At 42.2% G+C, this 230,686-nt stretch carries 203 protein-coding genes, 7 pseudogenes and 1 CRISPR repeat array (1 of these 211 cut by a window edge); of the genes and pseudogenes, 107 read left to right on the top strand and 103 right to left on the bottom strand.

Annotated features, from left to right (window positions below; genetic code table 11):
- The first annotated feature begins 254 nt into the window (after nt 1-254).
- From efeU to efeB, 3 genes are read left to right on the top strand one after another with little or no spacing between them, the layout of a single operon-like run.
- Nucleotides 255-1,088: an iron uptake transporter permease EfeU gene (gene efeU, locus HWQ23_RS17130; RefSeq protein ID WP_292830269.1), complete on the top strand. Its 834-nt coding sequence runs from the start codon at nt 255-257 to the stop codon at nt 1,086-1,088.
- A 31-nt stretch (nt 1,089-1,119) separates the two neighbouring features.
- Nucleotides 1,120-2,307 carry an iron uptake system protein EfeO gene (gene efeO, locus HWQ23_RS17135; RefSeq protein ID WP_292830271.1) on the top strand — a complete coding sequence of 396 codons (1,188 nt, stop codon included), beginning with the start codon at nt 1,120-1,122 and terminating at the stop codon, nt 2,305-2,307.
- A gap of 29 nt (nt 2,308-2,336) precedes the next feature.
- The gene (gene efeB, locus HWQ23_RS17140) at nt 2,337-3,596 is read left to right on the top strand and encodes an iron uptake transporter deferrochelatase/peroxidase subunit (RefSeq protein WP_292830273.1); all 1,260 of its coding nucleotides are present in this window, start codon (nt 2,337-2,339) and stop codon (nt 3,594-3,596) included.
- Between the two features lie 87 nt (nt 3,597-3,683).
- Here efeB and recN read toward each other — a convergent pair whose 3' ends face one another.
- Nucleotides 3,684-5,432: a DNA repair protein RecN gene (gene recN, locus HWQ23_RS17145; protein WP_292830275.1), complete on the bottom strand. Its 1,749-nt coding sequence runs from the start codon at nt 5,430-5,432 to the stop codon at nt 3,684-3,686.
- A gap of 290 nt (nt 5,433-5,722) precedes the next feature.
- Here recN and HWQ23_RS17150 point away from each other — a divergent pair, with 290 nt between their 5' ends.
- Entirely contained in the window at nt 5,723-7,711 is a 1,989-nt protein-coding gene (locus tag HWQ23_RS17150) for an ABC1 kinase family protein (protein ID WP_292830277.1), read from the top strand.
- A gap of 106 nt (nt 7,712-7,817) precedes the next feature.
- On the opposite strand, the gene HWQ23_RS17155 is transcribed toward HWQ23_RS17150, so the two are convergent.
- Both HWQ23_RS17155 and HWQ23_RS17160 read right to left on the bottom strand, forming a co-directional pair.
- Entirely contained in the window at nt 7,818-8,252 is a 435-nt protein-coding gene (locus HWQ23_RS17155; RefSeq protein ID WP_292830279.1) for a hypothetical protein, read from the bottom strand.
- 194 nt (nt 8,253-8,446) lie between these two features.
- Nucleotides 8,447-11,431 (bottom strand): valine--tRNA ligase, encoded by a 2,985-nt coding sequence (locus HWQ23_RS17160; protein WP_292830281.1) that lies wholly within the window; start codon nt 11,429-11,431, stop codon nt 8,447-8,449.
- Nucleotides 11,432-11,490: 59 nt separating this feature from the next.
- Here HWQ23_RS17160 and HWQ23_RS17165 point away from each other — a divergent pair, with 59 nt between their 5' ends.
- Nucleotides 11,491-11,916: a GxxExxY protein gene (locus tag HWQ23_RS17165; RefSeq protein WP_292830283.1), complete on the top strand. Its 426-nt coding sequence runs from the start codon at nt 11,491-11,493 to the stop codon at nt 11,914-11,916.
- Here HWQ23_RS17165 and HWQ23_RS17170 read toward each other — a convergent pair.
- From HWQ23_RS17170 to HWQ23_RS17185, 4 genes are all read right to left on the bottom strand, one after another.
- The gene (locus HWQ23_RS17170; protein ID WP_292830285.1) at nt 11,913-12,137 is read right to left on the bottom strand and encodes a hypothetical protein; all 225 of its coding nucleotides are present in this window, start codon (nt 12,135-12,137) and stop codon (nt 11,913-11,915) included. The two genes, HWQ23_RS17165 and HWQ23_RS17170, sit on opposite strands and share 4 nt — an antisense overlap.
- Nucleotides 12,138-12,319: 182 nt before the next feature.
- The gene (locus tag HWQ23_RS17175; protein WP_292830287.1) at nt 12,320-13,342 is read right to left on the bottom strand and encodes a zinc-dependent alcohol dehydrogenase; all 1,023 of its coding nucleotides are present in this window, start codon (nt 13,340-13,342) and stop codon (nt 12,320-12,322) included.
- A 98-nt stretch (nt 13,343-13,440) separates the two neighbouring features.
- Complete coding sequence (locus HWQ23_RS17180) at nt 13,441-13,626, bottom strand: hypothetical protein (RefSeq protein ID WP_292830289.1); 186 nt, start codon at nt 13,624-13,626, stop codon at nt 13,441-13,443.
- A gap of 55 nt (nt 13,627-13,681) precedes the next feature.
- Nucleotides 13,682-14,752 (bottom strand): glycosyltransferase family 4 protein, encoded by a 1,071-nt coding sequence (locus HWQ23_RS17185; RefSeq protein WP_292830291.1) that lies wholly within the window; start codon nt 14,750-14,752, stop codon nt 13,682-13,684.
- A 458-nt stretch (nt 14,753-15,210) separates the two neighbouring features.
- Between HWQ23_RS17185 and xth the strand changes: the two genes are divergently transcribed.
- Entirely contained in the window at nt 15,211-15,993 is a 783-nt protein-coding gene (gene xth / locus HWQ23_RS17190) for an exodeoxyribonuclease III (RefSeq protein ID WP_292830293.1), read from the top strand.
- A 105-nt stretch (nt 15,994-16,098) separates the two neighbouring features.
- Here the strand turns inward: xth and HWQ23_RS17195 are convergent, their stop codons facing one another.
- The 4 genes from HWQ23_RS17195 to HWQ23_RS17210 form a co-directional block, all read right to left on the bottom strand.
- On the bottom strand, nt 16,099-17,172 hold the full coding sequence (locus HWQ23_RS17195) for a T3SS effector HopA1 family protein (protein ID WP_375466573.1): 1,074 nt from the start codon (nt 17,170-17,172) through the stop codon (nt 16,099-16,101).
- 64 nt (nt 17,173-17,236) lie between these two features.
- Nucleotides 17,237-18,496 (bottom strand): phosphotransferase, encoded by a 1,260-nt coding sequence (locus HWQ23_RS17200; protein WP_292830295.1) that lies wholly within the window; start codon nt 18,494-18,496, stop codon nt 17,237-17,239.
- 243 nt (nt 18,497-18,739) lie between these two features.
- Entirely contained in the window at nt 18,740-18,970 is a 231-nt protein-coding gene (locus HWQ23_RS17205) for a hypothetical protein (protein ID WP_292830297.1), read from the bottom strand.
- Nucleotides 18,971-19,188: 218 nt separating this feature from the next.
- Nucleotides 19,189-20,052, bottom strand: coding sequence for a WYL domain-containing protein (locus HWQ23_RS17210; protein ID WP_292830299.1), 864 nt, complete (start codon nt 20,050-20,052; stop codon nt 19,189-19,191).
- Between the two features lie 328 nt (nt 20,053-20,380).
- Between HWQ23_RS17210 and HWQ23_RS17215 the strand changes: the two genes are divergently transcribed.
- From HWQ23_RS17215 to cas3 (HWQ23_RS17240), 6 genes are all read left to right on the top strand, one after another.
- Nucleotides 20,381-20,632: a DUF433 domain-containing protein gene (locus HWQ23_RS17215; protein ID WP_194144152.1), complete on the top strand. Its 252-nt coding sequence runs from the start codon at nt 20,381-20,383 to the stop codon at nt 20,630-20,632.
- Nucleotides 20,629-20,988, top strand: coding sequence for a DUF5615 family PIN-like protein (locus tag HWQ23_RS17220; protein WP_292830301.1), 360 nt, complete (start codon nt 20,629-20,631; stop codon nt 20,986-20,988). Before HWQ23_RS17215 ends, HWQ23_RS17220 begins: the two co-directional genes overlap by 4 nt.
- Nucleotides 20,989-21,110: 122 nt before the next feature.
- On the top strand, nt 21,111-23,804 hold the full coding sequence (locus HWQ23_RS17225) for a CRISPR-associated protein Csc3 (protein WP_292830302.1): 2,694 nt from the start codon (nt 21,111-21,113) through the stop codon (nt 23,802-23,804).
- A gap of 17 nt (nt 23,805-23,821) precedes the next feature.
- Nucleotides 23,822-24,850 carry a type I-D CRISPR-associated protein Cas7/Csc2 gene (cas7d, locus tag HWQ23_RS17230; protein WP_292830303.1) on the top strand — a complete coding sequence of 343 codons (1,029 nt, stop codon included), beginning with the start codon at nt 23,822-23,824 and terminating at the stop codon, nt 24,848-24,850.
- A gap of 3 nt (nt 24,851-24,853) precedes the next feature.
- Nucleotides 24,854-25,612: a type I-D CRISPR-associated protein Cas5/Csc1 gene (cas5d, locus tag HWQ23_RS17235; protein WP_292830304.1), complete on the top strand. Its 759-nt coding sequence runs from the start codon at nt 24,854-24,856 to the stop codon at nt 25,610-25,612.
- Complete coding sequence (gene cas3 / locus HWQ23_RS17240) at nt 25,605-27,890, top strand: type I-D CRISPR-associated helicase Cas3' (protein WP_292830306.1); 2,286 nt, start codon at nt 25,605-25,607, stop codon at nt 27,888-27,890. Before cas5d (HWQ23_RS17235) ends, cas3 (HWQ23_RS17240) begins: the two co-directional genes overlap by 8 nt.
- A 97-nt stretch (nt 27,891-27,987) precedes the next feature.
- Here cas3 (HWQ23_RS17240) and HWQ23_RS17245 read toward each other — a convergent pair whose 3' ends face one another.
- Both HWQ23_RS17245 and HWQ23_RS17250 read right to left on the bottom strand, forming a co-directional pair.
- Nucleotides 27,988-28,281, bottom strand: a complete 294-nt coding sequence (locus HWQ23_RS17245) for a DUF2442 domain-containing protein (protein WP_292830308.1) — start codon at nt 28,279-28,281, stop codon at nt 27,988-27,990.
- Between the two features lie 125 nt (nt 28,282-28,406).
- The gene (locus HWQ23_RS17250; protein WP_292830310.1) at nt 28,407-29,273 is read right to left on the bottom strand and encodes a WYL domain-containing protein; all 867 of its coding nucleotides are present in this window, start codon (nt 29,271-29,273) and stop codon (nt 28,407-28,409) included.
- 320 nt (nt 29,274-29,593) lie between these two features.
- Between HWQ23_RS17250 and cas3 (HWQ23_RS17255) the strand changes: the two genes are divergently transcribed.
- The 7 genes from cas3 (HWQ23_RS17255) (at nt 29,594) to cas5d (HWQ23_RS17285) (ending at nt 38,288) form a co-directional block, all read left to right on the top strand.
- Nucleotides 29,594-31,726 (top strand): type I-D CRISPR-associated helicase Cas3', encoded by a 2,133-nt coding sequence (gene cas3 / locus HWQ23_RS17255; protein ID WP_292830311.1) that lies wholly within the window; start codon nt 29,594-29,596, stop codon nt 31,724-31,726.
- Between the two features lie 320 nt (nt 31,727-32,046).
- Nucleotides 32,047-32,553 (top strand): hypothetical protein, encoded by a 507-nt coding sequence (locus HWQ23_RS17260; protein ID WP_292830312.1) that lies wholly within the window; start codon nt 32,047-32,049, stop codon nt 32,551-32,553.
- On the top strand, nt 32,546-32,806 hold the full coding sequence (locus HWQ23_RS17265; RefSeq protein ID WP_292830313.1) for a DUF433 domain-containing protein: 261 nt from the start codon (nt 32,546-32,548) through the stop codon (nt 32,804-32,806). Before HWQ23_RS17260 ends, HWQ23_RS17265 begins: the two co-directional genes overlap by 8 nt.
- Nucleotides 32,803-33,183: a DUF5615 family PIN-like protein gene (locus HWQ23_RS17270; RefSeq protein WP_292830314.1), complete on the top strand. Its 381-nt coding sequence runs from the start codon at nt 32,803-32,805 to the stop codon at nt 33,181-33,183. Before HWQ23_RS17265 ends, HWQ23_RS17270 begins: the two co-directional genes overlap by 4 nt.
- Nucleotides 33,183-36,497, top strand: a complete 3,315-nt coding sequence (gene cas10d, locus HWQ23_RS17275) for a type I-D CRISPR-associated protein Cas10d/Csc3 (RefSeq protein WP_292830315.1) — start codon at nt 33,183-33,185, stop codon at nt 36,495-36,497. Before HWQ23_RS17270 ends, cas10d begins: the two co-directional genes overlap by 1 nt.
- 43 nt (nt 36,498-36,540) lie before the next feature.
- Nucleotides 36,541-37,575 carry a type I-D CRISPR-associated protein Cas7/Csc2 gene (cas7d, locus tag HWQ23_RS17280; RefSeq protein ID WP_292830316.1) on the top strand — a complete coding sequence of 345 codons (1,035 nt, stop codon included), beginning with the start codon at nt 36,541-36,543 and terminating at the stop codon, nt 37,573-37,575.
- A gap of 5 nt (nt 37,576-37,580) precedes the next feature.
- A complete protein-coding gene (gene cas5d / locus HWQ23_RS17285; protein WP_292830318.1) occupies nt 37,581-38,288 on the top strand; it encodes a type I-D CRISPR-associated protein Cas5/Csc1 in 708 nt (235 codons plus the stop codon).
- On the opposite strand, the gene HWQ23_RS17290 is transcribed toward cas5d (HWQ23_RS17285), so the two are convergent.
- Together HWQ23_RS17290 and HWQ23_RS17295 are read right to left on the bottom strand one after the other, a co-directional pair.
- Nucleotides 38,289-38,516, bottom strand: coding sequence for a hypothetical protein (locus tag HWQ23_RS17290; RefSeq protein ID WP_292830319.1), 228 nt, complete (start codon nt 38,514-38,516; stop codon nt 38,289-38,291).
- Nucleotides 38,517-38,555: 39 nt separating this feature from the next.
- On the bottom strand, nt 38,556-38,699 hold the full coding sequence (locus tag HWQ23_RS17295) for a hypothetical protein (protein ID WP_292830320.1): 144 nt from the start codon (nt 38,697-38,699) through the stop codon (nt 38,556-38,558).
- Nucleotides 38,700-38,841: 142 nt separating this feature from the next.
- On the opposite strand from HWQ23_RS17295, the gene HWQ23_RS17300 reads away from it, so the two are divergent.
- The 5 genes from HWQ23_RS17300 (at nt 38,842) to cas2 (ending at nt 42,857) form a co-directional block, all read left to right on the top strand.
- The gene (locus HWQ23_RS17300; protein WP_292830321.1) at nt 38,842-39,462 is read left to right on the top strand and encodes a 2OG-Fe(II) oxygenase; all 621 of its coding nucleotides are present in this window, start codon (nt 38,842-38,844) and stop codon (nt 39,460-39,462) included.
- Complete coding sequence (cas6, locus tag HWQ23_RS17305) at nt 39,452-40,318, top strand: CRISPR-associated endoribonuclease Cas6 (protein ID WP_292830322.1); 867 nt, start codon at nt 39,452-39,454, stop codon at nt 40,316-40,318. Before HWQ23_RS17300 ends, cas6 begins: the two co-directional genes overlap by 11 nt.
- A gap of 195 nt (nt 40,319-40,513) precedes the next feature.
- Complete coding sequence (gene cas4, locus HWQ23_RS17310; RefSeq protein ID WP_292830324.1) at nt 40,514-41,110, top strand: CRISPR-associated protein Cas4; 597 nt, start codon at nt 40,514-40,516, stop codon at nt 41,108-41,110.
- 393 nt (nt 41,111-41,503) lie between these two features.
- Nucleotides 41,504-42,508: a type I-D CRISPR-associated endonuclease Cas1d gene (gene cas1d / locus HWQ23_RS17315; protein WP_292830325.1), complete on the top strand. Its 1,005-nt coding sequence runs from the start codon at nt 41,504-41,506 to the stop codon at nt 42,506-42,508.
- A 61-nt stretch (nt 42,509-42,569) separates the two neighbouring features.
- Complete coding sequence (cas2, locus tag HWQ23_RS17320) at nt 42,570-42,857, top strand: CRISPR-associated endonuclease Cas2 (RefSeq protein ID WP_292830326.1); 288 nt, start codon at nt 42,570-42,572, stop codon at nt 42,855-42,857.
- 268 nt (nt 42,858-43,125) lie between these two features.
- Nucleotides 43,126-45,125: a CRISPR direct-repeat array (repeat unit 37 nt; unit sequence ATTGCAATTTACCAAAATCCCTATTAGGGATTGAAAC).
- Between the two features lie 180 nt (nt 45,126-45,305).
- Here the strand turns inward: cas2 and nifH are convergent.
- Nucleotides 45,306-46,196: a nitrogenase iron protein gene (nifH, locus tag HWQ23_RS17325; RefSeq protein ID WP_292830327.1), complete on the bottom strand. Its 891-nt coding sequence runs from the start codon at nt 46,194-46,196 to the stop codon at nt 45,306-45,308.
- Between the two features lie 227 nt (nt 46,197-46,423).
- On the opposite strand from nifH, the gene HWQ23_RS17330 reads away from it, so the two are divergent.
- Nucleotides 46,424-46,636 (top strand): hypothetical protein, encoded by a 213-nt coding sequence (locus tag HWQ23_RS17330; RefSeq protein ID WP_292830328.1) that lies wholly within the window; start codon nt 46,424-46,426, stop codon nt 46,634-46,636.
- Between the two features lie 947 nt (nt 46,637-47,583).
- On the opposite strand, the gene HWQ23_RS17335 is transcribed toward HWQ23_RS17330, so the two are convergent.
- The gene (locus HWQ23_RS17335) at nt 47,584-49,203 is read right to left on the bottom strand and encodes an ArnT family glycosyltransferase (protein WP_292830329.1); all 1,620 of its coding nucleotides are present in this window, start codon (nt 49,201-49,203) and stop codon (nt 47,584-47,586) included.
- 653 nt (nt 49,204-49,856) lie between these two features.
- Between HWQ23_RS17335 and HWQ23_RS17340 the strand changes: the two genes are divergently transcribed.
- A complete protein-coding gene (locus tag HWQ23_RS17340; protein ID WP_292830330.1) occupies nt 49,857-51,023 on the top strand; it encodes a hypothetical protein in 1,167 nt (388 codons plus the stop codon).
- A gap of 190 nt (nt 51,024-51,213) precedes the next feature.
- On the opposite strand, the gene HWQ23_RS17345 is transcribed toward HWQ23_RS17340, so the two are convergent.
- From HWQ23_RS17345 to devC, 5 genes are all read right to left on the bottom strand, one after another.
- Nucleotides 51,214-52,506, bottom strand: coding sequence for a recombinase family protein (locus tag HWQ23_RS17345; RefSeq protein WP_292830332.1), 1,293 nt, complete (start codon nt 52,504-52,506; stop codon nt 51,214-51,216).
- Nucleotides 52,507-52,582: 76 nt separating this feature from the next.
- Nucleotides 52,583-52,942 (bottom strand): VOC family protein, encoded by a 360-nt coding sequence (locus HWQ23_RS17350; RefSeq protein ID WP_292830334.1) that lies wholly within the window; start codon nt 52,940-52,942, stop codon nt 52,583-52,585.
- Between the two features lie 289 nt (nt 52,943-53,231).
- Nucleotides 53,232-54,761: a YifB family Mg chelatase-like AAA ATPase gene (locus HWQ23_RS17355; RefSeq protein ID WP_292830336.1), complete on the bottom strand. Its 1,530-nt coding sequence runs from the start codon at nt 54,759-54,761 to the stop codon at nt 53,232-53,234.
- Nucleotides 54,762-54,997: 236 nt separating this feature from the next.
- Complete coding sequence (locus HWQ23_RS17360; RefSeq protein WP_292830338.1) at nt 54,998-55,696, bottom strand: DevA family ABC transporter ATP-binding protein; 699 nt, start codon at nt 55,694-55,696, stop codon at nt 54,998-55,000.
- 140 nt (nt 55,697-55,836) lie between these two features.
- Nucleotides 55,837-57,021 carry an ABC transporter permease DevC gene (devC, locus tag HWQ23_RS17365; protein WP_292830340.1) on the bottom strand — a complete coding sequence of 395 codons (1,185 nt, stop codon included), beginning with the start codon at nt 57,019-57,021 and terminating at the stop codon, nt 55,837-55,839.
- A 158-nt stretch (nt 57,022-57,179) separates the two neighbouring features.
- Here devC and HWQ23_RS17370 point away from each other — a divergent pair, with 158 nt between their 5' ends.
- Nucleotides 57,180-57,797 carry a TetR/AcrR family transcriptional regulator gene (locus tag HWQ23_RS17370; protein ID WP_292830342.1) on the top strand — a complete coding sequence of 206 codons (618 nt, stop codon included), beginning with the start codon at nt 57,180-57,182 and terminating at the stop codon, nt 57,795-57,797.
- A 230-nt stretch (nt 57,798-58,027) separates the two neighbouring features.
- Here the strand turns inward: HWQ23_RS17370 and infC are convergent, their stop codons facing one another.
- Entirely contained in the window at nt 58,028-58,519 is a 492-nt protein-coding gene (infC, locus tag HWQ23_RS17375; protein WP_292830779.1) for a translation initiation factor IF-3, read from the bottom strand.
- 245 nt (nt 58,520-58,764) lie between these two features.
- Here infC and HWQ23_RS17380 point away from each other — a divergent pair, with 245 nt between their 5' ends.
- Nucleotides 58,765-60,108, top strand: a complete 1,344-nt coding sequence (locus HWQ23_RS17380) for a DEAD/DEAH box helicase (protein ID WP_292830344.1) — start codon at nt 58,765-58,767, stop codon at nt 60,106-60,108.
- A gap of 344 nt (nt 60,109-60,452) precedes the next feature.
- Here HWQ23_RS17380 and dnaG read toward each other — a convergent pair whose 3' ends face one another.
- Nucleotides 60,453-62,369 carry a DNA primase gene (gene dnaG, locus HWQ23_RS17385; protein WP_292830346.1) on the bottom strand — a complete coding sequence of 639 codons (1,917 nt, stop codon included), beginning with the start codon at nt 62,367-62,369 and terminating at the stop codon, nt 60,453-60,455.
- A 145-nt stretch (nt 62,370-62,514) separates the two neighbouring features.
- Between dnaG and tftA the strand changes: the two genes are divergently transcribed.
- A complete protein-coding gene (tftA, locus tag HWQ23_RS17390; protein WP_292830348.1) occupies nt 62,515-63,867 on the top strand; it encodes a hormogonium tapered terminus morphoprotein TftA in 1,353 nt (450 codons plus the stop codon).
- A 359-nt stretch (nt 63,868-64,226) separates the two neighbouring features.
- On the opposite strand, the gene cls is transcribed toward tftA, so the two are convergent.
- The gene (gene cls, locus HWQ23_RS17395; protein WP_292830350.1) at nt 64,227-65,669 is read right to left on the bottom strand and encodes a cardiolipin synthase; all 1,443 of its coding nucleotides are present in this window, start codon (nt 65,667-65,669) and stop codon (nt 64,227-64,229) included.
- A gap of 1 nt (nt 65,670) precedes the next feature.
- Nucleotides 65,671-66,516, bottom strand: a complete 846-nt coding sequence (locus tag HWQ23_RS17400; protein ID WP_292830352.1) for an endonuclease/exonuclease/phosphatase family protein — start codon at nt 66,514-66,516, stop codon at nt 65,671-65,673.
- A gap of 338 nt (nt 66,517-66,854) precedes the next feature.
- On the opposite strand from HWQ23_RS17400, the gene HWQ23_RS17405 reads away from it, so the two are divergent.
- From HWQ23_RS17405 to HWQ23_RS17420, 4 genes are all read left to right on the top strand, one after another.
- On the top strand, nt 66,855-69,560 hold the full coding sequence (locus HWQ23_RS17405) for a BsuBI/PstI family type II restriction endonuclease (protein WP_292830354.1): 2,706 nt from the start codon (nt 66,855-66,857) through the stop codon (nt 69,558-69,560).
- Nucleotides 69,561-69,655: 95 nt separating this feature from the next.
- Nucleotides 69,656-69,778 (top strand): hypothetical protein, encoded by a 123-nt coding sequence (locus tag HWQ23_RS17410; RefSeq protein ID WP_292830356.1) that lies wholly within the window; start codon nt 69,656-69,658, stop codon nt 69,776-69,778.
- A 179-nt stretch (nt 69,779-69,957) separates the two neighbouring features.
- Nucleotides 69,958-71,256, top strand: a complete 1,299-nt coding sequence (locus tag HWQ23_RS17415; RefSeq protein WP_292830358.1) for a glycerophosphodiester phosphodiesterase — start codon at nt 69,958-69,960, stop codon at nt 71,254-71,256.
- Nucleotides 71,257-71,544: 288 nt separating this feature from the next.
- Entirely contained in the window at nt 71,545-71,832 is a 288-nt protein-coding gene (locus HWQ23_RS17420; RefSeq protein WP_292830360.1) for a hypothetical protein, read from the top strand.
- A 3-nt stretch (nt 71,833-71,835) separates the two neighbouring features.
- On the opposite strand, the gene HWQ23_RS17425 is transcribed toward HWQ23_RS17420, so the two are convergent.
- The 7 genes from HWQ23_RS17425 to HWQ23_RS17455 form a co-directional block, all read right to left on the bottom strand.
- On the bottom strand, nt 71,836-74,973 hold the full coding sequence (locus HWQ23_RS17425) for an efflux RND transporter permease subunit (protein ID WP_292830362.1): 3,138 nt from the start codon (nt 74,971-74,973) through the stop codon (nt 71,836-71,838).
- A 215-nt stretch (nt 74,974-75,188) separates the two neighbouring features.
- Complete coding sequence (locus HWQ23_RS17430; RefSeq protein WP_292830364.1) at nt 75,189-76,163, bottom strand: HEAT repeat domain-containing protein; 975 nt, start codon at nt 76,161-76,163, stop codon at nt 75,189-75,191.
- Nucleotides 76,164-76,409: 246 nt separating this feature from the next.
- Nucleotides 76,410-79,532 carry an efflux RND transporter permease subunit gene (locus HWQ23_RS17435; protein ID WP_292830366.1) on the bottom strand — a complete coding sequence of 1,041 codons (3,123 nt, stop codon included), beginning with the start codon at nt 79,530-79,532 and terminating at the stop codon, nt 76,410-76,412.
- Nucleotides 79,529-81,088 (bottom strand): efflux RND transporter periplasmic adaptor subunit, encoded by a 1,560-nt coding sequence (locus HWQ23_RS17440; protein WP_292830368.1) that lies wholly within the window; start codon nt 81,086-81,088, stop codon nt 79,529-79,531. Before HWQ23_RS17440 ends, HWQ23_RS17435 begins: the two co-directional genes overlap by 4 nt.
- Nucleotides 81,089-81,239: 151 nt before the next feature.
- Nucleotides 81,240-82,148 (bottom strand): hypothetical protein, encoded by a 909-nt coding sequence (locus HWQ23_RS17445; RefSeq protein ID WP_292830370.1) that lies wholly within the window; start codon nt 82,146-82,148, stop codon nt 81,240-81,242.
- Between the two features lie 45 nt (nt 82,149-82,193).
- A complete protein-coding gene (locus HWQ23_RS17450) occupies nt 82,194-83,474 on the bottom strand; it encodes a S41 family peptidase (RefSeq protein ID WP_292830372.1) in 1,281 nt (426 codons plus the stop codon).
- Nucleotides 83,475-83,620: 146 nt separating this feature from the next.
- Nucleotides 83,621-83,992, bottom strand: a complete 372-nt coding sequence (locus tag HWQ23_RS17455) for a hypothetical protein (protein WP_292830374.1) — start codon at nt 83,990-83,992, stop codon at nt 83,621-83,623.
- 372 nt (nt 83,993-84,364) lie between these two features.
- On the opposite strand from HWQ23_RS17455, the gene HWQ23_RS17460 reads away from it, so the two are divergent.
- Nucleotides 84,365-85,585 carry a sensor histidine kinase gene (locus tag HWQ23_RS17460; RefSeq protein ID WP_292830376.1) on the top strand — a complete coding sequence of 407 codons (1,221 nt, stop codon included), beginning with the start codon at nt 84,365-84,367 and terminating at the stop codon, nt 85,583-85,585.
- A 2-nt stretch (nt 85,586-85,587) separates the two neighbouring features.
- The gene (locus HWQ23_RS17465; protein ID WP_292830378.1) at nt 85,588-86,235 is read left to right on the top strand and encodes a response regulator transcription factor; all 648 of its coding nucleotides are present in this window, start codon (nt 85,588-85,590) and stop codon (nt 86,233-86,235) included.
- Between the two features lie 124 nt (nt 86,236-86,359).
- Here HWQ23_RS17465 and HWQ23_RS17470 read toward each other — a convergent pair whose 3' ends face one another.
- From HWQ23_RS17470 to acs, 4 genes are all read right to left on the bottom strand, one after another.
- Nucleotides 86,360-87,040 (bottom strand): tetratricopeptide repeat protein, encoded by a 681-nt coding sequence (locus HWQ23_RS17470; protein ID WP_292830380.1) that lies wholly within the window; start codon nt 87,038-87,040, stop codon nt 86,360-86,362.
- A gap of 175 nt (nt 87,041-87,215) precedes the next feature.
- Entirely contained in the window at nt 87,216-87,689 is a 474-nt protein-coding gene (locus tag HWQ23_RS17475; RefSeq protein ID WP_292830382.1) for a DUF4365 domain-containing protein, read from the bottom strand.
- A 4-nt stretch (nt 87,690-87,693) separates the two neighbouring features.
- On the bottom strand, nt 87,694-88,179 hold the full coding sequence (locus HWQ23_RS17480) for a DUF4365 domain-containing protein (RefSeq protein WP_292830384.1): 486 nt from the start codon (nt 88,177-88,179) through the stop codon (nt 87,694-87,696).
- 231 nt (nt 88,180-88,410) lie between these two features.
- Nucleotides 88,411-90,384 (bottom strand): acetate--CoA ligase, encoded by a 1,974-nt coding sequence (acs, locus tag HWQ23_RS17485; protein WP_292830386.1) that lies wholly within the window; start codon nt 90,382-90,384, stop codon nt 88,411-88,413.
- Between the two features lie 230 nt (nt 90,385-90,614).
- Between acs and HWQ23_RS17490 the strand changes: the two genes are divergently transcribed.
- The 10 genes and pseudogenes from HWQ23_RS17490 to HWQ23_RS17535 all read left to right on the top strand — a co-directional run bounded on the left by HWQ23_RS17490 (nt 90,615) and on the right by HWQ23_RS17535 (nt 98,700).
- Complete coding sequence (locus HWQ23_RS17490; protein ID WP_292830388.1) at nt 90,615-91,259, top strand: restriction endonuclease subunit R; 645 nt, start codon at nt 90,615-90,617, stop codon at nt 91,257-91,259.
- A gap of 29 nt (nt 91,260-91,288) precedes the next feature.
- Nucleotides 91,289-92,038 (top strand): annotated as a pseudogene (locus tag HWQ23_RS17495) (Uma2 family endonuclease).
- A gap of 92 nt (nt 92,039-92,130) precedes the next feature.
- The gene (locus tag HWQ23_RS17500) at nt 92,131-92,820 is read left to right on the top strand and encodes a hypothetical protein (protein ID WP_292830390.1); all 690 of its coding nucleotides are present in this window, start codon (nt 92,131-92,133) and stop codon (nt 92,818-92,820) included.
- A 68-nt stretch (nt 92,821-92,888) separates the two neighbouring features.
- On the top strand, nt 92,889-93,332 hold the full coding sequence (locus HWQ23_RS17505; RefSeq protein ID WP_292830782.1) for a hypothetical protein: 444 nt from the start codon (nt 92,889-92,891) through the stop codon (nt 93,330-93,332).
- Between the two features lie 604 nt (nt 93,333-93,936).
- Entirely contained in the window at nt 93,937-94,284 is a 348-nt protein-coding gene (locus tag HWQ23_RS17510; RefSeq protein ID WP_292830392.1) for a hypothetical protein, read from the top strand.
- A 31-nt stretch (nt 94,285-94,315) separates the two neighbouring features.
- Entirely contained in the window at nt 94,316-95,722 is a 1,407-nt protein-coding gene (locus HWQ23_RS17515) for a MotA/TolQ/ExbB proton channel family protein (protein WP_292830394.1), read from the top strand.
- 78 nt (nt 95,723-95,800) lie between these two features.
- Nucleotides 95,801-96,658 carry a hypothetical protein gene (locus HWQ23_RS17520; RefSeq protein ID WP_292830396.1) on the top strand — a complete coding sequence of 286 codons (858 nt, stop codon included), beginning with the start codon at nt 95,801-95,803 and terminating at the stop codon, nt 96,656-96,658.
- Entirely contained in the window at nt 96,651-97,043 is a 393-nt protein-coding gene (locus HWQ23_RS17525; protein ID WP_292830398.1) for a hypothetical protein, read from the top strand. The genes HWQ23_RS17520 and HWQ23_RS17525 overlap by 8 nt, the downstream gene beginning before the upstream one ends.
- 90 nt (nt 97,044-97,133) lie before the next feature.
- Complete coding sequence (locus HWQ23_RS17530; RefSeq protein ID WP_472850404.1) at nt 97,134-97,301, top strand: hypothetical protein; 168 nt, start codon at nt 97,134-97,136, stop codon at nt 97,299-97,301.
- A gap of 13 nt (nt 97,302-97,314) precedes the next feature.
- Entirely contained in the window at nt 97,315-98,700 is a 1,386-nt protein-coding gene (locus HWQ23_RS17535; RefSeq protein WP_292830400.1) for an EH signature domain-containing protein, read from the top strand.
- A 21-nt stretch (nt 98,701-98,721) separates the two neighbouring features.
- Here HWQ23_RS17535 and HWQ23_RS17540 read toward each other — a convergent pair whose 3' ends face one another.
- Both HWQ23_RS17540 and HWQ23_RS17545 read right to left on the bottom strand, forming a co-directional pair.
- A complete protein-coding gene (locus HWQ23_RS17540) occupies nt 98,722-99,075 on the bottom strand; it encodes a DUF5615 family PIN-like protein (protein ID WP_292830402.1) in 354 nt (117 codons plus the stop codon).
- Nucleotides 99,072-99,308, bottom strand: coding sequence for a DUF433 domain-containing protein (locus tag HWQ23_RS17545; protein WP_292830404.1), 237 nt, complete (start codon nt 99,306-99,308; stop codon nt 99,072-99,074). The genes HWQ23_RS17540 and HWQ23_RS17545 overlap by 4 nt, the downstream gene beginning before the upstream one ends.
- A 481-nt stretch (nt 99,309-99,789) precedes the next feature.
- Between HWQ23_RS17545 and HWQ23_RS17550 the strand changes: the two genes are divergently transcribed.
- On the top strand, nt 99,790-100,512 hold the full coding sequence (locus HWQ23_RS17550) for a TerC family protein (protein WP_292830406.1): 723 nt from the start codon (nt 99,790-99,792) through the stop codon (nt 100,510-100,512).
- Nucleotides 100,513-100,617: 105 nt separating this feature from the next.
- On the opposite strand, the gene ndk is transcribed toward HWQ23_RS17550, so the two are convergent.
- A complete protein-coding gene (ndk, locus tag HWQ23_RS17555) occupies nt 100,618-101,067 on the bottom strand; it encodes a nucleoside-diphosphate kinase (protein WP_292830410.1) in 450 nt (149 codons plus the stop codon).
- 264 nt (nt 101,068-101,331) lie between these two features.
- Here ndk and speA point away from each other — a divergent pair, with 264 nt between their 5' ends.
- Nucleotides 101,332-103,350 carry a biosynthetic arginine decarboxylase gene (gene speA, locus HWQ23_RS17560; RefSeq protein ID WP_292830412.1) on the top strand — a complete coding sequence of 673 codons (2,019 nt, stop codon included), beginning with the start codon at nt 101,332-101,334 and terminating at the stop codon, nt 103,348-103,350.
- Here speA and HWQ23_RS17565 read toward each other — a convergent pair.
- The 4 genes from HWQ23_RS17565 to HWQ23_RS17580 form a co-directional block, all read right to left on the bottom strand.
- On the bottom strand, nt 103,347-103,469 hold the full coding sequence (locus HWQ23_RS17565; protein ID WP_292830414.1) for a hypothetical protein: 123 nt from the start codon (nt 103,467-103,469) through the stop codon (nt 103,347-103,349). The genes speA and HWQ23_RS17565 overlap by 4 nt on opposite strands.
- Nucleotides 103,470-103,472: 3 nt before the next feature.
- Nucleotides 103,473-104,642 (bottom strand): sugar phosphate nucleotidyltransferase, encoded by a 1,170-nt coding sequence (locus HWQ23_RS17570; RefSeq protein WP_292830416.1) that lies wholly within the window; start codon nt 104,640-104,642, stop codon nt 103,473-103,475.
- 232 nt (nt 104,643-104,874) lie between these two features.
- Nucleotides 104,875-105,705 (bottom strand): segregation/condensation protein A, encoded by an 831-nt coding sequence (locus HWQ23_RS17575; protein ID WP_292830418.1) that lies wholly within the window; start codon nt 105,703-105,705, stop codon nt 104,875-104,877.
- A 361-nt stretch (nt 105,706-106,066) separates the two neighbouring features.
- Nucleotides 106,067-107,152 carry an AI-2E family transporter gene (locus tag HWQ23_RS17580; RefSeq protein ID WP_292830420.1) on the bottom strand — a complete coding sequence of 362 codons (1,086 nt, stop codon included), beginning with the start codon at nt 107,150-107,152 and terminating at the stop codon, nt 106,067-106,069.
- Between the two features lie 127 nt (nt 107,153-107,279).
- On the opposite strand from HWQ23_RS17580, the gene pdxH reads away from it, so the two are divergent.
- The gene (gene pdxH / locus HWQ23_RS17585; RefSeq protein WP_292830422.1) at nt 107,280-107,924 is read left to right on the top strand and encodes a pyridoxamine 5'-phosphate oxidase; all 645 of its coding nucleotides are present in this window, start codon (nt 107,280-107,282) and stop codon (nt 107,922-107,924) included.
- Between the two features lie 46 nt (nt 107,925-107,970).
- On the opposite strand, the gene HWQ23_RS17590 is transcribed toward pdxH, so the two are convergent.
- On the bottom strand, nt 107,971-108,591 hold the full coding sequence (locus tag HWQ23_RS17590) for an FMN-dependent NADH-azoreductase (RefSeq protein WP_292830424.1): 621 nt from the start codon (nt 108,589-108,591) through the stop codon (nt 107,971-107,973).
- A gap of 148 nt (nt 108,592-108,739) precedes the next feature.
- Here HWQ23_RS17590 and HWQ23_RS17595 point away from each other — a divergent pair, with 148 nt between their 5' ends.
- Nucleotides 108,740-109,132 carry a winged helix-turn-helix transcriptional regulator gene (locus HWQ23_RS17595; RefSeq protein ID WP_292830426.1) on the top strand — a complete coding sequence of 131 codons (393 nt, stop codon included), beginning with the start codon at nt 108,740-108,742 and terminating at the stop codon, nt 109,130-109,132.
- A gap of 395 nt (nt 109,133-109,527) precedes the next feature.
- Here the strand turns inward: HWQ23_RS17595 and pyrE are convergent, their stop codons facing one another.
- The 3 genes from pyrE to HWQ23_RS17610 all read right to left on the bottom strand — a co-directional run bounded on the left by pyrE (nt 109,528) and on the right by HWQ23_RS17610 (nt 111,814).
- A complete protein-coding gene (gene pyrE, locus HWQ23_RS17600; RefSeq protein ID WP_292830428.1) occupies nt 109,528-110,061 on the bottom strand; it encodes an orotate phosphoribosyltransferase in 534 nt (177 codons plus the stop codon).
- An 82-nt stretch (nt 110,062-110,143) separates the two neighbouring features.
- Entirely contained in the window at nt 110,144-111,052 is a 909-nt protein-coding gene (locus tag HWQ23_RS17605; RefSeq protein WP_292830430.1) for a DUF3153 domain-containing protein, read from the bottom strand.
- A 219-nt stretch (nt 111,053-111,271) separates the two neighbouring features.
- The gene (locus tag HWQ23_RS17610) at nt 111,272-111,814 is read right to left on the bottom strand and encodes a tetratricopeptide repeat protein (protein ID WP_292830432.1); all 543 of its coding nucleotides are present in this window, start codon (nt 111,812-111,814) and stop codon (nt 111,272-111,274) included.
- Nucleotides 111,815-111,984: 170 nt separating this feature from the next.
- On the opposite strand from HWQ23_RS17610, the gene HWQ23_RS17615 reads away from it, so the two are divergent.
- A complete protein-coding gene (locus HWQ23_RS17615) occupies nt 111,985-112,653 on the top strand; it encodes a hypothetical protein (RefSeq protein WP_292830434.1) in 669 nt (222 codons plus the stop codon).
- 189 nt (nt 112,654-112,842) lie between these two features.
- On the opposite strand, the gene argB is transcribed toward HWQ23_RS17615, so the two are convergent.
- On the bottom strand, nt 112,843-113,739 hold the full coding sequence (gene argB, locus HWQ23_RS17620) for an acetylglutamate kinase (protein ID WP_292830436.1): 897 nt from the start codon (nt 113,737-113,739) through the stop codon (nt 112,843-112,845).
- A gap of 544 nt (nt 113,740-114,283) precedes the next feature.
- Between argB and HWQ23_RS17625 the strand changes: the two genes are divergently transcribed.
- The 3 genes and pseudogenes from HWQ23_RS17625 to HWQ23_RS17630 all read left to right on the top strand — a co-directional run bounded on the left by HWQ23_RS17625 (nt 114,284) and on the right by HWQ23_RS17630 (nt 115,984).
- Nucleotides 114,284-114,958, top strand: a complete 675-nt coding sequence (locus HWQ23_RS17625) for a pentapeptide repeat-containing protein (RefSeq protein WP_292830438.1) — start codon at nt 114,284-114,286, stop codon at nt 114,956-114,958.
- 15 nt (nt 114,959-114,973) lie between these two features.
- Nucleotides 114,974-115,111 (top strand): annotated as a pseudogene (locus tag HWQ23_RS33680) (pentapeptide repeat-containing protein); the annotation flags it as partial.
- 15 nt (nt 115,112-115,126) lie between these two features.
- Nucleotides 115,127-115,984 (top strand): pentapeptide repeat-containing protein, encoded by an 858-nt coding sequence (locus HWQ23_RS17630; RefSeq protein WP_472850405.1) that lies wholly within the window; start codon nt 115,127-115,129, stop codon nt 115,982-115,984.
- A 186-nt stretch (nt 115,985-116,170) separates the two neighbouring features.
- Here HWQ23_RS17630 and HWQ23_RS17635 read toward each other — a convergent pair whose 3' ends face one another.
- From HWQ23_RS17635 to HWQ23_RS17645, 3 genes are all read right to left on the bottom strand, one after another.
- Nucleotides 116,171-116,569 carry a XisI protein gene (locus tag HWQ23_RS17635; RefSeq protein WP_292830442.1) on the bottom strand — a complete coding sequence of 133 codons (399 nt, stop codon included), beginning with the start codon at nt 116,567-116,569 and terminating at the stop codon, nt 116,171-116,173.
- Nucleotides 116,554-116,973, bottom strand: coding sequence for an element excision factor XisH family protein (locus HWQ23_RS17640; RefSeq protein WP_292830444.1), 420 nt, complete (start codon nt 116,971-116,973; stop codon nt 116,554-116,556). Before HWQ23_RS17640 ends, HWQ23_RS17635 begins: the two co-directional genes overlap by 16 nt.
- A gap of 124 nt (nt 116,974-117,097) precedes the next feature.
- Nucleotides 117,098-117,643: a shikimate kinase gene (locus HWQ23_RS17645; protein ID WP_292830446.1), complete on the bottom strand. Its 546-nt coding sequence runs from the start codon at nt 117,641-117,643 to the stop codon at nt 117,098-117,100.
- Nucleotides 117,644-117,834: 191 nt separating this feature from the next.
- Between HWQ23_RS17645 and HWQ23_RS17650 the strand changes: the two genes are divergently transcribed.
- Together HWQ23_RS17650 and HWQ23_RS17655 are read left to right on the top strand one after the other, a co-directional pair.
- Nucleotides 117,835-118,176, top strand: coding sequence for a DUF433 domain-containing protein (locus tag HWQ23_RS17650; RefSeq protein WP_292830448.1), 342 nt, complete (start codon nt 117,835-117,837; stop codon nt 118,174-118,176).
- Nucleotides 118,177-118,204: 28 nt separating this feature from the next.
- The gene (locus tag HWQ23_RS17655; protein ID WP_292830450.1) at nt 118,205-118,486 is read left to right on the top strand and encodes a DUF5615 family PIN-like protein; all 282 of its coding nucleotides are present in this window, start codon (nt 118,205-118,207) and stop codon (nt 118,484-118,486) included.
- A 156-nt stretch (nt 118,487-118,642) separates the two neighbouring features.
- On the opposite strand, the pseudogene HWQ23_RS17660 reads toward HWQ23_RS17655, so the two are convergent.
- A pseudogene (locus HWQ23_RS17660) lies at nt 118,643-118,867 on the bottom strand (NB-ARC domain-containing protein); the annotation flags it as partial.
- Between the two features lie 280 nt (nt 118,868-119,147).
- Between HWQ23_RS17660 and HWQ23_RS17665 the strand changes: the two are divergent.
- Nucleotides 119,148-119,279, top strand: coding sequence for a hypothetical protein (locus HWQ23_RS17665; protein WP_292830452.1), 132 nt, complete (start codon nt 119,148-119,150; stop codon nt 119,277-119,279).
- Between the two features lie 79 nt (nt 119,280-119,358).
- Nucleotides 119,359-119,553, top strand: a complete 195-nt coding sequence (locus tag HWQ23_RS17670) for a hypothetical protein (protein ID WP_292830454.1) — start codon at nt 119,359-119,361, stop codon at nt 119,551-119,553.
- A gap of 19 nt (nt 119,554-119,572) precedes the next feature.
- Here the strand turns inward: HWQ23_RS17670 and HWQ23_RS17675 are convergent, their stop codons facing one another.
- From HWQ23_RS17675 to HWQ23_RS17700, 6 genes and pseudogenes are all read right to left on the bottom strand, one after another.
- Nucleotides 119,573-120,274 carry a LapA family protein gene (locus HWQ23_RS17675; RefSeq protein WP_292830456.1) on the bottom strand — a complete coding sequence of 234 codons (702 nt, stop codon included), beginning with the start codon at nt 120,272-120,274 and terminating at the stop codon, nt 119,573-119,575.
- Nucleotides 120,275-120,734: 460 nt separating this feature from the next.
- Nucleotides 120,735-121,355, bottom strand: coding sequence for a flavin prenyltransferase UbiX (locus tag HWQ23_RS17680; protein WP_292830458.1), 621 nt, complete (start codon nt 121,353-121,355; stop codon nt 120,735-120,737).
- Nucleotides 121,356-121,372: 17 nt separating this feature from the next.
- Nucleotides 121,373-123,727 carry a ribonuclease R family protein gene (locus HWQ23_RS17685; RefSeq protein ID WP_292830460.1) on the bottom strand — a complete coding sequence of 785 codons (2,355 nt, stop codon included), beginning with the start codon at nt 123,725-123,727 and terminating at the stop codon, nt 121,373-121,375.
- A 1,328-nt stretch (nt 123,728-125,055) separates the two neighbouring features.
- A complete protein-coding gene (locus HWQ23_RS17690) occupies nt 125,056-127,158 on the bottom strand; it encodes an NAD(P)H-quinone oxidoreductase subunit 5 (RefSeq protein WP_292830462.1) in 2,103 nt (700 codons plus the stop codon).
- A gap of 379 nt (nt 127,159-127,537) precedes the next feature.
- Nucleotides 127,538-127,923, bottom strand: a pseudogene (locus tag HWQ23_RS17695) (thioredoxin family protein).
- Nucleotides 127,924-128,425: 502 nt separating this feature from the next.
- Nucleotides 128,426-129,148 carry an NnrU family protein gene (locus HWQ23_RS17700; RefSeq protein ID WP_292830464.1) on the bottom strand — a complete coding sequence of 241 codons (723 nt, stop codon included), beginning with the start codon at nt 129,146-129,148 and terminating at the stop codon, nt 128,426-128,428.
- Nucleotides 129,149-129,360: 212 nt separating this feature from the next.
- On the opposite strand from HWQ23_RS17700, the gene HWQ23_RS17705 reads away from it, so the two are divergent.
- From HWQ23_RS17705 to HWQ23_RS17725, 5 genes are all read left to right on the top strand, one after another.
- Nucleotides 129,361-130,374, top strand: a complete 1,014-nt coding sequence (locus HWQ23_RS17705) for a LysR family transcriptional regulator (RefSeq protein ID WP_292830466.1) — start codon at nt 129,361-129,363, stop codon at nt 130,372-130,374.
- 362 nt (nt 130,375-130,736) lie between these two features.
- Entirely contained in the window at nt 130,737-132,143 is a 1,407-nt protein-coding gene (locus tag HWQ23_RS17710; RefSeq protein ID WP_292830468.1) for a protein kinase domain-containing protein, read from the top strand.
- Nucleotides 132,144-132,169: 26 nt separating this feature from the next.
- Nucleotides 132,170-133,213, top strand: coding sequence for a PstS family phosphate ABC transporter substrate-binding protein (locus HWQ23_RS17715; RefSeq protein WP_292830470.1), 1,044 nt, complete (start codon nt 132,170-132,172; stop codon nt 133,211-133,213).
- Nucleotides 133,214-133,255: 42 nt separating this feature from the next.
- Nucleotides 133,256-134,674 (top strand): ABC transporter substrate-binding protein, encoded by a 1,419-nt coding sequence (locus tag HWQ23_RS17720; RefSeq protein WP_292830472.1) that lies wholly within the window; start codon nt 133,256-133,258, stop codon nt 134,672-134,674.
- A 269-nt stretch (nt 134,675-134,943) separates the two neighbouring features.
- Nucleotides 134,944-135,990, top strand: coding sequence for a PstS family phosphate ABC transporter substrate-binding protein (locus HWQ23_RS17725; RefSeq protein ID WP_292830474.1), 1,047 nt, complete (start codon nt 134,944-134,946; stop codon nt 135,988-135,990).
- A gap of 82 nt (nt 135,991-136,072) precedes the next feature.
- Here the strand turns inward: HWQ23_RS17725 and HWQ23_RS17730 are convergent, their stop codons facing one another.
- Nucleotides 136,073-136,792: a Crp/Fnr family transcriptional regulator gene (locus tag HWQ23_RS17730; protein WP_069068606.1), complete on the bottom strand. Its 720-nt coding sequence runs from the start codon at nt 136,790-136,792 to the stop codon at nt 136,073-136,075.
- A gap of 527 nt (nt 136,793-137,319) precedes the next feature.
- Here HWQ23_RS17730 and HWQ23_RS17735 point away from each other — a divergent pair.
- Nucleotides 137,320-138,048: a DALR anticodon-binding domain-containing protein gene (locus HWQ23_RS17735; RefSeq protein WP_365741817.1), complete on the top strand. Its 729-nt coding sequence runs from the start codon at nt 137,320-137,322 to the stop codon at nt 138,046-138,048.
- A 181-nt stretch (nt 138,049-138,229) separates the two neighbouring features.
- Here HWQ23_RS17735 and HWQ23_RS17740 read toward each other — a convergent pair whose 3' ends face one another.
- Nucleotides 138,230-139,099 carry a Cof-type HAD-IIB family hydrolase gene (locus tag HWQ23_RS17740; protein ID WP_292830479.1) on the bottom strand — a complete coding sequence of 290 codons (870 nt, stop codon included), beginning with the start codon at nt 139,097-139,099 and terminating at the stop codon, nt 138,230-138,232.
- Between the two features lie 391 nt (nt 139,100-139,490).
- Here HWQ23_RS17740 and HWQ23_RS17745 point away from each other — a divergent pair, with 391 nt between their 5' ends.
- Complete coding sequence (locus tag HWQ23_RS17745; protein WP_292830481.1) at nt 139,491-142,622, top strand: DNA polymerase I; 3,132 nt, start codon at nt 139,491-139,493, stop codon at nt 142,620-142,622.
- 245 nt (nt 142,623-142,867) lie between these two features.
- Here HWQ23_RS17745 and psb27 read toward each other — a convergent pair whose 3' ends face one another.
- The 4 genes from psb27 to HWQ23_RS17765 all read right to left on the bottom strand — a co-directional run bounded on the left by psb27 (nt 142,868) and on the right by HWQ23_RS17765 (nt 145,916).
- Nucleotides 142,868-143,272, bottom strand: coding sequence for a photosystem II protein Psb27 (gene psb27, locus HWQ23_RS17750; protein ID WP_292830785.1), 405 nt, complete (start codon nt 143,270-143,272; stop codon nt 142,868-142,870).
- A gap of 238 nt (nt 143,273-143,510) precedes the next feature.
- Complete coding sequence (locus tag HWQ23_RS17755) at nt 143,511-144,209, bottom strand: phosphatase PAP2 family protein (RefSeq protein ID WP_292830483.1); 699 nt, start codon at nt 144,207-144,209, stop codon at nt 143,511-143,513.
- A gap of 154 nt (nt 144,210-144,363) precedes the next feature.
- Nucleotides 144,364-145,107: a COG4705 family protein gene (locus tag HWQ23_RS17760; RefSeq protein ID WP_292830485.1), complete on the bottom strand. Its 744-nt coding sequence runs from the start codon at nt 145,105-145,107 to the stop codon at nt 144,364-144,366.
- A 41-nt stretch (nt 145,108-145,148) separates the two neighbouring features.
- Complete coding sequence (locus tag HWQ23_RS17765; RefSeq protein ID WP_292830487.1) at nt 145,149-145,916, bottom strand: COG4705 family protein; 768 nt, start codon at nt 145,914-145,916, stop codon at nt 145,149-145,151.
- A 260-nt stretch (nt 145,917-146,176) separates the two neighbouring features.
- Between HWQ23_RS17765 and HWQ23_RS17770 the strand changes: the two genes are divergently transcribed.
- Nucleotides 146,177-146,671 (top strand): PepSY domain-containing protein, encoded by a 495-nt coding sequence (locus HWQ23_RS17770; RefSeq protein WP_292830489.1) that lies wholly within the window; start codon nt 146,177-146,179, stop codon nt 146,669-146,671.
- A 31-nt stretch (nt 146,672-146,702) separates the two neighbouring features.
- On the opposite strand, the gene HWQ23_RS17775 is transcribed toward HWQ23_RS17770, so the two are convergent.
- Both HWQ23_RS17775 and HWQ23_RS17780 read right to left on the bottom strand, forming a co-directional pair.
- Nucleotides 146,703-147,935, bottom strand: coding sequence for a sensor histidine kinase (locus HWQ23_RS17775; protein WP_292830491.1), 1,233 nt, complete (start codon nt 147,933-147,935; stop codon nt 146,703-146,705).
- Between the two features lie 59 nt (nt 147,936-147,994).
- Nucleotides 147,995-148,669: a response regulator transcription factor gene (locus HWQ23_RS17780; RefSeq protein ID WP_292830788.1), complete on the bottom strand. Its 675-nt coding sequence runs from the start codon at nt 148,667-148,669 to the stop codon at nt 147,995-147,997.
- A gap of 185 nt (nt 148,670-148,854) precedes the next feature.
- Between HWQ23_RS17780 and HWQ23_RS17785 the strand changes: the two genes are divergently transcribed.
- Nucleotides 148,855-150,567, top strand: a complete 1,713-nt coding sequence (locus tag HWQ23_RS17785; protein ID WP_292830493.1) for an alkaline phosphatase family protein — start codon at nt 148,855-148,857, stop codon at nt 150,565-150,567.
- 158 nt (nt 150,568-150,725) lie between these two features.
- Here HWQ23_RS17785 and cofH read toward each other — a convergent pair whose 3' ends face one another.
- The 4 genes from cofH to HWQ23_RS17805 form a co-directional block, all read right to left on the bottom strand.
- Nucleotides 150,726-151,868, bottom strand: a complete 1,143-nt coding sequence (gene cofH / locus HWQ23_RS17790; RefSeq protein ID WP_292830495.1) for a 7,8-didemethyl-8-hydroxy-5-deazariboflavin synthase subunit CofH — start codon at nt 151,866-151,868, stop codon at nt 150,726-150,728.
- Nucleotides 151,869-152,060: 192 nt separating this feature from the next.
- Nucleotides 152,061-152,294 (bottom strand): hypothetical protein, encoded by a 234-nt coding sequence (locus HWQ23_RS17795; RefSeq protein ID WP_292830497.1) that lies wholly within the window; start codon nt 152,292-152,294, stop codon nt 152,061-152,063.
- Nucleotides 152,295-152,388: 94 nt separating this feature from the next.
- Nucleotides 152,389-152,514 carry a zinc ribbon domain-containing protein gene (locus tag HWQ23_RS17800; protein ID WP_292830499.1) on the bottom strand — a complete coding sequence of 42 codons (126 nt, stop codon included), beginning with the start codon at nt 152,512-152,514 and terminating at the stop codon, nt 152,389-152,391.
- Nucleotides 152,511-152,633, bottom strand: a complete 123-nt coding sequence (locus HWQ23_RS17805; RefSeq protein ID WP_292830501.1) for a hypothetical protein — start codon at nt 152,631-152,633, stop codon at nt 152,511-152,513. The genes HWQ23_RS17800 and HWQ23_RS17805 overlap by 4 nt, the downstream gene beginning before the upstream one ends.
- A gap of 617 nt (nt 152,634-153,250) precedes the next feature.
- Here HWQ23_RS17805 and HWQ23_RS17810 point away from each other — a divergent pair.
- From HWQ23_RS17810 to HWQ23_RS17840, 7 genes are all read left to right on the top strand, one after another.
- Nucleotides 153,251-153,442 (top strand): CbtB-domain containing protein, encoded by a 192-nt coding sequence (locus HWQ23_RS17810; protein ID WP_292830503.1) that lies wholly within the window; start codon nt 153,251-153,253, stop codon nt 153,440-153,442.
- Between the two features lie 39 nt (nt 153,443-153,481).
- Complete coding sequence (locus tag HWQ23_RS17815) at nt 153,482-154,702, top strand: hypothetical protein (protein ID WP_292830505.1); 1,221 nt, start codon at nt 153,482-153,484, stop codon at nt 154,700-154,702.
- Between the two features lie 175 nt (nt 154,703-154,877).
- Nucleotides 154,878-155,360, top strand: coding sequence for a DUF1636 domain-containing protein (locus tag HWQ23_RS17820; protein WP_334890115.1), 483 nt, complete (start codon nt 154,878-154,880; stop codon nt 155,358-155,360).
- Between the two features lie 334 nt (nt 155,361-155,694).
- Complete coding sequence (locus HWQ23_RS17825) at nt 155,695-156,720, top strand: multicopper oxidase domain-containing protein (RefSeq protein WP_292830507.1); 1,026 nt, start codon at nt 155,695-155,697, stop codon at nt 156,718-156,720.
- A gap of 314 nt (nt 156,721-157,034) precedes the next feature.
- Nucleotides 157,035-158,072 (top strand): ComEA family DNA-binding protein, encoded by a 1,038-nt coding sequence (locus tag HWQ23_RS17830; RefSeq protein ID WP_292830509.1) that lies wholly within the window; start codon nt 157,035-157,037, stop codon nt 158,070-158,072.
- A 159-nt stretch (nt 158,073-158,231) separates the two neighbouring features.
- Nucleotides 158,232-158,666 (top strand): ferritin-like domain-containing protein, encoded by a 435-nt coding sequence (locus tag HWQ23_RS17835; protein WP_292830511.1) that lies wholly within the window; start codon nt 158,232-158,234, stop codon nt 158,664-158,666.
- Nucleotides 158,667-158,833: 167 nt separating this feature from the next.
- Nucleotides 158,834-159,802: an FTR1 family iron permease gene (locus tag HWQ23_RS17840; RefSeq protein WP_292830513.1), complete on the top strand. Its 969-nt coding sequence runs from the start codon at nt 158,834-158,836 to the stop codon at nt 159,800-159,802.
- Nucleotides 159,803-159,841: 39 nt separating this feature from the next.
- On the opposite strand, the gene HWQ23_RS17845 is transcribed toward HWQ23_RS17840, so the two are convergent.
- The 4 genes from HWQ23_RS17845 to HWQ23_RS17860 all read right to left on the bottom strand — a co-directional run bounded on the left by HWQ23_RS17845 (nt 159,842) and on the right by HWQ23_RS17860 (nt 163,626).
- Nucleotides 159,842-161,029, bottom strand: coding sequence for an RNA-guided endonuclease InsQ/TnpB family protein (locus HWQ23_RS17845; protein ID WP_292830791.1), 1,188 nt, complete (start codon nt 161,027-161,029; stop codon nt 159,842-159,844).
- A gap of 368 nt (nt 161,030-161,397) precedes the next feature.
- The gene (glcD, locus tag HWQ23_RS17850; RefSeq protein ID WP_292830515.1) at nt 161,398-162,870 is read right to left on the bottom strand and encodes a glycolate oxidase subunit GlcD; all 1,473 of its coding nucleotides are present in this window, start codon (nt 162,868-162,870) and stop codon (nt 161,398-161,400) included.
- A 26-nt stretch (nt 162,871-162,896) separates the two neighbouring features.
- On the bottom strand, nt 162,897-163,274 hold the full coding sequence (locus HWQ23_RS17855) for a HEPN domain-containing protein (protein ID WP_292830517.1): 378 nt from the start codon (nt 163,272-163,274) through the stop codon (nt 162,897-162,899).
- Nucleotides 163,264-163,626: a hypothetical protein gene (locus HWQ23_RS17860; RefSeq protein ID WP_292830519.1), complete on the bottom strand. Its 363-nt coding sequence runs from the start codon at nt 163,624-163,626 to the stop codon at nt 163,264-163,266. Before HWQ23_RS17860 ends, HWQ23_RS17855 begins: the two co-directional genes overlap by 11 nt.
- Nucleotides 163,627-163,886: 260 nt before the next feature.
- Between HWQ23_RS17860 and vapB the strand changes: the two genes are divergently transcribed.
- Together vapB and HWQ23_RS17870 are read left to right on the top strand one after the other, a co-directional pair.
- Entirely contained in the window at nt 163,887-164,123 is a 237-nt protein-coding gene (gene vapB / locus HWQ23_RS17865; protein WP_292830521.1) for a type II toxin-antitoxin system VapB family antitoxin, read from the top strand.
- Between the two features lie 80 nt (nt 164,124-164,203).
- Nucleotides 164,204-164,509 carry a type II toxin-antitoxin system VapC family toxin gene (locus HWQ23_RS17870; RefSeq protein ID WP_365741889.1) on the top strand — a complete coding sequence of 102 codons (306 nt, stop codon included), beginning with the start codon at nt 164,204-164,206 and terminating at the stop codon, nt 164,507-164,509.
- Nucleotides 164,510-164,604: 95 nt separating this feature from the next.
- On the opposite strand, the gene HWQ23_RS17875 is transcribed toward HWQ23_RS17870, so the two are convergent.
- Nucleotides 164,605-165,189, bottom strand: a complete 585-nt coding sequence (locus HWQ23_RS17875) for a nucleotidyltransferase domain-containing protein (protein ID WP_292830523.1) — start codon at nt 165,187-165,189, stop codon at nt 164,605-164,607.
- A 107-nt stretch (nt 165,190-165,296) separates the two neighbouring features.
- Here HWQ23_RS17875 and HWQ23_RS17880 point away from each other — a divergent pair, with 107 nt between their 5' ends.
- Nucleotides 165,297-166,004, top strand: a complete 708-nt coding sequence (locus HWQ23_RS17880) for a Uma2 family endonuclease (protein ID WP_292830525.1) — start codon at nt 165,297-165,299, stop codon at nt 166,002-166,004.
- Nucleotides 166,005-166,059: 55 nt separating this feature from the next.
- On the opposite strand, the gene miaA is transcribed toward HWQ23_RS17880, so the two are convergent.
- Complete coding sequence (gene miaA / locus HWQ23_RS17885; protein WP_292830527.1) at nt 166,060-166,965, bottom strand: tRNA (adenosine(37)-N6)-dimethylallyltransferase MiaA; 906 nt, start codon at nt 166,963-166,965, stop codon at nt 166,060-166,062.
- A gap of 197 nt (nt 166,966-167,162) precedes the next feature.
- On the opposite strand from miaA, the gene gyrB reads away from it, so the two are divergent.
- On the top strand, nt 167,163-169,100 hold the full coding sequence (gyrB, locus tag HWQ23_RS17890; protein ID WP_292830529.1) for a DNA topoisomerase (ATP-hydrolyzing) subunit B: 1,938 nt from the start codon (nt 167,163-167,165) through the stop codon (nt 169,098-169,100).
- Nucleotides 169,101-171,199: 2,099 nt separating this feature from the next.
- Nucleotides 171,200-172,369 (top strand): RNA polymerase sigma factor RpoD, encoded by a 1,170-nt coding sequence (rpoD, locus tag HWQ23_RS17895; RefSeq protein WP_292830531.1) that lies wholly within the window; start codon nt 171,200-171,202, stop codon nt 172,367-172,369.
- A 124-nt stretch (nt 172,370-172,493) separates the two neighbouring features.
- Here the strand turns inward: rpoD and HWQ23_RS17900 are convergent, their stop codons facing one another.
- Entirely contained in the window at nt 172,494-172,679 is a 186-nt protein-coding gene (locus tag HWQ23_RS17900; RefSeq protein ID WP_100898540.1) for a chlorophyll a/b-binding protein, read from the bottom strand.
- A gap of 616 nt (nt 172,680-173,295) precedes the next feature.
- Nucleotides 173,296-175,851: a DNA gyrase subunit A gene (gene gyrA, locus HWQ23_RS17905; protein ID WP_292830536.1), complete on the bottom strand. Its 2,556-nt coding sequence runs from the start codon at nt 175,849-175,851 to the stop codon at nt 173,296-173,298.
- 283 nt (nt 175,852-176,134) lie between these two features.
- Between gyrA and HWQ23_RS17910 the strand changes: the two genes are divergently transcribed.
- The gene (locus HWQ23_RS17910) at nt 176,135-176,539 is read left to right on the top strand and encodes a response regulator (RefSeq protein ID WP_109009404.1); all 405 of its coding nucleotides are present in this window, start codon (nt 176,135-176,137) and stop codon (nt 176,537-176,539) included.
- A gap of 252 nt (nt 176,540-176,791) precedes the next feature.
- On the opposite strand, the gene HWQ23_RS17915 is transcribed toward HWQ23_RS17910, so the two are convergent.
- Nucleotides 176,792-177,679 (bottom strand): tetratricopeptide repeat protein, encoded by an 888-nt coding sequence (locus HWQ23_RS17915; RefSeq protein ID WP_292830539.1) that lies wholly within the window; start codon nt 177,677-177,679, stop codon nt 176,792-176,794.
- 145 nt (nt 177,680-177,824) lie between these two features.
- Between HWQ23_RS17915 and HWQ23_RS17920 the strand changes: the two genes are divergently transcribed.
- The 6 genes from HWQ23_RS17920 to HWQ23_RS17945 all read left to right on the top strand — a co-directional run bounded on the left by HWQ23_RS17920 (nt 177,825) and on the right by HWQ23_RS17945 (nt 185,097).
- Entirely contained in the window at nt 177,825-178,463 is a 639-nt protein-coding gene (locus HWQ23_RS17920; RefSeq protein ID WP_292830541.1) for a TetR/AcrR family transcriptional regulator, read from the top strand.
- 304 nt (nt 178,464-178,767) lie between these two features.
- A complete protein-coding gene (locus tag HWQ23_RS17925) occupies nt 178,768-179,238 on the top strand; it encodes a hypothetical protein (RefSeq protein ID WP_292830543.1) in 471 nt (156 codons plus the stop codon).
- A gap of 521 nt (nt 179,239-179,759) precedes the next feature.
- A complete protein-coding gene (locus HWQ23_RS17930; protein WP_292830545.1) occupies nt 179,760-181,343 on the top strand; it encodes an efflux RND transporter periplasmic adaptor subunit in 1,584 nt (527 codons plus the stop codon).
- Nucleotides 181,344-181,542: 199 nt separating this feature from the next.
- Nucleotides 181,543-182,814 (top strand): ABC transporter permease, encoded by a 1,272-nt coding sequence (locus HWQ23_RS17935; RefSeq protein ID WP_292830794.1) that lies wholly within the window; start codon nt 181,543-181,545, stop codon nt 182,812-182,814.
- A 66-nt stretch (nt 182,815-182,880) separates the two neighbouring features.
- A complete protein-coding gene (locus tag HWQ23_RS17940) occupies nt 182,881-183,552 on the top strand; it encodes an ABC transporter ATP-binding protein (protein ID WP_292830547.1) in 672 nt (223 codons plus the stop codon).
- A 114-nt stretch (nt 183,553-183,666) separates the two neighbouring features.
- Nucleotides 183,667-185,097, top strand: coding sequence for a TolC family protein (locus HWQ23_RS17945; protein ID WP_292830549.1), 1,431 nt, complete (start codon nt 183,667-183,669; stop codon nt 185,095-185,097).
- A gap of 101 nt (nt 185,098-185,198) precedes the next feature.
- Here HWQ23_RS17945 and HWQ23_RS17950 read toward each other — a convergent pair whose 3' ends face one another.
- Nucleotides 185,199-187,460 carry a cation:proton antiporter domain-containing protein gene (locus HWQ23_RS17950; RefSeq protein WP_292830551.1) on the bottom strand — a complete coding sequence of 754 codons (2,262 nt, stop codon included), beginning with the start codon at nt 187,458-187,460 and terminating at the stop codon, nt 185,199-185,201.
- A gap of 172 nt (nt 187,461-187,632) precedes the next feature.
- Nucleotides 187,633-188,451 (bottom strand): class I SAM-dependent methyltransferase, encoded by an 819-nt coding sequence (locus tag HWQ23_RS17955; RefSeq protein ID WP_292830553.1) that lies wholly within the window; start codon nt 188,449-188,451, stop codon nt 187,633-187,635.
- 6 nt (nt 188,452-188,457) lie between these two features.
- Here HWQ23_RS17955 and HWQ23_RS17960 point away from each other — a divergent pair, with 6 nt between their 5' ends.
- Both HWQ23_RS17960 and HWQ23_RS17965 read left to right on the top strand, forming a co-directional pair.
- Nucleotides 188,458-189,279: a class I SAM-dependent methyltransferase gene (locus HWQ23_RS17960; protein WP_292830555.1), complete on the top strand. Its 822-nt coding sequence runs from the start codon at nt 188,458-188,460 to the stop codon at nt 189,277-189,279.
- A gap of 165 nt (nt 189,280-189,444) precedes the next feature.
- Nucleotides 189,445-189,627, top strand: a pseudogene (locus HWQ23_RS17965) (hypothetical protein); the annotation flags it as partial.
- A 38-nt stretch (nt 189,628-189,665) separates the two neighbouring features.
- Here the strand turns inward: HWQ23_RS17965 and HWQ23_RS17970 are convergent.
- Both HWQ23_RS17970 and HWQ23_RS17975 read right to left on the bottom strand, forming a co-directional pair.
- Nucleotides 189,666-189,962, bottom strand: a complete 297-nt coding sequence (locus HWQ23_RS17970; RefSeq protein WP_292830557.1) for a hypothetical protein — start codon at nt 189,960-189,962, stop codon at nt 189,666-189,668.
- 28 nt (nt 189,963-189,990) lie between these two features.
- Nucleotides 189,991-190,458 (bottom strand): VOC family protein, encoded by a 468-nt coding sequence (locus tag HWQ23_RS17975; RefSeq protein ID WP_292830559.1) that lies wholly within the window; start codon nt 190,456-190,458, stop codon nt 189,991-189,993.
- A 77-nt stretch (nt 190,459-190,535) separates the two neighbouring features.
- Here HWQ23_RS17975 and HWQ23_RS17980 point away from each other — a divergent pair, with 77 nt between their 5' ends.
- From HWQ23_RS17980 to HWQ23_RS17990, 3 genes are all read left to right on the top strand, one after another.
- A complete protein-coding gene (locus tag HWQ23_RS17980) occupies nt 190,536-191,009 on the top strand; it encodes a DUF4385 domain-containing protein (RefSeq protein ID WP_292830561.1) in 474 nt (157 codons plus the stop codon).
- 466 nt (nt 191,010-191,475) lie between these two features.
- Nucleotides 191,476-191,721, top strand: a complete 246-nt coding sequence (locus tag HWQ23_RS17985; RefSeq protein WP_292830563.1) for a DUF433 domain-containing protein — start codon at nt 191,476-191,478, stop codon at nt 191,719-191,721.
- Nucleotides 191,721-191,906: a DUF5615 family PIN-like protein gene (locus HWQ23_RS17990; RefSeq protein ID WP_292830797.1), complete on the top strand. Its 186-nt coding sequence runs from the start codon at nt 191,721-191,723 to the stop codon at nt 191,904-191,906. Before HWQ23_RS17985 ends, HWQ23_RS17990 begins: the two co-directional genes overlap by 1 nt.
- A 45-nt stretch (nt 191,907-191,951) precedes the next feature.
- Here the strand turns inward: HWQ23_RS17990 and HWQ23_RS17995 are convergent, their stop codons facing one another.
- Nucleotides 191,952-192,101 carry a plasmid mobilization protein gene (locus tag HWQ23_RS17995; RefSeq protein ID WP_292830565.1) on the bottom strand — a complete coding sequence of 50 codons (150 nt, stop codon included), beginning with the start codon at nt 192,099-192,101 and terminating at the stop codon, nt 191,952-191,954.
- Nucleotides 192,102-192,576: 475 nt separating this feature from the next.
- On the opposite strand from HWQ23_RS17995, the gene HWQ23_RS18000 reads away from it, so the two are divergent.
- Nucleotides 192,577-192,738 carry a hypothetical protein gene (locus HWQ23_RS18000; RefSeq protein WP_292830567.1) on the top strand — a complete coding sequence of 54 codons (162 nt, stop codon included), beginning with the start codon at nt 192,577-192,579 and terminating at the stop codon, nt 192,736-192,738.
- Between the two features lie 62 nt (nt 192,739-192,800).
- On the opposite strand, the gene HWQ23_RS18005 is transcribed toward HWQ23_RS18000, so the two are convergent.
- From HWQ23_RS18005 to HWQ23_RS18015, 3 genes are all read right to left on the bottom strand, one after another.
- On the bottom strand, nt 192,801-196,469 hold the full coding sequence (locus tag HWQ23_RS18005) for a CHAT domain-containing protein (RefSeq protein ID WP_292830569.1): 3,669 nt from the start codon (nt 196,467-196,469) through the stop codon (nt 192,801-192,803).
- 86 nt (nt 196,470-196,555) lie between these two features.
- Nucleotides 196,556-197,575 (bottom strand): aldo/keto reductase, encoded by a 1,020-nt coding sequence (locus tag HWQ23_RS18010; protein WP_292830571.1) that lies wholly within the window; start codon nt 197,573-197,575, stop codon nt 196,556-196,558.
- Nucleotides 197,576-197,734: 159 nt separating this feature from the next.
- Complete coding sequence (locus tag HWQ23_RS18015; RefSeq protein WP_292830573.1) at nt 197,735-197,959, bottom strand: hypothetical protein; 225 nt, start codon at nt 197,957-197,959, stop codon at nt 197,735-197,737.
- A 195-nt stretch (nt 197,960-198,154) separates the two neighbouring features.
- Here HWQ23_RS18015 and HWQ23_RS18020 point away from each other — a divergent pair, with 195 nt between their 5' ends.
- Nucleotides 198,155-198,955 (top strand): histidine kinase, encoded by an 801-nt coding sequence (locus tag HWQ23_RS18020; protein ID WP_292830575.1) that lies wholly within the window; start codon nt 198,155-198,157, stop codon nt 198,953-198,955.
- Between the two features lie 337 nt (nt 198,956-199,292).
- Here HWQ23_RS18020 and HWQ23_RS18025 read toward each other — a convergent pair whose 3' ends face one another.
- From HWQ23_RS18025 to HWQ23_RS18040, 4 genes are all read right to left on the bottom strand, one after another.
- The gene (locus HWQ23_RS18025) at nt 199,293-199,484 is read right to left on the bottom strand and encodes a YqaE/Pmp3 family membrane protein (RefSeq protein ID WP_292830577.1); all 192 of its coding nucleotides are present in this window, start codon (nt 199,482-199,484) and stop codon (nt 199,293-199,295) included.
- A 143-nt stretch (nt 199,485-199,627) separates the two neighbouring features.
- Nucleotides 199,628-200,026, bottom strand: coding sequence for a phage holin family protein (locus HWQ23_RS18030; RefSeq protein WP_292830579.1), 399 nt, complete (start codon nt 200,024-200,026; stop codon nt 199,628-199,630).
- Nucleotides 200,027-200,593: 567 nt separating this feature from the next.
- Nucleotides 200,594-200,935 carry a 2Fe-2S iron-sulfur cluster-binding protein gene (locus HWQ23_RS18035; RefSeq protein ID WP_292830581.1) on the bottom strand — a complete coding sequence of 114 codons (342 nt, stop codon included), beginning with the start codon at nt 200,933-200,935 and terminating at the stop codon, nt 200,594-200,596.
- Nucleotides 200,936-200,948: 13 nt separating this feature from the next.
- A complete protein-coding gene (locus HWQ23_RS18040) occupies nt 200,949-203,108 on the bottom strand; it encodes a Tex family protein (RefSeq protein ID WP_292830583.1) in 2,160 nt (719 codons plus the stop codon).
- A 563-nt stretch (nt 203,109-203,671) separates the two neighbouring features.
- Between HWQ23_RS18040 and HWQ23_RS18045 the strand changes: the two genes are divergently transcribed.
- The 8 genes from HWQ23_RS18045 (at nt 203,672) to HWQ23_RS18080 (ending at nt 212,745) form a co-directional block, all read left to right on the top strand.
- On the top strand, nt 203,672-203,926 hold the full coding sequence (locus tag HWQ23_RS18045; RefSeq protein ID WP_292830585.1) for a hypothetical protein: 255 nt from the start codon (nt 203,672-203,674) through the stop codon (nt 203,924-203,926).
- Between the two features lie 1,872 nt (nt 203,927-205,798).
- The gene (locus tag HWQ23_RS18050; RefSeq protein WP_292830587.1) at nt 205,799-206,182 is read left to right on the top strand and encodes an EamA family transporter; all 384 of its coding nucleotides are present in this window, start codon (nt 205,799-205,801) and stop codon (nt 206,180-206,182) included.
- Nucleotides 206,183-206,242: 60 nt separating this feature from the next.
- On the top strand, nt 206,243-206,572 hold the full coding sequence (locus tag HWQ23_RS18055; protein ID WP_292830800.1) for an EamA family transporter: 330 nt from the start codon (nt 206,243-206,245) through the stop codon (nt 206,570-206,572).
- A gap of 90 nt (nt 206,573-206,662) precedes the next feature.
- A complete protein-coding gene (locus HWQ23_RS18060) occupies nt 206,663-207,964 on the top strand; it encodes an NAD(P)/FAD-dependent oxidoreductase (protein WP_292830589.1) in 1,302 nt (433 codons plus the stop codon).
- A gap of 39 nt (nt 207,965-208,003) precedes the next feature.
- Nucleotides 208,004-208,828, top strand: a complete 825-nt coding sequence (locus HWQ23_RS18065) for a glycosyltransferase family 2 protein (protein ID WP_292830591.1) — start codon at nt 208,004-208,006, stop codon at nt 208,826-208,828.
- Nucleotides 208,829-209,404: 576 nt separating this feature from the next.
- Nucleotides 209,405-210,877 (top strand): TldD/PmbA family protein, encoded by a 1,473-nt coding sequence (locus HWQ23_RS18070; RefSeq protein ID WP_292830593.1) that lies wholly within the window; start codon nt 209,405-209,407, stop codon nt 210,875-210,877.
- Between the two features lie 88 nt (nt 210,878-210,965).
- The gene (locus tag HWQ23_RS18075) at nt 210,966-211,325 is read left to right on the top strand and encodes a four helix bundle protein (RefSeq protein WP_292830595.1); all 360 of its coding nucleotides are present in this window, start codon (nt 210,966-210,968) and stop codon (nt 211,323-211,325) included.
- A 79-nt stretch (nt 211,326-211,404) separates the two neighbouring features.
- Complete coding sequence (locus HWQ23_RS18080) at nt 211,405-212,745, top strand: TldD/PmbA family protein (protein WP_292830597.1); 1,341 nt, start codon at nt 211,405-211,407, stop codon at nt 212,743-212,745.
- A gap of 70 nt (nt 212,746-212,815) precedes the next feature.
- Here HWQ23_RS18080 and HWQ23_RS18085 read toward each other — a convergent pair whose 3' ends face one another.
- From HWQ23_RS18085 to HWQ23_RS18130, 9 genes and pseudogenes are all read right to left on the bottom strand, one after another.
- Nucleotides 212,816-213,256 carry a pentapeptide repeat-containing protein gene (locus HWQ23_RS18085; RefSeq protein WP_292830599.1) on the bottom strand — a complete coding sequence of 147 codons (441 nt, stop codon included), beginning with the start codon at nt 213,254-213,256 and terminating at the stop codon, nt 212,816-212,818.
- Nucleotides 213,257-213,783: 527 nt separating this feature from the next.
- Nucleotides 213,784-214,248 (bottom strand): annotated as a pseudogene (locus HWQ23_RS18090) (Clp protease N-terminal domain-containing protein); the annotation flags it as partial.
- 141 nt (nt 214,249-214,389) lie between these two features.
- A pseudogene (locus tag HWQ23_RS18095) lies at nt 214,390-214,635 on the bottom strand (ArsR/SmtB family transcription factor); the annotation flags it as partial.
- Nucleotides 214,636-214,849: 214 nt separating this feature from the next.
- Nucleotides 214,850-215,923, bottom strand: a complete 1,074-nt coding sequence (locus HWQ23_RS18100; RefSeq protein WP_292830601.1) for an aspartate carbamoyltransferase catalytic subunit — start codon at nt 215,921-215,923, stop codon at nt 214,850-214,852.
- A 185-nt stretch (nt 215,924-216,108) separates the two neighbouring features.
- The gene (gene mgtE / locus HWQ23_RS18105; protein ID WP_292830603.1) at nt 216,109-217,461 is read right to left on the bottom strand and encodes a magnesium transporter; all 1,353 of its coding nucleotides are present in this window, start codon (nt 217,459-217,461) and stop codon (nt 216,109-216,111) included.
- A 657-nt stretch (nt 217,462-218,118) separates the two neighbouring features.
- Nucleotides 218,119-219,216: a WD40 repeat domain-containing protein gene (locus HWQ23_RS18110; protein ID WP_292830606.1), complete on the bottom strand. Its 1,098-nt coding sequence runs from the start codon at nt 219,214-219,216 to the stop codon at nt 218,119-218,121.
- 340 nt (nt 219,217-219,556) lie between these two features.
- On the bottom strand, nt 219,557-219,754 hold the full coding sequence (locus tag HWQ23_RS18120; protein WP_094328787.1) for a DUF6887 family protein: 198 nt from the start codon (nt 219,752-219,754) through the stop codon (nt 219,557-219,559).
- Nucleotides 219,751-219,933, bottom strand: a complete 183-nt coding sequence (locus HWQ23_RS33685) for a DUF6888 family protein (RefSeq protein WP_292830611.1) — start codon at nt 219,931-219,933, stop codon at nt 219,751-219,753. The genes HWQ23_RS18120 and HWQ23_RS33685 overlap by 4 nt, the downstream gene beginning before the upstream one ends.
- Complete coding sequence (locus HWQ23_RS18130) at nt 219,933-220,118, bottom strand: ribbon-helix-helix protein, CopG family (RefSeq protein ID WP_292830614.1); 186 nt, start codon at nt 220,116-220,118, stop codon at nt 219,933-219,935. The genes HWQ23_RS33685 and HWQ23_RS18130 overlap by 1 nt, the downstream gene beginning before the upstream one ends.
- Before the next feature lie 262 nt (nt 220,119-220,380).
- On the opposite strand from HWQ23_RS18130, the gene HWQ23_RS18135 reads away from it, so the two are divergent.
- Nucleotides 220,381-223,587, top strand: a complete 3,207-nt coding sequence (locus tag HWQ23_RS18135) for a glycoside hydrolase family 15 protein (RefSeq protein WP_292830617.1) — start codon at nt 220,381-220,383, stop codon at nt 223,585-223,587.
- 41 nt (nt 223,588-223,628) lie between these two features.
- Nucleotides 223,629-224,006, top strand: a complete 378-nt coding sequence (locus HWQ23_RS18140) for a GxxExxY protein (RefSeq protein WP_292830620.1) — start codon at nt 223,629-223,631, stop codon at nt 224,004-224,006.
- Between the two features lie 53 nt (nt 224,007-224,059).
- Here the strand turns inward: HWQ23_RS18140 and HWQ23_RS18145 are convergent, their stop codons facing one another.
- The gene (locus HWQ23_RS18145; protein ID WP_292830623.1) at nt 224,060-224,374 is read right to left on the bottom strand and encodes a YkvA family protein; all 315 of its coding nucleotides are present in this window, start codon (nt 224,372-224,374) and stop codon (nt 224,060-224,062) included.
- Between the two features lie 291 nt (nt 224,375-224,665).
- On the opposite strand from HWQ23_RS18145, the gene HWQ23_RS18150 reads away from it, so the two are divergent.
- The 4 genes from HWQ23_RS18150 (at nt 224,666) to HWQ23_RS18165 (ending at nt 229,421) form a co-directional block, all read left to right on the top strand.
- Nucleotides 224,666-226,861, top strand: coding sequence for an ATP-binding protein (locus HWQ23_RS18150; RefSeq protein ID WP_292830626.1), 2,196 nt, complete (start codon nt 224,666-224,668; stop codon nt 226,859-226,861).
- 139 nt (nt 226,862-227,000) lie between these two features.
- On the top strand, nt 227,001-227,729 hold the full coding sequence (locus HWQ23_RS18155; protein WP_292830629.1) for a MotA/TolQ/ExbB proton channel family protein: 729 nt from the start codon (nt 227,001-227,003) through the stop codon (nt 227,727-227,729).
- 43 nt (nt 227,730-227,772) lie between these two features.
- The gene (locus HWQ23_RS18160; RefSeq protein ID WP_292830632.1) at nt 227,773-228,456 is read left to right on the top strand and encodes an ExbD/TolR family protein; all 684 of its coding nucleotides are present in this window, start codon (nt 227,773-227,775) and stop codon (nt 228,454-228,456) included.
- A 602-nt stretch (nt 228,457-229,058) separates the two neighbouring features.
- Nucleotides 229,059-229,421, top strand: a complete 363-nt coding sequence (locus HWQ23_RS18165) for a phage holin family protein (RefSeq protein ID WP_118165339.1) — start codon at nt 229,059-229,061, stop codon at nt 229,419-229,421.
- A 75-nt stretch (nt 229,422-229,496) separates the two neighbouring features.
- Here HWQ23_RS18165 and psb29 read toward each other — a convergent pair whose 3' ends face one another.
- Nucleotides 229,497-230,204 (bottom strand): photosystem II biogenesis protein Psp29, encoded by a 708-nt coding sequence (gene psb29 / locus HWQ23_RS18170; protein ID WP_292830639.1) that lies wholly within the window; start codon nt 230,202-230,204, stop codon nt 229,497-229,499.
- Between the two features lie 209 nt (nt 230,205-230,413).
- On the opposite strand from psb29, the gene HWQ23_RS18175 reads away from it, so the two are divergent.
- A protein-coding gene (locus HWQ23_RS18175; protein ID WP_292830642.1) for a chromophore lyase CpcT/CpeT crosses the window boundary here: on the top strand, nt 230,414-230,686 show its beginning. It continues 330 nt past the right edge of the window; 273 of the gene's 603 nt are visible here — the first part of the coding sequence; its start codon is at nt 230,414-230,416; its stop codon lies beyond the right edge, outside the window.

Raw genomic sequence — 230,686 nt, forward strand, 5'->3', positions numbered from 1 at the left:
TGCCATTGCATCGGCTGGTAATGCCATTGCATCGGCTGGTAATGCCATTGCATCGACTGGTAATGCCATTGCATCGGCTGGTAATGCCATTGCATCGACTGGTAATGCCATTGCATCGACTGGTAATGCTCTGAATCGGAATGACAAAAACTTCATCAAGCTAGATTTTTAACTCGCCGTTATATACAAATGTTCTCAAGTAAGTTATTATTCTCATGATGATTTGATAGTAATTATAACTAATAAGGTTATCCATGCTTTTTCCCTTCTTGATCATGTTCCGAGAGGGCGTTGAAGCTGCACTTGTCGTGGGAATTATTGCCAGTTATCTCAAGCAAACTGGTCGTACCCATTTGATGAAGTCAGTTTGGATTGGCATCGCACTAGCGACTTTGATTTGTCTAGCTGCTGGGATTATTTTGCAAATAACCAGTCAGGAGTTTCCGCAGAAAGAACAGGAACTATTTGAAGCGGTAATTTCCATCGTCGCAGTTGGGGTTCTTACCTGGATGGTTTTCTGGATGCGCCGTGCTGCTCGTTCTATTAAAGGCGAGTTACAGTCTCAAATTGAAACTGCGATCCAGTCGGGGGATAAATGGGGTACAGCACTGGTGGGAATGTCATTCTTTGCAGTGCTGCGGGAAGGTCTGGAAACAGTAGTGTTTTTGCTGGCGACGTTTCAGCAAAATTTGGGAATTCAAGCTCCTGTGGGGGCATTGTTTGGATATGCAGCCGCACTAGCCGTTGGTGTAGGCATCTATCAGGGTGGTATCCGCATCAACTTGAGGCGATTTTTTAAATGGACAGGAGCCTTCATTATCCTGGTTGCTGCTGGACTCTTAGCTAGTGGGGTGAGAGCTTTTCATGAAGCCGGAGTGTGGAACTTACTGCAAACAGTGGTATTCGATGCTAGCGGGGTACTTCCCAAGAACGGGTTTCTCGGTTCACTTTTGACAGGATTTTTTGGCTATAACGATGCCCCTACTATCAGCGAAGCGATCGCCTATTTTGGCTATCTAATTCCGACGATGTCGCTGTTCTTCTTAGGGGATAACACGGGACAGAAGACTACAGCAAGGCATTCTTAGCTACTTCCATAATTTTTAAGAGAATACAACAATGAAAAATGTTTTAAAGTACTCAACAATTATCTGTCTAATTGCCTTGACAGTAGCTGGCTGTGAATCCAACAAATCAAGCGAAACTTCCGCGAGTAATTCTCCAGAAGCTAAAGTAGCTAGCGATACTTCTAGCAGCAATTCTGCGGAAACTGCTTTAGCTGTGACAGATAAAGGTTGCGAACCGAATCAGCTGACAGTAGCATCTGGGCCAAACAGCTTTGTGCTGACCAATAAAAGCAGCCAACCTTTGGAGTGGGAGATTTTGTCTGGGGTGAAAGTCGTTGAGGAAAAGGAAAATATTGCTCCTGGCTTCGTTCAAAAACTCAAAACCAATTTAGAACCGGGTGAGTATGACATGGCTTGCGGTTTACGCAGCAATCCCAAAGGGAAACTCACAGTGAAAGCTGGAGGGGATTCTCAAGCCAAAGGGAATCTAGATCAGGGTGAATTAGTCGGTGCGATCGCGGAATATAAAGTCTACGTCACTAAAGAGACTGACCAACTGGTGGCAGACAACAAGACCTTCACAGATGCCGTGATTGCTGGAAACCTTGCTAAAGCGCAGAAACTCTATGCCTCTACCCATGTCCACTGGGAACGCGCCGAACCGATAGCTGAATTGTTCTCCGACCTTGATAAAAGCATGGATTCCCGTGCTGATGACTTTGCCAAAAAAGAGGCTGACCCACAATTTACCGGATACCATCGCCTAGAGAAAGCTTTATTCCAGGACAAAACTACAAAAGGGATGAAACCTTTTGCCGAAAAGCTACAGAAAGATGGGCTAGATTTACAAAAGCGGATTGCCACCTTGACCATTGAACCGAAAAACATGGTTGGCGGTGCTGCTGACTTGATTGAAGAAGTGAGTAAAACCAAGATTTCTGGAGAAGAAGACCGTTACAGCCATACTGACCTCTGGGACTTCAGCGCTAATGTCGATGGTTCCCAAAAGATTGTCGAGTTATTGCGCCCCGTCATCCAAAAAGCCAACCCAGAACTACTGGCGCGTGTAGATGCAAATTTCACCAAAGTTGACCAAGGACTTGCTAAATACAAAACCCCTGATGGTGGTTTTGCTACCTACGATAAGGTGAGTGAAACAGACAAGAAAGACATGAAAACAGCGATCGCTGCTCTTGCTGAAGATTTGTCTCAGCTGCGTGGCACTTTGGGAGTTGAGTAATTTTGGAATCATTCCTAGAGGAGTAAACTATGTCTAGTTCGGAGCAACCAAGTTTACGCATTACTCCCCGCATCAGCCGTCGTGACTTACTCATCGGTATGGCAGCAGCAGGTGGAGTAGCAGCTTTGACCAGTTTGGGTTATCACACTCTTTTGGAAACTAGCGAAGACCCATCTGAAGAAATCGTGCCGTTCTTTGGACTTCACCAAGCAGGTATTCTTACCCCTACTCCTGCCTCTGGGTTAATGGTCGCATTTGATACAACTGCTGCCAATAAAGCAGATTTAGTGCGGTTGTTCAAAACTTTAACTGAGCGCATCCAGTTTCTCATGGCAGGGGGAACACCCAAGTCGCGCGACCCCAAATTTCCACCCAATGATTCGGGGATTCTTGGGCCTGTAGTGGTTCCCAATAACTTGACAATCACCTTGGCTGTGGGTAACTCACTGTTCGATAACCGCTTTGGACTTGGCAACTTGAAACCCAAGCGGTTAGATACTATGCCAGGTTTTCCCAATGACCAGCTTGACCCAGATTTATGTCATGGGGATATACTGTTGCAATTCTGTGCGAATACTGAAGAATCGAATCTCCACGCTTTACGCGACATCATTAAGAACTTGCCTGATTTGATAACTTTGCGTTGGCAAATAGCAGGGTTTCTGCCGCCGAATACCCACAAAAAACAAGGTAAAACTACGGTGCGTAACCTGCTTGGTTTCAAAGATGGGACGGCAAATCTAGATGCTAGCGATGAAAAGTTGATGAACCGGATTGTCTGGGTACAGCCCAACAACGGCGAACCAGCTTGGACAGTAGGGGGAAGCTATCAAGTTGTGCGGGTGATCCGCAACTTAGTCGAACGCTGGGATCGTACACCACTACAGGAGCAAGAGAAAATTATCGGACGCAGTAAGGATTCTGGCGCACCTTTGGGGATGAATCACGAGAAAGATATTCCCAACTATCCTCAAGATCCCAAAGGTCAACAAATCCGCCTAGATGCTCATATCCGCCTTGCTAATCCACGCAAATCAGAGTCGAGTTTGATTCTGCGGCGTGGTTTCAATTATTCACGCGGGTTTGACAAAGCTGGACAGTTAGATATGGGTTTGTTGTTTGTCTGTTTTCAAGCTGACTTAGAAAAGGGCTTTGTGACAGTGCAAAATCGCTTGATTGGGGAACCTTTGCAGGAGTATATTCGCCCCATTGGCGGTGGATATTTCTTCGCTTTACCTGGTGTTAAAGCTGTTGGAGGTTATCTTGGTCAGTCATTACTAGAAGTGTAGAATGATAAATAGTAAATTATCTGAGTAGCACGTTGAAAGAGTTTTTGGATTTAAATATACAGTTTCTGGTGTCGAATTTACTATATTTCAACTCTGCTCCCCGCGACGGTGGTTAGCAGCTTGTAATAACAGAGATTCCGCAAAAGCGATCGCATCACTTGCAGATTTCCCACCAGCTAACTGCGCTAATTCTTCCCGGCGCGTGGTTAAATTATCCAAGGTAGTAACTCTGACAACGGTACGCTGCTCGGCGTTGTCATTGTTGGCTTTTTTACCTTTGCCTTGATTGATAGTTTGCTTATCGACGCGGAAATGGCGATCGGCCATTGCCGCAACTAAAGGCTGGTGGGTAACACATAATACTTGGTTGCGTTGACTTAGCTGGTGTAACTTTTCTGCGATCGCTTGGGCGACTCTTCCGGAAACCCCAACATCAATTTCATCAAATACCATTGTCCCAGCCACATCAACCTGAGAAAAACAAGCTTTTAGCGCCAGTAAAAAGCGGCTCATTTCCCCACCAGAGGCAACTTCCGTTAAAGGTTGCAGGGGTTCTCCAGGGTTGGAACTAAACATAAAGGTAATTTTATCTGCTCCGGTGGCAGTTGGAGAAGCAGGTACTATCTCAACCAAAAACTTCACCTTTTCCATCGCTAGGGGCTTGAGTTGAGATATCAAACGTGATTCTAAATTAGCAGCCGCCTTACTCCGCAGTTGAGTTAACTGATTACTTGTTTGGGTGAGTTTCTCAAAACACGCCTTTTCTTGCTGTTCTAACTTTTCGATAGATTGTTCGCTGTCGTTAAGTTGGGCTAATTGCTCTTGAATACCTTGGTAATAAGCGATCGCTTCTTTTAGTGTCGGCCCGTACTTGCGGCAAATTTGCTTTAATTCCTGAATCCGTTCTTCCACCTCTTCTAATCGGTGCGGATCGGCTTCCAATCCATCCCCATAGGCATTAATCTGCCTTCCCACTTCCATTACCGCAGCTTGCGCGTCCCGCACCAATTCCAATAGGGGTTGCAGTTGGGTATCATATTCCACCATGTCATTTAGTGTTGCCTCACTGTCTCCCAATAAATCTGCGGCGGCGGGAGTTTCATGATCGTTTTGATACAAAGCCTGATAAACTTTGTAACTCATCTGTTGCAAATCGACGACATGATTCAGGCGTTCCCGTTCTTGTCCCAACTGTTCCAATTCATTCGGTTCGCTGAGGTTGGCTCCTCCCAATTCTTGCACTTGATAGGTGAGCAAGTCGAGTTGTTGCAACCGTTCGCGTTCTGATGTCCGGCGTTTTTCTAGTGCTAAATGCGCCTGTTGGTAAGTACTAAAGCTCGTGGCGACTTTATGGCGCTGCTGCATTAGAGAGTCGCCGCCATATAAATCTAACCAGTCGCGGACTTGGGCAGATTGTCCCACTTGTACAGTTTGACCTTGGGCTGTGATTTCCACCAAGCGATCGCGCATTCCTCCCATGATCTGCCGATTTACCAACACGCCATTCACCCGCGATCGGCTGCGGATATTACTAGTAGTGGCTGTGATTTCTCGGCTAATCACTACGGAATTTTCATCAAGCAAATCTATTTCTTGTTCGGTCAACCAAGCAGCTAGGGGAGCGTTTGAGGTAAAAGTCGCTTCTACCATCGCTCGACTTGTCCCTGTGCGAATGACTCGACTAGAGACTTTACCGCCCAAAGCGGCATCAATGGCATCCAAGATAATCGATTTTCCAGCGCCGGTTTCACCTGTTAACACATTTAGTCCCGCGCCAAATTCCAATTCTAGTTGGTCAATTAGGGCAAAGTTTTCGATTCGCAGGCAAAGCAACATCAAGCCAAATTCTCCATAAGGGAAGATGCCGGATACTTCTAAGTTAGAAGATAATGAGTTTCATCTTTGGGCAACTAGCAATACCTACTATTATTGAACTAATATGCCCGTTTAAGTGTAGCAGACTAGTGGGGAGTAGGGAGTAGGGAGTAGGGAGTGGGGAGTGGGGAGTAGAAGATGAGGGAGATGAGGAAGAAATAATTAATGCCCAATGCCCCATTGCCAATTCCCAATCCCTCAACATATTGTTACAATCCTTAATGTGATCGTTCTGACTGGTGGCCTTTTTCATGATTGTTAAGACACTTCCCCCTAGTTCCCGACCGATTCAGGAGGACAGTCGCAACGGCACAAATAGCCGAGGCGAACTGGAGGTTATTGATGTAGTGCCAGAAGATGGTACAGGAAGCTTAGTTGTGCGTTCGCCAAGCCTCTTAGCCGCCCAAAAGCTGAGGACAACTGCCCAACCTGAGACACTTTACGATCCTGTGGGCATAGCGGCGCATTACCAAAAGAGAAAATTGCAAGTTGTCCGGCGGATTTTCGCCGTGTTGGGGCCGACTCTATCCTTTGTTTTTGGATTGTGGTCGGATAGTAAACGGGGAATTGTCGTCAAAAAAGATCGCCGCCGAGCGACTCAGCTACGAGTATTGCTGACTAAACTGGGGCCTGCTTACATCAAAATTGGACAAGCTTTGTCCACCAGACCGGATTTGGTTCCTCCGGTATACCTGGAAGAATTAACTAAGCTACAAGACCAATTACCGCCTTTTCCCAACGAAATTGCTTACCAGTTTATCAAAGAAGAATTAGGCGCTCTTCCCCAAGAGGTTTACGCCGAACTCTCGGCCCAGCCAATTGCTGCGGCTTCATTGGGGCAAGTCTATAAAGGTAAGCTAAAAACTGGTGAAGAAGTTGCTGTTAAAGTTCAACGCCCCGACTTAAGAGAGGGGATCACCATTGACTTATATATCTTGCGTAACCTCGCTGCGTGGGTGCAGAAAAAGGTCAAACGGGTAAGAAGTGACTTAGTTGGGATTCTCGATGAATTAGGCGATCGCATCTTTGAAGAGATGGATTACATCCACGAAGGTGAAAATGCCGAACGATTTTTCCAGTTATACGGTCAAATGAAAGACGTATATGTACCGAAAATTTACTGGGAATATACCAATCGCCGCGTCTTGACGATGGAGTGGATTAACGGCACTAAATTAACCCAGACAGAAGAAATTAGCGCCCAAGGCATAGATGCTCGTTATCTAATTGAAGTGGGTGTGCAGTGTTCCCTGCGCCAACTGCTAGAACATGGATTTTTCCATGCAGATCCCCACCCTGGTAATTTGTTAGCAACAACCGATGGCAAATTAGCTTATCTCGACTTTGGGATGATGAGCGAGATTAAGCCACCACAGCGTTATGGTTTAATTGAAGCGATCGTCCACGTCGTCAACCGCGACTTTGAAGGATTAGCAAAAGACTACGTTAAGTTAGATTTCTTATCACCAGAAACCGATTTAACACCAATTATCCCAGCTTTTGCCAGAGTCTTTGCTGATGCTGAAGGAGCCAGTGTTGCGGATCTTAATATTAAAAGCATCACCGATGAACTATCAGCTTTGATGTATGAATATCCTTTCCGCGTACCGCCCTACTACGCCTTAATTATTCGCTCCCTGGTGACGCTCGAAGGTATTGCAATCTTTATAGATCCCAACTTTAAAGTTCTTAGTGAAGCTTATCCCTACGTTTCTAAACGCCTATTAACTGATCCAGCACCGCAATTAAGAGCATCATTGCAAGATTTGCTCTTTAAAGATGGCAGATTTCGCTGGAACCGCTTAGAAAACTTGTTAAAAAATGCGCGTAATAGTCAAGATTACGACTTTAATTTAGTGCTGAATCAGGGGATAGAATTTCTGTCATCTGAACGCGGGGCTTTTATTCGTGACAAGCTAGTAGATGAATCTGTTAACGGACTTGATGCTTTAGGTAAAAATGTTTTGCATAACTTCACCTCCCTGTTGCGGGAACGAGTAGGATTGACAACAGTTAATAAAACTCCGGCGGCGACAGTTGAGCAACAACAAACCTTGGAGCATATCAAACATATATTAGGTATTCTCAGAGAAACACAAGGCTTTGACCCAGTGCAACTTGCGCCCCAAATTGCCCAGTTATTGGTAAATTCAGATGTGCAGCGTTTAGGTCAACAAATTGCCAACCGCTTCACACAAAAAGCTGTAGCTAGGCTAATTCGGCAGTTGTTGGCATCGTAGTCAAAGTTATAGCGGTTCTCGGCCCTTGTGAGATACAAGAACCCCACCCCCAACCCCCTCCCCGCAAGCGAGGAGGGGGCTAAGATAAACTGAATTACGAATTATTTTAACTTTCCTCTTGGGGATAACTATTTTTCTCACGTTTGAGGCTTTCTTCTAAGGCTTGAATTTGTTCACGACGAGCTTCCAATTCTAAGGAACGTCGGGCTAAGTCTTGGTTTTGCAACGTCAGGGATTGTCGCCAATGTTCGGCTCGCTCGGCTTCCTGCTGTAAAAATTCTGGGGTAATGCCGATAGTGAGGTAACTTTGTATCAAATGGAGTACCCAGTTGGTGGCATCTTCTAGCCTTTCAATGTCGCCTGTAGCGGAAAGTTCCACTAAAACAAGCAAGTTTTCACTCATGATCTTTCCCTTTCCTAGCAGAATGAAAGCTTCTTCGGGAATTATCGCCCACAAGTTATCAGCTTCTTGACGCGCCAACAAGCGTAACTGGTGCTGGTCTAAAAAATCGTTTTTACGCACCTGGGCTAGATATAGCATGAGGGTCGCTTTGCTCCAATTCAAAATTCACGCATTCAAAATTCAAAAAAATTTAATAAATAAAAAATAAGTGTCAGAATTGATATTTTGTTAATTAGGTAATGGGTAATTGGGAATTATTGAAACTCGCGTTACCCATTACAGTTATCCTAAGCCACGCAGGCGATCGCTACGACAACCCCTGAAGGCGATCGCTACGACAACCCCTGAAGGCGATCGCGCAAAATTTCCACTTGTTTGTGTGCTTCTGCTAAAGCGTCCCGCGCTCCTTGCACCACGTCGGCTCTAGCTCTATCCACAAAACTAGGATTGTTTAATCTGGCACTCAGGGACTGAACTTCGGCTTCAGCTTTGCTCAAGCTTTTCTCTAGTTTGGCACGCACAACTTCAATATCTACCACACCGCTTAGAGGAATTAGCACCTGTATTGTACCAATTACACCTGCGATCGCATTTTCTGATTCTTGTGGTTGTTCTAATTCTCTCTGCGGGAAAAATCGGCTCCATAAGCTAAGTCTTGCTTGAGCAGTTATTAAATTTTGGCTAACAAACCACGCTGTGTAACCAAAACCAACTAGTTCAAAGAAAGTTCCGACGATGGGAATGTCATCAATGGCATTTCCCGCAGCTAAACCTAGCCTACCAAAGACAATGGCCACAATAATTAAGCCAATTGTCTTCAAACCGCTCTGAGGTTTTTTAGCAGCAACAGTTTGGTTTTCTTGCTTGTCAGTAATGGTTAAAGTCTCAACCTTCGCCAAATCTTTAATGTAATCTTGTCCAGCAGTGAGAATTTCCCGCTCCTTCTGACTTTCAGTTTGCAAATTCGCTGTCACTTTTACGCCTGGCTTAATATCGGCTTCCGCCCGCAAATTCCGAATTGTGCGGATAGTGCCAATCAGCAATTCAAACTGTTCTTCCAAAGCTTGATCAATCAAGTTTGCATCTATCTGGGGATAGGTTTGTAATGGTAAAGTTAGCGGGGAATCTGCTGGTTGTTGGGTGAGAGTTTGCCAAATTTCTTCGGTAATATGAGGCATCAACGGATGAAGCAGTTTTAAAATCCCTTCCAGTATGTAGCCGAGGGTTTGCTGTGCTACCCGCCGCGATACTGGATCGGCATCTGCTTGCAATCTGGATTTCACCAGTTCAATATATTGATCGCAGAAATCACCCCAGATGAATTCGTAGAGTCCTTTTGCTGCTTCCCCTAAACCGTAATTATCGATGTAATTGGTGGTTTGTTTGATAACTTGATGATACCGCGAGATAATCCAGCGATCGCTCAATTCGGTAGCAACTGGGTTCCCCAATTGTTGCGGTGTCTGTCCATCCAAATTCATCATCACAAACCGGGCAGCATTCCACAACTTATTTGCAAAGTTGCGGGATGCCTCCACCGATGCTGATTCATCCTTTTTGCGATCGTATTCCAGCCGGATATCTTGACCAGCGCCAGCCACTTCCCTAATTAGGGTATACCGCAAGGCATCAGTACCATATTTGTCAATCAGTAACAATGGGTCAATGCCATTACCTTTGCTCTTAGACATCTTTTGGCCTTTTTCATCCAGCACCAAGCCATGAATGTAAACTGTTTGGAAAGGCATTTGCTGCGTAAAATGCCCAGCCATCATGGTCATTCTGGCTACCCAGAAAAAGATGATATCAAAGCCTGTTACCAAAGTAGTAGTCGGGTAGTAAGTTGTTAAATCCTGAGTTTGTTCCGGCCAGCCCAAAGTCGAAAATGGCCAGAGTCCAGAAGAAAACCAAGTATCTAACACATCTGGGTCTTGTTCAAGCTTGACATTTTCACCAAATTGTGATTTAGCTTTTTCCCAAGCTTCAGTTTCCGATTTTGCCACCACAAACGGCGTGTTATCGGTAATTTGCCCATCCGTTTCACTGATAGCGTACCAAGCCGGAATTTGGTGTCCCCACCATAATTGGCGAGAGATACACCAATCAGTGAGTTTTACTAGCCAATCACGATAGACCTTAGTCCAGCGTTGGGGGACAAACCCTGGAGAAGTTTGCTGGTCGAGGAATTCGAGAGTATTGTCAGCTAAGGGGCGAATTTTGACAAACCATTGAGTCGAGAGGAGAGGTTCAATAGGTACTTTACCGCGATCGCTGTAGGGAACGGTATGTTTATAATCTTCAATCTTCACCAAAAAGCCATCTGCTTCTAGGCGAGAAACCACATTTTTTCTAGCAACAAAGCGGTCTTGTCCTTGAAACTCCCCGGCGTTGGCGTTGAGAGTGCCGTCTTTATTCATAATGTTGATGAACGGCAGATTGTGACGCTTACCCATGTCAAAATCATTCGGGTCATGGGCGGGAGTCACCTTTACGCAACCTGTGCCAAAAGTCGGGTCAACAAATTCATCGCCAATAATCGGAATTTCTCGTTGTAGAATCGGCAGAGTTAGAGTTTTGCCAATGAGATGTTTGTAGCGATCGTCATTGGGATTAACTGCTACAGCCGTATCACCCAGCATCGTTTCTGGTCGAGTTGTCGCCACCTCTACAAAACCGGAACCATCGGTGAGGGGATAGCGGAAGTGCCAGAGATTCCCATTCACCTCTTGATTTTCTACTTCCACATCAGACACAGCCGACTGAGAAGCGGGACACCAGTTAACTAAATATTCACCACGATAAATTAAGCCTTCCTCATAGAGACGAGTAAACGCCTCGACAACAGCTTTAGATAAACCCTCATCCAGGGTGAACCTTTCGCGTGACCAGTCCACCGAGACACCCAAGCGTCGTAGCTGATTAAGAATCGTTCCCTCAGACTCCGCCTTCCATTGCCAAGCGCGTTCTAGGAATTTTTCGCGCCCCAACTCGTAGCGAGTCTTCCCCTCTGTCTTGAGTTGCTTTTCCAGCATAGTATGCACAGCAATGCTGGCGTGGTCAGTTCCGGGTAGCCACAGGGTATTGCGCCCCTGCATCCGGTGGTAGCGCACGAGGGTATCAATCAACGCACTTTCAAAAGCGTGACCCATGTGTAAGCTGCCGGTGACATTCGGCGGTGGAATGACGATGCAGTAGGGTTCGCCGCCTTTGTTGGGGTCAGCTTTGTAAACTTGGTTGTCTTCCCAGAATTTTTGCCACTTGGCTTCAGTGGAAAAGGGGTCGTAGAGACTGGGGAGATTGGGAATAGTTGCGGTCATGCGGGGCAAACTAAGGAAGGACTTTAATAAATTTTGCCACAGGGTTGGAGAGGGTTTATATGGAAACGAACCGCAGAGGCGCAGAGAACGCGGAGGGAAGAGAGGTGGGAGAGGAAATGAATCGGCTTACGGGCGAGGTAATTGGGGCGGCAATTGAGGTGCATAGGGTGTTGGGGCCAGGGTTTTTGGAGGAGGTGTATAAGGAGGCGTTAATTATAGAATTTTTCAGGTGCGGGATACCTCATGTGGTTGAGAAGTCGGTAACAGTAAATTACAAAGGACATGAAGTAGGCAAGGGTAGATTAGATTTTCTGGTTGCCAATTGTCTAATTGTGGAATTAAAAGCTGTCCAAAATTTAGCCGCAATCCACGAAGCTCAAGTCCTCTCATACCTTAAAATGACTAATTACCCCCTAGCCCTCCTCGTCAACTTTAACGTCCCCCTCCTCAAAGACGGCATCAAACGCATTATCCTCTCTTCTTAATCTCTCTCTGCGCCCTCTGCGCCTCTGCGGTTCGTTCCCCAAACCCAAATGTTCAGTAAGGTATTCACTTGCGATCGGATTTCTGCGGGAACCGCATTTGCTATATCGGCAACCGCATTTGCTATATCAGGAACCACATTTACTATATCGGGAACCGCATTTACTATATCGGGAACTGCATTTACTATATCGGGAACCGCATTTGTTATATCAGGAACCACATTTACTATATCGGCAACCGCATTTGTTATATCAGGAACCGCATTTGCTATATCGGCAACCGCATTTGCTATATCCGCAACCGCATTTGTTATATCGGCAATGCCTACGCTTGGCTACGTCTACGCAATTGCTGATTGCGTTTATCCTCTAAAGTTTACCTCCTGCCTTTCTTTGTGAAAAATTAAGGAATCATCGCTACCTTAATCACCTGACGCGCCTTCATCTCAAGAAACACCTGTTCTAAATCCTTTAACGATCGCTGTTCACTAATAAGTAACTCAAAAGGAATTTTGCGACTAGCGAGCAGTGCAAGCGCCTGCCGCACATACTTGGGTGTATTATGAAACACGCCTTTAATCGTAAGTTCGCTGTAGTGTAGCTGTTCTGTATTGACGATAATGCTGGTATCCCGTGGACATCCACCGAATAAGTTGACTGTTGCACCAGGACGGGCACAGGCGATCGCAGTTTCCCAAACACTTGGTACACCAGTTGCTTCAATCACTACATCTGCGCCCCATCCTTGGGTGAGTTCTTTCACCACACTCGGAATATCCGGGATTTGATGATAATTAAAGGTCTGGGCTGCACCCAATTTTTGACCAATTTCTAGCCTGTGGTTATTACCTCCCCACAGCAAAACCTCAGCTTGACCACTCAACGCCGCCACAAACATCAGCCCGATCGCCCCATCTCCTAAGACGACTACTTGATCTTTAGCTTTGACGTTAGAACGGGCTACACCATGCAACACACAAGCTAAGGGTTCCGTTATCGCTGCCAAGTCCCACGGCAACTCATCAGGAATCTGTAACAAATTATGCTGTACGATCGCTGCGGGAATTTTTAGGTATTCCGCAAAAGTCCCATTATTCCAGGTCAGATTCGGACATAATGAATACTCTTGGCGTTGACAAAAAAAGCACCGGCAGCATGGGGCGGAATTATTTGCAACGATGCGATCGCCTACTTGCCAACCAGTGACACCTGCACCCAAGGCAACAATTCGCCCAGCTGCTTCGTGACCAAATAGCGTCGGCGGTTTCAACATTTTGGCATGACCACCACGCCGCCAGACTTTCAAATCTGTACCACAAGTTGTTGCTGCCCCCACCTGGATCACAACTTCGCCAGCCGCCGGAGTCGGGTCAACAACTTCCTCTAAGCGTAAATCTTCTTGACCATAAAGTAACGCTGCTAACAAAACTTTAAACCTATCAATAAAGCTCCATCCGATTTTATCAGTTGGAGCTAATTGATAGGTGTAAACTCGATTTTTATTAGGCTTTATATGTCAAAAAACTAGGTATTTACCACTGGCTGGGCAACCACTCCGGTGTTCCGGGTTTCCACATTAGGCAAGCGAGTAACAGTTAATAGCGGTACTTCTTGTCGGCACGACAGGCAAAACCAATATAGTTCACCATGACGGGCATGACGCAGCAGGGAACCACCGCAGCATACGCAGGTGTTGGCTCTCGTACTCATACCAATATTCTCCTTGAAAAAAGTTATTGTTTAAGCTGGATAAAAAAGCAGTTGATTAAAACTGGATCTTAGCTGCATGAATGCAGCCATTTGATTCTATGCGGTCTTTTATAATTTGTCTGTAAATGGCTTCATATCCGTTAACCATTTGGCTAACGCTAAAGTTGTTTTCCACATATTTCCGACAGGTTTGACGATTGAGTTCCAAAGCTAGTGGAATCATTTGCGCCATTTCTACATAGCTTTTGCAGATAAAACCTGTTTTACCGTGGGCAATCACTTCAGGTACGGAGCCGAAATTCATGGCAATTACTGGTGTACCAGTTGCCATTGATTCAATCATTACTAAGCCAAAAGGTTCTTGCCAGTTAATCGGGAAAAGAGTTATGGCAGCATTGCCCAGAAGTTCAGTCTTTTCGGCGTGGTTAATTTCGCCTAGATATTCAATTTGCTGACCATCTATCAAGGGGGCAATCTCTTGTTCAAAAAACTTAGAGTCTACTAGATCAACCTTCCCTGCCATCTTCAAGCGCCAACCATTCTCAAGAGCAATCGCGATCGCATGTTGGGCCCCTTTCTCTGGCGAAAAACGTCCTAAAAACGCCAAATATGCAGGTTCTGACGGTTGGGCTACAAATGGGTAATCTGCTAGCTCAATTCCATTATAAACCGTGCCAATATAATTGAGATCGATTTGACGCTGCGAGTTACTAATGCTGACGTATGGTTGCTTTTGGTGGTAGCTAAATGCGTGACGGTTGTCCTTTGTAAAATTATTGTGCAGGGTGTGCACTGTAGTGGTTGCTGTTATCAAACTCGCTAAAGCTAATGCCGATATCCCTACATGAGAATGGATAATATCGAATTGGGCAGCATTTTGGTAAACTTGGCTCAGTTGCAATATTTCGTACACTGCATACTCTTTCACATTTGGGTCTAAGCGCAATGCACGCGGATAAACTGCTTCTAAATCAGCCAAAGTTTCAGAATCGCCAGAGGCAAATAAGGTTACCTGATGACCGCGACGAACAAGTTCATCTGTCAAGCGACTCACTACCAGTTCTATTCCTCCATAATTAAAAGGTGGAACCTTTTCCCATAAGGGGGCAACTTGAGCGATTTTCATAAGTTTTATTGGTTCAGTCTATGAAATTGTCCTCAATATAATGAGTTGCATCATTATTGTATGAGTAAAGAGCATTTGTACTTACTCTTTTGACATTTAAATTAACCTAACAGGCTCCCAAAAGCGCAATAACGGTTAACCCTAACGCGAATTTCTTACCGACAAATCTAATTGACTATCGGTAAAAGTCAACCCTGAGCTATATTTATAAGCTATCGCAAATCAATTACTTGTTGCATCTGTCTTGGGGATCATAATAAAGTAAAATATTTTGTAGCCTAACTTACAAAATTGAATGTTTTGTAGCTGAAAATACTAAAATATTGAATGGGATCAAGTAATTAAAGCTTGTTTAAAGGTAAGAAAGCAAATGCAACAGAAATTATAAATATTAAGTAATTGTACAAAAATTACATAATGTGTAATTAGTAATTTACAAAAATTCTGATAATTAACGAATGAAAATCGCTACTTGGAACGTCAACTCAATTCGCACTCGCCTCGAACAGGTTATCGATTGGTTAACCCTGAATCCTGTTGATGTTCTCTGCTTGCAAGAAACCAAAGTTGTGGATGCCGAGTTTCCGCGATCGCCTTTTGAGCAATTAGGCTATAACCTTTATGTATCAGGACAAAAATCTTATAACGGCGTAGCGTTGATTAGTCGTCAGCCGCTCCAAGACGTAAGTAGCGGATTTAGGGCGATTTTGCCCGATTTACACCACGAATGGGATGAGCAAAAGCGGGTGATTACAGGTGTAATTGATGGTGTTCGGATTGTTAACTTATATGTTCCCAATGGTGCAGCAGTAGGAACTGAAAAATACGAATACAAGCTGCGCTGGTTGACAGCCCTACACGAGTATTTGCGCTTGCTCGTGCTGTCAGAACGTGCAATTAGTGTGTGCGGAGACTTCAACATCGCACTGGAGGATAAGGATATTCACGAGCAAGTGAGTACAGAAAATCACATTATGGCAACAGAAGCAGAGCGCCAAGCCTTACGGGCTATTCTGGCACTGGGATTTGCTGATGCTTTTCGCAAATTCACCACAGAAGGCGGAAATTATAGCTGGTGGGATTATCGCACCGCCGCCTTCCGTCGCAACTTAGGTTGGCGGATTGACCATCACTATCTCACACCCGTGCTATATGAGCGTGCTAAAAGTTGCATCATCGATGTCGCACCCAGAAAATTAACCCAACCCAGCGATCATGTGCCGGTAATTGTAGAATTTTAAATGGGGCATTGGGCATGGGACATGGGGTATTGCATTAGGTTATTCTTTCTTCCCCTGCTTCCCCCTCATCCCCCTCATTCCCCACTCCCCACTCCCCACTCCCCATCAATTTAACGGCTTATATATATCCTTAGAACTAGGATTGAGATAAGGACGCTGTAAATCTATTAGGTGTCGCGCAAAATGTTGGTCAATAACTCTCATCCGTTCCTCCATCGCATTCTTACCTTTTTGCCAAGCTTCCAGTAAAGCATTAGCGACGATTTGGCAACGGTTCATCCCAAAACTTTCTTGTGCGGCAAATTTTTGGGTTGGTTCTTCAGCTAAACCTAACCCTGGAGCTAAAAATTTGGTAAACAAAGGAATTTCGGGATGGAAATGGGATTGATTTTCTGGATAAATAGCCTGAAGGATTGTACGGATTGCTGGATAGTCGGGGAGTTCAAAGTAAAGTAGCCCCGAATCATAGCGTCCGTATGCAGAAGGATTGTGGAGAACCTGAAAGCTAAAGGGAATCGAGGCTGCATTCAATCGCAGTGTCAAGCTTTCCATGAGAGCGATCGCACCAGATGCCGTAAAGTTAAAGTAAATTCGCCCTGCTCCCAAATCAGCGTCGGGGTTGCTCTGGCGTTCCTGTCCGACATTACTAACTGCCAAGTAACAGCCATTTCGTAGTCGATTTTTGGGCATCCAGATTGCTACCATGTCACCCACTTTGGTAGATTTCTTACTGGATTCTAGATGGCAGTCTGGCTCAACATAAAGTGTTAAACCGCCTTTAGTCACCGCCATAGTACCATCAGGTTCTTTCCGCAACACCTGCCATCGAGGGTCAAAGTAACCTATGCCGCGATTACTGGCGTGCAATTGCTCGTAAAAGTTCCAATCAATCTCCAAAATGGAATTATCTGCTAAATTATGCTTTGGCGGGCGATTAGTACTATCAGTATTGACTGCCAAAGTACTTTGCAAGGAGCCGTTGTAATAGATTCCATAGAGAAAGTTTCGCAGCAGTAGACTGAGATACTTCTGTTGTAAATCTACAGAATTGTGCTGAAATCTATCGGCTATTTTAGTCGGCAGAGCAAAGGGTTGATAATTAGGATGGCAAATACAAAAATTTGACTCAATCTGGATATTCTTAGCAATGTCGAATAGAGAAGCTAGCGGTTCATTGATAGTGGTTTCGGAATTCTGTATTCTCAATTCTGTGTTATTCTTCAAATTCTTCTGCTCCTTGCCATTAACAACCGCGAAGCCGAGTTTTTTCGTAATAAATGCGAAGTAACTGCGGCTCTTTTACGGGTTGAGGAAGTTTCTGGATTTTTGCTCCAGGATTCAGTATTTCTGACTCTGATATCCCGAAAATGGTCAGCACAGCTTGCTCCGGCATAGTGAGTAAACTTTTAGCTACTTGGAGCATACAGATGTCAGCATTATTAAAGTATTTACGGCAGGTAATCATCTCCTGAATTTGGTGAATCAGTGCCAGCCCCGCAAACTGGATAACGCGCGAAATAAAGTCCCTGCGGTATGACAAAATCATCGGGAAAGCATTTATATAAGCCCTAATTAAGGCAATAATTGAAGGTTGTAAAATCTCTAAAGGTACCAACGCCATATGTAGAGATTCTTCTAACTCAATGGTGGGGTCTACTACCAAACTCTTGAGCCAAATGCCTAAATAGCTTGCCAGCAAAGTTCCTAAATCAAAAGCTGGATCTCCCCAACCACAAGCTGACCAATCAATTAGTCGTACTAAGCAATTATCTAGTTTCTCCCACCTGGAATGAACCAAAATGTTGTTCAATTTCAGGTCGTTGTGAGTCAAGCAGCAAGGATTCCAGTCATATGCCAAATCTGCGATCGCTGATTCCAAACTCTCGTACTGTTGATAAAGAACATAGAATTTCAGCGCATCCGTGGGAACATTCCCAAAAATCTCCGGCTCAATTGACCCTACCCCTTGTGCCGGATTGTAAAAGCCATAGCGAAACTCTCCTTGGGGAGCAGTTGCCATAAAATCCTTATATTCTCGGCGGTTGAAGGTTGCACGATGAAGTCCCGCCAAAGTAGTGCCGATCGCAGAGGCAATTTCTTGTGGAAAAATATCATTGTTGTGGTAGAATGTCGCAAGCTCCCAATATTCACTCAGGTAATTGCGGACGAGGATAGAATTTTCTTCGTCAAAATGCACTACCAATGGTGCGTAGTTTACCGCCGTAGCCATCGCGGAAATATTGCCGAGAACTGGAAACTGCTGGAGCAACTGATGAAATAGCCACTCCTGAAACAATTCATGGGGCGCGGCGTCATTGTTGTTAACGTTACGTTCTTGTTTAACGAGCAGTTTCCGATTATCTGCTAGAGTCACTAGTAAATCGAAATTGTTCTTATTACTTCCTGGCAACTCAGACTTTTCTGATGCGCCATCTTCTGAGCTACACAGACCCGCGTCTTGCAGATACTGGATAACGTTATGAGAAGACAGTGATAATACCATGTATTATTTCCTACTTCATAAATGACTTAAACTTATATGTGTCAAATTTGCTTGGTCTTAGCAGCTTCCGGTAGATAGTAGCTAGTGTGTGGATAACAATAAAGATTTGTACAATCTACTAATATCCCATATTTTTGATAGAAACCTGCCAAAATGGCACTAAGTCCTTTACAATTACTTTAAAATTTGCTCTCAGATAGTGTGACATCTTTAGACTTGATCAGCATAGTTACTTAGATACATCTAGAGTAAGTTTTGTGGTAGAGCCTTTTGATGTAGATCCATCTGCTTTTTTTGTCGCAAAGAAGCATCCCCAGCAAAAAACTGATTGGCGGCAGATGTTGTTTGATATTCAGTAGTCATCCTGAAAGCAGCGAAGTATTTCAGTAATCCTTCGCGGTAGGAAGCATGACATTCAACGCTATTATTTTTATTTATCACCCCAAAGCTAAATAAACCGGAATTTTTAAGCAATTAGTAATTATTTTTTTCTTTAATTTTCCGAATTGATGTCTGGAATCCTTGTTATTAGGTCATTTGTCTTACTTACGTATTGTAGATGACTATAGGCGATCGCAGACAACGGTTACATGAGTGCATCTTATGGAAGTGTACTTTTGTCAAGGATGAAAAGACCTCTCCCTGCTTTTAGTATGTAAAACCGTCCCTCTCCGACTCGGAGAGGGAAAGAGTTAAGACCTGGTTTCGATATCGTATAAATTGCAGAGGGTGAGGAGTTTTTGTTTAAGGCGATCGCGCAGACTCGCAGGTGATACAATCACGCAATCTTCCCAATAGCGCGATACTTCTCGAATCAGCCAGAAAGGGTTAGCTACTCGCCGCACCACCTGACGCACATCATTAATCATGTCATCTTCAATATCATCTTCTTTCGGTTGATAGGCTTTGACTAGCCAACCTCGAAAGTGTAATTGCACTTTAACATAATCAAGTTCACCTCGCCAATCTCCACTTGTCGGGACAATAGACTTAATTCGTTCAAAGCTTAAGCAACGATTGTGCCAAAGTTCGCGTAATTCTGGGATATCGTTTTCTACGTCTGCTGTCTCTTCGCACCAAATCATGAGATAAAAGCGTTTCTCAAAAAACCTCACCTCAGCGTGACGAACTTTGTAATCTAATTCCTGACCTTGAGAGTTGGAATAGAGAAGGTAGAAAGGCTGTTTTGCTTTACTTAGTTCTTCTATCGTATTTCGCCATTCTTGGATAGGTTGACTAAGTTGTTTCATCAGCAATTGACGAAGAGGTGCTTCGAGATTACCATGTTCTAGCAAAAGTGCAAGTACAGTTTGCGCTTCTCCTATGTGACCTGCATCGTTTAAAGCTTTTATTGCCTGCTGTAAGGCATTAACTTGGTTAGAGTCAAGCGTAAAGCGCTTTCCGACCTCTACAGATTGTTGTGCGATCGCCACTATTAAGCCCGAAATACTCGGTTGTTTGCCCCAAGTGATATTGAGGTAGCGAGCGATCGCTTCTAGTTGTTCCTTAGCTCCTGGCGGAATTGACAGTGTAATCGTTTCTTTTTTTCTGGACATCTATAAATTATAATTACATTATTGACACAAATGGTATTTATAGCTATTTTATATGTATACCAAGTTAATCAATAATTTCAATACCAAAAAACACAATGTTACTCGCTAGGCAGATACGAAAAAAGCCAGAGTATATAGCTTGCAACCCCTGATAGGGATTTATGAAGTCGTGTTAACGCCTTGATCACATATTTTCATTTCAATCCCTGCTAGGGATTAACGTGCAGTCTCAAGGCTTCTTTAGTATACATCTCAAAAATATCAGGAATTTCCCTTGACTCCAATATTTGTTTCAGTAAACCTTGTATTAGAGGTCATCGTATAAACCATGAACGAACAAACATTACTAGAAAGAATTACATTTAACCCCCAAATCTTTGGCGGTAAACCGATTATTCGAGGTCGTCGTCTAGCTGTTGAACATATTTTAGGAATGTTAGCAGTAGGAGATACTATTGAAACTTTGCTAGAAGCTTATCCCTGGTTAGAACGGGAAGATGTACAAGCCTGTTTAGTCTATGCACGAAGGTTAGTTGGTCATGAACGAGTTGAACCTTTATTCATAGAGTCCCCAAGGTGAAAATACTACTAGATACTTGCATTAATGCTAGGGTGCGTACCGATTTACAAACGGCTGGGTATGATGTGGTTTGGTCTGGAGATTGGCCAAAAGACCCAGGTGACGAGGAAATTTTAGCAACCGCCTATCGTGAAAGTAGGATTTTAGTCACCCTTGATAAAGATTTTGGAGAGTTAGCAATTCTGCGGGGAAATCCTCACTGTGGTATCTTGCGCTTAGTTAATCTTTCAACCAAAGAACAATCAATAGTTTGTTTGCGGGTACTTCAGCTTTACGGAAACGAATTATTCTCTGGTGCAATTGTAACTGCTGAATTAGATAGAGTCAGAATTCGCCCACCTGAAAATAGGGCTTGAAAATTCATTCAATAAAAACTCGTACTAGTGGCACAAGAAATTAAGACAGACTATGGTGATTGTTGACCACTTAGTGAGACTGAGTTTGGTATTAAATCTATTTACAATTTATATCTCTCAATATGATTAAGCGCAGTCGGCTTTTAAATGCTCCTCCCAAAACGTTGGAGGAGCGTTATTTCAGTGAAATTCGCCCCCAGCTTTACGAAAATCATGCACATCATCATCAGTACGGCGTAAGAAAAGGTACGACCCTTGCAGAACACCTTGATTCTGCGTGTCAGTTCATTTTGACAGTTAGCCGAATTGCAGAAGTCCCAGAAGATAAAAGACCTTTGCTACTAGCTGCAACTGCTGTACATGACCTGAATAAATTAGATACCCAAGGACGCAATGTTAAAACCCTGGCTAGAAATCAGGAATTTTTACGAGAACAACTTGAAAAGGCTTGTGTAATAAAATTCGTAGTTACAGAAGATGACTGGGAATTAGTTAGAAAACTAATTGAACGTCATTCAGATCATCATGTGAGCGATGGTTCAAGGTTTTTGCCCGAAGACGAGAATATTGACCGTTGGGCGGCGATGGTTACAGGTTCTGACTTATTTGATTTAGGAATTCCAGAAGCAGAACGTTTTCGGAAAGTTCAAAATAAGTTGACTATTGCATTTAATCGACCTTCTAATCTTTTTAGAATCCGCATTTCTGAAGACAAAGGCTATATTACAGCCCTATTACTCGGCGCTTGCGAAGAGGTTTTACAAAAGTATGGGTTAAATCCTTTAGCAATTTTCCCTGATGGTGAACTTTTTGAAGGGGAAGCTTTAGCAAATGTAGATTTGACAAAAGAAATAGCTGCTGTTTGGCAAAGTAAAATTGACCAAGTTTTTGGGAATAATATCGAAAGACTTGTCAGAGCTACTAAAGATGGTATTAAAGTTACTCATCAAGCCATCCAACAAAATATTGAGGAAGTTTTGGTAAATGTTGAGGCTCTTTTAGAAAGGAAAAAAGCTGGATACAAATCAGACAAGATTGCGAAAGATGTAACTAAGTGGGGTGAAATGGCTGGTGCAGATGCACTAATAAAAGCGGCTGAACTTCAGTTATTACCTGTAAGTAATGCAGAAGAATTTGCCATATCTGAAGGTTTAAAGGCAGCTTACCTCAGTTATAGAGAAGCCGGATTAAGCCCTAAAGAAGTTTGGGATAAAATCGCTCATCATACGGGTATATCTGAACTTCAGCGTACTGCAATTGAGCCGTTTAATGGTCAATATGGGCGACCTTTATTTGCTGCTAAAGGTGCTGTTAAAGGAATTGAGGGTATTAAAGAAGCTCTACAAGAATCTTTCCAACTAAGAAAGGAAAGTACACAAATATCTGAAGAAACAGAAGTATCTGAAGAGATGATTGCAACCGTTAGCCGAATGGTAAATTTACCGTTTGGTATTCGGTTAAATGGAGCCAATGATTTAAATGCTTATGTAGAAGCAAATCCCAGACAAAGATGCTCTTTAGGTTCTACTTCTACCGATATAGATGAGCTAATTTCAGATAATATGCCTCCTGGGACAAAAGTACAAGCTTTTTCTAACCGCTTACCAGGTGGTATCAGTGCTGAACCGAAAAGACAAGCAGATTCAATTGCAGCTTTAGCCTACCAATTAATGGCAGTCGGGGCGAACTTTCCTGCTGTTAAAAAACAAGACCCGCTTTATTTGCACTTAGCATTACCTAAAGGTTCTGCTCCAGAACTGTTGAGAATTTGGCGTGAACTTTTAAAACAACTTGCAGCGACAAATGCTGAAGGTGGTACTGTCACTATTGATGAATTGAAATTATATAAAGATAACCAGCTTGAATTTAAAGCTAACAAAGTAGTTGGTTTAGCATTGCCAAAGCGTCCTGATTTTATTCATACATCTGTGATTATTCCTTTAGTTTGGGGAGATGTTAATAATTCTTTAGCTTTACTAAAATCACTGAGGCTTGCTTTAGAAATTTCCTTGTCTTTAGATATCGGCTTTCCTTTTACCTTGAGTAGCAATCTAGAAGTTGAGTTATCTAATGATGTTTACGGACGAATAGAGGGAATTTCTTCTGCACTGCAAACTTTATTGGGAAATGGACAATATCAGCAACGCCAAGATGCAGAAAAAATTCTTGAGCGACTACGTTGCATTGGCAAACTAGCAACATCTGTTGCAAGTATTCAGAAAGCTGATGATTGTTTGTATGATTTGGCTCGTGCTTGTGTCAGACAAATTGAACTTTATTATGTCTTGCTACGTTGGACTCTGCGAGAACAAGACGAACCAAATTTGAGTGTTATTTGGAGTCGCCTTTGTGAGCCGTTAAATACTTTACTGGAGAGTTTTATGCCGGATGAAAACTTACTCTTAACTAAATATCTTAAAGAAGCTGCTCAAGTTGCAGCAGAGGGAAAAATTTGGGGAAGTTCTTTTAAACGAACTGCTCAAGCAGAACCGTTTACAGCCTTTATTGCTGCTATTCGTTCTCAAAAATCTTATTTGGGATTAGATGTAATTTTTGCCGCTTTAATACAGCAATATCATACTCGCTTAGACCGTATCCGTGAGCATGGCGTAGGTGCAACAAAGTATGAACAGGTCAAGCGTTATTACGAGCTATTAAGAAAACTATATGAGGAGGTTTATTCAGCACGTCCTGAAAAGTTTTTATCTGACCAAAAAACTTTAGAAGCTGCTTATTTATTCTTCCTTGAGGAAGCACGTAAACAACTTAAAAATCAATCTGTAGATGATTCTGTCGAAACAACTACAACTGTTTAAATAATTAGGAGTTTGTCATGTCCATTTCAAAACTTTCTTCAGTTTTAGCAAAAAGTTATGAGAATTTCCCAAAAGGACGTTTTATCACTTTAGTTGTTTTAAGAACAACCCATTCTGAAACTATCTTTCGTACAGAAGGTTCAGGTGAGCCAATGTGTAGCGAATTTGTCCAAGCTGGTTTAGAGCGTGAAAATCAAAAAACCATAATTCAACGCTTAGTAATGACTAAGCGTAAACAAGTAGCACCAGAAAGACGCTACGGACGAGAACATTTAAGAGCGCATGAGCTTTTATACACCAATCCTAAAGATGGCTCTCTTTGTGCTTTAAATACTAATTCACCTTGTGAAATGTGTGTAGATTGTTTCCTTTACGGCTTCGCTGCTGGTGGGGGTGGCGCTCAAAAAAGTCGCATTTGGACTGAAGATGCTTTTAGTATTTTACCTGCTAGTGATGTTGTAGGCGATCGCACCATAAACGCCATCTACGAAACTGGTACAATGCGCGATGAAAAAGGTAACGCCTCAACAGCTTTAAATACTAGCGAATACATCAAACCAGGTGTGCATTTTCTGGATGTCGTCACCCTAAAAGATGTAACTGCGGATGAACTGCGCTATATCATCGGTAACATTCTGTTCACCAGTCGTTACGGTGCGGTTTCTAGTCGTGTTGGACGAATGGAAAACCAAATATTAGGTGTATTTGGTAGTATTACCGAACTTCCTAGTTCTCTGGAACTTGTACAAGCTACTTATGATGTATTAGGTAAACCTTTAGAACACCCTTTGAATATTAATCAATTAATTACAGCTAGCAAACAAGTAATTGCTAATTGGAAAAATAAGAGAGGGGTTTCTGTGCAACTATCTGAAGAGGAATTAGGAAATTTAGTGACTGATGTAGAAACTAATTGGTCAGAAGCAGAACGTGATAATTTTCTCAAGCGTTTAACGCAATCCTATGAATCCTTCCGTCAGATTGCGCCTGAGAAGAAAAAGGGCAAAGCTAAAGTCAAGAATACACCAGTTGAAGTAGAGATTTAGGTTATGTCAACAATTCCTTTTCAGCAGGCAAAACTTGTTGAATTATACTGTCTTGAACCAGTCTTTTTTGCCTCTAGGGAGTTGTCTGATACCTATTACACTGAGGGGGTAATTGGGAATTATGCTCTTACCTATGCTTTAGGTTGGGTAAATTCCCCCTATCGCCTCCAAGGTCAGGCTACAGGACGACCAACCTACAAAGAAGATTTGCAACCAATAGCACAAGCTGGTTATATCTTACCAGCTTCACCAGTAGGTAGAGTGGCATTCAGATTTGAACGTTTCAATGCTCTTTCTGATTCTTACTGGTATGCAATGACTAATAACCGTGTTGCTACAGCGCGGGAAGATTTACCATTACAACGCCAAGGGAAAAAACCAAGTTCATTTAGACCAAGTAATTTTCCACAAACTGGAAGACTGCGGATGATTGAACGCAGAAACAAATTTCAAACTTTGGTATTTGGAAATTACCAATTACCAAACTATATTCGCCTTGGTAAGTTCATGAGTAAAGTCAAGGTGAATGTGCTTAATGAATTTCCTGTAACTTTACTACCAGAAGCTGAATATCAAAGTCAACATTATCTAAATGCTGCTGATTTACCACAGCAAATAGAGGCTTTAGCGTTCGATTTAATTTCTATTCCTCCTGCACCCATCATTAAAAATCTTCGTTTTCGGGGTGCTGCTTGGCAAGTTGGAGAAATGGTTGTACCAGCAGGGTTACATTTTTGCGGTAGAGAAAGTAACAATGAGTAATCAAAGATTAGTTATCAAATTAGAACCGCGCAGTATTTCAGCTTGTGCATCTTTGCCAGATGAACTATCTTTTATGGGAAATGCACTTCAGCATCAAGTTGATGTATTTGAACAATCTAAGGATGCAGATATTATCCTTGATTTAGCACCAACTGGTACAGGTAAAACCAACGCAGGACTAACAGTATTAAAACATCAGCCAAATAAAAGTGCTGTTTACATTGCTCCAACTAATGCTTTAATTGAACAGCAAACAGAAGCAGCAAAAAAGTTTGTTAGTGATGCTAACTTACCTCATATAGTCAAATCAGCTTCTGCTAAAGATATTAAAAGCTGGTCTAACGATAAAGTTGGCAGTCGTTCGGGGGAGAAGCTGTATAACGTATTACGGAATCCAGCTACAGTTTTTCCTGATGTTGGGGCTAATACGCCCATTATTTTAGTCACAAATCCTGATATCTTTTACTACGCAACTTTCTTTGCATATAACAACCTAGATAGAGGTAATATCGCCAGTAGTTTTTACACCAAATTTTGGACAGTTATTTTTGATGAATTTCACCTCTACGATGCTAAACAGCTAGTAGGAATGTTGTTTTATCTTGCTTATTCTCAAGTTTTTCGTTTTTTTGAGAACGGACGCAAGGTAGTATTGTTAACAGCAACACCAGAACCAGCTTGTGAATTAGCATTGCAGAATTTAAAACAAGCTGGTGTGAAGATAGCAAGAATTGATGGAGAAGCAGGTAATACTAATCTTTTACCGTCACAAACAGCAGTTAATCTAGAATTAAGACCAAAACCAGATAGTAAGGAAGAGTGGTTAACAGAGTTAGTAGCAGAAGTTGTCCAACGTTTTCGAGACAGACCTGATGAAAATGGTGCTGTAATTCTGGACTCGCTTAATAATATTGATTGTCTATCAACTTTGTTAAGACAGCAAGGACTTGGTGATTACATCGGACGCATTACAGGCCCTGCACCCAAAAAAGATAGACAAAGGGCTATGCAGCGTCAAATTATTTTGGCTACTAGCACTGTAGATGTAGGATTTAACTTTGAAAGACATCCTCAACCGAAACGGCAAAATTTAGATTGGTTGATTTTTTCAGCACGCGATCGCGCCGCATTTTGGCAGAGAATTGGTAGAGTTGGGCGTGTTTTGGGTAAATCTGAAACTAATATTGATTCAGAAGCCATTGCTTACTTACCTGCTAACGCCTGGGAAGAAGGTTTAACCTCTCTAGATACTGCTGGGGGACGTACCGCGCTAAAAGACTTGCTTGAAACACTTCCCTGTTTAGATAAGCCTTTTTTAAAAGCCTACTGGCGTTCAGAAGCATTTCTAGAAATTGCCCGTCCCTTGTTGGAATTGGAAGAAATGCTTGAAGGTTTAGCTGAGGAAAAATTGATTTTGGAGTTATTCAATACCCTAAAGTCTATTTTTGAAGGAAACAGAACTTGGGATGATTATCGCTATAGAATGAAACTTTTACGAGGTGCTGAAACTATTGCAAAAAAAAGTCTCAAAGAAATCCAAAAGGATTGGAAGTATATCAAAGGTGGTCAAGCATTTGTTAAAACTTTTATCAAAGCTAAATTTTCTGAAGATTGGGATGACTTACAAGCTGGACGTACAACTTTAGACGAATACGTAAATTTATTTAACAAAGATGAACAGGCACTAGCTGAGTTAAAAGAATTTGCTGAAGTTTTTAGTACAAGCTATGCACCGTTATTTGATTTTCGCTCTAGTCTGTTTGAAAGTCTTTCCATTCGTGACCCTCATGGTTTTATTCTAGATGAATCGGAGGAAACAAGACTAGATCCTTTTCACCTATTACGCTATTACGAATTTGTCCAAAATGGTGATTATATTGAAATCACCAGTCGCGCTACTGAAGCTTATCAATTGAGTTTCAGATTGCATTATACTGATGGTAACTGGCAAGAATTTATCAGTACAGAACTGAATAAACTAACAGCTTTCAAAAATTGCCAAATTATCCGCAGTGCTGGAGGAGCAATACGACCCACACCCCTAATACAAGCTTTTAATAGGCATCTTTTACCAGGAGTAATTATTTGCCCAAGAACAAATGCTGCTGTTGTTTTTCAATTAAACAAGCAAGGAATTATTTCTTATCCAATAACCATTGTTTGTAATGATATGGAGAAAGAATATAGATTCTTTTCAGGCTTGTCAGGAATTTTAACAATGGCAATGAAGTTTAAACAGCTACGTCTTCCAGATGATGAAGTTTTCATTGCTGGATAAAGATGATAAGAAATATCTACCATTCAAATTAGACTGATAATGAAGTTTGGTAGACAGGATGTCTACCAAATAAAATTCAATTAATGGTTTTGTAATTTCAATCAGCAGAATTAGCTGAAATAGCACTTACTTGATATTGTGGAATTGGCTGTTTTGTAATCAAAGCATAAATAACATCTGGGTCTAACTCGGCTCCCGATTCGCATTGAATTGTTCCGTATTCAGGGTTGACGCACACTGTAGCAAAGTATTCTTTATCTTGCAGAGGCGCAAATACACCTGTAAATTTAACGATTTTACTAATATCAATTACTCCTTCTACGTCATCTTGAAAGCAAATGTGAAGCTGATAGTTTTCTCTTGGTTCAACTGCAATGATATCTTTGAGCATGATTTACTCTAATGGGGAGGTTTTCTGTAAGGTTTGATTGTCTCTAGGGAGTTCCCAGTCTTCCATCAGTTCGGCTTGATGCAAAGATAATAATTCCGAAAAAACGGCTAATTTCTGGCATTCTTTTATTCCCTGGTTTCGATGTCGTATAAATTGCAGAGGGTGAGGAGTTTTTGTTTGAGCCGATCGCGCACATTTTCAGGTAATATCACTACACAATCTGGCGCATACTGCATGACTTCGCGGCTAAACCAAAATGTACTAGATACTCGCCTAACAACTCGCCGAACTCGCGCTTTATCTGGTAGCCACTCATTAATATTGTCTTCTGGTTTAACTTGATAGGCAAAAGCCAAGCCAGCAAATAGATGCATTTCCACTTCTATCTGGGCCAAATTAGATCGCCACTCACCAGAAATTGGCATGACAGCAGCTTCTGTAATCCTGTCTAATCGTAAACTCCAGTTGTGAAGCAGTTCTGGGATATCAAAGTTTCCTTCTGTCTCTTCGCACCAGCAATCAAGATATTGCCGCTTTTCGTGGGGTGTAATTTTGGCATAGCGAACGGTAAAATTAAACACACGCTCTGCTGCATCTTGATAGGAAAGCTGAAAGGGTTGTTCGCGCAAGATGTAGCGGTCTATTTCTAAGCGCCAAGGTGGGGGCAAATTCTCTAAGAAACGTTCAATTTCGCCTCGCAGTGGTAATGATAATTCGCTGCGTTCGAGAAGTAAGTTTGCAATGATTTGGGCTTGTTCAATTTGCCCGATGTCTGTCAACGCATTGATACATCTATGTAATGCCCTGATGCGTGGTTCTTTCCAATCGTTATTGTTACCGATGAGTAACTTACGTTGAGCGATCGCTTTAATTAACTTAGAGATGTTAGGCTCCTCTCCCCACATCATACCGAATTCACGAGCGATCGCTTCTAGCTCGGCTTTATCACGTTCTGATATCGACAGTGTAATAGATTGACCTTTTCGACTCATATTTTATACGGACACTTTTATACGGATATATCTTGGCAACTTCTATTTTGCATGGCATTATAGGGAATAACAACGAGTTACGGACAGTTTTTAAGTAAAGTGAAAAACTCGCACCAATGGTGCGAGAAATAGGCTGGAGATGTTTTATACACATCTTAAAAACTGCAACCAATGGTTGCAGAAATTTATGGGTGCTATTTAGCACATATATAAAACTGCCACCATTGGTTGCAGAAATCGGATTAGATTTACTAAATCTGCCATTCTTTTTGCATAAAAATTCCGAGAAATCAAGCATTTAAGATAGGAATTTCAAGGATATGTCTGAAAATTACAGTATTAGCCTCAAACCTGTTTATTCTAAAACCGTCCCTACACCTGATGGCGTGAAATTACCTAATGATTGGTCACTCTCTTGGCATCAAGTGGCAACTCTGGAGGCATTACGCGATCCAAGTATTGAGGTAATTTTCAACACTGCAATGACTGGAGATGGTAAAAGCTTGGCTGCTTATTTACAGGCTATGACAAGTAGGACATCTACTTTAGCAATGTATCCAACAAACGAGTTAGCAAGAGATCAAGAAAAACAGGTTCAAGAATACAAAGATATTTTTAAACCTCAGAAAGATCCACAAATTAATCGCTTAACTGCGGCTATTTTGGAAAAATATATAGCTACTGGTAAACTATCTTCCAAACTAGATGGGATAGAAGACTTTTCTACTCAATATGAAATTCTGCTGACAAATCCTGATCTTTTCCACTACATCCATAATTTTTACTACTTGAGAGGAAAAATAGATAACCCTGACAGGTTATTCAGACGTATAGATGAAAAGTATAAATTATTTATATACGATGAATTTCATGTTTTTTCATCCCCGCAAGTAGCCAGCGTCATAAATACTATACTATTGATTAAACATACAGGTAGTTATCAGAAAAAGTTCCTCTTTCTTTCTGCTACACCTAACGAATTCCTAAAGAGTTCTTTTCAAAAAGCTGGAATAGAACCGAAGATTATCGATCCGGTTGCTGTTGGAGCTTATAAATTTTCATCAGATGATTCAAATGATGGGTGGCGGCAGATTAGTCAACCTATTAACTTATGCTTTGCTCAAGGAATAGAGTCTAATCTTAGTTCTAGCTATAAATGGATAGAAGAAAATGCTGAAACGGTGATTTTAAAGTTTTTTCAAGACTACCCTAACAGCAAAGGTGCAATTATTTTAAATTCCATCGCAGCAGTTAAAATGCTAATAGATAAGTTAAAACCTATTTTTGAACCACGATGGAAGGTTAGAGAAAATACTGGCTTAACAGGAGAAACTGAAAAATCTCAATCAGTTGCAGAAGCAGATTTACTTTTGGGTACGTCTACAATTGATGTTGGTGTAGACTTTCGGATTAATTTCTTAGTTTTTGAAGCTGCTGATGCAGGAAATTTTATTCAACGGTTTGGTAGACTTGGCAGACACAAAGGTTTTGAAACTTATCAAGCTTACGCTTTAATACCTAACTTTCTTGTTGCAAGGCTATTTACAGATAAATCTCATCCTTTACAAGATGGTGAAACTTATGACCGCATTAGTTTTAAAAATGCCATTGATAAATTTTGGACATTTAAAAATCAGTTTGAGCGATATCCTCAGCGATGGGGTGGTATACAGTCAGCTTATATCTATTCAAAGCTGCAAGGAAACTATCATATCAAAGAGAAATATCCAGAGGTAGCTAAGAAATTTGGTACTAGTGTTCAAAATGCTTTGGGAATTAGCATTAAACAGATGAACGCACAGTTTTATCGCTGTCAGAGTGAAGGAAAAACAAAAATTATTGATGAGGCTAGAAGTTTTCGGGGAAGTAGCCAGTTAGATTGTGCAATTTATGACTTAACTAATCCAGATGAGCCAGAAGCAGAAAGATTTAAAATGTATAATCTTCCTGGTATTCTCAATAACTTTATTTTCGAGTTATGGGATAAAAATAGCTTTATGGAAAAAGCCGAGAAAGCAGGAGTAATTACTACTCGCTTTGATAAAGCTTTGTGTTATTTAAAGTTCAAAGGCTATCGGGATGTGCGGGAAGATTGGCACTTCTATTATCCAGGAAATCTAAGAGAATTAGCTAAATCTGGTAAGGTGCAAGTTCTACCAGATAAACAACACGAACTACAAGGTTTAGAGATTTCCCAACGATACGGCTACGGTATCAACCAAATTAGTGATGCTGTGAGTAAACGTAAACTAGTGTGCTTCATTTCAGACCGCGATCGCAACTTTTTACGCGCCACTCTCGGATTACCTATGCATTTTCAAGCTTACCCTCTTACTAACGAGCCAGAAGATAAAAGTCCCCGCTACACCATTACTTTTGGACAAGATGCGCTGTTATTGGAAACCTTAACTTGGCATTGGAAGCCAAAAGACGATGAAGGATGGATATGTTGAAGTTGCTGTAACCGCTTACAGCTGCCAATATAAGCTAAAGGAGATGAAAGATGAATTGGCTTAAAAGCTTGAGGAGAAAGAATTTTGCTCGAAATCAGAAAGCAACAGTGTTTCAATCCCTAATAGGTATTTTAAGCATTTATGCTTATGCAGTACTGCACTGCGTTTCTTTCCCCTTATATATAGATTACACTATGTTGTTTCTGCCGAGTCTATTCATATAGCTACAGTGACGGCTCAATCATATAGCTACAGTAACTAGTTGATCTTTGGAGAAGAAGATGCCAAGATGATGAGAACACACCTCATCAGGTATTTTTATGCACATTCATCTCAATGATGACGATATCTCTCGGATGCCAGAAAGCTTACGTCATCTGTTTTTAAACTGGCTTCCAGAATACTTAAAGACAAATAACTCGTGGTTTGAGCAAATACCAGTTAATCAGATACGTCAATCGGAAGTATCCTCAACGCAGTTATTTCTCAATCTCGAAAATCAAACTCTAGAAGATAAGGCAGACCATTCTCATGTGAGGTTAAGTCAGCTATTCGACGCAGGTATAACTAAGCGAGGAATGGCTGTTAGAGTCAAACTGAAGCGGGAAGAGGCTAAGAAAAAGGGTCGTGAGTATATCAATAGTCTAGAAATTTCTGCAAGAGGAACTATTGTTTACGACGGAGAAGAGTTTGATAAACCAAGCCCCTTAGCTACAAAGGTAACGGGTGGTGCAGCTAATGGTTGGGAGTATGTTGAGGTGAAGAAGAACAACGAATGGATTTGTTTAGATAAATTACGCGAAATCTGGAGAACTACCAATGACTAAAGATAATTTGCTTTCTCGTATTTCCATCGATCCAAATATTTGTTTTGGTAAACCGTGCATTCGCGGACACCGGATTTGGGTATCACTAATTTTGGATTATTTAGCTGGTGGTACAACAATTGAAGAAGTTCTTGAAGCTTATCCAAGCATAGAAAGAGAAGATGTACTAGCTTGCATTGCTTACGGTGCAGAAATGGCGCGGGATGTTTTTGTGGAACTTCCTTTGACAAAAAAAAAGGAAGCAAGTGCGTGAAATTAAAGCTAGATGAAAATATCGACTTGCGCGTTGTAACTTTATTGCAATTAGCAGGACACGATGTTGCAACAGTACCAGGACAAGGCTTAAGTTCTGCACCCGATCCCGAAGTTATTGATCTTTGTCGCCGTGAGAGTAGATGTTTAGTTACTTGCGATCGCGGCTTTGGAAATCGTCTGAAATATAATCCCTCTAACTATTCAGGAATTGTAATTATTCGTCTAGCCTCTCGCTACACATTTGCTGATTGGCGTGAAGCTATTGAAATATTAATCACTGGGCTAGAATCCGCCGACGTGATAGGTAAATTATGGATTATTCAACAAGGAAAAATACTCGAATATCAAGCTATTGAAAGCGAGGAAGCAAATTAATGAACGAATTTGATGATGATTTACCGGAAGAAGTACCAGATTTTGATTCAGGAAAGGATGAAGATGATGAATCGCCTGTCAAACGCGAACTTCTCACAATTCGGTTATTTAAAGAAGCTGTAAAAAAGGCAAAAGGAAATGAAGGCGATCGCATCCTAGAAAAATTTGCAGATTATGTCTTACCTAATTTAATTCGGCAGTTAGCAGGCGCAACCGCTAAAGGAGGTAAATTCTTTGAAGTCACGATAGAAATTATAAATGCCAAACGCGTAGCCGCAGGTAAAAATCCTGTTCGTAGAGACAACGCTGGCGATCAATCTATACTTGCTCACTTACTTAATGGTCTATTTCCCAGCTATCGAATTTTGAAGAAGCTACAAGCAGAAGGAATAGGCACAAACCCAGTTAAGCGTAATTGTGAAGATTTACAATCCTCTGTATTTATTGTTTCCTATTTGTTGCATGACTATGAAAAATTTCCTGACTATCGAGATTGGTTAGAAGAAAATTTTATCATTCGCAATTGGGAAGAAAAACCCCCAAAAAAAGAAGATGCTCCGAATTTGGGACGTGAATACATTACCAAAAAGATTTTAGATTTTGGCTTATACCACTTACTAGGCGAACAATGGGAAGAACTTATCGATGACATTATTGAAATTAGCAGCAATGCAGGAGTTAAAAATGATTCGGATTTAGGTTTAATTACTCGTGGCTTAAAACCTTTAGATGATGAAAGACTAGATAGCAGAATTAGACAGGTTTTGATTGACTTAGTTTCACTATCTGATTTATTTGCTTCAGTCATTAAACATCCGAGAGATGTAGAAAATGGGCGTTTACCTACGTTGCTTGCAAGATTAAGCAATCATCAATTACAACTTACCTATCATTCCCTTTCAGAAAATCGTGGAATTCTCACAAATATTTTCAATAACGCTTTAATTGCAGCACATCCTGAAGATTTTTATACATCATTACTCTATTTACCTGATGGTGTTGTTTATTTAGCTACTGTTGATGCTCCTCCAATTACAACTGATGAAATTCCTGAACAAGTTATTGCCAAAATAAAGTACTTATGTGCCGAGAAACTGAAGGAAAGACAGACAGGTTTTAATCGTGGTGGTAAAGGATTAAAATTTGCAGATTATTACTGGTTATTTTTTGATGTAGTTGAATTAATGGAAGTTAGTATTAATGCTGCTTCTCGGCTACTTCCAGACTCAAAACCTGCTTCTGCTGATAAGCGAGGCGAAAGCTTGCTAAATTATCAAGCACAAGGCGAACTATCAGCACACTTAAATTTACAAATTCCTAATGAAATCCGCATCGATCGCTTGGCAGAATTTGGTGATGTTTTGTGTCGAGGAATTTGGGGTAGTTGGTGCGAAAAAGTTAATGATTGGCAGAAACAACTAGCAAAAAATCAGAGAAAAAGTATTCCTGATTTAGATTTAACACAAAAGCTAGCTGAATATTTAGAATTATCAGCAGAAATTCCAGCTATCAGAGAAATTCAATCTTTGAAAAAAACAGGTGGTGTACCTCTTGATTGGTATTACATAGCAGCGCAATACTTTTGCAATAATTCAGGATTAAGCTTTGCTCAAATTCTGGAAGTTATGAAAGGGATGGTGAATCATGCTGCTGCTTTTATTAGACCAATTTTAGCAGATTTTCAGGATATGCCCGATGGCTGGGATGACTTAAAAACTTATGTCAGTCAAGTTATTTCTTTACCTACAGGCGCAGTTATACAACCAACACCGGACTCATTTTTAGTTGAACTTAAACGCTATAATGCCGCCAAAATTACGGGTAGAGGACGAGAAAATGTTTGTGCAATTTCTAGTTCTTCATATACTGTAACTGAACAGATGGAATCAGCGACTTTATTTGCTCCTCAAGTCTACAGTAACCGTCAGATTTTATTTAATGCTCAAGCTGCTAAACGGCAAATTTGCTCAATCTGGTCAATTGAAATTATGTTGAGACAAATTTTGATGAACCAAACAAATGCCGTAGGAGCAGATTTTGAAGGTCGCAAATATCGCTATCTCTACCTTTACCCAACTTACTTTTTTACCCCAGAAACCAATAAATTTTTGCAAAAGGCTTACAATCAATTTTCTCGAACTCGGTTTGATGCCGAAATGCGTAAGCATTTTATCGCAGAAAATCAAGTTGCAAAGTTTCAAATTGAAGATTACCAAAAAGTTGATTCTCTCTTGATTAAAGAAAATCTAAAGCCAGAAGATGACCGCACTTTTAAAATTAGCTTTCCAGAACATGAAACTCTGACATTTTTCTTTTTAGGCTTACCGCCTGGAAGAGACGCCACAGATACAGAATCTTGGGTAACACCAGCTTGGTTAGCATTAGCGTTACCCCTTGTTCTAGATGTAAAAGTTGTAGCATCAGAGTCACCTGTACCACCTTTCATTAGTGGTGCTGATTTTGAACAAACAGTTTTAATTGATGGAGAACATCAAGCGATTCGTTCTTTGATTCTAAAAGATAACTATCGTTTAGATAGCATTCTACCTCGTAGTTCAGAAAAACGTGAATTTTCTCCCCTCAATGCTCTCACTGCTGCTTACTCTATTCACTTGGAAGTTAACCGTAAAAAGGATGGCGATCCAGATTGGGGAAAATTAGCAGATTTGGCACGGGATTTAGAAACCAGTCCTCTTTATGTGTTTTATTACCTTAATAAATGGTTGCGAAAGCAAGACAAAATTGATTCTGTACCTATGGCGAAAGTTCGCCTATACTTGGATTTTTATCACTATTTTGAACCAGGAGGAAAAGCTGTGAATCAACTGCGTAAGTTAACAGAACTCTACCGTCGTTTTTATCGCTCTAAAAGTCAATATGCCAAAGCTAATGCAATTCTCAAACCAATTGATGAGGCTGCTGATGTAATTTTAAAAATTGATAAATCTATGGCTAGTGACACTGATTCTTTAATAGATGTGGTAGCGGCTCGTCTAGCCAAGCTGATGAATAATGTGCGACGGAGAGCGGCTGAAGGAAAACCAACATTAACTTTAATTGATGGTAAGTGGAAACCTGCCTTAACTTCCGAAGAAGAACGTCAAGCAGTTTATGAGTTTTCTAAGTATTTTGTAAAAGAAATATTTGAGGGAAGTTTTAAAAGCGATCGCGCACGTTTAGCAGGTACTCAACTCAACCTAATTAGAGATACCTGTGAATACCTTTATCGCCTTGCAGATGATGAAGAACGTAAAGCACGTCCGCAAGATGAGCCTGATGATATTCCTGAATTAGAACTTGAAGCATCAGTCTAATTTATTCTTTTCTTCCAACTAACTAAATCGGAGTAATCAAACCATGAAATTATTGAAAACACTCGATTCTAAATTTTTCCACGATGTAATCCCTGCTAAACCAATGGGGAAATATGTTCATTTCATTACTATTCGCGTTACAGAATCTTATCCTTTATTTCAGACAGATGGTGAACTTAATAAAGCCAGAGTACGTGCTGGAATTGAAAACAAAGAACCTATTAGCCGATTGGCAATGTTTAAGCGCAAGCAGTCTACACCAGAACGTTTAACAGGTAGAGAATTATTACGTAACTACAAAATTGGTGACTGGGAAAAATGCGACTACAACGTAGATTTCAGCAAAACTACTCCTGATTGTATTCTCTACGGTTTTGCTATTGGTGATTCCGGTTCTGAAAAGTCGAAAGTAGTTGTAGACACAGCATACTCTATTACACCCTTTGATGATTCTCACCTTAACTTTACCCTCAATGCACCTTTTGAAAATGGGACGATGAGCCGTCAAGGGGAAGTAACCAGCCGTATTAATAGTCAAGACCATATCTTACCTCAAGTCTTTTTTCCCAGTATTGTCACGCTCAAAGATCCCACTGAAGCTGGATTTCTCTACGTTTTCAATAATATTCTGAGAACACGCCATTACGGAGCGCAGACTACCCGCACTGGTAGAGTACGTAATGAGTTAGTTGGAGTCATTTTCGCTGATGGTGAGATTGTTAGTAATCTTCTCTGGACTCAAAAGATATATGACGTAATGAGCAATGCAACTCCTAAGCAAATTAATCCTCCTGATCCGCTCAATGAAGACGAGGTTTTAGAGGCGGCTACACAAGCAATTACTGCTCTAATGTCTCAAGAGTGTATTTCTCATACTGATTTTGTTGGTGCATCCTTCACACAACTTTTGAGTGAAGTGAAGTCTATCACCAGTGATGAAACTCGATTGCAAGAAATGTTGAGCCAAGCAAATGCTGAATCATCTATTTATGCTCAAACATGGGTTCTTAAATCAGGTAAGAAAGACCCTAAGAAAGATACCAAGAATAATAAGAAAGCTGTTGCTGCAACGGAGTAAGCGATATGGTGTTTATTTACCGTTGTCAAATAGAACTTCATGACAGCCTCTATTACGCAACTCGTGAAATCGGGCGATTGTATGAAACAGAAGCAATAATTCACAATTATGCTCTTTGTTATGCACTGGGTTTAGTTGATAGCAAATTCTACTCTACTACCGTTGCTGAAGAACATTCTTATCGCTATTTTTGCCCCGAACAAGTGCCAAAATATGAGGAGCATTTAACGCCACTCAATCAACAGCAAATTTATGTAACTCCGGCGCGATCGCTCAATCATTCTTCTATCCTCAACACCTGGAAGTATGCTAACAACAACTACCACGTTGAAATGGAGAAAACACAGAAAAATATTCCTAGTTTTGGGAGAGCAAAGGAAATAGCAGCAGAAAGCAAATTTGAGTTTTTTGTCATATCTCAAAAAGAACTCAAACTACCAAAGTGGATTCGCTTGGGTAAATGGATGAGCAAGGCTGAAGTGACGGTTGAACAATTACCGAAACATAAAATTTCTGAAGGTATATTCACTTGTACACATCCATTAAATCCTTTAGATGTGATGTTCACTAACCAAGTGATTAGCTATGATGTTGTGAATATGCCTCCAGTTAGCTTAATTCAGAATGTCCAAATGCGAGGTCAATACTATCAATTTGATGGCATTCAAAACTTAAAAATTCCAGTTCTAATAGAATATCGTTTTCGGAGTTAATCACTTCCCAAAACCTTTCCCACGGCTTTTATTTTTCCGAGGCTCTATAGTCATTAACTCGACTTTAAAACCTCTGGAATCTTGTAACATTAACTTACGTATTCGCTGGCGTTGGTAAGCCTGCACTTCAGCCGCTAGAGGATGATCAGAGTCAATTTTTAGGTGGGTGAGTGAAGCAAAATATTTCTCTTCACTTTCGGGATTATTTGGCTCTTTTAGTCCGCACATAATCCCACCTTCATCTCCTGAATAGGCAACGAAATCAATTTAAAATTCTCTGTCTGGATCAGCCTCTTCTCCTTTTTGCTTTAATGTCTTCAAAAACTCCTTTCCAGCCCGTGTTTTAATTGGTAAGCTCTCTTTTAATTTTTCAGTAAGTGCCTTTGCTGCATTGTAATCATCAATTCTCATCGCTCTAGCTCCCCATCCAGTGTTTATTTCAGTTTAAAATGATTTTACTATCTATGCTGCACAGTCTTTAACCTTTTCCCCAGTGACAAATTACGCTACAATTTTTAACCCCTGTTAGTTCTGTACGCTCCCCACACCCATCGTGAAACACTATCAACAACAATCCAACGCTTTCCCCAGCGATTACCTAAACAACTTGTGGGGAGAAATCCAAGCTTGTCCTTACTTTGCTATCAACAACCTCAACCGCGATTTTGTCGCCACTAAAGGATTTTCCGTAGTATTTCAGCGTTCTGGATTAGCAAAAGTAGAACAACAGTTTCCCTACTTCAAGCCTTACCTAGATTTGGCTCTCCAGCCCAATTGTAATGCTTTTTACCTCAATCCTTTACAGCTAAAAGAAGGCTCCCGCGTCGATCCGCATATCGATCGCTCCTTACGTTCCTACTCCAAAACCATTGAACCGCCTGCGGTTGTAAGTGTCCTCTATGTGCGCGTACCAGCAGATATGGAAGGGGGAGAACTGGTATTGCGATCGCACAAACGCCAACTTGGGCAAATTAAGCCCCAAATTAATACTTTAGTTTATTTTCAAGGTGATTTAACCCATTCGGTTAACGCTGTCAAAACCCCAGGAAATCGCTTAAGTTTAGTTTGTGAACAGTATAGTTTGAGTGAAGCTGAACTCCAGGAAATTCCTGAGTTCACTGTAGAGTCAAGAATCACTCAGTCTACAACCAAAAAGAAAAAGTATGCCTCATAGTTTAGTGTTGAATTTGCTACCTCAATCGCCCATTCCACCACAGTATCTCACAGGTAGACATCTCCACGCCCTATTTTTAACCCTCGTTAGTTCTGTAGATAGCACATTAGGCGATCGCTTGCACGATTCCACTGCTGACAAAGCTTTCACCCTCTCTCCCTTGCAAATTAGTAATACAAACTCTCCCCTTTTGAAGGGAGGTAAGGGCGGATCTAAATTGCAATATTCACATCAACAACCCATTCCCGCCGGAACTCCTTGTTGGTGGCGCATCTCTTTATTAGATGACACTCTATTTAGCAAACTTACCCAACTCTGGCTAAATCTTAATCCCAATCGCCCTTGGCATCTTGGCCCGGCTGACTTGTATATTACCAGCATTCAAGGTACACCCCAATCTATTCAACCTTGGGCAAATGCCAGTACTTATGCTCAATTATACGAAGAAGCTAGCGATGTCTGCGACGGGCTACGCCTACGCAATTCCTCCATTAACCTTAGCTTCTCCACGCCTACCGCCTTCCGTCAAGGACAGTATGATACTACACTTCCTACCAGAGAATCTGTGTTTAATTCCTTACTTTCGCGGTGGAATAAATACAGTGGTATAGAATTTACTCAGATTGCGATCGAGTCAATATTTCCCTCATTTGTCAATATTCACACAGAAATATTAGCTGATTCTCGCAGCAAATTTATCGGCATCGTTGGCGAAGTTACCTATAAGATTTTGGGAGAAATTGAACCAATACAAATTAAGCAAATCAATGCCTTAGCTGACTTTGCTTTATATAGTGGTGTCGGCAGAAAAACAACAATGGGTATGGGCATGATGCGACGAATGTATTCCCCTTAATCGCACAGGAGCTATAAACCGAATGTTACCATCTAAAGCCTTCTGAAGAATACTAAAAAATAGTTTTAGTCCATTTTAATGGACTTGGGCTATTAGCCCTGAAATTTATTTCTAGGCGGACTATGGCGCTAGTCGAGAATAGTTCACAAATTTAATTTCCGACAGATAAGAAAATTTCACACTCATTATAAACTAATGACAAATAACATCGAATATATTTCCATTGCGGCATTGAATCAATATGCCTATTGTCCACATCGCTGTTGGCGGATGTTTTGTGCAGGAGAATTTACCGATAACCAATATACAATTGAAGGCACAACTTTACACGATCGCGTCCACACTACAGGCGATGTACAGCGAGGAGAAACTTGGCAGATTCGAGCAATTTGGCTGAAGTCGGAGCAATATAAACTCATCGGAAAATCTGATTTAATTGAAGCAGAATCAGGTCAAGTTTATCCAGTGGAATATAAACGGGGACGCAAAGGCGAATGGGATAATGATGAGTTGCAAGTTTGTGCCCAAGCCTTATGTTTAGAAGAGATGACAGGAGAACCAGTTAATACTGGATATATCTATTATGCCCACTCCCATCAACGGCAATTAGTAGAGATTAATCAAGAGTTGCGAGAAAGTGCGATCGCTACTATTGAATCTGTCACAAATCTCCTCGAAACAGGATTTATGCCAGAACCGATTTACAGCAAACGCTGCCAAGGATGCAGCCTTTATTCGCAATGTTTACCCAAAGCAACTGATAAAGTCAAAAGTTATCAAGAAGTACATTAAATCATCCTCTGGTAATATCATGTCCGCCAAATTACCCATAATAAAAAAACCCCACCCCCAACCCCTCCCCGCAGGCGGGGAGGGGAGACAAAGCACAGCTTTGGCGGGGTGGGGTTCTTCGGGTTTAATAAGCAATCAAGCGGACATGATATAACTTCTAGTTTCAGGACGTATTGGCTTCTATCAAATAAGAATCCCCCCGCCTGTGGCGACCCCCTTAAAAAAGGGGTAAAGAAGGAATTTTTAGAGGTTGCGGGAATCGCTATCTGTAAAAACGTAAAGGATAAATCTAAGCCTCCCTTTTTAAGGGGGGTTGGGGGAATCTTCGCGTAGTAAATAAGCTAACCAAATTGTATTGAGTTTAATAACTTTCAATTAATTAAGGATGAAATCATGGGAACACTTTACGTAACACAAGCCGATGCTTTTATCGGCAAAGTTGACGAACGTCTCACCGTTAAAGCTGAACAAAAAATAATCTTGGATATCCCTTTAATTAAAATAGAGGGAATTGTAGTACTAGGACGGGCTACTATTTCTCCCGCCGTCGTCAGTGAACTTTTAGAACGTCACATTGGTTTAACATTTCTCACACAAAACGGACGATATTTAGGACGTTTAGAACCAGAAGTTACCAAAAATATCTTTGTTCGTAAAGCCCAATGGCAAGCTGTAGGAGAATCACAACCAGCAATACATTTAGTTAGAGGATTTGTGCGGGGTAAATTGAAAAATTACCGCCATAGCTTACTTCGCACTCAGCGAGAACATCCTGATACTGACCTGAATAATAACATCACTCGATTGGAAAACGCGATCGCACCAATCGAAAAAACTAGCAGTATTGATTCCCTCAGAGGCTTAGAAGGTGCCGGTAGTGCAGCCTATTTTGGTTGTTTTCAACAGCTAATCAAAACTCCAGAATTCCGCTTTGAAGCCAGACGCCGCCGCCCACCAACCGATCCAGTTAATGCCCTACTGAGTTTTGGGTATACATTACTACGTCATGATGTGCAAAGTGCTTTAAATATTGTTGGCTTCGATCCCTATCTAGGATACTTACACGTCGAGCGTTATGGTAAACCTTCCCTAGCCTTAGACTTGATGGAAGAATTTCGTCCTTTAATAGTGGATGCTGTAGTGTTGTCGCTGATTAACAAGCGATCGCTAACCCTAACTGACTTTACCACCGAACCGCTCAGTGGTGCTGTGACTTTAACCAAAGAAGGACTGCATATATTTCTTCGCGCCTACCAACAAAAGAAACTATCGAATTTCAAACATCCAGTCATGGGAAACAAATGCACCTACCAAGAATCCTTTGAAATTCAAGCGAGATTGTTGAGTAAGTACCTCATGAACCAAATTGATAAATATCCCCCTTTAATTCTCAAGTAATTAATCATTTCTCCCTCATCTCCCCCATCTCCCCCATCTCCCCCATCTCCCCACTCCCCCCATGTATATTGTTGTCAGCTACGACATTCCAGAAGATAAGCGTCGTACTAAAATCCATTCAGTTCTCAAGTCTTACGGACAATGGATGCAACTGAGTGTATTTGAGTGCGATATCACTTTCACTCAGTATGCTAAACTGCGATCGCGTTTAGCTAAATTGATAAAACCTGACACTGACAGCGTGCGCTTTTATTTTCTCTGTGGCTGTTGTCAGCGAAAAGTCGAACGTATTGGCGGAGAACAGCCACGAGACGAAACAATTTTCTTTGCTGAGTCCCCTTCTAGCTAGGTTTCTGCATCTCAAATGCGCGGAAGGGTAGGTGTACAAATTCGACAGCCCCAAAAAAGTGCTTCTATCCCAACTCCAGTAAGGCTTTCAACCCATTAGTCGCCTACTCCTTATCCGCGCAATCTCTGAAATGCTTGTCAAAACAGGGTTTTAGACTTTAAACTTTCCTGGCACTCTTCCCAAACGAATTCTCTAATGCTATGATTGCTCTTGAATCGCGCAACTGCACCTTGAAAACTAAATACAGCTTGGCTTTCAGGCTCCCGCTATTGCAATTTACCAAAATCCCTATTAGGGATTGAAACATGAGTCTCTCCGATTTTTAATCCGGTGATTATTATTGCAATTTACCAAAATCCCTATTAGGGATTGAAACAAGCCTAGCGCAAATATTAAGCCACAGGTGAAGCCTAATTGCAATTTACCAAAATCCCTATTAGGGATTGAAACAGAGTAAAGCAACTGTTTAGCGCCCTCAAATGGAATTGCAATTTACCAAAATCCCTATTAGGGATTGAAACGGTACAACAGTACTAATGGGATTCATTGACGGTAATTGCAATTTACCAAAATCCCTATTAGGGATTGAAACGACCACTTAGAATCCCAGTATACCCCCGATAACCCATTGCAATTTACCAAAATCCCTATTAGGGATTGAAACAAACTACAGCCACACTTCAACCCCAGCTAATATTTAATGATTGCAATTTACCAAAATCCCTATTAGGGATTGAAACAGTTTGTTACCCTTGATAATCTCCTGTGCTGGCTTATTGCAATTTACCAAAATCCCTATTAGGGATTGAAACAATGCCAAGTATAAAAGCCGGGTGATTAGCTTGATATAAGGGTGATTGCAATTTACCAAAATCCCTATTAGGGATTGAAACAATGCCAAGCGAGATATTCCTTGCCATTACCGGGAAAGAATTATTGCAATTTACCAAAATCCCTATTAGGGATTGAAACAACTGAAATTAGTCCATCCGCAGCTAGCCCGTTTAATTGCAATTTACCAAAATCCCTATTAGGGATTGAAACGCGCCAATCGACGTGAATAAAACCGAGATGTATTGCTCTAATTGCAATTTACCAAAATCCCTATTAGGGATTGAAACGAATCTCAAGATCCCTAACAAGTAATCTAGTTGAATTGCAATTTACCAAAATCCCTATTAGGGATTGAAACTTGTTTCTCAGCAGTATTGAAAAGTCATCGGCTGAAAGATTGCAATTTACCAAAATCCCTATTAGGGATTGAAACCTTTTTGGCAAGCGCCTCTCAGTGAGATTTGGGAATTGCAATTTACCAAAATCCCTATTAGGGATTGAAACGGGACAACAAGACCCTTTCTCTGGCTCACCAATTGCAATTTACCAAAATCCCTATTAGGGATTGAAACTTTATCAGCTTTCTTTTTGGTAGATAGGAGTGGAATTGCAATTTACCAAAATCCCTATTAGGGATTGAAACATATAAAGGCCGCGATCGCGCTTTGTGGAAGGAGTGCGAATTGCAATTTACCAAAATCCCTATTAGGGATTGAAACCTGTGTTGAGATAGAATTGCTTGCCGAAGCCTCGATTGCAATTTACCAAAATCCCTATTAGGGATTGAAACGGAAAAAGAAAGCAATACCACCAAGGGATAAACCATTGCAATTTACCAAAATCCCTATTAGGGATTGAAACCTGGCAATTAGCCAGATGGAAGAGTCCTCAGCTATTGCAATTTACCAAAATCCCTATTAGGGATTGAAACAAAAAATTGAGTATACGTGTACCAGCTACCAGTAAATTGCAATTTACCAAAATCCCTATTAGGGATTGAAACTAATTACTCAGGAAAAAGAGCTTATTAGGCTGCATTGCAATTTACCAAAATCCCTATTAGGGATTGAAACGTTCAACAGCAGCTTGTTGTCTCTCAAATTTTTGATTGCAATTTACCAAAATCCCTATTAGGGATTGAAACAGCATTATTATCTAAAGCATCCCCCAAACATCCAATTGATTGCAATTTACCAAAATCCCTATTAGGGATTGAAACCCGCTTTAACCATTTATGAAGATTAAAGCGGAACTTTATTGCAATTTACCAAAATCCCTATTAGGGATTGAAACAAGAGAGATCCAAAAAGAGGCGGGGTTTGGGACGCATTGCAATTTACCAAAATCCCTATTAGGGATTGAAACCCCACTGAATGGGCTGATAAAATTTCTGAAGTATTGCAATTTACCAAAATCCCTATTAGGGATTGAAACTAGTGTAGGAAACGGGAGTAAACCTCAAAGCCTCTCTCCTAAAAGGAGAGAGGTTTGGAGAGAGGTCAGAGTGTATTGCACGCTATATATTCCTATTAAGGATTCAAACAAAGAAATGCAAAAATTGGGGAAAGGGTAGGCTTGTAGCCTACCCCAAACCATTATTTATTTAGCAATACTTTAGACTGGTGCTTCAGTAGCAGTTTTGCCAATCAGCATTGCAGCATTTTCTTCGCTTTCGAGAATACCGAATTCAATCAACAACTCTTCTAACTCTTCCATCTCAATGGGGGTGGGGATAGTGAGGTTCCTGTTGTCAATGATCTTTTGAGCCAATGTCCGATATTCGTTACTTTGATTGCTGTCAGGTGCGTACTCATTAACAGTCATACGACGTAATTCTGCGTGTTGTACAATGTTGTCACGAGGTACGTAGTGAATCATTTGGGTATTCAAACGTTTTGCCAAGGTTTCGATTAAGTCGATTTCCCGGTCAACGTTACGGCTGTTACAAATCAAACCACCCAAACGCACACCGCCAGTGTGAGCATATTTGAGAACACCACGAGCGATGTTGTTGGCTGCATACATCGCCATCATTTCACCAGAGGTAACGATGTAGATTTCTTGTGCCTTACCTTCACGGATAGGCATAGCAAAACCACCGCACACAACGTCACCCAAAACGTCGTAACTTACAAAATCAACATCTTTGTAAGCACCGTTTTCTTCTAAGAAGTTGATAGCGGTGATAATACCACGACCAGCGCAACCCACACCAGGCTCAGGGCCACCAGACTCCACACAACGTACATCCCGGAAACCGGTCAGCATTACTTCTTCGAGTTCAATATCTTCTACAGCGCCGCGTTCAGCAGCCAATTGAAGAACGCTTGTTTGAGCTTTACTGTGTAGCATCAAACGGGTAGAGTCAGCTTTAGGGTCGCAACCGACAATCAGAATGCGTTGACCCATTTCAGCCATAGCTGCTAGGGTGTTTTGAGAAGTGGTAGATTTACCAATACCGCCTTTACCATAGAAAGCTATTTGTCTAATTTTTGGGTCAGTCATGGTTGTGTTTTCCTAGAATAATTTAGTTGATGGGTTAAAAGCTTGATGTGAGATATTTACCCTTGGTGCTGTAGGGAAGTAGAGCCTGTTGGCGTTGACGTGTAGCAACTTATCGCTAGACATCGCATCCTGGCAAAAACAGTTAAAATCAGAACATATTTACCCACAAAGCGATCGCTTAAGGCATAGAGAAATCTCTATCTCCTAATAACAAAGCCTTTAAAACTATGACTTCAGCATTGTCAGTTGTTATAACAGAATCCCAAATGGTTGCTCAAGCCTCAAGAGTGGTTGCAGCAGGAATTCAAATGAACGCAGATTTGTTCCCTGAACCACACAACCAACTTGCATTGCAATCCACTCTAAATGGTCGCTACAACTTCTCTGATTTTGCTCATGTCAAGTCGCCAAGAACTTTTATAGCGCTTCTCGTTTCGTGATTGATGCAGCAAGATAAATTCCAGCCCAAAAGTTGTAGCTACAGGTGCAGTACTATATATAATATCTGCACAGGCAACCGCTAACACTCTGGCTTAGACAATATCTTGGTGACTTTTGACAGTATGGTTAAATTCCTGAAAATTGGGGAACGACACCATCCTGCTTGAAGTTTTCGTTCCAAAAGTCAGCAACTGCTTCAACTTAGTTCGCGGTTGAAAATGTTTGCTCCCGCAAGACTAGGTTAGTAAATATTCTGTATTTCTATGGATTTGTCAGGCTGTACTAAGAGTCTTTCTTCCCAGACTCCAAAAGTAATTGCCTTTGGCGGGTAATGCTCTAGCTAGGTTAGCCAACTCTTATTGGCTCATACCCAGATAAATTTCGATTGACTTCAAGTTGTTACAAAGGCTACTATCCTACTCAATCTAGTTTTAGATTTTCGTTGCAAACAGATGTAGCGAATTGAAGTGGACTTACCAGAGCAAAAAAACTTTATTGAGTTTGCCTCAAACTTGTCTTGAAGTCTTTTTTTGCTTTTACTTTTTTGATTCCTATAAAAACCATAACATACATCTCACTAATTTATTTGCCGATGGTCAAATTATTTTTCTACTCAACAGAACATTATCCTTAGAATCTTTAATAGTCATAAGTTACGCGCTCACAGGTTGCTAGCTAGTGAAATTATTTATCATAGACAATATGTGCAGTTAGATACTTTTGGGTATTTTATAAAAGTATTTAAAACTAATGTTTTACAACGAAAACATAATTTATTATTTTTGCACTCAGAAATTTTTTACAATAATTAGAGGCAGAGCCTCAAAATAGGCATTCCCAGTCGGAGACTGGGAACGAGGTAATGGGAGGTAGCCGAAGATGAGGAAGATGAGGGAGTGGGAGAAAGCAATGCCCAATGCCCTATGCCCAATGCCCCACATTAGATTTACAATCGATTAGTATCTTTTGTAACTAACTTCCAGCCTTCAGCTTGGTCAACTAGCTTCATTGAGTCTAATTGAAGATTATTGAAAGCAGATGCATGAAGTAGAAAGTAGGGTTGGCCATTGTATTGCCAATAATATTGCAGTTCACCAACAGAAGCGGGAATGATGGTGCGATCGCTATAATAATCTAACGAGGGACGATGATAGGGAAAAGATGTGTAAATCTTCCTCGTGGCTGGATTTGCCCGCATGATCATCGCGGCGACTGGTTTAACTGGATAAGCTTCAGATAATTCCCAAACCCAGTAGTTAGATTTCATTAACAGCAGCAGCGAAATATAACTTCCCCAAAACAAAATCTTCAGAAATTGCCCGTCGCCTCGTTCTGCCAAAATAGCTGCTAAGGTCATAGTTAAAGCTACTGATGCAAAAATCAGTTGTAAGTCTGTTTTCGGTGTTGTACCCCAACTGAAATAAATACTACCAGCAGAAGCGACTACTGCAAGTATCGCCAAACCAGCAACCCAAGCACGGGGATAAGATGAGAGTAAAGGCGAATTTTCTGTCTCTGATAATTGGATACCAAAAGCTAAGGCTAAACTAGGGTAAATCGGGAATAAATACCAGGGAACTTTGGTAATCATGAAAGAAATTACCAGCAGATAAACACCACTCCACGCCATTACTAGTTTTGCCCAACTAAGGTTGCGATTCTCCCAGGTTAAGCGGACAGTTTGCGGTAAGAATAATAGCCACGGCCATGTGTATTTGAGAAGTTCAATAACATAGTACCAAGCTGGTTCAGGATTACCCTCTACAAATGAGCTAATTCGGGCTAGTGATGGGTTTGCAAGCCCAATTTCAGCGAAAGTGTAACCATAGTGAATTAGTTGGGCACTATACCAACCAGCTACGGGGAGAATGCCAATTAAGATTGCTATCCACAGATAGTAACAGGTGAGCAGTCGTGGCGTATCCCAAAACAGAAATGCGATCGCGATCGCACCTAATAATACACCTAGCAGTCCTTGAGTTAGGCAAATCAACCCAAAACTAATACCAACACCAAGGCAATAACGTAAATCCCGGCGCGATCGCAACACGCACAACATCATCACCATCAAAAAACTTACCATCGCCCCATCCAACATTGCCAACCGCCCATGACGCACCACGGGTAGCATTGTTAGGTAAATCAAGGCGCTATAAATCGCTGCCCAACGCTGGCGAAATATCTCTCGAGCAATGCAATACAGTAAAGGTACAGATGTCGCTGTTAAAATTGCTCCAGGTAGACGCGTTGTCCACTCATTTTCACCTCCTAAAGAATAAGCCCAAGCAATCAGCAAATGCATCAAAGGCGGCTTGTCATGATATGGTTCACCCCCTAGCGTTGGGTAAAGCCAACGCATTGAACCTGCTGGTGCGTGCCAAATTTCACGAGCAACCTGTGCCACAGTACCTTCATCCCAATCTCGCAGGGGCAATCCTCCCAGATTGATGCTAAACAGTAAAACTGCTGCCAACAGCAACACTATTAGCCATACCCAATCAATCCATTTGCCAACCGTGCGATGCTGTTTTTCCAGATGACTCCAAATAAAGCTTCCTTCTTGCATATTCTCTGGTAATCATTTTACTTGCTGGTTTGATTACATAGAGACATCTAGCGAATCTCCAATGTTGCCACCCAGTAACAACGTATGTTATTAACAATTGCTAGTTTCCAAGATTAACTCAACTTTCTCTAATTGGCGCTATTTTTTGAAAAATTTATCTTACTTAGTTAAAGAACATTCAAGCGGGAAAATGATAAAAATAATACAGCCAATAAATTATTTATTACCTGTTGAGTAGTCCGTAAATGAACTTATATACTATTTTTAATACTACCCTTAGTTTAATTTTTATCTACTTAGTTGCAAGCTAGCTAAATTCCGAAAAATAGGAAATAATTGCTACAAGGTTTTAATGGCGTGCTGAATACTTAAAGGAATTAGTTGTAATCTTTTTGGATAGTAATTACCGACATCCTTTAAATCTTCCGCTTCCTTCCCATCCCGCCTGGGAATAAATTTCCTCTCTTATAGCTTGTATTCCTCTCAAGAGGACTAAATACAAGATTTTAAGCAATATGAGCAAATTTTTGCATTTTAAATTTAATTAAGCGATATTTAATTTAAATATCTGTGTTGTAGAATTTTATAAAAGTCTTTATTAGAATAATAAACAGCTATCAAATTATGGGAGCTTGTCAATGACTTTACCTGTAGTGGTGGATATTACTCTTGGCTTAGTTTTTATTTACTTAATTTTGAGCTTACTAGCTTCTGAAATTCAGGAATTGATCGCCACATTTTTACAATGGAGAGCTAAACATTTAAAAAATTCAATTGAATTACTTGTAGGAGGCGGTAGCGAAAGTGAAGAATCAGATATTACTAAGGCAAGAAATTTAGTACAGAAACTTTATAACGATCCTTTGATTAATACCTTGAATCAACAAGCAAAGGAGAGAGTAGAAAAGCAGTTTCGTGAAACTACTAAAAGTAGTAGCAAAAAAGCACTGGGAGAAAAACAAAGCGCCCCTTCCTATCTTGCTTCTGAAACATTTGCAATTACTTTATTAGATACCTTAAAAATTCCGCAGTTAATTAATTATGTGAAACATCCTAGTGATGAAGTTAAAACCAATTTGCACATGATATTAGCATCTTACAAAGAACTTCAAACAGGTATTAATGCTCCAAATAGTGAAGCATACAAAACCATTCAAACAATTTATGGAGATATTGACCAGAAATTTGTAGATTTTGTTAATCAAGAGTTACCTAATGATGTACCTGATAATTTAATTAATAGTCTTCGTGTGCTTGCTCAACGTAGTAGGATAAAGGTTGGCGACCTCACAGAAGAAATAAATCAGTTTAAAAATGAAGTCGAAACATGGTTTGATCGCTCTATGGATCGAGCCAGTGGTGTTTATAAACGCAATGCCAAAGGAGTTGCGATTATAATTGGTATATCAATTGCCATATTAACCAATACTGATACATTTCACCTGATTAAAAGGCTGTCGCAAGATTCGGTTATCCGCTCTACCATTACTCAAAGTGCAAGTCAACGAACCGATTATATCAAAGACCCAGAAGCCAGAAGGGAAATCGAGAAACTATTAGGAAATGCTTCTGTACCCATTGGATGGCAAAATATCAATCAACAGTTTGAGCTATTAGATACTAGTGAATCGAATCAGGGGAACGTTTTATTAATTAGAAGTTGGCAGGTTTTGAAATTAATTTGCGGTTGGATAGTGAGTGGTTTAGCTATTGCTATGGGTGCGCCTTTTTGGTTTGATATCCTTAATAAAGTTATCAATGTGCGGAATACCGGGCCAAAACCTGCTGCGTATACTAAGGATCAACCATCTCAGAAATAACGTTTATTTGAATCACATCTGTTGTAGAAAATATTGCTCATTTGTGTCAACTTAAGCCCAAATTCCCTTAAAACCTCGTTTCCAGCCTCTTGGAAATGCTAATCATTGTGGCTCTGCCGCGAGTAAGGTAGGCGGAGCCTTAATGAGGAGCATTCCCAGTCGGAGACTGGGAACGAGAAACGAGAATCTTTTAAAAAATAAAAATAACTCGGAGTTTTAATTCTTTATTCTGAAGAGTAATCTCAATTTGCCTGATGAATTCTCGAAAGTAAAATCGTCGCTCTGTTTCCGACAAATCTAACCAAAATTGGGGAATGGAAACAGCTTGAGCAACAGAAGACAAGTTAACTGGGGGAAGAGTCGCCAACTTTGCTTCGAGTGCAGAAATTTCTGTGCGGAGTTTGTAAGCCCTTAACTTTGCTGTTTGGATATCTAAAATTCCAGTTTCAATTAATGCGGGTAACTGAGCAAGTATTTCTTGCTGACGAGCGATCGCTTGCCCTAAACTATTCTTGACTGCATCCAACTGAGGAAAATTCATTCCCGCTACAGCTAAGGGTAAGTCACGGCAAACGGTTTCAATTGTATGTTCTAAAACCTCTTGGTAGGGAATAGCCTTACACTTGGGGCGTTGGGGACAGCTAGTAGAACGTAAATAAAGATACTCCTTATCTTGGTTGCGTTGGGTGACACGGGTAACTGTCATGTGTGACTGACACTCAGCACAGACAACCAAGCCAGCTAAAGAACGCCTAGCACTAGCAGTTCGGGATGGTAAACGGCTGTTACGGCGTAAAAGTCGATCAACTTGGGCTGCTTCTTCTTTAGAAATTATCGGAATATGGGTATTGGAGATAATTTCACCATTTTGGTAAGCTGTATTGCCGCGATAAACTGGATTAGTCAGCCAGCGTCTTCCTGTGGTTACAGAGATTTTTTTGCCGTATTTTTTCGCCAAGTAACGAACTGAACCCCGCAGGGAACCATAGAGTAAAAAGTGTTCAAAAAAATCTTTGACTACTGGTGAAGTACTGCGATCAACAGTATATTTTCCCTTACCTCTGCGATAGCCGTAGGGAACTTTGCCCGGTGGCGGTGCAACCTCAAGACGATTACGGGCGTGTCCTTGACGGATGAGACGACTACGTTGCTGACGTTGGATTGCGTGTAGCAAATTCAGCAAGCCAGCGCCCTGAGGGTAATTTTCGGAAGTGTAGGGTTGTTCTGTGGCAATTATTGCTACTCCCATTACTTCGAGTTGATGAAGGCGATCGCTAATTTCCTCTACAGTATCCCCTAATTCTTCCAACCGACGAATCAAAAGATAATCTGCCCTTTGAGTTTGGCAATCTGTGAATAATTGTTGTAATTGCGTTCGCTTGCCCAAATCTTCATAAACTCCATCCACCTCCCATCCCCAATCGGCTTGATCGGGAGAAGATTCTAGTAGAGGATCAGTGTAAGTGTAGGCAATGATTTTCATTAGTCATTAGTCATTAGTCATTGGGACAAAACAAGGTAAAAGCTTTTTCAATAATTCCCCCTCATCCCCCTCATCCTCACTGCTGACTCAACTCGATAATATTCCCATCAGGATCTTGAGTGAAGAGAGCAGCGCGACCGGAAGCGCTGGCTTGAATAGGATAATTATGATTGAGGAATTGCTGTTTGGCAGCCTCTAAGTCAGTTACTGAGAAGGCGATGTGGGGATTACGTCCCCATTTTTCGTTTGGGTTTTCCGTGGGGACGGTAGATGCAACTATCAAGTGAAGTTGATAATCGCCGACTTGATACCATGCACCAGCGTAGTTTAGGGAACGATCTATTTTGGCTAATCCCAGTACTTTGCCATAAAAGTGTTCCGAGCGTTCTAAGTCAGTTACAAGAATTGCTGTATGGAGACTTTGGGTAATGTGCATTGTTGGTAAGATGCGATCGCCTTTATTTAAATTTTGACGTAGTTTGAATCTTTGGGGGGAGTGAGGGGAGAATAATTAATCACAAATAACAAACTAAAAAATCAGGCTGACTCACCCGCCTAGAACTAAAGTTCTTTGGCTTTCAACTAAACTCTACTGAAGTAGACTAAAGATTTTTGGGTATATTTAGTCATCAACAGAAGACTTTTGCTATTAGCCAAGGAACTGAAGTTCCTTGCGGGACATGACTTTTACGTTAAATTGACACCAATGAGCTTTTTCTGTGCCCCTAGTGCATTCTATCGATTGTGCGATACTGAATCGCTTCCGCTACATGATTGGTTTTTAGCTCATCTTCTCCGGCTAAATCTGCAATAGTCCGCCCTACTTTCAGAACGCGATCGCTTGCTCTTGCCGATAAACCTAATTTTCTAATTGCTACTTCTAATAAATTGCGACTAGGATCATCTAACTTGCACCATTTCTGAAGATGACGACTCTGCATGTGGGCATTACAACGCAGATTTGCTTCTCCTTGGAAACGGGTAATTGCGCGATCGCTTGCTTGTTGAACCCGTTCCCGTACTGATGTTGATGCTTCTCCGGTAGGTTGTTGGGTAATTTCTTCTGGTTTTAAGCGATTCACCGCAACTTGTAAATCAATTCGATCCATCAACGGCCCAGAAAGTTTTGCCCAATATTGCTCACGTTGACGCGTAGAACAAGTACATTGTTGGATGGTATCGCCATAGTAACCGCATGGACAGGGATTGGTACTCGCCACCAAAGTAAACTGCGCGGGAAACGTTACTGATAGTTTGGTGCGGGAAATCGTGACGTAGCCATCTTCTAAAGGTTGACGCAGAAATTCTAAAACATCTCGTTTAAATTCCGTGAGTTCATCCAGAAAAAGTACACCTCTGTGAGATAATGATATTTCTCCAGGACGAGGGAAGCTACCACCACCCACAAGAGAAGGCCCGGATGCTGAGTGGTGGGGGCTGCGAAAAGGGCGATCGCGTACCAACGAACCGCGATTTTTCAATAAACCAGCCACCGAATAGATGCGAGTCACTTCCAAAGATTCGGCAAAACTCAGGGGCGGCAAAATTCCTGGTAAGCGCCGCGCTAACATGGTTTTCCCACTACCAGGCGGCCCGACAAAAATTAAATTATGCCCGCCAGCAGCAGCAATTTCTAAGGCACGACGCGCATGAGCTTGTCCTTTCACATCATGCAAATCTGCACCAGGGTAGGGTGGTGTTACTATCTCCCTTGTGCCATCCATCTGCACAGGTTTGTAACGCCCCGGATTATTTAAAAAATCCACCACATCAGACAGATGTTTGCAGCCATAAACAGCCAAGTCCTCAACCACTGCTGCTTCTTGGGCATTATCAGCAGGGATAACTAAACCTGCAATTCCCATCTTTTGGGCTGCTGCTGCGATCGGCAAGACACCAGCCACCGGACGCAAACTGCCATCCAGAGAGACTTCGCCCAAAAATAGATAATCCCCCAACAAATCAGCGCTAACTTGCTCAGAAGCCGCCAAAATTCCCACACTAATAGGCAAATCGAAACAGGGGCCTTCTTTGCGTAAATCTGCTGGGGTTAAATTGATCACAATTTTACGCATCGGAAAGGCAAAACCGGCATTCTTCAGCGTTGCTTTGACTCTTTCTCTTGATTCTTGAATCGCTGAATCTGGCAGTCCCAAGACAACAATTCCCGGTAATCCCCCTGACACATCGACTTCTACGCCTACTTTGACGGCATCGATGCCCACAATTGATGCACTCCAGACTCTAGCAAGCATTTCTTATATAAGAATAAACCTTTCAAATCTCTAGCAGATCAGTCGGTAGATTGGCATTAGTGAAACTACAGAGACGATTTTCGGCTCAAAATAGTTAAATAGCACTTTCTGGTTATTTTTTTGTGAATAAAACATCTAAACTTGCATCAAGATAATAAACAATGTAAAAATTCTCTGTTGATAAATTCACACCAAGCCTGGGATTACATTTTTGCAACCGTTTGGGGAGAACCAGCCTAACTGGCTGCAACAACAGCACGGTCATTTACTAACTTGCCATCTTCCATGTAGACGATGCGATCGGCAATATCTAGAATGCGGTTGTCATGAGTAACCAAGAGAATAGTACAATCCTGTTCTTTAGCTAGTTTTTGCATGAGGTTGACCACATCTCGTCCCGATTTACTGTCAAGGGCGGCGGTGGGTTCATCTGCTAAAACAATTTTAGGATGACCAACTAAAGCACGAGCGATCGCAACTCTTTGTTTTTGTCCCCCAGATAAATCATCAGGATAATAATTCAGGCGATCGCCTAATCCTACCTCTTCTAACATCTGGGCTGACCGAGTTTTCATTTCTGCCGACGAAATATTATTATGCACTTCCAAGCCCATTCTGACGTTCTGGAGTACTGTCAGGCTACCGTGCAAGTTGTGCGCTTGGAAAATATAACCGTTATTGCGTCGCACCTGGGTAAGTTTTGCTGTATTAGCACCACAAAGTTCTTCTCCCAATATTTGTAAACTGCCAGATTGAGCAGAACGCAAGCCGCCTGATAAGGTGAGAAGTGTTGTTTTACCAGAACCAGAAGGCCCAGTCATAATAATAATTTCGCCGGCGTTAATATCTAGGTTGATATCAAAAAGAACTTGCTTGCGGAGTTGACCATGGCCGAAGTAGTGGTCGAGATTTTTAACAGAGATGACGGGAAACATATTTAGAAGAGTGGGGAGTGGGGAGTGGGGAATGGGGAGTGGGGAGTGGGGAGTGGGGAATGGGGAATGGGGAATAGAAATTGGCGAATTGGTTATTGTCAGTTGTTTTTCCCTACTCCCTACTCCCTACTCCCCATTTTTCAAAACATATCTGCGGGATCGGCGGACTGTAATTTACGAGTGGCGATCGCACTAGAAATTATGCACATAATCATAGTCAGCGTTAATACCGTTAAGGCTCGTGCTACGGTCATGTAAAGTGGTAAATTCGTGGCATTGCGAGTTAGATAGTAAAGTCCTAAAGGTGCGATCGCTCCTGGGATAAAGCCCAAGACTGCTAAAATTATCGCCTCTTCAAATACCACACCCAATAAGTAGAGATTGTTATACCTCATTGCTTTGAAAGTGGCGTATTCTTTCATATGGGAATTCACATCTGTAGAAAGAACTTGATAGACGATAATCACGCCTACCATAAACCCCATTCCTACACCCAGACTGAAGATAAACCCAATCGCTGTATTTTTTTTCCAATAATCTGTTTCAAATTCGATAAATTCTGCTTTGGTCAACACTTTTACATCATTATCTACTAAATGAGATTCTAAAGCTGCTTTCACCTGTTTTGGATCATAGCCTGCTTCTAGTTGAACCAAACCTAAACTGACACTACTTGCTTCTCGCTTGGGAAATAGCCGCAAGAAATTCTGGTCGCTGGTAATCAGATTCCCATCAGCCGCAAAGGAAGCCCCGATTGAAAATAAGCCGCTAATGGTAATTGTCCGGCGGTCAATTTCAGTCGTCACAGGTTTCCCTTGTCCAACTTGGGCGATCGCTTCTTTATAATCTCCTCTGGAGGCGCGATCAAACAGGACGGTATCTGCTAGCTTCACTCCAATTTCTCCCTGTTTTGCTCCCGCTTTTACCTTGTCAACGTTGGATTTGGCAACTTGAACTTGTTTTTGGGCTTCAACCAAACTTGCTTGCAAGCGATCGCGACTATCCATAATTGCAATTACCTGCCCAGCTTTGACGCGATCGCCTTCTTTCACCAATAGTTTTTGAAGCAGACTTCCCTCGGTAGAAGAAGTTGCAGACAGTTTTATCACTTCTCCATTTGGTTCTAAGCGTCCCAATGCTGTGACTGTTTTTACCACTGGTTTAACCGCTACTGGCGCTGCTTGCTTTTCATTAGCGGTAGCCTGATTTAGTACCGTATAAACACTAGCTCCACCTATTGCTAAAGATGCAATTATTGCTAGTGCCGTGGGCGATCGCCAAAGATTTTGAGAAGACTTTAAATCCTCTAATTTCCAGTTTTGCACCGTAGCGTTGACCTTTTCCCATTCACAAATTGAACTAAACTGTTCAGTTCAATTTATGCTAAACTAAACTGAGTAGTTTAGTCAAGAGTAAAAAGTAAAAAATGCTGTAAATGCCGATTAACTGATTAAAATTCTTTATAATAGAGGATAATTAATAAATGGTACGGATTAAAACTGACGAAGTTGCTCGAGATAATTCCGTTGATAAAGTGGAGCAAATTCTGCAAGGGGCAATGCAGGAGTTTCTGCAAAATGGCTATGCTGGTACAAGTATGGATCGGGTAGCAGTAGCAGCAGGTGTTTCTAAAGCGACAGTCTACAGCCACTTTCAAGATAAAGAAGGGCTTTTTAAAGTACTGATCGAGAACTTGGCACATCAGAAGTTTAACTCTCTCCTTGGCACCGAACCTATGGAAGGAGAACCAAAAATCGTACTACGCCAATTCGGAACGAAATTATTAGAACAGATGAATAACGACCAGGAACACTTTGCATTTTGGCGAGTGCTAATTGGGGAATCTGGTCGTTTTCCGGAATTAACTCAGATTTGTGTTCGGGCGATGATTAAACCAACGCTGGAAACGCTCAATCAATACTTGGCTGCTCACCCGGAACTGAATATTACTGACCCAGAGGCAACAGCGAGGATTTTTTTAGGCACATTAGTTGATTTTCATGTGACTCAAGATGTGATGCATGGGAAGGATATTATACCAATGGAAAGCGATCGCTTGATTGATGCTTTGACACATCTAATCACCAATTGCGCCGATTGATTGGCTATATATCGGCGCTTGGCGCTTGTGCAGTCGGAAGGCCAAAATAATCAATAATGATAATTAATAATTCATAATTACAATCATCAGTGGTAGCTCACTACTCTCCACTGTCTTATTGACCACTAAATTTTTGATTTAGTGTGCACTACTGTACAGTGTCTTTAAATTATGAATTATGAATTAGTAATTATTTGGTCAAATACATCCTCCAGCGATCGCTAGATTAACTAGGCAGGAATGACTTGAACAATCAGTGAGCGTTTATCCAACGACTGGATTTTACCTACTTGACTGAGATCGTTTGCAATCCGGTCTAGCAGTTCTCCAGCTTGGTCACGATATTGATGTTCTCGACCTCGTAAACGAATCGCAAACTTCACCGAATCGCCTTTACTCAACCACTGAACTGCTTTCTCAATACGTAAATTGTAATCAGCCACACCCACGTTTAGTCCGAACCGAACTTCCTTTACCGTGGGTCTAGCACTCTGGCTTTGACGTTTTTTCTTTTGATACTGAAGCTTGCCATAGTTGAGAATCTTAGCGATTGGAGCGTCTTTGCCTTCGGAGACTACAACTAAGTCAAGCTCTAAACTTTCCGCTAGCTGTAGGGCCTCCTTGGTGTCGATCAGACCACGATTATTATTCTCATGGTCAATCAAGAAGACGTGAGGTGACTTGATTTGCGAATTAATCAGTTGCTTTTGGATTGCGATAATGAATTTCTCCTAGTTCTTCAACACTTTACTTTGCAAGCAAGTAATGCTAATGCCAATTTAACACAACACTCAATCAGAGCAACTTTAACGACACAATCGATTGCAATCTGTTAGAATGCAAAATTGCGGCACACGCTCTGAGTCTTGGCGCTACTGCCCCGAAACAGCCTTTCAATGATTTTTTATCCGTCCGCCTAAGACTAACGCCACCATTGGCGACAGGCCGATGTTATTTTTGGAGTCTTATGTCTTTTTCTACTCTCGGCTTGTCCAATGAAATTATCCGTGCCGTTACCGAGCGAGGGTACACCGAACCCACGCCAATTCAGATGCAGGCGATCCCTGCTGTATTGTCAGGTAGCGATTTGCTAGCCGGGGCACAAACTGGGACTGGAAAGACCGCTAGTTTTACACTGCCGCTCTTGCATCGGTTGTCGTCCGATAAGAGCATCAAAGGTACGTCTAATGGATACCCGCCGATCCGGGCGCTGATTCTCACCCCGACTCGTGAGCTCGCTGCACAGGTGGAAGAAAGCGTGCGCGAGTACGGCAAGTATTTGAAGCTCAACTCGATGGTGATGTTTGGCGGAGTCGGTATTCATCTGCAAAAACAGCGTTTGAAGGGACGAGTGGATATTCTGGTTGCTACTCCAGGGCGACTGCTAGACCACATACAGCAGGGCACGCTGAAGCTGTCGCATATTGAGGTTTTGGTGTTGGATGAAGCAGATCGAATGCTGGACATGGGCTTTATTCATGATATCCGCCGCATCCTCTCACTCCTGCCCAAACAGCGACAGAATTTGCTATTTTTCGCTACTTTCTCCGACAAAATTAAGACACTCGCCGCCGGACTGCTTAATCACCCGACGATGATTGAGGTGGCACGCCGCAACGTTACCGCCGACACAATAGCACAGAAAGTTTACCAGGTAGACCGTGACAAGAAACGCCAATTGCTTGCTCACCTAATTCGGCGAGATAATTGGTATCAAGTGCTAGTGTTCACTCGCACTAAATATGGCGCTGACCGTTTGGTTAAGCAGTTGGGCGAAGACCGCATTCAAGCACTGGCAATCCACGGTAATAAGAGCCAGCCGACGCGTACCAACGCTCTGGCAAAGTTCAAGAATGGCAGCTTACAGGTACTGGTGGCGACGGACATTGCTGCTAGGGGTCTTGACATCAGCGAACTGCCGCATGTAGTCAACTTCGATCTGCCCAATGTACCGGAGGATTATGTTCATCGCATTGGTCGCACTGGTCGCGCTGGCGCGTCAGGTGAAGCCGTATCGCTGGTGTGCGTCGATGAATACCCCCTATTGACAGATATTGAAAAACTGATCCAGCAGCGCTTGCCAAGGGAAGTGGTCGCTGGTTTTGCGCTCAACCCCGATATTAAGGCAGAAGCAATCCCAAATGGACGGCAACACAGAGCCAAGCCCGAACGTGATAAGCGTCCGGCTCGGACTCCTAAACCTTTACCACAGACATCGGCTAAACGTAAGGTAGCGCCACCGGCCACGAATGGCGATCAGCCTGGTGCTCGTTCGTCGGCACCGCGCCGTTCTGCTAAACGCGATCGCTAATCTTGTTTAGCTGTTCAATAAATTGAGTTTTCATAGGTTCTGGAAAACCCTCCCCTACAAGGCTACGGTGTACACACAAGTTCCAGCCCCTGAGATACCTCACCCTGGTTATGCTACGCAAAACCTGTCCCTCTCCTTGGTAAGGAGAGGGATGTCCGATAGGACAGGGTGAGGTTTTTCTTTTTTTTGGGAAGTATCTAATTAACTGATAAGTAAGTCAACTTAATTAAACATAAAATGCTTTCAGGCTCGTAGTAGCGCTTTAGCGCTAAAGCGCTACTACAAACGTCTTACTTTTTTTAGGTTGAACTACTTACTGTATTGATGTCTAATCAAGAGTTAGGCTACAACAACTCTGTGATCGAAAATAACCGTTGTCGGTCTATTTTTTGAAGCTTAATTTTTTCGGCGTAGAAAGCCTGATAATAAGATTGATACCGCTCTGGTTCAGCTTCTGGATCAGTTTGTTGCCATAATTCCAAAAAGTGGCGATAGCGTTTTTCCAGCATCACTAAATCCATGCAAGCGATCGCAGCTTGAACCACTTGCGGAGTCCGAAGTATTTCTTTCTTCCATTTCTCGTTCAGATGAAACAGATGCGACACTAATCCCAATTCTTCAGACGATTCTAGGTATCTGTTTTGCAAGGTTGATATTAAATCTAGCTGTTCCACTACTGTTTCTAAAATCTGTTGCCATAAAAATCGATGGTGGGAAAGGCTAAATTGCAAATCTCGCTCCTCTAGTTCGTCAATAATCGCTTGACGCTGTTCTGGACAATGCAAGTAAATTCGCAGTAATAAAGCCTCTGCGTTTTCTAAAAGGTTTCGTTCTGTGGGCAGTGGAGAGTCTGAAACTTTGCTACCTCCCCATGCTTTCTTCGCTGATACAGGCTTAGAGTATGTAGCCGCAGGGGGAGCAATTTGAGTTAACAGATTTTCAACTCGTAGGGGTATAAGTCTGGTATCTCCTAAGCTGAGTATTTCTGCACAGAATGAAACGTAATAGTTGCGTGTATCGCTGTTAACTATATTTTTAAGTAATTTGACTAATTGCTGAGTTACTTGCTGAAAATCAGTAGCCTGTCTCAAATCACGGTCTTGAATAATTTGCTGAATCTGCCAGTCTAGCCAAAGTGGGGCATTTTTTAGCAGTTCTCCATAATCTTCTGATGTGTGAGTATACAAGTATTCATCAGCATCTTTACCATCAGGTAAATTGAGAATCTTTAGCTGAACTTCGCCCTTGTATGCTAGTTCGGCAATTTCACCGATCGCACGTTCGGCGGCATTAGTTCCGGCTTTATCAGCATCAAAGTTGAGTACTAATTGTTTCGATTCGGTGTAGCGTAATATTAGCCGCACTTGTTCTAAGCTTAAGGCAGTACCGAGAGAGGCGACAGCATTATTAATACCAGCAGCGTGGAGAGCGATCGCATCAAAATATCCCTCTACCACCAGCGCTTGATCGGCTTGGGAAATCCCACCTTTGGCTTGATCGAGGGCAAATAATGTTTTACCTTTACTAAAAAGTTCGGTTTCTGGTGAATTCAAATATTTAGGTTGCTCATCAGTCAGGGTTCTACCACCAAAGGCAATGACGCGCCCTTGGACATCACGAATGGGAATCATCAAGCGATCGCGAAATACATCATAATAACCGCCTCCTTCACGGCGTGGCTTAATCAATCCCGCTTTTTCCAGTATTTGCGCGGGCAAACGTTTATCTTCCACTAGATAACGATAGAGAGTTTCCCAACCTGCGGGGGCGTAACCTAAACCAAATTGCTGTATAGTTTCTTCTTTGAGTTGGCGGCTAGATTGCAAATATTCAAGTGCCTTTTGCCCTTGTGATTGTCTCAGGGCGTGTTGATAAAACTGGGCGGACGTTGCCAGAACTTCATACAACTGCTCACGCAAAGATAGCTGACGCTGTAATTCTTGGCGTTGTTCGGGTAAGAGTGTTTGTACAGGTACTTGGTAACGCCGTGCTAAATCCAGCACCACATCAGCAAAAGAACGCTTTCCCAACTCCATGACAAACTTAATCGAATTTCCCCCAGCTTGACAGCCGAAGCAATAGTACATTTGCTTGGTTTGGCTGACGGTGAAGCTAGGAGATTTCTCATCATGGAAAGGACATAAACCGACAAAATCCTTTCCACGTTTGCGTAAAACTACGTATTCCGAGACGACATCTACAATATCAGCCCGTAGTTTAACTTCCTCAATTGTATCTGGGTGCAAGCGGGGGATTTGCATTCTAGTCTATTTATTAAGTCATGGGTTGGTAATTAACACCACGGTGGGTTTCCCAACTGATCGCTATTATATTCTTGTTGCTAGACCAAGCAAGAATGATCTAGAGAATTGCTTACACTTAATTTTATCAGAGGAAATACTGAAAATGGGACGTATTTTTATATCAGCCGCTCATGGAGGCAAAGAAACTAGAGGAATCGATCCAGGCGCGATCGCAGCTGGTACAACTGAAGCTAGAGAAATGATTCTGCTGCGGGATTTGGTTGTCACGGAACTGAGGGCGCGGAATTTGGAAATTTTGGCGGTTCCTGATGACTTGAGTGCCGCCCAAACTATCACCTGGATCAATTCCCGTGGCCGCCGGGGTGATGTCGCCCTAGAAATTGAATCTGATGCGGCTAACAGCCCTTCTGTGCGTGGGGCTAGCGTCTTCTATATTGCTAATAATAGCGATCGCAGGAGTAATGCTGAACAGTTGCTAGTGGCGTTGTTGCGCCGCGTACCCCAATTACCGAATCGCGGAGTCAAGCCAGATACAAATAGTGGATTGGGTAGTTTAGCATTCTGTCGTCAGACAACCTTTCCAGCTTTAGTGATGCAAGTGGGGTTTCTCAGCAATCCAGAGGATCGGGCTTTGCTGCAAACTCGTCGCCGCGATTTTGCTTTGGGAATTGTCGATGGGTTAGTAACTTGGAGTCGTGTGATTGACCCCACTCCTGGAACTCCGGCAGAAGTAAATTATCCGGGAATTAATATCAATATTAATGGGCAAAATTACTCAGAGCAAGGAGTTTTAGTTAATGGTAATGCTTACATCCCCATTGATTTAGTAGACCTTCTACGGATTGACCTTTCAAAAGCAGGTAATGTCAATCGGATTACCTATCACAAAATAGTTTATGTCAAAGCGATCGAACTGCGAGATTTTAATGTTGCAGTCAGTTGGAATGCTGCAACGCGTACTGTTAGCTTGCGATCTAATTTGGTGGTTTGCCCCGGTCAATTTTCGCGGGTGATGTCGAACGGTAATACTTCTGAAGTACAGTTACAATTATTTCTGAGAAACAATAATGAAAATGCTTTGGTACAGTTTCCTGACATCCCAAAACTTTATCGAGAAGAAGCAGGTATAGAGGGAGTTAACTATGATATTGCCTTTTGCCAGATGTGTGTAGAAACTGGATTTTTACGGTTTGGTGGCGATATTAGACCTGAACAAAATAACTTTGCAGGCTTAGGTGCGATCGGTGGTGGTTCGGAGGCTGCATCTTTTTCAAGTGCCAGAATTGGAGTGAGGGCACATATCCAACATTTGAAAGCTTACGCCAGTTTAGAACCTTTGGTACAAGAAGTAGTAGATCCCAGGTTTCGCTTTGTCACACGCGGGATTGCGCCATTAATTGATCAGCTATCAGGGCGGTGGTCAGCAGATTTGGATTATGGTACGAAAATTTCAGCAATGCTCAAACGATTATATGAATCAGCAGGACTTCTTTAAGTACCAATGGGAGCATCTCAGTGAAAGCAAATACACTACACCATAGGAGAAAGAAGATTCCTGCTCCCTCTCCGAACTCACGGAGAGGGCTGGGGTGAGGTTTAGGCTTTCTACGAAAGTGAGATGCTCTCAGTACCAATTCTGTATGGAGATGCGCTAAACCATATTTAAGTACAAGAAAGAAAAACGAACCGCATACTCCTACGGAGAAGCAAGCTACGCGCAGCGTCTCCCCTTCGGAGAAGGACGCAAACGACGCGAAGAAAGAAAGAAAAAAAGAAATTAAAAGGGTCTGGCGCAGCCTCATAAAAAAATGGTATTACGCAATTGTGACAGTTGCGTAAGTCTTGTATTAGTGATTAAAGTAAAGGAGTCAGCAATCGAGAGACTCTTACAGCTAACTTGAACCAAAAAGGTTTTTTATCGTACTCATCAAGATCAACAGCAATACAGACAGCTAAATCATCCTCTAACATCTTTTTCACACTTTGGACAAACCGAGGCTCGGTAACAAAACCCATAACTTCAAAGTTTAGGGAAAAAGACCGATTATCTAAGTTAACAGTTCCTACCCCTGCCATATTCTCATCAATGACTATAATTTTCTGGTGCATAAACCCATTTTTGTAACGATACAACCTGATACCGATTGTTTCCATTTCGGTGTAGTAAGAGAAGGAACATAAATAAACAAATAAGTGATCAGGTCGATTTGGTAAGATAATTCGCACATCTACACCTCGCATTGCTGCCAGTTTTAAGGCTGACAATGTTGCCTCGTCCGGCACAAAATATGGACTAGCAATCCAGAGGTGAGTTTGAGCTTGATTAATTAGTTGCACGAAAAAAAGCTGACAAGCTGGTAGCGAATCTGCTGGGCCTGTAGGAAGAATGAATGCAGTTTGATTAGTTTCCCGATTAATTTTTACCTGCCAATTAACTTCGAGAAGTTTTCGAGTCGCCCAATACCAATCTCGCACAAAGGAATTTTGTAAACTTTGTACAGTTGGCCCTTCAAGCATCATGTGCGTGTCGCGCCAAGGACTCAAGCGAGGATTTTTTCCTAAATATTCGTCACCAATATTCAGTCCACCTACAAATGCTATTTCTCCATCCACCACCAGAATTTTCCGATGATTGCGAAAATTATATTGGAGCCGATTACCCTGACCTTGGGTGGTGTTAAATGCACTTACTGCAATTCCATGCTGGTGCAGAGACTCGATATAAGAACGAGATAGTTTCTGTGAACCAATTTCATCGTAGAGAAAGTAGATGCTTATTCCTTCCTTGGCTTTAGCAATCAACGCTTTTTTAAACTCATTACCTACTTGGTCATCGCTAACAGTATAGGATTGCAACAAAATATAATTTGTCGCCGATGCAATCTTTTTCAGCATCGCTTCATAGGTTTGCTGACCATTAATCAGTAATTCGGCAGCATTGCCTGATGTGAAAGGAATTTCTGTAAAAGCTTCCGCTAATGGTTGCAACTTAGCTAGATTATCTGGTGGCGCAACCTGAAATTTAATAACTTCACTATAAGTCTGATGAACAAGCTTGTAGTGTTGTGCATAAACTGAGCGGAGTGTTTCAGCATATCCATGAAATTTAGTTCTTCCTAAAATCCAATACAATGGAATAGCTAGCCAGGGGAAGGTAATTAGAGAAATGCTCCAGGCAATTGCCCCTTGGGAAGAACGCACATTCATCACTGCATGGGCTGCATGTGCAACTCCCACGACATGAACAACAACTGTAGCTGTGCTAAAAATAGCTAGAACACCACCATCTACAAGCATCTTAGTTTTTTTGAGTATTGATATAAGTAAATTCTGCCAGTAATGGCTTGTGATCGGATGAACAAATTTTGTCTAGCACCTTAGCACTGGCTTTCTTCGCGCTGAGATTTCGATAAAAGATATGATCTAAAGGGGGTGATAGCAGGAAGCGTTTAATTTTCTCCTTCTCATCAGGTGCAAAAATTACGGGCGTTAATCCCAATTGAGTTATTACTTGATTGAGAATAACTGCTCTTTTTTGACTCCAAGTATTGAAATCTCCTGAGAATATTAGTGGGCCACGATGTGTAGATAACGCTAGCTCTAATTCCTTTAGTTGTATTTTAAATTTATTTAAATCTACAAAATTGATTAAATGACTATTGATAGTCAGGAGAGTTGTGCTTTGTTCAGATAGCAGATACTCAGTAATTAAAGAAATTTTAGGAGTTCTAACAATCGGCTCATAATGTTTAGTAGTTATAACTTTTTTGGTGAGTGGACTGATTGTAGATGCTGTAAAAATCCCCGAATAGCTTTGATGATGAATATCTATAAAGTTCGGAGCAAAATTCCAATTCATTTTCAGCCATCTTGACCATTCATCTGCTTCTAATCTAAGAGAAAATTCTTGTAGAAAGATGAGGTTTGGTTGATAAGTTTCAATTATTTTTGAAAAATCTTTAAGCCAAGTTTTATTATAGTTTTGTTTAGCAATATTCCAACTGAGAACTTTAATTGATTTACTATTAATTTTTGTTTGGAGTGAATTTGTTTTATCAATTGTGAGTTCTTGTAAACGAATAAATCTATAACCCGGAACAAATTTTGTAACGAGAGTGTTTACGTGTTCTTGAATATTAGGCATCACTAATATTAAAATGGATTTCTTCTAGCTTAACGCTATTGAAATTTAGAAACGATTCCTTTACGTCCAACTCTTCTCTACCAGAGGCTGCGCCAAGGAGAGGCTCTTGCTAGCTTGCTTCTCCGTAGGAGTATGCGGTAGCCTGCGGCAAGAAGCCCTCCGCGTCTACGTTTTTTGATAATTTTGCGTAAGTCCTGATTAAAAACGCTACGCTTTTACGCAAAATTATACTAAGGTTTTGCACAACGCGATCGCAAACGATGCCGTAAAGTTGTTGTAAACTTCGCAATTAAGAAGACAGACCGTGATCGTCCCATCAAGCAGTAGAGCGTTATATCATGTCCGCCAAATTACCCATAATAAAAGAACCCCACCCCCAACCCCTCCCCGCAGGCGGGGAGGGGAGACAAAGCACAGCTTTGGCTCTTTGGGGTTCTTCGGGTTTAATAAGCAATCAAGCGGACATGATATTAGTAGCAAGTAATAACAGTAGTTTAGAGTTTACCAGCCTCGCAAAACTATCAAGTGGAAACTTGCTTGCAGAAGTGGATCTTCGTCGGGCTGTAGTAAGTTTAAAGCTAAGGCAAGATAAAAAAGGGTCGATGGGTCAGTTTCTGACTCCCGCATCAGTAGCCCAATTGATGGCTGGGATGTTTAATAGGCTGGATTTGCCTGAAATATCCTTACTTGATGCTGGAGCCGGAATCGGTTCATTACTTGCCGCTTTTGTAGCAAAAGTATGCCAGCATCGAAAACACACGTCAAGTTTGCGCGTTGTAGCCTATGAAATTGACCCTTTTCTAATTGGATATTTGCATCAGACTCTAGAGTTATGTGAGAGGGAATGTAAATATGTGGGTATTTCCTTCAATTACGAAATTCGTCAGACTGATTTTATCGAAGATGCAGTCAGGCTGCTTCAGGTTGGTTTATTGAATAATGCGATGCCTACGGCGGTAAACTACGCAACAGAATTTACTCATGCTATTCTCAACCCGCCTTATTTGAAAATCAATGCTCATTCCAAAGTGCGCGAATTGCTGCGTTCTATCGGTTTGGAAACTAGCAATCTTTATACTGGTTTTATGGCTGCAACAGCACAACTTCTAAAACCAAATGGGGAGTTTGTAGCGATTACCCCGCGCAGTTTTTGTAATGGCCCATATTTCCGTGACTTCCGCAAGATGTTTTTAGAGATGATGGCTTTAGAGCAAGTACATCTTTTTGAGTCGCGGCAAGAAGCATTTAGTGATGATGAGGTTTTGCAGGAAACTATTATTATCCAAGCTAGAAAACAAAGGGAAAAGTCTAGTACCGTAATCATCAATACCAGTTGTGGCGCTAATGATGACTTTATCATGTCACACTCTGTACCATATTTTGACTTAGTTAAGCCCGATGATCTAGAGCAGTTTATTCATATTATTCCAGATAAGATTAGCCAGCAAATAGTTCAGAGAATGGAACTTTTTACCTGCACGTTGAAACATTTAGGGCTAACAGTTTCAACCGGACGGGTAGTAGATTTCCGAGCAAAAGATTATCTAAGGACAAATTCAGAAAGCAATACCGTTCCTTTAATTTATCCGGTGAATTTATCGAATGGATATTTAGAGTACCCAAAAAGAACTAAAAAGTCTCAAGCGATAGTCCATATAGAAGAAACAGCGAATCTTCTAATACCAAATGAGCATTACGTTTTATGTAAAAGATTCTCATCGAAAGAAGAGAAAAGGCGTGTTGTTGCGGTGGTTTATGATGCCAACCAATTTAATTATGGCTATGTCGGCTTTGAAAATCACTTGAATTACTTTCACAAAGATGGGCGTGGACTTAGCCTTACCTTGGCTCATGGGCTTGCTGTTTATCTCAATTCAACTCTAGTCGATGCTTTTTTTCGGTTGTTCAATGGGCATACTCAGGTCAATGCAACAGATTTACGAAAATTAAATTACCCTAATTTGTCACAGCTATTATCTTTAGGGACGGGGATTAAAGAGCAGTTTCCTTCTTTACGGGAAATTGATGAACTTATAGAAAATAAGCTACTGAGTATGTCGAATCTGTCAGAGAATAATCCAATTGCAACTAAGTCTCGAATTGATGAAGCGCTGCAAATTTTGACACAATTGGGCTTTCCACGGGCACAGCTTAACGAACGGTCAGCTTTAACTCTCTTGGCGTTGCTTGGCTTAAAACCGACAGACTCTTGGCAATCAGCAACTTCCCCTTTGATGGGAATTACGCCGATGATGGACTTTATGGCTCAACATTATGGCAAAACTTATAAGCCCAACACACGGGAAACAGTTCGCCGTCAGACAGTGCATCAATTTCTGAATGCAGCTTTGATAGTTGCTAATCCAGATGATTTAAGCCGCCCTATCAACAGTCCAAAAACTGTATATCAAATTGAAAATAGTGCGCTCGAACTATTACGAACTTACGCCACTAACGAATGGGAAAAGAGCATTTGCACTTACCTTGCTTCGGTTGAAACTCTGAAAAAACAATATGCTCAAGAACGTGAAGTGTCCCGTATTCCCATAGTAATTAATGGAGAAATTAAAACTTTATCGCCAGGTGGTCAAAATATTCTAATTGAAAAAATTATTAATGATTTTGCCCCTCGTTTTACTCCTGGCGGCAAGCTCATCTATGTTGGTGATACTGATGAAAAGTTCGCCTACTTCGATGAAGCTACATTGACAGATTTGGGCGTTAACATCGATTCCCACGGCAAAATGCCAGATGTGATTATTCACTTCACAACAAAAAACTGGTTGGTACTGATTGAAGCTGTAACCTCGCATGGGCCAATTAATCCTAAACGCAAGAATGAACTTGAAGTCTTATTCAGAGGTATCCAAATACCTCTGGTGATGGTAACAACATTTCTCAGTCGTAAGGCAATGGTGGCATATCTGGCAGAGATTGCTTGGGAAACAGATGTTTGGGTTGCTGAAGATGCAACTCACCTGATTCATTTCAATGGTGAATATTTATTGCAGGCTTACCAAATAGAAAAGAAGCAAACTTCCTGAATATACAGCATAATTCAGGTATCTATGTAATATTTATAGCGCAATACGCTTGGGTTAAGGCTTAATAATATTTGATTTTTGAACATCAGCACATAATGGCGAAACTCGACCGAGTGCCAGTAGCCGAGTTTCCTGACAAGTACGGGATTGTTAAATCAGTCCTCTACGATCGCATTAATCGGTTGGGCATCAAATCTCAGAAAATCAGAGGTAACTAAATGTTGGGTTAACTACCTGCCGATTGCAGAATTTAAACTCTCGTAAACCTTGTTTTAACCTCGAACTCTCAAACTATAAACCATAGATTTGCGAGGTTTTAAATATGTTTCGACTCAAACGTTATATATTATTTGTGTGCTTTTTTCTAGCATTATCTGTTTCAGTCATTCTAGGCAGTATGAATTCTGTTCACGCTATTGACAGCCGCAACCCAAACTTTCCCAAGCTAAATACTTTATATGGACAACCGCCGATAGTAATCGGTCATCGCGGTGGTGGAACTGGTTATCGCCCAGAACATACGGTGGGAGATTTTGGACGTGATCTGATTGGTTCTCACAACTTAGGAATTCAATTTGGTGCAGACTACATTGAACCGGATTTGGTAGTAACCAAAGATGGAGTCCTGATTGTTCGCCACGAACCTCTATTGGCAACAGTGAAAACAGATAACAATGGCAAGATTGTTTACGATGATCATGGAAAACCTACTATCCAAGAAGCCACAACAAACGTTGCCGATGTTTCCGAATTTGCTAAACGTCTAACAACCAAAGTCCTTGACGGGAATCGTGTTACAGGTTGGTTTGCAGAAGACTTTACTTTAGCTGAGATTAAGAAACTGCGGGCAATCGAGCGCCTCCCCAATATTCGTCCTCAGAATACTCAGTATAATGGTGTGTTTCAAATCCCTACTTTTGACGAAGTTATCAACCTTGCCAAACGCAGCGAAGCAAAAACTGGTCGGAAAATTGGTATCTATCCCGAAACTAAGCACCCAACATATTTTGCGGAAGCTGGTAAATATTTAGATGGCACTCCTATCCATGTCAATACTTCACAACTTCTAATTGATCAGTTAGTTGCTAACGGCTACACTAATCGCGATCGCATTTTTATTCAATCGTTTGAAGTCTCTAATCTGAAAGAATTAAAAAATAAGATCATGCCAGCTGCTGGAGTCGATATTCCTCTGATTCAGTTAATTGATAGCAGTGGCGCTCCTTATGACTTTATTTACCACAAGCTTCCTCAAACCTACGCTGATTTGATCACTCCTAAAGGGTTGACTCTAGTTAAAACTTACGCAACAGGAATTGGCCCTGACAAACGGCTAATTGTGCCTGCCTCTGCACGATTGAATCAGCAAGGTCAACCAATTGATATTAATGGAGATGGACAGATTAGCGATGCTGATAAGTTCCTTAAACAGCCAACTTCCTTAGTTAGTGATGCTCATAATGCTGGCTTGCTAGTCCATCCTTACACCTTCCGCAGCGATTCATATTTTCTCTCTCCTGACTACCACGGGCAACCGCTTGATGAATATGAACAGTTCATTAAGTTAGGAATAGATGGCTATTTTACTGACTTTGCTAATTATGGATACGTTGCCAAGCAACAAGCGATATATCGTCCCGTGAGCCTCAAAGAATTAGAATATGGGAGCTTCCAAAAATCAACTAATCCACAGTAACGTTTAGTTTACACCCCAACTACGGTAAATTACTGAGTAAGAGCGATCGCTCTTACTCAAAAAGCATCTCAAATAACTACTAAGATCGAAAAACTGGTTAAGCCTGAAGAGGATTCGATAGGATTGTATATACTTGATGGCAAAGTATCAAATAGAAAACTTCGATCTCGCAGTTCGGTCAATGCTATTCCAGTCTCTCCAACTGTATGCCCCAGAATTTGGTTTAACATATTCCTAGCAAGGTGCAAAAGAATCAGAAATATCTGGTAGTTGAGGCGAGAAAAATATATGACAGACGCACAAATACAAGATATTCAGGCTCGTTTAGACAGCCTCACAATTGAGGTAAATTCACTCAAAGCACAGATTGGCGTTGTGGGCACGACACAATATGCAGTGGTGCAAATTCTTGATCGGCTAGAGCGAGTTGAAAACACACAAGCCCGACACAGCAATCAATTAGAGCGAGTTGAAAACACACAAGCCCGACACAGCAATCAATTAGATAATCTACAAGGCAATGTCGCTGAAATTCTTCGCATCCTGCGCGACCGCAATGAGGGTAGTGGAGTTTGACAATCAGTATTCTCCGCGAACCTTGGGTTTTTTGAAGAAAAAGCGGGAAAACTTAAACTTAGGTTGGCCAAGGTTTTTCCGCAATGCCTCCATGTAAATGAAAAACACTGGAGTCAGATAGAGAGTCAATATCTGAGAAAATAACAATCCACCAACGATCGCAATCCCCAAAGGACGACGCGCTTCTGAACCTACCCCCGTCCCCAAAGCAATGGGCAATGTCCCAATTAAAGCTGCCATCGTCGTCATCATAATCGGGCGGAAGCGAGTTAAGCAAGCGGCATAGATGGCATCAAAGGAATTTTTCCCTTCCTTTCGCTGCGCTTCAATCGCAAAGTCCACCAGCATAATCCCGTTTTTCTTGACAATGCCCACTAGCAGAATGATGCCGATAAAAGAGTAAAGATTTAAATCAACCTGGAAAATCAGCAGTGTGAGTAATGCGCCAAAACCCGCCGAAGGTAAACCGGAAAGAATGGTGATCGGGTGAATGAAATCCTCATAAAGGATACCGAGAATCAGATAGATTACTACAATAGACACCAACAACAGCGCACCTAAATCGTTGAAGGACTGTTGAAAGGTCTGGGCTGAACCCTGAAAACTGGGGGTAATTGTTGAAGGTAGCAACTCACTGGCTGCTTGCTTGATCGCATCTGTAGCCTGACTTAGAGACGTTCCTGGTAGGGTGTCAAAAGAGATAGTCGCAGAGGGAAGTTGAGCAACGTGAGTAACGGTGAGAGGGCCGACATTCTGGGAGATATTAGCGATCGCACTCAAAGGAACCAGTTTTCCAGTACTCGATTGCACATATAGTAGCGATAGGGCGCTGGGATCTCGCTGAAACTCTGGTTTCACTTCTAAGATTACATAAAATTGGTCATTTGGAGTATATATAGTAGAAACCTGGCTGGAACCATAAGCAGCGCTGAGAGTTTGTTCAACTTGTTGGGCGGTAATCCCCAGAGTTGCGGCTTTGTTGTGGTCAAATTGGACTTGGATTTGGGGAGTGCTGAGTTGTAAATCGCTGTCAACGTTCTGAAGTCCTGGTAGGGTTTTGACTTTATCCACAAGTTTAGGAACGTATTGGCGCAGGTCTTGCAAATTCAAACTCTGCAACGTAAATTGATAAGTAGAATTAGTTTGTTGCCCACCAATGGGAATAGCTGGCGGAGAGCGGAGGAATGTCTTAATCCCAGTTGTACGTCTCAACTTGGGGGTTAGCTCTTGAATGATTTGGTCAGCACTGAGTTGACGTTGAGAACGTGGTTTTAGGCGAATGGTAATTCGCCCGCCGTTGACTGAACCGTTCGGGCCACTTGCACCCACAATCGAGTTAACTGCTTCAATGTTGGGGTCTTTACGAATGATATCAACAACCGTTTGCTGGTGACGCCGCATATCATCAAAAGAAATATCTTGCGCGGCTTTCGTGTTCGCCATTAATTGTCCGGTGTCTTCCGTAGGAATAAATCCTTTGGGAACGATGACGAACAGATAGACGGTCATTAGCAGCAGAATTCCAGAACCAATCAGCGTCATCAGGCGGTATTTTAAAACAGGCTTGAGCGTCCAATCATATCCCCGTAGTAGGAAATCAAATCCCCCTTCTAAGACTCGATAAAGCCGATTTGGTCTTTGCTGATGGGATGAACTTAAGAAACGACTGCACAACATGGGGGTGAGACTGAGGGAAACAAAACCCGAAACCAAAATTGCCACTGCGATCGTTACGGCAAATTCATGAAATAATTTACCGATTATTCCACTCATAAACATGATTGGGATGAACACCGCCACTAGGGAAAGGGTCATTGACAAAATGGTGAAACTGATTTCCTTTGATCCCTTCAATGCTGCGTCTAGGGGAGATTCGCCCATTTCCCGATAACGGACGACATTTTCCAACACCACGATCGCATCATCCACGACAAAGCCCACGGAGAGGGTCAACGCCATGAGTGAGATGTTGTCTAGGGAAAAGCCCGACAAATACATCACGGCAAAAGTGCCAATGATCGCTACAGGTAGCGCCAAACTGGGAATCAGCGTCGCAGTGACATCACGCAAGAATAAGAAAATCACCAAGATAACTAGACAAACCGAGAGAACCAAGGTAAACTTTACATCGTTGACAGAGGCTCGGATGGTTTGGGAGCGATCGTACATAATCCCCATCTCAATCGATTTGGGAACTTGTTCGCGGAGCGTAGGTAAAAGTTTCTGGATGGCATCAACAATATTTACAGTGTTAGCACCCGGTTGCGGCTGCACGGCGAGAACAACGGAATGGCGGTTTGTTACCTTGCGATCGCTATACAAATTCGAGACTTTGACGTTTTGCTCACTGTCAATCACCTGCCCCAAATCCTGAAGTCTTACAGGCGCACCATTCTTATAAGTTACAATCAGCTGGCGATAGCCGGCAGCATCGGTGAGTTGACCGTTCGCCTGAATCGTATAGCTTTTGTAAGTGCCAGAGAGACTGCCGGTTGGTAAGTTGACATTTCCCTGTTGAATTGCAGTTTTCACCTGAGTTAGACCAATTCCCCGCGATGCCAACTCTCGCGGGTCAAGCTGAACGCGGACTGCATATTGCTGTTGACCAAAGACCTGTACCTGAGCAACACCATCAATCATCGAGATTGGTTGACCAACTGTTACCTCTGCATATTCATCTACTGTCGAGATTTGCTGTGTCTCAGAATACATATAGAGGAAGAGAATCGGCGAGACAGACGGGTTGACTTTGCGATAGGTGGGCGGGTGAGGCATTCCGGCGGGCAGTTGTCCGGCGGCGGCTGAAATGGCTGCCTGTACATCTTTGGCGGCATCTTCCACTCTGCGGCTAAAGTCAAATTGTAGAGAGATATTGGTGCTGCCAGTTGAACTGGTGGAATTAAATGAATTGAGTCCGGCAATTTCGGTAAACTGTCTTTCTAGGGGTGCGGCGACCGAAGATGCCATTGTTTCGGGTGTGGCACCTGGGAGACTAGCAGAGACAGATATAAAAGGATATTCAACGTTAGGTAGCGCACTGATGGGTAATAATACATAACTCATCAGACCGAAGATCAGGATACCGATCATTACCAAGGTGGTCATGACTGGACGACGAATGAAGATTTCTGAAAGGTTCATGGGTTTTGTTATCCCAGAAATGTGGTGGGGTTAAGGCTTAACTCTTTGTCAAATTCAATTTTTTTAAACGTAGACGCGGAGCGCCTTGCCGCAGGCTACCGCAGAGGCGCAGAGGGCGCAAAGGAAGAGGAGGAAGAAATGTTTAGCTGAACTGTATTGAGATAGAATGTCAACGTGAGTTTGATAAATGTGTGATAGATGCAACCGCTCTATCTCTAATTTTTAAACATATCTAACGCCTCCTTAACTGCTTCTTGAACAACTGGATCTGGATCTTGTAAAAGCTGGGATACAAACTCCACAGCCTCAAATGCTTTAATTTTTCCTAAAGCAAACGCCGCCCGACTCCGAACCCATTTGCTAGGGTGTTTAAGTCCTTGAATTAATGCATCGACTGCTCGAAGTTCTTCGAGTACTAGTACTACAGAAAAGCCGGAATCATATTTTTCGTCTTGCAGCAGATTAAGAAGAGTATTAACTACTTTAGTTTTCAGGCTATTTTGTGGGATTTCTATTTGATAGGTATTGCTCATATATAAATCGTTATGAAGTAGTTGTACGGTTTGCCAAGAGGAATCTTCAGGAAATATTTTCAGAAATCTTTCGAGAGCTAAGTCTGTAATTCCTGAGTTGTATTTTCGATATGCAGCAGCATACTTTTTTTCATCTTTCTCTATGTAACCTTTAGGATCGATGAACAATCCCCCAGTCTCGTAAGATTCTGCCAGAGTCAACATCATAGCTGTTAAATTGGTGTATCGCAGTGAAATTTCAGCAATTTCAGAGATATAAATTACAGGAGAAGTTGTTTGTTCATCATCCGTTGCAACAACTGCTAAAAACTCGATATCCGACATGCAGATTGGGAAGACAGGTTTACCTGCATACTTATACATCAGGGCTATTTCTTCATGTTCTTCTGCCCAAGTTTGAGCCTCTTTCGCTGCTGACTCTAAACTTAGAAGAAACATATAATAAAATATCCAATCATCTGCACAATCATATTTGGGATATCCATTTGACCATTCATAAATTTCCCGAACTTCTTTGGATACTTTAAAAGATAGAGTACTCAACACACTATCTATTTCCAATAGACTTAAACCTGATGCCAATGATGCAATCTTTACTGGATGATTTTCTTGAAACCAGTAATTAATTCGGTCTAATGCATCTTTAATATCTGACATAAGTGTTTAATTCGTAATTCGTAATTGAGAAAATCAGAATTAGGGTGTGTTATGCCGTAGGCTAACGCACCTTGAATTATTGACGGTGCGTTAGCTGAAAGCGTAACTACATTTAAATCTCTTAACTCTCTGTGTCCTCTGCGCCTCTGCGGTTCGTTTAAAAAATAATTAATTTTTACAACTCATTTAGGATTGCGATAGATTCTCTAACTCAGTCAGTTACAAACTGCTATTGCTTCTTGAACATCACGATCGCCCGCCTGAAAATGAAAATACCCGCCGAAACTTAACTTGACTGAGCTTTTTCCGCCATGATTCCATATATATAAAAAACACAGGAGTTAAATACAGAGTCAATATCTGAGAAAACACCAGTCCGCCCACAACTGCAATCCCTAGAGGACGGCGGGATTCTGAACCAGCCCCAAATCCGATCGCAATCGGTAAGGTTCCCATTAATGCTGCCATCGTCGTCATCATAATCGGGCGGAAACGCACCAAGCAGGCTTGATAAATCGCCTCAGAGGGCTTTTTACCTTCATTTCGCTGGGCTTCAATGGCAAAGTCCACCATCATAATCCCGTTTTTCTTCACAATGCCCACCAAAAGAATTATCCCAATGAAGGAGTAAACATTCAGTTCGACATGGAATATGATCAGCGTTAACAATGCGCCAAAACCTGCTGAAGGCAAACCGGAAAGAATTGTAATCGGGTGAATGAAATCCTCATAAAGAACACCCAGGATCAGATAAATTACTAGGACTGCGATCGCTAACAATAAACCCAAACTCGGCAGTGAACTTTGAAATACCTGACTTGCACCCTGAAAGTTCGTGCTAATACTCGCAGGAATCACCTGATTAATCAATTTTTCAATCTCTTCATTGGCATTTCCCAAGGACACACCGGGAGCGAGGTTAAAGGAAATCGTGGCGGCGTTCATCCGACCGTTATGATTAACCATTAACGGGCTGACTCCCTGAGATAGTTTGGCGAATGTCTTCAGAGGAACTGCCACTCCTGTGCTGGAGTTAATGTATAATGTCAACAAAGCATTGATATCCTCCTGATATTGGGGTGCTAATTCCAGAATCACTTGATATTCATTGGTCGCTGCATAGATGGTTGACACTTGGTAGGAACCGTAGGCACTTCTCAGGGTATTTTCGATTTGCTCGGCGGTGATCCCATAAGTTGAGGCTTTATCGCGGTCAATATCAATTTGAATCTGGGAAGCAAACTGTAAATTGCTGTTCACATCTTGAAGTTCTGTCAAGGTCTTCATCTTCAGAACAAGTTGCGGAACATATTCCTGCAAGGGTTTGACATCAGAACTCTGAAGTGCTAGTTGATAAAGTCCTGTACTTTGTTGAGCGCCAATCGGTATGGCTGGGGGATTTTGTAAGAATACTTGGATGCCTGGAACAGTGGCGAGTTTGGTTCGCAAATTTTGCACGATTTCGTCGGCACTAAGTTGGCGCTGCGATCGCGGTTTTAAGCGAATAAACAAACTACCAGAATTCGCTGCAACTGCTGCCCCACCGCCACTTCCACTGGCTCCCGCCCCGATATTGGAGTTGACTGCATCCACGTTTGGATCTTGGCGGATCAGGTTAGCAACTGTCTGCTGATGCTGGACAAGATTATCAAAGGATGCATCCTGGGCTGCTTGGGTAATGCCTGTAATTTGTCCGGTATCTTCGCTAGGAATAAAGCCTTTGGGAACGATCACCAACAGCCCAACTGTCACCACCAATAGAAAGCCAGATAAAATCATCGTGGTGCGGTGATATTTTAAGACTTTTTTGAGACTCCAATCGTACAAACTGAGGAAGCGATCGAAGACATATTCGGAAGCTTGATATAACCGACTTTGATGGGCATGATCCACAGGACGCAGAAAACGACTGCACAACATCGGAGTCAGACTCAAAGACACAAAACCAGATACAAGAATTGCCACTGCGATCGTTACAGCAAATTCATGAAATAATCGTCCCAGCACTCCACTCATGAACAACATCGGGATGAAGACTGCAACTAAGGAAAGGGTCATTGATAGAATTGTGAAACCAATTTCTCTCGACCCATTCAACGCCGCTTCTAATGGACGTTCCCCCATTTCCATGTGACGGACGATATTTTCCAGCATGACGATCGCATCATCCACGACGAAGCCCACGGAAAGGGTCAACGCCATCAGCGACAGGTTATCTAGTGAGTAATGCAGCAAATACATTACAGCAAAGGTACCAATCAGCGAAACGGGTAACGCCAAACTGGGAATTACCGTCGCCGAGAGGTTCCGCAAAAAGAGGAAGATTACTAAGATTACTAGAGCGATCGTCAGAATCAACGTAAATCTGACATCATCTACGGAGTCTCGAATCGACTGAGACGCATCATAGAGAATCCCAATTTCCACGGATGCCGGAATCTGCTCTCGCAAATTCGGAAGCAATTTCTTAATCGTGTCTACGACTTGCACCGTATTGGTTCCGGGCTGTCTTTGAATCGTGAGAATAATCGCGCGAGTGTTGTTGTACCAGCTTGCTAACTTGTCATTTTCTACACTGTCAATGATCCGCCCCAGTTGATTGAGATAGATGGGCATTCCATCTTTGTAAGACACAATCAATTGGCGATAAGCAGCCGCATCCTGGAGTTGCCCGTTAGTTTGGACTGTAAAATTCTTGTGATTTCCCGAAAGACTGCCGGTAGGTAAATCGACGTTACCTTGTTGAATCGCCGTCGCCACCTGATCTAGCCCAATTTGCCGTGTTGCCAATTGCTGCGGATCGAGTTGAATTCGAGCCGCATACTTTTGGGAACCATAGACAGCTACCTGTGCCACCCCATTGATTGTAGATAGCTTTTGCGCCAGATAAGTCTCAGCATAATTGTCTACCTGGGAAAGCGGCAGAGTCGGAGAGTCTAAGTAAAGGTAGAGAATCGGTTGATCGGCGGGGTTAACCTTGCTGTAAGTGGGAGGGTTGGGTAAATCGGTTGCAATTTGCCCCGATGCTCCCGATATCGCGGCTTGCACATCTTGCGCCGCGTCATCAATATTCCGACTCAGGTTAAATTGCAGGGTAATTTGAGTCTGTCCCAAGGTGCTAGTTGAGTTGAGCGAATCGAGTCCAGCAATGCTGGAAAATTGCTTCTCTAAGGGACGGGCAACCGATGCTGCCATCGTTTCCGGGCTGGCTCCTGGTCGGGAGGCACTTACCTGAATTGTGGGATAATCCACACTTGGTAAATCGCTGATTGGCAGCAAACGATAACTCATGAAACCGAAGATCAAAATCGCCGCCATTACCAGAGTCGTCATGATCGGGCGGCGGATAAATGGCTCTGAAAGGTTCATGATTCACCTCCGCCTGACTTCGGGGATTCTCCCCCCTGCTGCCTGCCCCCTGCGCCCCTTCCTCTTCTTGAGGAATTTCCACCTGCATTTGAGTCATTGCCGGCTGTTTTGATGCGGATTTTGCTACCCGAAACCAGATTAGCTTGACCATCGGTGACAATTTTATCGCCTGGTTGCGGCCCTTTCTGAACCACATCTAGCCCATCAATGCTGCTGCTAACTGTAACTGGAACATTTTCCACCGTCATGTCGGGCTTAACTACAAAAACAAACTGTCCATCTGGGCCATTCTGTACGGCTTGGGAGGGAACAACCGTTGCATTCGGTTGTTGAGTCAGCGTCAGCGTTGCGTTCACAAATTGACCAGGAAACAAATGTCCCTGAGTGTTGTCAAAGTCGCCAATTAGTTGAATTGTTCCCGTGGTGTTATCAACCGTATTATTGACAAAAGACAAAGTACCTGGTAGAGGATGAGCTTGATTATCCGGGAACGTCACATCTACCTTCAGCTTGCCATTCTGCATATACTTTTGTACCTGGGGCAGATTTGTTTCGGGAATGGAAAAAGCAACTTGAATCGGGCGAATTTGGGTGAGGGTAACAAGTGGAGTCGTGCTGTTAGCTTGCACCACATTGCCCTGAGTCACCAGAATATTGCCAGCGCGACCATCAATCGGTGCATAAATTTTGGCGTAAGATAATTGCACTTTGCTATTTTCCAATGCTCCCTGGTCGGAACTGACAACGGCTTGAGCATTAGCGATCGCAGCTTGATCGCCCTTGACAACTGCGCCGGCATTAGTCAGCGCCACTCGATCGCTTTTCAAAACAGCCTGAGCATTAGCGATCGCTTCTCGATCTGCTTGTAGGGTTGCTGTAGCCGATTTGCTGTTGGAAACGTATTGCTGTGATTGATCTAAACTAATCGCGCCTTTCTTGTACAATGCACCATAGCGATCGCTCTGTCCCTGAGCAAATTCTGCTTGCGCTTGATCCTTGGCCAAAGTTGCTTGGGCTTGTCGTACCAAGGCTTGGTCTTTGATTAAGGTCGCCCTAGCTTGGTCTACTTGACCCAAGTCTCTAGTTAATGTAGCTCTAGCTTGTTGTACTTGCGCTTGGTCTTTGGCGACAGTTCCTTGAGCTTGCTGGATTGCAGCAGTTTGCGATCGGTCATCCAGGGTAAACAAAAGTTGTCCCTTTTTCACATCTTGACCTTTCTTGAAATAAACTCCAATGATCCGTCCACTGGCTTCGGGCGTAATCGATACCGTAGACCCCGATTGCACATTACCGATCGCCTGTAGTTGTATCGGAACCGTTTTTTGTGTCACCATTGCCACGGTTACAGGTGTCACTTGCTGCTTATTACGCCCGGATTTTTCAGTTTTGTCTGACTTGGCTGCACCCGCATAGATACCAAAAAAACCTAGCCCAGCCAGCAATATCACGCCCAAAATTACCAAACGAATCTTTTTTGGCGATCGCTTTTTTGGCGATCGTAGTAGCTCCGGTTCTATATTGTTCTCAGTCAAATCGTTAGAAATTTCATGGTTCATCAGAACCTCCAATGGATTTTAGTTTATTAGAAACAGCCAAATCCTTTACCACCTCAACTCCCGCTTCTACCAATTTCATATGCTTTGCTTGTGTTACTAACTTTGGTATCTGAGAATGTTAAGTTACTCATAGAGAGTTAGCCTCTGCCTATTAATTAGGGTATTTTTTATTAAGGAAAAACCGTAGATAATGACTAGACGAGCCATAAAGGTTTTTATACAAAAACCAGGTATCAAGCACTAGCTCTAAAAGAGCAATCAACACCCAAATTGCTAGAGAAACAGTCACAGGTAGGCTGAGATCGGGAAACTTCCTCTGCAAATCGATAATCCCAAATAACAGCAAAAACAGGAGCGAAACACCCAAGAGAAAGGACAACTTGATGATTGCAAGAATGAAACGGCTCATCTCTAGGATGCGATTGTAAAGCCTGGAAAATCCCTCTAGGATTTCTTCCATGTTATTGATCACAAGTAAAATTTGTTGTTGATGCAGATGGGTAGCTAAGGAGGATTGTTGCTTCACTTGCGCCCATTCATATTCATTCTTGAAATTATCTAAAAGCTTGTCCAAAGGTTGCACTTGGGAGCTAGTTGCCCAGATTGGTAAATCCTTTAAATGTAAGGGAACTAAATAGTTAATCAGTGCTATCAGACTTTGATCAAAATTACTGAGTTCGGGGGGAAGAGACTGAGTTAAACGAATGAGTTGGTCAATCTGAATCTGAAGTGTATAGTAGTCTTCATGCCGCCTTTGAGCGATCAACTGACTATTAAACGTCAGGAAAACAATTAACACCCCCAATAAAGCAGCTAGGGACTGGGATACAGCAGAAAAGAATTCAATCGCCACCTGTTTAGGCACTGTCAGCCAGGGGGCATTTTCCCGCATAGCAAAAACCAAGGTGGCAACAAATACAACCCCGACGATCGCTAGCTGATGCTGGGTAACAGTAACTATGACTGTCCGTACTAGGGCAGTGTTACTGAGTTGAACTAGGATTTGCAGACCTGGGACTGGTTCACAAATTTGAAGTCGTTGGGTTTTGCGGGTTGACATGATTGAAAGTGGCGATAGTAGGTATTGTTAAGAGTATCCCTATACTTATTGCCCACCCTGTAAACTTACATGATTAGCCCCGGACTGAATCAATTTGCTCAGATCAGCAACGGCGCTAGCATACTGAGGATCAGCTAATGTCGCCAAGGTTCGGTTTTGCACTAATGCTTTCTGTTGCGCCTTGGTTAACTCCACGGTAATATCTGGTGCAATGCCGACATGATTGATATCTCGACCTTTCGGTGTGTAGTATTTGGCGATCGTTAGTTTCAGCGCGGAACCATCCTCCAGTGGCTCTACGGATTGAACTAAACCTTTACCGAAGGTGCGAGTCCCGACTAATCTGGCGCGATTGTCATCTTGCAGCGCCCCCGACAGAATTTCGCTGGCGCTGGCTGATCCTTTATCCACCAGTATTACTAAGGGTTTGTTGGTGAGAGGATGTCCCGTCGCATTGTAGCTCTCTTTAACTTTGTCTCGATTTACCAAAGACACGATCGCCCCTTGCTTCAACCACATACTGGCAATTTGCAAACTCGCGTCCAGCAGTCCACCTGGATCGGAACGCAAATCCAAAACGTAGCCCTGCACCTGCTGTTTTTCTAATGCTTGAATTGCCCGACGCATCTCTGCGGCGGCAGTGTGCGTAAACTCTGGTAAACGAATGTAACCAATCTTACCTGCTGCTGTTGTTCGCGTATTGTAAGTTACAGGATGGATCGCAATATTTGCGCGAGTAAGGTTGAAAGTTTGCGATTGATTGCCGCGTTGAATCGTGAGTACTACCTTGGTTCCCGCCGGGCCGAGAATCCGCTTAACGGCATCCTCAATTTTCATTCCCTGAGTTATTTGACCATTAATCTGGGTAATTACATCGTCGGGCAAAATACCCGCTTTAAAAGCAGGCGTTCCTTCAATTGGGGCGATAACGGTTAAGGCTTTGGTTTTTTCATTCTGTGCCAGTTGCAGCCCGACACCACTGAGGTTGCCAGAAAGGTCATTATTTAGGGCTTGGAATTCCTGGGGGTCGAAAAACTCCGTGTAGCGATCGCCTAATTTAGCCACCATTTCTTGAATCGCCCCATAAGCCTGTTTCTTGGAACTATAGGAACGGCTAATATACTGCTGTCGAATTGCTTTCCAATCTTGATGATTAAAGCTGACATCAACATAATTTTTATCGAGGATTTGCCACACCTCATCCACCATTTTTTGAGGGCTAGGTTGGGGTTTACCTAGAGCTTTTGAAGCGTAGAAACTAGTTCCTGTAAGGATTACTGCTATAACGGCGAGTTCTATCTTAACGAGCAATTTTGGCTTGAACATACTTTAACTATTGAAGAAGAATACAAAATCCCGAATCCAGAATGCAATCAGTGGGGGACTGAATCCCCCAGTCGTACATTAATTAATGGCTTTATTATAACGACTGACTCCGGAATTATTTTTCGATAAAACTACTAGGAATTATCTTAGGATTGCCCTTGACGGTGGGGATAGGCAGTCTTAAAAATATCCTGAATTTTAGTCTTTTGTTCAGCCGTAAGATTCAGGCTCAACACTGCTTTACGCATTCTTTCACCTTGTTGCAATTTCCCTGACAATTGCTTTACCTGATCTGGGGTCAAAACTGCCTCAACTTGCTTGCGAACTGCTTCGCGCTTCTCGGCGCGTTCCGGCGTATTCGATGGCGGCGAGTTTGTCGTATTTTTCGTATCAGATACCTTTGTCCCATTGTCCCCTTGAGACACATCTGGAGACTTAGAATTGGTGCAACCTGTGATTCCTCCAATCAGAATAGTTGCAAGTAGAAGGGTTGGTAAAATTATCTGTTTTTTAATCATTTACTTCTGTTGTTTTTGTTGTATGTAATATGAGTGTTCTGACTCAATTTCGGTTTATGACTGTTTAGAAGATGTTTGAAAAGTTGCTGCTTTACTTACACAACCTAATCTTAGAAGTTGGGATAGGTTTGTGCATGAGCTAGAATTCCTAACCTAACCAGTAAAAAAGTACTTAACTCATTGTGACTTTTTTCCTAATTTAGAAATAGTTAATCAGTCGGAACGGCTCTAGCGATACTAGAGACAGATTCGTTATATAGGAAGAAGAGTTTCATCATCCACAACGCCCAAATATCCGACTTTCACCTATTTACATCTAAAATTGTGAAAATACCTATGGTTTTGTTACAAAGGCCATTGAGTTGGAATTCTATGGTTAGCTTGACCTACCCATCGTTTCGCCTGTTGCTTTACCTAGAGTGGCTGTTATTAGCCACGGCAGTGTTCATGGAAGTTCTGCTGCCGTATGAGTTGTCCTGGTCGTTGCTGCTACGAATTCTCGTAATTGCCACCTTCAGCTTGATGGGCTTGAGACTACCAATGCTTAAGCTGGAAACCAAATTAGTTTATACAGCCCTGGAATTCGTTTTAATTTTGCTGCCAGCGACTCAACATATTTTATCTCCTCGCTCCGTTTTCCTGCTGTGTCTGGTACTGGTGATGCGGAGTTGTCTGATATTTAAGCGATCAGGACAGTTGGTTGTCTTGGGCTTATCTCTGCTTTCTTATGGAACACTGCTTTTGTCAAGACCGATTGCACCTGAGAATTTTGTGCGAGATAAGGTGATCGCCATGTCCTGGGATTGGCGATTAAGTAATATCTTATTGTTTACCTTAACGTTAGTATTCGCTTTATTGTTAATTAATGCCCTGCTTGCAGAGCGCCAAAGTCGAGAGCAGTTAGAAATTGCCCATCAGCAATTAGAGATGATCAATCAACAACTGTGCCAGTATGCGCTACGGATTGAAGATCAGGCAACTTTGCAGGAACGCAACCGAATTGCCCGCGAAATTCATGATGGGTTGGGACACACTCTCGCTGCCCAAACCATTCAAATTAATAATACTCTGTTGTTCTGGCAATCAAATAATGATAAAGCATTGACATTTCTCAAACAGGCAAAGCAACAGGGGGCTGAGGCGCTGCTGGAAATTCGGCGATCGCTTTCTGTTTTGCGTTCAAATCCTTTGCAAGGGCAATCTCTCAAATCAGCTATTGAAAAGCTGCTGACAGATTTTCAGCAAACCACAGGTATTGAACCGTCCTGTAAGATTGATCTACCGTACACTTTACCAACAGAAGTAAACACGGCTCTTTACCGCATTGTGCAAGAATCGTTGACAAATATTTGCAAACATGCTGAGGCGACGAGTGTCACCGTTGGGCTACTGGCTCACGCTGGAATGATTCATCTGTCAATCGAAGATAATGGAAAAGGGTTTAACCCGACTCAAAATACAACCGGGTTTGGGTTACAAGGGATGCGAGAACGGGCGGTTGCACTGGGCGGTCAGTTGAAGCTCCACAGTCAACTAGGAACAGGTTGCTGTATTTCTGTTTCTTTGCCACTATCAAAGCTGTTGGTGTTTTAGCTATGATTCGGATTTTATTAGTTGACGATCAGCATCTGATTCGCCAGGGACTTAAGAGTATGCTTGAGTCGAATGACCAGATGCAGGTAATCGGTGAGGCGGAGAATGGGCAACGCGCACTCGAACAGATTGCCACATTGCAACCCGATATTGTGCTAATGGATATCCGAATGCCCGTTATGGATGGAGTTGCCGCCACAAAGGCGATCGCTCAACAATATCCTGAGATTAAGGTTCTCGTCCTCACCACCTTCGATGATGATGAGTATGTTTTCCAGGCGATGCGGCTGGGTGCAAAGGGCTATTTGCTCAAGGACACCGAACCAGATGAACTAATGTTGGCAATTCTATCTGTCTACAAGGGACAAACCCTACTCGGGCCGGGATTGTTTGAAAAAGCACTTATGCCGATTGCCGCACCTGTCCCGTCCGTGGAACCCCGTCCAGAATTGGCGCAACTTACACCTAGAGAATTAGATGTATTGCGGTTAATTGCTTGTGGAGCCAATAACCGTGAAATTGCCGAATCGCTGTTTCTTTCAGAAAACACTGTTAAAAATTATGTTACCAATATTCTGAGTCGGTTGAATTTACGCGATCGCACTCAAGCCGCTTTGTTTGCCCATTCGTTGTTTGGTGGACTTAAATAACCTATTTTAACACTCTGGCTAAGTAAAAATCGAAGCTAACTTTTAGCTAATTACCGTCGGGGCAATTCATGAATTGCCCCGACATTCCGTACTTGATGCGTAAGTCCTATGAATAATATGATTTTCATGAAACAGCAGGATCGTCACCAGTTTTGATCTCTCGCAAGATTCGTTCGACTTGGTTAGCTTTTTCACCTCTATTCTGTGCTTTGAAAATATTCAAAGCTTTCTGTAGAGAAGATAGTGCCTCGTCTTTTTTATTTGTTTGCCACAATGCCAGTGCAAAATTAGTTAGTGCCTCGCCATAATTAGGATTAATTTCTAAAGCTTTTTGATATTCAGTAATAGCTTCTTCCCAGCGACTTTGGCTAGCATAAACAATACCGATCGCATTGTAAGCTAGAGCGTATTTTGGCTGGAGGCGAATGGCTTCCCGATAAGAGCTAATTGCTTCTTCTGGTTTCTTTTGCCGAAAAAGCACGTTTCCCAGTTGAAAGTGTGCGAAAGCATCTTCTGGAGATTTTTTAATGAATTTACGTAAATTTTCCTCTGCACCTGTCAAGTCACCCTGATTAAATAAAGCATTGGCTTGTTGCACGAGCTGCGATCGCTCTGGTGTCCCTGTGTCTGAAAACTGTGCTAGTTTTTCTGGTTGTCTTTCAACAGACTGTTCAGGCGATTGCAAAGAAACTTTTGCAGGAACCGCTAACACTAATGGTGATAGACCAATTGCAGTGATGATACTCAGCATCATGCCGCTAAAAGATTGAACAAATGCTAATTTGGGTTTGCTCTTCAGTTTCATCGCCCTCAATGCCTTGAATAATGTTCTATTCTCATAATATAAGGTGAGGATGCATTATTAAGTATGCAATGCACTAAGAAATACGTCAATATGCTGACTGCACGGTGTCCTTAAAATTTCAGGGACGGGCGATCGCGCTTATTTCTTTTATAAAAATAAATTGGTATGTTCATCCTCATCTATTATTTCTCTGGTCATACCAACTATTTACTGTTGAAATAATATTAGCTATTTCTTTGTCATTGAGTTTTTTCAGTTCATCACTTTCATTAAAGTTTAAGCCCAGATTATTTTGCTCATTAATATTAGGTTCTAAAATCCATTTGTAATAAGCTTTATCATTATCTAAGATGAAGAAAAATAGGCAAACTGGAAATGGTAAATCTCTGATTTGTTTATTTTCATTCCTATTATTTTTTAATTTAAAAATCTGGTTATGCTGTATTAACCCAGGTGTAGAAACTGTTGCTTTGACTTCTACACCAAAGAGTCTACCACTAGAAACCCCATCTTTGGTAATTGTGATTAAAAAATCTAATCCTTTATCTGGTGTTGGCTGAGAAATAATCAAGTCATCACGACGAGTCAAGTAAACAATAGCAAGAGATTCTGCCCGTTTTCCAATATACCAAGGTGCTGCGATTTCCATAGTTTTATCTCCAGTCTTGATCAGCAAATTTTGAAATTAAATTACTAGTGTGGTATCTACTCCAGAAATCGTTAACTTCATGCCAGAGAAGTTCTCGATTCTGTTTAATAATTTTAAATAGTGTAGAGATGCTTGACAGAGAATTAAGGCTTTCACCATTGGCAGAAACTATGTAACCTGTCTCTTGGATTTCATCAATACCAACTATATAAGTTGGTGCTGGATAAGAAGCTAAACCAATTACACTCTCTTGTCGTAATTTCACCTTCAGACGATTGAGTTTTTTAGTATAACCTTCTCTTGTTGTTTTGACTTGTACAAAAAAGTAAGGAACAGATTTATCAGACCCTACTAACTCCACTATAAAATCAACGTACTGCCATTTATCTCCTAAAAACTGCGGTTTGAAAATAGGGCCAGCATTAGAGTGAAATTCCGTCATTAATACTGTAAAAATTGCTTCGCCTCTTTGCCCTAGTGCATCCCTCATTTATATACCTTTTTTATTTTAATGCAGTTTGTCTAGCAAAGGGTAGGCTGTTTTGCCCACCCTATATTGTTAAAATTACTGTGTGTTACTGTGTTGTTAATAGCATTTACGCAAAACTAGACGCACTCTGGGAGAATTCATGAATTGCCCCTAAGAAGAAAATCATGGTTTTGGCTATTGTTTGCGTAAGTCCTGGTTAACATACTCGGCATTTGAGAAATTTGGAATTGTTTACGTACCTTCTCGTAATTTATCCAATACGCTTCTATCTTCCAATGTCGAAGTATCCCCAGATACCTCTTGACCCGCAGCTAGATTCCGCAATAAGCGGCGCATAATTTTACCCGATCGCGTTTTCGGCAAAGCGTCTGTAAACCGAATTTCTCCCGGACGCGCGATCGCACCAATTTCTTTGACTACGTGCAGTTTGAGTTCTTTACTCAGTTCCTCACTTGGTTGATAAGTGCCTTCTAAAGTCACAAAAGCAACTACTTCTTCACCCTTAAGTTCATCCGGCTTACCCACTACCGCCGCTTCTGCAACTGCTGGATGCGAAACTAAGGCTGATTCTACTTCCATTGTACCGAGTCGGTGTCCTGATACATTCAATACGTCATCCACACGACCCATTACCCAGAAGTAGCCGTCTTCATCTTGTCTTGCGCCATCACCAGCAAAGTAAATATAGTTACCATCCTTGGGGGGAATGTGTTCCCAGTAGGTGCGGCGGAAGCGTTCTGGATCGCCGTAGACTGTCCGCATCATTCCTGGCCACGGATGACGCACCGCCAGATAACCGCCTTCGTTATTGGGTACGGTGTTTCCTTCTAAATCCACCACATCTGCAATAATTCCAGGGAAGGGAAGAGTTGCCGAACCCGGTTTGGTGGGAATTGCTCCTGGTAGTGGTGTAATCATGATACCCCCGGTTTCTGTTTGCCACCAAGTATCAACAATTGGACAGCGATCGCCACCAATTACTTTCTGATACCACATCCAAGCTTCGGGGTTAATCGGTTCGCCGACGGTTCCTAGCAAACGCAACGAAGACAGGTTTCGCGCATTCGGATGTTGTTCACCCATCTTAATAAATGCCCGAATTGCCGTAGGTGCAGTATAAAAAATATTAACGCCGTATTTTTCAATTACATCCCAGAAACAGCCAGGATTAGAAGCACGGGGCGCACCTTCATACATTATCGTTGTTGCACCGTTGGAAAGAGGGCCGTAGACAATGTAGCTGTGTCCCGTAATCCAACCTACATCGGCGGTACACCAATATACATCTGTGTCTTGCAGGTCGAATATCCACTTGGTGGTCATGTGGGTATATAAATTATAGCCAGCAGTTGTATGCACTACACCCTTCGGTTTACCTGTGCTGCCAGAAGTGTAGAGGACAAACAGCATATCTTCGCTGTCCATTGGTTCGGCGGGACAATCTGCTGATACACCTTTTTGCAAATCATGCCACCAATGATCGCGTCCGCCCAACTGCATATAAGTTTCTTGTCCGGTGCGCTTGACAACTAGGACATTTTCAATGCTGGGAACAGCACCATCAGCTAAGGCTTTGTCTACCTGTTCTTTGAGAGGGACGATCGCATCTTTGCGCCAACCACCATCAGCCGTGATTACTAATTTAGCTTTAACATCAATTAAGCGATCGCGCAAAGCTTCGGCACTAAAACCACCAAATACTACGCTGTGGGGTGCGCCAATTCTGGCACAAGCTAACATGGCGATCGCCGCTTCGGGAATCATCGGCATATAAATACCAACGCGATCGCCTTTTTCTACACCCAGTTGCTTCAATACATTGGCAAACTGGCAAACTTCCCGGTGCAGTTGGGCATAGGTGAGGGTACGCGAATCACCTGGTTCTCCTTCCCAAATCAATGCTGCTTTATTTTTACGCCAAGTAGTGAGATGTCTGTCAAGGCAGTTGTAAGAAATATTAATCTTACCACCAACAAACCACTTAGCAAAAGGCGGTTGCCAGTCTAATACTGTATCCCATTTTTGGAACCATTCTAATTCTGTTTCAGCCAAATCTGCCCAAAATTGCTGCGGATCGGCTTTGGCTTTCTCATAAAGGCGCTGATACTCATCCAAGCTTTTGATATGGGCTTTCTGTGAAAATTCTGAGGCAGGATGAAATAAGCGGTTCTCTTGCAGGATTGATTCTATAGTTGGTTGAGACATAGTTAGTTATGAGTGCGATCGCTATTGTTACTAAAAACTATTCTTAGCCCAGTTGTGCTAGACAATGTTTAGATTTTCCTTAAGCTGGGTAGAAATCGCCGAGTTATTTAGTTTACATTTATTTTCATCTACCAAAAGCAAGCGATCAAGAAATGTAAAGAGGTTTTGCAACCTATCTACCGGGAATGTTGCAATATTGTAAGTAGTCTTCACAAACAAAGCCTGAAACTATGACACTCACGGTCGAAGCTAGCAGCCTATCTCTCAACGATGTTCATCGCTTTCTCAAACTGGAAGAGCTTTCAACTGGTTCATTCACAGACTTCTTAAATTTAGAACCGTTGACAGAGTTTGAACAGCAGGATTTATTGCGAATTAGAAACGACTTTCATCGTTATCTCAGGCTTGGTAAAATTTCTGAAGGTTTAGTTAAATTTTTAACGATCGCACCATTAATGCGGTTAGCTGGGTTTTACGATGTGCCGATTCGGTTGACAATGGAAGATAGCATTGCGATCGCAGTCGAAGATGAAGACAGAAGAATTACCGGACGGATGGATATTTTAGCAATCAACAGTCCTCAAAGTAATATTGCGCCGCCTTTTTGGGTTGTAGTGATTGAAACGAAAAACAGTGCGGTCGAAGTGGGTGAGGGTTTACCTCAATTACTCACTTATGCTTTTAAAAGTTTAGATCAACAACCATCAGTTTGGGGACTGGTAACTAACGGACTGCGTTATCAATTTGTTTGTTTAAGACATGAACAGCAGCAAACTTATCAGTTAATGCCATTATTAAGTTTGAATGAATCCCCAGGTGCAATTGAGTTGTTACAAGTTTGGAAAGCTATCTGCAAGTTACCGAATTTTCAGTAAAATCAATGTAAATCGCGGAGCGATCGCTGATGTCTGAACCTGGTACCCTAGAATTTATCTCTGATGGTATTTCAGAAGACGAAGTTATTTTTCCTCCTGGTGATATACTGAGTGACGAACCACCCTTGGAAAGTGACCTGCACCGTGATCAAATAGATTTGCTGATTCGCATACTAAAATTATGGTGGCGATCGCGGCAAGATTTCTATGCTTCTGGCAATTTGACGATTTACTACAGTCCTAACCAGAAAAAATCAGAAAAGTTCCGTGGCCCAGACTTTTTTGTAGTTTTGGGAACTCAGAAAAAAGACCGTAAGAGTTGGGTAGTTTGGCAAGAAGACGGCAAATATCCCAACCTGATTGTGGAAATTTTGTCAAGTTCAACGACAGCAGTTGATAAAGGCTTAAAAAAACAAGTTTACCAGGATACCTTCCGTACACCAGATTATTTTTGGTTTGATCCTGTAACAATGGAACTTCAGGGATTTCATTTAGTAGATGGTAAGTATCAATAAATTCAACCCACCACTGATGCACGTTTGTGGAGTCAGCAGTTAGAACTTTATTTGGGAGTTTATGAAGGTAAATTAAGATTCTTCACTACTGAAAATCAATTAATACTATCATCAGAAGAATTGGCCCAACAAGAAATTTTACGTGCCCAACAAGCAGAAGAACGCGCCCAACATGCAGAAGAACGCGCCCAACATGCAGAGCAAGAAATTGCTCGACTGCGGGAGGTTTTACGTATACAGGGCATCGACCTAGGGAATATTTAATGACATCAGGAAATTAACTAAAGACATTTTCAAGGTAAAATCTAGTTATAAATGTGTAAAAAAAGTGTCATCTTCTGGAAGTAGGGCATCGTTTGCAAGCTAAAGAGATTAAGGATAAGCTAAAGTCCCTTATCGAGCAAGCCTCCTCGATAGATCATAATTTAGCGAGAAGATTAGATGAAATCAATCGTTGGGTAAAGGATATTAAGCCAGGTTCCTTGACAGCAAAACCTTTTGTCATCGCCTTTCTGCTAGAGGTGATTACGGATTCTACAATTTGGCTGATAATCAAATCCTTACCTTCAGAAGAAGAACAAAAAGCAAAGTTCGATCTGATGACACCGATTGAGAGATATTGGTATGGTTATCTCTTTCCTCGATGGTTTAATGCAAGTGACTCCAAGTTTTATATTTGGAAGCAAAAATTGATGGCAGGCGAATTTAATCAGGTTGATGATGATATCATTAGATCAATAGCCCAAGATATTGTTCAGCGAGAAGGTAGTTTTTGGCAGCGTTATATAGCCGACCTTTCTATGGCAACAGATTTAATTGTTAGTCGTAACAATCAACCACTGTGCATTCAAGTTACTAGTGTTAGTGAAGAACTTAATCAGCAAAAGTACGAAGCTTGGCAAAATACACTGCGATCGTGGGAAATAGAGAGAGGACTGTTCTTAAGTTACAATCCCAAGGATGCTGATTTTGTCAACCAGTTAGTCAACGTGGCACTGTATAACAGTGATTACCTTTCCGGTGGGAAATATTTAAAATTTTCGTGAAATTTCGGGAATTTGATATTCCAGATTTGGATTCTAGCCTAAATACTTACCTGCTAATTAGAGCTTTTATGGCTAACAAAAGAGAAACTCACAGGTGCGACAATCAAGTGGATACTTTTTCTGAAGCTTTAGCAACAGCCCGACAAATGCAGCAAAGCTGGCTAACTTACGGGGTTGATTTTGTGAATTTTTATGTTGAAGATGTAGATGGAGACTGGCTAGAAACGTGGGGAAATGACGAAATATTAGATAATTCTCGATTAGATGCGATTAAAGAATTTTTGGTAAGTAATGATAGTGTAGCTGTGAAGGTAAGAGAGGATTTAGGAGAGCGATCGCTGTTTGATTTTGCAGTAAACTTAGAAGAATCTTGGAGAATTTCCCAAACCAATGACAGGTTATCTGCTGTAAAAAACTTATTAGCTAGTGAAGAAAATAGTGTTGATACAGATGACGTTAGGTTTTTGGATTTAGCAAATAGTCTGCTGGTAAAATTGGCAGATATTTTGTGAAATTTTTAGTTGATTTTTCACGGTATTTGGAAAACCTCTCTTCTAAGAGGAGAGAGACTTTGAATTTTCACCCTTACAGCATCGGGAAGGGGGTTAGGTTTTTCGTGGGCTTTTCCAGATGACGTGAAAAGTCAGGGTGGCATATACGCGATCGCTTTTCCAGATCAGCTTTAATAATCTTTAAGATGTGCAATCTTTATCACTGTTAATAGTCTATTAAATGGGAATAGTGCCGTATTTATGGGCTAACACACCCTATCTTTTAATGAAGAATTTAGTTTTTGGTCTTCTTCTAGACTAAAAATCAATAGTTTATAAACAAAGCCTGCTTACGCAGGCTTTGTTTGCTTTTTCTCTGGCATAACCTGGAAAATATTAAGTATAAAACCGCTATAGCTGTAGAGTGTGTTACCGCATTAGTGTAATGCACTATTTTGGGTTTTCGGTGCGTTCCTAAAGCCGTAATATATTATATACATTTTCAACGCCTAAAGAGCAGTTTGACATCAAAAATTACTTTATAAGTTTAGCAAAAAAAGTTAAATAAGCTTCCATCTTTGGGAACAATAAACCTATCGAATCTCAGGTAAGTAGGTTAAAAGCATTGACTCATGAAACTGCGGAACTTTTGTACCCCTCTGTGGAGAAATTGGTTAATGAGATTGTGGCGGTTAATCACGCTTGGAAAGTAGCTTGTGAATTATTTGGACATGATTCACCCCTATCTACTTCTTCGCGGGATTTAAAAACCTGTTTGCAAGTACGTTTATTGCGAAGCTATGCACCAGAACAGGTTTATTTAATTGAGGATAAAAAATCAGAAGGTGAACCAGTTTACAGCTTATGTCTCCGAGAAGCTATAGGAGAACGCCTGGATGCAGAGCATCTCCCAATGCGGATAGCTGAAAAAGTTCTTACGGATAAAGAATTAAAGCAATTCAAAAAGATATAACCAACATAAACAAGAGGAGTGCAGCGTAGAAATGACAAAAGTTTGGGACATTGTTTGGCATAACGAACCTTTTCATTGGACAATTGCTTTTGTGTTAATAATTGCAATTATTATCGAAGTTTGCACATTATGGCAGTATTGGCGCTCAGAGTGTGGCACAACTGAAGCCGGAATTAAATTTTTGAAGAATTTGAAAAAGGGTAAAAATGTCAAGCTTTTAGAAAAGGATAGTCCTTGGTTAAAAGACCATCTAGGAACTGATGACTCTAGTAAATTCAGACAACAAGATGGATACTTCATACTTATAAAGTATCCATCTGTCTTAGCCCAAGCAATACCTCGTAGTTCCCTACGCTTCGTGACAACCTTGTGTACTGCCATTGGTCTTTTAGGAACTTTTTATGGTATACAACAGGGACTCCAAGGAATCAATTTATCTACAGAAGATCCCAAACAACTGATGACTGCCAGTAAAGAGCTACTAGTGGGAATGAAAACAGCTTTCTCCACTTCCATGATGGGGCTTGGTTCTGGTAGCTTGTTTCTTCTAGTTTTGTTTGGGCGTGATTCACTACGGCAGAAACTACGTGATAGTTTGCGTCAGAAATTGAAGGCGATCGCAACCTTAAAAATAACAGACAATAACAATAGTGATCTAGTTGAGGCATTTATCCGTGTAGGAGATAAATTGTCAGGCTTAAATCAACCGAGTGCTGAAGCCATTGGTAAATCTGTAGGTAAGAGCATAGCAGAACAGTTCGCCGGGTTAAACCAACTGAGTGCTGAAGCCATTGGTAAATCTGTGGGTAAGAACATAGCAGAACAGTTCGCAGGTTTAAATCAGTTGTCAGCCCAAGCTATTGCTTTAGCCGTGCGTCAGCAGATATTTCCAGCTTTAGAAGCAATATTCAAAGAACAGAAACAACTCCGAGTACTCCAAGAAAACCAGGGACAGAGAGTTTTAGAAGAACTCATCAAAGATTTACGAATTCAGGTACTCGAACCGATTGCAGATCGGCTAGATAAAAGTGCAGAGTTAACCCAACAAGCTTCCGAAGCTGTACTGACTCTACATAGAGAATTGGGCGGTATCTCTCAAAGTTTGGCAAATTCCATCCTGACAATTGAGAACTTTCAAAAAGAAACTTTAGTAGAACTTCAAGGATTTGCTAAGAATTTGGGATACACTCTCAATCAATTTAAAACAGATACAAGAGGTGTTTTACAACAAACAGCCGACGAAATTAACCGAGCCGTAGACCAAAGTATTCAAGGACTGACAGCCCAACGAAGTGCTTTTGAAACAAGTGCAGTGCAAGCTGCTGCTACCTTCCGAGGAATTCGAGAGGAACTGCAAACAGCACTTCAAGAACGTGCAGCAGTAGAACAGCAGATGCTTCAAGGATTTGCTAACAATATGGGGCAAACTTTGAGTTAATTCCAAACTGAAACTACGGGAGTTATACAACAAACAGCCCACGAAATTAATCGAGGTGTAATTCAGAGTATCGAAGGAATGACAGCCCAGCGAAGTGCTTTTGAAGCCAGTGCAGTGCAAGCTGCTGCTACCTTCCGAGGAATTCGAGAGGAACTGCAAGCAGCGCTACAAGAACGCGCAATAGTAGAACAGCAGATGCTTCAAGCTACTCGGACTGGAATTATCCAAATTCTCACCCAAGCAAATAGAACCTTTCATGAGCAAACTAATACTCTAAAAACAGTGGGTGATCAAGCTTCTGGTTTGATGAATGGTGCGAAGGATAATCTTCTGGCTACTTTAGGAAATATCGACGCAACACTCACAGCTACCCGCCAAACAGTAGAAGATGATTTGACAAAATTCCGGCAAGAATATCAAGCGAATTTACAGATGTTTTTTCAAGAACAAAACAACTTACTTGAGGGGACACTAGGCAGACAACAGGAAGGATTATCTGGGGTTGTGAACAATCTTGATCAAGTCTTCAGAGAGGAATTTGAAAGACGTAGTGAATTGACTCGAGAAGTAGACGAAAGTATGATTAACATTCAGAGGTCTGTCGAACAAATCAACAGATTAGTTAGTGCGGCTGGATTAAACGATGCACAACGACTAATTCAACTAGAAAATCTTGCTCGTGGTATTGGTCAGCAAGTGCAAATAGTAGACAATTCATACAGGGATTTGAATCAAAAATTTGACCATAGCCTTCAGTCTTGGCAGGGTCATCTTGAAGTTTCTATGCAAAGGAATGTTGACTCACAGTTAAGCTTTTTCCAACAAGCAGATACTTCTATGGCTAGAGTTTGCGGAGATTTACTAGAGACAGCAAAAGTGCTGGCTGCTGCAAATGATAACCGCCAATTTCGTAATGCAGGAAGCAATCATGGATGATTTTATCAGAGGTGAAGTTGATGCAGAGATTATAGAGGATGATGACTCTAGTATTTATCTGTCTATTGCCGATCTGATGTCTAGTTTACTAATGTTTTTTGCTTTGCTATTTATCACTGCACTACTCCAGCTTGCACAAAAGGATGTACCAAAACGGGTAGTAATTGGTAATGTTGTGGGACAGATGAAAAGCAACAATATCAATGTTAAAGTCAACCCAGATAATGGAGATGTCAGTATCCAAGAATCAATTCTTTTTGCCAAGGGAAGTACAGAACTTAAACCAGAAGGTAAAGCCTTTCTACGCCGCTTTATTCCTGTTTACAGTGGTGTTATTTTCTCCAAACCAGAATTTGATCAGGAAATTAGCCGCGTAGTCATATAAGGTCATACTAGCTCGGAAGGAGATGACAAAACCAATCTACAACTAAGCTTGTTGCGAGCATCATCAGTTTACACATACATTTTTTATGATATGAATTTCCCTACCAAAGCACCTTTAAGTCAGAAAATATTAGCTGCTGGTCGTGGAGAAATTGAATCTGACAAGAAACGTGATAATCCAGGCGATCGCAAGGTAGTTTTCCGCTTTCAGTTTCGCAGTGATGAGTTAAAGAAAGATATCCTAAAAACCTCTCTTTAAAGGAGCTAAAACATTGAATTTTCAGTTTTCCATTCCTTCACTACCTGAAACTCCCCAGTGTAGTCCTAATCAACTTATTCAGCTTGCAAGTAACTTACCAGATGCAACAATATCAATACCAAGTGTTGATAAAATATTGGAAGCTATTGAACAGGGTAAAGCTGATCAAGTAAGTAAGTTGGACTGGGTTTATTGCATCCATGCTAAAGCACAGTGGGATCAGCAAAATCTTGACCGATGCAGGAAAACATCAGCAGCTATTTGGAAGGTAGCAATTTCTAATTTATGGTTGCAACATCAGCTATTGTGGCGTTTAGCTCTTTATTATGGTGATCAGCAAAAACAGGTGTTAGCACAGTCTTTAGTTGAATCTTTTGATATTTTTGCTAATTCTGATTTAGTTAGTCACCTCCTACCAGTTCAAATTATTCGGGCGCTTTGGAGTGAACAAGCAGGTAGAGAATTAGCAAAAATTGCTTGTGAACAGCGTGTTAATCGAACTGAATTACTAAACAATATCCGAGAATATTTACCTGTTTGGATTCCATTATTCAGCAAATTCACAGAAGACATAACTCCCTATTTTACTACAATTCGCTCTCCAAATCAGCAGCAAGTAAAATGGCTGTTAAGTTGTTTGGATGAAATGTTAGAAAGTCAGCAAACAAAGGCTGTTAATCATTTGCTAACTAATGTTTCTAATAATATAGCAAGCAATCATTCTTTACTGGTTGATTGGTTGAGACATAACTATAGAAATGGTGAAAAATGGTATAAACTTTCAGATCCAGCAAGGCAACGACTTCGAGAGTGGATTGGAGGTATCAATTATGGTGATTTCCAAAAGTTAGTAAATCTAATATTGAACAAGCTCGATTTACCAGACTTCGAGTCAAATCGGCTATGTAGTCGCAGGGACTTTTGGGCTAATTACAGTAACCGCTTTGAACGGCTTCGCATCTTGTTACCCAAGACATCACAAATCGCCATAGGGTATCAAATCCAAGATGATGTTGATCTACTAGAGGATGATGGTAGTGATCCGACAGAGGTTTGTATATTCGATTTTGGTGAGTGGTTTGTAGTCGAATTCTTTCGTGGAGGCGGTGGTGAGACGCGCCTGTTTCCTAAAAATTCCACAAATGAGCAAATCCTTTTTGGTGAATCAACACTTTCAGTCAAACGTATTCGCTGTCTAGGTGGCGATAGACACGATCATGTTTATCTTTGGCAGGAATTTTCCCCTACTTGGCTTAAAAATCATGGAATTCTGCCTAATCCAAATACCCAGCCTTCCAGAAACCCTATAGCAGAGAAATTACGAAAGCGAGAACACAGCCTTGAGTCGTGGAAAAGAGAAATTGAACGTCTAGAACGCGAAGCTAAAGCCTATGCGTGATGTTAGGAATTTTTCTAAAGACTACTGATGCACAATAATCGTGTCTCGACTTATTTCAATATAGGAATGCTGCTTAAACAATTTAACTAGAGATTGGAAGTTAGCTATAAATAGAGATTCCAATTCTGAGTTATTTATATTGCCTGTCGTGATTAAAAGAAGTTTATAAGGTTGCTGAACTGTTAAAAAAGAGTTGACAAAATCCACATCTTTAGTAATTAAAATTCGATTCTGCTGAATTGATACGGCATTAATCTCATTATCTGGCGTGGCATTTTCCCCTGGTAAGTCTCTGGTGTGGATTGTGTCATAACCTGAAGTTTTGAGAAAACGGGCAAGACGAACTGGTAACTGAGCATCGACAAGAAATTTCATGAGGCGATTCGATGAATGCTTTTGACTTGGCTAAGTCGAGCGGCAAATAACAAGACAGCGAAAATATCTTCAGATTCTAAATCGTCATAATCTTTCAATATTTCTTCAGTACTCATACCAGAACTGAGCAGTTCCAAAATAAACTCAACTGGATAACGAAGTCCTCGAATACAGGGTTTACCGTGGCAGATATTTGGATTATGAGTGATGCGTTGTAGAAGTGTGTTATCCATGCTTCAATAATTCAGAAAAGTTACGTTCACTTAATGATGTTATAGCGCTTGAAGGGCGATATAAAATCAATACTGCGTAGGTTTTGCCTAAAAATCACTTCGGTGTAGGTTGGGTTGAGGAACGAAACCCAACAAAGCCATGCAAATGTTGGGTTTCACGACCTTCAACCCAACCTACAAATTTTCTATGAGGTCTTAGCACTTGGAGGGCGATACAAAATATATTTTTGTTCTCAGATCCTAATTCTAGATGCGAAATGACAGCAGCCCATTGCGATCGCATTCACTAAATGTTAAAACCTTGGGTGTATTGACTTATACGCACATTACCCCAGCTGTAGGGCGATCGCATACATTCAACCCTCTTTAAAATGCACCACAACCACGTTAAGCTGAATTAGAGTGGCAATTTATTGCGCTTTTTAATATGAAAATCTCTGTTCTTGTCAAATTTTAATTTTTTCTGCTTGAGAAACCCGGAATGCTAGACCGAATTTTTGATTACCTCGATTTTCATTTCAGCGTTGAAGCCCCTATAGTTCTGCTGATCCTGGTGCTTTTAGAGGCGCTGTTATCTGCCGACAATGCGATCGCCCTGGCTGCGATCGCTAGGGGGCTGGAAGACAAAGAACTTGAGCGTAAAGCTTTGAACTTTGGTTTAGTCGTTGCTTATGTGCTGCGAATCACCCTGATACTCACTGCCACTTGGGTGCAAAAATTCTGGCAATTTGAATTATTGGGCGCTGCTTATCTGCTGTGGTTGGTATTCCAACACTTTACCTCTCAACAAAGTGAAGACGAGCATCATCACGGGCCGCGTTTTAATTCATTGTTGCAAGCGATACCGGTGATAGCATTTACAGATTTGGCATTTTCTTTGGATAGTGTGACAACTGCGATCGCAGTTTCTCAAGAAAAATGGCTGGTGCTGACGGGTGCAACAATTGGTATTATTACGCTGCGATTCATGGCGGGATTGTTTATCCGTTGGCTAGACGAATATGAAAACCTAGAGGATGCAGGCTATGTAACTGTGGCCTTAGTGGGTTTACGCTTGTTGTTGAAAGTGGTAAACGATAGTTTAGTTCCACCAGAATGGATCATGATTGCTGCGATCTTCCTAATTTTAGGCTGGGGATTTTCCAAGCGTGTTGGTATCCAATTGCCCCAAGTAGAACCAGAAAAGAGCGAAGTCTCTAAGTAAAAAGAGGGAGATGAGGGAGATGAGGGAGATGAGGGAGATGAGGAAGAATAATAATTGTTCACTTATTCCCCATTCCCCACTCCCTACTCCCCACTCCCTACAGTCTTACTCGTGCAACCAAGGCGTTAAGTGTGGTTGCCAATTGACTAATTCTTCATCCTTAAACCATAGGGCTATTTCCTTTTGCGCGGTTTCTGGAGCGTCAGAACCGTGGATTAAGTTGCGACCAATATTTATGCCAAAATCGCCGCGAATCGTTCCTGGCTCTGATGTTAAGGGGTTTGTCGCACCAATAATCTTTCTGGCAGATGCAACCACGCCATCACCTGACCATACCATCGCCACCACTGGGCTAGAAGTGATAAATTCCACTAGACCAGCAAAAAAGGGACGTTCTCGGTGAACATCATAGTGTTGTTCAGCCAACTCCCGACTGACTTTCAAGAACTTTAAACCAACTAGGGTAAAACCTTTAGTTTCAAAGCGACGGATAATTTCCCCCACTAGTCCCCTCTGTACTCCATCAGGCTTAATTGCTAAGAATGTACGTTCCAAAGCTATCTCCAAAAACTTAATGAGTTTTTTATCTGGTCAATTGTCCAAGAGTCCTTTGTCCAAGAGTTTTGCACTCTTGAACGCCAGTTTGCTCAACAGGGGGAACCCCCGCACACAATTGGCTCCTAATGACTAATGACTAATGACATATGACTCTTGACCAATCAGAGTTTATCTCAGAAATTATCTTTGGGTGCATATACGTTCCCAGATGAATACGCTAAATTGTTAATTTGTGGGTGAAAAACAGAGGTTAGGAAGTAAATGGGTGTTGAGTCAACTGCTACATCTGACGAGGTGGTACCAGTACCGTCCAATGGACAAAAATTAGAAGTGAAAAATCATAAGCAAAAAAAACTGTTACCACCTAGTCCTACCACAGGAGATTTACCTCGCTCCTGGAAAATTGAGGATAGCGAAGCGTTATACCGGATTGAAGGTTGGGGACAACCTTATTTTTCCATTAGCGCTGCTGGACACGTTACTGTCGCACCCAAGGGCGATCGCGGGGGTTCTCTAGACTTGTTTGAATTGGTCAACGCCCTGAAACAGCGCAACTTGGGACTTCCCATGTTGATTCGCTTTTCCGATATTTTGGAAGACCGGATTGAGCGGCTGAACGCTTGTTTTAATAAAGCGATCGCCCGCTATAATTACCCTGGCGTTTACCGTGGCGTGTTTCCCGTCAAATGCAATCAAGAGCGGCATTTGATTGAGGATTTAGTGAAATTTGGCAAGCCCCATCAATTTGGTTTAGAAGCCGGTTCCAAGCCAGAATTAATGATTGCTCTGGCTGTCCTGGATACACCAGGAGCATTGTTAGTTTGCAACGGCTACAAAGACCGAGAATACATCGAAACGGCAATGTTAGCCCAAAGACTAGGGCAAACACCAATCATCGTCTTAGAACAGATTGAAGAGGTTGATTTGGTGATTGATGCCAATCGACAGTTAGGTATTAAGCCGATATTAGGTGTTCGCGCTAAACTCAGTACCCAAGGTATGGGACGTTGGGGAGCCTCCAGTGGCGATCGCGCTAAATTTGGTTTGACAATGCCTGAGATAATCGAGGCTGTTGACAAGTTACGGGAAGCTAATCTGCTCGATTCTTTGCAGTTGATGCACTTCCACATCGGCTCACAAATCTCTGCCATCAATGTGATTAAAGATGCCATTCAAGAAGCCAGCCGCATTTATGTGGAATTGGCAATGCTGGGGGCGGATATGAAATACCTTGATGTTGGTGGTGGCTTGGGCGTAGATTATGATGGCTCCCAAACCAACTTCTATGCCTCGAAAAATTACAACATGCAGAACTATGCCAACGATATCGTGGCAGAGTTAAAAGATACCTGTGCTGAACGGCAGATTCCCGTACCAACACTGATTAGTGAAAGTGGACGAGCGCTTGCTTCCCATCAGTCGCTACTGGTTTTTGATGTTCTCAGTACTAGCGATGTCCCCCTCGACGCACCAGAACCTCCGCAAGAGGGAGAATCCCCAATTATTAATTATCTTTGGGAAAGCTACCAATCCATCAACCAAGAGAATTACCAAGAGTTGTATCACGACGCTGCACAATTCAAAGAAGAAGCCATCAGCCGCTTCAACTTAGGAATTTTACGCCTTAGAGAACGAGCCAAGGCCGAACGCCTCTACTGGGCTTGTTGTCAGAAAATTCTCAACATCACTAGACAGCAAGAATACGTACCCGATGAACTGGAAGACCTAGAGCAAATTATGGCTTCCATCTACTACGTGAATATGTCAGTGTTTCAATCAGCACCAGATTGCTGGGCGATCGATCAGTTATTCCCAATTATGCCCATCCACCGCTTGGATGAAGAACCAACGCGGCGAGGAATTTTAGCAGACCTCACCTGCGACAGTGATGGTAAAATCGACCGCTTTATTGACCTGCGCGATGTCAAATCGGTTTTAGAGTTGCACACCTACAAGCCCGGAGAACCCTATTATTTGGGGATGTTCTTGAATGGAGCTTACCAAGAAATCATGGGCAATTTGCATAACCTATTTGGCGACACCAACGCCGTTCACATCCAATTAACGCCCAAAGGCTACCAAATTGAACATGTTGTCAAAGGAGACACCATGAGCGAAGTAGTGAGCTACGTCCAGTATGACTCCGAAGATATGGTGGAAAACATTCGCCAGCGTTGCGAGAAAGCATTAGAAGAAAAGCGGATCACCCTAGCGGAATCTCAGCGACTGTTACAAACCTACGAGCAGAGTCTCAGAAGATATACGTACTTAAATAGTTAGGATTGGGCATTGGGCATTGGGCATTGGGCATTGGGCATTGGGGAAAGACCCTGAAAAAGTTCTCCCCTGCTCCCCATTCCCCATTCCCCATTCCCCATTCCCCATTCCCCATTCCCCATTCCCTAATTTGCGTTTGTCCCCAACAATTCCTCTATCGCTTGTCGCTCAAGAGGGGTATGTGATGGGACTGTCTGACGGGCATCGGTAATCAGCCAATCTAAAGCAGCCGCTTGTACATCGATCGCAGCACCAGTTTTATCTACGCAATAACGTCCAAACACCAGCTTATCGACTAACCGGACTCCTGGCCCCAGACGCGACCATTCAAAAATCACGCTGTTATCTACTGTTGCACCACTACATATCCAACAATTGGGGCCAATCATCGCTGGGCCGACAATTTTAGCTCCGTCTTCGATTCTGGTCATGCCACCAATGTAAACTGGACCTGTGATATCTACTTTGTCCCAATTTACGGCGACATTTAAGCCAGTGTAAATGCCAGGCGCGACTTCATGACCAGGGATTTGCACATTTTTGATTTCACCCAGCAACACACCGCGAATCGCCCGCCAATAGTCTGGTACTTTACCAATATCTACCCATTCAAAGTCCATAGGGATGGCGTAGAAGGGAGCTTTGATTTCTACCAATTTGGGAAACAATTGGCCACCAATGTCATACTCGACACCAGAGGGAATATAGTTAAAAACCTCTGGCTCAAAGATGTAAATACCTGTGTTGATGTTGGTGCTGAGGGCTTCTTCTGTTGAAGGTTTTTCTTGGAAAGCTTTGACACGACCATCTTCGTCAGTCACAACTACACCGTAGCTAGAAACTTCTTCTTTGGGGACAGGTTTGGTAATTATAGTAGCGATCGCCCCTTTGGCTTTATGCCATTTAACCGCCGCAGTTAAATCCAAGTCAATCAAAGCATCACCGCACAACACCACAAAGGTATCATCAAAAAATGGTGAGAAGTCTTGAATGCGCCGCATCCCTCCAGCTGAACCGATCGCTTCCCCCTCAAGTTTACCCTCGTCATCAATTTTCCCTTCAAAGGAATAGGCAATCTCTACCCCAAACCGTTGACCGTCACGAAAATAGTTTTCTATTTCTTCGGCCAAATGACTAACGTTGACCATAATCTGGTCAAATCCATGTCGGCGTAACAGTTCCAGCAAGAACTCCATCACTGGCTTTTGCAGGATGGGAATCATCGGTTTGGGAATTGTATAGGTAATCGGACGCACGCGAGTACCTTTACCAGCCGCGAGAATCATCGCTTTCATAAAAATTTATTCCTCAACCACAAGCCAGTTTACTTTTATCGAGTGATACTTAATCATCAGTTTTTATTTCTGCTCTAAGTTATCCTTCAAGACAGGGATAACAGTAATTTAGTGGTTATTGCAACCATAGGGGTACTTAGATGACAAGCGATCGCTTATCTTTTCAATTTACTCGGATTTTGGGGCTGAAGCAAAAATCTCTAAATTATCTGTAGGGCTACTTTTGGCTTTCTTAGTTCATCGGGTGCTCAAAAGGTTTGCAGGTGTTAGCTGAATCTCTAAGTAAGCGAATTTTAATCTCGTGGTAAAACTCCTCTTGAAATAGCTCTACTTTCGATTGAGCCGAAAGTAGTAGTAGCGCCCAGAAAACGCTAACTAGGTTACTGTGTTTAGACTCATGTCCAGAGCCGTTTTGGTTGAGAAGCTTTGTCTGGGTCCACAACTCTACAAGTTGTTCTAAATTAAACCAATTTTCTTCTAAACTTAGCTCTGTTGCCGACAATTTCAACAGCTGCTCCAATTCCCTAGCGACTTCTGTCAGATTTTCCTGGTGAGCTAACTCCAGCGCTTCCCGCATACTTTGGACGCTAGGCTGACGTCTGGGACGGATAGGTTTGCTGACTTTTTCTACTAGTTTCAGTTGGTTCGCCATGATCTGCAATTGCTTGATTAACTCTTGCAGAGTCACCCGGCGCTTTGGTGGCGGCATTGCGGCTGGACGACGACGCAATTGCCGTTCTAGTGGTAGACGATGACCCTGATGTGATATACCGTCTTCATCTGACAACAGAGCATCATCTTCTACACCATCCTCTCCATCTCCTACTGTTGACAATTGCATTAAGGTATTGGCTTTGAATAATACCAGCATTGATGCTGACAAAAATGCCTGTCCAGATTGAGACAAGTCCGCTTCATAGCCTCGGGCTATTGCCTCCGGTGCCATCAGTTCTAAATAACGGTCAATCACCTCAATCACTTGGACATCCCAAGGATCAATTTCCCCCTGCTGGGCTTGGTAAATCAAGAGTGTGATTGTTTCTAATAGCTCGGAAGCTTCCATCAACGGGTTCTTAATTAATTAATAAGAAATCAAAAGACCGTAAATTCAACACTAAACTCATTGACTATTGGCAAAGCGTGTACTTTATACGTTTGCTTGCGCTTGTTTTAATCAGGCTTTGCCTGCTCTGAAATTTGTAATCAATCACCATTGTCAATTGTGAGATCAGATTGTGCAACTTTTGATTCTTTGGCTTCGTTGCTATCCCGCTTGGGAATAAATTCCAAAGCTAATAGCTAAAGTCCGTTGAAACGGACTAAATTGAGTTAGTTGGAACAATCACTCGTTCCCATGCGGAGCATAGGAATGAGAGAACAATGGGAAATCGAGCTTTTTTCGACTTGTGTGTACACCGTAGGTCTTAATCGGGGGGGCGATCATGGGCAATAGTGACAGTTGATACAAAATCACTCGACTTGGCGCTCTTGATTGCATCGAAAGTGCCTTTAATAGTACCAGCAATGGGAACAGCAACAAGTGTCCCCAACAATCCCGCAATCTCAAATCCCATCAAAATAGACACAAAAATCCAGATGGGATTCAGTCCAATGAAATTGCCGAGTAACCTGGGCGCTAACAGGTTATCTTTAAGCTGCTGCATGAGAATTGCCGCGATCGCAACTTGAACTGCCAACCACCAATTTTGCAGAAGTACTAAAATCGTCACCAGACCAATGCCGAGAGACGCGCCGATAAAGGGAATGAGTTCTGAAATCCCAATTAACATGGCAAACAACAGGGCAAAGGGCACCTTGATCACTAAGAAAATTGGCGTCAGGGTTAGCACCATGAACAGTCCTAGCAACAACTGGCTGAGGAAGAAGTTTTGGAAATTTAGGCGCAAGGATCTGCCGAGAGGATCTGCAATATTAGAGGGCAAAAGATTGATTAGACCATACCAGACGCGATCGCCATATAAAAGCATATAAAATGCAAGCACGATAACTAACACTAAGTCAAGTAATCCTGACAGCAGCGTTCCAGCAAATCCGACTGCACCAGAAGCTAGCTGTTGCACCACATTCTGAATGTTGGCATTGATTTGACTGCTCACAACCGTCAGATCAATTGGCAAACGTCGTTGTTTTGCCAGCGTCTCAAACTGCTCTAGGTTTGCTTGACTGGTGGTTAACCAATTAGGGATCTTATTTAAGAGTTGGATTGTTTGGTCAATGATCAACGGTACTAGGGTGATGCCCAGAATCCCAAACACGGTTAACGTTGCAAGTAAAACTATGATCACCGCCTGAGTGTGGGTGATCCGAGCACGTTCAAAGAACTTAACCGCGTAATTTAGGAGAAAAGCCAGAATCGCCGCAATGCTCAAGACGGTAATCGGATGCTGGAAATAGCGAAAAAGCACAGAAAGCAGCCAGACATTGAGAGCGATAATGGGACCGCTTAGACCATAAATTAACAGGCGTTGAAGGGAGGCCGAACGGCGCATTTTATGCAACCTATTTTAGATATACCTTGAGAGAATTTTAAAAATTCTTGATGGCGTTGATCATCATCATAGATATTTTTAATAAAGACAAGTATAAGCGTATCTGATAATAAGGAACAAAATCACAATGAACAAAACTGTAGCTGACCTTCGTAAAGACTATACCTTGGAAGGTTTGAGCGAACTCGAAGTAGACCTCAATCCTTTTATCCAATTTAAAAAATGGTTCGATCAGGCTCTAGCAGCGCAACTTCCTGAACCCAATGCCATGACCATTGCCACAGCCACACCAGACGGTAAGCCCTTAGCCAGAATGGTGTTACTCAAAAATTTTGATGAACGGGGCTTTGCCTTCTTCACCAACTACAACAGTCACAAAGGACAAGAACTAGCAGAAAATCCCCAGGCGGCTTTAGTCTTTTGGTGGGCAGAACTGGAGCGTCAAGTCCGAATTAGTGGGTATGTGGAGAAAGTTTCTGAAACTGAGTCTGACCAATATTTTCACACTCGCCCTGCCAATAGTCGCCTGGGTGCGTGGGTATCTAATCAAAGCGAGGTGATAGAAAGCCGAGAAGTTCTGGAGCGACGCTTGCAGGAGTTTAAGAGCAAATATGGAAATGAGGAGATTCCTCGACCGCCTCATTGGGGAGGCTTACGAGTGATCCCCACAAAAATTGAGTTTTGGCAAGGCCGCTCTAGCCGCTTACACGATCGCTTGCTCTATAGCCGTTTAGATAATGGCACTTGGAAAATTGAGCGGTTGTCACCTTGAAGGAGGCATGAGGCAGAGGAATTTTCCCCGTGTCCTCGCGTCCCTCTTACCACTGAGCGATCGCATCTTGAATTGCTGCCCGTGCTTCTGATAGAGATTGGGTACGGGCATCATCACTATTGTTCATGCTATTAGCGTTAATAAATTGAATGTCTGTAAGCCCAATAAAGCCGAAAATCGTTCGCAGGTAGGGTTCTTGGAAGTCGTAGGCAATGAAAGGAGATGTTGGGCTAAAGTCACCGCCGCGAGCTGTAATGATTACCGCTTTTTTACCCTCGACTAATCCTCTAAAACCTTGAGCTTCTATTGCAACAGTCCGGTTAATCCGAACGATTTGGTCGATGTAAGCCTTGAAAGTGGAAGGTATATTAAAGTTATACATTGGCACTCCAAAGACGTAGCGATCGGCACCTAAAAATTCATCTACTAACTCCTCAGAAATCCTAAGTGCCTGAGTTAATTCTGGGGTATGGGTTTCTGGTGGTGAAAATGCCGCCGCAATCCAAGCTTCATCAACGTGAGGAACTGGCTGATGCCCTAAATCTCGATAGGCGATCGCATCTTCAGGATGCGCTGCTTTCCAACTACTGACGAATTCCTTAGATAGTTCTCTGGAGTGCGATCGATCTGCACGGGGGCTGGAATCAATATGTAGAATGTTTACCACCAAATATCTCCTGATTAGCTAAGATTTCTGCTTTTACTTTTTTTGAGTCTAAATTTCAAAGCATCAGATTAGATACTAAAAATAACTAGTTACTAAAGTAAAGTAGTTACCATAAAGTAACTGTCGCACAATCTTAGCTAACTGCTCGATGTTTGTCTCTAAAAATCCTGATGCTTGCCCTGTTAGTATTCTGATGTCCTTACTATCAGGGCCGTGGACAATGTATATACTGTGGGTATTGTGTAATAGTGGGCCTACTCGCTTTGGTGCATTGAAGCACCTAGTTGAGGGCATCTCCACCAAAGTTCTAACGGAAAGACTGAGGATGCTTGAGGCAGCAGAAATTATTTATCGCCACTATGAACCAACTGTCCCACCTCAAGTAACTTACGGTCTCACAGAACGTGGTCAGGAACTCATTGAAATCCTTCATCAACTCAATGCACTTGCTGAACGTTGGTATGGCAGCGAACAACGGGAACAAAGAATGGGGAATGGGGAATGGGGAATAGTGACGACTGAAGTTGTGGGATTGGAATAAGGACACTTTATTAGGACTTACGCACGAGTTACGGAATCACGTAGACGCGGAGCGGCTTGCCGCAGGCTACCGCTCCAGGCGCAGAGAAGCCAGTGCGTTGGGCGGGTTCCCCGACTTAAAGCAACTGGCGCGACACACAAGAGTTGTCGGAGCGGCGGCTTGGGCCGATGGCGCAGCCCGCCGCAGGCATCTGAACTTCTCCCTACAGCCCTGCGGGCATCCTACGGCAGGCGCTAGCCTCTCCCTTTGGGAGAAGGGGAGACGCGCAAGGGACGGTGGAAATCAGAGTTTCAGAGATATTTTGCGTAAGTCCTATTTATGACTCTGGAGCATCTCGGCATAATTTTGCTTTTTGACTGCACTCTAAACCCAGAACTAAAGTTATTCCCTATTCCTTAAGACAGTTCCATCCATACTGAAAGTTCTTCCATGTCAAACAGAGGAAGTTTTTGAATACCAGCTTTTTCGAGGCTGTTGTCTTGTGTATTTCCACGCCAGATTACGCAAGTTACGAAGTCCGCGATCGCTCCGGCATTCCGCAGCGCTTCCGTACTTTTTATAACCTGACCACCTGTTGTAATAACGTCTTCAATGATACACAATTTTTTTCCTTGGATATTAATCCCTTCTGCTATTCTCTCAGTCCCATATTCTTTTTTTGTCTTCCGAACAAAGACAACTGGCAATCCAACTTCTAATGAAATTGCTGTTGCCAAAGGAACTCCCCCTAATTCCAGCCCTGCCAAAATTTCCGTGCCTGGTGGAATCTTTTTTACCATTTCTTTAGCTAACCGCTTCAGTAACAAAGGATTAGATTCAAACTGGTATTTATCAAAGTAATGGTCAGATATTTGACCAGAACGTAACCGAAACTCACCTCTCAAGTAGGAAACACGAACAATTTCTTTGGCTAATTCGCTATGATTCATTTTTAAAAAAAGCTGGAGGAAGTGTAAAAAAGCCGATGTATTCTCCATCGGCTTCGCTAACAATATTCAACAGATAAATAGTCTACTGTTCCTGGATCGCTGCTACTTTGGCAGGAAACTGAATTCTGGGATCTGGCATGAAATTGTATCTCAAGTACAATCCTCCCCAGACAAACAAGATAATTAACAACGCACCAATACCAAGGGGACTGGGAAGCCAGAAAACAGTTTCTATGTGGTTTAGCTCACCAGGCTGGAGTTTCCACACTAGTTGATTGCCATTTTTTTGTGGCGCAATCGCAGTTTCAGTTTGTTGAATGTTTTTGGCTCCCCAAGGAGTCTTCAAGCTAAATTCCAAATCGAGAATTGAACCAGCATTAGCCAGGACATTATCTTTGCTGGCAATTAGAGACAGCGATCGCAAATCCAAATCATAAATCAACCGATTTCTGACTAAAAGTAAAAAATTGTTCTGTTCCAAGAGGACGTTTGATTCAATTTTCGGCAGTTCTGAATCAGATTCGCTCTGCACAGTCTCAGAGGATTGATTTACACGGGAGTTAAAAAATCCGTTAAACTTTTCTTGCAATTCCCTACCACTGCTAAAAGGAATTGTGACGATGATTTCTTCTTGGGAAACTCGTTGCGCTTTACCCTCAAGTTGACGGGCGCGGCGTTCTATGGTGTTTAACCATTCGTAGACAGAATCGCCACTAAAACTGGTTAGCCGCTCTCCCAACTTAATATGCTGTACTAGTTCACCACTATTTGAATTATCAAAGTTAAGCCCCACATCGTACTTCACACAGCCAGACAATAGCAGGGATGTTAACACCACTAGCCACAAAATAGGATTTCGGAGGGGAAAAACGCGCTTCATTCGATTTCGACCATTCAGTGGTGAGAGAAATTTCATTTTTGCCAACACAAAACTAAATGGTCTGATTAACCACAAGGAAATCTTTCCGAAAATTGCAGAAGTTGAAACCATAAATCTCCCCAAAAGTCAAATTTTTTAACCAATCTTGACTTATTAGTATTGTTTGAGATTCCGAGAACACCGTTTTGGTAAAGAATTTTAATCCAAAATCCCAAATCCAAAATTGGTAAGCTGTTCCATCTTTAACTTGCATAATTGGGCGGGCTTTTGGGCCCAGCCCACAAGACTTTGATTAAATTTAGATATGCAAACTAGATAAAGAACAGCTTATCAGCCGGGGGTTGCTGAAAAACTCAACCAAACCAAGTACGAGATAGTTAAACCAATGGCAATTAGTGCCACCCAGATAAAGCGATTATCTCTGGTATTGACCTGACTGAGGTCAACGAATTCTGGCTCGGCAGGTTTAGACTTATTCTGCACAGAAGATTTCGTAGACTTAGCAGCTATAGAAATTTTGAGTTCATTATCGGGTAGTGTGCCCAAATCGGGGATTTGGGTCATCCATTCGCTGGGTCTTTTCAGCTTTGGTGCTTTTAAGATGTAAAGCATCTGTCGCGCTTGTTTGCTGGTTTCAAAATGGGGATGGCGTTTGAGTCTTTCGCAAAGAGCGATCGCATCATCCGTGCGTCCAGCTGCTTCATAAGCTGTCACCAGATCAATTTCTACTTCGCCCCCAAGGCGAGAATTACGAGCTAACAGGGCGCTGGCCTTTTCTAAATTTTCTACGGCTTCGCGGTATTGCCCATTTTCAAAGGCAATTTTCCCAGTCTGGTAGCGGGTTTTAGCGATTTCTAAACTTTCTGTACTCACGTTTTCTATAAAAAATCAGCACTATTTTTATTTTGCCAATCCCAGCAATCTTTTTGGAATCTTTTCAAAAACTGGCAATCTGAAAGTGAATAAACTTCTAAAATTTTAACTAAGTAGCTGCGATAATTTTCTGATTAAAAATTCTGGTATCAAATGCAGGTGAGCAAAATATGTTGAAAATCAAGCATTCACAACTGAATTGGCTCTTAGCAGGTATGACTTTAGCAGTGATGGGTGTAAGCATTGCTCCAGCTTCCGCCCAGCGTGTGATCGTGATTGACGGCGCTTATGGAGCCAGGCGATCGCCTGCTGTTGGTTCCTTTATTTATAGTAGTCCGATTCCCACACCTGGTTATGGAGCAAGGCGATCGCCTGCTGTTGGTTCCTTTATTTATAGTAGTCCGATTCCCACACCTGGTTATGGAGCAAGGCGATCGCCTGCTGTTGGTTCCTTTATTTATAGTAGTCCGATTCCCACACCTGGTTATGGAGACAGGCGATCGCCTGCTGTTGGTTCCTTTATTTATGGTAGTCCGATTCCCACACCTATGCCTGTAGACCCGACAACGGGACTAATACCACAACGCACTCATTACTACAATTATTCCTATCCCCAGATCAGGCAGAACGTGAGAAATTCTACCCTGATTAATCCAACTTGGATTAATCCGGCAATTCCAGACTCAACCATAGTTAACCCAGTGATTATAGATAACTCATGGCATCGTAGATCATTTAGCGGTGAGCGATCGCTAGTTAACCCGGTGATTATCAATAACTCATGGCATCATAGACCATTTAACGGCGGGCGATCGCGTGTTTTCATTTATCCCCGGTAAGGGATTTCCAACAAATAAATTACGCAATCTTGTCAGGTGGGCCGAAAAGCCCGCCTTTAGTTACTGGGCGCTCATGTCGTCCAGCCCACAAGAAGTAGTTGAGTATTTTTTTATTTGAAATTCCCTAAAGAGAGATGAGGAAGAACTTTTTACTCCAAACTCCTGTACAGACGCGATTAATCGCGTCTCTTACAACGTAAACTGCGAACCCAGAATCATCGTTCCAATCCCAACATCAGTAAAGATTTCTAGTAATAGGGCGTGGGGAATGCGACCATCAATGATGTGTGCCGCACGCACTCCTTGAGCAAGCGATCGCACACAACAACTGACTTTAGGAATCATCCCACCGCTAACTACACCATTGGCAATCAACTCGCGGGCTTGGCGAATATCTACTTTCGGAATCAAAGTAGATTGGTCTTTGTAATCTTTTAAAATTCCACTGGTGTCAGTCAGTAAAATTAACTTTTCTGCTCCTAGTGCAGCAGCGATTTCTCCAGCTACAGTATCGGCGTTAATATTATAAGCTTGTCCCGTTTCGTCTGCGGCGACGCTGGACACTACTGGAATATAACCATTGCTAGCGAGGGTGTCCAAAATCTTGATATTCACATTGCTGACTTCCCCGACAAAACCGATGCCTTCTTGACCTTGGGGACGGGCTGTAAATAGATTACCGTCTTTACCACAAAGTCCTACAGCCAATCCACCAGCTTGGTTAATCAGGGAGACAATTTCTTTGTTAACTCGACCAACTAAAACCATTTCCACCACATTCATTGTGGCGGCATCAGTGACTCGCAAACCATTTTTAAATTGTGGTTCGATGCCCAGCTTATCTAACCAACTGTTAATTTCTGGGCCACCGCCGTGTACTACAATTGGACGCAAGCCCACGCAGGATAAGAATACAATGTCGCGGATAACTTTGTCTTTGAGTGTGCTATCTTTCATCGCTGCGCCACCATATTTGACAACAACAGTACGACCGGTGAATTGTTGAATATAAGGTAGTGCTTCGCTTAGTACACGCACACGAGTGGCTTCATCTTGCCTGATGTATTCAGAATCGTTGTCCGTCATGAGGAGCCTAACAGAGAGATTTAAAACCTATTTCAGTCAGTGTAGAAGACTTTGTAACTCCTCACAATCTCTGCTGCCAAAGTTGAGTATGTTTGTACTGATCAGCCATAGCTGTTTAGTTCAGTTACGAGTTCCCCATCTGGCATAACGGTATTGGAGAAATAAGCTCCATACATTTCTGCGCCGCGCCAGTTAACTTCCAATAAATCATCAACAATGTTTTAACATACTCTTGATATTTTGCTAGTTTATCCACTGTACAATCACCTCATCTACTGGATTCTAAACAATTATTTAAAAAATTATGTAGGTTGGGTGCAGCATTAGCGGAACCCAACATTATTTATATTAATTGATTTCCTCATAATCGATTGGTGCTGATCCCAAAGTCGAGTAAATTTGTACTAGAATGACTTTAGCAATCTGGCTGGATTTGTAAAAGGTTGCTTGTTGTGTAAATCACACAGCAATAACAGTAATAGTGGCAGTATCTTTTTTGTAATGAGATACTGATAGTAATGTTAACAATCGCTTTATTTGAGTTATGGATATTAAAGAATTACTCAGACAGTATGCCTCTGGGGAAAGAAATTTTATTGGCATTAGTTTAAACAATGCTAATTTAATAGGTATTAACTTGAGCGGAGCTAATTTAAGCAACTCTAATTTAAGAAATGCCGAGTTACACGGGGCTAATCTTCAACGAGCTATTCTTAAAGGAGTTGATTTAGAGGGAGCAAACCTACGCTATGCAATGCTAGATGAAGCAGATTTGAGTAATGCCGATTTAATTGAGTGTAATTTTCAATATGCCAGCTTAAAAGGGGCAAAATTAGCAAACTACAAAATATTGGAAAGCAGTTTAGAAGGTGCAAATCTAGAAGGCGCAAATTTAGAAAATGCAGACATAGTTGATACAAGATTCGAGGATACAAATCTCACAAATGCTAATTTAAGTAACGCTGAGATTGTGGAAACAAGTGGTTCCCCAGAATTAAGGTTGGCTATTTTGTGCAACACGATTATGCCAAGCGGCCATATTTGCAACGACAATTGTAATCCTGCTGCGATTAAAGATATTTTGTTGCAACGTTACGCATTAGGAGAACGAGATTTTACAAACAATTTCAGTTGTGTTGAATTAAGGCTTTCTGATTTGCGAGGAGCCGATTTAAGTGGTGTACAGCTTCCTGGTATAAAACTGTGGAATGGTCTTTGACAAGGCGTAAATCTAAGTAATGCAAATTTGAGTCGTGCTTGGTTAATTGAAATTTTTTTCCAAAATGCCAACTTAGAAGGTATTAATCTTGAAGAAAGCAACTTGAGTAGCTCATCTTTTAAATCAACTAATTTAAGAAGAGCAAACTTAAAAGGTGCTAAATTCGACGTGGGTGAACATGGTTGTGCTTTGACAAACTTAACAGATGCAGACTTCACAGAAGCTGATTTAAGTAATGCCACTTTAGTAAGAGCTATAGTAAGTAAAGCTAATTTTACTAGAGCTAACTTAATAAATGCAAATTTAGGCAAGACTGATTTAATGCGTGCCAATTTCACCGAAGCCGACTTAACTGGAGTTAACTTGAGTGAAGCAATTTACTGCTCAGAAACAATTTTTCCTGCAAATGTTAATTTATCTCAAGCTATCCCAATTACCTCTGGAGTAGATTTATCTGGACATCACAAATATCTTTTATCTTGCAGAGATTTACACTCTCTTGATTTAAGTAGAGCTAACTTAAGCGGTCTTTACATGAATGATGTAAATTTGAGTGGTGCAAATCTTAATGAATCTAATCTTAACAATACTCATTTAAGTTCTGCAAATTTAAAAGGTGCAAGTTTAATAGGTGCTAACCTTAGTAAGGCTTATTTAGGTGGTGCTAATTTAAGTAATGCTGATCTTAGCTATAGCATCATGACTAATACCAATTTAGTAGGAGCATTTTATAATTCGGAAACTATTTTTCCTAATGGTAGTGATTTATCAAAAGCTATATATCTTGATTCAGGCGCAAATCTATCTAATATATTTTTCACAAGAATTAATTTAAGTAGAGTTAATTTATCTAACACAAACTTAAGTAATTCAATTTTAAAGTATATTGACCTAAGTTATGCAAACCTTAGTAATGCTAATCTAACTAATGCCAATTTGGAAGGCGCGATTTTAGATGGTGCAAATCTGGAAGGAGCAATATTCAGTACAACTATTATGCCTGATGGTAGTGTTCGGAATAACTGATACTAAATAAATCACTATTCCCAGATTACCCGACACAACAAACAAGCGATCGCTCCTTCAAACCTCTAGAATTGAAATCACTCGACTGAAGCTAGGGAATGAAATATAACAGCGATGTCTGACGACAAGCCCGGAGTTTCGGAGTCTCCGGCTTTGCGTCTACGCATTTGGAATATTTGCAGATAATTAGGAGCAATCATATTTTCCAGTAGTGCGATCGTCTGCGACCGACTGGAAGTCATCGCCTGCTATTACAGCAAAACCTGTATATTGCCGTACTTTAGGATGACGAAAACCAAGAACTATATCTTCTTTAGGAACTCCTGCTTGGAGCAAATCAGTTGCTACACCTTCTTCAGTATCATCGCATTGAATCCAAATTTTTTCACCAATTAAACTTAAATGAATGGGTGTGGTATGGAGATATTTATCGCCACTCCAACCTATATCCAAAACTAAGTATTGTCCGCGCTGATCATCAAATAAAACGTGAGAGGTGTAATCATCGGGTAACGCAGTTCGATAAGCGGCATGATTTTGGAGTACGCTCTTAATAATATCTTGGTATTTTAATCGGGTATCCATTGCACGATAGCCTCACTTTTATCATCAAAAACAATTAGCTTGATAATTTGGTTTTTGAGTAACACTTGTCCCAATTGTATGGTAAATACGCTGTTAAACGTTAGTTGAGAAACGGCAAGATAAAGGTTGCGCTCGCTCCCCATTTCATTCAGGATTTGGCGATACAGGACATACTGCCCCAATGCTTGCTCCAAATCTTTTACGTCAGATTGTCCGACAAAACTCTTTACTTCAACAACAATTCTTTGGGTTTCTTTTTCGGCACTGATGAGACGTTCTGCACCCAAATCGGCAGATAGACGCTTTTTGCCTATTTGCAATGGAAAGGGATCGTGGGTAATTGTCCAACCATCCTTCTGCAAGGCAAATTTCACAGTGTTGTGGTAAATATCTTTTGCTGGCACACCAAAATCCTAACGTCTAAGAATTGTAAGGGGATTTATCTATTTTGGATGTTTTTCTACACAATCTGTTAGTACGTTTTCCTCCTATTTTGCACCACCGTCTGATTGTGATCAATATTTCCCATTAATGAGAAACTTGTGTTTTGAGAACGGTAGGAATTGCCTCAAGTACTCGCTTGGCAACGTCTTCGGGTGTATCTCCCTCTCGCTCGATGATGTGCAAATCGGCTTGAGAGTAAAGTGGTGTTCGTTGTTCGAGGAGCGATCGCAATTTACCTTGAGGATCAGCATCTTGCAGCAGTGGTCTTGTGGTATCCTCAGCTAAACGGCTGTAAATTAGCTCCACTGGCGCATCTAGCCACACGATCAAACCGTGGTGCAAGTAACCCCAATTTTCTCGCCGCAATACAATGCCCCCACCGGTTGCTATAGTCAACTTTGTAAAAGCACAAACTTGTGAAAGTACGTCGCTTTCTAACTGGCGAAACCCAGCTTCACCAACTTCGGCAAATAACTGATTGATGGATTTACCTGCTGCTTGGGCAATGACATTATCGGTATCCACAAACCCATAACCCAATTCCTTTGCCAGTAAGCGCCCTACTGTCGTCTTACCAACGCCCATAATCCCTATTAAGTAGAGGTTGACTCCTTGTAATAAACTGCTCACCAGTTGCTTCGCTCCAATTCTGAGTTCTGAGTCACAGTTTCTAATTATAAACTCAACGACTTAATCTAGGATTTAAAAATACGGAGTTTTGCACCGATCGCGCAACCAGATAAAATTATTTGATTGGCGATCGCTAATAAACCGATAACTTATAATATGATTTTCTTCTTATAGGAGTGTTCTTGGATAAAATGTCTCAGATACCAGTAATCTCAGAACATATTGAAATTACTCTCGGTGTGTGTGGGGGTAAACCGCGCATTGCTGGACACCGAATTACAGTGCAAGATATTGTTATTTGGCACGAACGCATGGGGCTTTCCCCTGACGAAATCGTTTATCATTATCCCAGTATCAGTTTAGCTGATGTTTATACTGCTCTAGCTTATTACCACGATCATCGAGATGAGATCAGGCAACAAATTGCAGAAGGAGAAGCCTTTGTTAGAGAAGTACAAGCTGAAACTCCTTCAATCCTGCAAGAGAAACTAAAGAATCGAAATAACACAAAAAATTCGATTCCACCTAGATGAGAATGTCAGTAATGCTATAGCAAAAGGCTTGCGTCACCGTGGTATTGATGTGACAACTACATCGGAAACACGACTGATAGGTGTATCAGATGGAGAACAGCTTTATTTTGCAATGTCTGAGAATCGGGTAATTTTCACCCATGATGATGACTTTGTGATATTTTATCAAGGAGGTGGTATGTTTATGCACGCAGGAATTATTTACTGCGCTCACAACCGCTATTCAATTGGGGAAATATTGAGGCGTTTAATTTTAATCTCAGAAGTTCTTGAGCCAGAGGAAATGATATATAAACTTGAATTTCTCTGAAAGGTTTTATTGTTTTACTCAAATGCAAAAAACGATACCTTCTGGTGCAAGACGCTACACGTAGCTTGCTTAACAGCAGGGTTACGCGTAACGCATCCTGGGGCGACTCCAGTTTTTCACCTTGACTGAGTATCTGGTTTGGTTACTCAGTATTTATTCTATGTTTTTATATAATCAATTAGAAAAATAAACTCTAACAGTACTGCTACTACAACTTTGATAAGCGACATTAGTAATTTCCGCAAGAATACAACCACAAAGTAAACCTCTGAGGAATTTATTTTCAATGGATGTCAAGGCTTTTCCCTTTGCGGGTATCAAATTTACGTATAACTTTTCTAACTTTCAATTATTTTTAAATTCTACAAATTCGTCTTCTATTTAAGATGAATCAACTGCCGTCATTACTGCTATTAATGTATTTAAAGTAACTTAGGCACTAGATTAACGATTCTCCTGTGAAATTAACATAAGCAATAAATGATCAATTTCTCAGCAATGTAGTAACCTTGTTGAAATAACTAGGTAATTGCTGCATAGCGATCGCTATGTTAACGAGAAAATTAAGATAGCTTGTTTGAAACTTTATCCAAACAATTTCTGTCTATATAAATAATCCGGATTTTAACTCTGGTAGGTTATTTTAAGTATACATAATACTGTGTTCCTAACATCACAACGTCGTTATTCTAAAAGTTCAGTTATAACCAGCTTTGCTCAATTAAATGTTCCTGATAAAGGTGTAAATAATGACTTGTTTCCTGCGATCGCTAAAAAAACCTTACAAAGTTGAAGTTTGGACACAATAACTACTGCATATTTCACCCCAATAAGCCTGAATGAATAAATATAGTATGAATGAGGTGTCAACTATGACTCGAATTCGTGACATTGTACAAAGAGCCTTAGCAACTGGCTATTTGACAATGGAAGCTGAAAACCAACTACGACAACTGTTGACAACCCGATATGACTTAGAAGATTTTAATGCTTTCATGACTTTGCAGGAAGCTGCCATGACTGGTAAGGTCAAGCAGGAGTCTAGAGAGCGGTGTGGCATCAAGTAGAGACGTAGCCTGCTACATCTCACCGACGGGGGCGTTTACCATCATTCTCAAAATCATCATCATCATCAAAAAAGTCCCAATCATCATCATCCGCTTGATTCGTAGCTGGTGGCTGATAAGGGGGGATGATTACCCGGTAATCAGCATCGTAAATTGATTCAGTTTTTCCCGCAGCCGTATTTTTTGGCTCACGGTAGCTGTAAGAGTAAACTGAACCAGACTGAGAAGTGCTTTTGGCTTCTGATTGACGTTCGTAAGTTTTAGAGTCTCTAGGCTGTTGAACTTGAGGATTAGGGGTAGACGCTTCCTCTGACTTTTCATCAAAGTTCCAATCATCATCTTTACTGCTATTTGTCTCCCAATCATCAAATACATCACTGCTAGGCGCTTCTTTTTTAGTAGCTGGTGGTGGAGGACTGGCAGGGCCAGATGCAGGTTCTTCTCTCCGGGTTGCTTTCGCACGAGGCGAAGTGGCGGTTGAACTCCCAGGAGTTCGGCGTTGTCCTCCCACAAAATAATTGGATAAGTTAAACAAGGTAGCAATCAATATAGATGTGAAAGCACCAGTGGCAGTACTGAACAAAATCCATATCGCTAGTGGTAATGGTTGAGTCCGCACGCCCAAAAATACTAGCGATAGGGCAGGTGACCAATTTTGGAGTAACAACAGCGTTAGTCCTCCCAGTACCGCCACCAATAGAATTAAGCGAATTACAGCCATAGCAATTTTGTCAGTTGTCAGACAATTTTGGATTTTAGATTTTAGATTTTAGATTGACTCTAGCAATTAAGTCACTTGCTCTGTTATTTAATTTTAGATTTTGCGGAAAGTTGCGTGGGCGGCTCTGCCGACTTGAGCAAACTTTCCAAGACGGATTAAAGTAATTATTCTCGTGTTTAAATACGTTCGCAACTCTTCTCTACGAGAGGCTGCGCCAAGGAGACGCTCTCGCGTTCAGACCTTTTTAAATTTGGGATGCAAGAATCTTCTCTTCTTAGGCAACGCCCAACAATCTAAAATCCCAAATTTAAAATCTAAAATTCGGTCAGTGGTCAGTTTTCAGTTATCAGCCTGATTATTCTTCACTAATTACTGTTCACTGACTACTGACACTATCAGCCATCTCTATGATTACCCTTTTAAGACTATTGTGAAATTTATGATCAATCTGCTGAGGGCGTTAGCGACGACCTTGCCACCTCTGAATTGGGATGCAGTCAATATCTAGTTGATCTAAAGCACGGGCAACTACAAAATCAACTAAATCCTCGATGGTTTGGGGGTTGTGATACCAGGCGGGAATAGCCGGGACAATTCTAACTCCAACTTCTGCTAAAGAGGTTAAGTTACGCAGGTGGATGAGGCTAAAAGGCGTTTCACGAGGAACAATGACCAGCTTTCGCCCTTCTTTGAGTTGGACATCTGCTGCCCGTTCTAGTAAATCGGAACTCAAGCCAACCGCTAGCTTTGCCACTGTACTCATGCTGCATGGAATAATCATCATCCCCAGAGTGGCAAAGGAACCACTGGCAATCCCGGCTCCAACATCACTCCAAGGATGGCAACGCAGTTTACCCAAAAGTGCAACTCCAGCTTGCTCTCGCCAGAATTGTTCTTGCCCGGTTGGGTCTGGTGGCATCCGAATTTCCTGTTCTGATTGCCAAACCATGTAAGTTGATTTAGAGGCAACCAATTCAATACTATACTCCGCTTCTAGCAAAAATTTGATCGCGCGAACAGCGTAAATCAGACCAGATGCGCCCGATACGCCTAAAATTAAAGGTTTGGTGTTATTTGACACGTAAAATTTACTGGTTTTTACTCATCTTCCGAGTAAGGTTCTAGGTCATCAGGCTCAATGTCATTTGGTAAGTAGAGGTCTGAAAGCTCCTCATGGGAAGCACTACCAGTTAAACCTTTGGCGACACCATCGCTACCGACTGTTACCAAATCAATTTGCTGGCGGTAGTAATCGACACTTTTAACTTGGACAGCGACGCGATCGCCTAGTCTATAGGAAGCGCGATTTTTGCGACCAAACAGTGCTTGTTGTCTGGCGCGATATTCATACCAGTCATCTTTGAGAGAACTGACGTGTACCAATCCTTCTACCCTCAAAGGCACACCCGGATTATTGCTGGACTCTACCTCAGCGGCTGGTACTTCAATTTCCACAAAGAAACCGTAGGATTGAACACCAGTAATCACGCCTTGAAATACCTGACCGATGCGCTGCTTCATCAGTTGGGCTTTTTGCAGTCCGGCTAAATCGGCTTCAGCTTCTTGGACTTCTTTTTCTCGGTCGTTGATTTGGACAATTACCCTAGTCAAATCGCTTTGGAGTTCTTGTTGCAATTCTGGGGGTAAAACGTTCCAGTTAATTTCCGAGTGGCTGGAGGAGTGGCGCAGGTTAACACGTTCTCTCACACGGGTATTGCGGCGATCGCGTCCGTTTTCGAGTAGCGTGTAATACACTCTCTGCATGAGCAAATCTGGGTAACGTCGCAAGGGGGCACTAAAGTGGATATATTGCGGTAGTGCCAGACCAAAGTGAGATCCTTTGGTGGTGCTATACGCAGATGGCTTAAGTGTATCTTGCAATAAGTAGGTAAGAACTTGCTCAGAGGGAGATTCTGCAAAAGCTGTGGTCAAATGTTGATAATCTAAGGGTTGGATATCGGCTTCTGGATCTAGTGTGAGGTCAACGCCTAAATTGACTGCCAATTTCAGCATTTCCTGAACATCTTCGACATCGGGTGTGCCTTGAACTCGCCAGATGGCGGGAACACCAAGAGCATTTAAGTGAGTTGCGATCAGTTGATTAACTAGCAGCACGAACTCCGTGAGTAGCGATCGCACTGGTAAATCATTCACCACTACAGTACCGAGAATCCCCTCATCATAGTAGGCGTTTTGACTGGGCGGCAGATTCAACTGGAGGCCACCACGATTCAACCGTACCTGTTTCACGGCTGTTTGCAAGGCTTGGAGGTCTTGCAGTATTTGGGAAACCTGTGAGGATTGATCTTCAGATTGACCTGTAAGAATTGCTTGGGCAAGTTCAGTACTTAGTGCAGTCTCTACGTTGATCACACTCGGTTGAATTTCCCACTCCAATACTTGCCCAGATTGGGGATCGATGGTAATTAAAAAAGAGATGGTTAAGCGATCGCTCCCAGGTACTAAAGAACAGCGTTCTGCCACACCTGGGGGCAAGATTGGCAACACCAATTCTCCTAGATACACTGATTTACCCCGTTTGAATGCTTCTCTATCTAGGGCTTCGTCAGGTTGGACATAGTGAGAAACATCGGTGATATGAACGCCCAAAAGCCAATTTCCGGCTAGGTTTTTTTCTAAACTAAAAGCGTTTTCTATAACTTTGGTATCGCCATTTACCCCTTCAATGGTGAGAGTAAACAAATTACGCAAATCTAACCGATTTTTCAGGTCTGCTTTCAGCAGCTTTTTGGGCAACTTAGCGGCTGCTTCTAGCACATTATCTGAAAAAGTCCGGGAAAGGTCGTGTTTGCAAGTAACTAAATCTATATCAGCAGCAGCTTCGGCATCACTGCCAAGGATTTGCACCACTCGACCGAGGGGAGGATATTGTGCCAACGGGTAACGTAAGACTTCCACATGAACCAGGTGATCGATCGCTTCTTCCAACTTCGCCCCGTTAGGCTGGATCTTCAGTTCAAACAGCAATCGATCATCTAAGGGCACAGCGCGGAAACCAGTTTCCACCTGCTTAATTCGTGCCAGTAACGTGTGGTTGGAACGTTCTAGAATCAGCTTCACCTCCCCTTCGGGAGACCGACGGCGACTGCCTTCTTTAAGAACTCTAACCAAAACGCGATCGCCATTCCAAGCATTACTCAGATGACTTTCGCGGATGTAAATATCCTCAGATCCTTCCACATCTTGAATAGCAAAGCAAAAGCCTTTACTAGAACAACGGAGTTTTGCCTCGATTATTCCCTCTTCTGAGACACGCCGATACTTACCCCGTTCTTTTACTAAAATACCGATTTTTTCAAGAACATCTAAGGCAATGTGAAGTTTTTGTAAACTTTTTTCATCTTCACAGCCAAGTTTCTTTTCCAAAACCTTTCGAGCTACCAATTTATCATCGGTGAAATTGGCAAGGAGTGTAGCGATTGAAAATTCCATGCAGTGAACCGACCTTTGGTCAAAACATCATTTTTTTGTTTAATCTGGTTCTTTTCTGTATACCCTCACGGCTTACAGAAACAAGCTGGAAACAAATTGCCCTGAGACAAAGCTTCCTAAGTTCTAAGGAAAGGAAGCCCGACCCAGCAAGAGGGAGAAACTACTCCCGCAGTTCCTTTGCAAGCAAGCCGACCCACGGACAACTCTGAGCCTATACGAACTTCTCACTGCACGATGCTCTCAGAGTTCGCCTGCGTTCAAGTCTCTTCACCTAACCAAACTTAACATTGCACGCCTGATTAAAATTTAGCCCCGCTAGGTAATTACGCGACGGGTTTTTGAGAAGCTGGGTTTAAGAGAATCCATGCTGCCCAAAAGCGCTATGCAGGGGAGCCACTGCGGTGAGGCTGCCCCCGTCTTGGCGGTTCCCGTCGTTAGCGCTAGCGGTAGCGAGGAACGAGCGTCTGGGGGACTGCCGTTCGCCCTTGGCGTGCCGGAGGCATCACCCGAAGGGTCTTGGGGTCTTCCCAAGTGGAGCAAGTGGCGTGGAAACTACAGGTGTTTGATTGTCTAGAGTGAAGGTAATTTTACGCCATTAGACTCTGATTTTTAACTACGAGGAACTGCCGGTGAACCCAATTTTCCCACATGTAGAATCGGTAACAATTAGGTCAGCAGCTTAATAAGCAGTGAGGGCGAACCTTATCTTCATTATTGTAGATTTAGAGCGCACTTCCAGAAAATAGTTCTAGATATCTAGTTGGGTAATTAGTATAGCATTGCAGGCAAGGCTACCCACGTAAGTTAAGAGTAGCCAAAAATTTCCTCAAAAAAGAGCTACTGCTACAATTGGGACACCAGAGTAAGTAAGAATATTACCTTGATAGGCCAGAGCAGAGAGTTATACCTGCTCTGGCCTATCAAGAAACTGATGACACATATTCACGATTGCTGAGTAAGAAGTAGTACTGATGAATCTTTCCACTCAGTACTCAACCTTAACTTGTCACGAATCCTTTCTGGGGGTTTAAGTAAAGAGCAACTCACAAACGGTAAGTATTTTAGGCTCTGATCTTTATCCCCGTTACAAAACTAAATAATGAAAGCGTTGCTGTAGCCAGTCCGCGTACTCCCAATCCGGTTCGGATAAGATCCCCCCGCCTCCTCTTTACGGGGGTAAAGAGGAGAAAAAGCCCCCCAATTTATCGTAAATTGCTGAGTATCAGCCAAAAAAAAAGGAGTCTAAATTAGGCTCCTAAGTCAACTTCAGGTGAAAGGGCGGTTTCTAACCGCCCGCCAGTTGCTTCTCCCAGTTGACACTACAGAAATCAGGTGACACCAAAGACAATCACTAAGCCCAAAACCGCCCCAAACACAATCAAGGCGTAGAATTGAGCGCGACCGTTTTCTAGGTACTTCAGACCTTCACCACTGACAAGGGTAAAAAAGCCTGTGAGATTAACAGCACCATCAACAACCCGGAAGTCAACTTCCATAACTTGTCTAGCTAGGCGACGCAAGCCGAGGACAAAAACGCGATGGTAAATGTCATCAAAGTACCACTTGTTGAGGGATAACTCGTAAAGTGGTTTGATTTTAGCAGCGATCGCCGCCGCGTCAATCTTACCTCGCAAATACATCAGCGAAGCTAAGGTAATCGCAATCAAAGAAATTCCCACTGAGGCACCCGCCATGATGTAGAATTCCGTCGGATTGAACTCGGCAGCCTTTTCTAGAACTTCGGTGAGAGTTTCGCTAGGAGGAAAGATAAACTCTTCAAAATAATTCGCATAGGGAGTTCCTAGCAAACCAATCAAAATCGAAGGCACAGCCAACAGTGCCAACGGCAGAGTCATTGTCCACGGCGACTCATGAGGAGAATCGCTATGATGCCCGTGGGAGTCATGGGAATCATGGTGTTCACCAGTTGCCGCCAATTCTCCTTTTTTCATCGCCCCAGGCCCAAAATTCGGGACTGGTTCTCCTGACTCTAATTCCAGGACAATTGTCGCTTGTGCCTTCTTGAGTTTTTGCTTGATTTTCTCGTCATTACCCCGGAATTTGCCTTCAAATGTCGAGAAATACATTCTAAACATATAGAAAGCCGTAATCCCGGCAGTTAGCCAGCCGATAAACCAGAGAAATGGGTTAGCCTCAAAAGCCTTCCCCAGAATTTCATCTTTTGACCAGAAGCCAGCAAAGGGCGGAATACCAGAAATTGCCAAGCAACCAATCAAAAAGGTAGTTGCGGTGACGGGCATATACTTTCGCAGTCCACCCATCAAGCGCATATCTTGCGCTAAAGCGGGGTCGTGACCGACGACACCTTCCATGCCGTGAATTACTGAACCTGAACCCAAGAACAGCATCGCCTTAAAATAGGCGTGGGTCATCAGGTGGAATAGTCCAGCACTGTAGGAACCTATTCCCATTGCCATCACCATGTAACCAAGTTGGGAAATGGTGGAGTAAGCCAAGCCCTTTTTGATGTCGTTTTGGGTAATGGCAATAGTTGCCCCCAAAAATGCCGTAAATGCCCCAGTAAAGGCAATGACGTTCATTGCTGCTGGAACGTGTTCAAATACTGGGTACATCCGGGCAATCAGGAAAACACCCGCAGCCACCATTGTTGCCGCGTGAATCAAGGCAGAAATGGGGGTGGGGCCTTCCATTGCATCTGGTAGCCAGACGTGGAGGGGGAATTGGGCAGATTTAGCAACTGGCCCTAAGAAAACTAAAATCGCAAACAGGACAGCGAGAAAATTGCTGATCGAACCTGATTCGACAAGTTGAGCGAGGCGATCGCCCATGACATTAAATTCAAAGCTTCCTGTTGCCCAGTACAGCCCCAAAATGCCGAGTAACAAACCAAAGTCACCCACGCGGTTGGTCACAAACGCTTTTTGAGCGGCATCGGCTGCTGACTTGCGATCGTACCAAAAGCCGACCAGCAAGTAGGAACACATTCCGACCAGTTCCCAGAATATATAAATCTGTACTAGGTTGGGACTGAGTACCAGACCTAACATTGAAGAGCCAAATAAACTCAGGTAAGCATAAAACCGCACGTAACCAGGATCGTGAGCCATGTAGCCATCGGTGTAAACCATGACTAAGAAGGCTACCGTTGTCACAATCACCAGCATTAGGGCTGTTAGGTGGTCAATAGTGTAGCCCATGTTCAGGTGAAAATTACCTGCTGCCGCCCACTCCAAGGTGCGGATATAAGTCGCGTGTCCCTGAATTTGACTCCATAGCAAGGCAAACGACAGCCCCATAGCTGCTCCCATCAGGGAGATAATCACCACAGCGTTAAGCTGTCGTAGGCGGTTTGTCAACTGATTGAACGAGATTAATCCTAGACCGACCAGCATTGCCCCAAAAAGAGGTAATACTGGAATCAGCCAGGCATACTGATAGATTACTTCCATCACTGACGCCTACTTTTAGAATTCTTAATTAGTGTGTCGGAACTGTTAATAATTGTGACACACACCCTTTAGGATAAAATAACCCACCCAATGCTGATTGGGTGGGGTGTTAAGCATGGTTTTAGATTTCGCCATTTATCATAGGCGATTTGTCATAGGCGATTTGTCATAGGCGATTTGTCATAAGTCCTATGCCCAATGCCCCTCAGGAGTTTTAAGTGCTGAAAAGCCAGTGCGCCCTTGCGGCTCTTTGCCCACTTGCCCCTTGCGCGTCTCCCCAACTCCAAAAGACGCTGCTTGGCGTTGCTGAGTATTGAGTCGAGAATCTTACTTCTTTACTCAGAACTGGGAACTGTTTTGTCTCCATGCACAATGCCCATCAAGCTGACCGACACTCTAAGTCCACTGTTTTTGAACTTTTGTAGATTGTGGGGCAACTACTGTAGCTGGCTTTAATCTCTCTAAAGCTAGACGTAAATCTTCTGTGCCGCGAAAGCTTTCCAAGCGATGGCGAATAGTGCCATTTTCAATCAATAGTAAAGTGGGTAGTGATTTTAGCCTATAAGTAGTAGACAATTTAAAATTTTGATCGGCGTTAACCCCAACTAATTTAATTTCCTCCCCGCATTGGGCTTGAAATTGCAACAACAGTGGGTGGATAATCCGACACAAGCCACACCAGGGTGCTTCAAAATTAACTAAAACAGGAATAGGAGATTCTAAAACTTCTTGAGTAAATGTCCGCTCACTAACCGACAACACCATGATACCTCTTGGATTATAAGGTTTTTATATCAAACTACCGATCAGCACTGAATATCAGTAGTGCTGAGTTCCGTTAGCGGATAGCTAGGGTTTAGCCCACGCTGAGTAGAAGTCCATAACTCAAGTTAGGGGATTGAATGAGGAACTGGTTTCTTTTTCTTTTAAAGTGGGGGCGCTTTTAAGAACCAAATCTCAGGATACAGAATAATTAGGCAAAAATTCAGCGCCTTGATGTGTCTGTGATCAAAAAGCGATCGTGAAAGTCGCGCTGGCTTTTTTGGATCTTAAACTCTTGATTGCCTTCTCTACCTGGGAATTTGACTGAATCTGCCACTTACTCCCAAGCAAAAGCAACTGAGCAACAACTACCAACATAAAATTTTAAGCTGACTGAACGCACCTCCACTCATAGATGTTTGAACTTATCGTACATTGATTTGGGGGCAATTGATAAGCAGAAACTCTGAAATAAATAAGAATTTCTGCTGACACTGGGGATCGCCTAAATTTCCCATGTTATCCTACTAGTTGCTTCCAGCAACAGAGGGTGCGACCACCAAAGCAAAGCTATAAAAATCGCAACTCCTAAATAGGCAGGGCGGAGAAATTCCTGCCATTTGATCGATTGACGTCCATCGATAATTGCTTTGAAGGGAATAATTGAAGTCCGTTGTTTGGCAATTTCAAAGGCTTCCCCATAGCGATGCAAGAGGCGGCGATCCCCGTGCCAAACCCCAAACAAGTGATGCAACACCAATCCAATGGATGTCACAAGGGTAAATGTAGTACCTAGCCAGAGAGTATGGGCAACACACCAAATTATTTGTCCCACCATCTGGGGATGACGGGTAATCCGAATAATTCCTGTTTCGTAAAGATGAACTTGGGGCTTTTGAATGGCAGCAATTTCTAGTAGATTGAAGGTAGCAGGATATAAAAACAAAAACGAGATCGCTGACAGCAGCCAAACAAATTCTCGCACTCCTAGCACCCCTTGTACCTGCCAAAGTTGCAAACCATCATAGCGGTGCCCAAAAAAGTAAATAATTAATATCACCGCTAACGGGAGGCTAACTAATGCAAACAGAATGCGATAAAGCCTTGGCCCAATGTATTTTTCTGCCCAAGGGCGTAAAGCAGCGCCTCCACTGTGAGCGATCGCAAATACTATTTGTAACCCCAGTATGACAAAATGACTAGGTGTCAACCAAGAAATTAGCAGCATATACACGAGTGAAATAATTTAGAGAAAATGGAACTCAGTACAACCAATACCACAAAGTATTCAAAAGGAGACTTTAGTCAAGATGTTGTGCTAATGTCTTTTTCGAGTCAAGCCTTCAAGTTTAATATGCAACAAATCATGACTGGCTGATTGCTGCCAAAGGTGATTTGTTGCGTGCATCCGCTCCTTTTAAAGTTTGTGGTTTGAGCCTTATGTCTGACCTTCCTTTCACTTTAGATCAGTTACGTATTCTGAAAGCGATCGCTCAAGAAGGAAGCTTCAAGCGTGCCGCCGATAGTCTTTACGTTTCCCAACCTGCCGTGAGCTTGCAAGTCCAAAATCTCGAACGGCAGCTAGATGTCCCCTTATTCGACCGGGGAGGACGACGCGCCCAATTAACCGAAGCCGGGCATCTACTCCTCAGCTACGGTGAAAAAATCCTCAGTCTGTGTCAGGAAACCTGCCGCGCGATCGAGGATTTACAAAATCTCCAAGGCGGTACTTTGATTGTCGGTGCTTCTCAAACCACCGGCACTTATCTTTTGCCCAGAATGATCGGCATGTTCCGACAAAAATATCCAGATGTGGCAGTGCAATTACACGTCCACTCCACTAGGCGAACTGCTTGGAGTGTCGCTAACGGACAAGTTGATCTGGCGATTATTGGCGGTGAAATTCCCGGTGAACTATCAGAATCTTTAGAAGTTATTCCTTACGCTGAAGACGAGCTAGCGCTGATTCTACCTGTCTTTCATCCCTTTGCCAAACTTGAAAAAATCCAAAAAGAAGACCTATATAAATTACAATTCATTGCCCTAGATTCCCAATCGACTATCCGCAAAGTAATTGACCAAGTGCTATCACGCTGTGAGATTGATACCAGACGTTTTAAGGTTGAAATGGAATTGAATTCCATTGAAGCAATTAAGAATGCTGTGCAATCGGGTTTGGGGGCTGCCTTTGTCTCAACTAGTGCGATCGCTAAAGAGTTACAAATGGGTGTTCTGCACTGTGCCAACATTGAAGGCGTTGTCGTCAAACGGACACTGTGGCTGATTTTTAATCCTAATCGTTATAGATCCAAGGCCGCAGAAGCTTTTAGTCGAGAAATTTTGCCCCAGTTTGCTAACCCTGGATGGAATCAAGATGTGTTAATATTGGCACAAAAAACCATAGTGGTAAGTACCTTGGATGGAGCAACGCCCATCTCATCCGGCGAAGGCTAAAATCAGGTCATTTGTCCTTTGTTTTTTTATAAATGACCAATGGCCAAATAATTCGTAATTCGTAATTCATACTTCCTAATTATTAGCCCATTGATGTTCGTGCAGGGTGCCGTAGGCAAACCAGGGGTTTGGCATCAAAAAAAAGTTTGCTGTTCTTGATTAAGAAATTTAGTTGCTCTGTAAGCTGAACTAATTACTGTCTTCGTCACGCAAAATGAGTTTGCGTACTCCTGCAAAGAAGTAAGCTACGCCTCCGGTCTCGTAGAGAGCGTCATTACGAATTACGTAGCTTGCTTCTCGCCTTCTCTACGAGACGCTACGCGAATGGCGAGTATTACGAATTATTTTGACTAATTACGAAAATGGAAGTTTACTGCACTCGTCCACGTTGTCCACGCCCACAAAACTATTTTGCCGATTTAGATGATATTACGACGCTGAGAACAATGCAGCAGAAGTACTGTATTACCTGCGGTATGCCACTGATGCTAGATGGTCGATACGTGACAACGAAGCTGCTGGGAAGGGGCGGGTTTGGAGCAGCCTTTTTGGCACGCGATCGCCGGATACCTGGAATGCGTCAATGTGTAGTTAAGCAGTTTCAACCAGCAGGAAATTTAAGCTCAACTCAATTGCAACAAGCACAGTTAATGTTTGAGAGAGAGGCAGAAGCTTTAGCACAACTTGGTAATGATCACGACCAAATTCCTGACTTGTTTGCCTTCTTTCCAGTGATAGTTAATGGCTTGCAACCAGGAGAGCAAGACCAATTTTTTTACTTAGCACAAGAATACATTGATGGGCAAAACTTAGAGGAAGAATTAGTTCAAAATGGCAAATTCTCTGAACAGCAAGTTATGGAGGTGCTACAAGAAATCCTGAAGGTGCTAAAGTTTGTCCATCACAGAGGCATTATCCACAGAGACATCAAACCTTCTAATATAATGCGTCGTCGTGATGGTAAACTTTTTTTACTAGACTTTGGCGCAGTTAAGCAAGTAACAAACGCTGCACTTGGTTCTGCTGCTTCTTCCACAGGAATTTATTCTATGGGATTTGCACCGCCTGAGCAGATGGCTGGGGGTCAAGTATTCCCATCTACAGATTTATACGCCTTGGCTGTAACTCTTATTACTTTGTTGACAAATCAGGAAGCAATTGAATTATTTGATGCCTATAGCAACCAGTTCAAATGGCGATCGCAAGTGAGTGTAAACCCTCGCCTTGCTGACATTTTAGACAAGATGTTGCTACCTGCTCCTAATCAGCGCTTCCAGTCAGCCCAGGAGGTTTTAGATGCACTTAACTCACAGCCTCAAGCCCCTACACAACTTAATTCGCCTTCTATAACACTTCCGCCACAACCACAACCAGCCAAAAGTTCTAGTCCCGTCGTCCCCCGCCGTCCACCAACTCAACCAGCGTTTTCTACACTGGAATTATTAAGTGGGGCGGCCTTTAGTGGGTTTGAGGGTGCATTGATCGCGATCGCTCTCTTTAGTATAGTAAAATCACTAATACCGACTTTGATTATTTCCGCCCTGATTTTAGGTATACTAATTTTTGTCCAAACCAGGCGGTGGATTGAAAAGTTCGATTTATTAATTATTCCGACAATTACTTTTGCGATTATTTTTTTTCTCCCCTTTTTACAAGGGGGTATTGGCATTCAGGCAGTAGTTGTTTTAGCAGTTGCAGCAGGCTTAGTAACCATATCACTAACAGCCGTATTTCGACTTATTTATAAATTATTATCTCTCTTACTTTAAAAAACTCCTGCTGCTAACAGCTACCTATGTCTCAGAAAAACGAAACACTTAGTCTTTTCTTAGCTGTTGTGATCACCAGTGGTTTAATCTTTGGTGGTCTATGGTTTTTTATGGAACGGTGGGCGCAATTAAGTGGAACTGTTACTAAACCTTCGGAAACTGGCAATACAGGTAATCCCGTAAACCAATTTGTCAACAAATGTAACGTGGCAAATCTCCCAGAGGGGACATTCAATTATGGTGGTAGTACAACCTGGGCACCCATCCGTAAAGACGTAGACTCCGTACTGCAAAACCTGTGTCCTCGGTTTATTTTACGTTACACTCAACCTCCTTCAGGTCAACCAGGATCTGGAACTGGTATTCGGATGTTGATAGATAATCAACTAGCTTTTTCTCAATCTTCTCGCTCAGTTAAAGCTGAAGAAAATACAGAAGCTAGACAAAAAGGATTTAGTTTGAAAGAAATTCCGGTGGGAATTGATGGGATTGCGATCGCAGTTAACCACAATCTCAACATCCCTGGTATAACTGTCGCCCAACTCAAAAACATCTACACAGGCAAGATTACCAACTGGCAAGAAGTAGGTGGGCCAAATTTACCAATTACAGTCTACTCTCGTAGCAAAGAAGCCGGAGGTACAGTGGAATTCTTTGTTGAAAATATTCTAAATAAAGAGAATTTCGGTGCCAACGTTAGTTATGTTGCCACCACCACGGAAGCGGTACGAAAAGTAGCTGCAAGTCCTGGCGGAATTTACTATGCTTCTGCCCCAGAGGTTGTACCCCAGTGTACGATTAAGTCCATACCACTAGGGCGCACAAGCGGTCAATTTGTGCCTCCCTACCAAGAACCCTTTGTACCTGCATCTGAATGTCCCACTAAACGTAATCAGTTGAATAGTCAAGCATTTCGTAGCGGAGACTATGCAATTACCCGCAATTTATTTGTAATCGTTAAACAAAATGGTCAAACAGATCAGCAAGCAGGCGTTGCTTATGCAAATTGGCTGCTGACACCTGAAGGTCAAGAACTGATTGAAAAGGCTGGATTTGTCAGACTTAAATGATCAAAGCGGTTAGATTTATTTTTATTTAATTCAAATTTGTTCATGTCACAAAAGAATGAAACCACAATTTTAGGCTTGGCTCTGTTGCTGACAGTTGGAATAGTTGGCGGTGGTGTGTGGTGGTTTACTAATGGCTCTGCGGTCAAAATTGGTAATACCATCATTCCAAATCAGGAAACAGGCAGCAATTCATCCCTACAAGACCGGATTAGTTTTGGGGAAAAAACTTTGACTTCAGGTAACATTTCTCCCGCAAAAAAAGAAGGAGTACAGGCGATCGCTGCTAAAAGTTATGATCGGGCGATCGCTAATTTCACAGCTGCCCTAAAACTCAACCGTAACGATCCAGAAGCGCTGATCTTTCTGAACAATGCCCGCATAGCCTCTTCCAAGAGCTACACCATTGTGGCTTCTGTACCACTAGGCACTGACCCCAATACTGCTTTAGAAATTTTACGTGGGATAGCCCAAGCCCAAAATCAAGTCAATAGCTCTGGAGGAGTCAAGGGAGTACCTTTGAGGGTAGGGATAGCTAACGATGACGACAATCCAGAAATAGCCAAGCAAATTGCTTCCAACCTAGTCAGTAATTCTGAAGTATTAGGTGTAGTTGGGCCGAATACTAGCGATTCCACCTTAGGCGCAGGTACTATCTATACTTCTGGGCAACTTGTAGCCATATCTCCTACCAGCACATCTGTAAAAATTTCTAACTTTAGCCGCTACATTTTTCGCACAGTTCCCAGTGATTTTATGGCTGCTAGAAGTTTAGCCAACTATATGGCGAAAACCTTGCAGAAAAAAAATGCAGTGGTTTTCTTTAATTCTCAGAGTAACTATAGCCAGTCCTTAAAGTCGGAGTTTGTTTCATCTGTTTCCCTAGAAGGTGGACAGGTATCGGGCGAATTTGACTTATCCAAGGCGGATTTTAGTGCGGCTAAAAGTTTAGAACAAGCAACTAAGCAAGGTGCAGAAGTGTTGATGTTAGCTGCTAACACTGAAACTCTGGATAAAGCGCTGCAAGTAATTCAAATTAACCAGAAAAAGTTAACTCTGCTGGCGGGAGATGATGTTTACACCGCTAAAACTTTAGAAATTGGCAGAGAACAAGCTGTGGGGATGGTATTGGCAGTTCCCTGGCATATTGATAGCGATCCCAAGTCAGATTTTCCTCAGAAATCCCGGCAGTTATGGGGCGGCGACGTGAGTTGGCGAAGCGCCCTTAGCTATGATGCTACTGTCGCTCTAATTGCGGCATTAGAACGCAATCCTACGAGATCGGGAGTCCAACAAGCAGTAGCCTCCTCTGACTTTTCTGCTACTGGCGCTTCTGGTACAATTCGGTTTTTAGCATCAGGCGATCGCAATGCACCAGTCCAACTTGTAAAAATCGTTCCTGGTTCTCGCTCCCGCACTGGTTATGACTTTGAACCAGTGCGCTCATCAGCAATAAAAAATTAAAAATTAACCAATACTTAACCGGCAAAAACCCTCAAGATGAGAAATTGAACTTTATGGGGAAAAATATTAGTGTCAATTTATTCTTACCACCACTCAAACCTTGAGATAAGAGACGAATAATCCAAATGAAAATTATTATACCTTGACTTCTAAATTACTCCGAAGTTAGGATTTGCTAACAAAATCCCCGTCCTCCAAATACAATCTCAAGTAGCAAGCACTTGTCAAGTCAAGCACTTATATTGAATGGACGCGCGGGTAATTATACTATGTCCCAAAAAAATGAAACAACTATTCTTGTATTATCCATCCTAATTACCGTCGGGCTAATAGCTGGCGGTTTTTGGTGGTTTACTAGAAAATCTGGTGTCGATCTAAATACAATTAATTCTGGTAACACCAAAACGCCCCAAGCCGGATCGGAACAACCTAGTGGCAATACTTTCACTTCAGTACAGGATGTTCCTACAGGATTATTCAATTATGGAGGCAGTACATCTTGGGCACCGATTCGACTAGTCGTTGATCCAGCAATTCAAGCGGCGCGACCAGAGTTACGGCTGCGTTATGTAGAACCCAGCAATGCATCTCCTGGTTCTGGTACTGGCATCCAGTCGCTGATAGACGGTCAATTAGCTTTTGCTCAGTCCTCCCGACCAATTCTAGATCAGGAATTAAGCCGTAGCCAGCAGCGTGGGTTCAGTTTAAAACAAATTCCTGTGGCAATTGATGGTTTGGCAGTCGCAGTTAACCCTAACATTAACATCCCAGGACTGACCATAGACCAGTTAAAGTCAATTTACACAGGCAAAATTAATAATTGGAGCCAGGTGGGCGGCCCCAATATTCCGATTAAGCCGTATTCCCGCCGCATTGCTGATGGCGGTACGGTTGAGCTTTTTGTCCAAGACATTTTGGGTGGTCAAGCTTTCAGTTCCAATGTGGAATTTATCTCCACAACCACCCAAGCCTTGCAAAAATTGGCTGGTAGTCCTGGTGGTATCTATTACGCTTCTGCCCCAGAGGTAATTCCTCAATGCTCAATCAAAGCCTTGCCGTTGGGGCGGACGCAAGGGCAATACATTGCTCCCTACCAAGAACCTTCTGTCCTCCCGTCTGAATGTCCTGGTAAACGGAACAAGTTGAACATTGAGGCTTTCCAATCAGGAAAATACCCGATTACCCGCAATCTGTTTGTGGTGGTCAAACAGAATGGTCAGACTGAGCAGCAAGCAGGTGTCGCTTACGCCAACTTACTGCTGAGTGAGCAGGGACAGGAACTGATTACCCAAGCTGGGTTTGTCAAAATTCGCTGACACCTGCGATCGCCTCCCTCCGTAGGGGTGTAGCCCATCGCACTCAGGCAGAGTGGCGGAAATCGCCGCTCTGAACTGTGCTTTAACCAGCTCTATTAATCGACTCTGCTGGCAAGCAAATGAGATTATCACCTTGAGTGAGGATTAAGCCACGTTGACGTAGCTTGCCCATCAAGCGGGTGACGGTGACACGGGTCGAACCAATCGCGCTACCAATTTGGGCATGAGTGAGGGGGAAGGGCAGAGCATAGCCGCGAATCACATCAGGATCAGTGTCGCTCATTGCTGGCTCTCCATATTCCTCAATTAACAATGTGAGAAATCCTAAGAGTCGGTCAATTGTGCGGCGTTGTCCCAAGGCACTCAGCCACAGCAGCTTACGCTGGTGCTGATACCTAAAGGCATCCATAACTTCGCGACGGAAGTGAGGCCAGTTGTCTAGGTCGTGCCAGTACATCCACAGCACCGCAGTTTGGTCAACATGGGCGTAAGCCTGGAGTGTGAATGGTGATTGGGCAACAATTTCAAATGGCTGTCCCGCTCCCACAAAACCCAAGAACGCTTCTTCTGGGGTTCTGTTGATTCGTCGAGACGTTAGCTGACTAGCAGTCGCACTAACTTGTGCGGTTCCTACCATGCGGATCGCACCCCTTTGCACTAAATATAGCAATCCAGGTCGAGCTGGAATGCGCTCATCTTTGCTAAAGGTGCGGCAGCGGTAGTGTTCTTGAGCCCAGTCAAGAATTCGTTGCCAAGTCAAAAAAGGCCGTGATGCCTCAGAAAAGGAGGATGGAGATTGCATAGGTAACAAAGAGCGTTCGGCTGAAAACAAAGACGTGTAAATAAAAAGGTGCAAGGAGTGTCTTTGTGTTGGCGAGGCAGACTTAACGCCTAACAGCGCCAGCCAATCCAAAGAATAGAAAGCAAATTACTCTCTACTCTTTTGTTATACTTCCTACTGTACAATGATGGTAGTAAAGTTTACTTACTATTCATCGATTATTCATCAAATTTTATCCTCCTCTCATTTTTCTTCATCTAAAGTAAATTTACACCGCAAGATAGATGACAGAAAAATAACAAATATATTTTACATAATGATTTCTATAAAATTACGTGCATGATAAATTACTAGTCAGCAAATATACGTCAATCAAACAGCTAGTATCTAGTCACTTGAGAAAGTCACTAAGTATTAATACTTTTACCATCAAAAGTATATGCATAAAAGATGAAATAAAAAATCTATATAAAGGTAGAGATAATAGTAGAGTTTTGTATATCTCAGGTGTGGCTCTACGACTCTCAAAATCTCAGAATCGAAAAGCTATGGAGCTTGCTAGTGCGATCGCCTCAGATATATCAGGGATCTGTGGTGACGTTTTTAGCATCCAAATAGTTCCCCCTGGTTGGATACATTTTGAATTGACTGACTCCACGTTAGCGACTTGGTTACAAAGTCTCGTAGTCGGGAGTTTGGGGGGAGAGGGGAGTGGGGGAGCAGGGGAGGCAGGGGAGGCAGGGGAGGCAGGGGAGGATGAGGGAGATGAGGGAGACAAGGCGAATAACCAATGCCCAATGCCCAATGCCCAATGCCCAATGCCCAATTTGTTTGCTGTTCAATATGCCCATGCACGCTGCTGTTCGCTAGTGTTGCTGGCTCACCGAGAGGGATTGATTAAACTTAGAGAACCAGTTCCAAATACTAGTCCAGCTTTTTGGAGTGTTATTGCTCCGAATCCCATACCTTGGCTCAACTGTGATGGAATACTGCGGCTAAATCACCCAGATGAGCATCGTCTAATTGCCGAGTTAGTACAAGTGGTAGACAATATAGAGTGCCCTGATATTAGCGGTTCTGTGAAATGGGAAAAAGTAACGCTGAATTTGAGCCAAGCTTTTGAAAAGTTCTGGTCTAATTGCCGGATTTGGGGTGAAGTGAAAATTACCTCACCAGAGGTAGCTCAAGCCAGACTTGGATTGCTGATGGCTACTCAGTCAGTATTAAGATATGTGCTAGAGGAAAATTTGGGGGTTTTTGCGCGCTTGGAGCTATAAATCAGTAATGTCGCTTAGGTAAAAAATAAAAACTTTTATCACAGGTATTGACTCAATCCATCACCTCAGCTACATTAGCAGGTGTGTGAGGAGCGAACCAGCAGGGGCACCGAGACGAAACACGGCCAGTCGTCGGTGTCCTTTCTGATTTATATGGGTTAGGTTTTAAAAACTGCCCTCACTAAAGCAAAAACTTTTCAATTGCTACTGCTGCTCCGTCTTCCTCTACACTAGGAGCTATCCACTGCGCGATCGCTTGCACTCCTTCTGGTGCGTTGCCCATAGCTACACCGAGGCCAACATACTCCAGCATTTCTACATCATTGAAATTATCGCCAATCGCCATAACGTTAGCTATCTGTAACCCCAGCAATTCTTCAGCTAGATAACGTACAGCAGTTCCTTTATTCACAGAGGCGTTAGTTACTTCAAAGAAGGTAGCAACAGATGTTGTCAGATAAAGTTCAGCAGGTGTGTATTGGCGGCGCAAATTCCCCAATAGCTGGTTGATCACATCAGTGTCATCGCACAAAGCAAGAATTTTTGTCGGTTCATTCGTTAAGGTTTGGCGCAAATCACCCACAGGAATCGGGGTAATACCAGAACGTTGTGCATAAATTTGGGTTTCTCTAGTTAACTCACGGACGTATAGCTGATCATTAATATAAAAGTGGACAGATAGGAGCGATCGCAACTCAGGCTGTTCAAAATAGTCAATTAGCTGGTGGGCGAATTCCCTGGAAACAGCCCAATGGCGATGAATTTTTTGGGTGATCGGGTCTTGAATCCAGGCTCCTTGATAGGCCATTAATGGTAAAATAGAGCCGATTTCTTGGTGAAAGCGCAAGGCTGAACGATACATTCGACCTGTAGCGATCGCCACTTGAATTCCTCGTGCTTGGGCGGCAATAATAGCTTGTTTTACACCTGGGCTGACGGTGTTAGAATGTCCGGCGATCGTGCCATCTATATCCAAAACTAATAGTTTAATGTCTTTTGCAGCAGCCTGATGATCAATAGATGCCAAATGTCTGGCAGATCCTTTCTGCATAATTTCCTAGATTTTAAGTTTCAATAAGAGGTTAACAGGCTCTAGCGACTAGTGGGGAGTAGTAGAAAAAATTGGGTTCTCTAGTCACTTACGTACTTATACATACGTGCCAAAAGTTGGTTCTCCTGGGCTTAGGTACTAAAGCTATAAATACTTAGACATCCTTTTGTCTAAAATTATATGCAAGAGCAATTAGGGGCTGGCAAATAAAAAAATACTCAACTACTTCTTGTGGGGTGGGCATCTTGCCCGCCTTTGGCTGCGGGCGGGCAAGATGCCCACCCCACAAGATTGGGTAATTTATTTGTTGGAAGTCCCTTAGTACGCAAAAACGGCGCTATTGTTGCCAAAGCCAAGCTGAACGAGCATCTGAAATTGCTAAAATAGGGCTATGTCTGAAATCACTTCTGCAACCGCAACACGCCCCACGTTCATCCTTGTAGATGGACACTCTCTGGCTTATCGTTCATACTTTGCCTTCGCCAAAGGGCGAGATGGAGGACTGCGTACCAAAACGGGGATTCCTACCAGTATATGTTTTGGTTTTGTGAAGTGCCTGCTGGAGGTAATGGCAACAGAACAGCCCCAAGCAATGGCGATCGCTTTTGATTTGGGTGAGGCAACTTTTCGCCACGAAGCTGACGAGACTTATAAAGCCGATCGCCCGGAAACGCCAGAAGACTTTATTCCTGACTTAGCAAACCTGCATGAGTTGCTGAATGGCTTCAATCTACCATTTTTCACTGCCCCTGGTTTCGAGGCAGATGATGTTTTGGGAACCTTAGCACAAAGAGTAACTGCTGCTGGGTATAGGGTAAAGATTCTCACTGGCGATCGGGATTTATTTCAACTGATCGACTCTGACAAAGAAATTACTGTTCTGAATTTTAGTCCAGATGCCCTAAAGCGCTCTACAAATAGCATCACGGAATTTGAAGCAGAACAAGTTAAAGAAAAAATGGGCGTTTTACCTTCACAAATTGTTGATTTCAAAGCTCTTTGTGGTGATAAATCGGATAATATTCCTGGGGTGAAGGGAATTGGTGAAAAGACAGCAGTGCAGCTGCTAAATACCTATGGTTCTCTTGATCATATTTATGCTGCTTTAGGTGAAATTAAAGGAGCAACTCAGAAAAAACTCGCAAGTGGTAAAGAAGACGCTGATAGGTCTCGCTATTTGGCAACTATAGTTTTAGATGTTCCGATAGAATTTGATTTAGAAGATTGCAAATTAAAAGGTTTTGATACAAGCGTCTTATCACCAATTTTAGAAAAATTAGAATTCAAGTCTTTTTTAGGCAAAATAAACGACCTTCAGCAACGTTTTGGTGGCCAAATTGAAGACAAACAAGAAGCCAAAACAGATGCAAGTAATCCCAATACTAACTCAGAATTAAGGGATGATGAAGATAATGATTTGTGGTTTTTCAGTGCTAGTGATACAGCAGCAGTTCCACAAAAATTCACTTCTCCAATTACACCACGCATCATTAACACTGAAGCCAAATTAACTGAGTTAGTGAAACTTTTGCAAACATTCACCACCCCAGAGACTCCCGTTGCTTGGGACACTGAAACTACAGCTTTAGAACCAAGAGATGCTGAGTTAGTAGGAATTGGTTGCTGTTGGGGAACGGAACCAGATGAGGTAGCCTATATTCCTGTGGGGCACAAAACTGGGGAAAATTTGCATAAAGATTTGGCGTTAGAAGTATTACGCCCAATTCTCGAAAGTGCTGATTATCCGAAAGCTTTACAAAATGCCAAATTTGACCGCTTAGTTCTCAGGTGTCAAGGAATTAATTTGGCGGGAGTGGTGTTTGATCCCATGCTGGCAAGTTACATTCTAAGAGCTGATTCTAGCCATAATTTGATGGATTTGGCGAATAAATATTTGGGATTGACGGCTAAAAGTTACTTAGATTTAGTTCCTACAGGTAAAACCATCGCTGATATAGATATTCCTGCGGTAGCAGATTACTGCGGTATGGATGCTTATTCTACCTTTGGTTTAGTGTCGAAACTGCGTGAAAAACTGGATCAAATTCCAACTTTGTCTAAGCTATTAGTGGAAGTGGAACAGCCACTAGAAGCAGTTTTAGCCGAAATGGAATACACAGGCGTTCGTATTGATTTACCTTATCTGCACAAATTTTCGGTTCAGTTAGAAAATGATTTAGCACAGATTGAGCAAATAGCCTATAGTTCTATACCTGCTTCTGAATTAAAAGGCTATTTTGAAACTATATGGGATCAAAATCAACCTGATTTAGTATCTATTAAGCAAAAAAAATACGATACTTTACCCAGTCCAATCTTAAAAGCCTATTTCCAAAAAATACTCAAAGAATTGCCAAAAATAGATTTGCTTGATATTAAGCAGAGAATTACTGATGTCTTACCAAGTGATATTGTCAATTTAAACTCACCTGAACAGTTAAGTGAATTGCTATTTGACATACTTCGGCTAAATAGCAAAAAGTCCCGCAAAACATCTAGTAAGGGTTATTACTCTACCGCTGCTGACATACTAGAAAATATGCAAGGAGATCACCCATTTATCGATGCCCTCCTAGAATATCGTACCTTGCACAAACTTTATTCTACCTATGTGAAAGCTATTCCCAAGCTAGTACGTTCAGACACGCAGCGATTGCACACAGATTTTAATCAGACTGTGACAGATACTGGCCGTCTGTCTTCTTCTAATCCGAATTTGCAAAATATTCCTATCGGTACGACTTTTAGTCGCCAAATTCGTAAGGCATTTTTGCCGGAACCAGGCTGGTTAATGGTAGCTGCTGATTACTCACAAATTGAATTGCGGATTTTGGCTCATTTAAGTCAAGAGCCGATATTAGTGGAAGCATATCAGCAAAATAAAGATGTTCACACTGTTACCGCGCGGTTAGTCTTTGAAAAAGAAGATGTAACATCAGATGAACGAAGGTTAGCCAAAACTATCAATTTTGGCGTGATTTATGGAATGGGTTCTCTCAGATTTTCGCGCTCAACTGGGATAGATAAAAACATTGCCAATGAGTTCATTAAGCGGTTTAATGAACGATATCCGAAAGTATTTGCATATTTGGAGCGAGTGAAAAAAGAAGCGATCGCTCTTGGTTATGTAGAGACTATTTTCGGTCGCCGTCGTTATTTTAACTTTACTAGTAACAGTTTACACAGATTAAAAGGCGGTAATCCAGAAGATATTGACTTGAGTAAATTGAAAAATTTGGGTGCTTTGGATGCGGGTTTATTACGCTCTGCTGCTAATGCACCAATTCAAGGTTCCAACGCTGATATTATCAAAATTGCAATGGTAAGATTGCATGAGATTTTGAAAAACTATCAGGCGCGTTTGTTGTTGCAAGTTCACGATGAATTAGTGTTTGAAATCCCCCCTCATGAGTGGGAAGAATTACAACCGCAAATTAAGTCGGTGATGGAAAACGCAGTTCAGTTGAGTGTACCGTTGCTGGTGGATGCGCGTGTTGGTGAAAATTGGATGGAGACGAAGTAAGTTGAACTGTGACAAGGCTTTTAGCTAGAAAAGTGTCAATCAGTTTAGTTGAAAATTTAAAACTCTAACTAATAAGCTGTTCTACCTTTAACTTGCATAATTAGGGCGGGCTTTCCGGCCCACCCCACAAGACTTTGATTAAATTTAAATATGCAAACTAGATGTGGAACAGCTTATCAAGTTGATAAAATCATCAAGAGTCAAAAGTATCGACTCTTGATGATGGAGTAGGCAATAGTTAAGAGTTAACCGCCACGCTTGAGTGCTACTTCTACCTGCTGTAACTCCTTCTCTAAACGATTTTTGAGTTTTTCGGGTACGGCACGATTTGGGTAAGAACTGTAGTGTCCAGCTAGGGAATTGAGGGCTGTTCGCATGGTTGTAAACGAGCCAAGACCAGAAACAGAGTTAACTCGCTGATAGCGAGCTGAAAAGTCATTAATTTTTTGACGCGCTTCTGCTTGAACTGCTGCTTTCTCTGGTGAATCTTGTGATATATCCAGAGCTTGTCTCATAACATTGACTACAGCTAAGGTGTCTTGGCGATAATCCCCAGTCAAACTATCTGGACTGCCAGAACAGCCCATTAAGCCCACAGCTACAACCAAAACCAGCGCAAGCAAACGCGACCAATAGCGCTTCATAAGCATTAAGTAGAAGAATACGTAAATCAACGTCTATCCTATCTTGGATTGGTAACTTGGGGATCAATTGAGTAGGGAATGGGGGAGGAAGGAGTAGGCTGGGCTGTTTTTTCCCTAAAAGGCGCTCATTTACAAGTATATGGGGCAAAAAAATCGGGTGATTAAAAAATCTGATGAGACAATTCTTATCCAGATGCCTTCTTTGCGAGAGACTTTACCAACGGTAACTCCTTCGGTGTACGATTTAATCAACTAACTTTTCTTGCCTCAATCTTTGCAATTTAAGCATCGTAATACATATCATTAGCCACAAAAAACCGACTCCATAACCTGCAATTATGTCTGTGGGCCAATGGACTCCTAAATATAAGCGGCTGATCCCAATAGCAGCAATTAAAATAACAGTTAAACTGTAAATAACTTTGGCAAAATTAGGATAGTGAGTTGCCAATTCGTAAGCAATAAAACCATAAAGTACAACAGAGCCTAGTGCATGACCGCTAGGAAAACTAAAAGATGTTTCAGAAATCAAGCGATGCCACAGTTCAGGGCGAGGTTTAGAAAAAAACAACTTTAGCCCTGTATTTAAAATTAACCCTCCTAAGCAAGCAAGTACAAAAACTTTCGCTTCTTCTTGGTAATGTCGCCACCAAAGTAATAAAACAGTAATACCTGCAACTATAACCACTGTATTAGGATTACCAAGATTTGTAATAAACAGCATTAAATTATCTAAATTTGGATTGGCGAACTGATGTAGCCATAACAAAAAAGTAGTATCAAATGCAAAAGCTTCTCGCTCCAAAACCTCTGTAGTTAGTTTTGCTAAAACAAAAAGGATGAGCAGAGAACTAGCAAGTCCAATAATACCAATTGTCGCAATTAAGGAAACCAAACGAGGATGTATATGACGCAACCAGAAATTAGAAACTTGTCGGAGCATACTTTAATGTCATTCGTCGTTAGAAAGCGTGACCACGATTAGTCTTCTTTGCTTTAGAGCGGTGAACAGGATAGAGAATCTAAGTAGAGATACAAGAACTATAGATGAACCGATAGTATCAAAATCGAGGGCATCTTTATTTGCTTAAACGCAATCACTCAACTAGGTGACGCACTTTTTTCTCCTTTCGCACGGAAAAGAATAAGACAACTGCCAGTAGGATAAAGGCGATCGCCGAAGCATAGCCTCTTGGCAGTGATAGACCGCCATCTTTGACTGGTTTGGTAAGAAAATCTCCGAAGGTGGCTCCGAAGGGTCGCGTGAAGATGAACGCCACCCAGAATAGGAGAATATCGCTCAACTTTGTTACGTAGTGAAGGGCTATGACAACACCAATGACGCTGGCTGTCACGAATGCGCCCTGAATATAACTCAGTCCCAAGTTGCTTGTCAGAAAGTCACCGAAGGCCGTTCCCAAACTGTTGGAGAACACGATGGCCAGCCAATAGGTAGTCTCTGCGTCTTTCCTCATGATCGGATAAACGCTCAGATCCCGATCGCGGTAGTACCAGATGGCAAGAACGCTCAACAGACCAGCTACCAGAAGAAGCGATCCCAGTGCGTAGCCCAGCCCAAGAGATCGATCCATCAGGTCTGAAACTTCGGTTCCGGCTGTGGTTGTTGCAATGATGGCCGCCCAATAAAGGGCTGGACGATATCTGTCGGATTGAATTTGAAAAAACAGTAAAATAGTCAGAATGGCGAACGTTACAGCAAAAGCTACGTAATACCCCAGCCCAAGAGACATTGAGATGTAGTCACCTGCCGTCTCGCCGAGCGTTGTGGCGATGATCTTCATGATCCAGAAGAAAATTGTGACTTTTGCAACTTTGTTCATTTATTTTTCACAATAAAAAATAGTAAGTCAGCGATCGCTAATCAGTCTTGTCGGTCAATTGGCAGTAGAGGTAATTTCTTCTGCTTAAGGCTTAAGTAAATAACCAGGGTTACGATTATAGAAAGAAAAATCATACTAGTCCCAACCGTACCAAAACCAAAGCCTCCATTTGTAGCAGATTGTGATAGTAAATCACCCATAGATGCTCCAAGCGGACGAGTCAAGATGTAAGCTAACCAGAATGCCAAAACTGCATTCATCCACAAGTAATAATAAGCGATCGCTATGATTGCAATTGAAGCACCAAATATCAGTGCTGATTGTGCATAACCTAGTCCCAAAGACTCTGCTAAAAGGTCTCCTGTTGCAGTACCCAAGGCAAACGTAAACAAAACAGCCACCCAATAAAAAAGCTCTCTTTTAGCTGTATTGATGGAGTGCATGGCTAATGTCTTTTCGTTTGAATACCACAGCGCAAAAACTACCAACAAGGAAACACTAAAAATTACAGTAGTTGTCACTAAACTAACTCCAAGCTCGTCTACCAATCTATCAGTGATCAGTGTGCCAACGATACTTATCAAAACGACCACAAACCAGAAACTTGCTGGAACATAGCGTTTAAGCTTAAACTGATTCAACAGCGCAATCACTAACACGCCGCTCATAATGTAGGATGTAACGCCTAAACCAAGGTTCAGGGTTGCTGACAGAAAATCTGCTGCGGTTTCACCTACCGTGGTTGCCAGAACCTTAATAATCCAGAAGTAAATTGTAACCTCTGGAACCCTATTTAACATTTTATTCATAACATCTTAAAGTTAGCTGTGTTATCAGAAATTATTGAGTGATTTTACTTTACACAGCAAAAGTCAAGAAATAGTCAAGATTTGATTTAAAACGGAATTTTTTCCTGATAGAGGCACTAAAAATAGCTGAAATGTCTAATTCAAAGTTAATTTCACCATTTAATATTTAGTTTTATTAACTCAAATTAATCTTGACTATTCCTGGACTTTTATTACTTACTGTGAAAGTAACAACCCAGAATTACAGGGATTTTACAAGTATGAAAACTTCAACAAAAATCATTTTGGCAGCAGCTTTTGTTAGTAGTTTGGGATTTGCTGGATTGTCGAAAGTTGTGTCTGCAAAACAACCACAATCTTCTGTAGCAATTGCACGTCAGCATCATAGTGTTACTAAAGTTGCTGAAGCCAGTGATGGCCACGGTGAAACCAACGACGATGCACAAGAACAGCAACAAGCAGCAAAACTGCAACCGCTAGCTAAAATTACAGCAAAACAAGCACAGCAAGCGGCTGAAGCATCTGTGGGGAGTAAGGCAAGTAGCGTCAAACTCGAAAATGAAGATGGCAACTTAATTTATGCTGTAGAAATTGGTCAGCAAGAAGTTACGGTAGATGCTGGTAATGGCAAAGTTCTCTATGTTGAAAATGCCAATCAACAAGATGAGAAAAATGAAGCCACTCGCCCCAAGAGTAGTATTCAAGTTAAAGAAAGTAGTGATGGCGATCGCGAAACCAATGATGATGGTAAGTGAGTAGTGAACTTGAAATCCCATTACCTCATATTTAAGAGGATGGTAAGCATACTGTAAAACAACTACCAACGCCTAACTGACTTGTGACAGTAATCAATCCACGATGATTTTGAGCAATGGCTTGAGCGATCGCTAGCCCCAAACCAGAACCACCTTCCCAATAAGAACGAGACTGATCAGCCCGCCAAAAACGCTCAAAAACCTTATCGATATACTCTGGTGCAATTCCCACGCCTGTATCTTGCACGTTGACATAAAGATGGGAACCGACACGACTGGTTTTAATTTCAACTACGCCTCCTGATGGTGTGTAATAGAGGGCATTTTCAACTAAATTAGTAAACAGTCGCGTTAATTGAACGGAATCACCTATTAACTGAAGATTAGCAATTAATTGAAATTTCAAGTTAATTTGCTTGGCTTCAGCTTGAGGTTTATAAAGTAGCACTAAGTTCTCCAAAATTGACGTTAAATTGAGACTATCCCTATTCTGAGTGGGAACTTTATCAGTACGTGACAAGAAAAGTAAGTCTGCTGTGAGGCGAGTCATCTGGTTAGTAGCGCTGGCGATCGCCTGAAATTTTTCTATATCTTTTGGCCTTATTTTTTCTGGGTATTCTAGTGCCAAATCAGCATTAATTTTGATTGCCATTAATGGACTGCGTAGTTCGTGGGAAGCATCAGCAGTAAACTGTTTAAGCCTTTCAAAACTCTCCTCAATCGGTTGCATTGCTTGACGAGTTAGTAAAATTCCGCCAATACCACTAAGAACCAAAGTTATAATAATTCCGCCGCCTAATCCCCAGTCCAGTTTTTGCAGGGTTTCATCAAATTCTTCTAAAGATTGACTCACCCTCACATATCCAACTAGCTCACCATTATCGCTCTTGATAATTGGTATAGTCACTGCTCGAATAGGGATTTTGCCCCTCTGAACTTGTACCATCTTGTTTGGTAATAAAGGTAAAGTTAAAGCAGTTTGTCCTTGTTGGTTAATCAAATTTCCCTGAGTATCAAACCACTGTAATGTTTGATGATAAGCAATTAAGTCTTGTGGACGAAAGTCACTTTCAAGCGTCAGGCGACCTTTTTCAAACTCTACATTTGCAGCCGCACCTTTCCCTATGGCTGTGAGTTTATCTGTGATTTGTTCAGTCAGACTGCGAGTGAAAGCAAATCGGACTGCGATCGCAAATATTCCCAGCAGCGATGCAAACACCACTAAGTAAGACAACAATAAACGATATCTGATTCTTTTAAACACATGATTTATCAAAAATTAGCGGACAATTTGACTACTATTAATATTTTTATTAAATTATTCTACTTGTGTCCTAGACGATAACCAATGCCATAGATATTTTCAATCAATTCCTCTGAACTTCCATATACTCTAAGTTTATTCCGCAAATTTGTAATATGAGTTTTTATACTTCCTTCTCCCGAAGATTTATCAAAGTCCCACAGTTTATCAAGAATTATAGAACGAGTGACAACTTGATTTGGGTTTCTCAAAAAATATTCTAATATCATATATTCTTTAGGAGTTAATGATATGATATTTCCTCTATAAGTAACCTGTTGAGTTGCTGGGTCTAGTTGCAAATCACCGTGGATTAAAATCTGGGGACGAATATTTGGAGTTCTTCTAGCTAAAGCCCTGATGTGTGCTGCTAACTCTTTTAAGTCAAATGGCTTAACCAAGTAATCATCAGCGCCAGCATCAAGTCCGATAATTTTATCGCCTGTTGTATCTCGTGCCGTCAGCATTAAAATCAGAACATTAGATGAAGCATCACGTAAACGCTTACATAGAGTAATTCCATCTAATTTAGGAAGCATTAAATCTAATAAAATTAGCTCATATAATCCTGATTGCGACCATTCCCAAGCTTCCAACCCATCGGTTGTTATATCCACAATATGGTGTTGTCGTCTTAAAAACTCGGCTAATGGCTTCGCAATGCGATCGTCATCTTCAACTATCAAAATTCTCATCATCCTTCATATGTAAATTATTAGGGCTTGCGGTTAATTTTAAAGTTTTCATCATATATTCTTAACTTGAACTTAATTTAATTTAATTAATATTCGGATGATCAATCAAAATATGTGATAGCAATCAAGCTGATTCCTCAAAGAAAAATACATAGGATACGTTATCAACAAAGGAGATAAATAGGATGACTCGATTTTGCAATTTCCATTTACCTACTATTTTTAAAACAGTAATTTTTAGCACAACTATTTTAATAGGACAAACATTTTTACAATTTAATAACTCAGCAGCAACAGCAGCCAGCCTTTACCAACATGTGTTGCTCTTATCAGTAGATGGACTACATGATGCTGACATCGCTGATCCTTTACTTCAACCTTATTTATCGAATATTAAGAATTTGCAAGCAAATGGTGTTACTTACACTAACGCCTTTACCAGCATACCCTCCGATTCCTTTCCTGGTGAATTGAACTACCTAACAGGAGCAAGTCCGAAAACTACAGGGGTTTATTATGACAATTCATATAGTCGCTCATTATTAAGTAAACTAGGGAGTCCTGCCAGTACTGAAGTTCTCTTTGATGAAAGCATTGATAAAAACTCCAATCTTCTTAGTGGAGGAGGTGATTTTGGCAAAGGTAGCATTGATTCAAGTAAGTTGCCAGTAGATAGCATAGGAAAACCCATTTATCCTCATAACTACCTGAATGTAAATACAATTTTTGAGGTAGCCCACGATGCTGGGTTACACACTGCATTTATTGATAAACATCCTGCCTATGACCTTGCTAATGGGGTTTCAGGTAACGGGGTTGATGACTTTTATGCTCCAGAAATCAATGCTAAAGTTGCCTTAGAAAACGGCAAATTAGTTGATCAATCAACAGCCCAAGATCCTAGCAATCTCACATTTAAAACGACAACTAAAAGCACTAGTCTCACAGAGGCTTATGATGATCTGAAGGTAAATGCGCTTTTAAACCAAATTGCTGGTAAGGATTCTCAAGGAACCACGACTCCGGGAACTCCTGCTATTTTTGGCATGAACTTTCAAGCCCTCAGCGTCGCCCAGAAAGATGCTAGCAGCAATGGTGGAATTGCTGCTGATGGAACACTTTCAGGAGGATTCATTGATGCCTTAGAACATACAGACGCTAGTATCGGGAACATAGTTAATGCATTGAAACAACAAAATTTATTTGATTCAACATTAGTAGTTTTGACAGCAAAACATGGTCAAAGTCCCCGTGAAGGAACAGCTACCCTGATTTCCGAAAACACATTTACAGATATCTTAGAAAAAGCTGGGATTACCGTAAATCATGCAACACAAGATGATATTGGCTTATTTTGGCTTGCAGATCAAAGCCAAGCTGATACTGCGACAACTCTTTTAAAGAATCTCAATAATCCGGCGATTAATCAGGTGTTTTCTGGTGATGCACTACAACAAGCAGGCTTTGGCAATCCGTTGTCAGATGACCGTACACCAGATATAATTATCAAATTGAACCCTGGATATGTGATTTCAGATAGCACAAAAAGGGCTGAACATGGGGGTTTTTCGGATGACGATACTCATGTTGCATTGATTGCTGCTAGCGGAATTGTACCTTCTGGACTCAAAGCTACAATCCAAACGCAGACGGTAAAAACAACCCAAGTTGCTGTTACGGCTTTAGATGCGTTGGGGTTAGATCCTGAGTTATTACAGGGTGCTGTGAAGGAAGGTACTAAAAAACTACCAGGGTTAGGAATTTCTGATACCCGCTCAGTACCAGAGCCAGATACAAGTCTTGGCTTGTTATCTATTATGGGCTTGATGTTAAGTGTCTCTCTATGGAGACGACGCAAGCAGTTGTTAACAATTCAAAATTCAAAATTCACGCATTAAAGAGTTCTGAAGCCGACGCTGCGACTTTTCCCTGTGCCTCTGCGGTTTAAAAGTAATTTATTTAACCTTATTAGGCGCAGAGAACACAGAGTCAAGAGATTGAAGAGGAATTTTTTGACCAAAATTTTTACCCACCTTGAAAGGGCTACTCCTAACTCCTAACTCCTAACTTTTTGATAAAGAGTATCCCGTTGTTGGTAAGGTCTTCCTAAAGAAGCGATCGCAGCTTGCAAGGTTTCCACTTCCATACACGTACCACCCAAAGCACCTGCCATTGTGGTAATATGTTCTTCCATTAATGTGCCGCCGATATCGTTGCAACCCCAAACTAAGGCTTCGGTTGCACCAGCAAGCCCCAATTTTACCCAACTCTGCTGATGGTTGGGAATCCAATTACCTAAGTAAATTCGCGCCACAGCCCCTAGCAGCAGGGCATCACTCAAAACTGGTTGATCGCGTCCGACACGACGACGTAAGGATTTGGGCGCTTCTTGTCCAACGAAGGGTAATAAAATAAACTCTGTGATGTTTGCTGGATATCCCTGATTGATGGCAGTTTGTTGGAGCGATCGCAATTTTTCTAAATGCCCGATTTGCTGTTCCTGGGTTTCAATATGCCCAGATAACATGGTACTAGTCGTATACAAGCCTAATTTGTGAGCAGTGCTGACAATTTCTAGCCAAGTGGCTGTGTCAATCTTCTCTGGACACAGTATTCGCCTAACTTCATCGTCTAACACTTCAGATGCTGTTCCCGGCATTGAACCAACACCAGCATCGCGCAAAGCAATAATCACATCAGCATATTCAAGTCCGTCAAGTCTGGCGATAAATTGTACTTCCTGGGGAGAGAAAGCATGTAAATGTATCTGAGGAAATTCCTGTTTGATGGTTTCCACTACCTTGAGATAGTAGGGCAAAGATTTGCCATTTATCTGCGCTTGTGGATTTAATCCCCCCTGCATACAGATTTCCGTCGCACCCCGGCGTACCGCATCTGTTGCTTTTTCCAATATTTGCGCCGAATCTAACCAGTATGCACCGACATCACCATCATCTCGACGGAAAGCACAAAAACTACAGTGCTGCTCACAAATATTAGTAAAGTTAATATTACGATTAATTACGTATGTAACCGTATCGCCGGCTTGAGTGTGGCGGAGTGTGTCGGATGTAGTACGTATTGCAGCGATCGCCTCCGCGTCAGTTTGTTGTAACAATACCACTCCCTCTTCGGGAGATAAGTCATATCCCATCAAGGCACGATCAAGAATTTTTTCAACAGCAATTTTTGTCAGCATTACTTTCTTAATTTCTCAGCAAACAAATATTAATTTTATATAACCCATTAACAAAAAAAATAGTGTGGTTTTACCACAACTATTTTTTTTAATGCACATCTTTGTATTAACTGGAATCCTTATTGACATACTCCCCGGCGTGTTCGCCCTTGGCGTTGCCGAAGGCTACGCACGGGGATTCTAATTCATGGTTCACAGAAATCCGCTTGCTATATCAGGAGAGACGCGATTAATCGCGTCTGTACGATCAATAGTATTGGTGGTTTTCTCCCCATGCTTTCCATCTTTCGATGCAGATTCTTCTTGCCCAGAAGTACTGTTGTCTTGGAAAAGTCCTCCACTTAGGGAAACCCCATCGCTTTTAGCGTCTCCCCTTGGGAGAAGACCGGATTTTTCGCTTTGCCACTCCATCCCTAACATTTTCATTCCCTTTTTAAGGATATTACAGCAGTTTTCATGTATTTGAACCACATCCGTCGTAGGGGCACAGCACTGCTGTGCCCCTACCCGCGTGGTCTATTTACCTGAAAATAGCTGTAATCGCAGCATTTGTATCTCTGCAAATTTCTATCCCGCAGCTAGAACATGAGTGAGTTCTGGTACTAAGTGACTTTTTTACTCTATGTCCACAATGGCTACTGTTCATTTACCTTGTTCGTCGGGAATACCTTTGTAGTCAAAGACTGTTAAATTATGTTCTGTGGCGATCGCTTTCACCTGCAACAGTACATCTTTGACAGGTTGTCCGGTTGTGGCATCTTTCACCCGTAGTAATACTTGCAGTTTTCTGCAATCGTGAAATATGAGACGGAGTACTTATTTTTGACCTTGCATAATTAATTTCAGTATACCGAAAAGTTCTGCGTTAGCAAAGCTCACCGTACCACTTCCCTGCGGGACGCTACGCGAACGTGGAAGCAAGCTACGCGTAGCGTTCCGTTCGCGCAGCCTCTCGTAGAGAAGGAAAGGTATCGCTTTGTGATAGATAGCTACAGATACAATTATTGTACAAAAAACCATATTCTAAGATACATTTTTGAGAAATTTGTAGAGAAATCAAAGATAAGTAAAACTAATAAGTTAGCCAAAAAGGTAAGGGTAACTCTCCCCCCGTCCGTGAGGAGCAAGTGACACGACTAGTCACACTTATGACATAAGATTGCAATGCCTCTGTCATTTAGATAGGTTTTACTAAACCTTACGTCAGTGTTAATATAGGTAATCTTCATGAATGAAAACGAAATAGCTGGCTCAGTATGCTAGTACGGCTCATACAGAGTCTTATTCATCTGTTTTCAGTGATTTACTGCTGACTGCTCCCTGTAGAAGTCAGAATGCCTACCGAATCAATCATTAATATCGTTTTATCTGCGAGGTACAAAATGACGGTTCAATCTTCTAGTTCAGTCCAGCAACAAGTCGCCCGTCGGGTACTATCAGTGCCTGTACAATCAGCGCTCTATATCGCACTGTGTTCTTTGACACTGTGGACAATTTATTTCACTACATACCCCGCTATCCATGACACGACTCATACTCTGCGTCACCACACACTGATGGTGAGTTGTCATTAATTAGATTGAGTCAATGATTAGCAGGAGGAGAGAAATAAAATGACAAAACTTAAGTGGTCTAAGCTGATCGGTGCGATTTGCATGATGGGAATCATCCTGTATGGTTGGATCGGACTTGGACAATCCCCTCAACCATTGGTGCGGCTAACAACCAATCCACCGATTAATCAGGTTCAACCCCTTGAGGCTGAAGCCACCACAGTTTTGGGATCGGGGCACTACAATCCGCCAGTGCAGCTGATGCTGCAAGCCGTAGATGCTCAAGGGCAATCTTTAAAGGATGCCAAAATCCACTTGCAATTGTTCACCCCTCCTAAAAACCCCTGGTTCACAACAGATTTTCCGATCGTCGAGGGGACAAAGTTGCTGGACATTGAGGGCAATGCACCAACAGGTCAGTTGCAGGTTCAACAAACCCTGCCGATCCGCGGAACGTATCAACTCCAGGTAGCAGTTACTCCGCTTGTTGCCAATGCATTTGAGCCGATTCAGCAAAAGCTGACGCTGACGCTGCCTGAAAATTCCTTAAAGTTCCGCTACTTTGGCATCCTGGTTGTGATTTTGCTGGCAGTTGGACTACTAGGAGGTTGGGTGATTGGGGGCAGACAAGCGATTCAACCGGGAGAAATTGCCCCGCAACAGGTACGATTGTTATTAAGTGGATTGATTGTGGTAGCGATCGCTGCACTCCTCTGGGTCAATATCAGCGCTGAACTTGCCGAATCGCACCATATGTCGATGTCGATGCCAGGTATGGGAGAAGAAGTTCCACCCTCTGGTAAGCCCGCTAAATTGCAGTCTCAAGGACTTTATATGCAACTATCGGGTGACGAGAGTGCAACGGTGGGTCAACCTGCCAGATTGCAGGTTAGCGTCAGTGATACCAAAACCAGCCAACCCGTGACAGATGTAGTATTGAAGGTAACAACCACCCAACTCGAAAATAATTGGGTGGCGTTTGCTTATGAAGGTACTCCAGACAGCAACGGAAAATTAGCGTGGGAGCAGGAATTCTTTGACGGTGCCCCCCATAGCGTTGTAGTCGAGGTTGCGCCGCAAGCAAACACAAAAGAGCAATTTCAGCCATTCCAAGTTGCAGAGAATATTCCAGTCGAAGGTGTCGCTCCGCCGATGCATGTCCGGTTGATTTCGCTAACTTACTTTACCGGAGTTGTGGTAATTGGTTTGCTGCTGGGACTGTGGCTACGACAACGGCAGACTCCGCATACTGGGATGACTTGGAAGCGTAGTGTTTCCTAAGTCAGTATCAACTAGCGTTATTGCTATGTCATTCGGTTGTAAATACATTTGCCCTTAGTTTGTTCGCCCAATCACCGCACAGGCTGATTGCCTAAAATCCATGTCGGATACCATTGAGTGTTCGACATGGATTTTTATAGACACAGTATCAGAAATTGAACCCTGCAATTTATCTATGAATCATCAACACATTATATTCGTCTGCACTAGCTGTAGAAGTAGTCATCAGACAAAAGAGTATGTTGCTAAAAGCGGCGGTGAATTGCTGCTAGAGAAATTACAAACCCTATATCATAACTGGGTGTTGCAAGACGAGTTCTCGATTCAACCCGTTGAATGCATGGGTGTTTGTGACCAGGCTTGTGCAATTGCTTTCGTCTCTCCTAACAAACACACCTACTTATTCGGCGATCTGCCTGCTGATGCTGAATGTGTAGAGAAGACAGCAACTGCCGTACTTGACTGTGCTAGTCAGTATCACACCAAGTCAGATGGTTTGCTCCCCTACGCCAAGCGCCCGGAACTGCTCAGAGCCGGAGCGATCGCACGGATTCCACCGATGCCGCCGTGTCAGTCGCTTCGCTCCAAGTCAAAAGTCAAAAGTACCAACCCCATAAATAAATTCAGGGGCTTGTACCTTTTTCTTTTTGGTCAATAGACTTGAATTCTTTGGAGTTGGATTTAAATAAAGCACTTCCAAACTTAACTTCTTTATACTTTTTATTTAAGTAAAAATACTATTGAAAACAGAAAAATTGCCTAGAGTTTTGCAAGACAGCTAATCACGGTAAAATCCCACAACCAAGAACGAAAAAGGAATACCCGACCCCCTATTTTCAAGACAGATTATAGCTCGACCTGAATCTAATAACTTCAGTAGCAGTTTTGAAGCACTCTAAAATTATTGACAATAATTATTAATTCCCCTAAAATTCAAAAGCAATTGAAAATTTTTTGCAATTCTTTTTTGCCGCTAACCGTAACTAAATGTCATGCCCAACAACTTCGCTCTAGGTAACAGAAAACCTTGGAGCCGCCGTCAATTATTGCAGCTGGGACTAGCAGGTGCTGGAGTGACTGGTGCAGCTGCACTTTGGCAAATGCTAAATCTACAAAGTCAGTCAATCGTCAAAGTGCCACCACTCGGTATGGAAGCACCAGACGACGTTAATAACCCGATGAAGATGTTAAGGGATTTTGATTATGGGACGGTGAAGCAAGAAAATGGGCGGACTATCCGGGAATTCCAGTTAACTGCGGGTACTTCCATAATAAAACTCAATAGTGCTGTCTCTTACAACATCTGGGATTTAAACGGTCGCATACCAGGGCCAACGCTACGGGCAAAAGAAGGCGATCGCATCCGGGTACTATTTCTCAACAACGCGGGACATTCTCACTCTTTGCATTTTCATGGCGTTCATCCGGCAGAAATGGATGGTGTTCGCCCAATCAGGAATGGTAGTGCGACAATTTATGAATTTGATGCTGAACCATATGGTGTTCACTTATACCACTGCCATATTGAACCAGTCACCCGTCACATTGCCAAGGGGCTGTACGGAATGTTTATCATCGATCCACCTACTCCGCGTCCCCCGGCTGATGAGATTGTACTAGTGATGGGTGGCTATGACGTCAATGATGATAGCCATAATGATTATTACGCCTTCAACGGTCTGCCCCATTACTATATGCATGATCCGATTCGCATTTACAAAGATCAGTTGATTCGGCTGTATGTCCTCAACATCATTGAATACGATCCGGCAGTGACGTTTCACCTCCACGCCAACTTCTTTGATGTCTATCGCTATGGCATGAGTATGAAGAAGAGTGAGAAAACTGATGTGATTACGATGGGCGTAGCAGAAAGGCACATTTTGGAATTTGCTTTTCGCTACCCAGGTAAGTATATGTTCCATCCCCATCAGGATGCGATCGCAGAAAACGGTTGCATGGGTCAATTTGAAGTACTTGCTGAGAGCAACTCTCAAAAGCCTGTGAAAAATTCTTAACTAGATAATTAGTAATTTGTAATTAATTCCTAAAAGTATTAGAGCAACTAGTTGATAAAAAATATCATTATATGCGAAAGTAAAGTCTACGACAATGTGTCAAACAAACTAACTTCTAGAACACCAATTCAGTAATCCTGGAAGAACCTCCCCCCCAACCCCTCCACCTTGGCGTCAGCCTGCCGTTAGGGAGTTTGGCTCCCCCAACGCTAGTAGGGAAGGGGGCTGGGGGGTTAGGTTTCTGATTACTGATGTAGTAATAGATTGAAATGTTTGTTTCAATTAATACCTTTTTAGTTGTGCGAGGAACAAAGATGATAAAAGTTCGTTATATCTTTTTAACAGCAGCAGCAGCCTTAATAGTTACCTTGAGTTCTTGTAGTGGTACACCAACCGCAGAAAATCCATCAGCACCAGTTGCTAGCCCTCAAGCTACAGAGGCAGTAAGTAATAACAGTCATAGTGGTCACGGTGGCAAAGAAAAAATTAATATTAACACTGCTATATTGTCAGAATTGGATAAGTTTGAAGCCAAGCTAGGTGTTCCGGCTTTATCCAATAAAATCCAGGCAAATCGTCCCTATGGCAGTCCAGAAGATTTAGTTACTAAAAAAGTAATTACTCAAGAGCAGTTCGGGCAAATTAAAGACCAGGTTGGTGTTCAAGAAGTGGTACTTACAGGTGAGGCCAAAGATGTTGACTATATGTCTAAATTAGGCTTAATGAAAGGGCATCTTTTAGTAGCAAAAGAACTCCTGGATCAGAATCAGCCGAAACAGGCAGAACCTCATATTGGACATCCAGTTGAGGAGATTTACGTTGATGTAGAAGATCAACTTAATGAGCGTAAAGTCAAAGAATTTAAGACAACATTGGTGAGTTTGCAAGATTTGGTGAAATCTAGTCCGAAGGATAGCAAAGTTAAAACTAATTTTGCCTCTTCAGTGCAAGCAGTTGATTCCGCGATCGCAGCTTTGCCAGCAGATCAACGTTCCAAACCAGGATTTGTGCTACAGGTAATTAACGAATTGCTAGATTCAGCTAACTCCGAATATGGCGCTGCGATCGCAGATGGTAAAGTAACCGCCCCAATTGAGTATCAAGACTCCCGTGGTTTTGTCTTTTACGCCAATGATTTATACAAAGGAATTTCTAGTCAAATAGCTCAAGCAGATCCCGAAGCACACAAAGCGATCGACACTAGTTTCGCTGAACTCATAAAAGTTTGGCCCGCCGCCATTCCACCAGCGAAAGCAGTCAAAACACCTAATGATGTTACCAAGCTGGTGAAAACCATTGAGGAAAACTCTCAAAAAGTGGTTGACAAATCCAGTACCCAAGCACAGCTATAACACTTTAATTTAATGGGAAGCATAGGGTAAGGAGTTTAAAATGAGGAAATCGTTAGGAGTTATGAATTAGGAATTACGAATTACAAACTTCTAACTCCTAACTTCCAACTCCTAACTCCTAACTCATGACGTTCCATTCGTTACTTGAACTAACAACTGATGCAAGAACTTGATCACAAAAAGACGATTGACCTGCTGAACGCCATCATGGAGTTTGAACTAGCAGGGGTAGTGCGCTATACACATTATTCTTTGATGGTGACTGGCCCTAACCGTATTCCAATCGTGGCTTTTTTCAAAGCACAGGCAACTGAGTCTTTACTTCATGCCGAACAAGTGGGAGAAATTCTCACCGGTTTAGATGGGCATCCCTCCTTGAAAATTGCCCCAATGGAAGAAACCTACCAGCATAAAGTCAAGGATATTTTGGCAGAAAGCTTATCCCATGAAAAAAAGGCATTGGAACTGTATAAAACTCTGCTCGAAACTGTCACCAATGCCAGCATTTATCTGGAAGAATTCGCTCGCGGCATGATTGGGCAAGAAGAGATGCATAATCTCGAATTGAAAAAGATGCTACGCGATTTTGGTTAATAGTCATTAGCCCTTAGACATCTGGTAAAACAAAATGTAGAGATGTAGCAGTGCTACATCTCTACAAAAGTTATGGATAACACATATTTAATTTTTACCAGATGTCTATTAATTATTCACTAGGGACTAATGACAAAGGAGAAAAGACAAAGGATAAAAGATAAAAGATGAATTTTAGTACTGCTCTACCTACTTTTGTAATAACACTCCGAGAAGGAGTGGAAGCTGCCCTTGTTGTTGGTATTGTGCTAGCTTTGCTCCAAAAAGCTAAACAATCTCGACTCAACTCTTGGGTATATGCTGGTGTCGGCGTTGGCATTGTCCTCAGTGCCTTAATAGGTGTGTTATTCAGTTGGCTAATTCAAGTACTGGGAGCAGTTAATCCTCAATACACCTCCGTAGTTGAGCCAGGGCTAGAAGGTGTGTTTAGTCTGTTAGCGATCGCCATGCTCAGTTGGATGCTAATCTGGATGACTAAACAAGCCAGATTTATGAAAGCTACAGTTGAGGGAGCAGTAACAGAAGCGCTGACACAAAACTCAAATGCTGGTTGGGGTGTTTTTACTTTAATTTTAATTGCCGTTGTCCGCGAAGGCTTTGAAACTGTTCTGTTCGTTGCGGCTAATTTTCAACAGGGATTAATGCCAGCGTTGGGTGCTATTGCTGGTTTAGTGGCCGCATCTGCAATTGGGGTGCTGCTATTTAAATGGGGTGTCAAAATTAACATCCGCCAGTTCTTCCAGGTAATGGGCGTTTTATTAGTGCTGATTGTGGCTGGGCTGGTAGTTTCAGCCTTGAAACATTTTGATGAGGCTGTGGCTAATCTTGCCCTTAGCAGCCGTGCTACAGAAAGCTTTTGTTTCTATTACGAACGTTTTACAAAAGTCCATTCCTGTATTTTGGGGCCAATGGTTTCAAATACTTCCACAATCTTGCCTGACGAACAGTTTCCTGGCATTATCCTCAAATCTTTATTTGGTTATAGAGACAACCTCTATCTTGTGCAAGCAGTGGGATATGTAACCTTTTTACTCACGATTGGAGGACTATATTTCCGCAGCCTTGGAGGTGCTTCTCCTGAAGGTAAAAAAAATATCCCCTTTGCTCAAAAACCAATTAATTCTGCAAAGGAGTGACGTACCTACACTTCCTGAGTACAGGTAAGTGTAGGCTTCTCAGAGACTCCTCATTGAGGACATAATTTGAGCTTTTAGATCGTGCGTCCCACGATTCTTTATGTTTATTGCCGCGTTCAGATCCCTACACAAACTGACCTTACAATTAGGACAATTATGTATTCTTTGAGCTAGCGGCTTCTTTACTTTTTGACCACAACTAGAACATTCCTGACTAGTGCCGTTTGGATTTACAGCTATTACTTTCAAACCAGCGTTCTCGGCTTTGTTTGAAAGTATGCTTGTGAACTGTCCCCATCCGGCATCATTTATACTTTTAGCCAATCGTGTTTTAGCAAGTCCTTTAATATTTAATTTTTCTAGTGCGATAACATCATATTTTTTGAGTAAATTATTAGCCGTTTTGAAGTGAAAATCCTTTCTAGTATCAGCAACTTTTTTGTGTTGCGTAGCTAGTTTTTTAATCGCTTTCTTACGACGGTTAGAGCCTTTCTTCTTACGAGAGACACGGCGTTGTGCTGATTTTAACCTGCGTTCCGCTTTACGTAAAAACTTAGGCGCTGCTATTCTTTCATTATCTGAAGTGACAATGAAATCAATCAAGCCAACATCAATACCAACAATATTATCAGCGTCAAAATCAGGTTTAGTAGTTGGGACTGTTTTATCATCTAGACTTAGAGTTACATAGTAGCCATCAGCTTTTTTGGTGACAGACACGGTTTTTATATCAAATCCATCAGGTATCTGGCGATGAACGATTACTTCAATTGTCCCAATCTTTGAGAGAGTAATTTTGTTGAAGACAAAATGTTCTCTCTTGAATTGGGGATAAGTAAAAGTCTTGTAACTTCCTTTCCGTTTGAATCTAGGCTTACCGCTACGCTTGCCATTAGTGTCACCTTTTAGCCAGTGGTCAAATGCCAAATCAACTTTTTTAGGTACTTCTTGCAATACCTGAGAATGAATCTCTTTGTACCACGGACGGTCTTTTTTAAGTTGGGTCAGCGTTGCTTGCTGACTAAATCTATTAGGCTTGTGCTTTAGTTCTGGGATATGGCAAACCAAAATGGAACACCTATCAATAGAACAACGATTTTGCTCATACCAATCAAACCGTTGAGCAAGTTGATAATTATATTGATAACGTAGCATTTCTAATGTTTTGTCCATAATTTCAGCTTGTTTTTTAGTTGGTTTTAAGCGGTATTGATAGGATATTCTCATTTTGATTACGGGCTTATCTCCACACCCCACTTGAAATTTTGGCCTCACCGAATAGCCCGTCGTAGACATCGCTTCACTTGAAGTTGTCAAACAATTTTGGATTTTAGATTTTAGATTTTAGATTGAAGAAAAGAAAAGAGCAATCAAGTCACTTGCTCTGTCATTTAATTTTAGATTTTGGATTAAAGAATTGTTCTACGAATAAATTCGCTTGTTCTGTAACCCTTTTTAAATAATGGAACGCAAGAATCTTCTCTTCTTAGGCAACGCCCAACAATTCCATTTTCCAAAATTTAAAATCTAAAATTCGGTCACCAATAGTCTCTGACTGGGAACGAGAGGAACTGCAAATGCACCTTTGCGGAAAATTAAAATCTTTCCACACCTTCAAATTGCTTGAGTGCCGATGCATTTGCTGCTTCTCCACAAGTTCGTGGTGTGGGGAATATCTTTTCAGGATTTGCTAACCCTTTAGGATTAAAAACTTGCCGCACCCATTGCATAGTTTCTAAATCAACTTGGCTAAACATCTGTGGCATATAGCACTTTTTCTCTGCACCGATACCATGTTCGCCAGAAATACTACCACCGACTTGGACACATAGTTTGAGAATTTTTCCACCCATTTCTTCTACTTGCTCTAATGCTCCAGACACAGAATTATCATAAAGAATTAGCGGATGAAGATTGCCATCGCCAGCGTGAAATACATTAGCAACACGATAACCATATTGTTTACTTAATGCCTCAATCTCGTGCAGAACATAAGGCAACTGAGTACGAGGAATTACACCGTCTTGTACATAATAATCTGGGCTTAAATGTCCAGCCGCAGCAAAAGCCGCTTTGCGTCCTTTCCATAATTTCAATCGGGTTTCTGGGTCAGTAGCGGAAGTGACATTACGCGCACCATTTTTTTTACAAATTTCCGTAATTCGCTGCTTATTACCTGCAACTTCCACTTCTAAACCGTCAATTTCTATTAGTAAAATAGCAGTAGCATCGCGGGGGTAACAATTAGTTGCTACAACATCTTCAACTGCATTGATACTGAAGTTATCCATCATTTCCATACCACCAGGAATAATTCCGGCGCTGATGATATCAGAAACAGTTGCCCCAGCAGCTTCAATACTAGTAAAATCTGCCAACAGCACACAAATTGATTCTGGACTTTTGAGAATTCGCAAAGTAATTTCTGTGGCAATTCCTAAAGTGCCTTCAGAACCAACAAACACACCTGTTAAGTCATAACCAGGCATCTCTGGGATTTGTCCACCTAAATCGACAATTTCCCCTTCTGGCGTGACAATTTTTAATCCTAAAACGTGGTTAGTAGTAACACCGTATTTGAGACAATGTACGCCACCAGAATTTTCGGCAATGTTGCCCCCAATAGAGCAGATAATTTGACTGGAGGGGTCAGGAGCGTAGTAAAATCCAGCACCACTGACGGCTTGTGTTACCCAACTATTAATTACGCCTGGTTGAACAATTGCCCGTTGATTTTCCAAATCAATGCTGAGGATTTGCCGCATTAAGGAAGTGACAATCAAAACAGAGTCTATCACTGGTAACGCGCCGCCAGATAGACCAGTACCAGAACCTCGTGCTATGAAGGGTATAGAATATTGGTTGCATATCTTCACAATTTGGGCAACTTGTTCTGTAGTTCTAGGTAACACCACCACAGCCGGACGTTGGCGATAGCCGGTTAAACCGTCGCATTCGTAGGTAATAAGTTCTTCGCGGCGTTGCACCACACCATTTTTACCAAGGACAGCCTCGAATGCTTTGATAATGGGTTTCCAGTTGAGTTGTTTTTTCTCTTGGGTAAGCATAGTTTTTTAAAGTTAAAGGTAGATGTTTACAGGTTGCTTAAAATTGAAATTACTTCCTCAGATAAATCTAAAGCTATTATTGTAGTGCCAGCCAATCCAGGAAATTTATCAACATAATCTGCTTGATTGCGAGCATATCGCAATCGTTTCAAGTTATTGGCAATTAATTGACGTTGTGGGTGAGGATTAAGCTTGAATTGCTCCCAAACATATCTGTGAGCATCACTTATTTTCGGAATTGATATTCCTTCTTGATCACGCAAATAGTTTCGCGCCAAGATAAAAGCTGCATAGTATGCTCGACTGATAGCATCACGCAGTTTAGCTTCCTGATTTGCAGGAGTAGTTGGTTGATCGGTGAGTTCTTTGGCTAGATTAAGATATTGTGACCAATCAAAACTCATCTAGGTATTCGAGAGTGGTAAAAAATTGCTGATGCACCTGGTGTGAAAGACTTCTTGACCAATTCTCGTCAAACTGATGGAGCCTTGCAACTGCTTCATGGGGGTCAAGCTTCATCAAAATAGATAGTATCAACTGCACCCAATCAATACTTTCTCGATCTGGAACAACTTCCAGAAATAGCTGAGAGTCAGGGAAGTAGTGGCGAATTTTCTCAGGTGCTTCTAGCAGCACGGGAATGAGAAACGGATGTTTATCCAGAAATTCTAAAACTTCGGTGTGCTCTCGGAAGGTGTATAACTGCTCAAGGGTTTCGATATCGGCGGGAGAAATGCTAACTGCGGTGTCTGTCATGGCATTTTACAGGCTGCTGTTGATGGCTGTGTTTACTATTGTTGCAAGAATAGCAGCTAAGGGGGGAGTAAAAGGCGATGTCTGGCGACAAGCCGCTCTGCGTCTACGCATTTGATGTAAAAGAAGTGCGATCGCCTGATTTGAGTACGAAGGTGCTATGTCTCTTAACAAGTGCATTGAATGATCCTACAATCTAATATTCTGTTAATTGTAGGGTTAAAGTAAATATAAAGTCAGACATTTAACAGGATGAGGCTAAAATGACTTACCAAGTTTTAGATTCCACCTCAAAATTAATTACCAAGCTGCAAACCCTAGCACCAGAACAGCAACAACAGGTGCTAGATTTTGTGGAATTTCTAGCACAAAAATATGCTCTACCCCAACAATCACCCCAGAAACGGGTACTAGGTTTAAACCAAGGTAAGATTTGGATAAGTGATGATTTTAATGACCCTTTACCTGATGAGTTTTGGTTAGGTGAAAGTAAGGGATGAAACTATTATTAGACACTCACGTAATTATTTGGTCAGCAGGAAACCCAGAAAAACTATCTTAGAGAGTTAGAAACTTATTAATTGATACTAACAATTTTTGGGTAGTTAGCATGGCTAGTGTTTGGGAATTACAAATAAAATCTCAGCTTGGTAAACTAAATTTAAGCTCGTCGCTTCCTAATTTCATGGAAACTCAACAGCAAGTGAATAATCTACAACTATTACCCATTGAATTGACTCATATCTATGCTTTAGAAGCTTTGCCAAGCCATCACCGCGACCCTTTTGACCGAATTTTAATCGCTCAGGCAATAGTTGAAAAGATGCCTTTGTTAAGTATAGATGTTGTCTTTGATGCATATCCAGTTCAAAGGATGTGGGAGTAAAAATACATATTTGATAGGCTGGGTGGATGGAAGGCGATCGCACTCATATTCAGCAATAATTTGGATGGGTTGAGAGGAGGCGATCGCACTCATCTTCAGCTAGCATGAATTTCTGCAAGCCAATGATGTCCGGGGTGACACAGTGTTATTGCTTGCTTAAGCCAAACTTGACGTTCTTCATCAAGTAACCTGCATACACGATAAAAATCATCTTCGTCCTTAGACCTGGGATTCTTGGCTTTGTATAAGAGTACAATTTCTGGAGCAAGGAACGGTACATTAATATCAGAACGTAACCGAATCATTGATAATGGACGTGCAATATCAAGATTCCTACGAAACCTCCACTCCCTCTGTGAAGACTCATCCAAGAGAATCTCTAGTTCCGAGAATAAGGTATTTTTAGCATGAGCATGAATTTCATGTATCGGTAACTCTAGCCATTCATCTTCATTCCAAGGCTCCATTTTTCCATTAACAACCTTGCTAAATTCCCAGCCAAATAAATATTCTCGCAGGCTGCTCTGATCTTGCCTAAATATTGCGATTTCTATATCTTTATGTACCCTAGTTATATCTCCTATAAAAAGGTCTATCGCCCATCCGCCTGCTACAAACCAGGGTTGTCTGAAATCATTTAGTAGCCCAGAAAGCTTCACAAGTTCTGAAAAAGATTCCATTGATGACTACTCCTGAGAATTTTTCAGTATTAAATATTGAGTGAATGCACCCTTCCATCCGTAATCAACTAACCTAGAAATAACGCTCTTAAATACTGGATAAAGTCATGGTTCAGCAAGTTCTAATCAATGATGATGATTACTATGTGCCAGATGCCAACCAGCTAGTCACTGAAGATGATACACCTGTGGACAATTTTGCCTCTGAAAAACAACAACGCCTTTTGGTTGGCTCTCTTTACAGTTCTATACAGCAGCAGACTTTTTTAGCAGCAGCTAATGTCGGAATTTACCATACAGACGGTCAACCGGCAATTGTACCCGACGTTTTTCTCAGCTTCGATGTGCAAGTACCTGAAAATTGGTGGGAAAAACAAAATCGTTGTTATATGGTTTGGCGTTTTGGCAAACCTCCAGAAGTCGTCCTCGAAATTGTCTCTAATAAAGAAGGTGATGAACTGGGCAAAAAGCTGCAAATTTATGAACATATGCGGGCTAGTTACTACATCGTATATGACCCAAATCAGCAATTAGGAGAAAAAGTCCTGCGCGTTTATGAACTTAGGGGAACACGCTACTTTGAAACTTCAGAAATTTGGTTAGAACAAGTTGGTTTAGGCGTAACTTTGTGGGAAGGCAAATTTGAAGATAGACAGGATACTTGGTTACGCTGGTGCTACCAAGATGGTACTGTTTTGCTGACTGGGGATGAACGCGCCGAACAGGAACGACAACGCGCCGAACAAGCAGAACAACGTACCCAATTACTAGCAGATAGGCTACGGGCTATGGGCGTAGATCCCGACAATCTGTAGAACACTCACTGTAAAGGCGCAAAGTTTTTTGCGTCTTTGCATGAGTTTATAATTCTCACGAACTTGTGCAACTTATAAACTCATTTATCCGATGCCAAACCTTCTCTAATAAATTAGGATCATCTGAATCAAACCATTCAATTTGTGGATATGATCGAAACCAAGTGCGTTGTCGCTTGGCAAATTGTCGCGTATGCAAAATTGTTAATTCTTTCGCTTCATCTAAGGAAATATCCCCAGCCAAATATTGCTTGATTTCTTGATAGCCCAAAGTATTCAACAAAGACAAATCAGCGCCATATTTTTGACAAAGATACTCCACTTCCGCAACCAAACCATCTGCTATCATTTGCTCAGTACGCTGTTCAATACGAGCAAGCAACTTTTCAACATCGCAATCTAAACCAATTTGCAAAATCGGATAATTCGGCGGATTCTCCCCTTGCTGTTGTGAAATGGGAGATCCAGTAACATAATATACTTCTAACGCTCTTAAAGTCCGCACTAAATCATTGCCATGAATTTTTTGTACTGCAACGGGGTCAACTTGTTGTAACATTGCATAGAGTTGTGGTTGACCGAGAGATTCAAGCTGCGATCGCAATTCTTTATGCGGTGCAACGCGAGGAATTTTCATCCCTTGAACAATCGAACGGATATATAAACCAGTGCCACCAACTAGTAACAGTGGCGTAACACCAACAGAAGCAATTAAGGCTTGTGTTTGTTCCTGGTAGTCTGCTAGTGTGATCATCTCTGTTGGATCGCAGATATCTATTAAATAGTGCCGCACCAATTTTTGTTCAGCCACAGTTGGTTTCGCCGTCCCAATATCAAACTCACGGTAAACTTGACGAGAATCAGCACTGAGAATTACAGAACCCAACCGCATCGCCAAAACCAAAGCCAAACCCGACTTACCTGTTGCTGTCGCCCCACAAATCACAATTAATTTAGTCATTAGTCATTAGTCATTAGTCATTAAGCTATTCTGCCCCTGCTCCCCATGCCCCTCTAGCACGGGACTGCAACCCCTGTATAAACTTCTCTTGAAAATGCCCTACAGACGCCAGCAAGGCTTTTGTGTTACAATTTTGGAGTGTTTTTACTTTTAATTGCCTTTTGGCGACTTCAACCCCACGCATCAGGAGAGTTTACATGACGAGCAGTTACAGTGCCGATCAGATTCAAGTTCTGGAAGGTCTGGAAGCCGTCCGCAAAAGACCAGGAATGTACATCGGTACCACTGGGCCGCGAGGACTCCACCATTTAGTTTACGAGGTGGTGGACAATTCAGTTGATGAGGCTTTGGCGGGTTATTGCACTCATATAGAAGTGGATATCAACGCTGATGGTTCTGTGACTGTAACAGATGATGGTCGCGGTATTCCTATCGATACTCACTCGCGTACCGGGAAATCGGCTTTGGAAACCGTGATGACGGTACTGCACGCTGGTGGTAAGTTTGGCGGCGGTGGCTACAAAGTTTCTGGAGGATTGCACGGGGTTGGTATTTCTGTTGTTAATGCCCTATCTGAAGTTGTAGAAGTTACAGTTTGGCGAGATAAAAAAGTTCATATCCAGCGCTATGAACGCGGTATCCCAGTTACTGAACTGCAAGTCAAGCCTTACAAAGAAGCTAGAACCGGAACTTCTGTTACTTTTAAGCCAGATACCCAAATATTCACTAATAGCATTGAGTTTGACTACATCACTTTGTCAGGTCGCCTACGGGAATTGGCGTATCTGAATGCAGGTGTCAAAATTACCTTTACTGACCACCGTCTGGAACTGCTAAAAAGCGATACACCCAAGGTAGAATCCTACGAGTACAGGGGTGGTATTAAAGAATATATCGCCTACATGAACCGTGAAAAGCAGCCACTGCATGAAGAAATTATCTATGTGCAGGGAGAACGGAACAACGTAATAGTGGAAGTTTCCTTGCAGTGGTGTACTGATGCTTACACGGATAATGTACTAGGTTTTGCCAACAATATTCGCACGGTGGATGGTGGTACTCACTTAGAAGGCTTGAAGGCAGTTCTGACTCGGACATTAAATGCGATCGCTCGCAAGCGCAATAAAATTAAAGAGAATGAACCTAACCTCAGTGGCGAACACGTCCGCGAAGGTTTGACTGCTGTTATTTCCGTTAAAGTCCCAGATCCAGAATTTGAAGGACAAACCAAAACCAAACTCGGTAATACTGAAGTGCGGGGAATTGTCGATTCTTTGGTAGGAGAAGTCCTCACCGAGTACCTAGAATTTCATCCGGCGATCGCAGACTCAATTTTAGATAAAGCCATCCAAGCTTTCAAAGCCGCAGAAGCAGCCCGTCATGCGCGAGAATTAGTTCGGCGCAAATCGGTGTTGGAATCTTCGCCATTACCTGGTAAATTGGCAGATTGTAGTTCTCGTGACCCCAGCGAATCTGAGATATTCATCGTCGAAGGCGATTCAGCCGGTGGGAGTGCAAAACAAGGACGCGATCGCCGCACTCAAGCGATCTTGCCTCTACGTGGTAAAATTCTCAACATTGAAAAAACCGACGATGCCAAAATCTATAAAAATAACGAAGTTCAATCGTTAATTACAGCACTTGGTTTAGGTGTTAAAGGTGATGAATTCGATTCTAACCAACTGCGCTATCACCGGATAGTGATTATGACGGACGCTGACGTAGATGGAGCGCACATCCGTACTTTGTTGTTAACATTCTTTTATCGATATCAGCGAGCGCTCATCGAACAAGGCTTTATTTATATCGCTTGTCCCCCACTATTTAAAGTAGAACGGGGACGTAATCATGAGTACTGCTATAGCGATCGCGAAAAAAATCAAGCAATCGCCAAATTTCCTGCTAACGCCAACTACACCATCCAACGCTTCAAAGGTTTGGGTGAAATGATGCCACAACAACTCTGGGACACCACCATGAACCCAGAAACCCGCAAAATGAAGCAAGTCGAAATTGAGGACGCCGCCGAAGCCGATCGCATCTTCACAATTTTAATGGGCGATCGCGTCGCACCCAGACGAGAATTCATCGAAACCTATGGTTCTAAACTCAACTTCACCGATCTAGATATCTAATCTCAGTTCCCTAACACTACTTCAATAATTTGTGACATTGGTAATGGGTGATACGTTTTCACCCATTACCTTTTTTATAGTTTCTCCATCCCGATCTAATCTATAACAATCCTAATATCATGTCCGGCTAGACACTTGTCATTGCTAGCGTTGGCGCAGCCCAAGAAGAGAAGCAATCCCAAATCGCAAGCAAATTGCTTATCTTCTCTACGAGATGCTGTTCGCGTTGCACTTCGTTCCGTACCCTAGACCTCTTGCAAAAGTGCCTAACACCCCACCCCCAACCCCTCCCCGCAAGCGGGGAGGGGAGACAAAGCGTAGCTTTGGCGGGGTGGGGTTCTTATTTTTGATTTATGCAAGAGGTCTCCTTCTCCTGGCAAAGACGCTACGCCAACGAATTCTCCAAACGAGTACGCAATGACATATCACAACTAATTTACCGGACATGATATAACATCTCGTTTCCAGCCAAAGGCTGGAAATGCCGATCATTGCGGCTCTCCCCATTGGGCATTAAGAGCCAGAGACTTCTTTTCGAGGCAATCTCTAAATACTGCTTCTAGACTAACTTTCACCTTAAGTTGACACCAATGAGCTTTTTCTGTGCCCCTACCGCGTGGTCTATTTAAGACGAAAATAGCTGTAAAAAAATTTAGGTTTACTTAGTTACCACACAAATGGTAGGTCAGTGCTACATAACTACAAAAATTCTCAATTTTTCAGTTAACAAATAACCATATAATTTACTTATTGTCAATATTTTACAAAAATTCAATGTTCTAGTGTTAGCAAAACTACCAACTTTATTGTAAATTTAGTCAAGATAATACTATTTGCACTGACTAGCTGATTAATTTTCCCCACCAGCTAGAAACACATTTGTTATGCTTTAAGAAAATAACTGAACATTATCTATCAAACAGCAGTTAATAAGTATCTTGAGGATTTGTGATCATAAAATGACAAAAACTTACTGAAATAAAAGGTATTTAAGTTTACAATTGAGTTACGGAAAAAACTTTCCTAACCAAATCATCAGGCATCTTCTGGGTTCTCTCTGTTGGAGGTAATGCCTAGTCCAACCAGACACCATCTGGCAGCAAACTTGTTAATATCTTCATGTAATGCCCTGGCGATCGCTATTGTATTGTATGTATCTAATGTACTTTTGCCTAAGATAGGACTATATTGGCGAGTTCGCAGGACAAATCGTTTTTTAATTGATTAAAATATCCTTGTATACAATAAGAAGAGTTTGTCAAGATTCATAGGGCTGAAATCGCCACAGTGCGCTAACGTGTGAATAAGACCAAATTAGTTAAACCGAAATTGATCTGCTATCAGGTCGATTCTGCCACCGCCTCAACTCCTTAGTTAAGGTAATTAGTACGCAGAAGGTTAACTGCTTTCAGGCAAGCACCATCACCCTTGTTGTATTTACCCAAGGTCAACACCCGCTTTAGTCTGAGGAATGCGTAATTTATGAAGGAAATGTAAAAATGGCTAGATTAAGACGAATCATCTGAGTTAACATACAATGCACTCTTTCTCAGTAATTTAGGTTGTGTAAAATACATGAAATTCGGCAAAAGCAAGCGTACTTACTTTCTAAACTAATGAGAGGGTCACTGCAATTCCGAAAGTGGAGAAAAAATTTCCGGGTATAACTCCGGTTTTTAATGTCTTTTTGGAAATAGTGGCTAACAATTGCTGTAGGAGTTCATGATTAATACACAAAAACAGTACAATTTCTGTGAAACAGGCTACAATCGGAAGAGTCTTTATAGGAAAATCTGCCAACAGTATGAACTCATTTGTATAGAGTGGCAAATTTTTTGATAAAGGCGAGCCTTTTTTTTGACCAGTTAGTTGAAAGCAATATGTGATAGCAACACATATAACATTTACTAAGGTAAGCAAGTCACCTTTAGTAATTGCTTAAACTAAAGTAAAAACCCTCCGACCGGAGGTGTAAAACGTCCGAAAATATTTCTGGCAAATCTGCCAAAAAGCTTTTTTCGGTTGACAAGTAGCTCGTTTAAAAGAGCAGTAAACACATCTTGAGTAATTGATTCTGCAAGGAGCATGAGGAACGCGGCATGAACCAGGCTAACAACGTACTCGAAAGCATATATCAGCCTGACCTCGAAATAATAAATCAGCCTGAGCTCGAGTTAGAAGAACTCTTAATAGACGAAGAAGAGGACTTGCTGATCATCGATGAAGGTGACGAGGAATTTTTAGAGCCTCAGTCTGATGAGGACGACGCAAAGTCTGGAAAAGCCGCTAAATCGCGTCGTCGGACACAAAGCAAGAAAAAGCACTACACCGAAGATTCAATTCGGCTTTACTTGCAAGAAATTGGTAGAATTCGGCTGTTGCGGGCAGACGAAGAAATTGAATTGGCGCGGAAAATAGCCGATTTGTTGGAATTAGAGAGGGTGCGGGAAAGACTCTGTGAACAGCTGGATCGCGATCCTAGAGATAGTGAATGGGCAGAAGCAGTGCAACTGCCACTACCAGCCTTTCGTTATCGCCTCCATGTTGGTCGCAGGGCGAAAGACAAGATGGTGCAATCTAACCTCCGTCTTGTGGTTTCAATTGCCAAAAAGTACATGAATCGTGGTTTGTCGTTCCAAGACTTAATTCAGGAAGGCAGTCTCGGTTTGATTCGTGCCGCTGAAAAGTTTGACCACGAAAAAGGCTATAAGTTCTCTACATACGCTACATGGTGGATTCGTCAAGCAATTACCCGCGCGATCGCAGATCAATCCCGCACGATTCGTCTTCCAGTTCACCTTTACGAAACCATCTCTCGGATTAAGAAAACTACCAAGCTGCTGTCTCAAGAGATGGGTCGCAAACCCACTGAAGAAGAAATCGCCACTCGCATGGAAATGACCATTGAGAAGCTGCGGTTTATTGCTAAATCCGCCCAGTTACCTATTTCACTAGAAACGCCCATTGGTAAAGAAGAAGATTCTCGATTGGGCGATTTTATTGAATCCGATGGTGAGACGCCAGAAGACCAAGTTTCCAAAAATCTTCTGCGCGAAGACCTCGAAAAAGTCCTCGACAGTCTCAGCCCTCGTGAACGGGATGTTCTCAGACTGCGTTACGGCTTGGATGATGGTCGGATGAAGACCCTTGAGGAAATCGGACAGATTTTCAACGTCACCCGCGAACGCATTCGTCAAATTGAGGCGAAAGCACTCCGTAAGTTACGCCACCCAAATCGTAACAGCGTTCTCAAGGAATATATTCGGTAGTTATTGGTCATTTGTCAATAGTCATTTGTCATTAGTCTTAGACAAATGACAAACAAATAAAAAACCTGGTAGTGAATTAGCACTCCAGGTTTTTTTATTTATAGGTCATCTTGGATATTAAAGCTTATAGAATGCCCCAAAAATGTAGGAAGCCTTGACCAGAAAAAAGCTCAACCAAAACGGCTGCTGAAAAGCCAATCATTGCCAAGCGACCGTTCCAAATTTCTGCTTGTGGGGTAAAGCCCCAACGCCAAGCGTTGCGATCTTCAATTACAGGAGTAGTTACTTTTGTTGTGGTTGCATTTGTCATGGTTCAGACTCCAAGCTTAATTTTTAAGGTTTATTGCCTTATGTAAACTAATATAACAAATCTTTTCATAAAGTCAACATTTTTTATACTTTTGTTTCCATAGCTTGACATAAACATTAACAGCTATTACTACAAATTAAAACATCGGCCTTCAGTTAGATTTACTGAGGCAGAAGAAATCTTATTTAGACTTTTACCGTCATAGACAATAATATATTGTTGAAACTAATTGTCAAGTAAATCATTTGCAGTGGTTGATTTACTATAGAGGTTATTATTTTTAAATTAAAAATTATTGATAATAAATGAAAACAGGACTTACGCAAACAATAGCTGAAAAGAATGATTTTTAGGTAGGGGCAATATCCTGCGGTCAGCTAAAGCTAGATGAATTGCCCCTACAGCATCTAGTTTTGCGTAAGTTCTAGGAGATATTTGGAGTTAAAAACACTTAGGAAGCTGCCCAGATCCCCGGCTTCTTCAAGAAGTCGGGGATCTAAATCCAGCGATTTAGTAAACACCATCCCAATATTTTCTGCCGCCAATTCGTGAGGCGGCAGCCCTCTAAAAAGGCATTCCCAGTCGGAGACTCTTAACGAGATCAGCCCTAGATAATTTACGATCGCACTTCCGCCACGGTGATGATTTTTTCATCGCGGTTAAGTTGGAGGATGCTTTCACCTTTGACATCTCTACCTAAGAGCGGCACTGTTTCCACAGGTATCCGCACTACCCGCTCTTTATTCGTCACTAAAGCTACTTCGCCAGATGCGTTGGCGTAGCCCGCCGTTCGCGTAGCGTCTCGTAGAGAAGGCATCGCTATGACCATACCAGCTAAGTTGTCAGTTTTGCTGGCAAATTTCAGCGCTTGCGTGCCTAAATCGCCGCGATTGGCCGCTCTTAACTGACTTGCAGCCATTCGCTTGGCATATCCTTCTTGAGTAACTAGCAGTAGTTGGTCATCTTTACCGACAGTGACACAGCCAACCATTTGCTGATTTTTCAATAACCGAAATGCTTGTAAACCCATCGCGGCGCGACCCATAATCGGTAATTGTTCATCATTGACTGCAAAGCGCAACAATCGCCCACCTGAACTAGCTAAAATTAGATGCTCCCCTGGAGTGTTGAACTGGGTAAACGACAATTCATCATCGTCTTTGAGCTTCAAAATTGTGATTCCGCGCCGAGTCAGGTTAGTAAATTCTTCCAGAGACAGACGCTTAATTCGTCCCTGTTTTGTTAAGAGAATCATCTGCCTAGTTTCAAGATTTTCCGGCAGCAAAAAGCGGCTGACCACAGCTTCTTGAGCACCTTGAGCAGTACTACTGAGCATAGTAATCAAAGGTTTGCCCCGTGGAGAACGTCCAGTCGTTGGCGGAATTTCTCCCACATTCACAGGATAGACTTTGCCGCCACCGGTTAGTATTAGCAAGTCTTTTGCTGTGTCGGTCAACACAGTTTGGATAATGAAGTCATTATCGTGCAGACCATTTTCGCCTTTTGACTTTCTCCCAGATGGCTGGGTGCGACGGACATAACCCCGTTGGGTAAATTCTAAAATCGCCTCCTCTGCTGGCTGTTCTAATTTTGGATTTGGGATTTGGGATTTTGGATTGTCCTGATCATCTTCTGATCCTCTGTTCTTGTGATCCTCTGCCCTAGACTTTTGCTCCTCTCCTATTTTCGTCCGCCGGGGATCGTTGTACTTGCGCTTGAGCGATCGCAAATCTTTTTTCAGCGCCTTCAATAATTCCCGGCGATCGTTGAGTAACCGCTCCAACAAGCCAATTTGTTCACTTATCTGCTCAAATTCCTGCTGCAAATTTTGCTGTTCTAAACTGGTGAGGCGGCGCAATGGCATAGCCAGAATTGCATCTCCTTGTACCTCGCTCAAATCCAGTTGGCTACAAAGGTTAATTTTTGCCGTACTGCCATCGGGAGCTTGGCGTAAAATTTGAATTACCTGATCCAAATTAGACAGCGCTTTCAGTAAACCTTCTACCAAATGTACACGGTTTTGAGCCTTTCCCAACTCGTAATTGTAGCGACGGTTCAGCGTCTGTTCTCGGAAACTCAAAAACTCCTGCAACAGTTGACGCAAACTTAATTGGCGGGGTTGTCCATCCACTATTGCTAGGAGAATTGCCCCAAAAGTCATTTGTAAGGCAGTTTGGTGATATAAATGCTGGAGAACTTCTTGGGGATTGGTATCGCGCTTGAGTTCAATTACCACTCGCATACCTTCGCGATCGCTCTCATCCCGAAGATCAGAAATTCCTTGCAAGCGACCTTGATTTACTAAGTCCGCTACCTTCTCAATCCAGGCAGCCTTATTCACTTGATATGGCAATTCTGTAATGATAATTGCCGTCCGTCGCTTGCTTCCCCTACTGGCTGGAATTTCCTCCAGAGTCGCAACTCCCCGCAGCAGAATCCCACCTTTACCTGTGGTGTATGCTTCCCGAATTCCCGCCTCACCAATTATTTCTCCACCAGTGGGAAAGTCTGGCCCTGGAATTAGCTCAAATAATTTTTCATCTGGCAAATCTGGGTTGTCGATTAAGGCAATTAACCCATCGACAATTTCCCCCAAGTTGTGCGGTGGAACATTCGTCGCCATTCCCACGGCAATACCAGAACAACCATTGAGCAACAGAAAGGGCAATTGAGCAGGTAGCACCGTTGGTTCTTGCTGGGAATTATCGAAGTTCCCCACAAATTCCACGGTTTCTTCACCAATTTCTGTCAGCATTCCCTCATGGCTGATCGGCGCGAGGCGTGTTTCTGTGTAGCGCATCGCTGCTGGCGGGTCATTATCGACGCTGCCAAAGTTACCGTGTCCTGCTAACAAAGGATAGCGGCTAGAAAAATCCTGTACCAGCCTCACTAAAGCATCGTAAACTGATTGGTCGCCGTGAGGATGGTATTTACCCAACACATCACCCACTACACGCGCACATTTTCGATAGGGTCTATCTGGTATTAAACCGAGTTCGTGCATTGCATACAAAATGCGACGATGCACTGGTTTTAAGCCATCACGCACGTCTGGTAGCGCTCGCCCGACAATCACGCTCATGGCATATTCTAGATAAGACCGTTGCATCTCGGTGTGCAGGGCTGTTGTAATTACCTGTCCCGTTGCGAGAAGGTTTAACTGTTTTGCCATGAGTTTTTTCCCTGAAATTTAACTACACAAAAGCCGATGGAACTCAACACTGCGGCAACCACAGCATAACGGATGAAATAGGATTCATAACAAAATTTTGATAGTCATAGAAGAAAAGGCAGTAGTATCATCCTTGATGACGAGGATGCAATTGACTATTAAAAAGGATGCAGACGACTATAATCTACATAAACTTAGTAGCCATGATACTTACCATGATTGCATTTCTTAATTTTGAATTCGGGAATTCTTGAATCCTCTCACCTCTATAACTAAAATTCTCATGAAAACTGTTTTAATTGTCGAAGACGATCTAATTAATGCTCGTGTTTTTTCCAAAATTTTGTCCAAGCGTGGCGGCTTGGGTGTGAAACACACTGAAAATGTGGAAGAAGTCATAAAAATTGCCCAATCAGGAGAAGCAGACCTGATTTTGATGGATGTTTCTCTGTCTAGAAGTGTTTATCAAGGTAAATCTGTTGATGGAATCAAAATTACACAAATGTTAAAATCTGATCCCAAAACAGCAAACTTACCTGTTATTTTGGTGACAGCACATGCTATGGAAGGCGATCGCGAGAATTTTCTCAAGCAAAGCGGCGCTGATGGGTACATTTCTAAGCCTGTTGTTGACCATCAACAGTTTGTTGACCAAATCATCGCACTTCTACCCACAGACGACCACTAAGAATTAACGACTTATTTCAGGAATACTCGCCCGCCAATGTTTTTGGGCGACTAGTTCCTGTCTTAATTAGTATATATGTACTATAAAAAGGTACTGTTAGGCAAGTGGTAATAGGAGAGGGGAGAGGGGAGTGGGGAGTGGGGAATGGGGAATGGGGAATGGGGAATGGGGAATGGGGAATGGGGAATGGGGAGAATGAAAAATTACCTCTTTCCCATCTACTCCCTACTCCCTACTCCCTACTCCCTACTCCTATTGGGTAGGCTGTTTTCCAGGGGTTGATGATGAGTTTTCTCGTTGGAGTAGGGCTGCTTGAATACGGGGTAATTCTAGGAATTTTTTCGTATCAGACAGTAGGCGATCGCCCCAGAGATTTTCTTTGAGGAAATCCAAATTAGCATAGCGCGAATCGATGCGGAGTGCAGATTCTCCCAAGGTTAGTCCTTGTTGGCGTTCGCCTTTACTATACAGTGCCACTGCCAAGGCTAATAAAGGCTCTGCGGCTTGCTTCTCAAGGGTTATAGCAGATTGCCATCGCTTAATCGCTTCCGGAATATTACCCTGTTCGTAGTTGATTAAGCCAATATTGTTGAGCGCCGGCCAGAATTTTTTATCTTGGGAGACGGCTTTATCGTACTGGGCGATCGCATCTGGCAATCGCCCCAGCAGATAGTAAGCATTACCCAAATCAAATAACCCCTCTGGATCATTGGGTTTTAACTTCAAACCATCTTGGTAATTGACAAGAGCTGCTTGGTAATTTTTCTGCTGAAAATTAGCTGAACCCAAAGCAAACAGAATATCACCATTTTTGGGGTTGATAGCTTGCGCTTTTTTCAGGCTAGCGATCGCCCCGTCAAACTCTTTTGTTTGCAGTTGCAATCCACCTAAGAGCAACCACACCTTATCATTCCCAGGAGCCAGTTGACTAGCCAGCCGCGCTCGTGGCAAAGCTAAATCAACCTGTTGAAACTGAGCTAGTTGAGCCGCCTCTTGTGCCAAGCTCAACCCCTGCTTCTCTAACTTTGTCGCATCTAGTTGCAATGTATGGGGTATTAATGCCTGCGCGTTAGCGGCTTTTGGCATACTCCACAAACTACAGACCATTAGAAAAGAAATCAAACGAACATATTTAGGCACACTACCGCCTTTAAGCCACTAATCAAAGAATCTTTCAGCTAGCTTAAACGATCTCCGCTGTTGACGGTAGCAAAATCTTACGTCATTAGCTGTTGACATCCCGATCACAAAAGCAATATATTAATAAGTAATCACTTACTTATTTATGGCTCGTATACCCAGAATCACCAATCAGCAAATCTTAGAAGCGGCTCGTCAAATTTTCCTACAACAAGGATTTGGTGCTTCAACCTTAGAAATTGCTCAACAAGCTGGTATTTCTGAAGCTTCAATTTTTAAGCGATTCTCAACGAAAGAAGAATTATTTTTTGCGGCGATGGGAATTCCAGAAAAACCCCAGTGGGTGAACGAGTTGGAATGTCTTTGTGGCAAAGGCAATCTCAAAGAAAACCTGATCAAGGTCTGCTTTGAGATTATGGAATTCTATCGCCAGGTGCTGCCTCAAATAATCATGGTGCGATCGCGAGGCAATGCGATGCCAGAACTTGGAGGTAAAGAAGCAAGACCGATGGTAGATGTGAAAGTACTGACTGCTTTCTTAGAGTGTGAGATCAACCAAGATCGCCTTCGCCCTTGCGATCCCCAGACAGTGGCTCATATCTTAGTAGGGTCGGTGATCAACTACGTTTTCTTAGAACAAATGTCGTCCCAAGTCAGTATACCAACTACCGAATTAGCAATAGGAACTTACTTAAATTCTGGAGTTCCTGCCCCGGAAGTATCAGTATTTGTCCTGAGTCTTGTGGATATTCTCTGGCAAGGAATCGCACCAAGGCAGGATTAAGTAAACCGACGCGTGGACGCTTTTGCACGGAGACGCAAAGAGATTTTTAGAAATATTTCCCCGCGTCTCGCCTTCCCCAGTAACCATTAGAAAAACTGATGACTTTGGTCATACATCAGCCTAGAATTACTAGTGACTTTGGTCATACATGGGTTGGGAAATTTTGAGCCATAATGATTATGTATGAATTTATACGATAATGTAAATATGAGGCATCTTGATGCCAGGACAAAAGCAACTGTCTAAATTGCTAAATCCGAACCTAAGCAGAATAGAACTTTAATCTAAACAAGGAGTCAATTACATGCTGAAAGCAAACCGTGTATCAATAGTCTTAGCTGCTGCTGCCCTGATCATTGTTCCTGCTCTCTTGGCTGCGCCTGCAAATGCCCAGAGGGTTGAACGCGATCGAGATTGGAACGGCGACAGCAGACCCAATGCCGCAGAAGTTGGATCTCCGCCAAATAGGGGCGATTGGAACCGCGACGGCAGACCCAATCCTAGAGAAGTTGGAGCTCCGCCAAATAGGGGCAATTGGAACCGCGACGGCAGACCCAATCCTAGAGAAGTTGGAACTCCGGCAAATAGGGGCAATTGGAACCGCGACGGCAGACCCAATCCTAGAGAAGTTGGAGCTCCGCCAAATAGGGGCAATTGGAACCGCGACGGCAGACCCAATCCTAGAGAAGTTGGAACTCCGGCAAATAGGGGCAATTGGAACCGCGACAGCAGACCCAATCCTAGAGAAGTTGGAGCTCCACCTAGAGGCAATTGAAACCGCGACAACGAATCCTATAGCAGAGTAGTCAGACTTGGCAATGGTGACATCAGATATCCCAATGGGCAAATTATTCTTTCTAGGAACATAGCCAGATTGCGTAATCAAGGTTACTTCAGACTTCCCAATGGAGATATTCTTCTTCCCAATCAAGAAATTGTTTCTGCTGGGAGATTAGTCAGAGTGCGTGATGATTACTTCAGACTTTTTAGTGGACTGGTATTGCAAATAAACCTTTAAACTATCGCCCTTGATGTCTCCCCTCCTCCCAAAAAAGAGGTGAGATCGCCTGCCTGTAGGATGCCCGAACGCGAACAGCGTCTCCTGTGTTGAGAAGGGCTGTAGGGAGGAGATTGGACTGGCTCTTTCTGAGTGGAGCAAGGGAAACGTCTCCGGCTTTGCTCGTGAATTCTTTTTTGTGAAAACACTAAAAAATCAATAAATTGTCAGGGCTACCAGGCTCTAGTTTTAGCCGTGAATAACCAGCTTGGTAGCCGTTCTTTATAGACAAAGCGAATATGAAAATTGATACAACATCAAAACCTGTAGATTCATCAGTTTTGGTTCCAGAGGTAAAGAAAAAAAAGGTCACACGTAATTGGCTCTCTTGGCTAATTGCTCTTTGCCTTTTGGGTGGAATTGGCTATGCAGTTTATTACCAAGTAACAGTTGTTTCCCGTCAAGAAGCCAGACGCCGGGTGCTGACAAAGCCTGTAGAAAGGCAGAGTTTAACAATCACAGTTTCAGCGAACGGAACGGTAAAGCCTGAGCGGTCAATCAACCTCAGCCCGAAAAATTCCGGCATCCTAAAAAGGCTGTTGGCGAAGGAAGGAGATATCGTCAAACAAGAACAGATTGTCGCTTACATGGATGATTCCAACCTGCGGGGGCAGCTAACCTCTGCTCAAGGACAATTAGCACAAGCCGAGGCGAATTTGCAAAAAGCGATCGCAGGCAATCGTCCTCAAGATATTGCTCAAGCACAAGGAGTATTAGACGAAGCCGAGGCGAATCTGCAAAAGGTACAAACAGGCAATCGCTCTCAAGATATTGGCCAAGCACAGGCACGGTTGCAAAGCGCTCAAGCCGCCCTTCGCCAAGCAGAAGATAATTTTGTTCGTAATCAGCAACTTTACAATGCAGGTGGTATTTCCCTTCAGACTCTTAACCAAAACCGTTCCAATCGCGACACTGCCCAAGCTAGTGTAAATGAAGCACAACAAGCACTAGCGTTGCAAAAAGCCGGGTCACGTTCCGAAGACATCGAGCAAGCACAAGCTGTGGTGAAACAGAGACAGCAAGCTTTGGCACTTCTGAAAGCCGGAACGCGCCAAGAAGATATTGACGCAGCCCGCGCCCAGGTAACATCTGCTCGTGGTTCGCTGCAAAACATCCAAGCCCAAATCAATGACACGATCATTCGCGCACCCTTTGATGGTGTGGTGACAAAGAAGTATGCCGATCCAGGCGCTTTCGTGACACCCACAACTGCCAGTAGTGAAGTAGCTTCTTCTTCTTCTTCTTCAATCTTGTCTCTAGCTTCCACAAATGAAGTTGTCGCAAGTTTAGCGGAAACAAATATTTCCAAAATCCGCCTTGGTCAAAAAGTCTCGATTAAAGCAGATGCCTACCCAGGAAAAACCTTTGAAGGTAAAGTCAGCCAAATTGCTGCCCAAGCAGTAGTAACGCAAAACGTCACCAGTTTTGAAGTCAGAGTATCACTTTCAGATCCTCAAATGCTACTGCGGTCTGGGATGAATGCGGAAGTAGATTTTCAAGTCGGTCAAGTTCAAAATGTTTTAGTAGTACCAACGGCCTCAGTGGTGCGCCAAGAAAATGCCACAGGTGTGTTTGTGGCAGGAAAAAATAACAAACCTGTGTTTACTCGCATCGAGACTGGCGTTACCGCGAATAACTTTACTGAAGTTAAGTCTGGATTGACAGGAAACGAAAGAGTATTGCTCAGTTTCCCACCAGGGTCACGTCCGCAATCAACACCGAGAGGAGGAGTTTTTCCTGGTCTAGGAGGCGGAGCAGGTGGAGCAGGTGGTGGCGGCGGTCGTTCAGGCGGTGGTGGCCGTTCTCAAGGCGGTGGTTCTTAAAGTGAGTTTTAAATTAATACGGTTCACTTAAGGCTTAACTCTTTGTCAAAGTCAATTTTTTTAACGAACCGCATACTCCTACGGAGAAGCAAGCTACGCGCAGCGTCTCGTAGAGAAGGACGCAAAGGACGCAAAGGAAGAGAAGGAAGAAATGTTTAGCTGAACTGGATTGAGTTTTAAATAAAACCTTATGTTTAAGATGTTTAAGGGCTTTTACAAAGTTAAGAATACCCGCACAGTACCGTTGCTGGAAATCTTGACAATGGCGGCAGAGACTCTATGGAGTAACAAATTACGCACAGGTCTAACTATGTTGGGTGTAATTATTGGGATTTCCTCAGTCATTGCCATTACTTCTGTTGGTCAGGGAGTGCAAAAGGGTGTTGAGCAACAGATACAAGCATTGGGTACAGATGTCATCCAAATCTTAGCGGGTGCGGCGAGAAGCGGGAATGTCCGTCAAGGGGTAGGTTCTAGCAGCACCTTGACTTGGGAAGATGCTAAGGCGATCGCTACACAAGCGCCATCAGCACAGATTGTTTCTGCTTATCTGCAACGCAGCGCCCAAGTTGTATATGCAGGACAGAACACCTCAACAACCATTTATGGCACAGATTTAAACTACCCAGAAGTCAGAAATACCCACCCTCAGCAAGGGAGATATTTTACTCAGGAAGAACTAGATATTGCCGCACAGTTTGCTATTCTTGGCCCCACAGTCCAAACCACACTCTTTGGACAGGGTGTAAATCCGATCGGTGAGCGAATTCGGATTCAGGGAGAGGCTTATGAAGTAATTGGGGTGATGGAGCCTAAAGGCGCTCAAGGCCCGATGGATCGAGATGACCAGATTTTCATCCCTCTAACTACTATGTCGAAGAGACTGGTTGGTAACAATGCCCTGGTAGGCGTTTCTGTAAATGGAATTTTAGTCAAAGGCGCGAATCAGGAGCAGTTAGAAGCCGCTCAGTTTCAAGTCACCAATCTCTTACGGCTGCGTCACAACATTTATCCGCCACAAGCTGATGATTTTCGGCTGACTAATCAAGCTGATATTGTTAGTACCTTCACTAGTATTGTGGGTTTATTTACAGTTATGGTAGTAGCGATCGCTGGAATTTCTCTGGTGGTTGGTGGAATTGGCATTGCCAATATTATGCTAGTTTCCGTGGTTGAGCGGACGCGAGAAATCGGGATTCGCAAAGCCGTAGGAGCCACCAATTCCGCAATACTTAATCAATTTTTAGCCGAAGCGATCGTGATTTCCATTGTCGGCGGATGTATTGGTATGGCGACTGGCGTTTTATTAGCCTTTATAGCTGCAAACACTTTCAAATTTCCGTTTGTAATTTCTTTCTTATCGATCATTGCTGGTTTTGGACTCTCATTAACGGTTGGCTTAATCGCTGGGGTAATTCCAGCACAGAACGCCGCCAAATTAGATCCAATCAACGCTTTACGTAGTGACTAAATAATTCCTAACTCCTGTACAGACGCGATTAATCGCGTCTCTCCTAACTCCTAACTCCTAATTTTTATGCCAACCATGATTTGGATGGAATCTATTACTAAAACCTATCATTTGGGAGAAGTTAGTGTTCCAATACTCAAGGGAATTCAACTTTCCATTGAAGAAGGGGAATACGTCTCTATTATGGGTGCGTCAGGTTCGGGTAAATCCACGCTGATGAATATTTTGGGATGCCTGGATCGTCCCACAACTGGAGACTATATTTTTGAAGGCAGAAACCTGACGACTTTTGATGATGATGAATTAGCCTATATTCGCAACCAAAGGATAGGTTTTGTTTTCCAACAATTTAACCTATTGGCGCGGGCGACAGCGCTAGAAAATGTTATGTTACCAATGGTTTACGCTAACTTGCCTAAGCCAAAACGCCGTGAAAGGGCATTAGAAGCCTTGGAAAAGGTAGGACTAGGGGAACGCATCGCTAACCGTCCTAGTCAACTCTCTGGCGGACAACAACAACGGGTAGCGATCGCTCGCGCTTTGGTTAACCGACCGGCGTTAGTTTTGGCAGATGAGCCAACAGGAGCTTTAGATACTGAAACTTCTCGTGAGGTGATGAGTTTGCTGACAGAACTTAATGACCAAGGAATCACAATTGTGATTGTCACTCATGAGCCAGATATTGCTGCTCAAACTCAAAGGATTATTCGAGTTCAGGATGGTTTGATTGTAGGCTAATTTGTTAATATCAACCTTTTGAGGGGGAAGTTAAGATTTTAACCTCTGTAGGTCAATCAGGAGCAAAACTTTGATTGTATCCTCAAAGAAACCCGATTATTGACTACATCAATTATGAATTTCAGCTTATTGTTCGTGCATTATACCTGGGCTAGCGTAGCGTTGGCGGTAGCCTTGCCCTCAGGCATCGCTATTCTTCCAATAGCAAGTGCAGCAACTCCCCCAAAACCACAGAATTCCTCAACCTCTGTACAGGTTCCCGATTACCTCAACCCCAATCCCAATCCTCTGGAATTTCCTACCAAACCGGAGGAAATAAGGATTCAGAGAACTGTGCCAATCAGTTTGGCACAAGCTTTAGAACTAGCAAAACGCAACAATCGAGACTTACAGGTAGCCATATTAGAGTTAGAACGCAGTCGCGCGGCGGTACGTCAGTCTCAAGCTGCCTTGTTTCCTACTCTTGGTATTAACAGTAGTCTGACTAATAATGGTAATGGTTTTACCAGCAGTCCATCTCAACCCGTGACCTCTTTCAATGGTTCAGCACAACTGAATTATGACCTGTATACTTCTGGGAACCGACAAGGGGCAATCCGAGCAGCTGAAGAACAACTACGTTTGGATGAATTAAATGTTGAAACTCAGTCTCTTACAATTAGGTTGAATGCCACGACTCAATACTACGATTTGCAACAAGCCGATGAACAAGTAAGAATTAATCGGTCTGCTGTGGAAAATGCCCAGGCTAGTTTGCGGGATACTCTAGCCAGAGAACAGGCTGGAGTAGGTACGCGGTTCGATGTGCTACAAGCTCAGGTGAATTTAGCAAACACCCAACAACAGCTTACTAATGCTATCTCACAGCAGCAAATTGCCCGTCGTCAGCTTGCCACGTTGTTAAGTTTGTCGCAGTCAGTTGATATCAGTGCAGCAGATCCCGTACAACTAGCGGGACTTTGGCAGCCAACAGTGGAACAAACTATTATCCAAGCGTTTCAAAATCGTCCAGAATTGCAACAGTTTTTGGCACAACGTAATATTTACGAGCAACAGCGACGACAAGCACTTTCACAGCTAGGGCCGCAAATTAGTTTGGCAGCCAACTACAATCTGCTAGATCGGTATAACGATGGTGTCAGCGTTACTGATGGGTATTCAGTGGGACTCACAGGAAATTTAAGTTTGTTTGAGGGGGGAGCAGCAAGAGCGAGTGCGGCTCAATCCACAGCTAATATTGGGGTCGCAGAGTCTCAATTTGCTAGCCAGCGCGACCAAATTCGCTTTGATGTAGAACAGTACTATTCTCAATTGCAATCCAATTTAAATAATGTGCAAACTTCTAGTGTGGCTTTAAATCAAGCCAGGGAAGCTGTGAATTTAGCAAGGCTGAGGTTCCAAGCGGGTGTGGGCACTCAAACAGAGGTGATTGATGCTGAAAATGACCTGACAAGAGCAGAAGGTAATCGAGTCGCAGCTATTTTGGATTACAATCGCGCTCTAGCTAATTTGCAAAGATCAACCACTCTCAGAGGTTCGCGCTAAGGTCAAATTATTAAAGAAAAGTTTGCTTAGATGCTGAGATTGATAATCTATGTGAGTATAAATATATTCATACAAACTAAATGCATCTAAGCTGAGAACGACTATGGCGTAGTAATTACCGCTACTGGGCAATGGGCTTTACTCAAAATTGCATCCACTCTGTGACCGAAGAAAACGCGACCCGTAACCATTCGGATACTACTCCCTAGAATAATTAGGTCAACTTCCTTGGTTTGGGCAAACTTGAGGATTTCCCTTTCTGGGCTGGTTCCTTGAAGAATATAGGTTTTGACATCAGCACCCAGATTGCGGCCAATTGCTGCTTGCTGTTCGAGCAGATCGTGAGCAATTTCTTTGACTGGAGTTAGCGATCGCTGCTCATAAAGAATATAGTCAACCTGTGGCAAATTAATCACGTTCACGATCATCACTAATGCCCCTGTTTGAGCAGCGATCGTACTTGCCATCTCTACGGCATTTTTGCTATATTCTGTCCCCACCGTTGGCACCAAAATCTTTGTCAGCTGTTGTTGAGCGATTTTGCATATCTCGCCTTTGGGTTGGGGTAGCTGCGACTTCACCACCATCGTTGCACAAGGGGCTTCTTGTACTACCCGATCTACAAGCAAATTGAACAATGCTTTCTGGGGGCGGATCTTTTCCGAAGCTCCCAGTACAATCAAGTCATAGTTTTTGTTCGCTTCATTCAGAATTACCTCCGCTTTATTACGCCCAGACTCCGTTTTTGTTTGCAAGGTGGTATCAGCAGGTAGGTTCATTTCCTCAACAACAGAGGCTAGAGCTTGCTCTGCGGCAGTGTCTTTTACCTCGGTTGCCGTTCGACGTGCTTTTTTTTGGGGCTGCTTGTCACTCAGGGCATATAGAGATGTGACTTCTATCGAGTTTTGGTGAGCCATGTAACCGACTAGTTGCGCCGCGAGTTGGATGTTGGGGCCACCGCTAGTAGGTATTAAGACACGCTGGATTTGCTTGATAAAGCTGCGGCTATCCTGTTCTTCTTGTTCCAAACGTTGAGCTTCTTCATCACTCATCACCACCTTTGATAAACACCAGCGCAGAAGGGGCGGAGCCATTAGCGAAGTAACGATCGCTACCATGACAATAATCGAGTACATCTGGGGATTCAGCACTCCCAAAGATAAACCAATCGTGGCAACGACAATTTCCATCGCCCCGCGAGCATTCATCCCGGAACCCATCGCCAAACCTTCCCAATGACTCAAGCCGCCGACGCGAGAACCAATGTAAGCACCTGTAAACTTGCCAACACAGGCGACAGTGAGAACAATCAAGCCAAATAGCAACGTTTGGGGCACTAACAAAGTTAGCAAGTTAACTTTCAAGCCAGCTGAAGCAAAGAAAATTGGCGCTAGAAAGGCTGCTGTGAAGACTTCTAGCATATGTCCAGCCTCATTGCTAAAACGGCGAGATTGACCTGCCAAAATCCCCAGCACAAAAGCACCTAATGCTGCTTCTAGACCTAATGCGTGGGTAAGTGCTGCTGCCGAGAGCGAAAGAATCAGCACAACCGATATACTAGCGGAGATTCCGCCAACGTAGTCATCAACCCACCGCAAAATCTGGTCTACGATGGTACGCCCAATTGTAAAGGCGATCGCTAGAAACAATATAGCCGCACTCACGGAATGGAAAATTGTCCCAAAGTCAAATTTGCCGCTACTAGCTAAACCTGAAACCACAGAAAGTAAAATCCAGCCGATGGTGTCGTCAGTCATGCCAGCAGCTAAGGTGACTTGACCAATGTCACGGCGAATTAGGTTTAAGTCCATCAGCACCTTAGCAATCACTGGTACTGCCGAAATACTCATTGCTGTGGCGATAAACAGACTGAATACTAGTCGCTTTTCTGGAGCCGCCAAAAAACTATCTGGTAGTAGCCAGCCCAATCCAAATCCGGTGATAAACGGGACAATAATTCCGCCTAATGAAATCAACAGAGCCGTTTTACCCTTACGAAGGATCAGCTTGAGATCCGTCTCCAACCCAGTCACAATCAGCAAAAATAACACGCCTAACCAAGAAATAACCGAAAGTAAATTAGACTGTTCTTGACTTTTGGGAAAAATGTGTGCCTGTAAGTCTGGAAGGAGCAGACCAAATAGAGAAGGGCCAAGCAGCACACCTGCGAGTAATTCCCCAACAACAGGCGGTAGGTTAATCCGGCGCATCAATTCACCCAATCCCCGCGCTACCAGAAGCAACAGTGACAGTTGCACCAGCACCAACAGCAGTTCATGATGACCGAGAGGTTTAATTAAACCGTCACCTGCTACTTTCTGTGCAGCGAGTACAGGCACTAACATTAGGGACAGGTTTGGCATATAAACGTCCAAAGGTTGGATTACAAATTTTTCAAGGCGCTGTTTAAGTAAATCCTGAAAATGTTTACTTCGACATCGGTCTAGGAGCTTAAACTGTCATTGTCATTAGTAACGGTAAGATTATGATGCGCGATCGCCCTCATCTGTCAGTTCAGCAGCAAAGCTCATCAACTTATTTTCGAGCGCGAACAAAAAACTTTGTAGTGTCTATCCAAATACCTCGATCGGTTGCTACTTTCTCAATTTCTGCTTTGTACTCAACTTGCAATTGATTTAATTGTTCTTGTGATAATTTTGACAACAGGGGATTACCTTTAAAATTTATCTTAATTACTGTCTCAGATAATTTGTTATCACTAAGAGGGCGATAACGTCCTGATGGCTCAATCTTAATTTCGATATCTCTAAAACCTGCCTGATTGAGTAAATTGCGGCATTTTTCTGGAGTTCCCAGTGGTTCAAGGATATGTGGTAGCGATTCACCCAAAACTCTAGCGCAGATCCTCTGCTGAAGAGATGCCATCAAAGCTGTTTCGGGAGGACAAGTGAATGCCACAAATCCTCCGGGTTTTAAGAAGCGATACCACTTTTTTAAAATAGCAATTAGATCAGGAAAAAGTACAATTGCCTCACAACAAAAGACAACATCAAAACTACTATCACTAAAGTTTAAATATTCTGCATCTGCCTCAATTAACTCGATATTTTGTAATTTTGCTGCTGCAATTTTAAGTCTTGCTTGATGCAACATTCCAGGGGTCATGTCAATCCCAATCACGTAGCCCTCTGAACCAACTTTTTCAGATGCAGGAATGGCAATTAAACCTGTTCCAGTCGCTACATCAAGGATTTTTTGTCCCGAATGTAGTGGAACAAATTCAAGTAAAATCTTGGCTTCTAGAGGATGACGAGTACCTTCTTCATGGTCATAAGTCGTTCTACTACCATAAAATTCTCTTAGTTGCTGCTTATAATTATCTAGATCAGTCATAACCAAATGTTAAATTTTCTCCACTTTATAGTAACTTTTATTGTGATATTGAGTTGCTTGCTGCTGAATCCAACCCTGACAGCACAAGCCGCAACTTCATCCACCACTGTTTACGAACAACGGATAATCCATAGTCCAGATGGTATCGGCAAATACTACATGGGGCGCGAAATCGCCAAAGTTATGGGATACACAGGCGCTGGCTGGTTAGAACGTCCAAGCCGAGAGGGAGAGGAACAGCCAAGTAAGGTAGTCAACGCCCTCAATCTGAAACCTAATCATGTGGTGGCGGATATTGGTGCTGGTACAGGTTACTTAAGCTTTCGCATTGCGCCTTTATTAACAGATGGTAAGGTGTTGGCTGTAGATGTTCAGCCAGAAATGTTGGAAATCATTGATTTGTTCAAAAAAGAGAAAAATATCACCAATGTTGAGCCTGTTTTGGCAACTCTTAGCGACCCCAACTTACCATCTGAAAGTATCGATTTGGCGTTGATGGTGGATGCTTACCATGAACTTGAGTATCCTCAAGAAGTCATGCAAGGAATTGTCAAAGGACTTAAACCAGGTGGTCGGGTAGTGCTGGTTGAGTACCGGGGTGAAAATCCCTTTATTATGATTAAAGGTCTACACAAGATGACTCAAAAGCAAGTCCGTAAAGAAATGCAAGCTGTTGGTTTGGTTTGGCGGGAAACCAAAAACTTGTTACCTCGACAGCATTTAATGGTGTTTGAGAAACCTGATTCTAGTGCCAGCCATATCTTTATTAATAAATCTTGCACTGCGTTTCTATCCCGCCTCAAAATGAATTCCGAGTCTCATAGTTAAAGTCCACGCTTAGTGGACTGAATTGATCATTTAGTCCACTAAGCGTGGACTTCAGCTATCAGCCCTGAACTTCAGTTCTGGGCGGGATGTCGGTGAGTGTGACAGATTCACTCTGACAAAAATGTGGGTAGAGAATTTTTCGGCTTATGCGTACACCGTAGCCTAAATGGAATTATTAAAAGCCAAGTATTTCCTGGTTTGTGGTTGTCAAGGTTAGATTTACTTGCTGGCAATATGCAGCAAGTATTGGCTGTGTTGCAGTTGGGATTAAATTCACCAGAACATCAAATATTTGTGCAGCAGTCGTCTAGTCAGAATTCAGGAGTCGGAATTCAAAAGTCAGAATAGTTAAAGAATCAGGAAAACATTTGATGACTATTTTGCCATCAGTCTATTTTTTGGGGAATGAGACTGGCACTTTTGGTTACACTATCCCAAACAATCCAGTTAAGAGAATTATCTAAATCATCGGGGCTGTTTGAAACTTTAAAATATAGCTTTTCTTCACGTTTTCTTTCAATGGCAAAGTCGGCATTTTGAGCATAAGCGACTATAAAACCTTTGTCTCGCAAACAATACATCGCCCAGGCTTTCAATGATTGCTTGTATGGTTCGTGTGGAATTGGTGGTTTTGTGATTGTGTCTTCAATTACTTGAAAGATTTGCGTGAGATTTGCAGCCATAGTAGATACTTTTGTTATTACCTCTAAGTTAACTAGCTTCTGGATCGCAACGAATTTCAATCATAAAGCCATCTGGATCGTAAAAATACACACCTCTACCAGTAGGACGAGTGACTGGGCCATGTGCGATCGCTATTTTATTTTCTCTGATCACTGTCACCGCGCGATCGAATAACTGCGGATCGATGTCAAAGGCGAGATGGTACGCTCTAGTGAAAGTCTTTTCTGGGTCTGGATTTGGTGGTGATAATTCTGGTTCCCCAAATAAATCCAGTATCGTCCCGTCCGGGGTGATGAAGTTGGCTACTTTGCCAGATGCGACAAGTTCCAGCAGGGTTGCGGGTACTTCATCGCCTGTGAGTTCATGCAAACCCAGGATAGTGCCATAAAAGTAGCGGGAAGCTTGCATATCCTGGACGTTGAGGGCAATGTGATGCACTTTACGCAGATTTCCTGGCGCAAGGACACTGTTCACGGATTGGGTGCTAGATAGCATAGTAGAATAAAATCTCAATACTTAGATAGAAGTTGAACTTTTTTCTTAAAGTTTATTATAAATAATAAAAATCTATCATGGCTTTTGATTATTCTTTAGACTTTAAAAATATTGATTTTCGCCAACATCCTGAACTCTATCGTGTTGGTAAGGGTGAGCAGGGTGTACTTTTGGTTGAACCATACAAATCAGAAGTCCTTCCCTACTGGCGGTTCAAAACTCCTGAGATTGCTAAAGAGTCGAGTGAAAAAATCTACGAGATGTTTCTTGAATATCTAGAGAAAGATGATTTTGTCGGCGCGGATATGGCACGCAAGTTTATTCAAATGGGTTATACTCGCTCCCGTCGTTACGCTAATCATAAAAGCGGCAGAAAATATAAACAAAATTCGGAAACTTCAGGTTCCAAAAAAGAGATTCTTCCCTATGAAGTAGACCCAGTTAAAGCGGAATCAGCAGCAATATTTAAAGCCAAGTGGATACAAGCAAAGACAAATGAGAAATATCAAGAGCTTTTAGCCAAACATAAACAGATGTATGAGCTAGAGTAAGACACTATTAACTTTCAACTAAGGAATAAGAATTAAATAACATACATCTGGTGAAAAAGAATTGTTTTGACGTAGCACTGCTACGTCTCTACAAGGGTTCAGGGTAACGCATATTTAATTTCACGCCTATGTCTAACATAGAATTTATGTCCCTGGCTTACCTCACCCTCAATCCCTCTCCGATATATTGGAGAGGGAAGCTAGAGACAGGATGAAGTATTTCCATTTTATTTAATCTACGTTCCGAAGCGACTTTCGGAGGGTGCCTTATGCGGAGGAAGCTCTGAGCTTGGTGAATGAACCTCTGAACTTGGTGAATGAACCTTGGGGACTCATTGCAGAAACTCGTGACATTGTGACTAATTAATTTAAGATTAACGCGATCGCATCTTCCATTCACCAAGCCCACAAAAATCATACTGTGCAACTGTGCAACAATAGCTGTAGCTGAGTCGGAGTACAAACTATGGACTGGCAACAGTACATTCATTCAGACCCAAAAATTCTGCTGGGTAAGCCGACTGTGAAAGGAACTCGTTTATCTGTAGAGTTCTTATTAGGTTTGTTTGCTGCGGGATGGACAGAACAACAAGTGCTAGAAAACTATCCTACTCTTACCTCACAAGCATTAAGAGCGGTGTTCGCTTTTACAGCAGAGTGTATGCGTGAAGAATCTTTGTACACCCTACCGCTTTTGTCTGAGACGGGATGATGCAGTTTCTAGCAAATGAAAATTTTCCTCTGATGAGCGTTAGATATTTGCGCTCTGCTGGTTACGATGTAGCCTATGGAAGTGAAGATGCGCCAGGTGCAGAAGATTCTGAGGTTCTGACGCGTGCAGTTCGTGAGGGGCGAATCATTCTGACATTTGACCGAGATTATAAGAATGTAGGCTGAAAACCCTGCGGCTTCAGCCCAGGGATGAAAGCCACGACGCAGGGTTTACCCTGCGGTGATGTTTGGTCTGGGAAGTTTAGAAATGTATTTCCGAACTAGGTCAGACATTGAACAACCTTGTCTTTCCGCTTCTTGTTGTAGCTGAAAGAATTCGTACTCAGATACTCTAATATCTAGCTTTTTTGCTCTTGACATATCCCGCCAATCGTCAGTACAATTAAGTATAACAGGCAAGGTAATCAACCTGTATAAAAACCTAACTGCCTAGCAGCAATCTGAACCTTCTCCCAAGGGGAGACGCTAACGCGAAGACAATTGAATCTATGCGGTTCTACTGCATTGTTCTAGTTTCTTCCTAGCAGTAGGTAAAAGATTCATAGGAGCTAGACAAATCAGAATTTTGAAACAAATCGTTTCAATAAAACAGGACTTGCAGTAATGCAACTACCGAGGGGCACTCGGAAAGTTAACGCTTCTCTTCGAGACGCTGCGCCAAGGGGAGAGTCCCATCTCTGGGTTAGATGACGCAAGGAACCTAATCTAAATGGTCTCGATGAACCAAGAATCCCCTGGCTTTTAGTTAAGATGAGCGTTCGCGCAGCGTGTCGTTAGACAAGCGAAATCTTAACAGCCAGGGGAGTGTCAAGGTGAGTTAATTTACCGCCTACGAATGCCATCGCCAGTCGGTGTTGTTTATTTCCGTTATTTTACTGCTACACCAGAGGAGCCAGCTGAAGACTTGCTACGCCTGCTGAGTATTGAAGGTATATCTTTAGAAGGCAGTTTTACTGTTGTAGAGCGTACACAGCTACGTCAGCGCCCAATGCCCTAATTTAGTTTATTTGTCAATCAGTCTTCCTTTTACTATCTTCGCATCTCCCCTTATTTGCCCATCTAAACTTGACTGGGGTCAAACAACCACCCATCCCCGACTATCTCTTCTAAGCGTTGATTGAGCCGGGGGAGGAAATATTCTGGATCGTTGAGCCGTTGCTGAGTAAACCAAGTATTAAACCCTTCCTCTGTTTCAATTCCTTGGGCATCCGCCGCCCCTGATATGATCTCGAAACTACGCTCTTGGAGTTTCTCTAACTGCGGATCACCTTCACCTCGGTAGTTGCAAAAGAAAATTGCCGTTGCTCCTAGCAAAGCTTCTAATTCGTCACCTAGAGGGACTTTATTATATAAAACATTGATTAACTCAATGGTATCTGCTAAGGAAGCTTGAATCCTCAGTGTCAGCCAAATTGCTTGAGCTAGGTAAACCAAACCGTTGCTTTCATCTGCTACACCTAAGTTACTGAGAACCTTCACCAAATTAATGTATGCACGTATTTGTGCAAGTGTGACAGCAGCTTGCAAATTGTAATCTAACTGCCTAGCTTGATCTCCAGTTTCACCCGCCCAGTAAGACTGATTCGCTAGCGTCGCGGCTTTCTCTAGGTCATCGTTGATATCTTCTTCGATTTGCAAAGACTCTTCATAGAAAGCGATCGCTCCTGAAATGTCTCCTTGTTCGGCTTTTAACCCTGCCATTTCGTGTAGTGTTTCAGCTTTCCCTAAGACATCGTTGATATCTTCTTCGATTTGCAAACACTGTTTATAGAAAGCGATCGCCCCTAGTACGTCTCCTTGTTGGACTTTTAACCCTGCCATTTCGTGTAGGGTCGCGGCTTTTTCTTGCAAGTCCTCTTGGGGGCAAAGGTCTAAGGCTTGCTGAAAATGGACAACAGCCTCTTGCACAAAACCCAAAGCCTCTTCGGCACGGGCAATACTTCCCAAGATGCGGTAGTCTTGAAAAACTGCCAAGATTTGCTTACATAACTCAAAAGCTTCCACAAAGCGGGAACTGTTCACCCAACGGGTTGCAATCCAATCCCCAACGCTAACAGCAATTTCTTGCTCTCTTGCCAGCAGTCCCAAACGGACAATTTCTAGTCCTTCTACTTCTCTAGGTTGGTTGGAGTCCTCCCACCAAACTTGATAAATTTTCCTCACCGCTTGCTGTCGGGTTGCTTGCCACTCTGACTGACTCAAGACTGATTCCAGCATTGGTTTTAAAATTGTCGCCACTCGGTAATTAGCTGGCTGGATGGGGTCAGTGGTGGCGAACTCCACTAGGCTGAGGCTGATGGGAGCATCCCAAATGTGCAAAATGCCCTCCGTCAAGCAGACGCTATGGGATGAGACTAGAATCCTGGTGGGGCTACGGAAACAAAGTCTGCCTAGCCTTTTCCTAAGGGAGACACTGCGCCTATGGCTGCTGCGAAGCAGTAGGCCGGCTAGGTTTAGTTCGCGCACAGAGAAGTCTGAGCGCCGGGAACCGATGTTAGCGCAGCCCAACCCAGGCACCAGAACTTCTCTTATAGTCACCGCGCAAGGGACGGAGCGGACTTGGTTTGTGTAGCGGCGAATTCTATTGGCCAGGTATTTGTGCAAAATTGGAATGCTCGCCAGGCTGACATCTGTTTGTTCGGGGAGGGTTGGGGAGAGGTTCTGCATGAAGACACTAATTATCTCCTCTGTCACAGGCAGATCAAAGACACTCATCTGGGCGAGAAACTTTTGTTCTTCCGGTTCCAAGCTACCCAGCAGAGTTTGTGCCAAAATATTTTCACGAAACTTTGGCTCAGTCTTCTCCAGCCGATTCAGGAGTTGAGCCCCCGCTAGTCCTAGTTGCCCAATCACCTCCAATAACCACTTCAGCAAACGAGGGTTACCATTGGCAATGTTAATAATCCTCTGAGTTCTTAACTGTTGCTTAACTTTTTTATTTAAGGGAAAGCAGATTTGATCAATATCACTGCTGCTCATCCTTGCTAAAGATTCCAAGTGCAGGCGGTGGGGTGGCAAGGTGTCTGATTTCAAATAGCGACAGGTGACAATCAGCCGACTTTCTGCCCCGGTTTCTGCCAATGCTGCACAAATCGCCTCTAAAATCTCGTAAGCCTCTGCCGTCATCCGCAATGAGCCATCTTCAATATTAGAATTGGGGATGTTTTGCTCAAAGCCATCCAGCACTAGCAGCAAGGGTTGGTTATGGACGTTTTCTATTGCTTTAAAGAAGTTTTGCAACCGCCCTTTGAGAGTTACTTTTGGTTGATTCAAAAGTGCGGGCACATCTGCAAACTCCTGATACTTATTGGAAAGCTTAGTCAGCAAACCCCACTCATCCAGAGGGCCAATCAACACGACTCGCGCAAAATTGGGACGCTGCGCCTGCACTCGCGTACATAACTGCGCCGCCAAGCTACTTTTGCCCACTCCGTCCATCCCGGCAATAAACACACCGATTTGCTCGCTGGTTTCCTGCAATGCCTTGAGACACCGTTGCAAATCTCGCCTGCGTCCGACAAATTCAAACTGACTGGCAACTTTGATTTGATTATTCTCATCCAGAAATTCTGGCTCTGGGGCTGTGAACTTCCGCCTTTGACGATTTTTTGTTCTCAGTGGTGTCACCAGTTCTGCAATCGGGCGCGTATCCCGATACATCCGCAACAGATGCCAGTCGGTGCATTTTTTGTCAATCATCTCCTGCTGCGCCGCTTTGATTGCTGCTTCCACACTTGCCCCCGCCGCCAAAGCTCGATAGAGTGCCTGTGCCGCTACAATACCCGTGCGCTCATACACCGGAAGCGCCCAGCCTAAAACTATACCTGCCCCCGCCTTCACCAATGCCTGAGCTATCGAGGGTACTGTCCCCTTGTTAGGAACCTGTCCCAGATGAGAACCAGAGAGAAAAATTACACGGGGCCAGCGTCCGCGAAAGCCTCTAGCTAAGTCATTGACGGTAGTAAGTTGCAAATCCCCCACATCATCTTCAGTGATCAAGCAAGGAGTATTGTCTGGTAGTGTTGCACCTTGTGGCAGCAAATAGCCGTAATCTTTTCTGGTATAAATTATCCCGTGTCCCGTGAGGTGAAAGACATCAAAATAGTTTTCTGGGTAGGATTGCACCAAATTAGCTAACTCTGCAACTGAGCCACTTGACTCGACAATCAACACCAAAGGCTGCTCTTTGGTTGCTTGCAAAATGTTCGCTTCTTGCTGCTCAAAGCTTAGTGGTGGAACTCTGGGATCTTCAGGAGAAGTCGCCATGAATAGCAACCGCAATGGACGATTTTGCACGCCAATCACTTGGGCTTGACGCTGCTGCACAGAACGCACTGGCAAGACGGAAATATCCCGGCGTTCTACTAAAAACTCTGCACCATCATGTAGTAATTCCCAAGGCAAATGTGCCAATCCCAACGCTACTCTTTCTGTTTCTGGGTTCAACCCCTGTGCTTCGCTGGTTTGAATCAAATCCAGATAAATTGTTTGATCTACTTCATTTAGCGACCTTCTCAGCCATCCCTCATTACCATCCAGCCATTGATAAAGTTGATGTCCCAACTGGGTGAGATCGGTTAAGGCTATTGTTTGTTGAGTATAATAATTTTGCTCACACAAATCAATCAGCGCTGCTAACTCTGCTTTATCCAAGGGACGTGAAACATTGTTAAAGCGCAGTTCAAAAGTTTGCTGTTGACTGAGGGCGAAGGTGAGCTTTAGGGGCATGGTTTGTCGAAATAGTTTCCACAAGAACCTTCACGGTATTATCACTTACTTCCTAAAGGCTTGCACACTCCCTAAAGGCTTAGTTATCATCGTCGATATTCGTCGCCACAATCGCCGATTAACTGATACAAATCCCGTGATTGCTGAGATACTGCATTGATGCGATCGCGATCGTCAGCATCTAAACTAAAATTAAATATTTTGGCGTTATCTTCTAGATGTTCCGATACACCAAGCTTTGCACCAACTATCACACCTGCCACTGTTGGCTGATCTAAGATGTAACGCACTGCTACGTTAGAAATACTTACCCCATGCTTATTAGCAATTTCCTTCAGGATAGCCAGCAACTCTTGAAATAATTGCCAACCACCCCAAGCATCAAGCATATTTTTATATTTTTTCAAACTAGCTGTAGACAGATCAAATCCTCGCGGTTCTGGTTTACCCAAATAGTTTTCTGATAACAAACCGCCGCACAGTGTACCGTAAGTAAAAAGTTTTATGTCATGCTGTTGACAAAACTCCACCATATTAACTTCGGGACGGCGGTCAACAAGGGAAAATTGCACTTGGTTAGAAACAATTTTGATGCCTGCTTCGGTAATAATCTTCAAGTGTTCCGTGTCAAAATTAGTTAAACCTAGATGCTTAATTTTACCCTCAGTCTGAAGTTCGGCCAGATATTTTAGGGCATCCAGGTAATTTTTATCCTGATATTCCCACCAATGGAATTGCATCAAATCTAACGATTCTACATTCATTCTTCTCAGGGAAATATCAATATTTTCCTCAACCAGTTTTTTCGTCATTTTGCCTGGACGAGGTACCCATTTTGTAAAGGCTTGCACCTGAGATAAAGCAGCTTTTCCACGAGTATCAATTAGTTCACAGCGAAACTCACCAATAAAATCTTCTGCAGGGCCATAATGGTCTGCTAAATCCCAAGTGGTAAAGCCTGCGTCTAAATATTTGAACATAGTCTCAATCGCGGCTTGGGGATTTATCTGTCCGTGTGCGCCGGAGACTTGCCACATACCATTTAATATACGGCAGATGTTTAAATCGGGAGTGAATTGGAGACGGCTAGCTGCGGGTAAGTTCATTTTCAAGTTTAGGAGTTGGGAGTGGGAGTTAGGAGTGAGGAGTTAGGAGTGAGGAGTTAGGAGTTAGGAGTTAAGAGTTTGGAGTGAGAAGAGTAGTTTTTTCACTCACCTCTTCCGATTTTGACATACTAGTTGGAGGCATAAGTGTGCGAACCAATACTACAGGGATTCAAAGTCAGTTGTAAATCCAGTAAAATTTGCACAATCTTCTTGAAAGGCTTCTGCATCACCAACATCTTCAATTTTATAGGACATGATGCGCGTCCCATCTGGCATTTTTTTGGAACCAATCAATTCACCTTGATATTTCTCTGCGATCGCTTTAAATTCAGTACCATATCGCTTCCAGGCATCGCCCGAACAAGTAATATTTACTCGCCACATGTTTCAGTCTCAATTACTACCACTAAATATTAATCATCTCACAAATGGGCAAGATGTTACACATCACCTCTTTGGGGCTGTGATTTTCTATCTAAAGGAAGTGCCGAGCCGAATCATACTACGCCATAATGTTGATGTAGGAACATTTCTAGAAAATTTTATCCATCCAAATTACTTAAATCCCAAGAGTTAAAAATGCCTAACAATATCAAACAACAAATTCAAGCAGACCTGCAACAAGCGAAAGAAACCGGACAATTAAGAACTGATCGGATTCGAGAAATTGTGAAATCCGCAGTTTCTCAAGTATCTTCTGAGTTTAAACAAGGTTCTACTGAACTTCGTAGCCTTGTTAGAGATGCAGTTTCTGCTGTAGTTGAAAACTTCCAAGAAAAAGGTAGCGAACTCAAAGATGAAGTGACAGCTTCCATTGAAGGAGCGCTGGAAGGAATTAATAGTCAAAGACACGAAAACATTGCTAAAACTCAGACAGATATAAAGAGGTTACAGGCTCAACTGGATGGTGAAGAAGAACAACTCCAACAAGAGGTTGATGTAATCTTGGCAGAGATTGAAGAGACGGGTAAGGAAAAACCTGCTAGTACAAAAACTGCAATTGATTCTGCTGTCAATGCTATTAAAGATAGTGAAGAAGTAGGATTGTTAAAGAAGCGTTACGCGCAACTACAAGCGCAGCTAGCGATTGTTAGAGCTAACTTAGCTGCACGACATGGCGGACGTTCTCTAGAAGTTCAAGATTATCTAGACGAGGCTAAACACTGGTATGATAAAGCTCGTCCTCAAGCAGAATCTATGGCTGCACAGGTAGGAGAGAAGCGATCGCAGCTAGAAGAGCAACTGGGTGAAGCTGGTACATCTGTAGCGAAAAAAGAGCGCCAAATCAAACAAACGTTGAGACAGTTACTCTTAACGGCGGCTGACTTGTTCAAAGATAAGGACTCTGCTGATAAAAAGCGGGATACTATTCATAAATAGACTGTTTTGATGTTCATTTAACTCAGTAAATTTTAATTAGGATGCGTTACGGCTAAAGCCGTAACGCATCCCTGTATAAGGGATTGATATCATGTTCGCCAAGTTACCCATAATAAAAGAACCCCACCCCGCAAAAGCTGCGCTTTAGCTCCCCTGGGGTTGGGGGTGGGGTTCCGGGTATTATGCTTAATTGCCCGGACATCATATGACAATTAACAATTCAAAATTCTTGCATTAAAGATATTGGCAGATTCCATACATAAAAAAAGTGGTGCGTTACGGTGTTCTACCTAACGCACCCTATTTGATTGGAAATACTTAAAATTAATCTTGCGTATTAGTAAATACGTCCCCCTTCATTAAGTTGTTCATCATGCTTGGCAATCACCCAAATTGCATGAATACTACCGGGAAGCCAACCTAGAACTGTGAGCAAAATGTTAATAAACAAAGTCGGGCCAACGCCAACTGTCAAGAAAACGCCTAAAGGAGGCACTAACAAACCAAGAAGAAAACGAACTAATTTCATGATTTTACAACTTTGTGATTTTGTTTAACTACATTCTCTTGAAGATACCGAATTAGGAAATCTACCTAATGAATTATCTTAATTCGGAGATTTTATATGGAGTAGAAACAGAATATAACTAATCTTTCTACTCCTACTGATACTTATCTAGAGGGTAACTGATCTTGGCTTTTAATATCACCACTGCCGGCTAAAAGGTTCTTTTCAACAAAGTAGTTGTTAATGAAGGTGTTAGCAAAAGTTAGAATAACTGGCCCAAGAAGGAAACCAATAATCCCACGAACTGCGAACCCAGGAACTAGCACTGCTGCTAACCAGAAACACAAACCGTTGACGACGAGCGAAAATGCTCCAAATGATAAAAAGTTAAGTGGTAGAGAAAGAGCAGACAGAACTGGTTTAACTGAACCGTTAATTAAACCAATTACTAAAGCAGCAATCATAGCTGCGGGAAAATTAGCAATATTAACGCCTGGAACAACTAAATCAACAATCAACAGGCTCAAAGCTGTAGCTAGGGCGGTTAATAATGGTGTTAGCATTTTTCTTACCTAATCACTAAAGATTTTTTGTAACTTCTTATCTAATCTTTAACTATCTGCTAGGTTTTAACCTCTCTTGCAAGATAGAATTTGCTTCTACCGTTAGGCCGATCATTGAGAAAAATATAGCGGTTATAATATAGATGCAATCGAAAGTAGGGGCGCACAGCTAGCTATGCGCCCCTACTATTTTTGAGCAATTGCAAAACTCGCAAGTGCCGTGATGCAATGTTTTTAAGGGCTTGTCGTTACCCACATCTTTTCAATCACTCGCTTCGTTGCTATCCCGCTTGGGAATAAATTCCAAAGCTAATAGCTTGCATTCCTCTTAAGAGGACTAAATATAAGATTTTAAGCGATATAGATGACTAGACTTTATATAAGCGAAAATTCCAGTCCACTTAAGTGGACTTGAGCTATTAGCCCAGAACTTAAGTTATGGGTGGGATGTCGGTCACTGCTACACTTTATTGTTACATAAATGTTGGTAATCACAAGGTTTTTAAGGGTGCGTTATCTTAACACACCCGACAAATTTAAGATTAATTTAATGTCACAGGGCAACAATCACTGAGATTTTCCCGACTCACGCTGATAGTAAAGGGCTGATTTATACAAGACTTGTTCTTGATGGGTTTCTAAAGTGCAATCAGACAAAGGGGAAGTTACACAAGTAACAACATAGCCAGCCTGTATTTCACTTGGACGCAGAAATTTTTGCTCACTTTGATCAACTTCACCGCTAATGAGTTTGGCGACGCAAGCAGAACATTCGCCTTGTTTGCACCCAGATGGTAGGCGGATGCTAGCTTCTTCTGCCATATCCAAAACATATTGATCGTCTGGTACTGGAATGGTGCGATCTAACCCAAGTGTAGGATTGATGAATCGAACTTGATAAACTGCCATCTGCTGTTTCTAATTATTGTTTAACTGCTTTCATCGACAAACTAATCCGCTTGAGTTTCTCGTTGATTTCTAACACCTGCACTTTAATTACTTGTCCGACTTTAACAACTTTGTTGGAATCGTCTACAAATCTATCAGCAAGTTGGGATATATGCACCAAGCCATCTTGATGTACGCCGATATCGACAAACGCGCCAAAGTTGGCGACATTCGTCACGATTCCCTCTAGTTCCATTCCCACCTTTAAGTCCCTGATTTCCTTAATTCCTTCTCTGAAGGTGGCATACTTAAACTCAGCACGGGGATCTCTACCGGGTTTTTCTAGTTCGCTGAGGATGTCGCGTAGTGTGGGTTCGCCAACGCTATCGGTAACATATTTCTTCAGGTTGGTCTTTTTGAGTTTTTCGGCAATTTGTGTCACCTGATTTAATGGCACATTTAGATCAGATGCGATCGCTTCTACTACAGAATAACTCTCTGGATGCACTGCTGTATTATCTAATGGGTTGTCACCGCCGCGAATCCGCAGAAAACCTGCTGCTTGTTCAAAAGCCTTTGGCCCTAACTTCGGAACTTTCAAAAGTTGTCGGCGATTTTTAAAGGCTCCATTCTGATTACGATGAGCGACAATGTTATTGGCAACACTTGCCGTAATCCCAGAGACGGAAGTCAGAAGTTCTTTGGAGGCGGTGTTCAAGTCTACGCCGACATAGTTAACGCAGCTTTCTACGGTGTCATCCAATTTCTTTTTCAACAATTTCTGATCGACATCGTGCTGATATTGTCCCACACCAATGGATTTAGGATCAATTTTCACCAATTCCGCCAAAGGATCTTGTAAACGGCGACCGATGCTAATAGCGCCGCGCACGGTAATATCTAAATCGGGAAATTCTTCCAGCGCCACAGTACTGGCAGAATATATAGATGCGCCAGACTCATTCACCATCACCTTAACTGGTTTGCGTTCTATGGTTTGCAATACTTGCGTGACAAATTCCTCTGTCTCGCGGGACGCTGTACCGTTACCAATGGCGATTAACTCAATTTTGTACTTTTCAATCAGATTTTTGACAGTTTGTGCTGCTTTGAGTCGTTGTTCAGCCGCTTGATGGGGAAATACGGCTTGGTATTCCAAAAATTTTCCAGTTTGGTCGAGGACTGCAACCTTACACCCAGTTCTAAATCCAGGGTCTATCGCCAGCGTTGGTTTCATCCCTGCTGGTGCAGACAGCAGCAACTCCCGCAGATTAGTTTCAAATGTCTTAATTGATTCTATGTCTGCATAGATTTTTATCTCAGAAATTACCTCTCCCATTAGAGAGATTTTCATCAAACGGTTGAATGCATCCTTCAGCATTGACTGATAAAAATCCCGAATTGTCCGAACTTTGGTTTTAATTTCTTTCGACTCAAGATAGTAAAGTACCGTATCCTCATCAAAAGCAATTTCAAAGCTTAATACTTTCTCAGTTTCACCCCGACACAACGCCAACATATTGTGGGGTGCAATATTTTTTACCCTAATTTGATAGTTACGGTACATCTCAAATTTGGTTGTCCCTTCAGGATAATCATCTTTGATGCGGGAGACAAATACCCCTTCTTCTAAAAGATAGTCGCGGATATATGCGCGTAACTCAGCTTTTTCAGCTACTTCTTCCGCTAAAATGTCAGCAGCACCTTTGAGCGCTTCTTCTGCTGTTTTTACTCCCTGAGTCTCCGAAATATACTTAGCCGCTTCTTCCTCTAGGGAAGCCGTTGCAGCATTTTTGACATTTAGAGACTTGATGAACTCCGCCAGTGGTTCGAGTCCTTTTTCTCTGGCGATAGTGGCGCGGGTGCGTCGCTTTGGTCGATAGGGTAAGTATAAATCCTCAAGTTCCGTTTTTTGTAAGCAGGATGAGATTTTGGCTTTGAGTTCATCTGTAAGCTTACCTTGTTGAGCGATCGCACTTAAAATCACCGATTTTCGTTCTTCCAGTTCTGTTAAATAAGTATATCGATCAGCCAGTTCCCGTAGTTGCACTTCATTCATCTCATCGGTGCGCTCTTTGCGGTAACGTGCAATAAAGGGAATTGTTGCACCCTCCGCCAAAAGTTCCAGTGCGTTTTGCACCTGATGAGGCTTGAGGTTTATTTCACTTGCCAGTAGTTGAGGAATGTTCAGCATTAGGTATCTAAAATGAAAAAATGAAAAAGCTACTTCTAAAGGTAATATGCTAGATCCTTATCCTGGCGCAAAGCCAAAGTTTTAAGCTAATTTACCAGATGATTGCTCACAAGAATACAATTGGCGAAATAGACAAAACCCACCTACGCAAGTTTTAACCCCTTTCAATCCCCGTAGGTAGACGAGAGTTTGTATAGGATAGCGCAGCTATGCTGAATCGGCACGAGCCTCACTGAAAGAAACTATGTGTTTAAAAACACTAATAAATTTAGTAGCGTCTCCTATTCTTACTCTTAAAGCAAGCTTACTCGTAGCATCAACCACAGAATGAGGAGTTATTCCCCAAGCTTTTGGGCGCTTCATCTGTCGCAATAATTATTCCAATTGGTGTAATATACGACATTGCGTAATCTTGGCTTTCTATAATATTTATTTCGCTCGACTGTTGTGGCTCAAACCTTATTCGATGTAAACTTAACCAAAATTCCCAAAACAATTTCAATTTGTTTTAATTTCAATTTGTTTTATAAGCACAACAGCTTTTAGTTCAGAGGTTAAAAAAAATGCCTTTGTTTTTCTTGATACCACTGTGTACTGCTTTAGCCACTGGCTACTTCTTTAAAAAGAGTACTGATGAAATTGCATATTTTGCAGGTGTATTTGCAGCTATTAGCTTGATTTTAACTTTAGTATTAGCACCCTGGCAGATTCAGTTTGGATTGTTAATCATTGTCTTTATCATTACCAACAGACTTTTACAGGAAAATGAGTCCAAACAAACTGAAGGTACAGGAAAACAACCTAGAGAAATTAAATAATGCCAACTACCACGGAATAATTTTTTCTCAACTTTAAATCAACTGCTGGAAACTATAATACAGCTAACTCAGTAATGTCTTTAAACACGGAAGTTGGTAATTTTTTTATCGTAAATTCTTCCATAGGAGTATGGTCTTGACCACTTTATACTCGCTTTTTAAATGAAATATTTCCTATCCTTCAGCCCATAAACGCTATGGTTAGCTATTGTTGAGCTTTTCCATCTGTAAAGCGACGCCAACTTTTAAAAGTATATTTACACTCAATCGTAGTATCAAATAAAGCTTGATCAGAGAATTCAGAAATCCGGTGTTCCGACTTACTTAGTGTCTCAATTAACCCTCAACTAAGTTTTGTCTGAGATATCTGAATTTGAAGATTTTCGTGCATAAATAGAAACCGATTCAGACTATCATCTGCTATCTATAATTTGGCTGTAATTAGTGTAATTTTGTAATACTATTTGCTGTCGCTTACACTGTTGTTCAAGTTTAAATTCTGGTTTCTCAAACTCTTAGCTTTGCACTTCTAGAGTCTGAGACTAAATCGCTACTTCTCCAAGTTTATTAGCCAGAAAGCGCTTCAGATCATAAATGTACAAACCCTTAAAAAGAAAATTTTCTCTAGAGGAAAGTTTAGATTTTATGAAGTTTGTGTTTAAGTATATTTTCGATAAATGAATTTTTGATGAAGTGGGGCGATAAATTTGCAACACGCTTTTCTCATGGTATTCTAGTAAGTAATTACATGTAGCAATAAAGTTAAACTAAACCTCTAGTGAAACTACATGTAATCAAGAACAAGTTAAGCCATACCTAATACTAAGTAATCTAAAAACATCTGAAATCAGATGCAATCAACATTTACTCCGAGTTGATCAGCCAACGCTAGTTCACATTAGCTGTTACTGTCCTCAAAAACTCAATTTGAAGATTCAGTAAAATTCCGCAGAAACCTCTAAAGTAAATTATTGTAGATTCATCTAGGTATAATTTCCGCAGACAAGAGACTTCTGTTAATTATTCTGTTGCCATGTCCAAAAAGAGCACGTATACACACTCAATTTGAGTACAAATTTTTATGAATCGGCTTAGTTACCAGCCAAGGTTAGAAGTATGTCTGTAAATCTGGAGAAATTCTATGTATAGTCAGTAAATTAATAAACTTTCCTGGAGAAAATTAAGAACATTTATCAATCCAGTTAAGTTAATGGCTTAAGAAGTTCGGTAGTGTCTTCAGCAAGATTTATACAGTAGCATACAAATGATCAAAATTAATGTATGGATTAATTAAAAATTCTGGCAATCCATTTTTATTTTCTGATTTGCATCTGTTGAAGATGCGGGTCGAATCCGAGTTCAGCAGAAGGGTACACTGCTAAACTTTGTCCACAGATAATTTGTGGCAAAGCCTTCAACCTTCGCTACATCTGCATCTTTTATAACCTAGATATTGCGATCGCGCCAGAAGTAGTCTTGATGAATAACTGGCTGACACGGAAGATTTCTGTAATTCACAGTTGGGCAAAGCCGAAATTGATTATGCCAATTGCCAAGTAATAAAACTGGTTTGTCTGGGAATATAACCGAGTAAACCAATTTAGCCTACTCTACTCCGATAATATCGGACGCTGCCATAATACAGCTACCATCCTGCAAGCGGCATAGTATTTAGTTACTAACTCTAGGACATCAGCTTCAGCAGTCATTTTGATATTAGTCCCTTCAACATTGCCTTCCTAATTTTGTTGTCTATTTACTGAAGTGGAAGCCGAATTGCACAGAAGGTGTTACCGAGATCGGAAACGTTCAAAACAACGGGCTGTTTACTGTCCGGTTCATACCTACTATCTCGATTGAGGCAAATGTACTATGAAATCGATCTCGCAAATTTCCAACTTTAAAGTAATTCCTTATATCATCCTGTTCGTCAGTATTTTATTTAGTATTTCTGGGCAATTGCTGATGAAGCATACCATGAGCCATACAACCGAGGGAATATTTACTTGGGTATTTATTCAACAATTAGCATTAGCTGTTAGTGTTTATTGCTTGGGAGTAGTAAATTGGATATTGGCTCTGCGCTCTGTTAAATTGAGTATTGCTTATCCACTCACTAGTTTAAATTACGTCGGCATACTTTTCGGTTCAGCCTACTTTTTTAACGAGTTGATTACATTAACTCGAATAGCAGGGGTTATCACTATTTTTCTGGGTGTTCTTTTAGTGGTTATTCCACTTAAAAAGTCTATATAAATTTATAATTAATTTTCCAAAAAATATTGAGAAATGAACATCATTACTTGGCTAATTTTAATGCTTGTAGTTTTATTCGGAACAACAGCTAACGTATCACTCAAGTATGGGCTTTACATTTCTAGCCCTACTAAGGGAGAAAGCACATCTATCAAAAATCTATTATTCTCTCCTTATTTTTTGATTTGGTTTATCTGCTATACATTTATGACTATATTATGGCTTTATGTATTGCGGACAATTCCTCTGAGTCAAGCATTTCCAGTTCTAGGATTAATGTATGCACTTATACCGATTGCTTGTCACTATCTTTTAAAAGAGGAGGTTGTGTTTAGCCAGTGGTTAGGAATTTCCGTTATTATAGCTGGCGTAATTCTGGTTGTACATTAATAGCTTAATAGGGAAGGGATCAGGTTATTAATATTAAGAATTTCTGAATATAATTCTCGAAAACATCCTAGCAAAATCTAAATTAAATTTATGAATATAGGTATCATTGGCGGGGGTATAACTGGGCTAGTATTAGCCCAACGTCTTTCAAATCAAGGACATATAGTAACTGTATTCGATAGCAATAAGCAGCTTGGTGGGCTTACCACCTATCATGATTACGGGTTGTTTACCTGGGATCGCTTTTATCACGTTATTCTACCTTCTGATACTCACTTAATAAATTTTCTCAGAGATATTGGTCTGGGAGATAAACTGCGTTGGCATCGAAGTTTAACAGGCTTCTACGACAATCAAAAATTTTATTCTATTAGTAACACTATAGAATTTCTCCGCTTTCCTCTCTTTGGACTTATAGGTAAAATCAGATTAGCTTTTACTCTCCTGTATGGTTCACGCCTTAATAACTGGCGACGCTTAGAGAAGATTTTAGTTGAAAATTGGCTATTGAAACTCGGTGGGAAAAATACATACGAAAAGCTCTGGAAACCCTTGCTTCTATCCAAATTAGGAGAGAACTATAAGCGAATATCAGCCGTTTTTATTTGGGCTTATATCAAACGACTATTTTCAGCGCGGGATTCTTCATTAAATAAAGAACAACTTGGTTATGTCTCAGGCGGTTACAAAACTGTTTTTGACCATATAGAAAAATTAATTTATGCGGCTGGCGGTCATATCCACACAGGTGTTGCAGTGGAATATATTGCACCTCATCCAGGGGGTGGAATGTGGGTAGAATATCAGGGTAAAAAGCAACATTTTGATAAAGTCATCTTTACTGGCCCAGTTAATATTCTGCAACAGGTTGCTGCCAATGGATTGGTGAAAGTTTCAGACAGTGGTGAAGTAGAATACCTGGGTGTAATCTGCATGGTACTTATTACTCGCAAGGCTTTAGTTCCTTATTACGTAGTAAATATTGCCGATAGAAATATTCCTTTTACCGGAGTCATCGGTATGAGTAACTTAGTTTCTTTGCAAGAGACAGCAGGATATCACATGACATTCTTACCAAAATATATACTTTCCACTGACCCGTTATTAAAACAGCCAGATGATGAATTGCGCCAAGTATTTTTCCAGGGTATACGTTTGATGTTCCCAGAACTCAAAGCAGATGATATTGTCGCAGCACACATTAATCGAGCTATTAAAGTACAGCCACTACAAGTTTTAGATTATTCAAGCCTTGTTCCAAAAGTGAGTACAGAAAACGATGATTTTTTCGTCGTCAATACCTCACAGTTGGTCAATGATAGCGTTAACAACAACGCAGTTGTGCGACAGGTCGATGAATTTCTCAAGAAATCAACATTACTGAATTCTTGAAAATTGAGAATGATATTTTGAAAATCACACGAGGTACTTATGAGTCTTTTCGTTCTTTTACCCGCATACAATGAGCAAGAATCAATCCGCCCCTTGTTCAAAAAGTTTCAGGTATTGCAGGAAATCTCTAATATGGAGATACGACTGATTCTTGTTGATGATGGTAGCAGGGATAGAACTGCTCAAACTGCTTTAGAAGAATCTCAATCACTGGGGATATCACTGAAATTAGTCCAACATCCTAAAAATGCTGGTTTAGGTCAAGCAATTAAAACAGGTTTCGCGACTTTCTTAGAAATTTCCAAAGAAGGTGATTTTTTAGCCGCGATGGATTGCGACAACACTCAACCACCAGAACTATTAATCAAGATGTATGAGACGATGATAGCTGGTAGCTATGATATTGCGATCGCATCTAGATATCGAAAAGGCTCTAAAGTCATAGGCTTAGGGACATTTAGAGAGATAATGAGCTACGGAGCAAGCTGGCTTTTTAGAATTGCAGCCCGTGTACCAGGTGTAAGAGACTATACTTGCGGTTACAGGCTGTATAACCGTACTTTCGTCAGTAAACTAGATATGTATTATGGGGAGAGTTTATTCACTGAAAGTGGATTTGCTTGCATGATAGATTTACTGCTGAAAGCGAAACCGCTCAAACCAAAAATCATAGAAATTCCAATGGTTTTGAGATATGACCAAAAACCGAGTGCCAGCAAAATGAAAGTTCTTAAAACTATTACTCGAACCCTAAACGTCTTGTTTAAGAATCTATCATCGACAGGGCAAAGTTACAATTCAAATCAGGCTTTCAATCAGCAAGAAACAGCAAGAATTCCACTGAAAATCACAAATAGGAAATAAACCTCAGAAGGATAGTCTGGATTAAATGAAGCGTTTCCTGCAAACAGGATTGGATGTTTAATATAAGCTAGTCATCAGGAAGCTTCTGTATTCTGCCTATAGGTGGGGTTTCTCGCGTTCCACTCCTAGCATCATTACTCCCTTCGTTGAAAAGAGTGCAAGTTAAATACATATATATAGGTGCATTTCATTTTATACCGACACCTTCAAGGGTGCGAACTTTCAAAATCTCAGCCCGCCTTTGCGGGCTTTGTTTATAGGACTTACGCAAAATAATCAAAAAATGTAAACACAAAGCTGCTTGCCGCAGGCTACCGCAAAGGAGAGACAGCGCTTTGCGGGGGTTCCAATAGTTGTAGCGGCTACCGTCGCAAAGGACACAAACAAATAAGGGTTTCAGAGAGTTATTGCGTAAGTCCTATTTGAGTCTGTGGGCGAATTTGCTAAGACGTTGCACAAGAGGAGGGAAATCCACACCGCTTTTCTAGCAACTGTGGCTTTCACTCATTTGTTAGACTGAACACACCACGATTTTTCAGTCAAATCTCTGAATTACGCCAGCAGACGAGGCTACCCATGCTTACAAGTACGCTACTTCTCTCGAATCAACTTCCCACCTTACAATATTCCTCCACACCAGAGCGTTTCGATGAAACCTGGGAAGCCCCCCTGGCTACCTTGCTGGGACTAGGACGCGCCGCTGGTGCTGACTTCATCGAATTATTTTTAGAGCGTCGCAACTATATTAGTTGTCTTGCAGAAGACGACGCCATCACTAGTATTTCACCCAGTTTGTCTACAGGCGCGGGAGTCAGAGTATTTCGCGGCAAAGCTGACTGCTACGTTAGCACCAATGACCTTTCTTTTTCCGGTTTGAAAGCAGCCTTAGAAAAAGGTCTTTCTATCTTGGGATTGCAACTACCTACTCCTAAAGCTTTCATCCCAGAAATCAACCTGGAATTATTGAGAGATTACGCCACCAAAAGAGGTAAAGATGCATGGCTACCAGTGTGTAGCTCCATCCGAGAAATGGGAGAAGTTCTCCTTGATGGTACTGCCCACTTGAAGCAAAAAGCTAGCCACGTCCAATCACGCCGTGCTACCTATTTCCGGGATTGGCAAGAAGTTTTAATCGCCGCCAGTGATGGTACTTTTGCTCGTGACATCCGTCTCACCCAGTCAGTAGGATTTAACCTCTTGTGTGCTGATGGTGCTAATCGTACCTCAATTGGCGATCGCGCAGGTAATACTAGCGATGCCAACTTCTTGAGAACTTGGGATTCTCAACAAGCGGCTGAGAAAATAGCAGAATCTGCGGGAAAAATGCTCTACGCAGATTACGTGGAATCGGGTACCTACCCGATCATTATGGCCAATCACTTTGGCGGCGTAATCTTCCACGAAGCTTGCGGACATCTACTAGAAACCACTCAAATTGAACGCAATACCACTCCCTTTGCTGACAAAAAAGGCGAAAAAATTGCCCACGAAAGTTTGACAGCCTGGGATGAAGGGCGCTCTGAAAATGCCTTCGGGACAATTGATATGGATGACGAAGGTATGCCCGCTCAAAGAACCCTATTAATTGAAAAAGGCGTTCTTAAAAACTTTTTAGCAGATAGAACAGGTTCTACACGCACCGGGCACCCCAGAACTGGAAGTGGACGCCGCCAAAATTATACCTTTGCCGCCGCTAGCCGGATGCGTAATACTTATATTGATTCTGGCGAGTACACCACTGATGAAGTATTTGCCTCTGTTGATAAAGGTATTTACTGTAAAAAGATGGGTGGTGGTAGCGTTGGTGCTACAGGTCAATTTAACTTTAGTGTTGATGAAGCTTATTTGATTGAAAATGGCAAAATTACCAAACCTTTAAAAGGAGCAATTCTTATCGGTGAAGCCAAGGAAATTATGAACAAAATTTCCATGTGTTCCCAAGATTTGGAAATTGCACCAGGTTTTTGTGGCTCAGTCAGTGGCAGTATTTACACAACAGTAGGACAACCACACATCAAGGTTGATTCTATTACCGTAGGTGGACGATAAGAATTTTAGATTTTAGATTTTGGATTTTGGTGAAGCAGCGCGGTCTTGGGGGTTTCCCCCATGAGCGATTGCTGAACCCAAAGGGATTGTGAATGAGCAGGAGTTTAAGGCTAGAACAAAGCAGCTGGCATTACGAATTATTCGTCTAGTTGAGCAGCTGCCACAAACTAGAATTGCTGATGTTATTGGCAAACAGTTATTACGTTCCGCAACTTCAGTTGGTGCTAATTATCGAGCAGCCTGTCGAGCTAAATCAACAGCTGATTTAATTGCCAAACTCGGTATTGTGGAAGAAGAAGCTGATGAAACGCTTTACTGGTTAGAGCTTCTTATTGAATCTGGCTTAATGACAGCAGAAAAACTAAAAAGCCTCATGCAAGAAGCTACCGAAATTCTAGCTATGACTGTTGCATCAATCAAAACACTACGAGAAAAATATAAGTCTTAACATCCAAAATCCAAAATCTAATATCAAAAATGGAATCGCTTCCAATCCAAAATCTAAAATCCAAAATCTAAAATTGACTATGCCGAATATAAATGAGATTGCAAATTCTGCCAAAGACAATGCTGATAAGCTTGGTATTAAGAAATTCGACATTTATGGCTCAACCGTAGATGATACTAGCGTGCAAGTAGACCAAGGTGAGCCAAAACAAGTCAAAGCCTCAAATCGCTCTGGTGTTACTGTTCGTGTCTGGAATGAAGATAATACAATGGGTGTCACCAGCACCACAGATGTAGACCCCAAGGGACTGGAATTAGCTTTGAAAACTGCCTATGAAGCCAGTTTCTTTGGTGTTAAAGAAAATGTTCCTGATTTTAGTCCAGAGGCTACTACTCCTATTCCAAGTAAACCCCAGGATAAAGCACCACAAGCACCTGTTGCTGAACTTATAGAAAAATTATTGGTAGCCGAAAAAGAATTACTGGCAGCTCATCCAGCAATTAAAGGTGTACCTTATAACGGTTTGTCACAAAGAGATGTTGACAGGTTTTATCTCAATAGCGACGGCGCGGTAAGAACTGAATCTCACTCTTTGGCTTCAGTTTATCTTTACAGCAAAACTGAGGAAGATGGAAAAAAACCACGCAGTGCAGGTGCTTTTAGAATCAACCAAAGTTTAGATAATCTAGACATCAATGGTTGTATCAAAGAAACCGCCGATAAAACTATCAGTCACTTGAACTATGAAAAAATCAAGACTGGTAAATATCGAGTTGTTTTTTCAGCAGAAGCTTTCTTAAGTCTGTTGGGTGCTTTTTCTAACTTGTTCAATGCCCAAAGTATTTTGGACAATCAAAGCCTATCTACTCCTGATGATTTAGGTAAGCAAATTGCTTCGCCTCTGCTTTCAGTTTTTGATGATGCACTTCACCCAGCTAATGTAGGGGCAGAAACTTTTGATGGTGAAGGAACTCCTACTCGTCAGATTTCGCTGATTGAAAATGGTGTTTTAACAAGCTTTCTCCACAGTGCAGGTACTGCTAAAAGGTTCAATACTCAGCCAACAGGTAATGCTAGTATTGGTGCAAAAGTTAGCGTTAGTCCCAATTTTTATCACGTTTTTAGAACAGCAACTCCTGAGCAGGAGTTTAGCTTAGAAACTGCTGAAAATGTGATTTTTATTGATGATTTACAAGCTCTCCATGCTGGAGTTAAATCCTTGCAAGGTTCGTTTTCTTTGCCGTTTGATGGTTGGCTAGTTAATAAGGGTGTTAGGACGAGTATTGAGTCAGCAACAGTTGCTGGCGATTTCTTGGAACTCTTAAAGTCAATTATTTATGTAGAAAAAGAGCCAGAGTTAACGCCAGGGGGAGTTTGCCCGAAAATCTGGGTTGATGAACTGTCGATTACTGGTGAATAAAACTTAAAAAGTGCAGAGTTAGGGGTTGAATATAACTCTTAACTCATCACTTGGAAATTTTTACTCACCATTAGTATTCACCACCGACGCTAATGGCAGTATTAAATACATCAGCACCGCTTAAATCAATATTAGCCATAACAGCACCATTTACGTCACTATTATATAAACGGGAATTACTCAAATTAACGTTGGTGAGATTGGCATTATTTAAGATAGTATCGCTGACGAATGCTTCTGTGAGATTAGCAGACTTCAAATTAGCACCAGTTAAATCCGCACCTTCTAAGTTAGCACCTTCAAGATTAGCCCCTTTTAAATTTGCATTTCTCAGGTCAACACCTATTAGATGAGCGCCTTTGAGGTTTGCTCCTGCTAAATTACATCCCAAACATGCTCTAGTTTCCAGCAAGCGCCGGACAGGGGCGGAGTTTTCTGCTTTGACGGGAATAGGAGCAGCTAAAGATAGCGTGCTGAGTATGGCTGCTGCCGTCAAAAAGATTCGTTTCATATTTACCTCCGACACTTCTAGAAGTCATTAAATTCTTAACTTCTACGGTTCCAGTGTGCCAAAATTACAGAATTCTGTACTCATGCGATCGGAGGAACATATAATTTCTATGAGATTAGGTATTCTTCTCTGAGCTAGTCCGATCGGACTAAAATTAAAAGATTTTTAGTAATAATTCTAAGTACATCCGTAAGGGCACGGCACTGTCCATTGGTGTCAACTTAACGTGAAAGCCACTCTATAAGCAGCTTTTAGAGATTATCTCGTTTATCTCGTTCCCAGTCTCTGACTGGGAATGCCTATTCTGAGGCTCCGCCTCAAGACTTGCAGCACCGCAATGAGGTGCATTTCCAGCCTCTGGCTGGAAACGAGGTTTGAAAAGGGTTTTGGCTTAAGTTGACACCAATAGGCACTGCCGTGCCCCTACACCTCGCAATATTTTATTGTACCGCATCTGCATGGGAACCGCTATAGAGACACAATATTTTGCATCTCTACTTCCGTGGAAACGTCTGATCATCTTAAGTCAAAGGTTTTCGCAGTCGTTGTTCTAAAGAAACCAGGTCTACTCCAAGATTTTGCAGAACCCTAATTGCTACTCCCTCTCCTCTACCTGTTGCACCTTCGCAAAGAATACCTAACAGCAGATGCTCTGTGCCAACATAGCTAACACCAAGTTGTCCAGATTGTTCTACCGATAGTTCTAATGCCTGCTTGGCTCTGGGCGTGAAGGGAATATCTAAAGGTGTATTACCCTTACCTCTGCCAATAATTTTTTCTACCTCTATCTGTGCATTTTCCAAATTTACTCCCATAGACGTGAGAAACTGCGATCCCAAGCCGCTACCTTCGCCAAGCAATCCCAACAAAATCTGTTCTGTACCAATATATCGGTGTCCCAAGCGGCGAGATTCACCTTGAGCAATAGAGATGGCTGTAACAGCTGTTTGGGTGAATCTTTCAAAACCTCTAAGGTGAAATCTGGTAGACATAAACCCAAAAAGTTTATCAAAAATAGACTCAAAAAATGTTTCAAACATAAACCCTTCCTGTGTTGATATATTGTTGACTGGCTCAATAATGCGATCGCATTTATTTTTCCCTGTAGTTAAAAAAGACAGCAAATTCTCCATCGTCTCAGCATTTGCTGAGTACCACAGAAATTGCTTTTCTCTTCGGCTATTAACTAACTCCTCAATCCGTAGCTTCTCCAAGTGGTGTGATAGCGTTGAGTTCGGGATTTTTAGCTTTTCCTGAATATCTCCTACGGTCATCCCGTCTGGATAAGCCGCAAATAGCAGCCGCATGATTTCTAGCCGAGGCTCTGACCCCAGTGCGGCAAAAATGTCTGCATACCGGGCCGTTTCTGTGTTATCCATATTTCTAGAATAATCGAAATAAATAATTTGTCAATAGGAGCATCACAGGTTAGAGACTTGCTTTAGGGACTTCCAACAAATAAATTACCCAATATTGTGGGGTGGGCATCTTGCCCACCCCACAAGAAGTAGTTGAGTATTTTTTTATTTGTCAGTCCCTTACCTGAGTTGCTTTTGTTTCATTTTGACTTTTGTAGCCACCCAAAGATAGCAATTAAGCCTTGCCGCTACCTAACAAATACAGCAAGGCCATGCGAACGGCGACACCACTGGTAACTTGGGATTGAATGAGACTAAATTCTGGGTCATCCATCAACTCAGAACTAATTTCAACACCACGGTTGACTGGCCCTGGATGCAAAACTTTGACGTTAGGTTTACAAAGTTGCAGTTTTGTGCTTGTAATGCCAAATAGGTGATGATATTCTCGCAAACTTGGCAATAAATGAGCCGTCATGCGTTCCTTTTGCAGTCGTAAAGTCATGACAAAATCGGCATTCTGTAAAGCTGGTTCTAGTTGCCAGTGTAGAAATAGTTGGGGAGTGGGGAGTGGGGAGTGGGGAGTGGGGGATGAGGGGGATGAGAGAATTAATTTGTCTCCTGCTGCTTCCTGCTCTTTTCCCCCTATTTGCTCAGAGATATACTCGGCAAATAACTTGGGTAAGAGGGTGGGTGGTGCTGCCAGATGCACTTGGGCACCACTGGCAATTAAACTCCAGATATTCGATCGCGCCACGCGAGAATGGAGAATATCCCCAACAATGGCAATCTTTTTCCCCTTTAAAAGTTCCAGTCGGGGGCTAGCTGGGTCAATTAGAGTACAAATGGTAAATAAATCTAGCAGTGCTTGGGAAGGATGCTCATGTTGACCATCACCAGCATTGAGGACGCTAACTCGTACACCTAGACGATCCATTTCAGCCGCGATCGCATTCGGTACTCCTGCCTCTCGATGGCGGACTACCATAATATCAGTTCCCATGGCCAAATAGGTTTTCGCTGTGTCGAGAATTGTCTCTCCCTTAGTCATAGAGGAAGATGCTGCGGCGAAGTTCAGCGTATCTGCACTTAAGCGTTTGGCAGCGAGTTCAAAACTGCTGCGAGTCCGAGTAGAGGGTTCAAAAAATAAATTCGCCACCACCTGTCCCTGCAAGGTTGGCACTTTCTTCGTCCGCCGTGATAGCACCTCTTGAAAACTGGCAGCAGTTTGCAAAACAGTATCGTATTCAGTGGTAGTGAAGTCAGCTAAGGAAAGAATGTGATGACGATTCCAGGTGTTAGTAGGCATAAATAGCAATCAGTTTTCTGCATAGAGATAGGAGGGTCGCGTCTCTACAGCTTTTTAATTTACATATGCAGAGGAAATGATATCATCTGTCTTATATCAAATTAGCTACTTGTTCTCTCCAGTATCAAAGATTGGGTAGGGGCGCACAGCTAGCTGTGCGCCCCTACTATATATATATACGGCGATTAACTTGGTAAATGAAAAACATTCAAAGCACAAGAAATCAGGGTAAGGAATGTTAAAAACCCAATTGTATCTAGCATTGTAGTCACCAACGGCCCACTAACTAGTGCCGGGTCAAGCTTCAGTCGTTCCAAACCCATTGGCAGTAAAGTGCCGAGTGTAACAGCCACAATTGTATTAGTTGCCATTACCATTCCGGCAATTAAAGCCACCCATCGCTCTTGGGGTCGCGCCCAAATTAAGGAAAGCAGCATCATCGTTGTGGCTAAAACTACGGCTGTGGCTAAACCTGCTAGAAGTTCTTTGCGAAGAATTTTCAAGGTATCTTTGGGTGTTACCTCACCTACCCCTAAGCTGCGGATTGTTACCGTTAATGATTGAATACCAACAGTACCACCAGTGTTAGAAAATATTGGCATGATCACTGCTAAAACTGGCACTGCGGCAATTACAGATTGAAAAGGCGCGATCGCACTGGCTGCACCAATATACAGTGCCATGATGCCCAACAGCCAAGGCAAGCGGTTGCGGATGGTGAGTAGAGGAGAGGACAAAGCTGTTTCATCACCACTCACACCCGCCAGTTTTTGAATATCTTCTGTGGCTTCCTCTTCCAAAATATCCATCACATCATCAATGGTGATAATGCCAACTAATCGGTCTTCTCGGTCAACCACGGGAATAGCGATTAGGTCATAGCGCTGCATGATTCGCGCCACTTCTTCTTGAGGGGTTTCAGTTCTCACCTTAATGACGCGATCGCTAGCAATATCCTTGATGAAAACATCGGGAAAGGTAAACAATAACTGGCGCAGTGAAACAACTCTCACCAGCGTCCGGTTGTCATCTGTGACGTATGCGTAGTAAATCGACTCCTTGTCTTCGTCCTGACGGCGGATTTTGCTCAGGGCTTCGCCTACAGTCAATCCTTCCCGCAACCGCACATATTCGGTTGTCATCACCCGCCCAGCAGTGCCTTCTGGATAGCCGAGAATCGTTGCTGTTGCTTGCCTTTGTTCTGGACTCAGTTCTTGCAATAGCCGTTTGATTACCCCAGCAGGTAGTTCATCAAACAATTCTGCCCGTTCGTCGGGACTCATCTCTTCTACAAGTTGCACTACCTGGACATCATGCAGAGAATTAATTAGTTCTTCCTGTACCTCTGTGGGCAGATATTCAAATACATCAATTGCCTGACCTTTGTTGAGTAAACGGAATGCGATCGCACGTTGTTTCTCAGGCAATTGTGTAATGTATTCTCCCACATCCACAGGTTGTAAGCGATTTAAATCCCATTTCAACTGGTTTAAATCGGTAGTATCAGTCAACAAATCCCGAATATCTTGTGTGAGCATGAGATATATCTCCTAAGTCTCCCCCGCGCTGGGAGACTTCCTCGCCAGCTCAGAGGAGGTTGATACTGCCATCTTGTGGACTATGGTCCATAAAATTTCAACAATTCAATATCGATATCTAATTCAAGGCATCGCTGTTCATCATCCTAACCCGGAATAGCACTCTCCGGGAGATACTGAATCCAAATATTCAGTACCTGTGATATTCCTCACTAACTTAATTAACCTAAGTTTCAGGTAATTTTCGGTATAAGTATAACTTTAAGTAGATTTTACTACTGCTATAAGCTATGTGTCTTGCCAATCAAGGAATTTACTCGCAAACTTTATAGAGTTAAAATATTTACAACCTCATAAGTACTGTGTTGGTATCAAGCAACTTCATGTATAGTCACCGGGACGACGAAGAATCAGAAATGGGTTAGCAGGTTTGATTTCATAGTCGCGGTAATCTGTTTCAGCTTTGGCGATCGCTCTTGGGTGTGCCTAGTTTACTCTATACTTAGAGACATAAAAACAAAAATTGATACTTTGCGAGTAGCGCGATCGATCATTGGCAACCAAACCAAGGGTAAAAGCTTTCGCGGACTCCTTGATTATCTCGAAAACAAAGAGCATTCATTTAGTCAACTAAAGATTTACTTTATAAATGCTCTCTTAGGCAGTAAATTTCCAAAGTTTAACATTTCCATCATGATCTCCAGATACCAAATACCTATTACTTATAGCTAATGAGCTGATCCCTGGTTTGTGTTTACCTGGAAATTCTTGCAAAAGTTCTTTGCTTTCAGTACACGATATCCTGATATTTCCATTTAGTGTAGCAGTGATGAGAATACTACCGTTATGATTTAGGAGAACGTTGGGGACAAATGGGCCACCATCCGATATTGGTGCTGCTTCAATTATTTGTATTCTTTTGCCACTCATAGTATCCCATATGTACACTTCGTTATGTCGATCTGATGCAGTAGCTAGAACCCTTCCTCTATCGTCAATTGAGCAGTAACTCACTTCTCCATAATGACTATCAGGGAAAGCTCTAATAAGTTTTGTAGAAGGCATTTCCCAGACTCGATTTTCTCCAAGTCCGCCTCGTGCATACAAATGTTCTCCAGTATCATTAAATGCTAATAGGTCAAAATCCCAAAATCTTTCGTCACTAATTTCAGCAATCTGCTTCAATGACTTTAAATTCCATACAATCACTTTGACTTGATGTGAGTAATCTATCGCCGCAGCCAAGTAATTAGCTCTAAGATTAATTGCAAGACATCCTACAGCACTTGGTGTCTCTAAAGTTTGTGAAAGCTGATTAGAAAAATAATTCCAGATTTTTATTCTGTTGTCTGAACCTCCACTGATTACATCACCCTTCTCTCCAATTACAACTGCACCAGCATTACGCTCATGAGAGTATGAGGCGATAAGCTCACCAGATAAAAGATGCCAAATACTTACCTTTCCATCTCTTGATGAACAAGCAATAATTCCTTGCAATTCATCAATAGCAATCTTTGCGATTCCTATATATGAATTACGTATTTTATGCGATCGCAAAACTTTAAAGAGTTTTAATGGCGATAAATATTTTTTTCTCTCATCTTCAGATAGCTTGATCGAAGGTAAAGAAGCTTTGTTGTCTAGCCCATAAGAGAAAAATTCATCCTTCATAACTTTTTTTATTGGATTTCGGTTGCAGGCTTTCAGTAGTAGTGCTGTGAAAGATATCGTAATAAATTCTTTCCGCTTCATAACTTCCTAAACGTTCTGCGAGCGATCGCTGAAATTACCACTCGTTTATCTAATGTAAACTCTCAACAAAAGAATTCATTATGCCTTAAGAAAATCGCAACTTAAGTATAAAATATTACACGCACAGTAAATGTTTGAACAAATATCGTATTTAGTTTGCGATCACGGTCATTTTCTAACCCATGACTAAAAATTAGCTGTATCTCTGACTGTGTTAAAACCTTAGCGCGTACATGTCGATTTATTTTCATTGCCAGACTGTAGACCCTGTAATCCACAGCCTACAATGTTTCGATATCTAATAAGCTACATCGATTAAGCGAGTTGATAAAGGTAATTTTTAGAGATTTTCTCGTGTTCGTTTTGCTTCTATTAGTTTTTCCAGTTCACCAATTTCATCTATGGTATAAAACTTCGGGTTAGGTTCAGCATTAATTTTATCCATTAGAGCGTGAAAAGCTTCTGTATCATTACGATTCTCTAATAAATAACGTTTTAACTCTACTTTGCTCATTGCTGCAAACTGAGGCTTATTCATTCGTCGTATCTCCATTCACCATTAGACTTAATTACAATACCTGTTTCATCTCCAGCCAAGATATAGATGTCTCCTGTTCGTTCATCTAATCTCACTATAAAGATAGGTAGTAGAAACGTTGTGAGGTTTTGACAGAGGATAAAACAAATCAAATTTTGTTTGGGTGTAGGATACCTCATCAAGGTTGACTTACCTTTTTGATTGCCGCATCACACCACATCCTGACAGCTTCTTCCATTGCCTCACTGTGACCTATTTCTAACTCAAGAGCTAGATGTTTGAAATTTTTAACTAAATCCTTGGGCAGATAGGCGGCACTCTGGGTGTAATCGCTGTGGGTGCGTTTGTTAATTCGAGTTTCCATGATGAAAAAAGTTAATCTGCTGTTATGCTAGCATACTAGCTCATATCCCCCAGATTGCACTCCATAGCACGTAATTCTGACCACACCGAAATAAAATCGCTAAAATTAAGTACCCATAAACCTATTTACACGAGATAATAATAAGCTCACACCACCCTCAGCTGTTGTCCCATCAACCATTACAGAACTTGTTATGGCTTGGTTTAGGTAATTCACTTGACAGTCACAGGGTTGAATTTTACAAGTAGTTCTGAACCAAATCATGAAAACATCTACCAAATTGCTAGCTCGCCTGGAGTATTATTACCAGCAAATCAAAACGATTATTCTGACTCGGCAAAATCCGATTACTGGTTTACTACCTGCGAGTACAGCGATTACAGCCCACGGCGATTATACAGATGCTTGGGTGCGAGACAACGTTTACAGCATTTTGGCAGTTTGGGGTTTAGGACTTGCATATCGCAAGATTGACGACGACAAAGGACGCACTTATGAACTAGAACACAGTGTCATCAAACTGATGCGCGGGTTGTTGTTTGCAATGATGCGACAGGCTCATAAAGTAGAGACATTTAAACATACTCAGTCGCTACTGGATGGACTGCACGCCAAATATAATACCGCAACTGGCGATATTGTTGTTGGTGATGACGAATGGGGACATTTGCAACTTGATGCCACATCTATATTTTTACTGATGTTGGCGCAAATGACCGCAGCCGGATTGCAAATAATTTATAGTATTGATGAAGTGAATTTCGTCCAAAATTTGGTTTACTACATTGGACGAGCTTACCGCACACCAGATTACGGCATTTGGGAACGTGGTAATAAAATTAATCGTGGTAGTGCTGAGTTAAATGCCAGTTCCGTAGGGATGGCAAAAGCTGCTTTAGAAGCTATCAACGGACTAGATTTGTTTGGTGTGCGTGGTAGTCAAGCATCGGTGATTCATGTGCTACCAGATGAAATCGCCCGCGCCCGGATTACTTTAGAATCCCTATTACCGAGAGAATCTGGTTCCAAAGAAATTGATGCGGCGCTGTTAAGTATTATTAGTTATCCTGCTTTTGCAGTGGAAGATTTGGAGTTACGCGATCGCACCTTAAACGATATTATTAATAAACTCGCAGGTAAATTTGGCTGCAAACGCTTTCTGCGTGATGGACACCAAACCGTTTTAGAAGATCATCAGCGCTTACATTACGAACCGTGGGAACTCAAGCAATTTGAGCATATTGAATGCGAATGGCCGTTATTTTTTACTTATTTAGTTCTAGATGGTTTATTTCGCGGCGAGCAAGAGCAAGTTAAAAAATACCAAGAGCTTTTAGAATCATTACTTATAGAACAAAATGGTTTACGTTTATTGCCAGAACTTTATTATGTTCCAGCCGAAAACATAGAAGCAGAAAAGTTAGCACCCCAAACGCAACCACGTTTGCCCAATGAAAATATTCCCTTGGTGTGGGCGCAGAGTTTATATTTTCTCAGTCAAATGTTGAGTGAAGGATTACTAGCGGTTGGTGATATCGACCCTTTAGGAAGACATTTATGTGTGGGAAAACAGCGCGAGGCGTTGGTACAAATTGCTTTCTTAGCAGAAGATGAAGATTTACAGACGAAACTAGAAGTTCACGGAATTGAAACACAAACGCCTACCCAAGTAGAACCGATTCAGGTGAGAAAAGCTGGAGAATTTTCAGCTATTTATACCCAAATTGGACGTAACGATAAACTTGGTTTAACTGGGCGGCCAGCGCGAAGGTTGCGGAGTTTAACAACATCTAGAATCTTTCGGATTAGCGGTGAAACAATTGTATTTTTACCTTCATTTTCCGACTCTCAACAGTTTTACTTAACCCTTGATTACCATTTTTTATTAGATCAAATTAGAAGCGAACTAGCTTACATTCAAAAATATTGGGGGGATTTAGGGCGTCCTACTTTGACTTTAATGTTGACGCACACCATGTTAGAAATCGGTTCTGAGGCATTATTAGAACTAATGCAAGAACTGAAAGATGGTGTTTGTAACGGTGTGCGGGTGAAATTAGGGCGTCTAAATCAGCTAATGCTGACAGCTGGAATCCAAAGAATTGATTTTCTTCCCAATGCAGAATTCTCGCGATCGCCAGTGAAAAATGCTAGCCCACGTTGTTATTACCTAGCTTATCATCCTGATAAAAACTGGCGCTTAGAAAATACCCAAGAATTTAAAATGGAGTGTGAAACCAACCTTGGGTTATTACTTTCTTATTTGCGCTCATCAGAGAATATCTACGAGCAAATTGAGTTATTGCAAACTTTAACTCGCTTGCAAGGAATGGAATTTGATACGGGGTACGGTGGGCCAGGATATCCCGTCAGCGTAGCCGATTTACTCGATGAAGTTTACACCAAAGCTGGAGATTTAGCTATTTGGGCGGTGGTGCGCCGGGCTGCGGGGTTACGGCAAATGGTTGATATCAGCCTATCAGATGCAGTGACAAGTATTTTGGTACGGGGTAAGCAGATTGCTGTGGGTAAAGCTTACAGCGAGGCGTCCTTGATTACCGTACCCATGTCCCACGATGAAATTGCCGATAAAATTAATCATTTTTGTCGTGAGGATATACGCGATCGCGTCCTCACCCAAGAGATTTTAATCTATCTTGGTATCTTAATTCGCTCAGAAGCCGAACTATTTCAGGGACTACTGACGCTGAGAGTTGGCTATCTCATCTTATTGATAACCAGCGAACTAGCGGGGGAATTGGATGTTACTCAAGATGAAGCATACGATCACTTAATGCAACTTTCCCCCTTTGAAGTGAAAATGCGCTTGCGTCAGGTATTAACTAGATATACTGGCATGAGTAACCTGTTGCGCCAGCAAGAATCACTGCACGTCAAACAAAAAGAAAGTGATATTGCTTGGGTGGTGTTACCAACAATAGAAGAAGGAATAGAAGTTCCGCCGGGCGGTTGGCGGCGGTTTCGCCAAGCTGAAGGTGCGACGGGGCGCGTACCAAAAGAATTTTTTAAGCAAGTTTGGCTATTAATGCAACATTGCAAGGGTCTAGTAATTGGCGATAAACTAGAGCGCCGCAATCGTTTAGATAGTGAGATAATGTTGTCGGAAATGACGGCAGGTGAAAGAAATTTTGCTCTCTTGGTTGAGCATTTGCTGAATAAAATCGAAGCTCCAGAATATCGCCAAGTTAATATTGAAGCATTAATCGAATTAGCTGCGATCGCTGCTAATAATCCTAAGTTGCAAATTGAAGAATATATCGTGTTGGATGTCTTAATTGGTCATGCAGTGCGATTGGCATGGTTAGAAAATCATAATCATCGCAGCGATCGCTATGATGAGGATAAGGCGAGTGCGTGGCGATCGTTTTACAACACCTCTCCTAGAGATTGCGCTAGTTATATTTTGAAGGCGTTGAGGTTCTTGACGGAATTTGTGAAGGATTTTTAAACGCAAAGTAGCGCAGAGGGAAACGCAGAGGAACGCAGAGGATGAGAGAGAATGAGTTGAGTGGGGTGATTATTGGGTGTGCGATGAGGGTGCATACTGCTTTGGGGCCTGGTTTGTTGGAGTCGGCTTATGAGGTGTGCTTGGATTATGAGTTGAAGAAAGCCGGATTGAATGTTGGTAAGCAAATTCCATTGCCTTTGGTTTACCAAGATGTGCAATTGGAATGTGTTTATCGATTAGATTTGATAGTCGAAAATAAAGTAATTGTAGAGATTAAATCTGTAGAATCCTTCCACCCGATTCACTCCGTTCAACTCCTAACCTATCTCAAACTAGCAAACTGCAAACTAGGTCTTCTGCTCAACTTCAACGTCCTCCACCTCAAAGAAGGCATCAAACGCGTAGCCAACAACCTCTAACTCTGACTCCGCGTTCCTCTGCGCTTCCCTCCGCGTTCCTTTGCGTTAAAAATCTACTTAACCGACACAGCATCAACATCAACGGTGTTTCCAGTGGAGGTAGAACCCTCAGTAGTATTAGGTGTTTCAGTGCCTAGATCACCCTTACGAGCTTTCCAGCCTTCAATTACTAGCCCAGACACCTCACTAACTAGCAGGGTCAAAAGGAAAACATCATCAATTTGTCCCACAACGGGTATAAAATCTGGAAGAATATCAATTGGGCTGGCCAAATAAGCTAACGTTCCTAAAATTACCCACCAACGGTACTTGGGGTTACGAAGCACATCGCGATACCAGGTGTAAAGTGATTGGATTGAGAATTTCATATTTTGAACCTCCAGTTATCTTTAATTTTGACAAATTATCCTAAAAATTTCCGGTGGGAATAACCGCCCTAGTTAGTCTGGAAGACGCTACTCGTAATCTGTCACTAAATACCTACTCTGTGATTCTGCACAAGAGTGTAGTAATTCCCTGACAACAAATAAATTGTATGGATGTTGATTGTGTATTTTTAGAAGGGAATCCTAGTTATATATATCTAAAGTTTCGCCTCTTTAGTGTAAATTTATCTGCTTTTAAAAAGGCGAAACACTAACGCAGGATGGAACCTACCGATGAAGAAGCATCACTTTAGCATATCTAAAATCCCCCTACAGATGGTTCTGATTATTCCCTTTGTGTTACAAATATTTGGAGCGGTGGGTTTAGTAGGTTATTTGTCATTTAAGAATGGACAGAAAGCCGTCAACGACTTGGCAGAACAGTTGATGGCTCGAACTAGCAATATAGTAGATCAACATTTAAATTCTTATCTATCTATTCCCCAGAAAGTGAGCCAGATTAATGCTGATGCCATTCAGATGGGGTTATTAGATGTGCGTAATCGCAAAACGGTGGGCAAGTATTTCTGGAAACAAATGCAGGTCTATGACTTGAGCTATATCGGCATCGGACTGACCACAGGTGAGGGAGTAGGAGCCGCCCGTTACGATGGCAAAACCGTCACGATCGATGATTGGGGTTCTAAGCCTCCGAAAAATTGGTTCACCTATGCCACAGATAAGCAAGGCAATCGTACCAGTGTCATTGCTACTTTGGATTGGAACAACTTCAAGGAACCCTGGTACACAGAACCCGTGAAAGCGGGAAGACCTATCTGGTCACGTATCGTCACTATCAATTATCAGTATCCATACATTGCTGCCTCCGCAGCTCGCCCCATTTATGACGCGCAAAATCACTTACTAGGGATGATCAGCGCAGATATCCATCTGTTGAAACTGAGTGAGTTTTTACGGAGTTTGGATATCAGCCGCTCTGGACAGGTTTTCATTGTAGAGCGGAATGGGATGCTGATAGCGAACTCTAGCACGCAGCAGCCTTTTACCGTGGTCAAGGAAGATATTCGACGCATAAAAGCCACCGACAGTCCTGATCCTTCAGTTCAGGCCATTGCCAAACAAATTCAGCAAACCTTCAATGGTTTTGAGTCCATCACCGAATCCAAAAAACTGCAACTGAATTGGCAAGGCGAACCAAATTTTGTCAATGTCATCCCCTGGCGTGACAAATATGGACTGGATTGGCTAGTAGTGGTTAGTGTGCCGGAACACGCTTTTATGGGACAAATCAACGCCAACACCCACACTACCATTTTGCTCTGTCTCGGAGCATTGGTTGTGGCAACCCTCATGGGCTATTTAACCTCCCACTGGATTACACAGCCGATTCTGCAAATTAACCGAGCAAGTCAGGCAATGGCATTAGGCAATTTAGACCAAACCTTGGATATCAAAAATATCCAGGAACTCAATGTACTTGCCCACTCCTTTAATCACATGGCAGGGCAATTGCGCGAATCTTTTTCAGCGTTGGAAAACAGTAAGACAGAGTTAGAAGACAAGGTAGAAGAACGCACCGCCGAACTCAAAACCGCCTTGGATGAATTGCAGCACAGCCAAGCACAAGTGATTCAAAGTGAAAAAATGTCTAGTCTAGGTCAACTGGTGGCAGGCGTAGCCCATGAAATCAACAACCCGGTGAACTTTATCCACGGCAATATTACCTACCTGAACGAATACACTCAAGATTTGCTCAGGATGATCCACCTTTACCAACAACGTCATCCCAGCAATGATCCAGAGGTGCAAGCGCTAGCTGAGGAAATCGATTTGGAGTTTTTAATCGAGGATTTACAGAAAATGCTAGCTTCTATGAAAATGGGGACTGATCGGATTCGGAACATTGTGCTATCACTGCGGAACTTTTCTCGTATGGATGAAGCAGAATTCAAAGCAGTTGACCTTCATGAAGGAATTGAAAGTACGCTGTTGATTTTGCAACACCGTCTGAAAGACAAACCAGAATGTCCAGCAATTGTAGTAATTCGGGATTATGGCAAGTTGCCCGAAGTAGAATGCTATCCCGGACAACTCAATCAAGTATTGATGAATGTTCTGGTGAATGCGATCGATGCTTTAGACGAAATAAATGCCAATCGCAGCTATCAGGAAATAGAGGCAAACCCTAGCCAGATTAGCATCCGCACCTCAATCAGCAATTCGCAGTTGGTGGAAATTGCGATCGCTGATAATGCCGGGGGAATGTCAGAAGAGGTTAAAAATCGGATCTTCAATCCTTTCTTCACCACCAAAGCTGTAGGCAAAGGAACCGGCATGGGCATGGCAATCAGCTATCAAATTATCACCGAAAAACATGGTGGCAAACTGGAATGTTTTTCTACTCTTGGTCAAGGAAGTGAGTTTATCATTCAATTACCTACCCAGCAGCAAGTTTCTATAGCAGTCTAAGTCAAATACACCATGCTTACACTGTCTTTTTAAGTTTTCGAGAAATTTATATTTTTGAAGTCCCTCATTTTGCATTAATCTCTAAAATTAAAATGCTTTAGCATATTTGCTCTAGTCATGGAGGGAGGAAACTTAAACAGTGGATATTTTAGATTTATTTTATAAGGGCGGGCCAGCGATGTGGCCTTTGCTTGTTCTCTCGATTCTGTCTTTGAGTGTGATTTTCGAGCGTTTGTGGTTCTGGTTGCGAATGTTGACTCAGGAAAAGCAAATAGTCGATCGCATCCTGGATGCTGCTCAAGATAATTGGGAAGTCGCTGCGGACATTGCTAGACTTGCAAGCCATCAGCCTATCGGGCGTTTTCTCTACGCCCCCTTACGCTTTCCAAAAACTGACGCAGAAACCTTTCGACTAGCATTAGAGTCCACGGCGGAAGATGAATTAGCTGGGATGCGGCGGGGCGAAAAACTTTTAGAAGCCGTGATAGCCCTAGCGCCACTGCTGGGATTGTTGGGCACGGTTTTGGGTTTGATCCGCGCTTTGCGATCAATTAGGATTGGCGATTTGGGAACTGAATCTACAGCTGGGGTGACAACTGGTATTGGTGAATCACTGATTGCTACGGCAACAGGGCTAATAGTTGCGATCATTAGTTTGGTATTTTACCGCCTATTTCAAAGTTTTTTAGTCAACCAAGTCAAAATTTTTCGGAAGGCAGGGAATGAGATGGAATTACTCTACCGCCAGTCCCCGCCTGATTTTAGTAATAGAACATCAGCAATTGTGCCAGAAAATTTCACTCCACCCCGCAAGCCAGAAAAGACTAGGTTTCCTGAACCTCCTGAACCCCCGAATACACCTAATTAATAGTTAAGAATTCAATCCTCGAATCAGGCGTTAGAGTGAGACGATGAAAGTTAATCTACATACTCCAATTGAAGAAGTCCAAGTTCAAATCATTCCTTTAATTGATGTTGTTTTTTGTATCCTGACGTTTTTTTTATTAGCGGCTTTACAATTTACGCGGCAACAGGCAATAAATGTTGATTTGCCCAAAGCCAGCGCCAGTTCAGTATCTGGAATTACATCACAGAGTGGAAGTCTGATTGTAAGTATCGATGCCGTTGGTAATACTTACATAGAAAAACAGCCTGTAAAACGGGAGGATTTGCGACAGAGGTTAAAACAGTATCTCCAACAAAATCCCAGTGCTGTTATTGTGCTGAATGCTTCGCGGACAGCAACTTACAATGATGTGATTGAGACATTGGACTTGCTACGGCAAGTAGGGGGCGATCGCGTTTCTTTGGGAATTATTCCTGGCCCGTCTCAACCACCCACAAACTCACTCAAGGAGCCTGCTGTTCCGTCATTCCCAATCAATCCTGGTGCAGCACCAGTTCCAGGCATCAATCCTGAAGGGAATCTTACCCCTAATTTTCCCTTAGCACCTAATTCCGTACCCTTGCCCACGGTAACTGGTCAACCTCCAACTGGGCAAGGCATCAGTCCGATCAATCCTGGTATTTCCAACCCACCAGCATCCCCAGCCCCTGGAGCACCCAAAAACACCCAACCTACTCTTAAAAGATGAGATAAGTAAGTCGGCGCAATTAAAGCTAACTAGTGGGGGCTGTCATTTGTCCTTTGTCATTGGTCATTGATAAGGCTTTTAAGCCTATTTACGTTTCGTAACATAATTTGGTTTATTTCCACCGACTTACTTAGCCCTCTTTTGTCACTTTTGGCAGAAAATAATCTGTAACTCTTGCCCAGACAGGATTTTACCTATAGAGCTTTGTTTGGAGGTTTCTATTAGTTTGCGATGCCTTCTCTGCGAGACGCTACGCGAACGGCGGGCGCAGCCATCGCTAATCTTCTCAGGAAATCTAGGTTTGATCATTTAGCCTCAATTTTTATTTCCCCAGAGTGACAAAAGAGGGTTAGGGCATGGCGCATGGGGCAGGGAGAAGGGTGCAGAGGAGAGGAATTAGGAATTTTCCCCCTGTTCCCTCATCCCCCTCATCCCCACTCCCCTGAAGCTTTTTCCCAATCCTAAAGATATCTAAAATAAAATTCGGTTAGCAAGCAAATTTCTGCTAATTTACAAATAATTGGTTGAGCTTTAAAGATTTTTTCACCGATAAACTGAAGTAATTTATCACCAATTGCCATTCACGTTTCAGGGATTGTGGCATGAATATCGTTACGCTTTTAATTGTTTGGTTAGTAACAGCTATCAGCCTGTTGATAATTAGTAAATTACCTTTGGGAGTTGAAATTGACACTCCAGGTAAAGCCTTCCTTTCTGCCGCAGTGCTTGGTATAGTGACGGCAATAGTCAGACCGATTTTAAGCCTCGTTTTTGCAGTACCAAATTTACTCACATTGGACTTATTATCCAGCATTTTCACATTTATGATTGCCGTGGTTTGTTTTAGTATTGCTGCTTGGTTAGTAGAGGGATTTCGCTTGCGTTACGGTATTTGGAGTGCTGTTATTGGGGCATTTGCGCTGACTATAATTAACAGCTTAATCTACAAATTATTGGGCGTATAAAGTTAAGAGTTAGGAGTTAGGAGTTATTAACAATTCCTCACTCATAACTCCTAACTGATCACTCTCATCTCCTAACTATTCGTTGGAACTTGGGGGAGCAACTGGGGTAGTTGATTGTTGTTTACGTTGCTCACGTTTTTTGCGATCAGCTGAGAGTATATCTGCCATCACCACCAGTGCTTGCGCCATTTTGTCTAGGTTAGAACGGTATAGCTCCAAATCCTTGTTCAGTTTCTCATCTAAGAGGTGCAAGCCAGCAGCGATCGCTTTCAGCGCCTCAGTGAGTTGCTTTTCGTCTTTAACCAATTGCGGATCTGACTGTTCTAATAACGAAAATACACCAATTGCAAACAAACGGTTGTATTTAAAGTTAGGATTGTTGGCGATCGCTTGCAGGTTTGCTTGCAAGTCAGCATCTCGATCTAAGTGAGTAGTTTGACTTAGCCACGCAATTAAATCTTTAACTGGCAAACCTTTAGCTACAGTTTGCAATCTTTCGGCATCCTGTCGATAGCGTTGCGGATCTTTTTCTATAGCCCGACATAGGGCGTTAAAAATTGATTCTTGATCACGTTCTGGTTGATAGCCTTCCATGAAGCGGTCAAAGGTAGTGACGACGCCCAAGGCATAAATTGGATTGTAGCTAAAATCGATATTTACTGACAGTAGATGCATTTCCACCATCAATTCTTCTACTACCCGACGATAAATAGTGTTAATCGGACGGGTGTGAAGATTGTAGAAAGTTCGCTTTGTATCAGAGACAGTACGGACGTTATTCACAAAGAAAAAGAAAATGTTAAGGGCGACGTATCTTTATTTTCTCGCTTAAAGGCTAGTTTGCCAAGTTAAGCTTTTAGCTGGTGACGGTTTCATTTACAATATAGACAAATCACAAGTACTTTATAAGCTGGTAGCCACAGGGGATAACACCCTTTTCCTTAAAAAACTACCCAAAAATTATTATCCTTAATGATTCGTTTATCGCATTTATGAACTTCTCGCCACAATTAATTGCTTTAGGTGAGTACCTAGCTGGTGAATTTGATAATCGGGAACAAGCCATAGCAGAGCCAGTTTGGTATGTCCACCTTTGCCTGTGGCAAAGACCAGTTAATCTGTTCACAGAAGATAGCATCACCCTGTTTGCGGAACAGGCTAACGTTATTAACCTAGATCAACCTTACCGCCAGCGAATTATGCGGTTGCGTCAGGGGAGCAATGACACATCTCTGGAAGTACAATACTACATGCCTCAAGATCCA

The sequence above is a fragment of the Nostoc sp. JL33 genome (assembly GCF_017114985.1).
GTDB lineage: Bacteria > Cyanobacteriota > Cyanobacteriia > Cyanobacteriales > Nostocaceae > Nostoc.

Excerpts from the sequence above, each read along its gene's own strand:
- HWQ23_RS17425 (WP_292830362.1), bottom strand. The coding sequence starts at position 74,973 with ATGAACCTTTCAGAAATCTTCATTCGTCGTCCAGTCATGACCACCTTG.
- HWQ23_RS18015 (WP_292830573.1), bottom strand. The coding sequence starts at position 197,959 with ATGTGGCGAGTAAATATTACTTGTTCGGGCGATGCCTGGAAGCGATAT.
- HWQ23_RS17520 (WP_292830396.1), top strand. The coding sequence starts at position 95,801 with ATGACAGCCCAGCGAAGTGCTTTTGAAGCCAGTGCAGTGCAAGCTGCT.
- HWQ23_RS17650 (WP_292830448.1), top strand. The coding sequence starts at position 117,835 with ATGTCTCAGATACCAGTAATCTCAGAACATATTGAAATTACTCTCGGT.
- HWQ23_RS17330 (WP_292830328.1), top strand. The coding sequence starts at position 46,424 with ATGACTTCAGCATTGTCAGTTGTTATAACAGAATCCCAAATGGTTGCT.
- HWQ23_RS17490 (WP_292830388.1), top strand. The coding sequence starts at position 90,615 with ATGACACTCACGGTCGAAGCTAGCAGCCTATCTCTCAACGATGTTCAT.
- rpoD (WP_292830531.1), top strand. The coding sequence starts at position 171,200 with ATGAACCAGGCTAACAACGTACTCGAAAGCATATATCAGCCTGACCTC.
- HWQ23_RS17860 (WP_292830519.1), bottom strand. The coding sequence starts at position 163,626 with ATGACAGACACCGCAGTTAGCATTTCTCCCGCCGATATCGAAACCCTT.
- HWQ23_RS17740 (WP_292830479.1), bottom strand. The coding sequence starts at position 139,099 with ATGCAGAAAGGATCTGCCAGACATTTGGCATCTATTGATCATCAGGCT.
- HWQ23_RS18010 (WP_292830571.1), bottom strand. The coding sequence starts at position 197,575 with ATGAACTTACCCGCAGCTAGCCGTCTCCAATTCACTCCCGATTTAAAC.
- HWQ23_RS17370 (WP_292830342.1), top strand. The coding sequence starts at position 57,180 with ATGGTACGGATTAAAACTGACGAAGTTGCTCGAGATAATTCCGTTGAT.
- HWQ23_RS18160 (WP_292830632.1), top strand. The coding sequence starts at position 227,773 with ATGAAAGTTAATCTACATACTCCAATTGAAGAAGTCCAAGTTCAAATC.
- HWQ23_RS17225 (WP_292830302.1), top strand. The coding sequence starts at position 21,111 with ATGATTAAGCGCAGTCGGCTTTTAAATGCTCCTCCCAAAACGTTGGAG.
- HWQ23_RS17185 (WP_292830291.1), bottom strand. The coding sequence starts at position 14,752 with ATGAAAATCGCTCAAGTTGCCCCCTTATGGGAAAAGGTTCCACCTTTT.
- cas1d (WP_292830325.1), top strand. The coding sequence starts at position 41,504 with ATGGGAACACTTTACGTAACACAAGCCGATGCTTTTATCGGCAAAGTT.
- HWQ23_RS18035 (WP_292830581.1), bottom strand. The coding sequence starts at position 200,935 with ATGGCAGTTTATCAAGTTCGATTCATCAATCCTACACTTGGGTTAGAT.
- HWQ23_RS17975 (WP_292830559.1), bottom strand. The coding sequence starts at position 190,458 with ATGCTATCTAGCACCCAATCCGTGAACAGTGTCCTTGCGCCAGGAAAT.
- HWQ23_RS17575 (WP_292830418.1), bottom strand. The coding sequence starts at position 105,705 with ATGGAAGCTTCCGAGCTATTAGAAACAATCACACTCTTGATTTACCAA.
- HWQ23_RS18030 (WP_292830579.1), bottom strand. The coding sequence starts at position 200,026 with ATGCTAACACCATTATTAACCGCCCTAGCTACAGCTTTGAGCCTGTTG.
- HWQ23_RS18070 (WP_292830593.1), top strand. The coding sequence starts at position 209,405 with ATGCTTACAAGTACGCTACTTCTCTCGAATCAACTTCCCACCTTACAA.
- HWQ23_RS17180 (WP_292830289.1), bottom strand. The coding sequence starts at position 13,626 with ATGAGTACGAGAGCCAACACCTGCGTATGCTGCGGTGGTTCCCTGCTG.
- HWQ23_RS17700 (WP_292830464.1), bottom strand. The coding sequence starts at position 129,148 with ATGCTGCTAATTTCTTGGTTGACACCTAGTCATTTTGTCATACTGGGG.
- efeU (WP_292830269.1), top strand. The coding sequence starts at position 255 with ATGCTTTTTCCCTTCTTGATCATGTTCCGAGAGGGCGTTGAAGCTGCA.
- HWQ23_RS18050 (WP_292830587.1), top strand. The coding sequence starts at position 205,799 with ATGAAATCGATCTCGCAAATTTCCAACTTTAAAGTAATTCCTTATATC.
- pdxH (WP_292830422.1), top strand. The coding sequence starts at position 107,280 with ATGAACAAAACTGTAGCTGACCTTCGTAAAGACTATACCTTGGAAGGT.
- HWQ23_RS17450 (WP_292830372.1), bottom strand. The coding sequence starts at position 83,474 with ATGTTCAAGCCAAAATTGCTCGTTAAGATAGAACTCGCCGTTATAGCA.
- HWQ23_RS17245 (WP_292830308.1), bottom strand. The coding sequence starts at position 28,281 with ATGCTCAAAGATATCATTGCAGTTGAACCAAGAGAAAACTATCAGCTT.
- HWQ23_RS17480 (WP_292830384.1), bottom strand. The coding sequence starts at position 88,179 with ATGAGGGATGCACTAGGGCAAAGAGGCGAAGCAATTTTTACAGTATTA.
- speA (WP_292830412.1), top strand. The coding sequence starts at position 101,332 with ATGGGTGTTGAGTCAACTGCTACATCTGACGAGGTGGTACCAGTACCG.
- cas7d (WP_292830303.1), top strand. The coding sequence starts at position 23,822 with ATGTCCATTTCAAAACTTTCTTCAGTTTTAGCAAAAAGTTATGAGAAT.
- HWQ23_RS17465 (WP_292830378.1), top strand. The coding sequence starts at position 85,588 with ATGATTCGGATTTTATTAGTTGACGATCAGCATCTGATTCGCCAGGGA.
- HWQ23_RS17970 (WP_292830557.1), bottom strand. The coding sequence starts at position 189,962 with ATGGCTGCAAATCTCACGCAAATCTTTCAAGTAATTGAAGACACAATC.
- HWQ23_RS17260 (WP_292830312.1), top strand. The coding sequence starts at position 32,047 with ATGCACATTCATCTCAATGATGACGATATCTCTCGGATGCCAGAAAGC.
- HWQ23_RS18110 (WP_292830606.1), bottom strand. The coding sequence starts at position 219,216 with ATGAAGCGGAAAGAATTTATTACGATATCTTTCACAGCACTACTACTG.
- cas6 (WP_292830322.1), top strand. The coding sequence starts at position 39,452 with ATGCCTCATAGTTTAGTGTTGAATTTGCTACCTCAATCGCCCATTCCA.
- HWQ23_RS17420 (WP_292830360.1), top strand. The coding sequence starts at position 71,545 with ATGACAGACGCACAAATACAAGATATTCAGGCTCGTTTAGACAGCCTC.
- HWQ23_RS17735 (WP_365741817.1), top strand. The coding sequence starts at position 137,320 with ATGGAGCTTGCTAGTGCGATCGCCTCAGATATATCAGGGATCTGTGGT.
- HWQ23_RS17935 (WP_292830794.1), top strand. The coding sequence starts at position 181,543 with ATGTTTAAGGGCTTTTACAAAGTTAAGAATACCCGCACAGTACCGTTG.
- HWQ23_RS17505 (WP_292830782.1), top strand. The coding sequence starts at position 92,889 with ATGGCTAACAAAAGAGAAACTCACAGGTGCGACAATCAAGTGGATACT.
- HWQ23_RS17960 (WP_292830555.1), top strand. The coding sequence starts at position 188,458 with ATGTTAAATTTTCTCCACTTTATAGTAACTTTTATTGTGATATTGAGT.
- cas5d (WP_292830304.1), top strand. The coding sequence starts at position 24,854 with ATGTCAACAATTCCTTTTCAGCAGGCAAAACTTGTTGAATTATACTGT.
- HWQ23_RS17530 (WP_472850404.1), top strand. The coding sequence starts at position 97,134 with ATGAATTTCCCTACCAAAGCACCTTTAAGTCAGAAAATATTAGCTGCT.
- HWQ23_RS18080 (WP_292830597.1), top strand. The coding sequence starts at position 211,405 with ATGCCGAATATAAATGAGATTGCAAATTCTGCCAAAGACAATGCTGAT.
- HWQ23_RS33685 (WP_292830611.1), bottom strand. The coding sequence starts at position 219,933 with ATGAGGTATCCTACACCCAAACAAAATTTGATTTGTTTTATCCTCTGT.
- HWQ23_RS17435 (WP_292830366.1), bottom strand. The coding sequence starts at position 79,532 with ATGAACCTTTCAGAGCCATTTATCCGCCGCCCGATCATGACGACTCTG.
- HWQ23_RS17430 (WP_292830364.1), bottom strand. The coding sequence starts at position 76,163 with ATGTCAGATATTAAAGATGCATTAGACCGAATTAATTACTGGTTTCAA.
- HWQ23_RS17985 (WP_292830563.1), top strand. The coding sequence starts at position 191,476 with ATGGACTGGCAACAGTACATTCATTCAGACCCAAAAATTCTGCTGGGT.
- HWQ23_RS17835 (WP_292830511.1), top strand. The coding sequence starts at position 158,232 with ATGCAAGAACTTGATCACAAAAAGACGATTGACCTGCTGAACGCCATC.
- HWQ23_RS17795 (WP_292830497.1), bottom strand. The coding sequence starts at position 152,294 with ATGAAAATGTTAGGGATGGAGTGGCAAAGCGAAAAATCCGGTCTTCTC.
- HWQ23_RS17595 (WP_292830426.1), top strand. The coding sequence starts at position 108,740 with ATGTTTGTCTCTAAAAATCCTGATGCTTGCCCTGTTAGTATTCTGATG.
- HWQ23_RS17470 (WP_292830380.1), bottom strand. The coding sequence starts at position 87,040 with ATGAAACTGAAGAGCAAACCCAAATTAGCATTTGTTCAATCTTTTAGC.
- HWQ23_RS18000 (WP_292830567.1), top strand. The coding sequence starts at position 192,577 with ATGCCATCGCCAGTCGGTGTTGTTTATTTCCGTTATTTTACTGCTACA.
- HWQ23_RS17845 (WP_292830791.1), bottom strand. The coding sequence starts at position 161,029 with ATGAGAATATCCTATCAATACCGCTTAAAACCAACTAAAAAACAAGCT.
- HWQ23_RS18045 (WP_292830585.1), top strand. The coding sequence starts at position 203,672 with ATGCCTTTGTTTTTCTTGATACCACTGTGTACTGCTTTAGCCACTGGC.
- HWQ23_RS17475 (WP_292830382.1), bottom strand. The coding sequence starts at position 87,689 with ATGGAAATCGCAGCACCTTGGTATATTGGAAAACGGGCAGAATCTCTT.
- HWQ23_RS17400 (WP_292830352.1), bottom strand. The coding sequence starts at position 66,516 with ATGCCTAATATTCAAGAACACGTAAACACTCTCGTTACAAAATTTGTT.
- HWQ23_RS17725 (WP_292830474.1), top strand. The coding sequence starts at position 134,944 with ATGTCCCAAAAAAATGAAACAACTATTCTTGTATTATCCATCCTAATT.
- HWQ23_RS17295 (WP_292830320.1), bottom strand. The coding sequence starts at position 38,699 with ATGAGAATTGATGATTACAATGCAGCAAAGGCACTTACTGAAAAATTA.
- HWQ23_RS17415 (WP_292830358.1), top strand. The coding sequence starts at position 69,958 with ATGAATTCTGTTCACGCTATTGACAGCCGCAACCCAAACTTTCCCAAG.
- mgtE (WP_292830603.1), bottom strand. The coding sequence starts at position 217,461 with ATGCTCACACAAGATATTCGGGATTTGTTGACTGATACTACCGATTTA.
- HWQ23_RS18065 (WP_292830591.1), top strand. The coding sequence starts at position 208,004 with ATGAGTCTTTTCGTTCTTTTACCCGCATACAATGAGCAAGAATCAATC.
- HWQ23_RS17355 (WP_292830336.1), bottom strand. The coding sequence starts at position 54,761 with ATGCTTGCTAGAGTCTGGAGTGCATCAATTGTGGGCATCGATGCCGTC.
- HWQ23_RS17925 (WP_292830543.1), top strand. The coding sequence starts at position 178,768 with ATGCTGAAAGCAAACCGTGTATCAATAGTCTTAGCTGCTGCTGCCCTG.
- miaA (WP_292830527.1), bottom strand. The coding sequence starts at position 166,965 with ATGACTAAATTAATTGTGATTTGTGGGGCGACAGCAACAGGTAAGTCG.
- HWQ23_RS17920 (WP_292830541.1), top strand. The coding sequence starts at position 177,825 with ATGGCTCGTATACCCAGAATCACCAATCAGCAAATCTTAGAAGCGGCT.
- cas5d (WP_292830318.1), top strand. The coding sequence starts at position 37,581 with ATGGTGTTTATTTACCGTTGTCAAATAGAACTTCATGACAGCCTCTAT.
- HWQ23_RS17345 (WP_292830332.1), bottom strand. The coding sequence starts at position 52,506 with ATGAAAATCATTGCCTACACTTACACTGATCCTCTACTAGAATCTTCT.
- HWQ23_RS17165 (WP_292830283.1), top strand. The coding sequence starts at position 11,491 with ATGGAAACGAACCGCAGAGGCGCAGAGAACGCGGAGGGAAGAGAGGTG.
- HWQ23_RS17570 (WP_292830416.1), bottom strand. The coding sequence starts at position 104,642 with ATGAAAGCGATGATTCTCGCGGCTGGTAAAGGTACTCGCGTGCGTCCG.
- HWQ23_RS17690 (WP_292830462.1), bottom strand. The coding sequence starts at position 127,158 with ATGGAAGTAATCTATCAGTATGCCTGGCTGATTCCAGTATTACCTCTT.
- tftA (WP_292830348.1), top strand. The coding sequence starts at position 62,515 with ATGGGACGTATTTTTATATCAGCCGCTCATGGAGGCAAAGAAACTAGA.
- HWQ23_RS17755 (WP_292830483.1), bottom strand. The coding sequence starts at position 144,209 with ATGCTCCGACAAGTTTCTAATTTCTGGTTGCGTCATATACATCCTCGT.
- HWQ23_RS17880 (WP_292830525.1), top strand. The coding sequence starts at position 165,297 with ATGGTTCAGCAAGTTCTAATCAATGATGATGATTACTATGTGCCAGAT.
- HWQ23_RS17455 (WP_292830374.1), bottom strand. The coding sequence starts at position 83,992 with ATGATTAAAAAACAGATAATTTTACCAACCCTTCTACTTGCAACTATT.
- HWQ23_RS17635 (WP_292830442.1), bottom strand. The coding sequence starts at position 116,569 with ATGGATACCCGATTAAAATACCAAGATATTATTAAGAGCGTACTCCAA.
- HWQ23_RS18145 (WP_292830623.1), bottom strand. The coding sequence starts at position 224,374 with ATGAAATTCTCAATCCAATCACTTTACACCTGGTATCGCGATGTGCTT.
- HWQ23_RS17350 (WP_292830334.1), bottom strand. The coding sequence starts at position 52,942 with ATGCACATTACCCAAAGTCTCCATACAGCAATTCTTGTAACTGACTTA.
- HWQ23_RS17830 (WP_292830509.1), top strand. The coding sequence starts at position 157,035 with ATGATAAAAGTTCGTTATATCTTTTTAACAGCAGCAGCAGCCTTAATA.
- HWQ23_RS17335 (WP_292830329.1), bottom strand. The coding sequence starts at position 49,203 with ATGCAAGAAGGAAGCTTTATTTGGAGTCATCTGGAAAAACAGCATCGC.
- HWQ23_RS17825 (WP_292830507.1), top strand. The coding sequence starts at position 155,695 with ATGCCCAACAACTTCGCTCTAGGTAACAGAAAACCTTGGAGCCGCCGT.
- HWQ23_RS17910 (WP_109009404.1), top strand. The coding sequence starts at position 176,135 with ATGAAAACTGTTTTAATTGTCGAAGACGATCTAATTAATGCTCGTGTT.
- HWQ23_RS17265 (WP_292830313.1), top strand. The coding sequence starts at position 32,546 with ATGACTAAAGATAATTTGCTTTCTCGTATTTCCATCGATCCAAATATT.
- HWQ23_RS18055 (WP_292830800.1), top strand. The coding sequence starts at position 206,243 with ATGCTTGTAGTTTTATTCGGAACAACAGCTAACGTATCACTCAAGTAT.
- HWQ23_RS17760 (WP_292830485.1), bottom strand. The coding sequence starts at position 145,107 with ATGAACAAAGTTGCAAAAGTCACAATTTTCTTCTGGATCATGAAGATC.
- nifH (WP_292830327.1), bottom strand. The coding sequence starts at position 46,196 with ATGACTGACCCAAAAATTAGACAAATAGCTTTCTATGGTAAAGGCGGT.
- glcD (WP_292830515.1), bottom strand. The coding sequence starts at position 162,870 with ATGCTTACCCAAGAGAAAAAACAACTCAACTGGAAACCCATTATCAAA.
- HWQ23_RS17800 (WP_292830499.1), bottom strand. The coding sequence starts at position 152,514 with ATGAACAGTAGCCATTGTGGACATAGAGTAAAAAAGTCACTTAGTACC.
- HWQ23_RS17765 (WP_292830487.1), bottom strand. The coding sequence starts at position 145,916 with ATGAATAAAATGTTAAATAGGGTTCCAGAGGTTACAATTTACTTCTGG.
- gyrB (WP_292830529.1), top strand. The coding sequence starts at position 167,163 with ATGACGAGCAGTTACAGTGCCGATCAGATTCAAGTTCTGGAAGGTCTG.
- HWQ23_RS17840 (WP_292830513.1), top strand. The coding sequence starts at position 158,834 with ATGAATTTTAGTACTGCTCTACCTACTTTTGTAATAACACTCCGAGAA.
- HWQ23_RS18005 (WP_292830569.1), bottom strand. The coding sequence starts at position 196,469 with ATGCCCCTAAAGCTCACCTTCGCCCTCAGTCAACAGCAAACTTTTGAA.
- HWQ23_RS17290 (WP_292830319.1), bottom strand. The coding sequence starts at position 38,516 with ATGTGCGGACTAAAAGAGCCAAATAATCCCGAAAGTGAAGAGAAATAT.
- HWQ23_RS18040 (WP_292830583.1), bottom strand. The coding sequence starts at position 203,108 with ATGCTGAACATTCCTCAACTACTGGCAAGTGAAATAAACCTCAAGCCT.
- efeB (WP_292830273.1), top strand. The coding sequence starts at position 2,337 with ATGTCTAGTTCGGAGCAACCAAGTTTACGCATTACTCCCCGCATCAGC.
- HWQ23_RS18150 (WP_292830626.1), top strand. The coding sequence starts at position 224,666 with ATGAAGAAGCATCACTTTAGCATATCTAAAATCCCCCTACAGATGGTT.
- HWQ23_RS17715 (WP_292830470.1), top strand. The coding sequence starts at position 132,170 with ATGTCTCAGAAAAACGAAACACTTAGTCTTTTCTTAGCTGTTGTGATC.
- HWQ23_RS17380 (WP_292830344.1), top strand. The coding sequence starts at position 58,765 with ATGTCTTTTTCTACTCTCGGCTTGTCCAATGAAATTATCCGTGCCGTT.
- HWQ23_RS18020 (WP_292830575.1), top strand. The coding sequence starts at position 198,155 with ATGCCTAACAATATCAAACAACAAATTCAAGCAGACCTGCAACAAGCG.
- HWQ23_RS18120 (WP_094328787.1), bottom strand. The coding sequence starts at position 219,754 with ATGAATAAGCCTCAGTTTGCAGCAATGAGCAAAGTAGAGTTAAAACGT.
- cofH (WP_292830495.1), bottom strand. The coding sequence starts at position 151,868 with ATGCTGACAAAAATTGCTGTTGAAAAAATTCTTGATCGTGCCTTGATG.
- HWQ23_RS17940 (WP_292830547.1), top strand. The coding sequence starts at position 182,881 with ATGCCAACCATGATTTGGATGGAATCTATTACTAAAACCTATCATTTG.
- dnaG (WP_292830346.1), bottom strand. The coding sequence starts at position 62,369 with ATGCAAATCCCCCGCTTGCACCCAGATACAATTGAGGAAGTTAAACTA.
- HWQ23_RS17580 (WP_292830420.1), bottom strand. The coding sequence starts at position 107,152 with ATGCGCCGTTCGGCCTCCCTTCAACGCCTGTTAATTTATGGTCTAAGC.
- HWQ23_RS17440 (WP_292830368.1), bottom strand. The coding sequence starts at position 81,088 with ATGAACCATGAAATTTCTAACGATTTGACTGAGAACAATATAGAACCG.
- gyrA (WP_292830536.1), bottom strand. The coding sequence starts at position 175,851 with ATGGCAAAACAGTTAAACCTTCTCGCAACGGGACAGGTAATTACAACA.
- cas3 (WP_292830306.1), top strand. The coding sequence starts at position 25,605 with ATGAGTAATCAAAGATTAGTTATCAAATTAGAACCGCGCAGTATTTCA.
- cas4 (WP_292830324.1), top strand. The coding sequence starts at position 40,514 with ATGACAAATAACATCGAATATATTTCCATTGCGGCATTGAATCAATAT.
- HWQ23_RS17990 (WP_292830797.1), top strand. The coding sequence starts at position 191,721 with ATGCAGTTTCTAGCAAATGAAAATTTTCCTCTGATGAGCGTTAGATAT.
- HWQ23_RS17670 (WP_292830454.1), top strand. The coding sequence starts at position 119,359 with ATGACTCGAATTCGTGACATTGTACAAAGAGCCTTAGCAACTGGCTAT.
- HWQ23_RS17930 (WP_292830545.1), top strand. The coding sequence starts at position 179,760 with ATGAAAATTGATACAACATCAAAACCTGTAGATTCATCAGTTTTGGTT.
- cas2 (WP_292830326.1), top strand. The coding sequence starts at position 42,570 with ATGTATATTGTTGTCAGCTACGACATTCCAGAAGATAAGCGTCGTACT.
- HWQ23_RS17250 (WP_292830310.1), bottom strand. The coding sequence starts at position 29,273 with ATGAGTCGAAAAGGTCAATCTATTACACTGTCGATATCAGAACGTGAT.
- xth (WP_292830293.1), top strand. The coding sequence starts at position 15,211 with ATGAAAATCGCTACTTGGAACGTCAACTCAATTCGCACTCGCCTCGAA.
- HWQ23_RS17710 (WP_292830468.1), top strand. The coding sequence starts at position 130,737 with ATGGAAGTTTACTGCACTCGTCCACGTTGTCCACGCCCACAAAACTAT.
- HWQ23_RS18025 (WP_292830577.1), bottom strand. The coding sequence starts at position 199,484 with ATGAAATTAGTTCGTTTTCTTCTTGGTTTGTTAGTGCCTCCTTTAGGC.
- HWQ23_RS17565 (WP_292830414.1), bottom strand. The coding sequence starts at position 103,469 with ATGGGGAATGGGGAATGGGGAATGGGGAATGGGGAATGGGGAATGGGG.
- acs (WP_292830386.1), bottom strand. The coding sequence starts at position 90,384 with ATGTCTCAACCAACTATAGAATCAATCCTGCAAGAGAACCGCTTATTT.
- recN (WP_292830275.1), bottom strand. The coding sequence starts at position 5,432 with ATGTTGCTTTGCCTGCGAATCGAAAACTTTGCCCTAATTGACCAACTA.
- cas3 (WP_292830311.1), top strand. The coding sequence starts at position 29,594 with ATGTCTGAAAATTACAGTATTAGCCTCAAACCTGTTTATTCTAAAACC.
- HWQ23_RS17160 (WP_292830281.1), bottom strand. The coding sequence starts at position 11,431 with ATGACCGCAACTATTCCCAATCTCCCCAGTCTCTACGACCCCTTTTCC.
- HWQ23_RS17545 (WP_292830404.1), bottom strand. The coding sequence starts at position 99,308 with ATGGATAACACACTTCTACAACGCATCACTCATAATCCAAATATCTGC.
- HWQ23_RS18130 (WP_292830614.1), bottom strand. The coding sequence starts at position 220,118 with ATGGAAACTCGAATTAACAAACGCACCCACAGCGATTACACCCAGAGT.
- HWQ23_RS17810 (WP_292830503.1), top strand. The coding sequence starts at position 153,251 with ATGACGGTTCAATCTTCTAGTTCAGTCCAGCAACAAGTCGCCCGTCGG.
- HWQ23_RS18135 (WP_292830617.1), top strand. The coding sequence starts at position 220,381 with ATGAAAACATCTACCAAATTGCTAGCTCGCCTGGAGTATTATTACCAG.
- HWQ23_RS17445 (WP_292830370.1), bottom strand. The coding sequence starts at position 82,148 with ATGTCAACCCGCAAAACCCAACGACTTCAAATTTGTGAACCAGTCCCA.
- HWQ23_RS17720 (WP_292830472.1), top strand. The coding sequence starts at position 133,256 with ATGTCACAAAAGAATGAAACCACAATTTTAGGCTTGGCTCTGTTGCTG.
- HWQ23_RS17550 (WP_292830406.1), top strand. The coding sequence starts at position 99,790 with ATGCTAGACCGAATTTTTGATTACCTCGATTTTCATTTCAGCGTTGAA.
- HWQ23_RS17150 (WP_292830277.1), top strand. The coding sequence starts at position 5,723 with ATGATTGTTAAGACACTTCCCCCTAGTTCCCGACCGATTCAGGAGGAC.
- HWQ23_RS17605 (WP_292830430.1), bottom strand. The coding sequence starts at position 111,052 with ATGGTTTCAACTTCTGCAATTTTCGGAAAGATTTCCTTGTGGTTAATC.
- HWQ23_RS17515 (WP_292830394.1), top strand. The coding sequence starts at position 94,316 with ATGACAAAAGTTTGGGACATTGTTTGGCATAACGAACCTTTTCATTGG.
- psb27 (WP_292830785.1), bottom strand. The coding sequence starts at position 143,272 with ATGCTTATGAAGCGCTATTGGTCGCGTTTGCTTGCGCTGGTTTTGGTT.
- HWQ23_RS17955 (WP_292830553.1), bottom strand. The coding sequence starts at position 188,451 with ATGACTGATCTAGATAATTATAAGCAGCAACTAAGAGAATTTTATGGT.
- HWQ23_RS17405 (WP_292830354.1), top strand. The coding sequence starts at position 66,855 with ATGTCCGCCAAATTACCCATAATAAAAGAACCCCACCCCCAACCCCTC.
- HWQ23_RS17945 (WP_292830549.1), top strand. The coding sequence starts at position 183,667 with ATGAATTTCAGCTTATTGTTCGTGCATTATACCTGGGCTAGCGTAGCG.
- HWQ23_RS17410 (WP_292830356.1), top strand. The coding sequence starts at position 69,656 with ATGGCGAAACTCGACCGAGTGCCAGTAGCCGAGTTTCCTGACAAGTAC.
- HWQ23_RS17770 (WP_292830489.1), top strand. The coding sequence starts at position 146,177 with ATGAAAACTTCAACAAAAATCATTTTGGCAGCAGCTTTTGTTAGTAGT.
- HWQ23_RS17200 (WP_292830295.1), bottom strand. The coding sequence starts at position 18,496 with ATGGTATTATCACTGTCTTCTCATAACGTTATCCAGTATCTGCAAGAC.
- HWQ23_RS17875 (WP_292830523.1), bottom strand. The coding sequence starts at position 165,189 with ATGGAATCTTTTTCAGAACTTGTGAAGCTTTCTGGGCTACTAAATGAT.
- HWQ23_RS17215 (WP_194144152.1), top strand. The coding sequence starts at position 20,381 with ATGAACGAACAAACATTACTAGAAAGAATTACATTTAACCCCCAAATC.
- HWQ23_RS17995 (WP_292830565.1), bottom strand. The coding sequence starts at position 192,101 with ATGTCAAGAGCAAAAAAGCTAGATATTAGAGTATCTGAGTACGAATTC.
- HWQ23_RS18060 (WP_292830589.1), top strand. The coding sequence starts at position 206,663 with ATGAATATAGGTATCATTGGCGGGGGTATAACTGGGCTAGTATTAGCC.
- HWQ23_RS17525 (WP_292830398.1), top strand. The coding sequence starts at position 96,651 with ATGGATGATTTTATCAGAGGTGAAGTTGATGCAGAGATTATAGAGGAT.
- HWQ23_RS17615 (WP_292830434.1), top strand. The coding sequence starts at position 111,985 with ATGTTGAAAATCAAGCATTCACAACTGAATTGGCTCTTAGCAGGTATG.
- HWQ23_RS17705 (WP_292830466.1), top strand. The coding sequence starts at position 129,361 with ATGTCTGACCTTCCTTTCACTTTAGATCAGTTACGTATTCTGAAAGCG.
- HWQ23_RS17980 (WP_292830561.1), top strand. The coding sequence starts at position 190,536 with ATGGCTTTTGATTATTCTTTAGACTTTAAAAATATTGATTTTCGCCAA.
- argB (WP_292830436.1), bottom strand. The coding sequence starts at position 113,739 with ATGACGGACAACGATTCTGAATACATCAGGCAAGATGAAGCCACTCGT.
- HWQ23_RS17540 (WP_292830402.1), bottom strand. The coding sequence starts at position 99,075 with ATGAAATTTCTTGTCGATGCTCAGTTACCAGTTCGTCTTGCCCGTTTT.
- cas10d (WP_292830315.1), top strand. The coding sequence starts at position 33,183 with ATGAACGAATTTGATGATGATTTACCGGAAGAAGTACCAGATTTTGAT.
- HWQ23_RS17625 (WP_292830438.1), top strand. The coding sequence starts at position 114,284 with ATGGATATTAAAGAATTACTCAGACAGTATGCCTCTGGGGAAAGAAAT.
- HWQ23_RS18100 (WP_292830601.1), bottom strand. The coding sequence starts at position 215,923 with ATGCCTACTAACACCTGGAATCGTCATCACATTCTTTCCTTAGCTGAC.
- HWQ23_RS17815 (WP_292830505.1), top strand. The coding sequence starts at position 153,482 with ATGACAAAACTTAAGTGGTCTAAGCTGATCGGTGCGATTTGCATGATG.
- HWQ23_RS17210 (WP_292830299.1), bottom strand. The coding sequence starts at position 20,052 with ATGTCCAGAAAAAAAGAAACGATTACACTGTCAATTCCGCCAGGAGCT.
- HWQ23_RS18140 (WP_292830620.1), top strand. The coding sequence starts at position 223,629 with ATGAGAGAGAATGAGTTGAGTGGGGTGATTATTGGGTGTGCGATGAGG.
- HWQ23_RS17855 (WP_292830517.1), bottom strand. The coding sequence starts at position 163,274 with ATGAGTTTTGATTGGTCACAATATCTTAATCTAGCCAAAGAACTCACC.
- HWQ23_RS17950 (WP_292830551.1), bottom strand. The coding sequence starts at position 187,460 with ATGCCAAACCTGTCCCTAATGTTAGTGCCTGTACTCGCTGCACAGAAA.
- pyrE (WP_292830428.1), bottom strand. The coding sequence starts at position 110,061 with ATGAATCATAGCGAATTAGCCAAAGAAATTGTTCGTGTTTCCTACTTG.
- HWQ23_RS17780 (WP_292830788.1), bottom strand. The coding sequence starts at position 148,669 with ATGAGAATTTTGATAGTTGAAGATGACGATCGCATTGCGAAGCCATTA.
- HWQ23_RS17685 (WP_292830460.1), bottom strand. The coding sequence starts at position 123,727 with ATGGAATTTTCAATCGCTACACTCCTTGCCAATTTCACCGATGATAAA.
- HWQ23_RS17745 (WP_292830481.1), top strand. The coding sequence starts at position 139,491 with ATGTCTGAAATCACTTCTGCAACCGCAACACGCCCCACGTTCATCCTT.
- HWQ23_RS18085 (WP_292830599.1), bottom strand. The coding sequence starts at position 213,256 with ATGAAACGAATCTTTTTGACGGCAGCAGCCATACTCAGCACGCTATCT.
- HWQ23_RS17360 (WP_292830338.1), bottom strand. The coding sequence starts at position 55,696 with ATGTTTCCCGTCATCTCTGTTAAAAATCTCGACCACTACTTCGGCCAT.
- HWQ23_RS17785 (WP_292830493.1), top strand. The coding sequence starts at position 148,855 with ATGACTCGATTTTGCAATTTCCATTTACCTACTATTTTTAAAACAGTA.
- HWQ23_RS17460 (WP_292830376.1), top strand. The coding sequence starts at position 84,365 with ATGGTTAGCTTGACCTACCCATCGTTTCGCCTGTTGCTTTACCTAGAG.
- HWQ23_RS17900 (WP_100898540.1), bottom strand. The coding sequence starts at position 172,679 with ATGACAAATGCAACCACAACAAAAGTAACTACTCCTGTAATTGAAGAT.
- cls (WP_292830350.1), bottom strand. The coding sequence starts at position 65,669 with ATGCTTGTAGATGGTGGTGTTCTAGCTATTTTTAGCACAGCTACAGTT.
- HWQ23_RS17730 (WP_069068606.1), bottom strand. The coding sequence starts at position 136,792 with ATGCAATCTCCATCCTCCTTTTCTGAGGCATCACGGCCTTTTTTGACT.
- efeO (WP_292830271.1), top strand. The coding sequence starts at position 1,120 with ATGAAAAATGTTTTAAAGTACTCAACAATTATCTGTCTAATTGCCTTG.
- HWQ23_RS17675 (WP_292830456.1), bottom strand. The coding sequence starts at position 120,274 with ATGGCTGTAATTCGCTTAATTCTATTGGTGGCGGTACTGGGAGGACTA.
- HWQ23_RS18165 (WP_118165339.1), top strand. The coding sequence starts at position 229,059 with ATGAATATCGTTACGCTTTTAATTGTTTGGTTAGTAACAGCTATCAGC.
- cas7d (WP_292830316.1), top strand. The coding sequence starts at position 36,541 with ATGAAATTATTGAAAACACTCGATTCTAAATTTTTCCACGATGTAATC.
- vapB (WP_292830521.1), top strand. The coding sequence starts at position 163,887 with ATGACTTACCAAGTTTTAGATTCCACCTCAAAATTAATTACCAAGCTG.
- HWQ23_RS17820 (WP_334890115.1), top strand. The coding sequence starts at position 154,878 with ATGAATCATCAACACATTATATTCGTCTGCACTAGCTGTAGAAGTAGT.
- HWQ23_RS17155 (WP_292830279.1), bottom strand. The coding sequence starts at position 8,252 with ATGCTATATCTAGCCCAGGTGCGTAAAAACGATTTTTTAGACCAGCAC.